The following is a 189202-nucleotide window of genomic DNA, read 5'->3' on the forward strand; positions in this document are numbered from 1 at the left end:
ATGCGTCAGTATGACGAGGACGAGATCTGGCTGCGGGTGGGGAAAGATCCCTCCGGCCAGCCGTTTAACTCGCTGTTGCAGCTTGAGATCGAACAGGGCAAGCCGCGTAACCCGTTTATCAACGCCGGGGCGCTGGTGGTGTGCGATATGCTACAAAGCCGCCTCAGCGCACCCCGTCAGCGGATGCTGGAAATTGTCCGTCAGCTGTGCGGCGTCGCGGATATCGCCTACGACGCCACCGTCGCCCGGTCTGAGTTCGAACACTCGGCGCGCAATGCGGCCATCGCCTGGCTGATGAAGTCCTTCGGCAATTTCCATAACGATGTCTCCACGGTTCTGCAAAACTACTTTCACTACTGCGCCCTCAGAATGAACTGTATCGAGCTGGCATCGACGTTCCTGTTTCTGGCCGACCAGGGCCGCGCCCCGCACCTGTCGCAGCCGGTAGTGACGCCTCTGCAGGCCCGACAGATTAACGCCCTGATGGCGACCAGCGGGATGTATCAAAATGCGGGCGAGTTCGCCTGGCGGGTCGGGCTACCGGCAAAATCGGGCGTCGGCGGCGGTATCGTCGCGATTGTGCCGCACGAGATGGCGATTGCCGTCTGGAGCCCGGAACTGGACGCAACCGGCAATTCACTGGCGGGGATCGCGGTGCTGGAACAACTCTCCCAGCGACTCGGACGATCGGTGTATTAAGTATTCTGGAGGCGGAACCCACTTATTCATTCAGGACATTTGGGCTATTGCGTTGTCCGGTCTATGGTATATAGGGATGTAAACGCTTAACCTCTCTCCTGCCGGCAGTTAAATAATCGCTATATACTTGTATGGGTTGATAATGCATGTCTCCTAATCAGGCCAGAACGTTTACGCTTTTCAGCGAGCACACCCCGTTGCGCAATGTGGTGGGGATCGTGGTGCTGACCACGCTGTTCTACTTTATCGGCGCGAAATTACGTCTGGTGGAGGAGTTATCGCTGTTCTGGCCGCTGAACGGGGTGATGGCGGGGGTATTTGCGCGCTACGCGTACCTTAATCGCCTGCACTATTATGCGATTTCGTATATTGCGATGCTGGTGTACGACGCGATCACCACCGACTGGGGGATCGTCTCGCTGACGATTAACCTCTCTAATATGGCCTTTATCATCACCGTTTCCCTGCTGGTAACACGCGATAACCGGCTTAAAAAAGAGACCCCGGATCCGGTCAATGCCCTGCGGTTGTTCAATTACTGTCTGCTGGCCGCGCTGCTGTGTGCCCTGATTGGCGCGCTGGGTTCGGTGGGGCTCACCAGTCAGAGCTTCTGGCCGTTGTTTGCCGACTGGTTTAGCGAGCAATTCTCGACCGGCGTGCTGATTGTGCCGTGCCTGCTGACCATTACCATTCCCCGTTTCGAGCGCAATCTGCGCCTCGAGCACCTGATGCCGGTGGTGGCGCTGGTGGTCTCGGTGGTGGCGTCTGTGGTGATTGGCGGTGCCGGGGCGCTGGCGTTCCCATTACCGGCACTGATCTGGTGTGCGGTGCGCTATTCGCTGCCCGCGACCTGCCTGCTGACCTTTGTCACCGGGGCGGTGGAGATCACCCTGGTCGCTAATTCGGTAATTAACATTGCCGCGACGACGGCGCTCACCACGCCAATGATGTTCTCCGCACGACTGGGGATTGCCACTATGGCGATCTGCCCGGTGATGGTCTCGGTCAGCGTGGCGGCGATCAATTCGCTGATCCGCCAGGTTTCTCTGCGTGCCGACTTCGACTTCCTGACCCATGTTTACTCCCGTTCCGGGCTGTATGAAGCGCTGAAACGGGAAGAGTGCCAGCGTAAGAACCGCCACCTGACGGTGATGCTGCTGGATATCGACTATTTCAAAAGCATCAATGACAATTACGGCCATGAGTGTGGCGATAAGATGCTGGCGGCCTTTGCGCAAAAAGTCCAGGAGACGGTCGGTGCCGACGGGCTGGTGGCACGCATGGGCGGAGAAGAGTTTGCGGTGGTAGTGAGCTGTGCCTCGACCCAGCAGGGCTATGCGCTGGCGGAACGTATTCGCACCTCTATCGAACACTATCCCTTCATCTGGCGCGGACAGACGTTGTTTTTAACCGTCAGTATTGGTCTGGGCAGTGGGCATTACGGCTCCTCGACGCTAATCGAAGTTTTTAATCGCCTAATGACCGAAGCAGACGAATATCTTTATCGTTCGAAAAAAGCAGGTCGAAATCGCACCAGTGCGCGAATTGCAGAGGTTACGACTAGTGAGCGCGCGTCCTCCCCGACGGAACAACTGTAATCGTTTGCACTACTGGTGGAATGCACCCTCCGATATATTCACAAAACTAATAAATGGCTTGATACGTATTTTCAACGTCAATAGTATAATGGGCTGAATGTATCGGAATAATCGTGTGATGAACGGAACTGACAGACTCAGTAAAGCCCCTCGCGTACCAGGTAGTCGGTTTGTCAAACGCATGTTTCTGATGCGGATCCTCGGAACATTCCTCTGCTTTTTACCTATTCTCTCGGTGTTGCTTGAGCAGCACCGTTCAGCGTGGCTTATCGGTCTGCTGGGCCTGAATGCCTTTGTCTGGCCTACCGTCGCCCTGCTGCGCTCGCGTCGATCCGCCACGCCGTTAACCACTGAACACCAGAATCTGGTGCTGGACGCTGCTGCGGGTGGGTTCTGGATCGCCATGATGTCAGCCAATCCGCTGCCGTCGATCACCATTGCCACTATTCTGCTGGCCGACCGACTGGCTGCTGGCGGTTTTCCGCTGATGAAGAAAGCGGGCGCGGTGATGCTGGTGGTGTTTCTGGCGAGCTGGCTGACGCAGGGGATGGCGCTGGTGCCGTGGGTTTCTGAACGCACGATGTACGCCACGTTGCCGCTGATTGGTATCTACACAGTGGCGTTGAGCGTGCTGACAAACAGCATCGCCATGCGGCTGCGCTTTAAATCGCGCGAACTGGAACGCATCGCGATGATGGATCCGTTGCTGGATATCGCCAATCGACGGCTACTGGAAAAGCGTATCGATAATGAGCTGCACAACCTGCGGCAGAGTCGTCGCGAATCGGCGTTGATGTTCATCGATATCGACAATTTTAAAGATGTTAACGATCGCTTTGGCCACAAGGTCGGGGATATGCTTTTGGTGACAGTGTCACAAATATTGCATATCGCCACCCGTCAGACCGATACCCCGGCGCGGCTGGGCGGCGATGAGTTTGTGATTTTACTCCCGGACACCTCGCTGGATGAAGCGCGGGTGGTGGCGACCCGAATCATGGATGCCGCTGCGGTGATTGAAGATGTGGCCGAAGAAGCCGTGCAATGTACGATGAGTATCGGCATTGCCAGCGCTACCTGTGAGATGGGGGACGTTACCGACTGGTTACAGGCGGCGGACAATGCGCTTTATCAGGCAAAACGTGAAGGGAAAAACCGCATCTTTGCCCACTGACAGGCGTCAGGATACACTAAGCTAGTAGAAAGCCATCCCCGGAGCTTGTATGAAATCATCCTCACTGCCCACTAACGAAACGTCGCGTCTCGCAGCGTTACGCGAATCCGGTTTACTGGAGGCGGGCGAACACGCCACTTACGATCGCCTGACCCGGCTGGCAAAACGCCTGTTTAACGTGCCGGTGGCGATGGTTAATCTGATTGACGATCTTGTGGTAGTGGTAAAATCTGCCGATGGGGTCAGCGCTGAAAACCTGCCGCGCAACCTCTCTTTTTGTGCCCATACTCTGCTGGCCGACGCGCCGCTGGTGGTGGCCGACACGTTAGATGATGCCCGTTTTGCGGATAATCCGCTGGTGACCGACATCTACCCGGTGCGCTTTTATGCGGGCTATCCGCTGCATCTCCCCGACGGGACCGCAGTGGGAACGCTGTGCCTGATCGATCATCTGCCGCGTCAATTTTCTTCTGAGGACGTTGCTGCGCTGGCGGATCTGGCCGCGCTGGCAGAGGTGGAGTTCGCCGCCACGTGTACCGCCATCACTGACAAACTGACCGGCTTGTATAACCGTCGCGGTTTTCATCATCTGGCCACCTATGGCATTAAGGCGGCCCGTCGCCGTGCCGAGCCGTTAACTCTGGCCTGGTTGGATCTCGACCGCTTTAAACAAATTAACGCGCGCTACGGACGCACGGACGGCGATACCGCGCTGAAAGCGGTTGCAGGACTGCTGCGATCCACCTTCCGCGAAGCCGATGTGCTGGCGCGCTACGGTGGGGACGAGTTTGCGATCCTGTTCGCCAACAGTGATGAGAAGGGGGCGTGGATTGCCATGCAGTTTCTCACCGAGCAGGCTGCCGTCTGGAATGAACATTCCGAATACCCGTGGTCGCTGTCGTTTGCCTGGGGCGTCACTGAGTTCAATCATGAACGCGACGATCTGCAGAGCTGGCTGACCAGGGCCGATGAGATGATGTATTCCATGAAGCAGCAGCGCGGTACCGGTACCGGCGCCGGTGGCGAAAACTGAGATAAGAAAAACCTCTGACAGATGTTGTTGCGTTAATAAATTGTTGCGTTCATGGTGATGTTATTGATAAAAGGGATAAAAAATGACGTCATCAACCACCATTCAGATCTTCACGCGTGAGGCCATTCTCACGCACCTCCCTCAGTTAGCCGATATCCTGCACAGCTGCGTGCTGGGCGGCGCGTCGGTGAGCTTTATGCTGCCCTACAGCTATGAGCAGGCCTGCGATTTTTGGCGCGGCGTGGCGGACAGCGTCGGGCGTGAAGAGCGCACCGTGCTGGTTTGCCTCGATGCTGAAGGGCAACCCGTTGGCACCGTCCAGCTGATCACCGACCAGCCGGACAACCAGCCCCATCGTGCCGATGTTGCCAAACTGTTGGTTCACCAAAATGCCCGCCGTTGCGGCGCTGCCGGGCGACTGATGCAGGCGCTCGAAACGGTTGCTCGTGAGCAGGGCAAGAGCGTGCTGGTGCTGGACACTGCCACCGGCAGCGGCGCAGAGACGTTTTATCTGCGGGCGGGCTGGCAAAAAGTGGGGGAGATCCCGCGCTACGCCCTGATGCCGGACGGTGAGATGACTGCGACGTCGGTGTTCTACAAATTTCTCTAAAATTATTCACAATTGCGGTTGGGTTTGATCAAAACAGGGTTTTGTGGTCGTAAAGTTTGATAAGTTATCGTACCAATCTTATCAGGCTGTATGACTAATCATTACAAGGACCCCATTGTGAACACACTGAACCGTCGTGATTTTCCCGGTGCTCTCTATCCTGAACGTATCATCCAGTTTGGTGAGGGCAACTTCCTGCGCGCATTCATCGACTGGCAAATAGACCTGCTGAACGAACACACCGACCTGAATGCCGGTATCGCGATTGTGCGCCCGATCAAAAGCGATTTTCCGCCTTCACTGAGCACCCAGGACGGCCTCTACACCACCATCATTCGTGGCCTGAACGAGCAGGGCGAAGCAGTAAGCGATGCGCGTTTGATTCGTTCGGTCAACCGCGAAATCAGCGTTTACGACCAGTACGATGAATTCCTGAAGCTGGCGCACAACCCCGAGATGCGTTTCGTCTTCTCGAACACCACCGAAGCGGGGATCAGCTATCACGCCGGGGATAAGTTCGACGATGCACCGGCGGTGAGCTATCCGGCCAAACTGACTCGTCTGCTGTTCGAACGCTTCAGCCATTTCAACGGTGCTGCCGATAAAGGTTGGGTGATCGTGCCGTGTGAGTTGATCGACTACAACGGCGATGCCCTGCGCGAGCTGGTTCTGCGCTATGCCCATGAGTGGGCGCTGCCGACGGCGTTTACCCAGTGGCTGAACGATGCCAACAGCTTCTGCTCAACGCTGGTTGACCGCATTGTGACCGGCTATCCGCGTGACGAAGTGGCAGAGCTGGAAGCCACGCTTGGCTATCACGATGCGTTCCTCGATACCGCCGAGCACTTCTATCTGTTTGTGATCCAGGGGCCAAAATCACTGGCCGCCGAGCTGCGTCTCGACAAGCTGGCGCTTAACGTGCTGATTGTCGATGACATCAAGCCATACAAAGAGCGCAAAGTGGCGATCCTTAACGGGGCGCATACCGCGCTGGTGCCGGTGGCGTTCCAGGCCGGTCTGGATACCGTAGGCGAAGCAATGAATGACGAAGAAGTCTGCGCCTTTGTCGAAAAAGCGATTCATCAGGAGATCATCCCGGTGCTCGACCTGCCGCGCGATGAGCTGGCCTCGTTTGCCAGCGCGGTAACCGGCCGCTTCCGCAACCCGTACATCAAGCATCAACTGCTGTCGATTGCGCTGAATGGCATGACCAAATACCGCACCCGCATTCTGCCGCAGCTGCTGGCAGGGCAGCAGGTGACCGGGCAACTCCCGGCGCGCCTGACGTTTGCACTGGCGGCGCTGATCGCCTTCTATCGTGCGGAACGCAACGGCGAAAACTACCCGGTGCAGGACGATGCGCACTGGCTGACGCGTTTCCAACAGCTGTGGACGCAGCATCATGACCAGCAAATCACTACCCGCGAGCTGGTAACGACGGTGCTGAGCGTCAGCGACCACTGGGAGCAGGATCTGACCCAGGTCAGCGGACTGGTAGAACAGGTTACGCTGGATCTGGATGCTATCTTGCTGAAAGGGATGCGCGAAGCGGTTAAACCGTTGTGCTAATAACGAACCCGGCTTCGGCCGGGTTTTATTACAACAACCAGTAGTTACAACATACTTATAGCGTTTATTATCATGCCAAATCAGAGACACCGTGCGGCCTGTCTCGCCTGGCAAAATGCCATCATTTTTTAACATACTTGCAACTGTGACGACGATCACGTTTAATAGTCAGCGCTATTTTCCCCAATGAAGCTGATTATGATTGTTCGACCTCAACAGCACTGGTTGCGTCTGATTTTAGTCTGGCACGGCTCCGTGCTTCCCAAAATCTATTCCCGGCTGTTTCTAAACTTTTTGCTCTCCATTGCCGTGATCATCATGCTGCCGTGGTACACCTCGCTGGGCATCCGGCTGACGGTTGCGCCGTTCAGCATTCTTGGCGTGGCCATCGCTATCTTCCTCGGCTTTCGTAATAACGCCTGTTACTCGCGCTATGTCGAAGCACGCCTGTTGTGGGGCCAACTGATGATCGCCTCGCGCTCTCTGTTCCGGGAAGTGAAGAATACTCTGCCGGACGACCCCGCGCTGGGCGAGTTTGTGCGCCTGCAAATCGCCTTCGCCCATTGTCTGCGTATGACCCTACGCCGACAACCGCAGGCCGACCAGCTTGCGGCATATCTTTCAGCGGATAACCTGCGTGTGGCGATGGATTCCAGCTCGCCCGCCAACCGTATTCTGCTGATCATGGGCGAGTGGCTGGCGGTAAGGCGTCGGGAAGGGCAGCTGTCGGACATGCTGTTCCACAGCCTGAATATTCGTCTGAATGATATGTCGATCGTGCTGGCCGGCTGCGAGCGAATTGCCAATACCCCGGTGCCGTTTGCCTATACGCTGATCCTGCATCGCACGGTGTATCTGTTCTGTATCATGCTGCCGTTTGCCTTGGTCAGCGATCTGCATTACATGACGCCGTTCGTGTCGGTGCTGATCTCGTATACTTTTATCTCGCTGGATACCCTGGCAGAAGAGCTGGAAGAGCCGTTCGGTACCGAGAATAACGATCTGCCGCTGGATGCCATTTGTAATGCAATAGAAATCGACCTGCTGCAAATGAACGATGAACCGGTGATCCCGACGCGCAAACTGCCGGATAAGTATTATCAGCTGACGTAATTGCCTGCCGGGAGCGCTGTGTAAAAGGCACTTCCGGCGCGCAGAAATCATTCTTCTGTCCTGGTTTTCCCCGCGTTAGCGGCTGCTATAATTGTAACCTTTTACGATGCCATTCTTCCCACCACACTTCTTACACCGCAGCCGGTCACGGCGCCGCAACGTTATTGCTATGGATGAGGTTTCCAAAAAACAAAACCAACCCTGACATCGAAATGACGGGTCGATGTTGACTGACGGAGGGGGTATGTCAGATTTTCTCAAACCGGAAAGGGTCGATGAATGTTTATCGCGCCATTTTCCCGAACTTTGGCCATCAGCGTCGCATCGCGCGTTGTTTTGCCAGCAAAATGCCGCAGGCACCATTGAGCTGTATGCCAATACCGCAGTGGATCTAACCCCACCTCATCAACCCTTCGTGACAATCAGCGAACATCAACTCTCCCCGTGGATTACGCTGCTCAATGTCATTGAGCCGCTTAATACGGTGATCGTCGCCGGGCAGGATCTGTATGCGACAGTGTTAGGCCACGCCAGGCGTGAACGCTGGAAAGTCGGCGTACAACGCGTCGTGCATGAAGGCGATGGTCAGGCCCCGGCAAATTTTGGTACCGACGCTGAACAGCGCGCGGCTCTGCGTATTCTTACCACCCGAAATAACGCGCAAAAGCGGGTCGTGCTGATAGAAATTTTAGGCACCGATCTTTTCTATCTGCAGAGTAATTTTGCCTGGACGGAGAACGCCGCATTCGATCTTAACATCTGCCGATCGTTAACCGCGCTGTGCAAGTTGGTGATTCCGCAGCTGGTTGCGCGCAAAAGCATCACCGAGATTATTGTTCTACAAAGCGCGTCAGCCGACAGCGTTTATGCAATGGAAAATATGGAGCCGTATCACCCTCTGTTGCGCATTGAAACCGACCCTGATGGGCTGGCTACCAGCAACCGCGAGGAGTTGCAGCAGTTGCTCCGTCGATCGTCGGTAGGTGACAGTGTCACGAAAAATATGGCTGAATGGCTTAGCTCGGCTCGCAAACGTTTTGCTTTCGTTGAACGTTCGCCGCTGGACATCGCCGCTGTGACAGCGGAGAAAACCCGTCTGTTGCGCCTTTTCTTACAGATATTTCACAGTCAGGATAGGGACATTATCCGGGGCTCGAGTGCAGAACTGACTCAGTTTACACGTCAGGATGAATTCACCTTTCGTCTGCGACGCGCGGCGCTATTACTGGCCCGAGCCAGGCTGGGTGAACTGACAACTGCGCACCAGTCTGACATTGATATCTTGCTGATGACTTCAACGGAAAACGACATCTGGTGGCAGCCCGCCATCACCGCCTTAACCCAGCACTGGGTGCAGCATGATTTACCGGATAACTGGTTAGCCCAACTCCACGATCGCGGCACCGCCGCACTGCTGGCAGTATCCTCTGAAAGTGAGGTCAACTACGACAAAATTCGCACGGCGTGGCTGCGGCTGGTAGGCAGTGATGAGAATGAATTTATCCTGCCGTTCGCCACTTATCGCGATGAGGTCAGTTTGGGTGGCAACTATCGCCAGCTACACCGGCTCGTCGACGCGGCGTTAGCGGGCGAGGTGAACGATAAAAATATCACCCACCAGCGTAAGGCGTTACTGGCTGAGCGCGACAGAATACAGTTCTATGCAACCTTAACCTTTGGTCGGGATTACTATTCGGATCAGATGATCCGCCGCTTGCTGGAGAAAGCCAAAACGGCCTGGGGTCATTCCAGGGAGCATTTCACTACCGAGTTTCTGTATTTATTCAGTCGAGAACAGGATGTTGTCGAGGCCGAACGTTGTTCTTCCGCCTGGATCAATGCCTATCCAGAGGACGATAACGCCTGGTTTTATCAGGCCACGGTAAAAAGAGAGCAGGGGCAAACGGAAGAGGCCCGGCACTGTTTTTTGCAGTCCGCCACGCTCACTGACTATAAAAAACCGGCGTTAGTGGAAGCGGCACTCTGTCTGTGGGCTGCGAACAACATCGATGCAGCAGAAGCAGAACTCTGGCCGCTGATCGATGCGAACGATCGCTTTCCTCCCGCCTATGCCGTACTGGGTCTGATCCGCATTGTTGCCCATGATTATGCCGGGGCGCTGGCGTTATTCCGCCAAATCACCCTTGAGGATATTGATGCCAACGGTGTGCTCTATCCCTGGCTGCACTGTTTGTTATTGCAGGAGGGATGGGCAACGGCCAATGCCGCGTTTGCAGAGAGCGCGAACCGCCTCAGCGATCAGGAGCTGTCGCGCTACATTACGGGTGCGGCGTTATCCCTGAATGGCACTGAACAAGGATGCCAGGTTGCGGCCCACACCTTTGCGCCGTTGTTAAAATTTGAAGAACCCTGGAACAGCGCCATTGATACGGTGATGGCCTGTTGTTTTAAAAGCGGTGACTGGCAGACCGGGCGCGAGCTGGCACTAAGCGCCCTGGCGAATCCCTGGGGCAGTGAATCGCAGGCCTTACAGCTGGTGTACTCTTTCTTGTATCAATCACAGGCGCAGGATTTTACGCAGGGTCTGGCGCTGGCAGTCGAGTTTACGACGCGTTTTCCGGACTCTTTTTTACTGTGCAACGTGGCAGGTGAACTGGCTGAAGCCACCGGGCAGAGCGGGGAAACCTGGTTTTTACGCGTCTGTGCGTTGTTAACCGCGATCCCGGTCATCCAGCGCGATGAGCGCCAGAGTATGACCCTGGCGCTGGCGCTGTGTAATTTGCGCCAGTTCCCGCAGGCTTACGACAGCCTTCCGCTCCAGGTCACCGAGCCGGAGCACATTCTCAGCCGAATATTGATTGCCTGCGTGGCGGGTATTAATGATATCGATGAGTTTTATTCACTGGCCAAAGCCCAGCTCCTGTCGGCGGAGTTTATGGAGGTGAAAGCAGCGTTACACGATCACCTGACGGATTTAGAGCGATATGGTCAGCGCGGGTTAATCCCGGACTGGAACGTCTATCATGCGATTGCGGTCGGGCTTTTTACTCCAGAGACGGATGACGACTGACCCGGTGTAAAAGAGACATGGCCTGCACTTACCCTTTATCGAGGGGCAAGCTGCGGGCATAGTCTTCCAGCTGATCCACCACCACGCCCCAGCCGCTAAAAAAGCCCATCTGCTCGTGCATCTCACGCGCTTCAGGGGTGCGGTGGCGCGCAATCGCGGTGTATCGCGTACTGTCTGCTCCCTCATCCTCCAGCAGTAATATCGCTGTCAGAAACGGCTCTGCTGCGGGTTTCCACCCTTCGCTGTAGCTGTCGGTAAACACCAGCTTTTGCTGCGGAATAATCTCCAGCCACACGCCTTCATTGCGCATTTCGTTGCCGTCGACCTCAAACAGGGTATTAAAACGGCCACCCACGCGCAGATCGATATCGCAGGCGAGCACTTTATGTGGCCGGGGTACAAAGAATTGCAGGATATGTTCGGGCGTTGTCCAGCACGCCCACACCAGCGGGCGGGGAACGTGAATTACCCGCTCAAGCTTCAGGTCGGTTTGCGGATCCAGTTTCATCGTCGCGTGCCTCTGGTGAATAAGGTGAACTCACGGGTTCACTTTATTCATGATAGAGGCGATTGATAATTCTGTTGTATAACTCAGGGGGCATCATCGATTTTCATCAATCAACAGGAGGGCGTCAATGCACTTAAGAAAAGCGCAACCGCAGGAAGCAGAAGTGTTATGGCACCTGCGTAACCAGGCAATCCGTCACGGCTGTCACACCTGCTATGAACCGGAGGTGATCGCGCGTTGGACGCCAGAGGTGATGCCGGAAAAAGCGCGGGAGATGATTGCCGGGAATCCGTTTTTTGTGATCGAGGACGAGGGGGTACTGGCGGCCAGTGGTTTTCTCGATTTGCAGAATGCCAGCGTCGAGGCGGTATTTACGCTGCCCGGTTACGGCGGCAAAGGGTTGGCGACGCAGATTATTAACGCCATCAAGCAAGAGGCCAGCGCCCGCGGGATGACGCGCCTGACACTCTCGTCGACGCCCAATGCAGCGACATTCTATCTGCGGCAGGGATTTGTGTCGCTCGGCGACAGCCTGTATCCGTCGGCGCTGGCCGGTGCCGACCTGCGCTGTGTCGAGATGGAAATCGTCCTCTGATGGTCAGGGTGCGCGTCGGGCGACGATAAACAGTCTCGGGAAGGCCAGCAGGATCTGTCCGTTTTCCTGCAGCGGATACTGTTCCTGCAGCAGTTGATGATAGCGGTGCAGGTACTGTTTCTGTTCGCTTTCATTAAGATCCTGCAACCAGGGACGCAAGCCTGTGGCGCTCACCCAGTCAATAATCGCCTGATGCGAGCTCATCTGGTGATAGTAAGTAGTGCGCCAGATATCCACATCGCAGCCGGCGTCGGCCAGGATATCGTAATAGGCATGCACGCCGGGAAGTGCGGGGCGCCTGCGATCCGGGTAGTCCTGTTCAAACGCCACCTCGCGCATCAGCACATGGGTAGGCTCCAGCGCATTGTCCGGCATCTGGATCGCCAGCACGCCATTGATCTTCAGCAGCGAAACCAGATGCGGCAGCAAATCGTAATGATCGCCGATCCACTGTAGCGAGGCGTTGGCATAGATAATGCTCAGGGCATGTGCTGGACGGAAATGGCGAATATCTGCCTCAATAAACCGGCATTCCGGCAGCGCGGCTCTGGCCTCTGCCAGCATGGCGGGGGAGTTATCCACCCCGGTAATATGTGCCGACGGCCAGCGCTGACGCAACAGGGCGGTGCTGTTACCCGGCCCGCAGCCCAGATCAACCACATCCGTCACGTCATCCAGCGAAATGCGAGAGAGTAACTCCACTGCGGGGCGTGTGCGCTCGGCTCCGTATTGCAGATAGAGTGAGGGGTTCCAGTCGATCATGCGTGACGCTCCTGATTGTGCCTTTTCTGCAAGTGTAGACGCAGAAGTGCAGGGCGTGCTGGCGGGTAAGGAGCCCCTGCGCTGCAACCAGTCGCTTATCGATAAAAATATCAGCCGACTCAGCTAAATACGACGCCGTAAGCCGAGACGTGAGCTACGCTTGAGCAGAAGACCCCTTCTGGAAGGACTGCACGATGACCCCCAAACTCCATATTCTGTCTCTCGCCTGTCTGGTGCTGGCCGGATGCGCCGCCAGCGACGGTACCTCGCCCGAGGAGCAGAAATATCGCAAGGTTGAAGCTGCCGCCAGCCAGTGCGCTGAAGAGGTGAAAAACCAGACCATCGAACTGACCGCTGAAGGGCAGTCCGCCAATATCCGCTGGACGACTGTTGACTATGTCGTGCCGCAGCAGCACACCCGTACGGTGGAGTACCGGACATCGAGCGTGGTAGACAATGGTCAGCCGGGCAGCGCGTGGCAGGCCTGTATGTCGAACAAACATGCGCTCGTCCCTGAACTAAAATTGTAAAAAAGCCCCGTTTCCGGGGCGTAAATGCATCTTGGGCGTAACGCCTGAATTATCGGGTAAGCCATTCCCGCCAGTCCGGGCAGGATAATTTGTGATGCCAGGGCATCACAATGTCACGCAACAGTACCAGAAAAGACGTTGTTCCCATCTCCGTCGCCGGGCAGATTCGCTCGCCACCCCAGTCATCAAACAGATCCCAGTAACAGGAACGCAGCTGGCTGGCGCAGGCGTCAAAAAACACCATTGGGGATGACAATTCATGCAGCGCCAGCGTCTCCAGGCGCTGTTCAGCTGTGGCGATATCATTGCAAGTCAGCAGATCGTCAAGAAAGATCCTGAGCCACACCAGGGCGGCCATGCGCGCATCGGGCCAGACGAGCTGTTGCTCGACCAGATAGCGTTCCAGCCAGTGGGTCACTTCATGGCGCGCGGGTTCGGTTTGCAGGCCAAGTGAGGCAAGGATCAGCAGCGGCTCAGAGTCGTCACCGGCCATCACGCGGTTTTCCGCCCAGCCGACAATCTGCCGGTAGGTTGTGTCCTGCGGATAAACCCTGTTCTGAAGAAAAACGAACATGCACAGCAATTCATGCAGGGTATAGGGGGATGTGGAACGAATGGTCATATGCGGTCCTCCATGGTTGCCGTGGTGTCCAGCCTGGGGGATCGAAGATACCGGAGCCCGCAGGCTCCGGTAAAGGATCAAAACTCGTAACGCGCGCCGAAGTTATAACGGCGGCCTTCGAGCATCGACGACTGGTTGTAAGTAGTGGTGTAAATCGGATTGGCATCGAACAGGTTATACACGCCGCCCATCAGGGTGATGTTCTTGTTCAGATGATAACGCGCACCCACGTCTACCAGCGCGTAGGCATCGGTTTCGCTGGATTTGCCGATGTCCGGGGAGGTGCTGCGCCAACTGGCTTTAGTCCACAGTTCCAGATCATTAATTGCGTTCCAGGTCAGAGAGACGTTCGCCATGCTGGTCGGGAAGTCGGTCAGCGCATCGCCCTTATACGGACCGCTTAGCTGTTCGCTGTGGGTATAGGTGTAGTTGGCATTAGCTTTCAGGGAAGGCGTCACCTGCCAGTCACCGTTCAGCTCCAGACCGTAGATTTCCGCATCGCTGACGTTGTAGTACTGGAAAACGGAGTCAGCAACATAACCGTTGTACGTGCACTTCTGGGTATCGGTGGCAGTACAGATGGTGTGATCGCTGATTTTGTCCTTAAATTTGGTGTAGAAGACTGTGGCATCCAGCGCCAGCGCATCCTGCTGCCAGTACACGCCCAGCTCGGTGTTAACGCTTTGCTCCGGTTTCAGGTCGTCATTACCGATCCCGATTTCGGAATACGGATACGCGCCATACACGCTGGTAAAGCCTTCGTTATTCTCGCGTAAGTCCGGTTTTTTATAACCGGCAGAGACGCCGCCTTTCAGTGCCCAGCTTTCATCGATTGTCCAGTTGCCGTACAGCTTCGGCGTGACGTGGTAACCAAAGTAGCTGTCGTGATCAAGACGCGCGGAGGTGGTCAGGGTGAAGTCCGGCACAATCATCCACGCATCTTCAGCAAATACTGCCCAGCCATTACGCGAGATTTCGCTGACCGGCGTCACGCCCGGCGCTTGTTTGTCCTTGATGCCGAATTCATCATCCAGTTCGTTGCGCGTAACGTTCACGCCCAGCGTCAGCTTATGATCGCCCAGGGTGAAGGTGTTGGCGCTGTTGGCTTCATAGTTCTTCTGGGTAATAAACTGCGAGTCCATTCCCGGTACGCGATATTCCGTTTTGGCTTTTTCGTAGCTGATGAAGTTCTTCACTTCCAGCACATCGCCATACCAGGCGTGCTGCGACAGGGACGCCGCATCACGATCGAAGCCCCAGTACCACTGCTTATCGTTGTGTGTTTTCTCCTGATTGCCCTTCGAGGCATTCAGATCCCAGAGCTGGGTATCGGTCGGCGACATCGAGATGGTCGCATCCAGATTGCCGGACTGATGCTTCACAAAACGTTCGTCTTTCTCGCTGTCGTCGTCACGGCGATCCAGATAGTCGGCGGCCACGCTCACCCCGAGTTTGCCCGGGATAATCGGGCCCATCAGGAAGGCATTGGTCTGGTTGGTGTTACCGAACTCGCTCTTTTCCTGCAGGAAGTAGTTATCTTCCAGCACCCCGGTCCAGTTCTCCAGGTTATACGCTTTTTTGGTGATGACGTTGACCACGCCCCCGATGGAGTCCGAACCGTACAGCGAGGACATCGGCCCGCGGATCACTTCGACGCGCTCAATCGCGGCCATAGGCGGCATAAAGGCCGCTTCGGTGCCGATATGGTGTCCGTATGGACGCGATTCGCGGGTCGCCTGCTTGATGCCGTTGACCATGTACGAGGTATAAGACGAGTCCATACCGCGCATCTGCACATCACCGGATGCCAGGCTGCCGTGGCCGTTGCCGACCAGTACGCCGGGGATTTCGCGCAGCGCTTCCGTCACGTTCTGATTGGAGCGGGTGTTAAGCTCTTTTTCGCTAACCACGGAGATGGTCGCGGGCGCTTCGCGGCGCTCCTGGCTAAAACCAGTGGCGGTCACCACCAGTTCGTCTTCGTTGATCGGTGCGGTGTCGGCGGCTAAAACGGCCGCAGGGAGGTTGGCCAGGGCGAGCGAAATCGCCACGGCCATGCGTGTCTGAATAATCACAAAAAAATCCCTTAAAATTTGGTTAAGTCAATCTTGAGAACGTAGTCAGCCTTGTTGTCTTTTTCGTCCTGCTTGACGCTGGCATAAAGCGTGCGGGCATCAGCAGAGAGCGCCAGGCTGTTTGGCATTGCAGCGGTTTTTAGGGTGTGCTTCAGCGTGTTGCTGTTCGCGTCGATCACGCTAATCTGACGATCGTTACGATGGGTGACATACACCTCTTCACGCGCGGCGTTATACAGCACGGCTACCGAGTTTGGACTCGGGATACGTTTAAGAAGTTTGCCGGTGTTCAGCTGTACCACCAGCACATCGCGGGTGTTGGTATCAGCGATATAGCCCACGCCTTTGGCGGTGTTCAGGGCAATGTTCAGGAAATAGTGCTCCGGCTCGGCAGGGTCGACCTTCACGCGGGCCAGCAGCGCTGCGTTTTTGCCATCGAGGGTGAGCAGCTCGCCGTGACCGTTAACGACATAGACTTTATCGCCAGCCGTATCGACGGCAAAACCAACCGGCTCGAGCTTTTCAATGGTTTCAGCAAGCTGTTGCTTCTGAGTATCAACCACCCACAGCAGGCCTTTATCTTTGCTACCGATCCCGGACACGTACAGACGCTGATGCTTCTTATCCAGCACCACTTCGCGGACGTGCGCTTTTTTGTTCGGATCTGAATCGTCACTCAGCTGAATGGTTTTGATTTCTTTATTGGTACGGGTATCGAGCAGGGTAACGGAGCCTTCCAGCGCATTGCCCAGATACAGAATATGGTTGGCTTCATCCAGCGCGACAGCAAAGGTGCGCCGCTGCGTGTCGATTTTCTGGTTAATCTTCAGCGAGTCTGCTGCCAGTAAAAAGACTAATCCGGCCGTTTTGTCTTTATCAAAAGAGGGCGCAGAGGCGGCATACAATGATTTTTGGCCGTTATCGTAGGCCAGCTCGTAGACGTTATGTCCCAGTGGCTGAGTCTGGAAATCCTTTTCAGTAAAGTCTTTTGCCAGCGCGGAACCTGCGTGGAAGGTCAGGGAAATAGCGAGCGCGCAGAGGGTTTTAATTTTAAACGTAGAAGTCATAAGTATAGTTTTCTTTACAGTTGCTTACGTAAAGAAAAATGATAATGAAAATGAATCGCATTTACAATATATTGTCACAATTCATTTCCTACCTGTTTTTGCCTTGCGGTCAGATGGACTTAGGTGGTATTGCGGGGGAGAAAAAATGACATAAAAAGGAGCAGGGAATGAACTCACATCCGATACGACAGATCATCGAGGCGTGCGACCGGGCGATCTCGGCCAGAGATTTCGACGCCTTAATGGCGTATTACGCCGACGATGCCGCTCTGGTCGTCAAGCCGGGGATGATTGCGACCGGCAAAGAGCAGATCCGCAAAGCCTTTATCGCCATCTCTGACTACTTTCAGGATCGGCTGGAAGTGGAACAGGGAGAGATGCAGGTGATTGAAGGGGGCGGTAATGCGCTGGTGATTATGGAGACGGTGCTTCGCTTCCCGGATGGGCAAGGGGGAACCGTGGAGACCACGCGTCGGGCAACCTATGTTTTCCGCCTGCAGGGTGACGATCGCTGGCTGTGTACGGTCGATAATTCCTATGGAACGTCGCTGCTGGACTGAGCGATTTGCAGGCCAGAGGGGGAGCCTCCGGCCTGCCGACATTACTCGGTTACCGCATCCTGACGTGCCGTGCTGGGTTTACCGCTTAAATAGATAAAGCCCAGCGCAATCCCCAGACAGACGACCGCGCCCAGCCGGCTCATCGAGAAGGGGATGGCTGGATTGCCGAGCCAGCCATAGTTATCGATCAGCATACTCATGGTCAGTTGGCCGAAGATCACCGCTACCGTGGCGACCGCCGTGCCAATGCGCTGCACGGCCAGCACCATAATGACGATATACGGCACGCCAAACATCGCCCCCAGCAGCTGCCATTTAGGGACATCCATCAGGCCGACCGGGTGTGGCGTTTCAAAGAAGAAAATCAACAGGGCTGTAACCAGCGCCCCGACGGAAAACGTCAGAAACGCACTCTTAAACACGCCCACTTTACTGCCCAAGTGTCCGTTGATGGCGGCCTGAATACTTAGCGTCGCGCCGCCGATCACCGCCAGCATAATCATAATACTTGTCAACATGTTACCTTACCCCTGTGCAACCAGAACCAGCGCCGCAATGATGAAGAGCAGGGCGATGATGCGTTTATGGTCAATTTTCCGCTGCGGCGTTCCGAGCAGGCCAAAGTGATCGATGATCAGGCTTTTACTCACCTGGCCCGCCAGGATACCGATCATCGTCATGGCGATGCCGATGGTGGGCGTGGCGACAGTCAGAATAATGACGTACACCGGGCCGAGCACGCCGCCCAGCAGTTGCCAGGAGGGCTGGGCGAAAAAGGACGGGCTGTTGCGGGGGCTGAAAAACAGCATTAGCAGAAAGGTCAGCGCGGCACCGACGCCAAACACGCTGAACGTCGCCCAGAGATCGCCGACTTGTCCGCCCAATGGCCCCAGCAGGCCAGCCTCTACGGACAGCCCCATCCCGCCCGCGACAACCAATAAAATCAATACAAAATGCATAGCACACCGTTTCTCGTTATTCAGGCGCAGAAGCGTACGCCTGTTCAGCGATGAGAAAAATGCCATAATGCGCTAAACACCTGTGCAGGATTTGCATCAATGTACAACGCCGGCAATATCAGCATTCGCGCGCTGCGCATCTTTATCAGCGTCTATGAAACGCAGAATTTCTCTGTAGTGGCGCGCCGGGAAGGGATTTCAGCGTCGCAGGTCTCTCGCGTCATTCATCAACTGGAAGACGCGCTCGGGCAACAGCTGTTCTACCGCAATACCCGGGCCATCATTCCAACGGAAAGCGGAGATCTTTTTATTCGCCATGCCCGGGCGATGGCCGGTCATCTGGAGGATGCCCGTCGGGAGCTGGATGAGCGATCGCAGGAACCCTCTGGCCTGATCCGCATTAATGCCCCGGTTTTTTTCGGCCAGCGGCACGTCGCGCCTGGTCTGCCGGGGCTATCTGAACGTTACCCCCGGCTTAACATTGAGCTGACGCTGACCGATGACTACATCGACCCCCACCGGGATGCCGCCGACGTAATTTTTCGTATTGGTGCGCTGACCGATTCGTCCTTCCACGCGCGGGTTTTGGGTCAGCAGTTTTACCATCTTGCCGCTTCGCCGGCGTATCTGCGAAAACAGGGGACACTGGATAGCCCGGACGATCTCAGTCGCCACAAGTGCCTGGTTTATCGCGGATCGTCCGGGCCGAATCGCTGGTTAGTGCGCCCTCCGGGCGGGGAATGGGTGCACTATCCCGTCTCGCCGCTGATGACCTCTAACAATGCAGAAACGCTGCTGATTGCCGCCCTTGGCGGGATGGGGATTGTGCTGTTCCCGGACTGGCTGATTAGCGACAGGCTCCAGCGCGGCGAGCTGGTGGCGCTGCTGCCGGAACGGGAGACGGGCATCAGGACGGAGCCACAAAATATTGCGGCGATCTATCCTCATGCGCGGCACCCGCCGCTGAACGTCAGGGCGCTGATTGATTATTACGTCGAGGCGTTTGGCTCGCCGCTTTACTGGCAGTCAGCCTGATCAGGCAGGGATATTCAGGGAACGAAACACCAACATCACCAGGCCGATAATCGCGATCGCCATCAGGATGCTGGCGCAGCGCATCACCGCCTGAATCGGTTCGGTAAGCCATAAGGTGTCCTGAATAAAAACAATGATCCACGCCACGGCAAACTGACGGCCAAAATAACTGAACGACGGTTTTCCCTGTTGCAGGTGGCACCCCAGCCATACGCCAGCAGTCAGCGTGGTGATGTACAAAACAGGGGAATGGTGCAGCAACGGCAACAGCAGCAAACTCAGCAGCGTCGCGGCCAGGCAACCGGCAAAACGCTGCTGCATACGCTGATTGATCTGCACCTGGACCGGCTGCGCAGAGGGCGGCAGCACAAAGAGTGCCAGCACTGACACCATCGCCTGCCAGAAACCGGTCATCTGGAAAGCAAGCAGGAGCGGTGTCACCAGCAGCAGAGCGATAGCGGCCTGCAATGGCAACAGCAATCGTGATGGCGGTTTAGGATGGCTTTCCGAATGTTGCTTAGGCGGGGATCGACGGTTCAGGGGATAAAACAGGATCGTGACCAACACACAGATCGCGCAACCCAGCGCGACTTCTTCGATGCGGTTAAACGTGAAGATGAAAAGCGTGCGAAAGTCAGTGGTCTTCTGGGCTTCGGCCATCACCATCATCGCCGTTACCCCGCCCAGCACCCACGAGTAGGACCATGTCGACACCTCCGCACGCCAGACGGCGATCCCGCCGATGACGGCGCAAAACACCACCAGGAAAGCCGGGTTGTGACTAAGGTACGGCGCCACCAGCAGGCCCAGGCCGCCGCCGGCCAGGGTGCCGGTTACCCGGTGGATAGCCCGCAGAGTCGATGCCTTAATGGACGTATTCATGACCGCAAAGCTGCTTAGCGCCGCCCAGCCGGGGTAATCGAGTCCCAGCGCATTTGAACACAGCACCGACAGCAGCAGGGCAACGATCACCTGAATCGCGAACATGTCCTGGCGCAACATCGCTCGTGCGCGACAAAGCCATTTTTTGAGGCGGGAACTGAATGTGTTCACCAGTAGGCACCTTTTTTATGGGTGCTTTAATTCTATCTCAGGTTGCTGTCTCTGCCTGGGGACTGCTTAGTAAAGATAGCGTTCACTCAATATTTCCCCTGCCATGCAGTGGACTCACAATATTGATGCCCCTGGCGAGTTTTTCCTTATTTCCCCGGTGATCCTCCAGAAGGATGGCAATAAACAAACTGTCCAGCAGATTCAATTGAACAATTCTGGCCACCGCATTTTGGCCGAGGAGGGGGCCGCTCATCGCAGGGCTGAAGATAGACAGATCGGAAGACTGCGAAAGCGGAGAGCCGTTATCGTTGGTAATGCAGATAATTTTTGCCTTGTGCGCCCGGGCAGTCGTTACCGCATTTAGCGTTTCCCGGGTGACGCCGGTTTGCGAAATCGCAATGACGACATCATTTTCCCCAAGCTGGCTAGCGGCCATTAACATCAAATGAACATCGCTGTAGGCATGGCTAATGATGCCCAGTCGCAAAAGTTTATGTTCAAAATCCAGTCCGACCGAGGCCGATCCCCCGACACCATAGATGATGACTCTGTTGGCGTTGAAAATCAGATGAGCCGCCCGGCCTATAGTCACGGGATCCGCCACGGAACGCGCTTCTTTCAGGGCTTGAATACTGTTTGAAAATACCTTATCCAGCACTGCATCCAGGCTGTCATGCTCCGTGACTTCTTCTTCTTTCTCGTAGGGCAAGGAATTGAAATAACTGATGAGAGAACTTCGCAGTTCTCTAAAACCCGAAAACCCTATCTTTTTGGCCACTTTGACCAGCAGAGGCTCTGAAACGTTAAGCGTCGTGGCGACTTCACGCAGACTGGTTGTCTGGCAAATGTTTCCTTTGATGATGAGCCATTCTACGATTTTACGCTCAGTGGGATTTAACTGGGACAGCGACATTTTAATCCGTGCGCCTATAGCCAGTGGGCTCTCCATTTCCTTTTCTGCATCTTGGTTATCAGTCATTCTCAGCGCCGTCTCTGTGGTGAAAAGAGTAAGAGATAAGAGTATCACAAGATTTTATCAGGGCTGAATGCTCACCTTGGATTTTTTCACGGAACCATCATAATTCGTGAATTTTTGTGGGCGCGCGTATGCCCATCACCTCCTTACCCTCCCGTAGATGCCACCATAACTGATGATTTTGCGTATCAATAAAGTCGTCTACTTCACGTTTTATAAAATTAGCGTAAATTTTTAACGAGGAGTCATTGACTGGCACTAACTTCACAATAATAATAATTTTCGTGAAGTTGGCTCGTAATGAAGATACGGAAAACTTCAATTCAGTGTTCATATTTCATTTCTTGTTATCCCTGATATGGTCGAAAAACATTATGAAAACAGAGATATTTGGAATACTTCAGAGAACGGGGCGCTCATTCATGCTGCCGATAGCGCTCCTGCCTGTAGCGGGTTTGCTGTTAGGGATCGGCGCATCCTTTACCAATCAGACCACTATTGAAGCCTATGGGCTTCAGTCGTTGCTGGGTGAAGGAACGCTACTTCATACTTTGCTCACCGTAATGAAAAGTGCCGGGAGTGTGGTTTTTGCCAATTTACCGGTCCTCTTCGCGATTGGTGTTGCACTGGGCATGGCTAAAAAAGAAAAAGAAGTGGCGGCGATTTCAGGCGCTATCGGATTTTTAATTATGCATGCCACCATCAACGCAATGCTTGAAATCAACGGTTTGCTTGCACCGGGTGCCCTGCCAGAAGGGGCCTTAGGGATGACGCTGGGTGTCAACTCTCTGCAAATGGGGGTATTTGGTGGCGTTATCACCGGACTCGGCGTAGCAGCGCTGCATAACCGTTACTACCGAATTGAACTGCCTGCGACGTTTGCATTTTTTGGTGGTACACGATTTATTCCCATCATCTCTGCACTTGCCTTTGTGGTGGTTGGCATCCTGATGTTCTTTATCTGGCCGGTGGTGCAAAACGCGATTCTGCATTTGGGCGATCTGGTCAACAATGCGGGATATGCAGGGACATTTATCTATGGACTGACTGAGCGAGCGTTGATCCCCTTTGGTCTGCATCACGTCTTTGCGATGCCATTCCTGCAGACCGGGCTAGGTGGGACACATCTGATCGACGGCGTGGCCGTATCAGGTGCGACCAACATTTTCTTTGCCGAACTGGCCAGCCCCCACACACAGCTGTTCTCTGTTGATGCAACACGGTTTATGGCGGGTAAATTCCCTTTCTACCTGTTTGGTATTCCTGCTGCGGCGCTGGCTATCTACCACACCGCCCGACCTGAAAAACGCAAACTGGTTTTCGGTCTGCTGCTGTCCGCTACGCTAACGGCCGTGCTGACCGGGATCACCGAACCGATTGAATTCTCATTCCTGTTTGCTGCACCGTTACTGTATGTCATCCATTGTGTGCTGGCGGGTCTGTCCTTCATGCTGTGCCATATTTTTAGTGTCGGCGTGGGGCAGGCATTTTCAGGCAGTCTGATTGACTTTGTACTTTTTGGCATCATGCAGGGGAATGCAAAAACACACTGGGTAAATGCCATTCTGATCGGGATCCCACTGTTCCCCATTTATTACTTCAGTTTCCGTTTCTGTATTACTCATTTTAATTTTAAAACGCCGGGGCGTGAAGACGACGAGCAGGAAACTAAGTTGTACACCCGCAAAGATCTCGATGCGCGTAAACAAACTCGTATTGAAAACAGCAATACATCCCAGAGTGACGAGGTTTCAGCTCTCATTATTTCTGGTTTGGGCGGCGCGGATAATATTGCCGACCTGGATTGTTGCGCCACACGTTTACGCATCACTGTGCTGGACGAAAGTCAGGTTGATGATGTCCAACTGAAAGCCTCTGGTGCCAAAGGCGTAATACGAAAAGGAAAGGGCATTCAGGTAATTTACGGACCTCACGTCACGTTGATTAAATCAGGTCTGGAAGAGTGCCTGGACACTACCGCATAAATACCAGGTGCACAGCACCTGATGATTATCCTCATGATATCCCTAAAGTTTAGGAAGAAATTTATGAAAATTGCTATTGGCTGTGATCACGTTGGCATTATTTTAAAACCTGTAATTACTGAACATCTTATGCAGCGCGGGATTACAGTTATTGATAAAGGTGCGCACTCTGACACCCGTACCGATTATCCCATCTATGGTAAAGCCGTTGCAGAAGCCGTTGTTTCAGGGGAGGCCGATTTAGGGATTTTAATTTGTGGTTCAGGGATCGGGATCTCAATCACTGCCAATAAAGTTAACGGAATTCGTGCCGTGGTCTGTAGTGAGCCTTATTCAGCAAAATTATCACGATCTCACAATAATACCAACGTGCTCGCCTTCGGCTCACGGGTGATCGGTTCTGAGCTTGCAAAAATGATTGTCGATGCCTGGCTTGACTCTGCATTTGAAGGCGAACGCCATCAAACTCGCGTGGAAATGATCGCTGACGTTGAAAAGGAACAATGATGAAAACTCAATTTTGTCCTTCATTAATGTGTGTTGATTTTTCACGCCTCGGCGAAGAACTGGAAAATCTTGAATCAGCGGGTGCAGCCCTGTTCCATATCGATGTTATGGATGGCCATTTTGTGCCCAACTTTGCGCTAGGCCCGGAAGACATTAAAGCCGTATCTAAACTGGCAACGGTGCCCTACGACGTACATTTGATGGTGACGAATCCTGATCCTTATATTGATCGCTTCGCGGAGCTGGGCTGTAGCATTATCTATGTTCATGCCGAATCACCGATTCATTTGCATCGTACCTTGAGTAATATTCGCAGCAAAGGCATTAAAGCCGGTGTAGCGATTAATCCTGGAACCTCTTTGAGCATACTTGAAGAGGTGCTGGATGTTGTGGATGTGGTGATGGTTATGTCGGTCAACCCGGGCTTTGCCGGCCAGCCTTTTATTGCGGCATCGGTGGGTAAAATTCGGCGCCTGAAAGCGATGCTACAACAGCATCATAGTCATGCTCAGATTGCTGTCGATGGGGCAATCTCACCTGATGTCGTAAGAACGCTGGGAACGGATGTCGACATGTATATTTTAGGAACAGCGGGCTTATTCCGTAAAGATATGTCCTACTCTCAGGCGATGTCCGTTCTGCGCGAACAGATTGCGTTATCAGCAGCCTCAGCTGAACAACCTCTCTGAACTGAAACGCCTTAAGGAGAAAAAATGAGCTTATCAGAAAAATTTTTATGGGGCGGCTCGTTATCAGCGGCTCAATGCGAAGGTGCCTGGGATGAAGACGGTAAAAGCCCGGTACAGGTAGATTTTGGCGATCCAGGGTCAACGGAAGATCGACGTTATATCCATTATCTCAATAAAGAGGGTTCACGGGGGAAGATGAGGCAGTTTGATCATCTACCCGAAGGTGCTCAGTATCATCTGTTTGATGATATTAGATATACCAACCATGTTGGCATCGACTTTTATCATAGATACAAAGAAGACATCGCACTACTGGCAGAGATGGGATTCACCACCTTTAACACAACGGTTTCCTGGGCCAGGATTTTCCCAAAAGGTGTTGAAGGTGGGGTAAATCAAGCGGGTGTAGAGTTCTATCGTAATGTGTTTAAAGAATGTCGGAAGTATGGGATGGATCCCGTTATTACGTTGTATAAATATGACGAGCCTACTTATTTAGAAGAAACCTACAAAGACTGGACAAACAGGGAGATGATTAACCAGTTTGTCGAATTTGCAAGGGTGTGTTTTACGGAATACAAGGGTTTAGTGAATAAATGGCTGACCTTCAATGAAATCAATATTCTTCTGCACTTTGATGTGAAAGAAGGAAAGCAAGTCGCCTATACAGAATTACATAATCAAATGGTGGCGTCGGCAAGAGCGACGATTGTTGCCCATGAAATAGATCTCAATATCAAAGTGGGATGCATGGTTGCAGGATATTGTTCATATCCCTATACCTGCGATCCAGAAGATGTCATTGAGAATTATAAAATATTCCAAAATCTGTTTGGCTATTGTGCAGATACAATGGTAAGAGGATATTATCCTTCCTACGCCGCGCGTATCTGGAAAGATAATGGAGTGAGTTTGGTTATCAGCGAGCAAGATAAAAAAGATTTAGCAGAAGGACGCTCTGATTTCCTGGCTTACTCCTATTATATGTCTAATGTGTTTACCACACATCAAGATGAGGGCGAAGCATTGGGCGGGGCAGGTGTACAACATTCCATTGTAAACCCCTATTTAAAAGCAAGCGACTGGGGCTGGCAGATTGATTCAACGGGTTATGAATATTTCTTGCATTTTATTTATGACCGTTACCAAATTCCACTTTTTGACGTAGAAAATGGATTGGGCGCTCACGATACAATTGATGCAGATGGATTAATTCATGATACGTACCGCATTGATTACCACCGAAGTCATATTAAGAGTTTAATGAAAGCGAGAGCAGAAGGCGTAGATATCTTTGGCTATACCTCCTGGGCGCCGATCGATCTGGTTTCATTTACAACGGGTCAAATGGATAAGCGCTATGGCTTCATTTATGTTGATATGAACGATAACGGTGAGGGCGATCTTCATAGAGTGAAGAAAGATTCGTTCTATTGGTATAAGAAATGTATTGAATCAGATGGTAAAGATTTAGACTAATTGGCTGGATATCATTAATTATCCAGTCTGATGTTGATTATGCGAAATGAAAAACCTTCGGCATTTCCGGAGGTTTTTTTATACGCACCATGAATGGAAAAGAGATATCACCGTCTGGTTTCAACTTAATCTACATTCCCCCGGATCCCCTCCAGCAGGCTGTTTTTCGCAAATGCAACGCGGGGTTGGCGCAGCGAGGCAGGCATCCAGATCAGGTTATAGCTGATAAGGGTATCGCCCACCGGCGAGGGGATTTCCACCAGCTCATTCCGCTTGAGTTCCTCGTGGTACAAGTATTCCGGCAGTACGGTCCAGCCAAAGCCTTTTGTCAGCAGGGTTCTCAGCGCGCGCAGATCCTGGCCGACCGCGGCGGGAAGGGCGTCGGGAGCCGGAATATGGTTGGTCGCCATCCAGTTATCGATCAGCGACAGTTCAAGGTTGTACGCCAGCAGCGGTTCCGCGCGCAGTGCTTCGGTCAGCGAGTCGGCCTGCAGCAGGCGGCGGGCAACGCTGGGGCTGGCGACCGCCCGCACGGTGTTGGTGTAGATCACCTCGCTCTTCAGCCGCTCGTCGGTCACCGGATGCGCCGAAATCCCCAGCTCGCAGCGACCTTCCAGTAGCATCTGGGTGACCAGCGGGCCATCCCCGGTGTGCATTCGCACCCGGATATCCGCTTCCAGCAGCGGTACTAGCCCGTCGGGCAGTTTTTCGGCCATAAAATCGGCGTGACCGATGATCTGCAGCGTCCCGGCGATCCCGGACGAGCGCGCCCGGGCGGTGGCGAGGGCGGCTTCTGCGGCATCGAGCTTATTACCAATATCGGCGGCCAGCTCATCGGCGGCAGACGTCGGCACGACGCCCTGTGTCTGCCGTTCAAACAGCATTCTGCCTACCGCCGATTCCAGCCCGGCAATGTGCTGCGAGACGGCAGGCTGCGTCAGATTCAGCGTTCTGGCGGCGGCGCTAATCGAGCGATGGCGGTAAACCTCAACGAATGTCCTCAAGCGAATCAGCGACATAACTTCCCCATAAAAATATTTATACCCCTGACAAAATAGCGTTGTTAGCGCCGGAACGCCAGATCCGGCAAGCTTAACCCATCGCAACGAACCACGGATTACTGATTATGTTAAACACCCCCCACGCATCACTCCAGGCGCAGCTCACCACGATGAAAACCGCGCATCTGCAGGCGGGTCCCGCCAGTGCTGAACTGCGCAAAGACCGCCTGCTGCGTGCCGCAACGCTGATAACGGAGAATCATAAGGCCATCAATGACGCGCTCAATCGCGACTTTGGTCACCGCAGCGAGTATCAGTCAATGATTGTCGATATGGCGACGACCGTGACGATGCTGCGCCATTCCGCAGAGCAGGTTAGCGAGTGGATGAAACCTGAACGCGTCGACGCGCCTTTTGCCGGAATGCAGGCGTGGATTGAGCAGCAGCCGCTGGGCGTGGTGGGGATCATCAGCCCGTGGAACTTCCCCATTAACCTGGCGTTCGGGCCGCTGGCGGGGGTGTTTGCCGCAGGCAATACCGCGATGCTCAAGCCGTCCGAGCTGACGCCGTTCACCTCGGCGCTGCTGGCGGATCTTGTCCCGCAGTACTTTGCGGAAAATGAACTGCAGGTTGTGCTGGGTGATGCCGAGGTAGGCCTGGCATTCAGCGGTTTGCCATTCGATCACCTGATCTTCACCGGCAGCACCACCGTCGGTAAGCATGTGATGCGCGCCGCAGCGGAGAATCTGGTGCCGGTCACCCTCGAACTGGGCGGCAAATCCCCGGTGTTTATCGACACCGACGCGGATATGGCGCAAGCAATGGCGAAGACGCTGACGATCAAAACCTTCAACGCCGGGCAGATCTGCCTTTCGCCTGACTATCTGCTGGTGCCGCAGCAGAGCGTGGAGACGCTGGTTGAAGCCGCGCGGGACTTTATGCAGCGCAGCTTCCCGACCGTTCAGGCGAACCCGGACTACACCGCGATTATCAGTCCGCGTCATTTTGCGCGTCTGGTAGCGCTTCTGGACGATGCGCGCAGTAAAGGGGCCACCGTCATCAGCCTCGCGCCAGAAGGGGAAGCCGACTTCGATGCCGCGACCCGCAAGATCGCTCCGCATCTGGTGCTCGAGGTTAACGACAGCATGCTCATCATGCAGGAAGAGATTTTCGGCCCGCTGCTGCCGGTCGTCACCTTCAGCCAAAGTGAAGAGGCGCTGGCCTGGATTAATGCCCATCCACGCCCGCTGGCGGCGTACTACTTCGGGAACAATGCGGCAAGTCAGGCTACCTTTATTACCAACACTACCTCCGGCGCGGTGGTGATTAACGATGTCATGACCCACGCCGCGATCGACGGCCTGCCGTTTGGTGGCGTCGGGGCATCCGGAATGGGGGCGTATCACGGGATCCACGGTTTCAGACGCTTTAGCCACCAGAAACCGGTCGTGGTACAGAACGTGGACGGCGAGTCCAACCTGCGCCTGCGTGCGCCGTATCAGGACAAAACCGCCAGCATCGTCGCCTTTTTGCAAGGCTGATTCAGACAGACAACATCCGACACGATTAACGGGAGTTAACAATGAAAGTATTAATGGTTCTGACGTCTCACAGTGAACTGGGCAACACCGGCAAGAAAACCGGCTTCTGGCTGGAAGAGTTTGCGGCCCCTTACTATGTCTTCAAGGACGCGGGTGCCGAGGTGGTGCTGGCCTCTCCGGCAGGCGGCCAGCCGCCGCTGGATCCGAAAAGCGATCTTCCTGATTTCCAGACCGAACTGACCCATCGCTTCAAGGCCGACCCGGTGGCGCAGCGCGAACTGGCGAATACCGTCAAGCTCGACACCGTTCGTCAGGACGATTTTGACACCGTCTTTTACCCAGGGGGCCACGGTCCGCTGTGGGATCTGGCCGAATCACAGGACTCCATCGCCCTGATTGAAGCCTTTGATCGTGCCGGTAAAAACATTGGCTTCGTCTGCCATGCACCGGGCGTGCTGCGTCATGTAAAATCCGCCTCCGGCGAACCGCGGGTTAAAGGCCGTCAGGTGACCGGGTTTACCAATGGCGAAGAGGCCGATGTGGAACTGACTGACGTGGTGCCATTCCTGATTGAAGATGAGTTTATTGCCCAGGGTGCCGATTACCAGAAAGGCCCGAACTGGGCACCGTTTATCGTCGAAGACGGTAATCTGATTACCGGCCAGAACCCGGCCAGTTCCGAAGGGGTGGCAAAAGCGCTGGTTGCCCGTCTTCGCTGATCGCATAGAGTGATAAATAACAATGTACGGCAGGCTGTTAGGCTTTTGCGTTCGACCCTGGAGAGTATATGAACACCATTATTGATTTGTTTAACGAGCACAAAAGCGAGCGCAGCTTTACCGATAAGGCCATTGATGACGCCACGCTGGAACGGATTATCAGCACCGCATACCGGGCACCAACATCGGTAAACTCTCAACAGGTTTCTGTTGTGGTGACGCGTGATGCGCAGATGCGGGCGAAGATCTCGCAGATTGCCGGCGGCCAGCCGTGGATTGCCAAAGCTCCGGTGTTTATCACCTTCGTGCTGGATATGCATAAAACCCAGGTCGGAATGACGCTTGCCGGCAACGAGCAGCAGGCGCATAAGAGCATTGAAAGTCTTGTCGCGGGCGCGACCGACGTGGGGATTGCGTTGGGCTCGGTAATGGCCGCCGCGCGATCCGAAGGGCTGGGCATTGTGCCGATTGGCGGGATCCGTCTGCACCCCGAGGCGCTGATTGATCTGCTCGAGCTGCCAGAACACACCTTCCCGGTTGCCGGGGTGGTGATCGGCCATGTTGATGTTCCGTCGCACGCGAAACCACGTCTGCCGCTGGATACCTTCCGTCACGATGAGACGTATAAAACCGCCGGGCTGGAGCAGAAGATTGCGCATTATAACCAGCAAATGACCGACCACTGGCAGGCTACGGGTCGCAGCGACGGCGAAACCTGGAGTGCCAGCGTTAGTGGTTACTATCAGCACATTTACTTCCCGGACGTGTTACCGGCGATCGTCAAACAAGGTTTTGGCATCGATAAATAAAGCAGTAAGTGCGGCGACGGTGTCGTCGCCGCACGCCTTATTTGGTTGCCGTAGCCTCAATTTCCCGCCCGGGCGCAGTACTCCCCCTCCAGACCTGATCGTATTCATAACCCGTCAACTGCTTAATGACGATGCGGGTGCGATCGTCGCAGTCGCGATAGTCGCCACCGAGCTTGCGGCGGGCGATCTCTTTCAGCAGCAGTTTGTGGGTTTCCCGCGTCAGGTTGAATTTGTAGGTGGCAAAGAAACTCACCGCCAGCAGGGCCGCTGTGGCGAAGATCATCAGCCCGAGAATGGCATGCAGGGCTTGTTCAGGTTGCAGACTGCTGCCTTTGACAAAGCCAGCCTTTTCCAGCACCAGCCCGATGATCATGATGGCAATGGCAACCGTGCTTTTACGCGTCAACACCATCACACCGGCAAAAATGCCCTCGCGGCGCTGCTGCGTCACCATCTCGTCGATATCGGGAATAAAGCTGTAGATATTCCACGGAATGTAATACAGACCCGAACGCGCGGCCCCGAGCAGGATAAACACCGCAGAGAACAGCAGCGCGGGCACCTGAGTTTGCGTAATGTAGACAGTAAACAAAAACGCCAGCACGCAGAATATACAGCCATAGGAGAGGCGAAGTGCGGCAGAAGGGGTAATATTCCAGCGGTTCAGTAGCAGCATAAAACCGTATGTTCCCGGTACAGAGGCAAATGCCGCAATGCTTAACCAACCGGAAACCAGTGTCGTACTGCCGCTCAGACAATAAACCACGTAATAGGTAAACACCGAACCAAATACATCCATCGCGGTAAACGAGAAAATATAAATGATGATGTGTAAGCGAAATGCCCTGATGCGAAACGAAGAGATAAGATCCAGGAACAGGTATTTCAGATGGTTTACTATTCCGCCGTCGCGGTGGTTATCGACTTTAAAATCCGATTCCTGATGAACATCTTTCGCCTCCCAGGTGCACCACCAGGTGATAAAGACGGCAATGCAAAAGACACAGGAAAATATCATCCCGGTCAGGGTGTAAGTGAAAGGATTATCCTTACCGGTGAATTGCATAATAATACCCGGCACCGATACTGCGAGAAAACCGCCCAGTTGAGAGCAGATCATTCGCACGCCAGAGAGGCGGCTACGCTCTTCATAGCGATTGGTCATCTCGGCGGCCAGCGTCTCCCACGGCACCAGCACCATCGCTGACAGCAGCTCAATAGACAGGTAGGTTCCAAGGTAATACCAGTATCCCATGTCCGTGAGCCACAGCAGGGCATACAGGAACATTAAGGGCGAACCGAGTAATAAGAAGAAACGGCGGCGGCCAAATTTCCTGCCGAGCCAGGTGTTGCTGAAATTATCGGTAATATAACCCATTACCGGACTGAGTATTGCATCGATTACCCGCGCGATAGCAAATATAGAACCGGCTTCCAGAATTGTCAGACCACAATAAGTGGTATAAAAGAATAATAACCAGGTGCCAATAATGGCAAAGGCACCGCCACCAAAGAGATCGGTTATTCCATAACCCAGTGCGACGCCGTAATTAACACGGCGCTCCGTTGGCTTGACCATAAAACCCCCAAATTACTTTTCCATAGTAAAATAGATTGTGTGACGTTTATTCAGACAGAAAATAAATTCAATGTGGAATAGTGAGCCATTGTCTTGTTTGTGATGAGCGGTAAATAGCCTCAACCAGCCTTAATGATCTGCTGGCTTCAACAATATCGATGGCATAGTCACCGCGTTCATCGATCGCCTGATAAAACTGGCGAATAGCCTGCTGGTGGCTCTGGCCCCAGTAGCGTTTACTGGTGCCGTCGGGTGCGGCATCGCTGGCCAGTTCGCGGTGCGCGTCGGGCGTGATGCGCCAGAGCCGGTTGTCGTTAAGCCGCAAGGTGCCGTGTTCACAGTGGATCTCCAGCAGCAGCGGGGCGTCCGTGGTGTGGCAGTTGCTGGCATAAAACAGGCCGCGCGCGCCGTTGGCAAAGTGCAGGGTGGCCATCGCGCTGTCTTCACCTTCGGTAACATCGGCCAATTCACCGCTCTCCACCACACCTTTCAGGCGCGTAACGCCGCCAGCGAACCATTGCATCAGATCGAGGGTGTGGATCGCCTGGTTGATCAGCAGGCTGCCGCCCTCGGTTGCCAGACGCCCGCGCCACGGGCTGTGCGTGTAATACGCCCCGGAACGGGACCAGGTGAGAACCGCCCTGATACTGAGCATCTTGCCCAGCCCGCCGCCAGCCAGCTCCTGGCGGATACGCAGGCTGGTGGGGTTAAGCCGGTTCTGATAGCAGACCCCCAATATGCCCGATGCCTGCTCGACGGCATGGCAAATATCCGCGATTTCACTGGCATTCAGGCCCACTGGCTTTTCGCAGAAAACGTGCTTTCCGGCAGCCAGCGCCGCGAGGATCATGTTTTTGTGCTCAAAATGGGGGGTACAGATATGAACCACGTTAATGGCCTTATCCTGCAGCATCTCCCGGTAATCCTGATAAAAGTGACACTGATACTCGTTTGCCAGAGGCTGGCCTTTGGCAATGTCGGTGTCCACAAGGGCACGCAGCGTCACATTGGGCAGCGGGCGTAGGGCGTTCACATGACAGCCGTGAATGGCCCCGGCACCGATAATCGCGGTATTGATGATTGTCATCAGCGCCTCCCGTTAGCCTGCAGCGTTGGCCAGCATCTGCGCTTTGACGCACAGTTCCGCCGCCTTAAAGGCGTGTGCCTGGGTCATGGCGTTTTCAGTGCGATGAATACAGTCGAGGATCAGCGCGCCAAAGTAGGGGAATCCAACCTGTCCGGCCACCGGAATTCGCCATCTTTATTCACCAGATAGACCACATCCTGTTCGCCACGGGTGATATCAACGTATTTGCGGATCTCTATGTAACCTTCGGTGCCCAGCAGCGTCAGGCGACCGTCGCCCCAGCTGCTCAGCCCGTCAGGGGTGAACCAGTCACAGCGGAAATAACCGCTGGCACCGTTTGCGCCTTTCAGCATCGCATCGCCAAAATCTTCAAATGCAGGATACTGTGGGTGATTGACGTTGCGCACCTGGCTTGCCACCACGCTGGCCTCGCTGTTGCCGGTATAAAACAGGAACTGCTCAATCTGATGGCTGCCGATATCGCACAGAATGCCGCCGAAGTAGCGCCGATCGTAGAACCACGCCGGGCGACCCTGGCCTTCGCGGTGTGGGCCGGTACCCAGCGTCTGCACCACTTTGCCAATGGCCCCTTGCTGCACCAGCTGTCCGGCAAACACCGCGCTCTCAACGTGCAGGCGTTCGCTGTAATAGACCGCGTATTTTTTGCCGGTTTTCGCCACCATGGCTTTGGCATCCGCCAGCTGTTCCAGGCTGGTGAGCGGGGCTTTGTCGGTGAAATAGTCCTTACCGGCAGCCATTGACTTGAGCCCCAGCGCACAGCGCTCGGACGGGATTGCGGCACCGGCCACCAGATGCACTGCCTCGTCAGCGAGGATCGTCTCCAGCGAATCGGCAATTCTGGCCTGCGGATACTGCTGTTTAAATTTATCCACTTTCGCGGGATCCGGGTCGTAGACCCATTTCAGCGTGGCACCTGCTTCAATCAGCCCGTTGCACATCCCGTAGATATGGCCGTGATCGAGCGCGGCGGCGGCAAAAATGAATTTCCCCTCCTGCACCACGGGTTGCGGTTTGCCCACCGGGGCGTAATGCATTCCATCATTGCTGGTCATGTTCAGATTCCTCGGTCCAGATTTTTGCCCAGTGGGATTGCGCCCACTTCGTTGAAGTTAGCCACGCTGGCAGATTTTGCATAAAAACGAGGGGCGAGGGCGTTCATCCCGCCAGTACGGTAAAACGGATCGTCAGGGGGGATCGGCAATGCAACCACCGCGCGGGTAATCGCCGACTTATAGATGGCGGTAATCAGCTCCAGGGCGCGCTTACCCTGCTCGCCGTCGACCCGCGGGGCGCGGACCTGTTCGATGCTCTGCAGCAGGTCGTGGATTTGCCCGGTGTGCAGCGTCCATTCAAGCGGAGGCGTCTGCTGGAAGACGGCGTTAAGCTCCGCTTCACGTTGAATATCGTGGGCGGTCTGTGGGAAGCCGTTATCGGCGCTGACGCTGGCAAACGCCTGCCACGGCGCGGAGATACGCGCTTTGTCACCCTGAATAATGATTTTCTGCTCTTCACCGTGATGCACTACCGATGCGGTGAGCTGAGTCAGGGCACCGTCAGAGTATCTGAAGATGGCGGCGCTGAGATCTTCGACTTCGGCGTTGTCATGCGCGACGTTGCTCATCATCGCCACCACTTCGCTCGGGAAACCGAGCAGCCATTGAATAGCATCAATGTGATGGACGGCGTGGTTGAGCGTGCAGCCGCCGCCTTCTTTTTCCCAGGTGCCGCGCCACCACAGGTCGTAGTAGCAGTGGCCGCGCCACCAGAACGAATCCACCTGCGCGTGGCAAACCTTGCCCGCCAGTCCCGAATCCAGCGCCGCCTTTAAGCGCCAGAAAGCATCGGTAAAGCGGTTTTGCGCAATGATCGACAGCGTTTTTCCGCTCGCCCGCTGGGCGGCGATCATTGCATCGCACTCTTCCAGCGAGGCGGCCATCGGTTTTTCACACAAGACATGGCAACCGGCATGCAGGGCAGCAATGCCGATCTCCGCATGCACGTACGGGGGCGTACAGACATCGACAATATCGATGTCGGGCTCGGTCGCCAGCATCTGCTGGTGACTGGCGTACACCCTGGTGTCGGTCAGGCCGTAGCGCGCTTTCTTCTCGTGGGTTTTTTCCGGGTAGATATCTACCAGGGCAACAATCTGGCAGCGCGGGGCAAACTGTAAGTAAGCCTGAATATGGTTATGCGAGATATTGCCTGTTCCCACAATCGCGATTTTTAACATCGTTTAATCTCCGGGGGTTACCAACTGCCTGACGCATCTAAGGTGCGACTGGTGGCGGCTTTATCCGCAGAGGTCGCAATACGTTGCTGCAGCAGCGATAAATACAACGCTTCATCCAGCGGCAATTCGACCCAGGCGTCTGTCCAGCTGGAAAGGTGCATTGCATTGGAGAGCGTCAGCCCGCGAATGCCTTCCTGACCCGGAGCTATCAGCGGTTCACCGCGCAGGATAGCGGCGCAGAAATTGGTGGTAATAACCTGATGGTCGCTGCACTCCGGCGCAACGGGGATGGAGACTTCCCAGCACTCGGGCTCGCCAAAGCCATCCTGCCAGCGGGCGTTAAACGCGGGTTCGGACTCGCGCAGCCGCCAGTAGCGCAGTTTCCCTTCCTCGACCACCACTTTGCCGCGATCGCCGACAATCTCCAGCCGATTGGTCCCCGGCGTTTCAGCTACGGTCGTGATAAACACGCCGGTGGCACCGTTAGCGTATTCCGCATAGGCAGTGACCTCGTCTTCCACTTCGATGTCGCGATGTTGACCAAACTGGCAGAACGCGCGCAGACGCACCGGCATCCCAACCAGCCACTGCCAGAGGTCGAGCTGGTGCGGATCCTGATTGAGCAGTACGCCACCGCCTTCACCTTTCCAGGTGGCACGCCAGCCGCCGGAGTTGTAGTAGCTCTGGGAGCGATACCAGTTGGTGATAATCCAGCAGGATCGACGAATGGGGCCCAGTTCACCGCTGTCGATGAGGTCCTTCACCTTGCGGTACAGTGGGTTGGGGCGCTGGTTGTACATGATGCCGAAGACCACGTCACACTCCTGCGCGCAGGCGTTCATCTCCCGGACCTGAGCGGTATAGACGCCAGCCGGCTTTTCGCACAGGGTATGGATGCCGTGACGCATCGCCATAATTGACAGGCGAGGGTGATCGTAATGCGGGGTCGCAATAATCACCGCGTCGATAAGCCCACTCTCGAGCATCTGCTGCGCTTCGCTGAACAACGGGATGGATTCGCCCACCCGTTGGCGAATGGCCGGATGTTTTTCAGGCGCATTGTCGCAAACGGCCGTCAGCGTCGCATCCTTTACGCTGCCCGCTAATAGATAACGGGCATGAAGGGTTCCAATATTACCGATACCAATAATGCCAAACCGTACTTGTTTCATCTCGCACCTTACTTTCACATTAAAAGAGGGTTGAGGTGAAAATAGGGAGGGGGCATTCTGGCGGCAAGGGTAATTTATGGTTAAACTTCCAGCTTGTCGGGCATAATCAATCATCTTGATTTTTATATATAATAATCATGTAGTTACATTGCAAATATTTGCAGTCAATCAATGTGAATGAGGTCACATTATGTCAGACAGACTAAAAATGAAGGAAATTGCGTCCCTGACAGGTTATTCCATCAGCACGGTTTCGCGGGTATTAAGCGGTAAATCGTACGTCAGCGATCGCGCACGCGAGGCCATTGTTCATCAGGCGCTGGAATTGGGTGTGCTGAATTCAATGGTAAGTGGACGCTTATTACTGAACCGGATTGCGGTATTTGCGCCGGAAAGAACTTTTCAGGGACGGGGCGATATTTTTTACCTTGAAGTGACCAAGGGGATTTCCGAGGCCTGTGCATCGCATAGAGTGCGCATTAGCTATCACGGGCTGGAAGAACAACGCGCCGATCTGCAAAAGTTTCTGCAAAAAGCCGGTAATAAAGAGACTGATGCGATGATTCTTATTGGCATCGATGATGTCACCATCTTAAAGCTTGCCAGCACGCTGAATAAACCCTGCGTGTTAATCAACTCTGTCGACCGCGAGATGGCGCTTGATGCCGTTTCGCCCGACCATCACGCCATTGGCTTTACGGCGCTGCGGCATATTTTTGAAACCGGGCATCGACGTGTTTTGACGATCACCTGTTTACGGCGGCAAACCCTCTGTATGCGCCTTGAGGGTATCAAAGAGGCTTATCGTCTGTTCCATGTCCCGTTTGATCCACAGCGTGATGTATTGGTCACGGAAGGCTTCACGGCAGAAGAGGCAGAGCATTCATTGGATGAGTGGCTTTCCGGCCACGATCGTGAATCCTGGCCGGACGTGATATTCACCAACAGCGTGGGGATGACCGGGGGCGTAATCGCTGTGCTGCAACGCCATGGGCTGACTGTTCCGGGTGATATCTCGATTATTACCACCGACGTCGCCTGGAATTTACAGAATCCGTCTACTCAGCCGATTACGGGGGTCACGGTTCCCTGTCGGGACCTGGGTTTTGAAGCGGTTCATTTACTGCAGATGCGCCTGAGTCGACCGCAGGCCCCGGTTTATAATGTGCTGCTGCAAGGCAAGGTTATCGAACGTGGGACGGTGAGCAACGCCACACGGCATGCCGCCCGCAGCGAGCAAGGGCTGATTTAGTCCCATCATTTACGGTACAGGCTCCCCTGGCCTTTTCTGGCGCGCTCCCACAACGTCTCATCGCTGATCGTGGTCTGTATGAGTTCTATCGGCACGCCGCTGTCGTTAATCACCGCCACAAAGTAATCATCAATAGGCTCGTAAGGCCCGAGAATGACCTCTTCCCCGGCAATCGCTTCCGCCAGACTATCGACTTTAAAGGCCACATGCGGAACGGTCTTCAACAGGGGGTGTAACGGTGAGTCTTCTGTAAACTGATGCCACTGTACTCGAAATTTACCGGGGTTATCCAGGGTGTACATCCCCGCTTTTTCACTATAGGTAGCATGCTCCAGCTCCGTGTTAACGGGAATGCCAAAGTGATGAAAAGTATACTGAATGTTGTCTTTCATTGAATTTCCTACAATACCGCCTAACGTTGGGTAAATGATTGCTGCGGTACGCTCGCGCTGACGTTAGGTTTGCATAACAGGATCCTGATAAGCTCCGTAAAGGGAACGGGCTTATAGAAGTAGTAGCCCTGCAAAAAGGTTATGTTATTGCGGTTAAGATAGTCGAGCTGTTCCTGTGTTTCCACTCCTTCGGCCACTATGCTTATCGAGAGTTTGCGCGCCAGCTCCAGTACCGAATCCAGGATCAGCGTCGAGTCCTCATGGGCATTAACCCGGCCAACGAAACTCTGGTCAATCGGATTAGTTATAGATCAAACTGAAGGTGGCCAGACTGTCGGCTTGCCCGGCGGTGACCTGCGGAGCCGTTCGAACATACTGCGCGTCATAGTTAAGGCTGAACTGCGTCTGGTTCGCGCTGTTGGTAAAGGCTTCTACTGCTGTGCTGTTCAGCGGGACAGGTCGCCCCTGAGCGGCACCATAACTGTCGCCGTAAAGGATACGAATGCCTGCGCCCGTGGCGGCACCTTCCTGCTGGCTTAGCGTCAGGACATCATTGTTGGCCCCGTCTTTTTCAGTCGGACCAAAAAAGCCTATCTTCACGGCGTTCACTTGTGATGACTCGCAGATAAGCGGGATCGTAAAACGGTGCTTTTCCCCCTCAATGCCGTTATTAAGATCGCTGACGCTACTCTGGCCCATATTGACGCTAATGTTGTTGTCAGAAATGTAGCAACTGGACTTGTGTACTTTCAGGTCTGTTGCCGCCACCTCTACGTTGACGCCGGCCTCCGAGATAACGCTGCCGTTGGCATCTTCCAGGATCAGTTTCCCCGCCCTGATTTGCCCACTGTTGGGTTGTTCATAGACAATTTCCTGCGCGGTTTTATAGAACACCACGAAGAATTGGGTGGCCATTTGCGAGGGATCGCTGGTGCTACATACCGCGACGTTGTCATCTCCCGCCGCGATGTAGTGGACGGGCTGACCCGCACAGTGCGTGGTTTCCCGCACGCCAACGGCAAAACCCACGCCAGGAATATCCGGGACCTCATAGACGGATGCCGGTGCGCCCGTGCCGTTAGGCGCGACGCCGCTCACGCCCGAGACGGTTAATCCGTTATCCGCCACAAAACGCATTGTCACCGGGCCGGTGCCTTCGGCACAGTTATAGAACGAGCGATTCTCCTGGCCCAGAATCGCGCCCGACAGCATCGAACCGGGGGGCAGAGTGGGATAATCGGTAATCGAGTAATTCTGGAAGTTAATCACCGCATCGCCCATCGTTGGGGGGCACGTCTGTCCTGCCATCGCCAGTGACGAGTAAGACGTAAAACAGCTCACTACCACAGCCAATAGCCAGAAGATACCTGAACGTTTTTTCACATTTCTCTCTTTTGTTAGTCGCATGTTGCAGCCAGCTGTCGGACCGGACTGAACGCCGTTGCTGCCGGTAAGGTGAGGGGAGTCGAACAGCGCATTGTCTGGCCCTGCTGGTGCCAGTTGGCATGGAGCGTTCCGTGAAGCGGCACGCCGCTGAGATAAACCTGCCCGCCGTCACCCACGATACCGATGCTGGATTTTGCCTCTTCATTTCCTGATACAAAGGCGTTGGCGCCAAACGGCAGGGGGCGACCATGCCAGGTGAGCGTAATAAGGGTTCTTACCCCGACATGGGTGTGATAGTTCGCCAACACCACCGCACCGCTGGTGGGCACGACCGTCTGACTGTTTTGTTCAAGATCCACCTCATCCATCAGGGTCTCGGTATCCAGGGAGAGCGTATTTTTGTGATACGCCGACAAGGTTGGCATCACGGCGTAGCCGCGGGAATCCGTATGAACATGGGTTGCCCCTTCAATCTGCACATCCGACGCGCCTTCCGCGCGGATCAGACCGAGGGTGTCGCCGAGACTTTGACTCAGCGTCACCCCGTACTGCGTCGCCACCACGCCACCGGCAGCACCGTAGTTGAGACGGTTGTTATCGCGATCGTGGCTATAGCCGATGTTGGCGCTGCCCGATCCGCCGTGCCAGGCCAGCGCCAGGTTGCTGTTTGCGCTACGCGCTTGATTATCAAAACCTTGCTGAAGGTTGTAGCTCAGCTGATTATCTGCAAGCGCCGTTCCGTACAGCGAGACCTGTTGCGTGGTGTGGCCATCAAGATTGTTAACCAGACTGTAGCTGGTGGTGCCGCCGGGTAACCAGCGGCTCAGCGGTACGCTGACGCTCAGGTTGACCGAGCGTTCATTGTCACTGTCATTATCACTAGAGCGCGTCAGGTAGTATCCCAGGCTCCAGGATATGCCTTTGTAGTTGGCGTAATAGCCCAGATGAACGGTCTGGTCCACGGCTGACGAGTTCCAGTAATTCTGCCGATAGAACGAAGCGCTGACGTTACCCCATGCGCCAAAATTCTGCGTCAGACTGAGCGTGGTCCGGTTACGCCGGTTTTCAACATGACTGTCGGGATCCCGATAATCATTCGCTTCACTAAAACTGTAAAAATCGCGGGTGGTGTAGTGATTACTCGACAGATCAAACGACGTATCTGTGGTGGCAAAATTTTTATGATACTGGGCGCGGAGCTGCTGACCCTGGGCTTGTTGATTGTTCGGGAGCTGGGCGCGAGCCGCAAGGGTATCGACGCCCAACGCACCCAGTTGGCCGAAATCCTTGCCAATGCCGAGCGCCAGCGCCTGATAATGGTTAGATAACTCCGCGCCGCCATACAGCGTGAGGCTGGCGGGCAATCCATAGAATGCAGAGGCCTGGATAAAGTTCGGAGTATCACCTTCGGCATCCGGGCTGGTGTATTTCCCGGCGCTGGCGCTGAATTTCAGCCGTCCCTCACGCAACATGAAGGGCACTGCGGACCAGGGTTGGGTGAATTTGCGCTCACTGCCGTCACTTTCGCGCACCGTGACTTCAAGATCGCCACTCTGGGCGGTAGGAAACAGGTCATTGATGACAAACGCACCGGGGGCAACATAGGTTTCATAAATAATGTAGCCGTGCTGACGAACGCTGACGCGGGCGTTGCTGTGTGCGACGCCGCGTATCGTGGGCGCAAAGCCGCGTTCGCTGTCGGGAAGCATATTTTCATCAGAGGCAAGCTGGATCCCCGTGAACTGGAAACTGTCAAACACCTCACCAGAGGTATAGCCGTCACCCAGCGTCAGCTCGCTTTTCCACGTTTTAATCGCACGCTTGATCGAGGTACCCTGCGTCTGCCAGTGCTGACCGGAGCCGAACTCAAACGACGACGCGTTGCGTAATCGCCACGCTCCGAGGTTAAAACCCGATCGGAGATTGAGATAATTGTCGTCGTTATGAAGATGGTTGCCGTTGGTTGCCGATCCCGTCAGGTTGTAATCAACAAAGGCGGCGGGGATGCCTTCATCCCACTGTTCGGGCGGAATATAGCCCCGACTTTTTTGCCGCATGGCCGCCTGTGGGATGCTGAAGTCCAGACGATTATTCGTGAAATCAAATTTTACCGACGCATCCGGGATAAATTTGCCCGGCTCGGAAAAGGTATCCCCTTCATGCAGTGCCGCAAATGCCGGAAAGGCCTCGGTATTAATACCTAAAGTGGCCAGATAACCGACATCCAGCAGCGGCACCAGCTGGTCATCCCGCTGGATAAAGTCCAACTCACGGCTGTCGACCTGCGTCTGATTAACGAAAACCAGCACCTTATAGCGACCGGGTTTTTGTCCGCCTTGCCGGGAAAACCAACTCAGGTCACTGGCTTGCTGCTGCCCGGAGGTGATCTCTAAGGCGTGCGGATCGAAATAATCGTCGGCCCGCGCGTGGCGCACGCTGCAGATGAGCGTCAGTGTCCCGGTCAGGATAACCAGCGGGAACCGGGCAAAGTGACGCGGGAAGAGGGGATTCATAAGTTGTTGAAACGCGCAGAGATGTCACTCACGAAGCGACCATTCAGGACTGGGTGGCCAGACGCGTCAGCCCACCAAAATCGTTGATAGCTTGCCAGCTCACGGGGCCCGCACAGGGGACACTCCAGTGATGATCGGCGAGCGGATCGACCATGCCGGGTTCGTTTAACTCACGAGTCCCAACCTTGATGCGATAAAAGGAGACAAACCACGGCGAGGGATTGTGGACGGTCAGCGTGTTGCCGCTGCAGGTAAATGTCAGCTGCTGGTATGCCAGTGCGGGGTTGCCTGTTAAACCTTTCGGACGATAGAAGATCTTAAATTTAGACTTCACGTTGATCTGCAGTTTATTGCTGTTGGCTTTTGGGGTCGGCGCGATGTTCTTGACGCTGAGCCAAAAAACGGACTCGTGGTCGGCAGGCAAGGGGGTGCCCAGATAACTTATTCGCAGCGTATTTTTTTGTTCTGCATCGAGGCGAAATAATGTTGGCGTCACCACGAACGGCGGCGTGGGTTTATTATCACCATTGAAGTTTTCCACCCATGACTGAATTAAATAAGGTGTGTCTTTCTCCATATTGGTAATAGAGAAAGCCACCTCGCGCTGGCCTTGCGGATATACGACGCGGGTTCCTCCCATGACGACGCCAGCGTGCGCTGAAAGGGTATAGCTCAGTGATAAAAACAGCGTCGCGATTATTTTGTTGTTCATGTTGTTCCCCGAGAGGTTAATAAGCAGAGCTCCCCCTGCTTATTTAACCGATCAGTTATATACCATCAGGAAGTTCGCATCGGCATCGGCTTCACCGGTCGTTACCGTGTCGGCGGTGGCGTTATAGTTGGCGTAAAAATCGAGGGTTTTGGAATCTTCACCTTCAGCGAGATCGACGCGTTTAGAGATATCGCCGATCTTGATCTGCGTATTGCGATCGCTTTCGTACAGTTTTACGGCCACTCCGGTAGCGGTATTTCCGTCACTGTCGACTGCTGAATTGAGGCCCAGCAACGCGTTGTCCGTCGCGTCTTTGGTGCCATCAAACAGCACGGCAACGGATTTCACCGAGTCCGGGCAACCCTCAACGGAAATGTGGAAGGGGGTGCGCGTGGTCTCTTTTTGCGTGGCAAAGTACGAGGCAGCCCATGTACCGAGTTCCACAGTCTGGCCCGCAGTATCAGCGCTGACATTACACGACGCGTCAGTAATTTTGCCGGTGAAATGCACCACGCCGCCCGTACCCTGGGTGCCTGCATCGTTGCCCGGATTGGTGTTGATATCGTTATCGCTATTCCCTGATGGAAGCGCAGCCAGCGTATTCGCACTGACCATCATCAGCGTACATACGGTCATTGCCAGAATACTTTTCTTATTGATCATGCTCACTCATCCTATTTTACTTAACACATCCATCTTGATAAATTCTCAGCGGTTTTTGTCTTGTATTCGCCGTGAATAAGAAACAGCGGAATGCTAACAAACAACGTACAGCGGCTTTATCGAAAAGAGATTTAAAAATAAATTATGGTGGGTGAGATAGCGGGAATAAGCATTGGCCGCCCCAATAATGAGTACTGATATACACAGGCTATGATTAGTCTTATACTTCAGGGACATACGCATCCTGTATGATCAGGATGTACCTGCAAGCCGTATCATTCGGGAGAACAGACCATTTTCACTGCATCCCTGATTCAAAATATCCGCATGGAAAAATCGCTGATCGCCTCCGTGTGTTTCGTCATGAGCAGCCTGTTTACTGGCGAAACGTATGCGGTCACCCAATACACGCTGGACTGTCCCGGAAGGGACAACATTGTGCTGGAACGAGCGCCTTATAAACTGAACACCATTGGATGGGATGATAAATTTTTCGTCGGCAGTGGTGACAAAAAGCTGAAGCTAATCAGCAATGCTTCTCTCCATATGATGACCTTTACCAACGGAGATCGTCTTATCTATGAGGATGATTTCGCAAACGTTTATATGATTTATGCGGATACCAGTAAGATTCACACCTGCCTGGTACAGTCGTCCGAATCCATCGATCCGCAAGCGCTGCCACATGTAAGATGGAAGTCCGAAAGTAAGGCTTCTGACTCCGAGAGCTGACATCCTCATCATTTCGCAGGACGCGCGTTTCTTTTTTACAGCTCAAAGGCTGCTCCCATCATTAAACAGTCTTTAAGCTGTATTATTGATTTAACAGCTTTTAGGGTGTATTGTTAATAAAACAGCTTAAAGGGTGTACAAGACCCAACTCTGCGGCCAACTTATGATGAACAGTGTTTACCCGGTTAAGACGCTCTCCCAGCTGCGCCCCTTGCTCCTGGGTTTTCGCAAAGCAAATGGGCTGACGCAGAAAGACGTGTCAGAAAGGTTAGGGGTAACGCAACAGACTTATGCACGCCTGGAAGCCAACCCTGCCAGTGCAAGTATTGAACGCCTGTTCAAAGTGTTTACCGTACTGGGCGTGGAGATCAACCTCTCCTCAGGGACCGTCTCAACAGAAATAAAGCCGACGCAAGAAACCGATAAATTATCAAATTCGCCTGCCAGACGGGAGAAATGGTAACGCTATGAGCCGCAGACAACAGCGTTTAGCAAAAGAGTGAAGGGGGGATTCTTTACCCGCAACAACTTGCAGAAAGTGTATTTGAGGGAATGAGGCAGCAATGCAGGCGTCTGACTGAGACACAGTGAGGCATTCTTCTCATGCCGGCACATTTTGGCTGCAACATACACCGGGAACTGCTATGCTGTATATAATTACAGTATAAGGGGCGCGTCATGGCTGTTGAAATAAAATTTGTTGTCGTAAGAAAAGGTGAAGAGAAAATGACATTTGCCAGTAAGAAAGAGGCTGACGCGTACGACAAACTGCTCGACATGGCAGATGCGTTCACCGACTGGCTGTTGCATAGCGGAATGGAGATGGATGAAACGCAGGCCGAGAATCTTGGGCTGTATCTCGCCGAGCAGAAAGAGACCGTGCAGCATATTCTGCGTACCAGCAAGCTTCCCGATCTCAATGTCGCAGCTGCAGCAGATAAAATAGAGTCAGATGCCGACGGCAGTAAAAAAATCAGAGCCGTTGACGCTGCCTGATTGCCAGCACACATCATTACTGAACCTGACGCCGCGAGTGGGAAACTGCTCGCGGCTTTTTTCAGTTCTTAAGAAAAATCACATAAGGGGCTCTACATGTCTTTTTTCACAACTAACAACTGGTTTGTGTGGGCTTTGCTTTCGGCCGCTTTTGCAGCAATGACGGCAGTTCTTGCAAAGATAGGAATACAGGGCGTTGATTCAGATTTAGCCACACTCATCAGAACGGGTTTTATCATCATAATTTTATTTGTATTTGTGACTATGACAGGTAAATGGAGCAACCCACTCACGTTAAGCGGTAAGACCTGGTTGTTTCTTCTTCTTTCCGGATTAGCCACTGGCGCATCATGGGTCTGTTATTTCCGTGCATTAAAAGTTGGCGAAGCCTTTAAGGTGGCACCTGTAGATAAGCTGAGTGTTGTGCTTGTCGCCGTTTTTGCCTGTATTTTCCTGGGGGAGCGCCCATCACTCCGTGAGTGGATTGGACTCGGGCTGGTGGCTCTTGGCGTAGTGACGCTATCACTCCGTATATAGTTACCCTCGAAAACGTAATTAACGTTGAAACAACCAGCTTGATGGAATCAGCGCTTGAGAAGGCGCTGGCAAATCCCTACGCATTACAATTCCCTTTTTATAACAAAACTTCACATCACTGTGTGAATTGGTATTTTGCAATATAATTATTATTCTTCAATGCATTGATGGTAATTCCTCAATCCGATAGTGCTTCTGAAATGTGACGATACGCATCTCTTTGTGAATTTTTTTGCTGCAAACTCTCTCATATATTCACAACATAACGGGAACGAGTTATGACGTTACAGCTGGGCATTATCGCGGATGATTTTACCGGTGCGACCGACATTGCAAGCTTTATGGCCCAGGCTGGATGGAATGTCATTCAGCTAAATGGAATCCCTGCTGAGGCCGTTGATATGACCGGACTCGACGCCATTGTGATTTCATTAAAAAGCCGCTCCTGCCCGGCATCAGAGGCCGTCGCATTGAGCAGACAGGCCGCGCTGTGGCTTAACCATCACGGGTGCAAGCGCCTTTATTTCAAATATTGCTCCACCTTTGATTCCACGCCTGAAGGCAATATTGGCCCAGTCACCGACATGCTGTTGCAGTTGATGCAGTCCAGCTTAGCGGTACTGTGCCCGGCGCTGCCCGTTAATGGCCGAACGGTAACCGCCGGACATCTGTTTGTGAACGGTCAGCCGCTTAACGAATCAGGTATGGAAAATCACCCCTTAACGCCAATGACTGACGCCAATTTGATGCGCGTCATGGAGAAGCAGGCGTCAGGGGCGTGCGGGCTGGTTCCGCTGAGCTGTGTACATGCCGGTAACGTGGCCATCCAGGCAAAGATCACTGAGTTGCAAGCCGAGGGGAAACGCTACGCGGTGCTGGATGCGATGACCGAAGAGGATTTGCTAACGCTGGCGGCGGCTTTGCCTGAAGGGGTGTTGCTCACCGGCGGGTCGGGTCTGGCCGGTGCGCTGGCAACGCTACAGCCCGGGAATGGCCTGAATGACGCGACCGAGCTGTTCGCAACAGCAGGCAAAGCCATTGTGCTGGCTGGTAGTTGTTCCAGCATGACAAACCAGCAGGTGCAGCACTATCGCCAGTTAGCCCCATCCAGGGCGGTTGATGTGCCACGTGCGGTTGAAGACAGCAGCGCCTATCTCGAGGAGTTGGTTGACTGGTGCCAGTCGCAGTCCGGCGCACTGGCACCGATGATCTACGCCACACGCCCGGCGGAGGAGGTCAAAGCGCTGCAGGCACGTTTTGGCGTGAAGGTGGCGGGCAGCGCCATTGAGAATTTACTGGCATCACTGGCGGTCAAACTCAGTCAGTCGGGTGTGAATAAAATCATCGTAGCGGGTGGCGAAACCTCAAGCCTGCTGGTGCAGCGCCTCGGTGTCAGCGGTTTTACTATTGGCAAGAGCATCGCGCCGGGTGTTCCCTGGGTGAAAGATGTGAACCGTCCACTCTGGCTGGCGTTGAAATCCGGCAACTTCGGTGATGAGCGCTTCTTTGCCACCGCCCAGGAGATTTTTCATGAACGATAATGCATTACGTGAGCAAATGGTGAACCTGGCGCAGTCGCTGTTCATGCGCGGATACAGCAGCGGTGGGTCAGGCAATCTGAGTGCGCGCCTGCAGGACGGTGGCTATCTGATCACCCCGACCAATTCCAGTTTAGGTTCTCTCGATCCAGCCACCCTGAGTGAGCTGGATAAAAACGGCAACTGGCTGAGCGGCGAAAAACCCTCAAAGGAAGCATTGATGCACCTGGCGTTTTATCAACAGCGGGCCGATGTTGGCGGTGTGGTGCACCTGCATTCTACGTGGTTAACGGCGCTCTCCTGTTTACCCGGGCTCGATGCCACGAACTGCCTGCCGCCCATCACGCCTTATTATGTTATGCGGGTCGGCAAACTGCCTTTAATCCGCTACCTGCGTCCCGGGCATCCTGAACTGGCAGACGAAGTGGGCAAACAGGCCAGCGGACATAACGCGATGCTGCTGGCGAACCATGGGCCGGTTGTGGGTGGGTCCAGCCTGCGTGAAGCCGTATTCAATGCGGAAGAGTTAGAAGATACCGCACGTCTGTGGTTTACTTTACGACCGCACGGCTTGGTTACCCTTACGGATGAGCAGGTTGCGGAGCTGCACACCGCGTTTAATACAAAAAAGGCGAGTTAAGTTCTCTGAGGAATAACGAATGCTACCTGATGAACGCCGCATCTATATCTATAGCTATTTGCATCAGCATGCCCATGCGGCCATCAGCGACCTGGTTAAGCTCCTGAATGTCTCTCACATGACCATTCGTCGTGATTTAAAAGATATGGAGAATGAAGGTAAGGTCAGTTTGATCAGCGGCGGCGCGAAGCTGAATGACGCCTTGATACAGGAGTTACCGTATATCGAAAAGGCCATGCTCCATCATTCGGTGAAACGCAACATCGGAAGGGTGGCCGATAGCCTTATTGAACCAGGGAGTGTGGTCTATCTGGATGCCGGCACCACCACCTATGAAATTGCCCGCCTGATCGCCAGCAAAATGAAAAAGCTCACGGTCATCACTAATGATTTTATGATCGCTGAATTTCTGATGTCTGCGCCGCTTATCGAGCTGTACCACACCGGCGGGCGGGTGGACGCCCGCAACCGTTCATCCGTAGGACACAGCGCCGCTCGGTTCATTCGCGAGCACAATATTGATATTGCCTTCATCAGCTCCAGTTCATGGGATGCAGAACGGGGAATATCAACGCCCGATGAAGGGAAGATGCTGGTTAAACACGCGGTATTAGCGTCCTCCCGACGTAAAGTGTTGGTCTCTGACAGCAGTAAATACGGGAAATATGGCATGTTCCATATTTGCGCGCTGGAAGAGGTGGACGATGTGATTTGTGACAACCACTTGCCTGTTGAGGTTATTCATCAGCTCCAGCAGCTTAATTTACGCCTTCACCCGGTTTCCTCTGACGTGCAGAAAAATCCGTAAGCTTTGTAGAGCCTACGGATGGCATCTGTTTGCTGGGTTATTTATAGAGTTTGTGAAACAGTTCTGGACGGGTTAATACTATTGGATCGAGAAGTTGAGAGGCGCGCTCTGCGGACAGCAGACCCGTTTCAACGACAATCTGATAAATACTTTTGCCCTCCTGATCCGCTTTTTTCGCCACATCCGATGCGGTTTTATAATCAAAGAGTGTCGCAATAACGGTAGAAAGCGCTAACGAGTTACCGGCATCCTGTGCGCAGCGTTCCCGGTTAGCAATAAGACCCTTAAGGCATTTGTCACTGAACAGAGGCAGACACTCCGTGAGGAGTCGGCAGGATTCGCAGAGACTATTCAGTATCAGTGACTCCCAGACATTCAGTTCCAGTTCACCTTCGCAGGCACGGGTAATACTGAGATCGTTGCCCAACACGCGGAAATAAACCTGAATCACCATCTCCGGTATCACCGGGTTGATCTTGCCTGGCATAATTGAGGATCCCGGCTGAACAGCGGGGAGGGTGATCTCCTCTAATCCGGCTCTGGGGCCGGATGCCATCACTCTAAGATCGGACGCGAGTTTGTTGAGGATATTGGCCGTGCTTTTCAGGGCGGCAGAGACGGTAATCCAGAAGTCTGCGTTTTGCAGGGCATCAAAGAGATTCTTTTCAGGGGTGAAGTCGAGCCCCGTATTGGTGGATAGCACAGAATAGAAAGCGTCTTTATATCCGGGCCAGGTGCCAAACTCGGTGCCAATGGCCGTCGCGCCCATTGGCAGTTCAAGACAGAGGTGACGCACGCTGTTGATCAATTGCGCGGAACGTTCAAACGCGCTTCGGTAGCCGCTGAACTGCTGACCCAGGGTTAACGGCAACGCATCCTGCAAACAGGTTCTGCCAAGCTTTACGTCATCGGAGAACGCCTCGACCTTCTCACCCAAAACGGCAATAAACGGATGAAGCGCTTCTTCAAGTGCGCCCAGCAGGCGAAAGGCGGTCATCTTCATTGCGGAGGGAATAACATCATTTGTCGACTGACACATGTTGATGTGTGTATTGGGATGGACTTCGTCATAGCCTTTTACGCCGGTTAAGATCTCGTTTGCGCGGTTGGCGAGCACTTCATTGACGTTCATGTTTGTCGACGTCCCGCCACCGCCCTGATAGATATCAACCGGGAACTGCTGCGGCTGGGGTGACGCAATAAGTTCATTAACTGCCTGGACGATGGCCGAGAGTTGAGCATCGGTCAGCTTGCCAATACGATGGTTGGCCATCGCGGCCGCTCTCTTAATTTCAAGCAGGCTCTCAATGTAACCCGGGATCTGCGCGATGGTGGTTCCCGATATTGAAAAGTTCTCAAGCGCTCTCTGAGTCTGAATTCCGTAGTAGCAGGCGTCTTCAATTTGCCGACAGCCCAAAGCATCATGTTCGGTACGCATACCTCTTCCTTATTGGATGTTAGAACGGATGTTGTTTGGCCTTATCTGCCCGCGAGGTGAATTCGCAAGCAGATAAGGTTTAGCCGCAGACAAACCGTTACTCTGCATATTCCGGTTTCGCGAGCGCATCCTGAATGGCGGGGGGCAGCATCGAAACCGGCGCAATGTAGCCATCAGGATCGATGGCAAGCCCTCTGGACGCGGCTTGCTGGATAATCTCTTGCGACCATTCGATGTGTTTTCTCTGATCGCCTGCGGTTAACAGCACAAATTCAACGGGACGATCGCCGACGGCGCGGAAGCTGCGCCAGACATTCTCAGGACAGGAAAAGACATCCTGGGGTTGCAGCGTGTCTCTGTTTTCACTGGCCGCGTCATGGAGCGTAATCTCCAACTCCCCGCTAAACATAATCAGAACCTGTTTCTGGGTCAGTTTATGCTGCCCAATTTGCCCATGCGCAGGGATGCGGCCCCACTCAATCGACAGTCCGTGAGGGTTGGTGACTTTAGGATGTTGAAGACGGTCCTGGGTGATCCCATAGCCAATGGCGGGGGCCAGTTCTGCACCATGTCCATCAAGGATGCTGTCGAGCAGCGCAGAAGATGAGAACTGGCGCTCGCCGCGGGTGATCGCACGCTCGCACATTTTCGCTACCGAATAATGCGGGAGAGCGGCAATAGCGGCGGCATCGAGCGGTTGAACCAGTTCCTCAGCGGCGGGGGCGGTTTCGCCAGCCTCGGTATCGATCATCTGATTCGCTTTCGTCAGGTAGAAACCATGCTCCGCGGCGGATTTAAGCACGTTGGGATGCCAGATAATTCCGCCGGAATCGTCGCCGCCCAGCGCGGTAAATATCCAGCCATGATCGTCTCCAATATTGGTGAAACCACGGAATATCCAGGTCGGAATAGAGATGATATCCCCGGCCTCACCGACGATTTCGCCTTCATCCCCGTTTGCTCCCCAGCGGAACAGCCACTTACCGTGATAAATCATGAAAACTTCGGCGGTGTAATGGATATGCAGATTATTGGTGATCCCGGCAGGCATTGCCGCCACGCCCAGACCAAAACCGTGCGGCTCGCTAATGCAGATCTCTTTTTTACTGGCCTGGCTAACACCGGAACCGATCAGGGAGTAATTCTCTTTAAGGTGCGAACCGGGCATCTTGCAGTCAATAAATGCGACGCGTTCGGGTACCATCTGCGAACGTCTCAGTATACGGGTACTCAGGGTAGTGGTTTTGGTAGTCATGATTGATCCTGTCTTCAGTTTGATTACGGCTAATGCGTGAGTAGTTCAGCAAGAAGCTTATTGATGCGCTCAGGCTTCTCGAGGGGAGAAAAGTGGCCGCATTGTGGTAAGAGCTCGCACCGGGCATCGGGGATCCTGTCTGCCATTTCCCACTGCAGAGCTGGTGGGCATAATTGATCCTCCAGACCTGCGGTCACCAGCGTCGGCACCGTAATAGCATGCAGGTCGTCGCGGCTGTCCTGACGGTGCTGGACTGCCAGCATCTGTCGATCAAATACGTTAATCCCTGACCTCTGCGCCATTGCGACAATCGTCTCTTCAATGTCCGGGTTTTTCATTTCGTGGCATAAATAACCGGGCAGCAGTTGCTGACGCACATAGGGGCCAATACCCATCCTTCTTGCTGCCTGGCGTTGTTCCGCACGCATGTCGGCCTGCAAATCCGGGCGTGCATTTGTATCGATGAGCGCAAGATGCGTGATGCGTTGTGGCGCCTGGCGCCAGAGTTCAAACGCCAGAATCCCGCCAAAAGAGAAGCCCGCGAGGGCAAAGCGAGGGGGCAGGTGCTCCAGAATTCTGGGCGCTAAGGTTGTCATCCTGTCCGCGAAACTGATATCGATAACCCGTGGCTGAGCGACCTCTGAAAGCCCGTGCAGCTGTGCACTCCAGAGCCGATCGTCACACAGGGTTCCGGGAAGAAGGACGAGGGGATGTCTCATGGTTATCCCCGTAATTGCGCGAGCCGGGCAGTGGCAGCGGAACGCAGCAGCTGAATATCATTGCCTGGCGTCAACATATTCAGCCCCACCTCTTTCATTGCTGAAGCCATTGCCATGTCGTTACAGAAAATACCGACATATTTCTGTTTGCTCTGACAACGTTCGATAATATGGCGAATCGTCACGCCCAGCGCTGCGTCTTCCCAGTTGCCGCCAGGGGCGATACCCATACTGATTGCCAGATCGTTCGGGCCAATATAGATCCCATCAAGACCGGTGACATCGAGAATATCGTCAATATTCTGTACGCCCTTTACGGTTTCAATCATCGCCAGCGTAAGTAAGGTGCTGTTTGCCGCATTAAAATAATCACTGCCGCCATAAAGTAATCCTCGCGCTGGCCCAAAGCTGCGCGCGCCCAGAGGTGGGTAGCGGCAGGCCCGTACGAAGCGTTCAGCATCCTGCCGGGTATCAATCATCGGACAGATGATGCCATACGCCCCCGAATCCAGAATTTTATTAATTTCGCCAAAATTGTTTTCGGAACAACGTACCAGTGGCATGGCAGCAGTAGCTGAAATCGCCTGTAATAATGAAGGCACGGCATCCATACCTAATTGCCCATGCTGCAGATCGACCGTCACGGAATCGAAACCGCAATGGCCCAGGACTTCCGCAATATAGGGACTATTACAGGAAAGCCAGGCGTTGAGCGCAGGTTTATTCAGGCTGATAAGATCGTGTAATCGATTAGGCCGCATAATAAATCTCTCTATGAACAAATATATCGGTATCCGTGAATAGATGTTGGAGAACGTTACGCTAATTCGGTTCGCACAAATGTCATCTGCTCACGATCTTTCATTACGCCAGGGAAGGGCAGTACCGTGCCGTGAAATACAGTATAAATACCGGCGGGAAGCAGCTTACAGGCGAGAATCGCTTCGGTAATATTCTGTATCCCGTCCGTGTGTTGCACCACTAACGGGATCATCGACCCTGTCAGCACCACAGGAATTAGCGGGGCAGGTAAGCACTGATAAAGCGCCTCCCCGGTGTGCGCCAGCGTATCCGTACCGTGGGTAATAATGACGGCGTCATTATCGCGACTTTCTGCTAATACACGCTCAATGATCAGATCTCTGTCACTGGCGCTAATTTCAAGAGAGTCTTTACGCATTAAGTCGATATAACGTATCTCTGTTCCCGGCAGTCGTTGAGCGCGGATATAGGTATCTATCGTTATATCGGCATTACACATGCGAGCCGCCTGTGGATCGTAGGTTTTCGCTATGGTTCCACCGGTCATGATCAGCGCAATCCTGAAATTCTTTCGAAAATTAACGTTCAGTTCGTCAGTCATATTACGAAACTCGCTCAACACGGTTAGCGTTTAACATATTTCAGGACATTCAGGCTTGTTTAATAATCTCAAGGTTTGCGCCGCCGCGTTCCCGATAAAACAGCGCAACGGAAATCGTCGTAAAGATAGCCACAGCGACCAGGTAATAAGCCGGGGCAAGTTTATCCCCCGTCCAGCCAACGAGCGCAGTGGAAACGAAAGGTGTCGTGCCGCCAAATACAGTGAACGCCAGGTTGTAGGATATTGCCCCCGCCGTGACGCGGACGCTGGCAGGGAACATTTCCGCCATGCTGACCGTCACCGAGGGGGTGATAAAGAAGAAGATCATCATGAACATCAGCTGCGCGATGACGGCGACATTAAAGCCACTCATTCCAGCAATAATAAATGTCGGTATGGCAATCACTGCGGCCAGAGTGCTTGCAGTAAGGATCATGGGCTTACGGCCATAGCGATCCGCCAGCTTTCCGCCCAGCGGCAACAGGCAGCATAAAACAACCAGCGCGATGGAATTGGAGAATAATGCATCCGGTTTCGTATGGTTGGCGACCTCAATAAGATAGGTCGTCAAATAGCTACCGAACAAATACGAAGCAACCGCATTACAGATAGCAAAACTAAAGAAGACGCACATATTTCTCCACTGCGTACTCAATGCACCGCGCAACGGGGCAGAGTCCACGTTCCCGGACTGCAGGACCTTTTTAAACTCAGGCGTATCTTCAAGTTTGATGCGGATGTATAACCCAATCGCGCCAATAGGAATAGAGAGCAGGAACGGAATTCGCCATCCCCAGGAGGTGAGGGTCTCTGAAGACATTGAATGAGAGAGCAAACCTACCAGGCTTGAACCGGCGAGTAGTCCCATAAAGACGCTCACGCCAACAAAGCTGGCATAGAATGCGCGTTTTTTACTCGGGCCATACTCCACGACAAAGGTCACTGCGCCAGCATACTCGCCGCCCGCTGCAAACCCTTGTACCAGTCGACAGAGGATCAACAATGCCGGGGCCAGGGTTCCCAGCTGGGCGTGTGTAGGCAGAAGACCTATTGCGCCGGTCGCTGCTGCCATAATCAGGATGGTCATCGCCAGGACTTTTTTCCGCCCCAGCTTATCCGCCATTCGACCAAAGTAGATGCCGCCAATCGGTCTGAAGAACAGCGTCAGGGCTAATACGGCATAGGTCATCATGAGCGCAGCGGAACGATCTTCACTGGGGAAAAATATCGTCGCGATAAGGGGCGCCATGTAACCGAAAATACCGTAATCGAACCATTCGACAAAGTTGCCGATCATCGCGGCGCGTACCGCCTTTCTGGCAATTTTATTTGTGGCTGCAGTGTCTCGTTCAGCGACGGAGACAAAGCCAACATCTGGAGAAACAACTCTATTCATAATGCACCTTTTGGTTAATCCCAGGGTGTCGCGTCAATCGGCGGAATATTTAATGCATTCCAATGCACTGATTTGAACCTACATACACACAGGTCAGAAGTCAAACCGCGAACCCGCCAAATGTTACCTCATTGTAAAAAATGTGATGCGCGTTCTAATTACACATCCACGCGGCTATCAGACTTTCCTTTCCTGTTTCAGCAGTAGGCAGAAGGTGGCTAATCATGGTGGCAAACATCCTTGCACCCCTGCCTTTAGGGGCTTGCAGTCTTTTGGATACGTAGCGCGGTACCCACGACAGGGAGCTTATCGGCGGGGGATGCATTGAGATATTTGATTGCTCGTCAGCGATCATTGTCAATGGGTTGTTAATTTATTAGTGAGGATTGCAGCCTGGGTTGTTGTGCCTGGGTAAAAGTGATGATAGGGTGCATTCGAATGCATTGATTTGTGCATCCACATGACTCGCCATCACTTTCACCCGTTGAGGTACACATTATGTTTGCAGACGATCATCTTTCTCCGGGCGCTTACGCCCCTTATCGCGATCCCCGGGATTACATTCTGAGCTGGACGGACGAAATCTGGATTGACCGCGGTATCGGGCGGATTCGCGAACACTATGCCGATGACATCAAAGTCCACACTGCCTATGGCGAAACCTACGATATCGACCATGTCATTCAGAACAGCGTTATGAAGATGAGCGCATTCCCCAATGGCGGCGGCGGAACCGGAGAAGACGTTGTCTGGGAACAGCGTGGGGAAAATGGCTTTATCTCTTCACACCGGGTCTTAAAAACCGGCACTCACAGTGGCTACTGGACCTACGGCGCGCCAACGGGTCGCGACTGGATATCTCGTACGGTTGCTCACTGTCTGGTGCGTGACGGAAAAGTGGTGGAGGAGTGGTTGGTTCGCGACGAATATGCCGTGCTTCAGTCGCTGGGTCTGGATCCCGAAGTTGTTGCCGCCGATCTGGCCGCGGCTTCGCCTGTGACCGGGGAGTTACTCGATTTAGGGGCGGGTGGGGCGTTTGTGGGCAAGATTGGCAATCCTGCTGTCGAAGGGGTGTCCGGCAAGCGACCGCATCGTTATCTGAAAGAGTGTGAGCTAATTCAGAACATGTTTGAAGAGGTCTGGAACCAGAGACTTTTCAATCGCGTTAACCTGTACTGCGATCCCAAAATTGTCTCTCATACCGTCAGAATGCACCGGGAGCAGACGATTGAGTGTTACCAGCGCGAAATCATCAATATGCTCGCCGCGTTCCCGGACGGGAAGATGGAAGTGCGCGATATCGTGGTCAATGAGTCACCGGATCTCGGGCTGCGCATCGCGGTGATCTGGGTGATGGAAGCGACGTATTGCGGTGTGCCTCTGTATGGCAAACCTACCTATAGCCCGGTAAAAATCCTCGGCACCTCGCACTATGAAATGCGCGACGGGAAAATCCTGCGCGAGTGGCGTATTTACGATGAGATTGCCGTCATGGCGCAGATTATTCGGGCGCGTAATAACACGACCGCGATTAATGACAGGTAAAGACTGGCTCATATTATTCCGTACCGATCAATCTTATTATTAATGAGTGAAATATGACTATTGATAAAGAACTGACAAAAGTGAATCCGGCTGCGTATGCGCCTTACCGCAATCCGCGTGAATATATTACTAGCTGGACCGATAAAATCTGGATTGCGCGCGGACTCGGCCATATCCACGATCACTATTCTCCCGATGTCAAAGTCCATACCGCCTATGGCGAAACCTACGGGATGGATAATGTCATTAGTAACTCGTTGCAAAAGATGGTGGCGTTTCCTAATCGCGGCGGCGGACATGATGATGTTGTGTGGGAAAAACGCGGTGACGATGGTTTTATCTCCTCGCACCGGGTGCTTAATAATGCCACGCACACAGGGCACTGGACCTATGGACCGCCGACAGGAAAAGACTGGGTCAACCGCAGCGTCGCTCATTGCCTGGTAAAAGATAATCTGGTTGTTGAAGAGTGGGTTATCCGTGACGAATTCGCCGTTCTTGAGCACCTCGGTTTAGATCCTTATAAAGTTGCCGCCGATTTAGCGAAGAAATCGCCCGTACTGGGAACGACAATTAATCGTGAAAACTCCTCAATTACGGCGCTGGATAGCATTGATAACGTTCTGGCCCGAGGGATCTCCGGCCCTCGTCCCGATATTGGCAGGGCAGAGTGTGAAACTGTGCTGGCACTATTTGATCGCGTATGGAATCAAAAATTCTTTGATGAAGTTCCTGAGCATTGTGCAGACAACATCGTCTGTCAAACCGTCCGTATGCGTCGGGTCATGGGCATCAACCCATATCAAATGGAAACAATGGAACTGCTGTCCTTTATTCCAGATGGCAAGCTGGAAGTAAAAGATATCTGTGTTCATGATTCCGAGGATTTAGGGTTGCGCGTCGCCACCATCTGGTTATTGAAAGGGACCTACTCAGGCTCGCCGGTTTACGGGCCGACAAACAATGCCCCCATTAATATTCTTGGTTCCAGCCACTTCGAATTCCGAAACGGCAAAATAATTCGCGAATGGCGGATCTATGACGAGATAGCAATCCTCGCACAGATTCTGCGTAATGACAGTGTGAACAATAATTAAGCGGTTGATGCACTGGGCTCCTTCTGAACGAGGAGCCCGAATTTTTTGGCTAAGCTGACGTCCGCGCGATAAGTATTCCGCGGATCGTGACGGTTTCTTCCGGTAATTCCGGTTGGGCAATGCGTCTTAAAATCAAATCTACTGCCCGGGTTGCCATCGGAACGATTTGTTGATGGATCGTCGTCAAATTATAGACAGGCCGGCCAGCATCGGAAACATTGTCAAATCCCGCGACAGAAACCGCGTCAGGAATGGACAGGTTACACGTATAACGGCACGCATCCATTACGCCAAGTGCAAGCTGGTCGTTTACGCAAAATATGGCCTCAGGCAGAGCGGAATCAGCGAAGTACGATAAAAACTGATCTCGACCGTTTTCGTAGGTATAGCCAGCATGAATGCAGGTGATGTCTACGCCGCCGAGTTTATCGATGGCTTCAATAAATCCTTTTAATCTGGCGCGACTAACCGAATCTTCTGGTGCATCAATAGGGCCACCCACGCATAAAATACGCCGATGTCCAGCAGCGTGAAGTCTTGACGCCATCTGAGCAGACCCTTCGGCCTGATCAGTCAAAATACAGTCCGTTCCTTTAGAGCGAATATTTCGGTTAAAGAAGACAATAGGCACGCGGCGTTTTACAAACAGCTGAATTTGCTCTTCGTCCATAAAAACGCAGGAAATAAGGCCATCAAGAGGGTAGGCGAGTGCTTCTGGCAACGTGGTTTCGATCGCGCTCTCGTTTTCGACAATCATCAACAGCATGCTGATATTGGCTTGTTTCAGCGCACTGGAGATAGCATTTACGAGTTCCGGGTTGTTACACAGCGTGAACTCAGAACATATCACCCCAACCATATTGGAGCGTTGCGTAATCAGCGAGCGCGCAAGGCTGTTTGGCGTATATCCCAGTTCGGCAGCAATTTTAAGTACCCGGGCGCGAGTGGATTCCGAAATATTGCTGTCTTCTTTAAAGCATCTGGAAACGGTTGATTGCGCCACACCTGCAGCATGCGCAACATCGTAGGACGATGCTCTTGCGTATCGTTTCTCACCATCAGGTTGATTTTTAGGTTCTTTCGTGGCCATTTTTACACAACTGTTTCCTGTAAACCGTTTGAAAGAGGTAAGGCGAACTATTTTCAACGCGGTTCGTCATTATAATTCATTGATATAACAGATAGTAAACGCTCGTACTTGTTTCCTCAACATTTCTACCCACGCATGGTGGGAACCGTCGATCTGAACAAATTCTCGGGAACACTAACGCCGGTATCTGAGTTGAAAGTAACATCAGAATATCGCGTGTATGACTTTAGTGCGCATAATGTATATTATGTTAAATGTAGTTCGTCGTTCATTTAATTCATAACCGCCCACAAAATACGATTAATCATACATTTACCTATCCTTGCAGCCGATATCGACAGCTTTAACTGCCGCGCCCTCTTCGTCCTCCGTTGCTACACCACTGGAAATCGTCAAACGGACCGGCCAACTGGCGGTCACAGAACACATGACTTTGGACAATACCATCAAAGCCAACCTGCAAACTTTTGACGATCGGGATGATGTAGCCGGGTTTGTCGAGGCGTCATTTGCTGACGGCCTCTTTGAAGATGTTGCTGCTGCTGTTGAAGAAATCCGCGACTCAGAAGGACCAGAGCAAGCCTCTGCCATGGTGGCAAGACTGATTGCCAAAAAAAGGCGTTACAGCAAGCCTTTGATGTTCTTCACGTTAGAAGACGTGCTTTCTTGTTGATGTTTTGTAGCATATGCACAAGAAAGCAGCCAGATAACCTCCAAAATTTAGTAACATGTTGTCATATGCCATCTCAGGATCATTCCAGGAAACAGGTTTTGGAGCCGGAAAGTCAACATGACGCCCTGACCTGCCCCCGATAACTAAATCAGCTAACGCCCAAATAAGCGGTGAGAAGCATCCACTGCCTTTTCTAGTTATGTTTTTTCTGAGTCCGGCCGCTTGAGGACTGAACTCATGTGTTCATATGATTGCGCAATTAGCGTTGTAGTATTAACCAGAACATTGCGTCCTGTATCTTCACCTAGCCTGCGAACACTAATTCTAAGTCGGTATTCTTCTCCATCATCGGATCCTAACACTGTGACTTTTTCTACTTGTTCTCTTTCGGTCACTAACAGTGGACGAAAGTCTGGTCTGGCCTGAAAATACTCATTGATCACACGAACAATATAAGCTCGTGCATGCTCCTCACCAATTGATTCTTTTCTGGCTTCATATTTTTCTGTTGCTACTGGTGAACACAATACTTCGATATTTGTGAGGCAAGTGTATGGTTGATTCTGTGCTTGCTCTACAAAGTTAAGAATTATTGCGAACAGACCATTTACGTCACCCCAGTCGATTGACCAATCAACATGATACTCCGGCTCTTTTGCTCTAGCGAGAAAAGGACTAGTTACTTTTGCTATCCCCTCGACAACAGTTCTTAAACCATCATCAAAGCTAGTTCGAAAATCAGCGTATAGTTTACCTCTTGCAAAAAGAGGGATATCACAGTCTTCCAATAACACAGGCATTACAACAACTCGTTTTTCTTCAAGCTCACGTAGAAAACCTGATGAAAGTTCCCTTTTACACCACTCGGAAGCAATGGATGCTTTTGACAGAATGACTAGAAGTGCGCTTGCTCCATCTACAGCATCCTGCACTTTGTCGATAATCGAGTCACCAATACTTAACTCCCATCGATCAAGCCATACATTTACATTTCTATGGACCAATTGAATTGCAAGCTTGTCCACGAAGTCCTTATTTTCATGTGAGTAACTTATAAATATTGGCATTAGTAGAACCCTTCTCTATTTAGAAGTGAGGCGTAACAGTTATTAGGCAGACAACGTATTCCAGAGCTTGTCCAGCTAAAACTCCTTATGTAATCCTTTCAACCATTCATCCCGGCCAAGCTTTGCACAACTATCTGTATAGAACTCAGCGATTGGATAAGCAGCTCATGAAATGCAGACACTATCGGTCTAACACACTTTAGCACGGCCAAGTGAGCAATAGGTTTATTATTAATAACCACAAGCCAGACAGTTACTATACTCAGCTGAAATGACATCCCCTGGGCATGTATCACTAGTTGATGTTTGATGATTAATATCACAAGCTTCTCTTTTCACTCTATGTTCCAGGTTACATACTGGGCAATGTAGAAGTGTCTCATCAGTTTTTTTGGAACGAAGTCGTGCAAGCTTTAATGATAATTTATTATCTTTATGACTTTCATCTAGACATTTTGGACAAAAATAGGCCCTTTGATTTTTTTCTATACATAAGTTAAATGAGATCCGAATTAACGACATAAGGTCTTATCAAACACGACTATCCGAGCTTTCAATGAACTCCCCCTCTCTTTCTGCTCTACACTCAACCCAGCACTAAAAACCCGGCGCGCTGGCCGGGTCCGTCATTAAAGCACTTTCGTTGATTATCCCATCCGCGATATGCGCGACGTAATCTCATCAAGATGACCACGCAGCGCCGTCAGGCATGGGACAAAATTTTCAGAGAAGCCGTTGCAACTGGTGGCTAAAGAAAAAAAGTTTTCCGCCAGATCCAGTGCTTCACGCCATACATCCCCACCGATCGTATCAGGCAGTGTCGCCGGTCGCAGCGTATTGACGAGTTCGCCTCCTGCTTTCGGGGCAAACCCCATGGGCAAAATGTCGTAGGCTGGCGCAAGATTGTATGGACGACCACGGCCACTGATGAACGACAGATTGCCGTGGTGCATGTCGGTATTGCCGATCAGCATTCCAAATGCCCAAAGCCGCGCCGTGCCAATGGCGGCATCGGGATGAACTTGCTCCTGCTTAATTAACTCATTAACCAGAACCGGCCAGGCGTCCCTCGCCCGCCCGACAAACTCCGCATCCAGAGCCCGCAATGAAAAAAGACCGATACGGCCCAGGGGACCGACGCGATCAAACCGGGGGATCTCAAGGAAGCGCTGCCCTCCTGTATCAAATACCTCTGTTTCAACGCCAAGTACTTTTAACGCAAGATGTTCGGCCTGAAGCAAGTCGCGCCAGCGTTCGCTTATCGGGTTGTCGTCCAGAGCCGTGAATTTAACGATTACGTGGCCACGTTCGGTATAGGTGCAAAATTTGGGTTGCTCGCCCCCTGCAGATGATCCCGGTACCTGACCGGAGCTGGCAGCCATCGCCAGCGCGGGATAAGCAGTGGCGCGATCAACGGGTGTAGGCAACGGCATCTCCAGGAACTGGTTTCTGGCCTGTTCCCCTATTAATAGATTCCCGACCGCATCGTGGCCATGAGCCAGTAAAGCTCGGATGACGTCGGTGTCTGTCCAGTGGTCCGGATTCGGCGGCAAACCAAGCCCGGTAGAATAAGTTGATGCGTATGCCCGGCCAAGATAGCCCTGCGGCCGCATGTCAAACAGCCACCAGGGCAGCCCGTCACTGTGGAGACACACGTTATCAGTCTGCTCCATGACAAAGCCGTCTGGATAAACGGGAATGAGTCTGCCGAGCGATTGCAGCTGGCCCTCTTCGGTTATGCGGTAAATAGGCGCCGAACTGAACTGGCGAAAAGCGTCCCGCAGCGCATATTGAATAGATGGACCGGAGCCGATTCGAACAACATCATCACCCATTGCTTTTAATGCCCGGGAGGCGGTTGGCTGACTAATACCAATAATATCAATCAACTGCCTCACTGGCATTGGCCCCTGGCGCAGCAACTGGTGTATCATGTCCGATCGATTTGTCATTGTGATGAATCACTCAATGAATAGATAGATGAATAGCTCTGTGAATAGATAATCTATCATTAAATGGTTTGATTTGAAAATGCGGGATTTGCGAGGAGGGAAATCGTAACGCTTGTTATCCTGGTCTGCGTGAGAACCCCTGTCACGGAGTTCTCACGAAGTGAAAAGCACCATTAAACCTGATGCGTCGCAACAACCACCTTCCGTTGACGATGGTAACCGGCTGCACCCATAGCGCCCGCAATGATTGCCATCACCACCAACATGAAGAAGCTGTACCAGCTGGCCTTCGCGGCGGCAGCGGCGGCTTTGTCACCGGCTTCCCGCGCTTTTTGTTCGGCCTGTTTTTTCAGTTCTTCATATTTTTGACGAGCGACCTGGTAATTTTTCTGCGCCTGGTCGACCATCTGTTCTGCTTCGGCATCGCTCTTGCCGGTTCTGGCCATGATGATGTTTTTCAGCGCCTGACGATCTGCGGCTTCAAACGTCGCACTATTTCGGTCAGTTAATCCTTTAATAAACCGGGTGACATCACCCCCTTGATTGATATTTTGCTGCGCCATGCTTGCTTCATTAGTGGCATTCTGCTCAAGCGTTTCAGGTTGTAATTCTGGCTTCCCTGTTTGCCTTAACGTTAATTCCAGCTGATTCTGGAAATCGTCAAGATTGATATTATTTTCTGCCATTTTCTCCTTTGCCATTTGAGTGACTGAAGGTGCGACGGCTTTAACACTGCTGCCGACGGCTTGCATTCCTGAGCCCACCACGTTAATAGCGCCCGTAGTGGCATTGTTGGCGAGCATAATGAGAAATGTGGTACAAATAAGCGTATTCACCCCAAAGACTAATACGCCGTGTAATGCACCGTGCCGATGCGTCAGCCAGCCGCTGACATATCCGCCCACGGCGGCTGAGATGATCATACTCACCCCGGTCCAGATGGCGGCCCCGGTGGCTAAGCCTTCCAGAGGATGCTCCTCTTGCAACGGGTCGACCGTCGTCGCGCCGATTGCCGAACCTAAAATCATTAATAACAGGTAAACAACGATGGATATTACGACGCCTGCAAAAACCGCACTCCATGAGATTCTTTTGATGAGCGGATTAATCGCCGGGTAAAGCGGGTCGACAACTCTCTCTTCAACGTGTTGATAATGAGTCATTTTAATCTCCACTGTTTTCAGTATTATTAGGACAATAAAATAAGTTAATGATTTGTAAAACCCAACCAACAATATTAATCATAGACTCTGCGTAATTTAATGATTGGTTATATTACCGCGGCGGCGTTCGGGCGGCTTCGTTTAAACGAAGCGCCAACAAGAGGAAGGTTGAATATTAATTAGCAGAAAAACGTTGATAGCAAAGCGCTGCTCACCTGCCACGGTGTCGTGGGCTGTAACAGCGCTTTGCTCATCGGGTCATGCTACATAACGACGCGGTGATTATCGTGAGTAAACATCGAATCCAGTCGGATGACATTTTCCGGCAGCGCGGCGTTGTCCTGCGCCGATCTGACTCCCTCAATGTGGTCGATGTCCCCTTTCTCGTCGTGATAAACGGTCATCACCCTGGCTTCGCTCAACTGGTGCGTCAGGTGTTCAGAGATATGCAGGCTGGAGGCCAGCTCGGGTTCTTCCAGCCCTTCTTTACGCCGACGACGCTCGACGCGGAATCGATACTGGTTATATTTCGCCCAGCCAATCAGCACCAGGCCGTTAAATAATGCGACCACTGTATAAATAGTCAGTGTGTCGAGCGTAAGGAAGAACGGCCTTATATCTGCCAGGGGAGGATGATCCAGCGCTAAGACAAGACCATTATAAATCAGCCAGATAAAAACAAACCAGGCGAGCAACGTGAGAGCCACGTCTACAACCTTTGGTAGTCGACGGCGTTCAGTAAAGATCAGCGGTTGATTCATGATTTTAATCTCCCAATACCACGGTCAGGACTGACCCAGCGCGCTCTGCCGCGCTTGCGCATCAGCATGACTTTCGGGAATGCGACCAGTGTGGTAAACAAACTGAGCGCCCAATACACCACCGGGAACCAGATGATCCAGAACAGTGAGGCGGTAATGCCCTTCTCGTAGCGCCGTTCGATCAGCAGGCTGACCAGGAACTGCAGAAGGCACACCACGCCCAACATCAGTCCGGTAAAGCCCGGTGGGAACAGGTGATGAACGTACAGGCTTTCCGGCATGGGCAGCAGCAGCCCCAACAGGAACAGCACAATGCTGACCGCGTAAGAAAAAGCCCAGACGGTCGACAGGCAAAACTCGGCAAACAGCGGCCACATGCGGCGATATTCCCAGGCCCACAGGCGGCGCATATTGACGATAAACACTTCTGCTCCGCCCTGCGCCCAGCGCAGACGCTGCTTCCACAGCCCTTTTAGGGTCTCTGGCATCAGGATCCAGCACAGCGCGCGCGGCTCAAAGAATACCGACCAGTGTCGGAGCTGCAGCTTCCAGCTGATATCAATGTCCTCGGTGATCATGTCCGGGCTCCAGTACCCCACTTCCGCCAGCGCCCGGCGACGAAATGCGGCAATGACGCCGGACACGGTGAACACCTGGCCATACACGCGCTGGGTGCGTTTGATAAGGCCGATGATCGAACTGAACTCTCCCACCTGTACCCGGCCAATCAGCGTAGAACGGGTCCGCACCCGTGGGTTACCGGTCACGGCGCCGACGCGCGGGAACTGCAACAGCGGCGCCACCATATAGGCGGCAGCGTCACGATCCAGTAACGCATCCCCGTCGATACAGACCAGAAAATCGCTGCGTGCCGCGCCTGCACCGGTTTTTAACGCCACGGCTTTGCCCTGATTCTCGGCCAGATGAATCACCCGAAGGCGCGGGTATTCGCTCGCCAGCTGGTTCAGCACCTCACCGGTGTTATCTTTGGAACCGTCGTTAATGGCGATCACTTCGATGTTTTCATAGCGCTGCGCCAGCGCCGCTTCGATGGTCTCCCGGGCGTTATCCCCTTCGTTATAGCAAGGGATCAGGATCGAAATCAGCGGCGAACCCTCCAGTACCGGCGGTGGCGTGTCCTTCCCCCACTTCCAGTGGCGTTCACGGTAGAACCAGAAGTAAAGCCCACCGCTCATCCACAGGGCGGACATAAACAGTGGCCACAGGAAAATAAAGTTCAGCATCACTTCGCCGGTAAAGATGACCGCCACGCTCAGAGGCAGGCTGAACATCAGGCAAAGGATGAGGAAAGCGACAATGCGATCGGTCATTTTTGCGGATACCAGAATGAGGAGAATGTCGATCGAATCTCTGACATCTCAGGTTTATCGTTGATGAAATCATCGGGGTAATAGCCGTAGTTGACCGCCCCGCTCAGCTTCAGCTGGCGCATCCAGTCGGCCAGCTGTGTACCGCTGATCTCACCCTGCCCTTCGGATTGTCGCCAGTCACGCGCCTGCAGCTCGAACACGGTCTTGTCCAGTGCGCCGGGATGCCGGGCAACGGCGCTGACCAGTTTATCGAGCCAGGCATTGGACTCATCAAGCGGCACTTTCTCCATCAGTGGCATCGCCATCGGTGCCGTCCAGTTATAGGTACCAAGAAAATCAGAGAGGTTCTGCGCAAACCAGGCCTCGCTCTCCGGCTCCAGCACCGGCATGGCATAGATATTGCGCGCTGTTTTCACCTGCGGGCCGCGAATGGCTTGCGTGGCCCGGGTGAGCTGGAGCGTAAAGTCGATCAGGGCGCGGCTCTTGAATCGCGTCCAGCGTTCGAACATCTGCGGGTTATCACGGATCTTGCCGATGTCGCCCGGGAATCCGGCAGCCCGGTAAGCGGCCAACGCATCCGGCGAGGCATCTTCAAAGTCGGTCAGGAAGGCATCATCGTGGAACAGGATCCCTTTGAAGCTGGCGTGCGTTGCCAGGTCCTGGTAGATCTCGGTGATGCGTTTACGCGCCTCGGCGTTCCAGGGCGAAAGACGCACATATTGCTCTTTATCGACAGCGCTGCGGTGGGTGTCGGGATCCCACTTCATGACCCGCGGGATGGAACTATCAAGATCGAATGCCAGCACCGGCATCCAGGCGAAAACCTCCACGCCGCCACGGGTCTGCAGCTGCCAGGCGATATAGTTAAACAGGTCGGCGCGCATTGGCAGCCAGCGGTTAGGGAAGTACAGCTCGCGTATGTTGCCGTCACCTTTAGGGTCGGCATAGGCCTGCAGGAAAACATGCGAAATACGCATGTCGTAAACACGCTGGATCAGCTTGTCGATATTTCTGCGCTGCTGCTCCGGGTTTTTGTCGTACACATAATCGAGATCGACGTGCATCACCCGCATGGTGCGCGGCTCGCGTACCTGCGCCACCTGGGCAGCAAAGCGCTGGAGTGACGGATTATCGGAGATCAGAATACGCGGCACATCGTCTAGATTAGCGGCGTTCGCCAGCCCCTCGTTCAGGGTGAACGCCATCTGATAACCGTGCTCTTTGGCGATCTGCCAGGTGGTTCCGCTTGCGGCACCATATGGCCACACCCAGGCGCGCGGCGCTTTGCCGGTCACCTCGGTGATTTTTTGCGTAATCAGATCCAGGTCGGTGTTAATACGCTGATTGAACTGCGCGTCAGTTTCATACTGTTTGGTGTCTTTATTGTAGAGATGGTTGGCGACCGCAGGCTGCTGGCTGCCCTGTGGGTTAGCCGTGCTGCCGTAATGCGATGCCCAGGTATGGGCACCAATCTCGACCAGCGGCGACTCCCCCATCTCCTTGACCATCTGCCAGGTGGCAAATTTATCGCGCGGCGTCATCAAACCGCCAAAGTTGACGGGCTTGCCGGGAGGGGAATCCACCCAACTGCCGACCGGTGCCCACAGCGCGGGCCAGTTGTAAGATTTCAGCAGCGGCCAGACCCGGGTGTAAAAGCTGCTGTAACCATCATCGAAGGTCAGCAGAACGGCTTTCTCCGGCAGCACGATTTTGCCGTTGTGGGCATCGAGGATTTGCTGCACGCTCACCGGGTGATAGCCGTTGTCGCGCAGCCAGGCCATCTGTTCATTGAGCGCACTGGTGCGCACCGACAGATAGCGCTGGTCGGCCGCGTTATCTTCCACATCGTGATAGCCGATCACCAGAAAACTGTTTTTCGGCCAGGCGTGATCGGCGGTCAGTGGGGCTCTGTCCGCCGGAGGATCATAGCGCGGCGCTCTCTCACTGCTGCAGGCAGTGACCAGTATCCATCCGGCGATGAGTAAGGTTAAATACAACCCTTTCTTTAACATAGTCGGCCCCTAAAACCTGACGTTCAAATCGAATGCGATAGCGATGTTCCGCTCTCGCTTGCCATCGTACGGACGTTTATCCCAGGTCAGCATCAACCCGCCATCCACCACGTGATTCCACTGGATCCGCTGCCCGTACCCCAGTTGAGTCACCACGCCAGTGCCATGATCCTGCTGCCAGTAGCTGCCGACCCCCGCGGTAAGCTGTTGTGTCCAGACCGTGTCATACAGGCGATACAGAACGTGTTCGGCACTGAGCCCGGGCACGATGGTAAAGTCCTGTTTCGGGTTGTAATACAGCACGTCTTCTTTGCTGTTAACGCTGCCGCTGATTGCCGGGATGAAATCCAGCGTAAAGCGCGGTTTGGTCCACAGGCGTTCTTTGCCGCTCAGACCGTACTCAATACGGTCGTTGCCATCAGAGAAGTGCGACCCGGCGACAGAGAGCGAGTACTCGCGGCGCTCGTTCTGATACCAGCGAATATAGGCATCGCCGCCGTTGGCGCTGACGTTATTCCGCAGGGCACGCAGCGGCGTATTGCGCGACAGTCGCTCGGCAGAGCCCCCCACCCGCCAGTTGTCGTTGAAGTCATGCCAGCCCGACAGACGGCCACCAATTTTTTGCCCGTCGCCGTAGTTGCGGCCGGAAACTTCCATTTCGGCCCAGTAATCGCGTGAGGTCCATTCGGCACCGGCGGCCAGATCGCGGCTGATACCCTTCCCTTCTTCGAACTCGCCGGTGGCAAAGTTGAAGCCGGTAAACAGGCGCCAGTTATCGTTAATCGGTGGACTGTAAATCGCCGAATTAATGGTGAAGTCGTGTTTACCGCTGACCGGGCTGTCTGACGAAATGCCCTGATAACCGTTGATCCGCAGTTCGGCCATCTTGTGGACGTCGCGAATACGCGCCAGCCGCAGCGTTGATGTGTCGTCCGGGCTGCGGGCGATGACGTCATCGGTCAGTTCATCCGCCTGCTTCCACTCCTGAAGATCGAGGGCTACATAGGCCTGCTGACGCTCCAGTTCCAGATTGCTGGGTTCCAGCACTTCGGCAAGTTTCAGTTCGACTTCGGCTTTACGCGGCAGCCCTCTTGCCTCCAGTACCGAGGCATAGGTGATGCGCAGCCCCTGGTTTCCGGAGCCGGTGCGCGCTAAATGCTCCGCCTGTTTTTCGGCGGCGGGCAGATCGTTGGTGGCGATATAGTACTGGCTGAGCATCATCTGGCCGCTCAGCCAGTTGTCGTTCGGTTGCAACGTCGGGGAACCGTAAATACGCCGCAGATAGGGACTTTTCTTGATGTAATCATCGACCTGGATCTTGGCCGCCTCAAAGTTTTCATTATCGATGCGGGCGAAAAACAGCTCCTGCTCATCTTCCGGGCTGAGCGGCGTCTGAGGAAGCGGCCCGGTCGGATAATAAATACTCATCAGCAGCGCTTCGGCTTTGGCCGGCTGCTGTTGGTTCAGGTAGGCGGTGGCGATCCAGCGTTTAGCGTAAGAAGGCACCGGCGCTTGCGCGTCCAGTGCCTCATATTCTGCGATCGCCTCTGCGTTACGTTTGCGGATCACCAGCGCGCCGATGCGGTCGGTTCTGGCGCGACGGATATCCGCCTGCGCATCCGGTAGCGGTGTCCACGCTGCCAGCAGTTGGTCGTAGCGTTCCAGGGCCCGGTCGGCGACGATAAAACGCTCCGCTTCGTTACGCGTCGGCGTATAGGCCGCGCGCACAATTTGCGCGGCGGCATCCAGCTCCAGACGGCGTTTTATCGGGTCGGTGGCGGCCAGATTATCCGAAAGCTGGAGCGCGGGGCCGGATATCCGGTTGGCTGCCAGCACCCCGACCATCGTGGACTTTGCGCTTTTATTTTGCGGATCCCCTACCTGTGCCTGGCTGGCCGCCAGTAAGGCATCCCAGTTTTTCCCTTGCGACTGATACACGTAAGCAACCAGCGCATCGCGATCGGGGCCGGGTTCCTGTTGCTGCCATTTTGTGGCTTCGGTTAATGCCTCTTCGTTGCGTCGCGCATCGGCCAGGGTCATGATCCAGCCGGTGCGCGCATCGGCATTCTCGGGTTCGGCGAGTAATACGTTTTCCCAGACCGTCAGCGACTGATCCCATTTCTGCTCATTACGCAGCACACGAGCCACCGCAACCTGCCCGCGCGCGGGAATATCCACCTGCCCCCGGTAGCGCTGCCAGACCCTGAGCGTCTCCTGATCGTTATTCGCCCAACTCGATACCTGTAGCCAGTCGGCTACCTGCTCGGCGGTCAGCGCTTTTTGCGCTTCCTGGGCCTGAAAATATTTCAATAAAGGTTTCGTGTTGCCGGCTCGGGCTTCTATCACCAGAGCGTCATACTCCTCTGCGTCGGCCATCGCCTGCACAGGAAAAAGAACGGCGGCGGTACAAATAAAGCCCACCAACCTGATGTTATTTATCGTTTTAATCGACCGACGAATGCTGAACATAGCTTTTTTATATCCTTATGCCAGAGCAGGAGTAAGCTGTATCATTCAATGTGTTTCTTCATGATTTATTAATAAATAAAGCATCAGAACTTAACGGTGAGAAATAGTTTTATAAATCTGACGCATTTGTATTATTGACAACGCAATAAAACGTATATTTATAGGCATGGGCAATTAGCGCCTTTAAAAATCTAACACTGGTTTCCAAAATATTCCAGGAAGCCCCCACAGGTAATTGGTTAAAAATAACTTGTCGTCAGTTTTTTCTCATACTTCTGGCATTCAATGCTGCGTAACGGGGAAAGGACAGATCGAAAATAACGCGTGAGCAAAATTTTGCGAGGTGAAATGGATTTAACAATTTGATAAGTAAAGGTTTTATAGTCAAATTCTCTTTCTTTGGCTTGTCTGGAGAACACGCCTTATTACTTCCGTGAGGTTGAGCGTGGGCGGAAATATTACAGTATCCGGCTTATTAATTTTGGCCTGCGGAATATGCCGATGGTTTTTAGGCGGCGAAAGGTCGGACCACGAAAGGAGGGGCGTAATGATGTTGCTTGACCATTACGCGGGTTGACGGTGGTCTGTCAGGTGGCACTGGACGGGGGGGTTATCGCCGGTTGACGCGACTCAGGTAACAGTGACATTGCGCACAAACTAATTGCGGTGGTAAACAGCACATAATAGGCGGGCGCAGATCGCGGCCAGGTAAATAGCCCAACAATTTGTCCACTAAAGAGGTTAAAATCACCTTCACCTTCACCTTCACCTTCACCTTCTGCAAAGCAATGCACAGAGCACGGAGGTCAGGCGTGATATTTAATGAGCATCATATTGTATGTTGTAACTAAACGATGTGATCAGGATAATTGGCACAGATCCCACGCTGTCCTACACTCACATCCAGAAATTCCACTCTATGAGCACAGGGAATGTATCGCACTGATGACCTGAACAACCACGAACTCGACGTGTATTCCGGGGCTGATGCCGGATAACGACGGTCGCCCTGTGCCGGTGCCGCCGTTGTATGAACAGGCCATCTCACACGGCATGGCTCGCCTGCGGGCAATCTATGAACAGACGTTTCGTGATAACGAGCTGGATGGGCTGATCTTCCCCACCTCACCTGTCGTCGCGCCTTTAGCCAACGAGGAGGTTAGTTCGGCACAGAACTTTGCCCGGCTGATCCGCAATGTGGACCCAGGGAGTAACGCCCGGTTACCGGGGCTGTCGTTGCCGATCGGCAATGGCCCCACCAGCCAGCTGCCAGTGGGAATTGAGATAGACGGCTTACCGGGTAGCGATGCGCAGATTCTGGCGATAGGCGCTACGCTAGAGCAGATCTTAAAGCCGTGATCCATCGGCACCTGATCTTTCAAGGATCAGGTGCTAAACAGCATCCGCGAACACCATCCGGGCAAAGCCCGCCTCGAGCAGTTTCATCGTGACGTCATGAATATTCTTCTCTTCTCGCTGGGCATCCGGCAAATCAAAGCTAATCACCGCATCCTTCACCACCGTCATTTTCAGCCCCAGATCTGAGCCATGCCTGACGGTGGAATTCACGCAGAAGCCAGCAACGGCGCCCATCACCACCACCTCTGAGATCCCCTTCGCCTCCAGATAGTGTTTCAGGTCGGTAGAGGCAAACGCCGATGAGGTCCGCTTAATGAAAACGCGTTCGTCGGGGGTAGGTTCAAAATCACCGATCGCCGGATAAAAAGGCGAATCCTGATGCAGCACGCTGCCTTCTTCGGCCGTCTGATGAACAACGTGGGCCACCAGCGCCTGTTCCTTTCGGAATTGACGTAAAACGATTGTCATATTGTTGATGGCATTGGACGGATAAAATTGAACGCCTTGATTGATCCGGTCTTCAACAAACTTCTGCATATCGATAATCAGTAATGCTCTGGACATCTGGTTTCCCCGTTCAGTGACGTGCGATGGACTCCCTTTACGTATCGCAACCTTAGCACGCTCTCTGTGATTGACTTACCCCCGAATAATAAGAGAATAAGCGTTCCCGGCGACTACCCATAAACTGGAGCCTATCATCGCCCGTTCACGCCGTTTTCAGCCTGTGGCACAGCACCTTAAACGTTCGAGCGTATTGATCGCCTGGGCATTTTTACTGGCCAGCTGCAGCTCTACCCCCCCCAAATCGCTGGTGACTCCACTGCCGCCGGTCGCTAAACAGCCGCTGGTGCAAAAGTCGCAGCGCAATGAACCGGTGCGCGGCGTCTGGCTGGCGACCGTGTCACGTCTCGACTGGCCGCCGGTCTCGTCGGTGAATGGCGTTAACCCGGCGTCGCGTAACCAGCAGCAGCAAAAAGCCCTGACCGACAAGCTGGATAACCTGAAAAGCCTCGGCATCAATACCGTGTTTTTCCAGGTCAAACCTGACGGCACGGCCCTGTGGCCCTCACGAATACTGCCGTGGTCGGATATGCTGACCGGCAAAATTGGTCAGGATCCGGGCTACGATCCGCTGCAATTTATGCTCGACGAAGCGCACAAACGCGGGATGAAGGTTCACGCCTGGTTTAACCCTTACCGCGTCTCGACCAATACCCGCCCGGGTACCGTGGCGGAGCTGAACCGTACCCTGTCGCTCAATCCTGCCAGCGTGTTTGTTCTGCACCGTGACTGGATCCGCACGGCGGGCGATCGCTACGTGCTCGATCCAGGTATTCCAGAGGCGCGGGACTGGATTGCCAGTATCGTGGCGGAAGTGGTGTCACGTTATCCGGTGGACGGCGTGCAGTTCGATGACTATTTCTATGCGGAATCGGCAGGCTCTGCGCTGAATGACAACGCCACCTGGCGTCAGTACGGGCAACAATTTGCCTCGAAGGCCGACTGGCGGCGCGATAACACCCAGCAGCTGATTGCTCAGGTGTCGCGCACCATTAAGCAGATCAACCCGAACGTCGAGTTTGGCGTGAGCCCGGCAGGCGTCTGGCGTAACCGTTCCCACGATCCGGCCGGATCCGATACCCGGGGCGCGGCGGCTTACGACGAGTCCTTCGCCGATACCCGGCGCTGGGTACAGCAGGGGTTGCTGGATTATATTGCCCCGCAGCTGTACTGGCCGTTTGCCCGCGATGCGGCGCGCTATGACGTGCTGGCCAAATGGTGGGCCGACGTCGTGAAGCCGACCCATACGCGGCTGTATATTGGCGTGGCGCTGTATAAGGTGGGCGAACCGTCCAGCAAAGAACCTGACTGGACGGTGAACGGCGGCGTGCCAGAGCTGAAAAAGCAGCTCGACCTGAACGAGTCTGAACCGCAGATCGACGGGACGATCCTGTTCCGGGAAAATAACCTCAATCAGCCTCAGGCCCAGGATGCGGTCCGCTATCTGCGAAGCCGCTGGGGGTCGTAAGTCGCGCATTCAGGCGCCTGTATTCTCCAATGCAGGCGCTTGCTGACCCCTCTATTTTCTTGTAACCTTCCCCGCTTTCTCACTTGCCAGATAACAACCGGACGCCTATGACTGCTCAACCTTCGAAAGATCCTCTCCACGGCGTTACCCTCGAGATGCAGGTCACCGCCCTGGTGGCACGCTACGGTTGGGCCGGGCTGGGTAAGATCATTAAAATCAACTGCTTTAACAGCGACCCAAGCGTGAAATCGAGCCTTAAATTCCTGCGCCGCACGCCCTGGGCCCGCGCCGAGGTCGAAGCCCTGTATCTGGACTCCCTCGACGACCCGGCCCCGGCCGCCGATGACGAAGACGCCACCAGCCCGTGGGCCAGAGCTCTGGCCGACAAATAGCCTGAAATTAAGGCCGTCTGAACAGCGCGATACTGCGGCCCGCCAGTTCAAACACCGCCTCCTGCATGACCTTGCGGGGATGATTGTCATCTTCGGCGGTGCTCAGCTCCAGCGTCCATCCTCCCTCGCCGTGCTGCGGAAGACTAAACGGCACCGGACTGTCGGCGGGATTAATCAGCAGCAGCACATCATGCCACAGTCCTTCCTGCGTTTTCAGGTCCGGGCGACTGATATACAGCCCCAGCGTTGTACCCGCCTCCCAGTCTTCTGGCTGCTGCGCTCCCCCTCCCGCATTAAACCAGTGGATCTCCATCCCGTCTCGCCAGCTCTCGCGGCGCAATAGCGGCTGGGTGGTGCGCAGGTGGATAAGCTGGCGGGTAAATTTGCGCAGCGCATCGGCGCTCTCGGGCAGGTTTTCCCAGTGTACCCAGCTGATCTCGCTATCCTGACAGTAACCGTTATTGTTCCCCTGCTGGCTGCGACCAAACTCATCCCCCGCCAGCAGCATCGGCGTACCGTGGGAAAAAAACAGCGTGGTGAGCAGGTTGCGCTTCTGCTGCTCTCTTATCGCATTAATCTGTTCGTCATCGGTCGGGCCTTCCGCGCCATAATTCGATGACCGGTTATCGTTGTGGCCGTCGGTGTTATTGTCGAGGTTGGCGTCGTTGTGCTTCTCGTTAAACGACACCAGGTCGTTGAGGGTAAAACCGTCGTGCGCAGTAATAAAGTTGATACTGGCCCACGGACGTCGACCGCGCAGGTCGTACAGATCGCCGGATCCGAGCAGTCGGGCGGCAAAGTCAGACGACAGGTTATCGCCCCGCCAGTATTCGCGCACGGTGTCGCGGTACTTGTCGTTCCACTCGCCCCAACCCGGTGGAAATCCGCCGACCTGATAACCGCCAGGTCCGATATCCCACGGCTCGCCAATCAGCTTCAGTTTTGACAGCACGGGATCCTGCATCATGGCGTCAAAAAAGCCGCTGCGCTGATCGAACCCTTCTGTCTCGCGTCCCAGAATGGTCCCCAGGTCGAAACGAAAGCCGTCGATATGCATCGACTGCGCCCAGTAGCGCAGCGAATCCATTACCATTTGCAGCACCCGGGGATGTGAAGTATTTAGCGTATTACCGGTTCCGGTATCGTTCACGTAATAGCGATGCTGATCGACGACAGTGCGGTAATAGGAGTAGTTATCGATCCCTTTAAACGACAGGGTCGGCCCCAGTTCGTTCCCCTCGGCGGTATGGTTATACACCACGTCAAGGATCACCTCGATACCGGCATCGTGAAAGGCGCGCACCATATCGCGAAAGCCCTGAATTCCCTGGGGTCCGCAGTAGCGTGATGCCAGTGAAAAGAAGCCGAGCGTGTTATAACCCCAGTAATTTTTCAGCCCTTTATCCAGCAGATGCTGATCGTCCGGGAAGGCATGTACCGGCAGCAGCTCCACCGAGGTAATACCCAGGCTTTTGATGTAATCCACCGCCGCTTTATGTCCCAACCCTTCATAGGTGCCGCGCAGTTCAGCGGGAATGGCCGGGTTGAGCTGGGTAAAGCCCTTCACGTGGGTTTCATACAGAATGGTACTGCCCCACGGCACCGCCGGGCGATGCGGGTCCTGCCCGTCGAACACGGTAGGGTCAATCACCCGACATTTAGGCGTAAACGGCGCGCTGTCGCGGGTATCAAAGCTTAAGTCTTTATCTTCATGCCCCAGTGGCCAGGCAAAGTGGGCATCGTTCCAGCGCAGATCGCCCACCAAATCCCGGGCATAGGGGTCAATCAGCAGCTTATGATGATTAAAGCGATGGCCATTTTCGGGATCGTAAGGCCCGTATACCCGATAGCCATACAGGGCGCCGGGTTTCAGATCCGGGACATAGCCGTGCCAGATCTCATGGGTATATTCCGGCAGTTCCAGACGTGCAATCTCGGCTTTGCCACTCGGATCGTACAGACACAACTCCACGCGCTCGGCGTGAGCCGAAAACAGCGCAAAGTTAACCCCTTTGCCGTCGTAGTTCGCCCCAAGCTGATGGCAGTCACCTGCCCGGATCTCATAGCGTTTATCGTTTGCCATACTCTCTCCCTCGAACACAAAAAGGTCTTGCCAAAATTAATCGCAGCCAAGTAATACCCGCCAGCAGTCCCGCGTCGTCGCGAGTTGCAGGCTTTCATTTAATAACAAAGTTTCACCGCTGAAGCAGTCCCGGTAGCGACGGTTCGCCAGCCCCGCAGGCAAGATCACCTCGGTCTGCGCCCACAGCGCCGCCCCGCTGACCGGAAACGCGTCCAGAGCGGCATCAAACGCCAGGCGGGGTGCCACCACAATCAAGGCATCGCCGTCATCAATGCGCGCAAAGGCAATGGCTTTATCCGCCTGCTCGCCGGTGGTGATCAGCGCCGTGTAGCTGCCCAGACGGAACAGGGCCGGTTTTTGCTGACGCAGCTGCAGCAGAGTGGCAATCACCGACTGCTTGAGTTGCCCGTCCAGCCAGCTGGCAATACCTGCGGGTTTTGCGCTGAGCTGCTGCGTGAGTTGGGCGTAATCCGGCTCCCGGCGGTTATCCGGGTCAACCAGGCTAAAGTTAAGCCCCTCGCTGCCCTGATAAATATCCGGCACGCCGGGGGCGGTGAGTTTGATCACGGTCTGACTCAGGCTGTTGATCAGCCCGCTGAGAATAAAGGGCCGTAACGCAGTGCTAAAATCCTGTAAGAACAGCTGATTGTCGGGCGACAGCAGATGGGCGGCGTAGGCCAGCACCACCGTTTCATAGGCTTCATTGCTGTCCACCCAGTCGGTGCGCAGTTTAGCTTCGCGCAGCGCTTTCTCGACGAAGGCCAGGAACCGTTCCTCAAGCGCTTTCAGGCCTGCGGTATCCTGCGGATCGAGCTGCGGCGGCCAGACGCCGGCCAGCGCCTGATACAGCATCCAGGTATCGGCTCCGCGCGGTGCGGTTCCGTCATTCAGAAAGCGGACGTGGGTCTGGTTCATCTGCTGCCAGCGGGCCACACATTCAGCCCAGATCTGCGGCGCTTCGGTCAGGGTGTACAGCCGGGCGCGGGCGTCTTCGCCCCGCTTGGTATCGTGGGTCGAAGTCCCGGAGAGCGCATCCGGCTGCCGTTCCCGGCGGGTCGCCATCTCGTGATGAAAGCGGGTCAGGGAAAAGCCGCGCGGTACCGGCTCGGCGCCCACTTCATTCAGGGCCAGCCCCATGTGCTGACGGAAAAAGAGCGTGTCTTCGACCGACTTGGCCATCAGCGGCCCGGTCAGCTGCTGGAAGCGGGTACGAAACTCTGTTGCAGTGTCCGTATCCGCCACCTCACCCGTCAGGATCCGGGTCAGCAGCGCCAGCGCCGCCGGGTCAACGCTGACCTTCGCCACCACGCTGTTCAGCAGCTGCAGATCCGCGCCCGACAGCCCTTGTGCCGTACCGTAGGTGCGATACACAGGGAAAGCCACCAGCAGCTCCCGCAGCGCCAGTCGCAGCACATCTTCTTCGATTTCGCCCTGCCCGGCCTTCAACGCCAGCTGCAGCAGGGTGTTAAATTCACCTTCGAAGTTGCGCTCCACCATCAGCAGCCGGGCCGCGCGCAGCTCGGCGTGCATATCCACCGGTTTGCCCATCACCTCGTCATAAACCTGACGCAGAATGTCGATGCGTTCGTCATCCACCAGCACTTCAGAGAGTGAGGCGATAAATTCATACCCGGTGGTGCCGGATATCGGCCAGTCGGTCGGGAGATGCTCCCCTTTACCGAGGATCTTCTCTACCGTGATATAGCAGTCTGCCCCGGCCTGCTGGCGCAGACGCTGCAGATAACCGCGCGGATCGGCCAGACCATCCACATGATCGATGCGCAGGCCGTCCACCGCTCCCGAACGCACCAGCGCCAGAATCAGGGCATGGCTGTCGTCAAACACCGCCTCGTCTTCAACGCGCACTCCGACCAGGCCGGTTATCTCGAAGAAACGCCGCCAGGAGAGATCGCGCGGGGCATCACGCCAGCTGGTGAGGCGATACGGCTGCTGGTCATGCAGTTCGGCAAGTGTTGCCGGGTTGCACAGCGCCAACACCTCATTTTCTCGTCCCACCCAGCTGTCGGGCGTTAACGGGTAATAATCGTCAAAATACGCCAGCGCCGGTTTGCCGGTATGGGGATCGCGCTGCACGCTAAGCTCGCCCTTCTCCAGCGCCACCTCTGCGTCATCGCCGAGGAACGGCAACGTCAGCCGCCGTGACCAGTCGATATCAAAATGCCGGGCAAAGCGGCTTTTCTCGCCGTGCTCAATCACATCCCGCCACCAGGCATTCTCCAGTGAGGTGGACATGTGGTTCGGCACGATATCGAGGATCAACCCCAGCCCGGCCGTTTTGAGGGCGCTGACCATCCGCTCAAACCCGGCCCGCCCGCCAATCGCCGGGTCAATTTCGTTCACATCGGTCACGTCGTAACCGTGCGTGGAGCCGCTGGCGGCGGTAAAAATGGGTGACGCGTACAGGTGGCTTATCCCGAGCTGCTGCAGATAAGGCACCAGGCTGGCGGCACGATCGAACGTCATGCCGTTTCGAAACTGAATACGCCATGTTGCGGTGGGGATCATCGGGTAGTCTCTCCCTGTGCAAAGCGCACAATAAGGGTATCAGGATGCAGTTCAGTGCGGGCGTCTGGCCAGGCAAACAGGGTTTCACCGGCGATATCAGGCAGGGTTTCGTGACGATCGCTGGCATTCAGCGCCAGCGTCAGGGTGCCCTGCGGGAAGGTCCAGCTCACCACCATGCAGCCGGGTGCGGTTTTCAGCACCTTACCGGTACCACCGCGCGCATTGGCCAACAGCGGCACAATCGCCTGCTGACGGAGCTTCAGCAACTGCTGCGTAAAATGCAGCCACGCCTCACCGTCAGGCTGGTTGAGTTTGTCCCAGTCGAGCTTCGAGCGGTTGAAGGTTTCGAGGGCGTTGGGATCGGGCACCGTTTCGTCGTGATCGGCAAACTCGCGAGCCCGCCCTTCGCGCACCGCGCGTGCAAGATCCCCATGGAAATCAGTGAAAAACAGGAATGGCCGGGTTTCGCCATACTCTTCGCCCATAAACAGCAGCGGAATATGCGGTGACAACAGCAGCGCGGCCTGCAGCACCTGCGTTCGCGCTTCTCCGATAAGGCTAATCAGTCGGTCGCCCTGGGCGCGGTTGCCCACCTGGTCGTGATTCTGGATAAAATCGACAAATGCCACCGGGGGCTGGCAGCGGCTGTCAACGCCGCGCCGTTCACAGGTCTGCGGGGAGCGATCGCCCTGGTAGGCAAATCCTTCGGTCAGCGCCCTCGCCAGCCATTTCTCGGGGTGATCCGCAAAATCCAGATGCCAGGCGTGGGTTTCGCCGGTGACCATCACGTGCGCGGCGTTATGCATATCGTCATTCCACTCGGCGGTAAACAGTGGAGCCGCACCATCCTCTGTACGCGGATGCAGATACACGACATTGCGGCTGTCTTCGGTGGTGAGATGCACGGGGCGGTCGGTGATCTCGCGGCGGATCCGCTCGGCAATCTCAATCAGCACGTGCGTGTCGGCGCTGTCTTTGATCTGGTCGATGGCGTCAAAACGCAAGCCGTCGAGGTGATACTCCCTCAGCCAGAACAGCGGCGCATCGGTAATGTACTCCCGCACCGGGTCGAGATCGTAGGCGATGCCGTTGCCCCACGGGGTCATTCGTTCAGGATGGAAAAAGTCCGGGGCCAGAAGCGGCAGATAATTGCCCTCCGGGCCGAAATGATTCAGCACAATATCGAGGATCACCGACAGCCCCAGTCCGTGGGCCGTATCGACGAAAGCTTTAAGCTCATCCGGGGTGCCGTAGGCGCTGTGTGGGGCATACAGCAACACGCCGTCATAACCCCAGCCGCGCTTGCCGCCGGCCTGCGAAACGGGCATCAGCTCAATGACGGTAATGCCGAGTTCAGCCAGATACGAGAGTTTGTCGGTGGCGGCGCGGAAGGTGCCTTCAGGGGTAAAGGTGCCGATATGCAGTTCGTAAATCACGCTCTCTTCCCAGGCGCGCCCCTGCCAGTCGGTAAACTGCCAGGCGTAACTGTTCGGGTCGTATACCTGAGAAGAGCCGTTCACATCCCCCAACTGGGCGCGGGATGCCGGGTCCGGCACCGCGGTGCCGTCAGCAAGAATAAAGCTGTAGGGAGAACCGGGGGCCACGTTCGCGACGCACAATGCAAACCCGCCGCTGCCGGTCGGGTTCATGGGTATCGTGTCCCCTTTTACTCGCAGTGAGACCTGCTGCTGCCCGCTGGCCCACAGCCGAAAGCGCGTTTCACTGCTGTCTGAATACTCACATCCCCAATACTTAATCGATTTTGCCGTCATTCCTTAACCTCTTCTGCGCGTGAATTACAAGCATAGACCAGGTTAGTTGAGGTGACGGGCAGCGCTACAGTAAGGGGATTAGACAAGGGGACCGCGAAGCGGCAATTTTCCTGGCCGGGAGCCGGGATGGTAAAGGGGGCGGCGAAGAGCCCCCTTTACACGTTCACGTGTGACGCGGCATACAGAGAAATGCGAAACCTATAGTGAACGGAATGACCACCGGTGCCAGTATGTTTCCCCTCACCCCAACCCTCCCCCCAAAAAGGAGAGGGAGCCGTCCGTGCAACGATATTAAAGCGCGGGATGCCCGCTCACCGCCGGCTGCGGCCAGTGAATATCCCCCACGCCGTTTAGCTGTGGGCGGGCGAACAAAAATCCCTGAAAGCGTTTGATGCCCGCAGACTCAAGCCAGCACCACTCTTCAATGCGTTCGATGCCTTCCGCCACCAGCGCAATCTCCAGATCGGTACAACAGCTGATGATTGACTTCACAATCGCCTGCTTGGGCCCGCTGAGGTGGATGTCGCTGATGATTTCGCGGTCGATTTTGAGTTTGTCTGGCTGAAAGCGTGTCAGCAGCGACAGCCCGGCATAGCCCGAGCCAAAATCGTCAATCGCCAGGCCGATCCCCGCCGCCCGTAGCTGTTTAATGGCGCTATTAAACTGATTAAAGCCGGAGATCATTTCGTTTTCGGTTACTTCAATCACCACCTGCTCAGGCTGTAGGCCGTGGGCCAAAATCTTATCCATCAGAAAATCGACCGCGCCGGGGACATTGACCAGCGACATGGGCAGCAGATTGATGGCAATTTTATGGTCGCCAATACCAATTTTCTCTGCCAGCGCAAAGGCATACGCCTTGGTCAGCAGATCCACTTCGTACACTTTATCCTGATCGATGGTGTTAAAAAAATGCTCCGGGCTGCCCCCGTCATTGCCACGGATCAGCGCCTCCAGTGAAGAGATTTTCCCCTCAGAGGGTTCCACAATGGGCTGCAGCGCAAACTGACAGGGCTGATTGTCGATAAGGCCGGGGATGGCATGGCCAAATGGCGCATGCTCCGGGATAAGCGTCCAGTCGTCCGGGTGCAGGGTTGGACGGGGCACAGGCTGCTTCTGTCGGTTGATAAACGAGCGAATAAACTTGAACACTTTGTCTTCCGCCGTCAGGTACCGCTCCAGCTTGCTGTAGCGCAGCACGGTGGACAACACCGAATCCGGGGCGTCGGTGCAGAGATCAAACAGCAGCATCCCGATATTTTCGAAGCGTCTGCGCGGACCGTAATCGCGCATCAGTTCCACAACGTTCAAATGGCGGCTGTCGGCACGGATGGTGGCGAACAGGGTATTGATGTCCTCTTCCGCCCCTTCGAGGATCTGCAGAAAATCGACGCCGTTGAACAACAAAATGCCGGTGATGTTGCGCGCGGCATTGCGCAGCTTCGCGGATTCGACAAGGGATGTCAGGGAAAAAGATTCACAGGATAAATTTAACTGGCTTTTGTAGATGAGCGTAGTGAGCACAGCAATTGTTCCCGACTGAATATTTAGGCTTATAGCGTCTTGTTTAGCATAAAAGACATTTGCCGACTAATAGTATTAGAGTGAGTAAATGTCAAAACGCGTTTCGGCTCATAAATTATCGAGGTGAATGTATCGTATCCGCTCCCCCCTTCAAGCTGTTACTCCTGCTGTGCTTGCCGGTTTACGCGCTGGCCGCCCCGCTGGTGCCACCGTCCGGTTTTAGTCAGCCGCTGCCGCACACGGCGTCGGGAGGTTGCGTCACCCTGCCCGCGCCCTATACCGATCCGCTGACGTTACGCAGCAAATATGAGGGTTCAGACAGCGCCCGTGCGACCCTGAATCCCGACGCCGAGCTGGCCTTTCGCAACGCGACAAAACCCATTGTCGAATTTGAACGCGGTATTTCTGAGATGGTCTGGCGATATAAAAAGAGCGGAGATCCGCAGACCTTAACCTGTTTGCTGGCGGGCTTCAGCGCCTGGGCTAACGCCGGGGCGTTGCTCTCCCGGCAGACCAGCCACACCGGACGCGCGATGCGCAAGTGGGCGCTGGCCACTCTCGCCAGCAGCTGGCTGGAGCTTAAATTCATGCCCGGCGCGCTGCTGCAGGACCAACAAGCGACCGAGCGCTGGCTGGGTCAGCTGGCAGAACGGGTGGTACAGGAGTGGGACGGACTGCCGCTGAAGAAGACCAATAACCACAGCTACTGGGCGGCATGGGCCGTGATGGCCACCGCCGTGGCGCTCGACCGGCGGGATCTGTTTGCGTGGTCAATCAAAGAGTACCGCATCGCCGCCGGGCAAATTGCCGCCGACGGAACGCTGCCCAATGAGCAAAAACGCGGTGCGCGGGCGCTGGATTATCATAACTATGCCCTGCAACCGCTGGTGATGATCGCCAGTTTTGCCAGGGCGAATAACCAGGATGTGATGGCGGAAAATAACGGCGCGCTGGCGCGTCTGGCGGGATATGTACTGCGCGAGGACGATACGCATCTGACGTGGCTGGAGCCCTGGTGCGCGATGACGGCCTGCAGTGATGTGACACTGTCACGCCTGCAGGCGCATCGTCCTCTGCAAGATCGCCGCCTCGGCGGCAATCTCACGGTGCTGTATCAGCGCTAAATCTGCGCCATCCCGCCATCGACTAACAGCTCGGCGGCATTGATAAAGCTGGCAGCATCGGAGGCGACGAACGCTACCGCTTTGCCCACCTCTTTCGCCGGTACCATATCGGCGTGAACGAAAGCAACGGCCATCTGGCAGCAGCAGTCGCTGGCATGGGGATTATCCAGACATTTCGTTATTCGGTGGGGGCACTGCTTGAGGCGGGAACGCTGATTGAAATTCTGCAAAAATGGCGACCGCCACAGTATCCGTTTTACGTGGTCTACCCGAAAAACCGGCATGTGACGCATCGCCTCAGGGTGTTTATCGCCTGGCTCGCGGAGGCGTTTCCGCAGGCGCTACAGAAGTAGCCGGGCGCAACGCCCGGCAGGAGGATCAGTTCAGGGTGTAATCAAGCGTGATTTCCGCGTTCAACACCTGTGACACCGGGCACCCGGCTTTGGCTTTCTGAATCACCCCGTCAAACTGCTTGGGGTCAATCCCCGGAACCCTGACTTTGCTCTGCAAGGCCACTTTGCTGATAGCAAAACCGCTGTCGGTTTTATCCAGCGAGACCACCGCTTTGGTGTCAATGGAATCGGCGGTATAACCGGCCTCCCCCAGCATCAGCGACAGCGCCATCGAGAAACAGGCTGCATGCGCTGCACCTATCAGCTCCTCGGGATTGGTCCCTTTCTCGCCTTCGAAGCGGGTATTAAAGCCATAAGGTTGCTGGTTGAGAACGCCACTTTCCGTAGAAACCGTCCCCTTGCCGCGTTTGATATCGCCAGACCAGTGCGCTGAACCGTGCTTATGAATCGTCATGCTTATTCTCCTTTTGGCGTAGAAAGGAATAAGTATAGAAGAGTGATGCCGCTTTGCGGGAAAGAAGGAAAAATCTCATGCCTTTGCGCAAATAAGCGCCTGCTATAGTGATATTTCAACAAGGAGAAAAACATGCAATCACCGGTCAGAGGTCTCGATCACATTGGTATAACCGTCCCGGACATTAATCAAGCAACCCTATTTTTTGAGCAGGCATTTGACGCCCAGGTAATATATTGTTCCGTAGAACCCGGCGACAACAATACTGACCCCGCCGCGCAGCAGGCGACGCTACGGTTATTTCCCGGGACAGAAATACGCGCCATTCGGATGCTGGCCCTGCCACACGGGCCGGGAATTGAACTGTTTGAAATGCATGGCTCGCAGCAGCAGGCACCGGCCATGCCGAGCGACTTTGGTCTGCAGCACTTCGCCGTCTATACCGATGATATTACAGCGGCTATCGCCCGCTTCACCGCCGCGGGCGGCGAGATGTTTACCGAACCGAAGGCGCTCTCCTTCCCGGCCGAAAAAGGCGAAGGCAACGCTTTCTGCTACGGTAAAACCCCCTGGGGTAGCGTGATTGAATTAATTACCTGGCCGTCCCAGATGCCTTATGAAAAATATACCGCGCTACGTCGCTGGAAACCCTGATATATCCTCATTAACAGTGTGAAGATGATATTTTTATTTCTAAGACGAGTCTTAAACACAGCGTCACGAATTTTTGTCATTCTGGCGTTGAATTAACTTGTTGCACGCCGGAACATTAAACAGAAAACGACACGGAGGCACTATGTTTACTTACACATCTGCACACACACCGTCCGCACAGCCGGAATTGGTTAATGCGATTGCACAGGGTTTACGCGCTGAACAGGGCGCTGTCACTGAAGATGACATTTTAATGGAACTGACCAAGTGGGTGGAAACCACCGACAATGACATCCTCAGTGACATCTACCAGCAGACCATTAACTACGTGGTCAGCGGTCAGCACACCAGTTTTTGAAAACCTGCTAAGCTGGATCTGCACCTAAGGGGTTACATTTCGTTCGCCTTAACACTATCAACAGGATTGAGGAGTTAACATGAAATCGAACCGTCAGGCACGTCATATTCTGGGGCTGAACTACAAGATCTCGAACCACAAAAAAGTGGTGATTGAGGATAGTCAGGAAACAGTCTCTACCCATGCGACCGGCAGAAGACGTCACACCGACAAGTAATAACGCCAGTCAGACTCACAATACCATCGGCCCTGCCGGTGGTTTTTTGTTTTCAGGGCACGGGTTTTTAACATTCACCTCCTTTATACTACCCGCCTGACGCCTCCCTGATAGCGCACCACTGCCGATGATGAACAACAGTGCCAGGGATGGATTATTAAAATTTAAGTGAGTGACATGGACAACAAAGCGAAAACCAACCGTTCCCTTTATATCCCTTATGCCGGGCCCGTGCTGCTGGAATTCCCTCTGCTGAACAAGGGCAGCGCCTTCAGTAAAGAAGAGCGCAGCAGCTTCAACCTGCTGGGACTGCTGCCGGAAGTGGTGGAAACGATCGAGGAACAGGCCGAGCGCGCGTGGATCCAGTATCAGAGTTTTAAAACCGAAATCGACAAACACATTTACCTGCGCAATATTCAGGACACCAACGAAACCCTCTTCTACCGCCTGGTGGAAAACCATCTCGACGAGATGATGCCGGTGATCTACACCCCTACCGTCGGGGCCGCCTGCGAACGCTTCTCCGAAATTTACCGCCGTTCGCGCGGGGTGTTTATCTCGTGGGCCGATCGCCACAATATGGACGATATCCTGCAGAACGTGCCCAATCACAACATCAAAGTGATCGTGGTGACCGACGGGGAACGTATTCTCGGCCTGGGCGACCAGGGGATCGGCGGGATGGGAATTCCGATTGGGAAACTGTCCCTGTATACCGCCTGCGGCGGTATCAGCCCGGCGTATACCCTGCCGGTAGTGCTGGATGTCGGTACCAATAACCAGCAGTTGCTGAACGACCCGCTGTATATGGGCTGGCGTCACCCGCGTATCACCGATGAAGACTATTACCAGTTCGTCGATGACTTTATCCAGGCCGTTAAACAGCGCTGGCCGGACGTGCTGCTGCAGTTTGAGGACTTCGCGCAGAAAAACGCCATGCCGCTGCTGAACCGCTATCGCGACGAAATTTGTTCCTTTAACGACGATATCCAGGGCACCGCTGCCGTTACCGTCGGCACGCTGATTGCGGCCAGCCGCGCGGCGGGCAACCAGTTGGGCTATCAAAAAATCGTCTTCCTGGGTGCTGGTTCCGCCGGGTGCGGGATCGCCGAACAGATCATCGCCCAGACGCAGCGCGAAGGCTTAAGCGAAGACCTGGCGCGCTCGCGGGTATTTATGGTTGACCGCTTCGGCCTGCTGACCGATGCGATGCCAAACCTGCTGCCGTTCCAGAACAAACTGGTGCAAAAGCGCGAAAATCTGAAAAACTGGGACACCGACAGCGAAGTGCTCTCCCTGCTGGATGTGGTGCGCAACGTGAAGCCGGATATCCTGATCGGCGTATCCGGTCAGACCGGACTGTTCACCGAAGAGATCATCCGCGAGATGCACAAATACTGTGCCCGCCCGATTGTGATGCCGCTCTCGAACCCAACTTCTCGCGTCGAAGCCACTCCGCAGGACATCATCACCTGGACCGAGGGCAACGCGCTGGTCGCCACCGGTAGCCCGTTTGCGCCGGTCGTGTGGAAGGATAAAACCTACCCGATCGCCCAGTGCAATAACTCCTATATCTTCCCGGGGATTGGCCTGGGGGTGATCGCCTCCGGGGCGTCGCGTATTACCGACGAGATGCTGATGTCCGCCAGTGAAACGCTGGCGAAGCACTCGCCGCTGGTGAATAACGGCGAAGGTCTGGTATTGCCGGAGCTGAGGGACATTCATATTGTTTCGAAAGCTATCGCCTTCGCAGTCGGCAAAATGGCCCAGCAGCAGGGCGTGACGGTGAAAACCTCTGCCGATGCACTGCAGCAGGCGATTGACGAGAACTTCTGGAAGCCGGAATACCGCAACTACCGTCGGACCTCTATCTAGCCCCAGGCACCACAGTGACAGCGAGGCTTAACTGCCCGCTGTCTATCAACCTCTGGAATGACAGATAACAAAAAACCCGCACTGGGCGGGTTTTTTTATTACCAATTACGCTTATCTGCTCAGACTGCTGTCTTCATCGCGATGACAAGCCTGGTTGATAATTAGCGCATATTACAGCGGTGAGACGTTACCGGCTGCTGGGCCTTTTGCGCCGCTTTCAATGGTGAAGGAAACTTTCTGGCCTTCATCAAGAGTTTTGAAGTTGTCGCTCTGAATAGCAGAGAAGTGTACGAATACATCTTTGCTGCCGTCGTCAGGAGTGATAAAGCCAAAACCTTTATCAGCGTTAAACCATTTTACTAAACCAGTCATTTTGTTAGACATAGATACTTCCTTAATTAATGAGCCACGTAAATGCGGCTGTGATGGCCTGTATTTTTAGAGTTACTTATTGGGCACTATAGAAGAGGCTCATGAAGAAGGGTATCGTGTGATAACACTTGAACTGAGGACTGCTTTACTAAAACTGCTTTCATAAGGTCTGCTTTCCAAACCGGTAAGCCATTAAGACATAAAGAAATTAATTGTACAATGTTTATCTTTATTTATTTTAACCACTTAACCGCCCGGATGGCTATGCGGCTGATAACAGCTTGTCGCTTCAAGGCAGAATTATCTGCAGTGAAAATAAAAAACAAGCATCATGCGGTTCAAACGTGTAAGGTATCCGTCCCTTAAATCAGGAGATGCCTATGTCTGGACGTAAAAACACGCAAGCCACCCGTCGTAATCACTTAGTTAAATGCCCATGCCCAAGCTGTTCAAAAGATTCTGAACATAGCTTCAGTCGCGTACAAAAAGGGGCGCAACTTGTCTGCCCGTACTGCAGTACCTTATTCAAATCAACGCAACGAATTTAAAACGTCAGCTCTTGCCAAATGAGACGGATGAATAAATTCAGTAATCAACTCATTTGGCAATCTTAACTGACAATAAAATGGCGTCTGCTCAGACGCACTCCGGTAAGGTTTATTGCAACCGATCGCTATTTATTTGTCGCAAAGTATTACGCTGGCAGCTGCAGGACCTTTGTCACCACTGCGGATTGAAAATTCAACCTTTTGCCCTTCAAAAAGTGTTTTTAAGCTATCCCCTTCAAATGCAGAGAAATGAACGGCAACATCTTTACTGCCATCCAGCGGAGAGATAAAACCAAAACCTTTATCATCTTTAAACCACTTAACCAAACCTTTAATTCTTGCGGACATACGGACTCCTGTTGAACATTTATAATGTGTTAGCGTGAGTAATAAACGTAGGGTATTAAGCGTATGGACTCAAAGGGAGGGGATATCAGCGATAGCGCCAGGTCATGAGGACGTCTAAGAAAAATCTTTTACGTTTGTTTGCGTATTGCAACTAAGCCTTTCATTAATGCACGGACAGCATTAATAAGCAAATTTTATTTTAGCTAACCGGCGGCGCTGACAAGTAAATAACATTGCGCTGCCCCAGGGAACCGCCCTTCCCTTGTCGGACTTCCCATTCCCCGCTACACTCCTGTAACTCATTAATCTGACCCATTTATAAGGAGGCTAATTATGCTGTGCTGTGAAATTTTTGATATTTCACTTCACCTTGGTGATCGCACCAGCTCAAGCGTTATCGGTTTCGTGCTGCGATAACTTCGGCTTGAGCGAAGACACCTAAGACAATCCCTTCTCTCGGGCTTACCGGGTTATCGTCAGCGATGATTGACGAGGCATTTCTATGCCTGCAACTCTTGAGTAAGCAAATGAGCACACTACTGACTGCACAATCTCTGCGTGTTGATACCGCCTTCGACACCCTGTTTAACGACCTCACTTTTACCCTGAAAAAAGGCGACCGCATTGGTCTGCTTGGCGATAACGGCTGCGGTAAAAGTACCCTCCTGAAGATCCTCGACGGCACCGACACCCCGGCATCCGGGACGGTAGCGCTGGCCGGACACTGCCTGATGGCGCGGGTAGAACAACATCTCCCGGAATCGGTCTACCCCCTGACCCTGCTCGACGCCGTACTGGCGCAGCTGCCGCTGACCGAACGTGAGAGCCTGCGCTGGCGGGCCGAATCACTGCTGGCCGGAATGGGCTTTTCGGTTGCTGACACCGGGCTGCAATCGGCGACCCTTAGCGGCGGGCAGCATACGCGCCTGCTGCTGGCGCGGGCGCTGATAAGCGAACCGGATCTGCTGTTGCTGGATGAGCCGAGCAACCACCTCGATCTGCCCACCCTGCTGTGGCTGGAGCAGTTTTTACAGGCCTGGTCCGGCAGCTTTGTGCTGGTCTCTCACGACCGACAGCTGCTTGACGCCGTCACTAACGGCAGCTGGATCCTGCGCGACAAAACGCTGCACGCCTTCGCCCTTCCCTGTACCCGCGCGCGCCAGGCGCTGACGGCGAAAGACGAAAGCGATGCCCTGCGTCGTAAAGCCGAGCAAAAGGAGATCGACCGGGTGACCGTCAGCGCCAAACGGCTGGCCACATGGGGGAAAGTCTACGACAACGAAGATCTGGCCCGCAAAGCCAAACAAATGGAGCGCCAGGTCGAACGACTGAAAGAGAGCCAGACGTCGCTAACCGCCGGTAGTCCGTGGACCTTGACCCTGCACGGCGAGGCGCTGCCCGCCAACCGCCTGCTGGAGATTGACACCCTCGAGGTGCCGCCCGCACCGGGCCTGCCCACGCTGTTCGCGGTGCAAAACATGCGGATGAAAAGCGGCGATCGGGTGGCGATTGTCGGGCGCAACGGCTGCGGAAAATCTTCCTTGATGAAGCTTATCTGGCAACAGTTTATCGGCAACAGCGCTAACGGCGGATTAAACATCCATCCGCGCGCCACGCTGGGGTATTACGACCAGACGCTGCACCAGCTGGCGGATGACACCACGCTGAGTGACGCCCTGGAGCCGTTTGCCGCCGATCCGCAGGTCCGCAAAATGGCGTTAATCAGCGCCGGGTTCGGCTGGCCGCGGCATGGACAACGGGTCAGCACCCTGAGCGGTGGCGAACGTTCGCGGCTGCTGTTTATCGGCCTGACGCTCGCCCGCTTTAGCCTGCTGATGCTCGATGAACCGACTAACCATCTGGATATAGAGGGCAAAGAGGCGCTGGCCGAAACCCTGCACCAGTTTACGGGCGGCGTGCTGCTGGTCAGCCATGACCGACAGCTGATTAGCCAATGCTGCAATCGTTTCTGGCTGATTGAGGATGGCAAGCTAAGCGAATGGCACGATGCCGATGCGGTATTTGCCCGTCTGCGTGACAGCAGCGTGCTGAATACCGTGCCGGTTTCGACAGTCGAGGATAAGCGTAAAGACGTCGCCGACGATCGGCTGGAGCGGTTAATCCGGCTGGAAGCACTGCTGGAAGAAGACCAATTGCGTAAGCCAAAGCATCAGAAACCGCAGCTTCAGGCCCAGTGGCGGGAGGAAATAGCTGCGCTCACCGCACAGCTGTAAGCCCGTGCCCGGCGGTATATGCCGCCGGGCCGGTTATTACTTGGGTTGTTTGGTTTTCCAGGCATCCCATGCCTGTTTGATTTCCTGCTTGGCGCTAGCGGCATCGTTAAAGCCGTTCAGCTCCACCGATTTACGCCCTTCCGGCAGCTGTTTGTACACCCGGAAGAAGGCTTCCAGACGCTGCTGCTCAATCTTCGGCAGATCGCTCAGCTCTTTAATGTCGTCATAGGTCGGATCAATCTTGCTGGCCGGAACGGCGACAATTTTGTCGTCCTTCTCGCCGCCATCGATCATCTTCAGCACGCCGATGGCGCGCAGTTTAATCAGGGTGCCTGGCGCCATCGGGGCGCGAGTATAAAACACCACGTCCAGCGGATCGCCATCACCCGCCAGTGACTGGGTCAGCGAGCCGTAGTTCGCCGGGTACGCGACCGGCATCGACTGGAAACGGTCGGCAATAATAAAGCCGGTTTTGGCATCGGTTTCATATTTAATGATCCCGCCCGCCGGAATTTCGGTGACGGCATAAAACTCTTCCGGGTTGTTGTCAGGCTGAGGAAATTCAAGGATGTTTTGCGCCTGCACGGAAGCGGACAGGAGAACGCTCACTGCGAGAAGTTTTTTTACCAGATGCATTGTCTTTTTAACTCTTCGGTTATTGAGAAGTGCACACCATACGGCTTTGAAATGTCAGAAACATGACACATTTCCTACAGAAATATTCACCCCGAAAACTGTATTGGTATTACTGTTTGTGCTGATGACCATTACCATAAATCCCCATTAAATTATTACATTATGTTAATCCGACCTTGCGCTACGCATTAATTAAATTAATCCTAAAGGAGTATATCGCATCGTCTGCGATGCCTTTCTGGCTCACAGATACGGATTATGAAAATGGAGAAACATATGAAAGCGGCTGTCGTGACCAAAGACCATCAGGTAGAAGTGACCGAGAAAACCTTGCGTGCCCTGAAGCATGGCGAAGCGCTACTGAAGATGGACTGCTGTGGCGTGTGCCACACCGATCTGCACGTTAAGAACGGCGATTTTGGCGATAAAACCGGGGTGATCCTCGGCCATGAAGGCGTTGGCGTGGTCCAGGAAGTTGGGCCGGGCGTCACCTCGCTGAAACCAGGCGACCGTGCAAGCGTGGCGTGGTTCTTCGAAGGCTGCGGCCACTGTGAATACTGCAACTCGGGCAACGAAACCCTGTGCCGCACCGTGAAAAACGCCGGGTATTCCGTCGACGGCGGGATGGCAGAAGCCTGCATCGTCACCGCCGATTACGCGGTTAAAGTGCCGGACGGGCTGGATTCCGCTGCGGCCAGCAGCATCACCTGCGCCGGGGTCACTACCTATAAAGCAGTGAAAATCTCCGAGATTAAACCGGGCCAGTGGATCGCCATTTACGGCCTCGGCGGGCTGGGAAATCTGGCGCTGCAGTACGCAAAAAACGTGTTCAATGCCAAAGTGATCGCCATCGACGTTAACGACGAGCAGCTCGCGCTTGCCACCAGCATGGGTGCCGATCTGGTGGTGAATTCCCGCACTGACGATGCCGCGAAATTTATTCAGCAAAAGACCGGCGGTGCGCATGCGGCAGTGGTGACAGCCGTCGCCAAAGCAGCATTCAACTCTGCGGTAGATGCCGTTCGGGCCGGTGGCCGCGTGGTGGCCGTCGGCCTGCCGCCGGAAGCGATGAGCCTGGATATCCCGCGTCTGGTGCTGGACGGTATTCAGGTGGTGGGCTCGCTGGTGGGAACGCGTCAGGATCTGACCGAAGCCTTCCAGTTTGCAGCCGAAGGCAAAGTGGTACCGAAAGTGGCCCTGCGTCCGCTGGGGGACATCAACGCCATCTTTAAGGAGATGGAGCAAGGCAAGATCCGTGGCCGGATGGTGATTGATTTCCGTTCGTAACCCTTAGGGTCATTGCACGGACAGCCCCCTCTCCTGTTGGGGAGAGGGGGAACATGCGACTGAGGTGGCGGTTCCGTTCACTTTACGTTCATTGCTTCTCTGAAATGACCGAACCGGTGAACGTGCCATGGCGTCCCTGCGCCTCGCCCCGGCCTTACTGAAACGCTTCGGCGATTTTCAGCCGGACCTGGACGTCGCTGTAACCTTTTCTTCTCTTATCGCTATGCCATTGCTTTACATTAATAAACTATCGGGGATGCCTCAATCTACAGTGAGCTGTTACTCCGCCTGTCCGCAATCCACTCCTGCACCTCAATCTGAAAGGTATCCGGCGCTTTGCGGAACATCTTGCGCGCCAGGTCGAGGATCGTATGACGAGCCAATTCCTCTTCCATTCGCTGCTGGGCGCTGTCCATCACCGAACGCACGCCGCACGGGCCATCGCAGACCCACGCCGGTGGCGTTTCTTCAAAAACCGCCAGCCGCTGGCGAATTTCCCGACACTCAAACATATTCTTTTCGCCATCGATGGCATGCGCCACATCCAGCACGGTGATTAACTCCGCCGGACGCGCCAGCCGAAACCCCCCGCCCTTGCCTTCGGTGCTGCTCACCAGTCCCGCGCGCGACAATCGGGTAAAGATCTTGCCCAGGTAGTCATACGGCACATTCTGCAGGGCTGCCATCTCCCGGACGTTCATCTCCCGCTCGTTGCCTTTGGCATCCACCATGCACATGAGGCTATGAATGCCATATTCCACACCGGAACTGTAAAAAGCCATACGTTACTCCGAATCATAATTGCGGCTCATTATAGCCGGGTGCCTGAAAAGAAAATACCCACTTAACTCAGAAAACATTTGTCGCAGTTAACTGCGACAAGTATAGTTGCAGTTATGTCAGACACACAGCCTGACGATCAAAAGGATCGAAGATGAAGAAGCACATTTTAATTGTCGGTAGCGGTTTTTCCGGGATGTGGGCAGCAGTGAGCGCAGCGCGCCTGGCAGAGCAAGAGAATGCCACCGATCTGCAGATTAGCGTGCTGGCTCCCGCCGCCGAGCTGCGCGTTCGCCCGCGCTTTTATGAAGAGCAGGTCTCTGCATTTGTCGCCCCGTTACACGACCTGTTTGCTGAGCTGAATATTGCCTTTATTCCTGGCAGCGCGGAAAACATTGATAGTAGTAACAAAACCGTCTGGTATCGCGATACTCACGGCAGTGCCGTGGCGGCAACCTACGACCGTCTGGTACTGGCCACCGGCAGCCAGACCCGTCGTCCACCGATTGCAGGCCTGGCCGATCATGCGTTTGACATCGACCAGTTAGAATCGGCCCAGGTTTTCGAAAAGCACCTTGATTCACTGGTGAGCCTCCCTGCTTCTGCGGCCCGTAACACCGTGGTGGTCTGCGGGGGCGGGTTTACCGGCATTGAACTGGCGACCGAGCTGCCTGCCCGTCTGCGTGCCCGTTTCGGCAACAATACGGATACCAAAGTTATCGTAGTTGAGCGCGGCACCGTCATCGGAGGGCGTTACAGTGACGCACTTCGCAGCACCATCGAAGCGGCAAGCAACGAGCTGGGCGTGGAGTGGCGACTGAACAGTGAAATCGACGCCATTGATGCCAGCGGCGTGACGCTAAAAAATGGCGAGCGGATTGCGGCGTTAACCGTGGTCTGGACCGCAGGCGTGCAAGCTCACCCGCTGAGCGAGCAAATTGACGGTGAACGCGATACTCAGGGCCGCCTGAAGGTGAATGACAGTCTGCAAATCCCGGCGCATCCGGCGGTCTACGCCACCGGCGATATGGCCCATGCGAAAACCGACGAGGTGGGCAACACCGCGCTGATGACCTGCCAGCACGCCATTCAGCTGGGCAAGTTTGCCGGGCATAACGCCGCAGCCAGCCTGCTCAACGTGGAACCCTATCCGTACCGCCAGGTAAACTACGTGACCTGCCTCGATTTGGGTGCCTGGGGCGCGGTGTATACCGAAGGCTGGGAACAGGAGGTGAAATCCGTGCGTGACGAGGCGAAGAAAATCAAAATCGCCATCACCAACGAGCTGATTTACCCCCCTGCTGCCGACCGCGCCGTGGCCTTTGCCGCCGCTGACCCGCTGGCGAAATTCGTCTAGACCCTGTTCACCGCGCCGCTTATGGCGCGGTTTTTATTTGCACTTTCCGGCAATCCTTAGCTCAATTCCTTGGTTCCTTTGTTTTCTGCCCCGTCTGATGATGCCTCCGACGCTAACAAGAAGATAACAAAGGAATTCACCATGCAAACCCCATTTCGCCTGCCGCTGCTGACGGCATTGATCGTTGCGACAACGGCGGCGTATGCCGCTGAAACGCCGGTTAAAGGCGGCACGCTGGTCTACCTGGAGCAGCAGGCGCACACCAATCTCTATCCTCCTGCGGGTGGGTTTTACCCCAACGGCGGCATTCTGAATCAGATCACCGACAAGCTTACCTGGCAGAATCCGGAAACCTTACAGGTGGAGCCATGGATCGCCGAAAGCTGGAGCACCAACGCCGATAAAACCGAATACACCTTTAAAATCCGCCCCGGCGTGACCTTCTCCGATGGCACGCCGCTGGATGCCAGCGCGGTGGCGAAAAACTTCGATACCTACGGCCAGGGCAACAAGGCCCAGCGTCTGCCGGTGTCCGAGGTGATCAACAATTACGATCGCAGCGAAGTGATCGACCCGCTGACCGTGAAGTTCTACTTCAAAAAACCGTCGCCAGGCTTTTTACAGGGCACCGCCACCATTGGCTCTGGGCTGGTATCGTTGAGCACCCTGAAGCGCAATTTTGAAGAGCTGGGTGACGCCCGGCATATCATCGGCTCCGGCCCTTTCGTGGTGAAAGACGAAAAGCTGGGCCGCGAGGTTAATCTGCAGTCGCGTAAAGACTACGCCTGGGGACCGAAAAACCTCGCCCAGCAGGGCCCGGCTAATCTGGATGGCATCACCTATCTGGTGACCCCGGAAGACAGCGTCCGCGTCGGTGCGTTACTGGCCGGTCAGGCCGATTTTATCCGCCAGGTGCAGGCCTACGATGAAAAGCAGACCACCGAGCAGGGCTACACAATCTATGCTGCCCCGACCCGCGGCGTGAACGACAGCATCAGCTTCCGCCCGGATAACCCGCTGGTCGCCGATGTGCGGGTGCGCCAGGCGTTGCTGCACGCCACCAATGCGAAACAGGTGGTTGAAACCCTCTTCTCCCCTAACTACCCGCAGGCTAAATCGGTGATTGCCGATTCCGCCGCAGGCTTTATCGATCTGAGCGACAAACTGACCTTTGATGCGGCGAAAGCCAACAGTCTGCTGGATCAGGCGGGCTGGAAGGCAGGCAGCGACGGGATCCGTGCCAAAGACGGTCAGCGCCTGGCCCTGACGATCTATGAATCGCTCCCGCAACCGCAGAATAAAGAAGTATTGCAGCTGGTCGCCCAGCAGTGGCGTCAGGTCGGGGTAGCGTTGAGCGTCAAAGCCGGGGATGCCGGTAGCCACGCCCTCGATAACCTCGACCCGCTGAAAACCCCGCTCACGGTGTCGGAAGTGGGCCGCGCCGATCCGGACGTGGTGAAAAGCATGTTCTACCCGGCTAACCGCGATGCCCTGCTGCAAAAAGGCGGCTCCAGCGGCAAGGTCAACAGTTTCCGCGACGACAAGCTCAACGAATTGCTGGTGAACATCTCTGCCGAAGTGGATCCAGACAAGCGCCTGCAGCTAACCGGCGACGCCCAGCGCTATCTGCTGGATAACGCCTACGTGATCCCCATCTTCGAAGAGCCGCAGGTATTTGCCGGGGCCCCCTGGCTGAAAGGGGTGAGTTTTGAAGCCGTAGGTCGCCCGTCGTTCTACGGGGCGTGGATCGCAAAACACTAAGGGGGCAACCATGAGCCGCTATCTGCTGCAACGCGCCGGGCTGGGGCTGTTGGTGCTGTGGGCCGCGTTTACTCTGTCGTTCCTGCTGCTGCAGGTGCTGCCGGGTGATGCGGTGCTGATTAAGTTCCAGAACCCGGATCTGGGCCTCAGTCCGGCACAAATCGAAGAGATGCGCGTCGCCTACGGCGCGGACAGCCCCCTGTGGCAGCAGTATCTGCACACTCTGGGGGCGATGCTGCACGGCGATTTTGGTTTCTCGTTGCAGGCGGGTGTCGCCGTCAGCGAGCTTATCGCCACTAACCTGCCGGATACCCTGAGCCTGGCGTTACCTGCGTTTATTCTGGCGGTGCTGTTGGCGTTTACGCTGGCGCTGGCCTCGCGCCTGCCGGGACTGCGCTTCCTGAGTAACGCCATTCAGTCCCTGCCGGTGCTGTTTATCTCCCTGCCGACCTTCTGGCTGGGGATTGCGCTCATCCAGCTGTTCTCGTTCCAGCTGCGGCTGATCCCGGTGATTAACCCGTCGCCGCTGCAGGGGCTGATCCTACCGATAATCACCGTGGCGATCCCCATCTCCGCCCCGCTGGCGCAGATCCTGATGCGCAGTCTGGACCAGGTCGCTGCCCAGCCGTTTGTTGCCGTGGCACGCGCCAAAGGGCTGAGCGAAACCGCCGTACTGTGGCGGCACGTCATCGGCAATGCGCTATTGCCGGTGCTCAATATCGCCGGTCTGCTGCTGGGCGAATTGATCGCCGGGGCGCTGATCACCGAAACCGTGTTTGGCCGCAGCGGACTGGGGATGCTGACCCAGCAGGCGGTCAATAACCAGGATATCGCCGTTTTACAGGCGGTGGTGATGATTTCGGCCCTCGGCTTTGTGCTGATCAATCTGCTGGTCGATCTGCTGATGCCGCTGTTCGATCCCCGTCTACAAACCGTTACCGGAGGTGCTGCATGAGCCTTGTTGATTATGCTGTCGCAGCGCGCAAGCGCGTGCCCACCTGGCGCGGGTTTCACTGGCAGCCGGGGCTATGGCTGGCCTGGACCGTGATTGCCGTGGCGGCATCGGCGGCCGTTGCGCCGGGGTTATTTACCCACTTTAGCCCGACAGAAGGTATTGCCGGGGCGCAGCGCCTGGCCCCGCAGGCCGACTACTGGCTCGGCACCGACCAGCTAGGGCGCGATGTTTATGCCCGCATCGTCTATGGCGCATCGCACTCGTTAAGCGCGGCGCTGGTGGCTGTCGCCATGGGGCTTTTCGTCGGCACCGCCACGGGGGTAATTGCCGGCGCGTTTGCCGGACGCGTCGAGCTGGTGTTGATGCGGCTGGTGGACGTCCTGCTCGCCATTCCGTCGCTGCTGCTGTCGCTGACGGTGATTATCCTGCTCGGCTTTGGCACGGTGAATGCTGCCATCGCCGTTGGGGTGGCGTCGATTGCCAGCTTTGCCCGTCTGGCGCGCGGAGAAGTGGTGCGCATTCGCCACACCGACTACGTCGAAGCGGCATTTGGCAGCGGGGGCACCTTCTGGACGGTGCTGTGGCGACATATTCTGCCCAACTCCCTGACCGCCGTGCTGGCCTTTGCCACCCTGCAGTTTGGTCAGGCCATTCTGGCCCTGTCGACGCTGAGCTTTCTCGGCTACGGCACCCCGCCGCCGGTCCCGGAATGGGGCCTGCTGATTGCCGAAGGCCGTAACTATCTCTCAACCGCCTGGTGGCTGACCACCTTCCCCGGCGTGGTGGTGATCGCCGTGGTGCTGGCCACCAACCGGATCAGTCGTCAGTTAAGCGGAGCTCGCCCATGACCATTCTTTCTGTTGAAAACCTGACTCTCAGCTACCGCTCGGGCCGCGAGTGGCGCGAAGTGGTGCATAACGTCAGCTTTACCCTCGGGCGCGGCGAAATGCTGGCTTTTGTCGGCGAGTCCGGCTCGGGGAAAACGACGACTGCACAGGCGATTATCGGCCTGCTGGCGGATAATGCCCGCCGCGACGGGGGCAGTATCCGTCTGAACGGCGAAGATCTAAGCCAGTGGTCAGCCAAACGGCTCGACAGCCTGCGCGGGGCACGCATCAGCCTGGTGCCACAGGATCCGGGTAACTCGCTCAATCCGGTGAAAACCGTCGGGGCGCAGGTAGGTGAAATCCTGCGTCTGCACCAGAAGATCGGCAAGGCCGAGTGCGACCAGCAGGTGCTGGCGCTGTTGACCAAAGTGGGCCTCAGCCACCCGGAACAGCGGATGAAGCAGTTCCCGCACCAACTCTCCGGCGGCATGCAGCAGCGGGTCTTGATTGCTATCGCCATCGCCCTGCGCCCGGAGGTGATCATCGCCGATGAACCGACCAGCGCGCTGGATGTGACGGTGCAAAAGCGCATTCTGGATCTGCTGGACGTACTGCGCCGCGAATCCGGCACCGCGGTGCTGTTTGTCACCCACGACCTGGCGCTCGCGGCCCAGCGCGCCGACCGCCTGCTGGTGTTCCGCCAGGGCGAAGTCCAGGAGCACGGCGTCACCGCCGACGTGGTGCACGCCCCGCAGCATGCCTATACCCGCCAGCTGCTGAGTGATGTGCAGGGCCAGCGTTTAACCATCGCCCCGGTAGCGGGCCGCCCGCTGGCATCACCCGCTATTCAGGCCGTCGGGATCAGCAAACGCTTTGCGCTGGGAAAAGGCCACCAGCTACAGGCGCTGGATAACGTCAGCTTTGCCGTTCAGCGCGGCAGCACCCATGCGCTGGTCGGGGAGTCGGGCTCCGGTAAAACCACCCTCGCCCGCATCCTGCTCGGCTTTGAGCAGGCCGACAGCGGAGAGGTGATCATCGATAATATCCATGCCACCACTCTCACCCACGAGGCGCGCCGCCAACTGCGGCAAAAAATTCAGTTCGTCTATCAGAACCCGTTTGCCTCGCTGGATCCGCGCCAGACGCTGTTTCAGATAATAGAAGAGCCGCTAAAGAACTTCGCCCGCATCAGCAAAGCGGAGCGCGCCGCGCGGGTTGAGAGCGTTACCCGCCGGGTGGCCCTGCCGCCAGACCTGCTGACCCGCACCGCGCGGGAGTTGTCCGGCGGGCAGCGCCAGCGCGTTGCTATCGCCCGGGCGCTGATCCTCGAGCCGACCATTCTGGTGCTGGATGAGGCCACCTCGGCGCTGGACGTCACCGTGCAGGCGCAAATCCTCGCCCTGCTCCAGCAGCTACAGCAGCAGCTGGGCCTGACCTATCTGTTTATTACGCACGATCTGGCGACCGTCCGGCGAATTGCCCACAGCGTGACGGTGCTGCGCAGCGGTACCGTCGTTGAGCACGGGGCGGTCGAGACGCTGTTTGCCGCGCCGCAGAACGACTACACCCGCGAACTGATCGCCGCCATTCCCCATTTTTCACCCCTGACTAAGGAGTACGCATGACGCGTAAACGCCTGGGTTTCTTCACCCGCCTGCTGGACGATGCTCCAGCCAAAGAACGCTATCGCCTGGCAACAGAGCAGATCCGCCATGCCGAGCGTTACGGTTTTGACAGCGCGTGGATCGCACAGCACCACTTCCACGAGCACGAAGGCGGCCTGCCGTCGCCGCTGGTCTTCCTCGCCCACGTGGCGGCGCATACCTCGACCATTCGGCTGGGGACCGCCATCATCACCCTGCCGCTGGAAAATCCGCTGCGGGTGGCAGAAGACACTGCGGTGCTGGATCTGCTGGCCGACGGGCGGCTGGAAGTGGGTTTTGGTTCGGGCGGCACCCCGACCTCGTTCCTGCCCTTCGGGCTGACCATTAACGAGCGAGCGGCGACCTTTGCCGACCACCTGCATCTGATCCACAGCGCCTGGCGCGGGGATTCCCTGACCCACCCGGATAATCATCTGTATCCGCCCGCCCCGCAGCTGGCAGAGCGGGTGTGGATCGCCACGTTTTCTGTCGATGGCGCAGTGCGTGCCGCGCAGCAGGGCCACGGTCTGATGCTCTCCCGCACTCAGCCGCGCCCGGCGGACAATCTTGCTTTAACGCTCGATCAGATCCAGAACCCGATCATCGATGCATATCTGGATGCGCTGCCGTCCGGCGTGGCTCCGCGCATTCTGGCTTCGCGCACCGCCTTTGTGGCCGACAGCGACGCTTATGCGTTGAAAGTGGCGGAACCCGGTTTAACCCGCCAGGCGCAGCAGCACCGCGCGGCGGGACATGCGCTCACAGGTGACGCTGTCACGGATTACATTCAGCAGTTCGATGCCCATATTGGCGCGCCGCAGACGGTGCTCGCCTCGTTGCAGCGGGATTCGGTGCTGGCCCGCGCCACGGATATTTCGTTCCAGGTGCACTCCGTAGAGCCGTCGCATCAGGACACATTACGTTCGATTGAATTAATCGCCGAGCAGATCGCCCCTCATCTTCTTTAAGGAGTCACTATGGCTTTAAGTCTGGATATTCTCGCCGAACTGGCGGAGATTGTGCCCGGTTCCCCGCTGGAACAGGCGCGACATACCCGCGAGGCGGCCACCCGTCACGCGCAGGGGAGCTACGAAACGCTGTTCAGCCAGCAGGATGCCAGTTTTGCGCTGGACGAGCGCTTTGCGGTGGCGGCCAAAGTCGCCAAATGGCACAACGCCGACGCGCTGGCCGCCCATTACGCCGGGTTTGGTCTGGCCGATCCGACCTCGTTACGCCTGACGCCGGCCCTCGCCTTTGCGCGGGTGCTGACCTTTTCCCCGGTCGAGGCCACGCCCGGCGCGCTGAATGCGCTCACCCTGGCGGGCTGGAGCCAGGAAGGGATTGTAACCCTGGCGCAACTGATTGCGTTTGTCAGCTTCCAGAGCCGCCTGATTGCCGGGCTGCGCGTGCTGAATGACAAAACGGTTGTCGCCAGCGATACCCCGGTGGTGGCCGGTAAATGGCACACCGCGCCGCTAACGCAAAACGGTAAAGCCGCTCCGGTGCAGTTCACCCGGCAGGAGCTGGGCTGGGAGCCATGGCTGGCGTCTAAACCACTGGCGGAATTCAACCCCGACGAGCAGGCGATCCTCGCCAGATTCGGCCATAGCGACTCGGATTATTTCCGCCTGCTGGGGCGCAATCTGCCGGTACTGGAGCAGCGCACGCTGACCGACAAAGGGATTTTCTACACCGCCGGAGGGTTGCCGCGTGCCGAGCGCGAACTGGCTGCCACGGTCACCAGCAAGATCAACGGCTGCATCTACTGCGCCTCGGTCCATGCGCGCAAAGCCGGTCAGTTATTGAAGGAGAACGATGCGGTGGATGCGCTGCTGGCGGTTGCGCCAGGTCAGCCGTTAAGTGCCGGGCAATCCCCGCGCTGGCAGGCCGCGATTAATTTTGCCGCTGCGCTGTCGGTGACCCCGCCTGCCGTTACACCTGGGCATCTCGCCGCACTGGAAAACCAGCAGCTGGATATCCTCGCCCAGCTGGACCTGGTTCAATCGGCGGCGTTTTTCGCCTGGGCTAACCGGCTGATGCTGACGCTGGGTGAACCGTCACTGCCGTGAGTGGGTTTTTGCCGGGTGGCGCTGCGCTTACCCGGCCTACCAAACCCGTTAATGCTGGTTTTGTAAGCCCGCGCAAGCGAAGCGCCACCGGGCTTTCAGATGCCCATACATCAACAGTGACGACATGGCGAGGAACGACAGCAGTGCTGCCGGGAGGGTGACGTAACTCCAGCTAAAACCCAGCGTAATCATCATCCCGCCGAAGTACGCGCCAATCGCGCTGCCGAGGTTAAACGCCACCTGCCCCCCCGCCGCACCGAGCATCTCCCCGCCCTGCGCATTTTGCAGCAGCAGAATCTGCAGCGGAGCCGCCAGCGCGAAAAGTCCGGCGCAGCAGATAAAGCCCATCACCAGCGAAGCCGCAGGCTGCGCACCAAAGGCAAATAATGACAGCAGCGACAGAACAATCACCAGATCGGTGATCGCCGCAATCCGCAGCGGGCTGTATCGCCCGGATAGCTTGCCGCTGAACAGGTTACCCAGCACCATGCCCAGACCCATCAGCATCATGATCGCGGTCATTAGCCCTTCGGAAAAGCCCGACACGTTGACCATAAACGGCTTCACAAAGCTGAACCAGGCAAAGACCCCGGCATTGCCAAACATGGTGGCAGCGAAGATAAACCACGGCTCCGGCTTTTTCAGAAAGTGAAACTGCTCGCTCAGGCGACGTTGCGCTTTATCAAACAACGGCGGTACCCAGATGACGATCGACAGCATCACCAGCAGGTTAAACACCGCGATCAACATAAAGGTATAGCGCCAGCTAAACTGATGCCCCAACCAGGTCCCCAGCGGCACACCCGCGAGGTTAGCGACCGTCATTCCGGCGACCATCCCCGCGACCGCCAGCGTCACTTTACCCGGTGGCGCCAGTCTGGAGAGAATAATCGTGCCGACGCCAAAAAACGCCCCGTGCGGAAAGCCGGACACCAGCCGCCCGATAGCCAGCATGGTGTAGGAGGTCGAGAAGGTAAAAATGGCATTGCCGATGACGCACAACGTCACCAGAAACAGCAGAATAGTTTTGAGTGAGAACTTGCTGGAAAAGAGCGCAATAATCGGCGCGCCGATCACCACTCCGAAGGCATAAAACGAAATCATATTTCCGGCGGACGGAATGGTGATCCCCACATCCTGCGCCAGCTCGGTTAACACCCCCATAATGCCAAATTCCGCCATCCCGAGGCCAAAGGTGCCAAGAGCCAGGGCAAACACCGTCTTTTTCATACCACGACCACATGTTAAGAAATTGCAGCCGGCATTATTGAACAATCTTGTATGGTGAGCCAGTTCAAATCACCCTTCTGGCTCGTTAATCCATTATTTCGGGTAGGGAGTGAATATTTTCCAGCAGCATCGGTCACCGCAATTACACTTCAAAGTGTTACGTCTCAATGAACCGGCAGACCCCTGTAAAAGGAACGCGCTATGGCCGACAAAAAAAAGAACAAAAGCAAACCCGTTGTGGATCTGATTAAAACCACGCCGCTGAAGCAAAAAGCGTATGAAAAGGAGCTGCGCCGCCTGCACGTCGAGCTGGTCAAACTGCAGCAATGGGTGGTGCATAAAGGCCTGAAGGTCTGCATCGTCTTTGAAGGCCGTGACGGTGCAGGGAAAGGCGGCACCATTAAAGCCATTACCGAACGCGTCAGCCCGCGCGTGTTCCGGGTGGTGGCGCTACCGGCCCCGACCGAGCGAGAAAAGACCCAGCTGTACTTCCAGCGTTATGTGTCGCATCTGCCCGCCGCAGGGGAAATTGTGATTTTCGATCGCAGCTGGTACAACCGCGCCGGGGTTGAACGGGTGATGGGATTCTGCTCCGCCGAGCAGGTGCAAAAGTTCCTCGACAATGCGCCGCTAATGGAGCGTTCAATGGTGGAATCCGGCATTATTCTGCTGAAATATTGGCTGGAAGTGTCGCCGGAGGAGCAGGAACGCCGCCTGAAAGACAGAGTTAACGATGGGCGTAAAACCTGGAAACTGTCACCCATGGACATCAAATCCTATAACCGCTGGGATGAGTACACCGTCGCGCGCGATGCGATGTTTGATGCCACAGATACCGACTGGGCACCCTGGTATGTCGCCCGTTCGGAAGAGAAAATGCGGGTCCGGCTGAATATTATTTCGCACCTGCTGTCGCAGATCCATTATGAAGAGATTCCTATTAAACCAGTTAAGTTCCCGAAAAGGAAAGTCGGCAAAGTGAAATCCACCGACCACCATTTCAAGGTTATTCCCGAACGTTTCTAATTAATCACCCTCCCGGATGACGGGAGGGGTATTTATATTCTCTGGAATCGGCCTCGCAACTTGGTTAATACCAGGGGGATCGGTATTGTTTTTTATTATTGGCCATTGATAATAGGGGCACAGAAAACAGGAGATAAAGAATGAAAGTGAATACCCGAGAAAGTCACCCTACCTACAACACAGCAACAATGACTGCGCGTACTTCGTCAGAACGGCTTACCGACAAAGCGCGTGCATCGAAAGAACATCAGGAATTTATTCGCGCGATGAATGAATTTGTCGCGAAGCATGGTTCAATTACGGATGATGAATTCTTCAGGGTGATATAATGCTAAAGCAATTTAATGTTTATCGAAACCACTCGACAGCAACTAATAAGGAACTCCCTTATTACATGATTATCCAGCATGATTACTACGACGACCTCCCTACCCGGTTGATCATGCCATTAGGACGTCGTCATAATATTCCGCGATGGCATCAACATTTGCTCCCACGCATTAATGTTGAGTTTGACTCTTTACTTATTTACGCACCCATGATGACAAACCTGACGAATGAGAAAATTGACAGCCAGGAGTTTGTCTGTAATGTCCGGTTAGCACGTCAGGATGTGTTAGCCGCCATCGACGCGCTAATCACCAACACCTGATTTCCCATAAACCCGCTCCGAAATCTCTTCCGGAGCGGGGGAAACAACAGCTTACTTCATTCCTTCACGACTCTCTTTTTGCGCCTCCAGACGTTCCACGTCACGATACCAGCGCGGATGGTGTTTCTTCGCCCAGCGGCGGCTCACCTTGCCTTCGATCATCCCTTTAATCGATCCTTTCACCCAGAACGCCATATACATATGGATAAGGATGGCGTGGATCAGAATGATGGCGACGGTCGCGTGGATCAGCAGGCTGTAGCGCACCAGCTGCATCGGGAACAGGTGCGCAAAGTACGGCCGCCAGATGATGACCCCGGTGACCAGCAGCACAAAAATCATGCTCATGATGGTCCAGAACATCATCTTCTGTCCGGCGTTGTATTTGCCCACTTTCGCCACTTTGTGCTCGTTGCCTTTCAGCACTTCCACAATCCCCTTCAGCCAGGGGAGATCCTGCTTATCGGGAATGTTGTGATGCACAAAGCGCACGAACATAAACATCAGCGCCAGGAAAATCACCACCCCGAAGAACGGGTGCAGAATACGCCCCATCTGCGGGGTGCCAAAGGTCTCGGTCAGCCATTGCAAGGTCGGGAAGAACAGCGCAATCCCGGACAGCGACACCAGAAAGAACAAAATCACCACCGTCCAGTGACAGGCGCGATCGATAAACTTCGTGCGCACAATCATTTTTGACTTACTCATGATGTTCCTCCTCGTCGTCATCCACCTCTTTGTTTGGACCGATACCAATGTAGTGATAAATCAACCCGGCAAAGGTGGCGATAAAGCCCGCCGCGGCGAGCGGTTTTAACGCGCCTTTCCACAGGTTAATCGACGTATCAATCTTCGGTTCGCTCGGCAGATTGTGGTACAGCTCGGGCTGGTCGTTGTGGTGCAGAACATACATCACATGCGTCCCGCCGACGCCCGACGGGTTATAGATCCCCGCCTTGTTGTAGCCGCGCGCTTTTAGCTTATCGACCCGCTGCTGAGCCACGTCCAGCATCTCTCTCTTGGTGCCAAAATGAATCGCGCCAGTCGGACAGGTTTTCACGCAGGCCGGCTCCTGGCCGACGCTAACCCGATCCACACACAGGGTACATTTGTAGACCCGGTTATCCTCTTTATTGAGGCGCGGGACGTTAAATGGACACCCGGCGATGCAGTATCCGCAGCCGATGCAGTTGTCCTGCTGGAAGTCGACGATCCCGTTGGCGTACTGAATAATCGCCCCCGCCGACGGGCACGCCTTCAGGCAGCCCGGATCTTCGCAGTGCATACAGCCGTCCTTGCGGATCAGCCACTCGAGCTTGCCATTCTGTTCGGTTTCGCTAAAGCGCATCACCGTCCAGGATTTGGCGCTCAGATCCGCCGGATTATCGTAAACCCCGACGCAGTGCCCTACTTCATCGCGGATATCGTTCCACTCAGAACAGGCCACCTGGCAGGCTTTGCAGCCCACACAGGAGGAGACATCGATAAGCTTGGCCACTTCCGCCTTGTAATCCCGCGCACGCGGCGCGGGGGTAAAGCCGTTGGTGGCGGAGCGTTTAATAATGTCTTGTGTTTCCATCGCCATTTATTCGCTCCTTACGCTTTCTCGATGTTGACCAGAAACGCCTTATACTCCGGCGTTTGCGAGTTGGAATCGCCCACCGCTGGCGTCAGGGTATTGGCGATATAGCCTTTCTGCGCCACCCCTTCAAAGCCCCAGTGCAGCGGGATCCCCACGGTTTCGACCTGCTGACCATGTACATTCAGGGCCTGCAGACGACGGGTCACCACCGCCACCGCGCGAATAAAGCCGCGCTGGCTGCTCACCTTGACGCGATCGCCGTTGGCAATGCCTTTCGCCTGCGCCAGGGTTTCGCTGATCTCGACAAACTGTTCCGGCTGCGCAATCGAGTTCAGTCGCGCATGCTTGGTCCAGGTGTGGAAGTGCTCGGTCAGGCGATAGGTGGTGCCGACATACGGGAACTTGTCTTTCTTGCCCATCCGCACCGCGTCTTCATCGTACAGACGCACCACCGGGCTTGAGATCACGTTCGGGTGCAGCGGGTTGGTGCCGAGCGGCGTTTCCATGGGCTCGTAATGTTCCGGGAACGGTCCTTCCGCCAGCTTGTCGATGGCGAACAGACGGCCCAGCCCTTCCGGCTGCATGATAAACGGCCCGGTGTTGCTGCCTGGCGGCGCGGTGTTGAAGTCCGGGATGTCGTTCCCCGTCCATTTCGACCCGTTCCACTCGATCAGCATCCGTTTCGGATCCCACGGCTTGCCGTTGATGTCTGCCGACGCGCGGTTATACAGCACGCGACGGTTCATCGGCCATGCCCAGGCCCAGCCCAGCGTATTGCCCAGCCCCGACGGGTCGGCGTTATCGCGGTTGGCCATCTGGTTACCCTGCTCGGTCCAGCAGCCGGTGTAGATCCAGCAGGAAGAGGCGGTGGTACCGTCATCGCGCAGATGCGCAAAGCTGTTCAACAGCTGGCCTTTTTTCGCAATCAACGCCCCGCTGGCGTCATACAGATCGGCCAGCGCGACGCCGTTGTTCTCTTTGGCCACCTCTTCAGACTCGGGGTGATCCGGCTGTTTGTAGTCCCAGCTCATCTGCAGCAGCGGCGTACTGCCTTTGCCGCCTTCGCTGCGATACATCTCGCGAATACGGTGGTAAATCCCGGCGAGGATCTCACCGTCGTTACGCGCTTCGCCCGGTGCGTCCTGGCCCTTCCAGTGCCACTGCAGCCAGCGACCGGAGTTGGCGATCGATCCGTCCTCTTCGGCAAAGCAGGTGGACGGCAGACGGAAGACCTCGGTCTGGATTGACGCGGTATCGACGTCGTTCATCTCGCCGTGGTTCTGCCAGAAGTGCGACGTCTCGGTGACCAGCGGGTCGATCACCACCATGTACTTCAGCTTGCTCAGGCTGGCGACAACCTTGTTTTTGTCCGGGAACGACGCCACCGGGTTAAAGCCCTGGCAGATGTAGCCCGTGACGTTGCCTTTGGCCATCATGTTGAAATACTTGATGACGTCGTAGGACTGATCCCACTTCGGCAGCCAGTCAAAGCCCCAGCTGTTCTCTTTCTGGGCGGCATCGCCGTAGAAGGATTTCATCAGGCTGACGAAGAACTTCGGATAGTTACTCCAGTAGTTCACCTGGTCCGGCAGCGTGGCTTTTGGCGTATTGGCCGCCAGATAGCTTTGCAGATCCGTTTGTTTGTCCGACGGCAGCGTCAGGTAGCCGGTCAGGCTGGTCGACAGCAGGCCAATGTCGGTTAATCCCTGAATGTTGGAGTGACCGCGCAGGGCGTTCACGCCGCCACCGGCCATCCCCATGTTGCCGAGCAGCAACTGGATCATCGCCATGGTGCGGATGTTCTGCGCGCCAACGGTGTGTTGCGTCCAGCCCAGCGCATACAGGAAGGTGGTGGTTCTGTCGGCGGCGCTGGTGGAGGCCAGCACTTCGCACACTTTCAGGAAGTCGGCTTTTGGCGTGCCGCAGATGTTCTCGACCACGTCCGGCGTATAGCGGGAAACATGCGTTTTCAGCAGGTTCCACACGCAGCGCGGATCGGTCAGGGTCTCATCGCGTCTGGCATAGCCGTTCTCGTCGAACTGGTAGTTCCAGGACGATTTATCGTACTGGCGCTTGTCCGCGTCGTAGCCGCTGAACAGCCCGTCGTCGAAGGCAAAATCTTCCCGCACCAGCAGATTAGCGTTGGTGTAGTGTCTGACGTATTCGTCGTTGATCTTGTTGTTTTCGATCAGGTACAGCAGCACGCCGGACAGGAAGGTAATGTCCGTGCCGGAGCGGATGGGCGCATAAATGTCGGCCACCGATGCCGTGCGCGTAAAGCGCGGATCGACGACGATAAGCGTCGCATCGTTGTTGTTTTTGGCTTCCATCGCCCAGCGGAATCCCACTGGATGGGCTTCAGCGGCGTTACCGCCCATCACCACCACGACGTTAGCGTTTTTGATATCAACCCAGTGGTTGGTCATCGCACCGCGACCAAATGTTGGAGCAAGACTTGCTACCGTTGGTCCGTGTCAGACGCGCGCCTGGTTGTCTACCGCCAGCATGCCGAGCGAGCGCACAAATTTTTGCGTCAGCATGCCTGTTTCATTACTTGCTGCAGAGGCGCACAGCATCCCGGTGGATAACCAGCGGTTGACGGTCACGCCCTGCGCGTTATTCTCAACGAAGTTGGCATCGCGGTCAGCCTTCATCAGCCGGGCAATGCGGGTGAACGCCTCATCCCAGGAGAGACGCTGCCATTTGTCAGAACCTGGCGCACGGTATTCGGGGTAACGCAGACGGTTGTCGCTGTGGATATAGTCCAGCAGGCCCGCCCCTTTCGGGCATAACGCCCCGCGGCTCACCGGATGATCCGAATCGCCTTCGATATGGTAAATCGACTCTTTGGCGTTCTTCGCGCCATCTCCCAGGCTATACATCAATAGCCCGCATCCCACGGAACAGTATGTGCAGGTGTTACGGATCTCTTTTGCGCGCAGCAATTTATAGTTACGCGCCTGAGCCAGGGCCATTTTGGGTGCAAATCCCAACGCAGCGACTGTTGTTCCGGCCATACCGCCCGCGCAGATTTTGAAAAACTGTCTGCGGCTGACGTCCATTGTTGTCCTTGTAAGGTCAATGAGAATTCCGTCGGAAAATAAACAGTAAAGCCCTTGTTTTTATTGCGGCAAATCAATGTCGCCGATCTTCGCCCTCTTAATAGTCAGCGCTGGCGACTTTTATTACTGCTTAAGGGTTAGGTCGTCGCAGATTAATTCGCGAAAGGTTATGAAACAGTGCTATACCTTTGCCCCTTCGGAGAAAACGTCAGTGGAAATACGATGGACAGAAAAAAAGCGACCCTGATCGGGCTGACCGCCATTGTGCTATGGAGCACCATGGTGGGCCTGATCCGGGGAGTGAGCGAGGGATTGGGCCCGGTGGGTGGCGCGGCAATGATTTATACGCTGAGCGGTTTGCTGTGCCTGGTGACGGTCGGCTTCCCCGATCTGCGTCGCTTTTCACCGCGCTACCTGGTTGCCGGTAGCGTGCTGTTTGTCAGCTATGAACTCTGCCTGGCGCTGTCGTTAGGCTATGCGGCCACCCGCCATCAGGCGATTGAAGTGGGGATGGTGAATTATCTCTGGCCGTGCCTGACCATCGTGTTTGCCATTTTATTTAATAAGCAAAAGTCGACCCTGTGGGTGATCCCCGGATTGCTTATTTCCCTGCTGGGCGTCAGTTGGGTGCTGGGCGGGGAAAATGGCCTGCACATCGACGATATCGTCAGCAACGTGGTGTCCAGCCCGCTAAGTTATTCCCTCGCCTTCGTCGGCGCCTTTATTTGGGCGGCCTACTGCACGGTGACCAGCAAATACGCCAAAGGCCAGAACGGGATCACTCTGTTTGTCCTGCTGACGGCGCTGACGCTGTGGGTGAAATACTTCTTTAGCGACCAGCCGGAAATGGTGTTCAGCGTGCCAGTGGTGATTAAGCTGTTGATGTGCGGCATCGCGCTGGGATTTGGCTATGCGTCGTGGAACACGGGTATTCTGCACGGCAACGTGACGGTTCTGGCGACAGCCTCCTACTTTACCCCGGTGCTTTCGGCGGCGCTGGCTGCAGTGCTGTTGAGTTCACCGCTGACGTTTAGCTTCTGGCAAGGGGCGATGATGGTGTGTGCAGGGTCGCTGATTTGTTGGTATGCGACGCGGGCCCATTGATGATTTTGTTGTTTTTTAGGCCGGTGTAAGGCGTAGCCTCCACCCGGCGGTGTTTGGGTTCGGTGGATGGCTCGGGATATGCTGGCATCGGTGGTGGTTCCGTTCACTTTACGTTCCGTGTTTCTCTGTATGCAGCGTCACTTGTGAACGTGCCAGGGTGGCTCAATCGCCACCACCCTGGCAACCCGGGCTACCGGCAAGAAAATCGTCGCTACGCGATACCCTCAGCTTTTTCCTCCAGGCTTTCGGGTCGGGCACCAGCCTGCATCCCTGCAGGCTATGCCCTCTCGGCGCGTCCCTGCGCCTCGCCCCGGCCTTGCGGAAACGCTTCGGCGATTTTCAGCCGGACTGGGAGCCGCTGTTAGTATTTTATAAATAGCGATTACTTCATCGCGTTAATAACCATGAAACCAGCAAGTTTTATCTCATCAGCGTCTGGCGATAGAATCCGAGCAAATCGTTTTTTGGCTCAAATACAGGCAGGTGAGTAGGTAAAAATGCTTTTTTAAAGCAATGAATAATCTAAAGAAAATAAACAACTCACAGCGGCCCCCTTATTCCGGCTGAAAATCGCTGAGGCGTTGTCCGCAGGCCGGGGCGAGGCGCATGGATGCGCTGAGAGGGCGTGACCTACATGGATGTAGGATCACGCCCGACCCGATAGCCGGAGGACATAAGCCGAAGGCACCGCAAAGCGGCGATTTTCGTTGCCGGGAGCCGGGGTTGCCAGGGGGGAGGCGGCGAGCCCCCCTGGCACGTTCACGTGTGACGATGCTGGCAGAGGAGCACTGCACATAAAGTGAACGGAACCACCACCACTGCCAACATGTCCTCCCCTCCCAAAAGGCTAATTTAGCCCATCACTCACCCCCGCCACCCTCCTCAACCACCCCTGCAGCAACTTCCCATCCTGGGTCATCTCCCCGTCCTGACGCGCGCACAAATAGTAATCCCGCCCATCATCAATCGGCAGATCGAAAATCTTCACCAGCTCGCCGCTCTCCAGGTACGGCGCGATCAGCGGCTCGCGCATCAACGCACACCCCAGCCCCGCCTGTACCCCCGCCAGGGTCAGCAGCCCGTCTTCGAACATCGGGCCGCTGCGGCGCGGCGGGCGTTTTACCCCCTGCTGGATAAACCACTGCTGCCAGGTGACGCGCTCTTCGTCGTGCAGCAGCGGCATTTGTAGCAACTGTTCGGGCGTGTCGATATGCCCGTGCAGGCGCAAAAACGCCCGGCTGCAGACCGGCACCATCTGCCCGGAGATCAGCTTTTCGCTCTGGTAGCCCGCCCACTGCCCGTTACCGAAGCGGATCGACATGTCCGAAGCGTCGCTCAGGTAGTTGCGGTGGTTGGCGTAGACCACGTTGATCTCGGTTTGCGGGTTGGCGCGCATAAACCCAGGCAGACGCGGGATAAACCAGCCCATGCCAAACAGCGGGATCAGGCTGATGGTTACCTGGCGGGTTTGCACCTGCTCCACCAGATGCTCCGTGGCCTGGCGCAATACGTTAAACGCCGCGCGGATCGAGCGGTAATAGTCCCGCCCCTGCGGGCTTAGGATCAGCCTGCGCCCCTGGCGCTCGGTCAGCGGCAATTGCAGGTACTCCTCCAGCACTTTCAACTGATGGCTGACCGCCGACGGCGAGATCTGCAATTCCTGCGCCGCCAGCGTCACGCTGCCCAGCCGGGCAATCGCCTCGAAGGCGCGCACTGCCCGCAGCGGCGGATCGTTCGCCAGACGACTTTCGGCAAACCCTAACTGGCCCGGTGATTGTTCTGTTTTATTCATATATTGATCTATCCAGGATAGTCAGATTAATCAGTGATTTAGTATTTTGTTATAAATCAGTCGGATAAAACAAGCTCCATAAGTCATAAGAAAGAATATATGCGTATTTCACAATCTAATTCAATTATTAGATGTTATCCGCTGAAAGAGCAATTTGTCGGGTAACAACGTTGGACACTCTCATACAACAACTGATCAATGGCGTGATGCTGGGCAGCATCTACGCGCTGATCGCGCTGGGCTATACCATGGTGTATGGCATTTTGCGCATTATTAACTTTGCCCATGGCGATATTTTAATGGTCGGCGCGCTGACCACCCTCTCATCGCTGAACCTGATCAACAGCCATTTCCCCGCCATGCCGCAGCTGCTCCAGCTCGGCTTTGCGCTGGTGATCGCGATGGCGGTCTGCGCCCTGCTGGCGATGGCCGTTGAACGCTTCGCCTACCGCCGCCTGCGCAACGCCCCGCGCCTGGCGCCGCTGATCTCCGGGATTGGGGTGTCGGTGCTGTTGCAAACCGTGGCGATGATTATCTGGTCCCGCAATCCGCTGATGTTCCCGCAGATCCTGCCAATGGATCCGATTGCCGTCACCGCCGGCAGCGACGCACACCCTCCGGCGCTGGTCACGGTGACCGGCATTGTCACCGTGGCGCTGGCGCTGTCGGTGATGATCGGCCTGTGGCTGCTGGTGGAGTACACCCGCCTCGGGCGCGGCATGCGCGCGGTGGCTGAAAACCCGCGCGTCGCCACCCTGATGGGCGTCAACCCGAACGCTATTATCACCCTCACCTTTGCCATTGGCGGCATCTTCGCGGCGCTGGCCGGGGTGATGATGGCCAGCAACTACGGCAACGCCAGCTTCTCAATGGGCTTTTTGCCCGGGATTAAAGCCTTTACCGCGGCGGTACTCGGCGGCATCGGCAACATTCGCGGGGCGATGATTGGCGGGATCTTACTCGGCATTATCGAAGCGCTGGGCGCAGGCTATCTGGGCGAACTGACCAACGGCGTGTTCGGCAGCAATTATCAGGATGTGTTTGCCTTTATTGTGCTGATTCTGGTGCTGGTATTCCGTCCGGCAGGCCTGCTGGGCGAGCGCGTCGCGCACAGGGCATAAGGGAAAATCATGACTGCAATTGAACTCAAAACCCCGGCGGTCAGCCGTAAATTTTGGTCCGGCATGACGCTGCTGGTGTTAGCGCTGGTGCTGGCCCCGGTCGTGGCGACCCAGCTGGGCGGTAACTACTGGGTGCGGGTGATCGACTTCGCCCTGCTCTACATCATGCTCGCACTGGGGCTGAACATTGTGGTGGGCTATACCGGCCTGCTGGATATGGGCTTTATCGCCTTTTACGCCGTCGGTGCATACCTGGCAGCGCTGCTGGCCTCGCCGCATCTGCTGGAGGTGTTCCCGATCCTCAGCGTCTGGTTCCCCGACGGGCTGCACACCTCGTATCTGCTGATTATCCCCATCGCGGCGCTGGTCGCGGCGGTGTGCGGCATTCTGCTCGGCGCGCCAACGCTCAAGCTGCGCGGCGACTACCTGGCGATTGTGACCCTCGGCTTTGGCGAAATCATCCGTATCCTGATGCGCAATCTTGACCGCCCGGTGAACATCACCAACGGCGCAAAGGGCATCTCCGGGGTCGATACCCTCAATTTTTTCGGACTTAAGTTTAGCGGCGTTTACCACTGGTTTGGCGTCAAGGTTCCGGCGCTGTGGCTGTGGTACTACCTGTTGATGGTGATGATCGTGGCGATCATTTTTGTCTGCCTGCGCCTGCAGCACTCGCGCATTGGCCGGGCATGGCACGCCATCCGTGAAGACGAAGACGTGGCCCGGGCGATGGGCATTAACGTGCGCAACTTTAAGCTGCTGGCCTTTGCGATGGGCGCCTCGTTTGGCGGGATCGCCGGGGCGCTGTTCGGTGCCTTCCAGGGCTTTGTGTCGCCGGAATCCTTCACCCTGCAGGAGTCGATTGCGGTGCTGGCAATGGTGGTGCTCGGCGGGATGGGCCATATCCCGGGGGTGATCCTCGGGGCGGTACTGCTGACTGCCCTGCCGGAACTGCTGCGCAGCCAGGCGGCGCCGGTGCAGCAGGCATTGTTCGGCACAGTACTGGTTGACCCGGAGATCCTGCGCCAGCTGTTCTATGGCCTGGCACTGGTGGGCGTGATGCTGGTTCGCCCGTCGGGCATCTGGCCGGTCCGTCATAAGGAGGTGAAAGCATGAGCTTGTTAACCGTGCGCAATATGTCCAAACGCTTTGGCGGCCTGACGGCGGTCGATAACGTCTCGCTGTCGATTAATCCCGGCGAGATCTACGGTCTGATCGGCCCCAACGGCGCAGGCAAAACCACCTGTTTTAACCTGATCACCGGCCTTTATCCGGCGGACAGCGGCGAATTTGCGATTGCCGATCGACCCTACTCACCAAAACAGATTGAGAAAGTGACGGCGGCCGGTATTGCCCGCACCTTCCAGAACGTGCGGCTGTTTAACGAGATGTCGGTGCTGGAAAACGTGATGGTCGGACGCCACGTGCGCACCCGTAACGGGCTGTGGGCGGCGCTGACCCGTCACAAACGCGCCCGCGCAGAAGAAACCGACACCCTGGAGCAGGCCTGGCACTGGCTGGAGTACACCGGGATCGCCAAATTTGCGCACTATCGCGCCTGCGATCTGGCTTACGGCCATCAGCGTCGGCTGGAAATTGCCCGCGCGCTGGCCACCGATCCGCTGCTGCTGGCGCTGGACGAGCCCGCCGCCGGGATGAACGCCGCCGAGAAAGTCGCCCTGGGCGAGCTTCTGACCCGCATGCGCGATGACGGCAAAACGCTGCTGATGATTGAACACGACGTCAAACTGGTGATGGGCATCTGCGATCGCCTGACGGTGCTGGACTACGGCAAAACCCTGGCCTGCGGCACACCGGATAGCGTGCGACGCGACCCGGCGGTGATCGCCGCCTGGCTTGGAGGCAACAAGCATGGCTGAATTACTGAAAGTTGAACGTCTGGACGTGCATTACGGCGGTATCCAGGCGGTGCGTGGCGTCTCCTTCACCTTAAACGAAGGCGAACAAGCAACGCTGATTGGCGCCAACGGCGCAGGCAAAAGTTCCACCGTGCGGGCCATCGCCGGGCTGGAACGCTTTGGCGGCAATATCGAATTTAACGGCCAGTCGGTACGCAAGCGTAAAGCCGAAGCGCTGCTGCGCGACGGGCTGGTGATGGTGCCCGAAGGTCGGGGGATCTTCGCCCGTATGACGGTGCTGGAGAACCTGCAGATGGGGGCCTGGCTCCGGCGTGACACTGTCACCGTAAAGCAGGAGATGGCAGAGATCTTTGACCGTTTCCCGCGTCTTGCCGAGCGTCAGCACCAGCTTGCCGGGCTACTTTCCGGTGGCGAACAGCAGATGCTGGCGCTGAACCGCGCTCTGCTCAGCCGCCCGCGACTGCTTATCCTCGACGAACCGTCGATGGGGCTGGCGCCCAAAATGGTCGAGAACATTTTTGCAGTGATTGCCAGCCTGCGCGAACGCGGCGTGGCCCTGCTGCTGATCGAGCAAAACGCCCGGCTGGCGCTGGACGTCACCGACAAGGCCTGGGTGATGGACAGCGGCAGTATTGTCCATCAGGGCGAATCGAAGGCGCTGCTCGCTGATGACCAAATTGCACAGATTTATTTGGGCGAAATGCCCGTTTAACACACCACCAACATCAGGGAATAACAATGAAAACAGCAAAAATCAGTGCGCTCAGCGCCGCTATTGTGCTCGGGAGTTTTGCCGCACCCGCAGCCTGGTCCGCCGACAGCGAAACCGTGGTTATCGGTCTGGCCGGGCCGCTGACCGGGCCATCTGCCCGTATCGGTAAAGATCTGGAGAACGGTGCCCAACTGGCGATTGATGACATCAACAAACAGCACCCGACCATTGGCGGCAAAGCGGTGACCTTCAAGCTGCAGTCCGAAGATGACCAGTCGGATCCGCGTACTGCGGTGGCTGTCGCCCAGCGTCTGGTCGACAGCGGCGTGGCAGGCGTGGTCGGCCACTGGAACACCGGCACCAGCATCCCGGCGGCACGTGTGTATAACGACGCGGGTATCGCCCAGGTGGCCCCGGTAGCGACCGGTCACGGCTATACCAAACAGGGCTTTGACACCAGCTTCCGCGTAATGGGTCATGACGATGACGGCGGCCAGTTTGCCGGCGAATACGCAGTGAAAACCCTGCAAGCTAAGCGCATTGCAGTGATCGACGACCGTACCGCTTTCGGCCAGGGGCTGGCGGATGAGTTTATTAAATCGCTCGAAGCTCAGGGCGTAAAAATTGTCGACCGCCAGTACGTTGACGACAAAACCGTCGACTTCAGCGCCGTGCTGACCGCTATCCGCAGTAAAAAAGCGGACCTGATCTTCTTCGGCGGCGTGGACAGCCAGGCGGCACCGCTGGCGCGACGCATCAAACAGCTGGGGATGGACGCCACCCTGATGGGCGCAGGCGGCTTTGTCAGCCAGACCTTCCTGCAGCTGGCACAGAAAGAGGGTGACGGCGTGGTAGCACTGGAGCCGGGCCTGCCGGTTGAACAAATGCCAGGCGGTAAAGCCTTCGAGCAGGCGTATCAGTCGCGCTATCACACCCATATCGAACTGCACGCCCCGTTCGCCTATGACGCCACCCGCGTGTTGGTTGCAGCGATGGAAAAAGCCGACTCGGTCGATCCGGCGAAATACCTGCCTGCCCTGCGCGCCATCAGCTATTCCGGTGTTACCGGGCAGATCGCTTTCGATAAAGAAGGCAACCTGAAAGCCCCGTCGTTTACGGTTTACAAAGTGGTCGAAGGCAAATGGCAGCCGCAAACCGTGCTTGGCGGCGCACAACCGAAGTAACGCAGTGAGGCAATGTGATGAGTGATAATAACGAGCTGGGCATTCTTGCCCGCCGCAAAATAGAAGCAGAGATTATTAAGCCAATTTATGAAATCCTGGTGCGCGAGATCGGCAAGGTCCGCGCCCAGGCGGTCATCGGCGAAGCCATTGAACAGGCGGCGATTGATGCCGGGCAACATTTTGCCCGCCAGGAGCCCAACGGCGCAGACGTGAAGAGCTTTATCGCCCTACAGTATCTGTGGGAGAAAGATAACGCCCTCGACGTCAAGGTGATCGACGCCGACGAGCAGCAGTACAACTACAACGTCACCCGCTGCCGCTACGCCGAGATGTATCACGAGATGGGTCTGGGCGAGATCGGCCACCTGCTCTCCTGCGCCCGCGATGAGAAATTCATCGTTGGCTACGCCCCGGACGTGGAGCTGACGCGCACCACCACCATCATGCAGGGTGGTGCATGCTGTGACTTCCGCTACCGCAGCACCAAGGACAAAGCATGATGCGTATCAATGCCGACAGGCTGTGGTCGACGCTGACAATGATGGCACAGATCGGGGGCACCCCTGCCGGGGGTGTTACCCGTCTGGCGTTAAGCGACGAAGACCGCATTGCACGTAACCTGCTGCGCGACTGGTCGCTGGAGGCCGGTTTCAGCTGCGACGTCGACAGCATGGGCAATATGTTTATCCGCCGCGCCGGAAAAAACCCAACGCTAGCCCCGGTGATGACCGGCTCGCACGTCGATTCCCAGCCGCTCGGCGGTAATTACGACGGCATCTACGGGGTGATGGCCGGGCTGGAGCTGCTGCGCACCCTGAACGACAATGACATTGAAACCGAGCGCGATATCGTGCTGGTGAACTGGACCAACGAAGAAGGCGCGCGCTTTGCCCCGGCGATGCTGGCCTCCGGCGTCTGGACCGGGCAGTTCAGCGAGGAATACGCCCACGCGCGGGCCGACCGGGACGGCATCACCGTTGGTGAGGCGCTGGATGCGATCGGCTATCGCGGTGAGCGCCCTGCCCGCGCCTTCCCGATTCACGCCTGCTATGAACTGCACATCGAGCAAGGCCCGATTCTGGAAGATGAAGCCATTGATATCGGGCTGGTGCGCGCGGCGATGGGACAACGCTGGTTTACGATAACGATCGACGGTTTTGCCGCGCACGCGGGTACTACGCCAATGCCCAGCCGACGCGACGCGCTCACCGCCTTTGCCGAACTGGCGCTGAAAGTGGAAGCGATTGGCTATCAGCATCTGCCAGACGGCAGGGCCACCATCGGTATGGCGAACGTCACACCGAATTCACGCAACGTGGTCCCGTCCCGGGTGGTATGCAGCGTCGAGTTCCGCCACCCGCAAAGCGAGGCGCTGGACGCAATGGAAGCCGCGCTGCATCAGGCAGCCGAGCATCTGGCGGCGCGTGGCGTCAATGCCCACGTCGAGCGAATCTTCGATTACGCGCCGATTGCGTTTGATGCCGCCAGTCTGGCGCGCAGCGAAGCGGCGGTGGCGGCGTTGGGCTACTCGGCCAAACCGATGGTCTCCGGTGCCGGGCACGACACCTGTTACGTCAGCAACATCGCCCCGGCCAGCATGATTTTTATTCCGTGCGAAAAAGGCATCAGCCACAACGAAGCCGAACGCATCCTGCCGGAATGGTCAGAGAAAGGCGCGAACGTCCTGCTGCATAGCGTGTTGGCTGCGGCTCAGGAACCCTAAAACCACGCCGGATAGCGCTGCGCTTATCCGGCCTACGGTTCGTACTTTTTTTCGCATTTGTAGGCCAGTGCAAGCGTAGCGCCGCCGGGCGAATCCTTTTTGCATCCAACCCGTAACCTTGACTGTAGTAATGCTTACGGGTTGCGAGGTTTAAGGTAGAGGTAATTTGCGATGACTGAACGTCTGAAACGTATTCACGGTATGGCTCAGCGTTACAACACATTAGATGTTGTGAATGATGAGACATTAGCCGCCATCGAGACGGCAGTTAATGCCCGTAATATCCCGGAAGTCAGAGAAATGAGCGGCGGGCTGATTAAAGAAGTCCGCATCCGCTATAACCTGTCGCAGGCTGTTCTGGCGCTGATCACGGGGATGTCTGTTGAAAGCGTGTCGAAATGGGAGCGAAATGAGAGCAAACCCAACAAAGCGGCGCTTCGCATCATCAATATCATCGACGCCAAAGGGCCAGACGTGTTCCTTATCTGATCGTCATTCCGACAAAAAAAGCCGCGCAAGCGGCTTTTTTTACGTCTGGGGCCGTTCTAGCCTTGCTTAACCTTCGCCAGGCTAAACCAGATCCCCACCGCCAGGATTAACAGCATGCCGCCCGCGCTGCCGAGGGCCACGCTGTGCGCGGTGGTGAAGGCGGTTTTGGCGGCCGCAAGCATTGCCTGAGCCAGCGACGGTGAGAGCCCCTGCGCCACCCGCACCGCCTCGCCAATAGACGACGATGCCAGCGCAGTCAGACCACTGTCCAGCCCCTGAGGCAGCTCAATCGAAGCCGAGAAGCTGCGGGTCAGCAGCAGACCAAATATCGCGATCCCAAGCCCTGCGCCAAGCTCGTAGGACATGGTTTCGATCGCCCCGGCGGCGGCAGCTTTTTCTTTCGGTGCTGCCGCCATGATCGCCGAGGTTGAGGCCAGCAGCGCACTGGCGGCGCTAAAGCCCAGCAGCACCATCAATCCCCACGCCTGCCACTGCTGGGTGCTGAAATCCAGTTGCGACAGCCCGATAAAACTCACCGCACTGAGCGCCATCCCGCCTGCTGCAACAATCCGCAGCCCCAGACGACCCACCAGCACCCCGGCAATCGGGCCGCTAAAGCCACTGGCGACCATCACCGGCAGCATAAACATCCCCGCCTCAAACGGCGTGAAGCCGTGGACAAACTGCAGCTCCTGCGCCATCAACAGTTCGAAGCCGACCAGGGCGATCATCGCCGTCATCGCCATCACCACCCCGCTTAAAATAATGCGGTGGCAGAACAGGCGCATGTCGATCATAGGCGTGCGGGCGCGCAGCTGAATGCGCACAAAGGTTAGTAACAGCCCCGCCCCGACCGCGAGCGTTGCCGCCACCTGCCAGCCTGAAACACTGCCTTTCAGCCCGGTTTTGGCGCTGTACACCAGCAGCAGCACCGCCACAATCAGCATCAAGGCGTGCGCCATATTCAATGGCTGCTCCGGTCGCCCCTGCTGCGCAGGCACCAGCCGCGCCGCCAGCATGACCACCAGAACCACAATCGGGACGTTGATTAAAAATACCGATCCCCAGTAGAAGTGCTCCAGCAACATGCCGCCCACCAGCGGGCCAAAGGCCGCACCGCCGGAACCGACCGCCGCCCAGACGCCAAGGGCGATATTGCGCTGACGCGCATCGGCAAACAGGGTGCGTATCCCCGCCAGCGTAGCTGGGATGATCATCGCCGCACCAATGGCGAGCGATGCCCGGGCCACAATCAGCCACCCCGCCGTGGGCGCAAACGCCGCCGCCAGCGACGACAGGCCAAACAGGCTACTGCCGATCATCAGCAGGCGCTTAAAACCAATCCGGTCGCCCAGCGCGCCCATCGGTAGCACCATGCCCGCCATCACCAGCGAGTAAATATCAATAATCCACAGCAATTCGTTGCCGCTGGCGCCGAGCGTCATGCTCAGCGTCGGCGCAGCGACGTGCAGCACCGTTGCGTCGATCGCCACCGGGATATACACCAGCACGATAACCACTAACGCTAACCACTGACGAAACATAAAATCCCTTCTCGTATAAACCTGGACACATGTCCAGATTGCGATCCTACGGAAAGTTGAACGCATGTCCAGCTTTTTTGTTACACTCGTTGTCCCCCGGTTGAGAGTGAAAAAAATGAGCTATCTGAGCAAGGAAGAACGGCGAGAAGCGATCCTGCAGGCCGCCATGCGTGTGGCATTAACGGAAGGATTGACCGCGATGACCGTCCGGCGCATCGCCGCCGAAGCCCAGATTGCAGCGGGCCAGGTGCATCACCATTTTGCCTCCGCCGGAGAGCTGAAGTCGCAGGCCTTTATCCGCCTGATCCGCGCCCTGCTCGATGCCGACATCGTGGCGGAAAACGCCAGCTGGCGCGAACGTCTGCACGCCATGCTCGGCAGCGATGATGGCAGCTTTGAACCCTACGTCCGCCTGTGGCGTGAAGCGCAGCTGTTAGCCACCCGTGACGCCGAGATAAAAAGCGCTTACGTGCTGACCATGGAAATGTGGCATCAGGAGACGGTGGCGATTATTCATGCCGGGGCCGCCGCCGGGGCGTTTACTCTCAACGATCGCGCTGAAAATATCGCATGGCGTTTAATTGGATTGGTCTGCGGACTGGACGGGATGTATGTGTTAAATATGGCGGAAATGAACGATGCCGCATTTCATAAGCATCTTGAAACCTTAATCACCCTCGAACTCTTTAATCCTTAAGGGTTAATGTCAAATAACTGTTACGATTTGTAACACATTAAGCGCGCCCATATCCCCCTTCTAATCTCAGGGGTTCGCTTTTTTATCTATCCTTTCAGAAGTGTCCCAAAACATCCTATAGCCTCTCACCAGAGAATCAGGTAACACCCTGATTGTATTTCTCTTTCTGCCATTTACGGATAAGCAAGAGGGTAATATGCCACAACATAATGAGAAAAATAATCATTATCTTTTAAAAGAGTGGAAACCAGAAAATAACGCGTTTTGGGAAAATAAAGGCAAGCATATTGCGCGACGAAATTTAACAATCTCGGTTGCCTGTCTGCTATTGGCGTTTTGCGTATGGATGTTATTTAGCGCGGTTGCGGTCAATCTGAATAAGGTGGGATTTAATTTCACTACCGATCAACTGTTTATGTTAACGGCCCTGCCGTCGCTCTCCGGTGCCATATTACGCGTTCCCTGGTCCTTTATGGTGCCAATATTTGGCGGCCGCTACTGGACGGTGATCAGCACCGTTATTCTGATTATCCCCTGCGTCTGGCTGGGCATCGCAGTCCAGAATCCCGCCACGTCGTACACGGTCTTTATCATCATCGCCCTGCTGTGCGGCTTTGCCGGGGCTAACTTCGCCTCCAGCATGGGCAATATCAGCTTCTTCTTCCCAAAAGCGAAACAAGGCAGCGCGCTGGGAATTAACGGCGGGCTGGGCAATCTGGGCGTCAGCGTGATGCAGATGGTGGCCCCGGTGGTGATCTTCCTGCCGATATTCACTTTCCTCGGGGTGCACGGCGTCCCGCAGGAAGATGGCTCTACCCTGTCGCTGGCCAACGCGGCGTGGATCTGGGCCCCGCTGTTGCTGCTGGCAACCTTAGCCGCGTTCTTCGGCATGAACGATATCGCCAGCGCCAAAGCGACCATCGCCAGCCAGTTGCCGGTGCTGAAACGCCTGCATTTGTGGCTGCTCAGCCTGCTGTATCTGGCGACGTTTGGATCGTTTATCGGCTTTTCTGCCGGGTTTGCGATGCTGTCGAAGACCCAGTTCCCGGACGTCAATATCCTGCATCTGGCCTTCTTCGGCCCGCTGATCGGCGCTTTGGCGCGATCGGCCGGCGGGGTGATTTCTGACAAACTCGGCGGCGTGCGCGTCACGCTTATCAACTTCGTGTTTATGGCGGTGTTCACCGCCCTGCTGTTCCTCACCCTGCCGGGCTCCGGCTCGGGCAGCTTCACCGCCTTCTTCCTGGTGTTTATGGGGCTGTTCCTTACCGCCGGGCTGGGCAGCGGCTCGACCTTCCAGATGATTGCGGTCATCTTCCGCCAAATCACCGTTTACCGCGTGAAACTGCACGGCGGCAGCGACGAGCAGGCGCAGAAAGAGGCCGTCTCCGACACTGCTGCGGCGTTGGGCTTTATCTCTGCGATTGGCGCCGTCGGCGGGTTCTTCATCCCCAAAGCCTTCGGTACCTCGCTGGCGATGACCGGCTCGCCGGTCGGTGCCATGAAAGTCTTCCTCGTGTTTTACATCGCCTGCGTGTTCATCACCTGGCTGGTGTACGGCCGCCGTCAGAAACACGTCAAACCATAACGATGTTATTCACTATTTTGTGAGCAGTGTAACCACGGGGGCAGGCGTTGCCCCGTCAGGAGATACGTCATGAGTAAGTTGTTGGATCGTTTCCGCTATTTCAAACAACAAGGCGACACTTTCGCCGATGGGCACGGCCAGGTGATGCACACCAACCGTGACTGGGAAGACAGCTATCGCCAGCGCTGGCAGTTCGACAAAATTGTGCGTTCCACCCACGGGGTTAACTGCACCGGCTCCTGCAGCTGGAAAATCTACGTCAAAAATGGCCTGGTGACCTGGGAAACACAGCAAACCGACTATCCCCGCACCCGCCCTGACCTGCCGAATCACGAGCCGCGCGGCTGTCCGCGCGGGGCAAGCTACTCCTGGTATCTGTACAGCGCCAATCGCCTGAAATACCCGCTGGCGCGTAAAAAGCTGATTGAGCTGTGGCGCGAGGCGCTGGGCCAGCACAGCGATCCGGTTAATGCGTGGAATGCGATCATGAGCGACCCGCAAAAGACCCTGAGCTACAAGCAGGCGCGCGGGCATGGCGGGTTTATCCGCTCGAGCTGGAAAGAGCTGAACCAGCTTATCGCCGCCGCCAACGTCTGGACGATTAAACACTATGGCCCGGATCGGGTCGCGGGCTTCTCGCCGATCCCAGCGATGTCGATGGTCTCCTACGCCGCCGGGACCCGCTATCTTTCGCTGCTGGGCGGCACCTGCTTAAGTTTCTACGACTGGTACTGCGACCTGCCGCCCGCTTCGCCGATGACCTGGGGTGAGCAGACCGACGTGCCGGAATCCGCCGACTGGTACAACTCCAGCTACATCATTGCCTGGGGCTCTAACGTCCCGCAGACCCGCACCCCGGATGCCCACTTCTTTACCGAGGTGCGCTACAAAGGCACCAAAACCATCGCCATCACCCCGGACTTTTCGGAAGTCGCCAAGCTCAGTGACCAGTGGCTGGCCCCGAAGCAAGGTACCGACAGCGCTCTCGCCATGGCGATGGGCCATGTGATCCTGAAAGAGTTTCATCTCGATAACCCGAGCGATTACTTCATCAACTACTGCCGCCGCTACACCGACATGCCGATGCTGGTGATGCTGGATGAGCGCGAGGACGGCAGCCGGGTGCCGGGGCGGATGCTGCGTGCGTCAGATCTGTTCGACGGGCTGGGTGAAGCCAATAACCCGGAATGGAAAACGGTGGCCTTTAACCGCGCGGGCGATCTGGTGGTGCCGAACGGCTCGATCGGCTTCCGCTGGGGCGAAAAAGGCAAATGGAACCTCGAATCACTGGCGGCCGGTCAGGAAACCGATCTGACCCTCTCGCTGCTCGACACCCGCGACGAGGTGGCCGACGTCGCCTTCCCGTACTTTGGCGGCAACGAAAATCCACATTTTCGCAGCGTGAAGCAGGATCCGGTGCTGATCCGCAAGGTCCCGTCGAAAACCCTGACCCTGGTCGACGGCCGCCAGATGCGGGTGGCCAGCGTTTATGACCTGATTCTGGCCAACTACGGCCTCGACCGCGGTCTGGATGACGAAAACGCGGCAAAGGAGTACGCCGAGGTGAAAGCCTATACCCCGGCCTGGGGCGAGCATATTACCGGCGTTCCGCGTCGCCATATCGAACAGATTGCCCGCGAGTTTGCCGACACCGCGCACAAAACCCACGGCCGGTCGATGATTATTCTCGGGGCCGGGGTCAACCACTGGTATCACATGGACATGAACTACCGGGGGATGATCAACATGCTGGTGTTCTGCGGTTGCGTCGGTAAGAGCGGCGGCGGCTGGTCGCACTATGTTGGCCAGGAGAAGCTGCGACCGCAAACCGGCTGGCTGCCGCTGGCTTTTGCGCTGGACTGGAACCGTCCCCCGCGCCAGATGAACAGCACCTCGTACTTCTATAATCACGCCAGCCAGTGGCGTTACGAAAAACTCACCGCCCAGGAGCTGCTCTCTCCGCTGGCGGATGCCTCGAAATTCACCGGACACCTGATCGACTTTAACGTCCGCGCCGAGCGCATGGGCTGGCTGCCATCTGCCCCGCAGCTGAACCTCAACCCGCTGCATATTAACGCGCAGGCGGAAGCGGTTGGACTGTCTCCCCAGGAATATACCGCCCAGGCGCTGAAATCCGGCGATATCCGCATGGCCTGCGAACAGCCAGACAACGGTAAAAATCACCCGCGCAACCTGTTCGTCTGGCGCTCTAACCTGCTGGGCTCCTCCGGGAAAGGTCACGAGTACATGCTTAAGTACCTGCTGGGCACCGAAAGCGGCATTCAGGGTGACGATCTGGGGTCCACCGACGACGTTAAGCCGGAAGAAGTCGAGTGGCAAACGCCTGCCATCGAGGGCAAGCTGGATCTGCTGGTGACGCTCGATTTCCGCATGTCCAGCACCTGCCTGTTCTCGGACATCGTGCTGCCGACCGCCACCTGGTACGAAAAAGACGACATGAATACCTCGGACATGCATCCGTTTATTCACCCGCTGTCGGCTGCCGTTGACCCGGCGTGGGAATCACGCAGCGACTGGGAGATCTATAAAGGCCTCGCCAAAGTGTTCTCCGAGGTGTGCGTGGGGCATCTGGGTAACGAAACCGACGTCGTGCTGCAGCCGTTACAGCACGACTCTCCGGCCGAACTGTCGCAGCCGTTCGACATCGCCGACTGGCGCAAAGGCGAATGCGATCTGATCCCCGGTAAAACTGCGCCAGGCATCGCGGTCGTTGAGCGTCGTTATCCCGAAACGTACGAACGCTTTACCTCGCTCGGCCCGCTGCTCGACAAACTGGGCAACGGCGGCAAAGGCATCTCATGGAACACCCAGGACGAGGTCGATTTCCTCGGCAAGCTGAACTACGTCAAGCTCGACGGCCCGGCGAAAGGCCGTCCGCGCATTGAGACGGCGATTGATGCCTCGGAGGTGATCCTCGCCCTGGCTCCCGAAACCAACGGCCAGGTGGCGGTAAAAGCCTGGGAAGCGCTCAGCGAATTTACCGGACGCGAGCACAGCCATCTGGCGCTGAACAAAGAAGACGAAAAAATCCGTTTTCGCGATATCCAGGCCCAGCCGCGCAAAATCATCTCCAGCCCGACCTGGTCCGGCATCGAGAGCGAGCATGTCTCTTACAACGCCGGGTACACCAACGTGCACGAGCTGATCCCGTGGCGTACGTTGTCCGGCCGCCAGCAGCTGTATCAGGATCATCAGTGGATGCGCGCCTTTGGCGAAAGCCTGGTGGCCTACCGTCCACCGATTGATACCCGCAGCGTGACGCATATGCGCGAGATCCCGCCGAACGGCTTCCCGGAAAAAGCGCTTAACTTCCTGACCCCGCACCAGAAATGGGGCATCCACTCCACCTACAGCGAAAACCTGCTGATGCAGACTCTGTCGCGCGGCGGACCGATTGTGTGGATCAGCGAAGCGGATGCGAAAGAGCTGGGCATCGAAGACAACGACTGGATCGAGTGTTTCAACGCCAACGGGGCCTTAACCGCCCGCGCGGTGGTCAGCCAGCGCGTGCCGCCGGGCATGACCATGATGTATCACGCCCAGGAACGCATTCTGAACATTCCGGGTTCCGAAGTGACCGGGCGACGCGGGGGGATCCATAACTCGGTGACCCGCGTGTGTCCAAAACCGACGCACATGATCGGCGGTTACGCCCAGCTGGCCTACAGCTTTAACTACTACGGCACGGTGGGCTCAAACCGCGACGAGTTCATCATGATCCGCAAAATGAAAAACATTAACTGGCTGGATGGCGAAGGTCGGGATCAGGTTCAGGAGGCGAAAAAATGAAAATACGCTCACAGGTTGGAATGGTTCTGAATCTGGATAAATGCATTGGTTGCCACACCTGCTCGGTGACCTGTAAAAACGTCTGGACCGGACGCGAAGGCATGGAGTACGCGTGGTTTAACAACGTCGAAACCAAGCCCGGTATTGGCTACCCGAAAAACTGGGAAGATCAGGAGGAGTGGCAAGGCGGCTGGGTGCGCGGCATCACCGGCAAACTTACGCCGCGCCTCGGCGGGCGCGTCGGGGTGCTGGCCAAAATCTTTGCTAACCCGTCGCTGCCGGGCATTGACGATTATTACGAACCTTTCACCTTCGATTACCAGGATCTGCACCGCGCCCCGGAGGGTAACCACCTGCCCACTGCCCGCCCGCGCTCGCTGATCAGCGGCAAGCGGATGGATAAAATCGAATGGGGCCCGAACTGGGAGGAACTGCTGGGCGGCGAGTTCGAAAAACGCGCCAAAGATCGTAACTTCGACAAGATGCAGAAGGAGATGTACGGCCAGTTCGAAAACACCTTCATGATGTACCTACCGCGCCTGTGCGAGCACTGCCTGAACCCGAGCTGTGTCGCCACCTGCCCGAGCGGGGCGATCTACAAGCGTGAAGAAGACGGCATTGTGCTGATCGACCAGGACAAATGCCGCGGCTGGCGGATGTGCATCAGCGGTTGTCCGTACAAAAAAATCTACTTCAACTGGAAAAGCGGCAAGTCAGAAAAGTGCATCTTCTGCTATCCGCGTATTGAGTCCGGCCAGCCAACGGTCTGTTCAGAAACCTGCGTCGGGCGCATCCGTTACCTTGGTGTGCTGCTGTACGACGCCGACCGCATTGAAGAGGCGGCCAGCACCGAACATGAAACCGATCTGTACGAGCGCCAGTGCGACGTGTTCCTCAACCCGCACGACCCGGCAGTGATTGAAGAGGCCTTTAAACAGGGCATTCCACAGAACGTGATTGAGGCCGCCCAGCGCTCGCCGGTGTACAAAATGGCGATGGACTGGAAGCTGGCCCTGCCGCTGCACCCGGAATACCGCACCCTGCCGATGGTCTGGTACGTGCCGCCGCTGTCGCCAATTCAGTCCTACGCCGACGCGGGCGGCCTGCCGCAGACCGACAGTATCCTTCCGGCGGTCGAAAGCCTGCGCATTCCGGTGCAGTATCTGGCGAACATGCTCAGCGCGGGCGATACCGGCCCGGTGCTGCGCGCCCTGAAACGGATGATGGCGATGCGCCACTACAAACGCTCGCAGACCGTTGAAGGCGTGACCGACACCCGCGCCATCGACGAAGTGGGCTTAAGCGTGGAGCAGGTGGAAGAGATGTACCGCTATCTCGCCATCGCCAACTATGAAGACCGCTTTGTGATCCCGACCAGTCACCGGGAAATGGCCCGCGACGCCTTCCCGGAGAAAAACGGCTGCGGCTTTACCTTTGGCGACGGCTGCCACGGCTCCGACACCAAATTCAACCTGTTTAACAGCAGCCGCATCGACGCCATCAACATCGACGAGGTACGCAAGCATGGGGAGGGCGAATAATGCAGATCCTCAAAATTATTGCCCTGCTGATTGAGTACCCGGACGAGGTGCTGTGGGAGAGTCGCGATGAAGCGCAGGCGCTGATTGCACAGGATGCGCCGATGCTGCTGCCGTTTGCGCAGCAGCATCTCAGCGTCCCGCTGCTGGATCAACAGGCGGCGTGGTGCGAGGTATTTGAACGCGGGCGTGCCACCTCGCTGCTGCTGTTCGAGCATGTGCATGCCGAGTCCCGCGATCGCGGCCAGGCTATGGTCGACCTGATGAACCAGTACGAAAAGGCCGGTTTGCAGCTCGACTGCCGGGAACTGCCGGACTATTTGCCGCTGTATCTGGAGTATTTAAGCATTCTGCCTGATGCGCAGGCCCGGGAAGGCCTGCAGAACGTGGCCCCGATTCTGGCGCTGATTGGCGGGCGTTTAAAACAGCGCGCGGTGCCGCAGTATCAGCTGTTTGATGCCCTGCTGGGTTTCGCGGGCAGCCCGCTATCCAGTGACAGTGTCACAAAACAGGTCTCAGGCGAACAGCGCGACGACACCCGGCAAGCGCTGGATGCGGTCTGGGAAGAGGAGCAGGTCAAGTTTATCGAAGATAACGCCACGGCCTGCGACAGCTCGCCGATGCAGCAATATCAACGCCGCTTTAGCCAGGACGTCGCGCCCCAGTATGTAGACGTCAGTGCCGGAGGCCCCAAATGATGCAATATCTGAACGTCTTTTTTTACGATATCTACCCGTACATCTGCGGCACCGTGTTCCTGATCGGGAGCTGGCTGCGCTATGACTACGGGCAATACACCTGGCGCGCCGGCTCCAGCCAGATGCTGGACAAGCGCGGGATGGTGCTGTGGTCGAATTTGTTCCACATCGGCATTCTGGGGATCTTCTTCGGACACCTGTTCGGGATGATGACCCCACACTGGGTTTACTCGTGGTTCCTGCCGATGTCGCAAAAACAGCTGATGGCGATGATCTTAGGCGGCGTCTGCGGGGTACTGACACTGGTCGGCGGTGCGGGCCTGTTGGTTCGCCGCCTGACCAATCCCCGGGTGCGCGCCACCTCTTCCACCGCCGATATCCTGATCCTCTGCATCCTGCTGATTCAGTGTATTCTTGGCCTGGCGACCATTCCGTTTTCTGCCCAACACCCGGACGGCAGCGAAATGCTCAAGCTGGTTGACTGGGCGCAAGGGGTGGTGACCTTCCACGGCGGTTCGTCCGCGCATCTCGACGGCGTGGCGTATATTTTCCGCGTCCATCTGGTGCTGGGGATGACCATCTTCCTGCTGTTCCCGTTCACCCGGCTGGTGCACGTGTGGAGCGCACCGATAGAATACTTGACCCGCCGGTATCAGGTGGTGCGCTCGAGACGTTAACGCCGAACCACGCCGGGTGGCGGCTTCGCCTTACCCGGCCTACCAAACCCGCACCCTACGTAGGCCGGGCAAGCGCCAGCGCCGCCCGGCGTGGCATGTATAAACATTGTTGACACATCAGAATCCCTCCGCCTATGATTGTGATACTTTGTATCGACATCTGGAGTATTTTTATGCCGCAAGTCACCGTTAAAAAATGGGGAAACAGCCCTTCTGTTCGGCTACCCGTTGCCGTTATGCGTGAGGCCGACCTGAACGTTGACGATGTGGTGAATATCAACGTTGATGATGAAGGACGCATTATTTTGACACCTGTCAGGAAGGACGAACCCTCGCTCGACTCACTGTTATCGGCCATCACGGATGACAATCTGCATCACGAAATCACATTTGGGGAACCGCAAAGTAAGGAGCTGTTGTAATGGACTACATACCGCAGGCTGGCGATATCGTCTGGCTTGAATTTGACCCACAGTCTGGACATGAACAGGCAGGACAACGCCCCGCCCTGGTTATTTCACCCGCCACCTACAACGGACGTACCGGCTTAATGCTCTGCTGTCCGCTGACGTCGCACATTAAGGGCTACCCCTTCGAAGTGGCTATCAGCGGCCCGCGGCGCAACGTCGCCCTTGCCGATCAGATTAAAAGCCTCGACTGGCGGGCACGTCGCGCAGTCAAAAAGGGAACCGCAACCGCCGAGGAACTGGATGCCGTAAGAATGCGGGCAAAGGTACTGATCGGCTAACAGCAAGGGGCGGATGCCCCTCCCCGCGTTATTTCCCCGCCTGCGGATGGGTGTCAAACCCGGCCATCACCGCGGTCAGTTCCGCCAGCGAAAATCCGTGCTTCACATCGTCCACTCCCAGCCCAAAGCGCTCCTGCATTACCTGATACAGCGCCGCCGCATCCGGCAGGTTCAGTTGTTCGACGGCGTGCCCGTCGTGCCAGTGGGTAAAGTGCAGGTTGGTGAGCGTCAGTTTGCCGCCGTCCGGCAGATGACGGCACATCAGCAGATGATGGCGAAAATGCGACTGCGGCCAGTGTGCCGACCAGAAATTGCCCATCACGTAGTCGGCCTGATATTGGGTGATCAGATCAAAGTGATACATCGACTGCCAGTGCTGGTGATGCCGGAACTGCAGCACCCAGTCATCACCGTCGTTGATCAGCCGATACTCCCCGTGCGGCGTAGTTTGTTCAAGGTCGGCCTGCAGACGGATCGGCGCAGTCAGGGTCTGTCCACCAAAGCCGACGTCGGCAATCCAGCGTTCACCGTTGAGTTCAACCAGCAGCAGACGATGGGTGCGCGGCGGCATCTGCGGGGGATTCGCCAGCACCACGCGGCCCAGCAGGCTGCGCACGCTGAACCCCACTTCACGCAGCACGCGTTCAAATAGACCGTTCTGCTCGAAGCAGTAGCCGCCGCGCCGGGCGGTGACCAGCTTGTCGACCAGGGATTGATCGTCAAGCTGGATCTCGCGCGGCAGCACCACGTCGATATTTTCAAACGGGATGGCGCTGTTATGCTGCAAATGCAGCGCCCGCAGGGTGTCGATATCCACAGCTGTGGTCTGCTGCCAGCCGATGCGGGCAAAGTACGCGGTCAAAAAAGAGGTCATGGTAGGCTTCCTTTAACAGTTCTTCCTTGTTTATAAACTATTTTTCCCGACCCACTGTGACAAAAGTGCTTTTTACCCCCGCGTGGAACGCTGCATGATCCCTAACGCCGTCAGCATCAGTACCAGCCCGGTCAACAGCGTCAGCGTGGCCATCGCCATTCCCTGCCCGACGGAACCCTGCTCAAACTGGCGCCAGATAAACACCGACACGGTTTGTGTACCCGCCGGGGCCAGCAGCAGCGAGGTCACCAGCTCCCGCGAGGCGATTGCAAACACCATCAGCATCGCCGCCAGCATCGCCGGGGATACCAGCGGCAGGACGATAAAGCGCAGCGCCTGGAACGCGGACGCCCCGTGCACCCGCGCGGCAGGTTCCAGATTGCCGCCAAGCTGGCGCAACGCGCTGCCAACGTAGCGCACCGGCCACGGCAGCAGCAAACAGCAGTACGACAGCAGCAAAATGGCCCAGCTGTTATACGGCGAGACCGGCCAGAACGGGCGGTTCCACAGCAAAATTAACCCCACCCCAACCACTACGCCGGGCAAGGCGGCCGGCATCAGCGACAGCGCATCCAGCAGGCCGCGCCCTTTTATCTTCTGCACCACCACCAGCCATGCGGCCAGCAGACCAAGCACCCCGGTGATACAGGCCGCCCCCAGCGCCAGCGACAGGCTGGTGCCGAGCGCCGACAGAGCATCTCCCTGCTGGCTGAACAGCGCCGCATAGTGGGCGGCGGTCACATTGCTGAGCGTCACCCCACCGGACAAGGTACCCAGCACGCCCGACAGTGCCATCGACGCCCCCGGCAGCACCACTGCGATCCCGCCGACCATCGCCATCATCAGCACCATCGGCCAGGCGAACACCCCGGCATTGGCACCGATATTCTCCGTCGGTTTACCGGTAATGCTGGTCACGTCCTGATTGCCGGTAAGTTTTTTCTGCAGCCACCAGGCGCTCAGGGCTATGGCCACCAGCACCACCGACAGCATTGAGGCTCCCGACAGGTCAATCGGCCAGTCGGCCAGTTTCTTTTCGATATCGGTGGTCAGCATCAGCACCCCCGCCCGACTGCCGAGCGCGGCAGGCACGCCATACTCCTCAATCGCCAGGGTGAACGAGAGCAACATCCCCGCCGCCAGCGATGGCGAGAGCATCGGCAGCGTGATATGCCAGAACGCCCGCCCCGCGCTGGCACCGTGCACCTGGGCGACCAACGTCAGACGTTGTCCGCTGGCCAGCAGGCTGCGCGACACCGCAAAGTAGACCACCGGGAAAATGTTCAGCGCCATCACCAGCACAATCCCGGTCTGGCTGAACAGCGGATCGTTGAGGTTAGCCCCCGTCAGCTGCTGCAGATAACCGTTGGTTTGCAGCACCAGCATCCACGACAGCGCGGCAATGTACGGCGGGGTGAGAAACGGGATCAGAAACAGCAGATCCCACAGGCGCGGCACCGGCAGGTTAAACAGCCCCCGCGCCACGCCAAGGGGAAAGCCAATCAGGGCGCTGACCAGCGCCACGCCAAGACCGACCTGCAGCGTACCACCGAGCATGGTCGGCAGCTGTGGCTCGGCCAACAGCGTACTGATACCGCTGAATGCACCGGAAAGTTGCCCGGCGCTGAACAGCGGAAACACCGCCTGCAGCACGATAAAAACGAGGGGGAACGCCACCAGAATCACCAGTAGCGCCAGCGTCATCACAGACAAAAATCTCTGATTCACAAGCTTTCCTGAAGACGGGGTTGCCCCCGCCGTGATTATAAGGTGAAGAGTGCGTTAAAACGCTTGAGGATGTCGCTGCGCTCGCTGGTTCCGTCGCTTTTGGTCGGCAGGATTTTCAGGTCGTTAAGCAATGGGCGTTTGGCCTGCACGTCTTCGCGCGCCGGCATCAGCCAGGCATCGGCCACCATCGCCTGGCCTTCTGCTGACAAGACGTAGTCGACAAAGGCTTTCGCGTCGTCGGCGTGCTGGGTCGTTTTGAGGATCATCATCGGACGCGGGGCAATGACCGTGCCGCTGGCCGGGAAGATCACTTTCAGCGATTCGCCCTGGCTGATGTTGCCATAAGAGACATAGTCCACCGCGCCGAATACCGCCGCTTTAGCCCCCTGCATCACCGGCGTTACCGCCTGCGCATTCGGGCCGCTGACGACCATGCCGTTGTTTTTCAGCTCATCAAACAGCTTCCAGGCGTTGTCGCCCATCCCGTTTTGCAGTCCGATCAGCAGATCCAGCGACGCGCCGGACAGCGCCGGGTCTGGGGTGGTGACTTTGCCTTTAAAGGCGTCGGTGGTCAGATCCTGCCACTCTTTGGGCTCCGGGGTGCCGCTTTTGGTGTTCCAGACGATCCCCAGCGCCGAAATGCCCTGTGCCACATAGTCGGCTGATTTCAGGTCTGCAGGCACTTTCGCCGCATTGGCGCTTTGGTACGGCAGCAGCCAGCCGCGATTGTGCAGATCTTCCGCCGTATCCCAGGAGGCGGAGATCAGAATATCGGCCTGCGGATTGGCCTGTTCGGCTTCGAGGCGCGCCATCACTTTGCCGGTGGTCGCCTGGAAGATATCGACTTTAACGCCGGTTTTCTTTTCAAAGCCGCTAGCCAGATTTTTTGCCAGCGATCCCGGCCCGGCGGTGTAGACGGTCAGCGCGTGGGCGCTGGACATCATGACGGACGATAATGCCATGGCTAACAGCACTCCCTTTTTCACAGACATAGTGGTTTTCATGCGTACTCCCCTGAGGTTGAAATCAAACGATCGGCAGCGATGCTGCCAGCAGACAAATGCACGATCCGGTCGGCGAGGATTTCTGCTTCCCGGCGGTCGTGGGTGACATAAACGGCGGTGGTCCCGAGCTGGCGCAGCAGTGTGGCCATCTCCTGACACAGCGACTCGCGCAGTTCGCTATCGAGATTGGAGAGCGGCTCGTCAAACAGCAGCACCCGCGGTTCAGCCACAATGGCGCGGGCCAGGGCCACACGCTGCTGCTGTCCGCCGGATAAGCCTGCCGGTTTACGCCCGGCGAATTCGCTTAAGCCGACGCGCGACAGGGCCTGCGCTACGCGGTTTTCCCGTTCTGAACGCGCCACGTTGCGCATCTTCAGCGGAAACATCACATTTTGCGCCACCGTCATATGCGGCCAGAGGGCGTAATCCTGGAACACCATGCCGATATCCCGGGCCTGGGGCGGCAGCGACCAACCGCTTTTCGCTACCAGCCGATCGGCAAAGTGAATTTCGCCATTCGCCGGCTCAGTTAACCCGGCCAGCAGACGCAGGAGAGTGCTTTTTCCACAGCCCGACGGCCCCAGAAGCGCAACCACGCTCCCCGGCTCGATATGCAGATCGATTTGATTTAAAACAGTGTTCGCGCCAAAAGCGTACGACACGCCATTGAGCGTTATGGAGGTGAGCATTTTGTTATCCTCTTTGGGATTTGATGCTCGCCACTGTAGGCAGCTTATGTGACGAATACATGACGCGTTTGTTGCAACTTGATTTTCGATGCCTTTCAGCCGTTTAATGCTCAGACGCCTATTGTGAGGAACCCCCATGAGCCACTTTCGCCCCGTCGAGTTAATGCATGCCAGCCGCCTGTTGAATCACGGCCCGACCATCCTGATCACCAGCCGGGACGACACCCTCGGCCGCCGCAACGTGATGGCTGCCGCCTGGTCGATGCCGGTGGAGTTTGAACCGCCGCGCATCGCCATCGTGGTGGACAAAAGCGCCTGGTCGCGGGAGTTGATTGAACGCAGCGGCATGTTTGGCATCGTGGTTCCCGGCGTCGCGGCCACCAACTGGACCTACGCGGTGGGCAGCGTCAGCGGGCGCGATGAGGACAAATTCAACTGCTACGGGATCCCGACGATAGCGGGCCCGGTGCTGGGCTTACCAGTGATCGAAGAGAAGTGTCTGGCGTGGATGGAGTGCCGCCTGCTGCCCGCCACCTCAGCGGCGGAAAAATATGACACCCTGTTTGGCGAAGTGGTTTCTGCGGCCGCAGATGAGCGCGCGTTCGTCGCCGGACGCTGGCAGTTCGACGATGATAAGCGCAATACCCTGCATCATCTCGGTGCCGGAACCTTTGTCACCAGCGGCAAACAGGTGAAGGCCCCGAATCAGTCCAGCTAGTATGTCCGGTAAGGTATGTGCAGGCGATCCAGCAGGTTGGTGAAATCCTGTACCGCGATGAACACCACCGCACCTTTACCGAGAATAACGTTGGTGATCACCCCTACCGTCTCCCCGGTTAGGCTGTCGATCACCGGCCCACCGGACATACCCGAGACGGCCCCCGCGCCGGTAATGACCCCGTAATAGCAACCGTCGCGCTTTAAGAAGCCGTCGATGGTGCCATTACTGGATTTAGGCAAGCTGTTGATGGCGCTGTAGCCGAACAGCATGACGCTGCGCCCTCTCCGGGCGAAAGCCAGCTTGTGCAACGGCTTGCCGACGTTATTGCGGGCAATCACCGCCACGTCGCAAAGAGGATGTTGTGCGCGAATAGACTTCAGCAGCGGGACGGCGACGTGCGCCGCCGTAAGCGAGAGTGTGTCCGTTACCGGAAAGGCGCTGCCCTGGATCCCACCGACAAACCAGTTCAACGGGGCAGGCAGGCCGATATACACCATATCAACCTGTCTAGTGGCGGCAAAGTCGGTGCTGCTGGTGCCTGACATGACCACACACCCCAGTAGTAGAACCGGGGCCGTGAGTGCGAAGAGAGCAAAGATGAGACACTTCATGGTTTCACCTTCCAGGCCAGTCGCGGCGCGCATGCCACACGAAAAAGGGCGACAGCATGCTGCTCTCGCCCTTTTGTACTTTAGCCTTTCGGGTTTACTTTGACGTTAGTTCCAATGGCTTACTTTTTCTCGCGTCCGGCGATAATCTCATCCGCCACATTGCGCGGTGCTTCCGCATAATGGTGGAACTCCATGCTGTAGGTGGCGCGCCCCTGCGACATCGATCGCAGCGTGGTGGCGTAGCCAAACATCTCTGCCAGCGGGACATCAGCGCGGATAATCTGGCTGCCGTAACGCTCATCCATGCCCTGCACCAGCCCACGGCGGGAAGAGAGATCGCCCATGATGTTCCCGGCGTACTCTTCCGGCGTTTCGACTTCGACGTGCATCATCGGCTCGAGGATCACCGGGTTCGCTTTACGCGCCCCGTCTTTAAAGCCGAAGATCGCCGCCATGCGGAAGGCCAGCTCCGACGAATCGACGTCGTGATACGACCCAAACGTCAGGGTCGCTTTGACATCCACCACCGGATAGCCTGCCAGCACGCCGCTGTTGATGGCTTCCCGCAGCCCTTTTTCCACCGACGGGATGTACTCGCGCGGCACCACGCCGCCTTTGGTGGCATCGACAAACGCAAATCCGCTGCCCGGCTCCTGCGGTTCGAGACTCAGGACCACGTGTCCGTACTGCCCTTTCCCGCCGGACTGGCGCACAAATTTGCCTTCGATATCGTGCACCGCTTTGCGGATAGTTTCGCGATACGTCACCTGCGGGCGGCCAATATTCGCCTCGACGCCAAACTCGCGCTTCATGCGGTCGACAATGATCTCGAGATGTAGCTCGCCCATCCCAGAGATAATCGTCTGGCCGGACTCCTCATCGGTATGCAGATGGAACGAGGGATCTTCTGCTGCCAGACGGTGCAGCGCGATGCCCATTTTCTCCTGATCGGCCTTGGTTTTCGGCTCAATCGCCAGCGAAATCACCGGATCCGGAAACTCCATCCGCTCGAGGGTGATTACCGCATTCGGGTCGCTCAGGGTGTCGCCGGTGGTGACATCCTTCAGCCCAACGCAGGCGGCAATATCCCCGGCCCGCAGCTCGTCCACGTCATGCCGGTCGTTAGCGTGCATCAGCACAATACGGCCGATGCGCTCTTTCTTGCCTTTCACCGGGTTGTACACCGCATCGCCTTTTTTCAGCACCCCGGAGTAGACGCGGATAAAGGTCAGTTGGCCGACGTAAGGGTCGCTCATCAGCTTAAACGCCAGCGCCGAGAACGGCTCGTCATCGCTGGGGTGACGCTCGGCGTGTTCGCCCTTTTCATCCACGCCGTCAATAGCGGGCACGTCAAGGGGCGACGGCATCAGTTCGATTACCGCGTCGAGCATGCGCTGCACGCCTTTGTTTTTAAATGCGCTGCCGCACAGCATCGGCTGGATTTCGCCCGCCACGGTGCGTTTGCGTAACCCGCTGACGATCTCGACTTCATCCAGATCGCCCGTTTCCAGATATTTGTCCATCAGCGCGTCGGTGGCTTCAGCCGCAGCCGAGACCATTTTTTCTCGCCACTGCTGCGCGGTCGCACGCAATTCATCCGGGATCGGCGCATAGCTGAAGGTCATTCCCTGGGTGGCGTCATCCCAGATAATGGCGCGCATTTTAATGAGATCGACCACGCCGGTGAAGTGCTCTTCTGCCCCGATGGGGATCACAATGGGTACCGGATGGGCTTTCAGACGGTCGATCATCATCTGCACCACGCGAAAGAAATCGGCGCCCTGGCGATCCATCTTGTTGACAAAGGCAATGCGCGGGACGCGGTATTTATTGGCCTGTCGCCAGACGGTTTCGGACTGAGGCTGCACGCCGCCCACCGAGTCATAGACCATCACCGCACCGTCGAGAACGCGCATGGAGCGTTCCACTTCGATGGTGAAATCCACGTGCCCGGGGGTGTCAATAATGTTGATCCGGTGCGGCTCATAGCTGCGGTCCATACCGGGCCAGAAGCAACTCACCGCTGCAGAGGTAATGGTGATCCCACGCTCCTGCTCCTGCGCCATCCAGTCAGTGGTTGCCGCGCCATCGTGGACTTCACCCAGCTTGTGGCTCATCCCGGTGTAAAACAGGATGCGCTCCGTGGTGGTCGTTTTACCGGCATCGATATGCGCGGAGATACCGATGTTGCGATAACGTTCGAGGGGGATGGGTCGGGGCATGATGCGTCCTTAGTCAGTTGACATATAATTCGCGGCCAGGATAGCCGCGTGTTGATATGTAGATTATAATAGTCCTATTGTACGAGTATATTCGAACTATTTTTTTAAGGCCTGAACTATCAATGACATTGATAAGGCTTATCACTGCACCAGGAAGAGTATGATTGCCAACCACCCCGAAACTGAACAAATCACGCTGGAGAACGTTTTACTGGCTCTCGGTAACCCGCTGCGGCTGGCGATCATCGGCCAGCTGGCCGACGGCAGCGAGTTAAGCTGCAACGCGCTGCGCCCGCAGGAGGTCGCAAAATCGACCATGACCCACCACTGGCGCGTGCTGCGCGACAGCGGCGTTATCTGGCAGCGCCCACAGGGGCGGGAAAATATCATTTCGTTACGGCGGGAAGATCTGGATGCCCGCTTCCCTGGGCTGCTGGAGACATTGCTGCGGGTGATGTGTCAGGAGGCGTAGTGCCCCGCCGGGTGGCGGCTGCGCCAGTCTCACCACTGCATTTACACTTCTCTAATATATGATTGCTACTCAAAGGTTAAGAATGAAAAAAATAACGCCTGAATATACGTCTGTTGATTTATCTGGTTGGGCAAGGAAGGAGCACTTTGAGGTATTTCAGTCTTTTGCTCAATCTACATTTAACCAGACGGTTCAAATAGACATTACCGCGCTGCTTAAGCATGTAAAAGACGTGGGCTGGAAATTTTACCCTACTATTATTTCCCTGCTCGCCAACGTGATGAACAACCATACGGAGTTCCGTATGGCCATGAAAGATAATGAACTTATCATCTGGGATGAGGTTCACCCAAGCTATACGATATTCCATCATGACACAGAGACTTTTTCATCAGTATGGAGTCATTACGATGGTAATATTCACCACTTCCAGAACACTTATTCAGAAGACGTTGCACGTTACTCTGATAACCATGCTTATTGGCCTAATGAACAGTCGCGGGAAAATGTATTTTTCATCTCGGCTAACCCCTGGGTGAGCTTTACCTGTTTTAATATGAACATTGCGAATATGCAGAACTTTTTCGCCCCGATGTTCACGTTGGGGAAATACTACCCGCAAGATGAAAAAGTATTATTGCCTGTCTCGGTTATGGTCCATCATTCCGTGTGCGATGGTTTCCATGTGGGACGAATGTTCATTGAGTTACAAAAGATGTGTAATGACATTGTGCGCTATTCAGAAGAACACAAAGCCTTGTAAACAAACCGCTGCACAAAATCGGCGATATCGTCTTCGACCATTTGACATTTTTCAGCCGTGGGACGGACGCTGAGCAACTCGGCGTATCCGTTCAGGAGTGCCACCAGCTGGCGGGTGGTGCGCCGGGCATCACTGTCGCGGAACGCGCCGTTGTTTATCCCTTCTTCAATGATGGCGCAGACCACCCCGCTCCACTCCTCGGTAATGCCTTCGACCAGCTCGGCGTAAGCCGCATTATGAATGGCTAACTGCCAGGTTGAGCTGTACAACTGCCAGGCGGCATCAGGCTCCAGCGGCAGGAAGTTTTCGATCAACTGCTCCATTTTTTGCACCGAGGTTAACGCGGCGATCTGCTGACTAAACGTCTGCAGCTCGTCGCGCATATACCTGTCCAGCGCCGCAATACACAGCACCTGCCAGTTGCTGAAATAGTGATAGGTGTGGCTGCGCGAGATCCCTAACGATTCCGTCAGCTCACGGGTGGTGACGTTGGCGATGCCCTTCTCCAGAAACAGGGCGATGGCACCGTCCAGAATCCTGGCTTTTAACGTCTCTTTTGCTTCTTTCATCATCACGCCCACGTTGACTTTGAGCAACCGCTCAAATAGACTCATCTCGAAATTTGAGCAACCGCTCAAGTTCATCTTAACAGAAAATTGTATGCTTACCTTAAAAAATGCGGCCCCTGCCGCAGCCCCAAACAGCGCAGTGAAAACGCTCAAATTACTGGGTCAACGCCATAGCCGTAAACTCATTCTCACCTTTTTATTGGTCGCCGCAGAAAACATCACGCTGCTGCTGTACCCCCTGCTGGCGGGGTTTGCCATCAATGCCATTGTCTCCGGCCAGGCGCTGCACGCCGTGCTGTATGCGGTAATGGTCTTTATGATGTGGGCCATCGGTGCGGCACGACGCAGCATCGATACCCGTACCTTTGCGCGCATTTATGCCGAACTGGCGGTGCCGGTTATTCTTGCCCAGCGTGAAGAGCAGCACAGCGCCTCAACAATTGCCGCACGCGTTGCCCTGTCGCGGGAGTTTGTCGATTTTTTCGAGAAACATTTGCCGGTACTGGTGACGTCAGTGGCATCCATTATCGGTGCCGCAGTGATGCTGCTCCTGCTGCAGTTCTGGACCGGCGTCGCCTGTCTGATGATCCTGGTGTTTTTTGCCCTGTTTTTACCGGGCTTTACCCGCAGAAACGAAGACCTGTTCCTGAGGCTGAACGATCGGCTGGAAAAAGAGGTGGCGTTCGTCAACAGTGCGCCAGAAATGTCGCTGTTCCGGCACTACGACGTGCTGGCCCGGCTGAGGATCAAGCTGTCAGATCGGGAAGCGATCGGTTATTTGTCGATTGGGACAATCACCGCGATTTTATTTGCCAGCACCATCCTGACGATGTCGTTCCAGGGGGGATTAGATGCCGGTCATATCTATTCGGTGATGACCTATATGTGGATGTTTGCCATGAGTCTCGATGACGGGCCGCAGCTGCTGGAGAAATATTCGCAGCTGAAAGACATCGGCAAGCGGGTGAATACCCGTACGATTTAAACTGCCTGTATCCCCTCACCGCAACGATGAGGGGATCGCCGACTTACATCGAGTAGCCCGGCTTTTTAATCAGCTCGTCCAGCTTCGGGCCGATCTCCGTATCCCAGACCTGCGCTTTCCAGTCGGCTTGCTGCACTTGCTGCAGCGCAACGGACACGGAACCGTCTTTACTGTTCAGATGACGAATAATCACCTCGGCGATATCCGCCGCCAGGGCGGTTTTTTGCTCGTCATTCAGCTCGCGGGGAAAACATTTGATATCTACGTGTGGCATGGGCAGGGCTCCTGTGTAATGGGCTTTCCAACCTATCAGATTATTTCGTTGTCTTTTAACACCTTGTGCAGTTTCGGGAGCTGACACACGCTATCGGCAATCGCGTTTATCTTCGGGGTATTGGCCGCAAACCACTGCGCGCGCGGTCCCCAGCTGCGCATCACGCACAGATAGCAGTCGATCAGGGTGAGCTGCTCGCCAAGCGCCCAGGGGCCGGCTTTCAGATGGTTATCCAGCCACAGATACAGCGATTTACGGTAGGCAATGCAGTTTTGCTCGAGCTGCTCGGGGGCATCCGGCGACCAGCGTTCCGGGTAGTCCGCGTATGTGAACGTCGGGTAGACATTCGCCACCAGCCACACCAGCAGGCGCTGGAACTGCTGACGTTCCACGCGCCCGACGGGCGGCGCCAGATCGGGACAGCGATCCAGCACCATCAGCGCGATGGCGGCGGTTTCAGTCATGATCTCGCCATTTTCCAGCTCCAGGGTCGGCACCTGACACAGCGGATTGCGTTTTTCCAGCAGTTCACGCTGCGGGCCGGGTGAATCGAAACCGTCGACATTAATAAACTGGTACGGAATATCGGCCAGGGTCAGCATCAGCTCACTGATTGCAGAGCCCCAGCCCGGAACACCATAGACTTTGATCATGCGGCCTCCACCTGAGGGTAAACCCTCAGTGTAGAGCAACTTCAGTAGGTGATCCCCGGCGGATTGACCGCCGACTGCGCCACCGCTTCGCCCTCCTCGCCCCAACGCGCCAGCACCTGCTGATATTCACCACGTTGGATCGCGCCGTCGAGCGCAGCCTGCAGGGCAAACACCAGCTGGTTGCCCTTTTTGGTGGTCGTCGCGACGTACGCCTTTTTCGGCCCTAAGCCCACAACGCGGGTTTTGCCGGTCAGCGCCGCTTTGTAAGCCGAGACCGACTGCGGCCCGAAGAACACATCTGCCCTGCCGGACTGGATATACAGGTTGCCGGAGGCGTCATCGGTCAGGTAGATCGGCAGCGCCGGTTCGCGTCCGGCGTTTTTATTCTCTTCGTTCCAGCCCAGCAGGATCCGCTCCTGATTAGTCCCCGAGCCGACGATCACCTTTTTACCGGCCAGATCGGCAGCGCTTTTAATCGCCTGCACCTCACTGGTGGATTTCACCGAGAAGGCCAGCGAATCCACGCGGTAGGTCGCAAAATCAAACTTCTGTTTACGCTGCTCGGTCACCGCAATGTTGACCAGCGCCACGTCGTAACGCCCGGAGCTGATGCCCAGCGGCCAGTCTTCCCACGCGGTCGGCACCAGCTTGAGTTTAAGCCCGAGGCTACCCGCCAGCAGCCGCGCGATATCCGGGTCGCTGCCGATACGGGTACGGTTATCGCTGGCCAGCAGCGCCAGCGGCGGTGAGTTCAACGCCGAAATCGCCACCGTCAGGGTGCCAGGCTCGACGAATTTATAGTTGACGGGGATCTTCGCCACCGCCTGCGGATCAACCGTCACCGGCAGCGGCTGCTCGTTGGCGCTTAAATCAATCGCCGCGTGGCTGACAGACGCCGCCGCTAACAGCGCCAGAAATCCATATTTCATCTTCTCTCCTCACAGCACTTTTGACAGGAACTGCCGCGTTCGCGCGTGCGACGGACGGTTCAATACCGCGTCGCTGCTCCCTTGCTCAACAATTTTGCCATCGACCATAAACACCACCTGGTCCGCCACTTCGCGGGCAAAGCCGATCTCGTGGGTCACCACCACCAGCGTGGTGCCGGAGCGGGCCAGCTTTTTGATAACGTCCAACACCTCGCCCACCAGCTCGGGATCCAGCGCCGACGTCGGTTCATCAAACAGCATTACTCGTGGGCGCAGCGCCAGCGCACGGGCGATGGCAATGCGCTGCTGCTGCCCGCCGGAGAGATGCCGTGACCAGGCATCGGCTTTATCGCGCAGGCCAACCACGTCCAGCAGACCGTAAGCCCGCTCCACCGCCGCTTTGCGGCTCAGCTGTTTATGAGCGATCGGCGCTTCAATCAGGTTCTCCAGCACCGTCAGGTGCGGGAACAGGTTGAAGTTCTGGAACACGTAGCCAACGTTGACCCGCTGCCTGAGGATCTCTTTCTCTTTCAGCTCAAACAGCTTGTCGCCCTGGCGACGATAGCCGATGTAATCCCCGTCAATCTGGATAAAGCCTTCATCCACACGCTCGAGGTGGTTGATGGTGCGCAGCAGCGTTGATTTACCCGAGCCGGACGGCCCGAGGATCACGGTGACGGAACCGGGCGGGATCTCCAGCGAAACGTTATCCAGCGCCTTGTGGCGGCCAAAGAATTTGCTGACCCCGGTAATCGAAATATGTCCTTCAGGAGAGGCTTGCATGGACGGGCTCCTGTGCAGTTTGGGTGGTAACGGAACGGGTCCGGCTGGACGCGCGGGACTGATTTACCGCCGAGCGGCGCTCGCTGCGGGCCAGGGCGCGTTCAACCACGTGCTGGATAATCGACAGCACGGTGGTGATCACCAGATACCAGACGGCACCGACCATCAGCAGCGGGATCACCTCCTGGGTGCGGTTGTAGATCATCTGAATGGTGTAGAACAGTTCCGGCATCGCCAGCACGTACACCATCGCCGTGCCCTTGGCGAGGCTGATGATTTCGTTAAAGCCGGCCGGCAAAATGGTGCGCAGCGCCTGGGGCAGAATAATGCGCAGGGTCCGCCGCCAGGCCGGTAAACCGAGTGCCGCTGCCGCTTCGTACTGGCCGTGATCGACCCCGACAAAGCCGCCGCGAATGATTTCTGCGGTGTAAGCGCTCTGCACCAGCGTTAGCCCGACCACGGCGGTCGAGAACTGCCCCAACACGTTGATGGTTTCGAAACTGCCCCACGTAATGCTAGTAAAGGGCACCCCGAGCGACAGGGTGTCGTACAGGTAAGAGAAGTTGTAGAGGATGATCAGCACCACGATCAGCGGCAGCGAGCGAAACAGCCAGATGTAGCCCCAGGCCAGGCTGCTTAAGAGCCACGAGGACGACAGCCGCGCCAGTGCCAGTAGCCCGCCGATCACCACGCTCAGCGCGGTGCCAATCAGGGTCAGCAACAGCGTCTGGCCTACGCCTTCGAGGATCACCGGGTCGAAGAACCAGCGCGCAAACACTGCCCACTCCCAGCGCGGGTTAAAGGCCACCGACTGCACGACAATCGCCAGTACAAACAGCGCGACAACGGCGCCAACGGTGCGCAGTGGGTAGCGCGCCGGGACCACTTTGATGGTTTCAACGTTGTTCATCGTCGTTCCTCATGCAGATTTACTGAACGCTTCGCGTACCAGCGTTTTGGTGAAGCGCAGCCGCCCGTCAAACGGCGGCTGGCTGTACTCTTCCGGGTCGCGGGCCAGGTCAAACTGCGCCGCGTAGCCCTGGCTCAGGTACAGCCGCACCGCTTCCGGCTGACGAAAACCGGTGGTGAGGTACATCTGGCTGTAACCCGCCTGTACCGCGCGGCGCTCCAGCTCGTGCACCACTTTGGCGGCAAGCCCCTGCTGGCGCAGGGTTTTGTCGGTCCAGATGCGTTTGATCTCGGCGGTCTGCTCATCAAAGGGCTTGTATGCCCCGGTGGCGATGATGTTTCCATCGCGCTCCAGCACGATAAACAGCCCCTGCGGCGGCAGATACCATTCGGTCAGTTCGACTTCGGCGTCTTTAGCAAAATAGTCCCCGTAGCGGGCCGCGTATTCACCGAACAGCCCGTCTATCACGGGCTGAAGATCGGCGTCCTCTGGCGATACGTCGCGAAAAAGGTCGCTCATAAACACTCCTTAATCGCCCAGACCGGCCGGGTTGACTTCAGAGCCCGGAATGCGCTCCACCCCTTCTCCCCAGCGGTTCAGCACTTTGTCGTAGTCGCCGTTTTTGATCACCCCGTTGAGCGCGGTCTGCACCGGTTCAGCCAGTCCGCTGCCTTTTTTGAGGGTCACCGCGATGTGGGCGGCTTTCGGCCAGCCGCCGTCCACGCTGCCCACCAGCTTGGTTTTGCCGTTCAGCGCCGCTTTCCATGCACCAATCACGTTCGGGCCAAAGAAGGCATCCGCACGACCGGACTGCAGGGCCAGGGTCTGAGCGGCATCATCCTTGGTATAGATCGGGGTGAACGGCTTGAGGCCTTTCTTCTGGTTTTCGGCATCCCACGCCAGCAGGATCGCCTCCTGGTTGGTGCCGGAACCCACGATGATCCGCAGCCCGGCGATGTCTTCCGCCTTCTCGAGGTTTTTGATGGTGCTGGTCGATTTGACGTAGAAACCGAGGGAATCTTTGCGGTAGGTGGCAAAGTCGAACTTCTCTTTGCGATCTTTGGTGACGGTGATGTTGCTGATCGCCGCATCGTATTTCCCGGAGGTGACGCCCAGCGGCCAGTCTTCCCACGAGGTTGGGACGATGTTCAGCTCCAGCCCGAGGCTGTCGGCAACCAGACGGGCGATATCCGCCTCGCTGCCGATCAGGGTTTTGTTGTCGTCAGCAAACACGGTTAATGGCGGCTGGCTCAGCCCGGCAATTGCCACCGTGAATTTCCCGGGTACCGCGGGTTTAAAGCTGGCCGGGATCAGGGCGATGGCTTCCGGGTTCTTTGCCGTATTGATCGGCGTTTTATTGGCCTCGAGGCTGACGCCGGTGCCGTTAATGTTGACGTTCTCTGCCCAGACGGCAGGGGTAAAGGCCAGCGCAAGCGCCAGAACAAGCGATGATTTATGCATAGCAGGTGTCTCTTATAGTGTGATTATTGTTGTGTGAACTGATTTGCAGGCTGGTCTAATCCCAGGCTCTCACGCAGGGTGGTGCCGGGGTATTCGGTGCGGAACAGGCCGCGCGCCTGCAGCAGCGGCACCACCTGATCGACAAAGCGCGGGAAGGTGTCCGGCGTGCCGCCCTGGATGATAAAACCGTCCGCGGCGTAACCGTCGAACCACTGCTGCAATCCGTCGGCGACCTCTTCCGGCGTACCGGCAAAGCGCGGTCGCGGCGAGGCGGCTTCCAGCGCCACCTGGCGCAGAGTCAGATTGCGCGCGCGGGCGTTACGCTTGATCTCATCGGTGGTGCTGCGAAAGCTGTTTTGCCCTAAATCACCGATGTCCGGGAAGGGTTCATCGAGCGGATACTGACTAAAATCGTGGTGCTCAAAGTAGCGGCCGAGATAGTTCAGGGCATCGGTTATCGACACCAGCGCGGCGGTGGTTTGATACTGCTGCTCCACGTCGGCGGCGTCGTTGCCAACAATCACGCTCACCCCCTGGAAGATATGCAGTTCGTCAGCCCGGCGGCCGTGCTGTTTCAGCTGACTTTTCACGTCGTGCCAGAACGCCTGCGCCTCTTCATAGGTGTCGTGATGGGTAAAGATGGCGTCCGCGTGTTTAGCGGCCAGCTTTTTGCCGTCGTCCGAGGCCCCGGCCTGGAAGACAATCGGCCTGCCCTGCGGCGTGCGGCCAATGTTCAGCGGTCCGGCGACCTTAAAGAAATCGCCGTGGTGATCGAGGGTGTGCAGCTTTTGCGGATCAAAGAACTGCCCGCTCTCCTTATTGCGCACAAAGGCATCGCCCTCCCAGGAATCCCACAGCCCTTTCACTACGTCGAGATACTCATCGGCAATGCGGTAGCGCAGAGCGTGCTCCGGGTGCTGGTCGCGGGAAAAGTTCTTCGCCGATCCTTCCAGCGGCGAGGTCACCACGTTCCAGCCTGCCCGGCCGTTGCTCAGATGGTCGAGGCTGGCAAACTGGCGCGCCACGGTGAACGGTTCGCTGTAGGAGGTCGACAAAGTGCCGACCAGCCCGAGGCGCGAAGTGATTGTCGCCAGCGCCGACAGAACGGTCAGCGGTTCAAAGCGGTTGAGAAAATGCGGGATCGATTTCTCGTTGATGTACAAGCCATCGGCGACAAACAGGAAGTCGAGCTTGCCGGCCTCTGCCTTCAGAGCCGTCTCTTTGACAAACTCAAAATTGATGCTGGCATCGGCGGTAGCCGCCGGGTGGCGCCAGGCCGACATATTCCCTGATGCGCCATGTAAAATGGTGCCCAGTCGCAGCTGTCGTGTTGCGGACATATTCACTCCTTCACTTAAAGTTGATTCAGGGCTTTTTCCGCAAGCTGGGCGAAATACCGCGCGGCGGGTTCGATTAAGGCTTCATCCGGGTTAAAGGCCGGGTGATGCAGACCATACGGGCTGGCGCTGCCGATGCTGACGAAAGCACCAGGAATGTGTTGCAGGTAGACGGCAAAATCTTCTCCCCCCATATGCAGTTCGGCGTGGTGGGTTTCGTAACCGCTCTCGCGCGCCACCGAGGTGGCAAAGTCAGCCCATACCACATCGTTAACCAGCGCGGTCGGCCCGGCATACCAGGTGATGTCGATTTGCGCGGCAAAGGCGCTGGCAAACCCGGCGGCGATCTCAGACACCCGGGCTTTGACGTTTTGCTGCACCTCGGTGCGATGGGTACGCAGCGTGCCTTCCAGCTCGACGCTCTCCGGCAGCACGTTCCAGGTGTTGCCTCCGGTAATGCGCGTTACGCTCAGCACCACCGAATCCAGGGTATTCACGTTGCGGCTGGCAACGCTTTGCAGGGCGGTCACCAGCTGGCTGGCAAGCACAATGGCATCGTTACCTTCGTGTGGACGGGCGGCGTGCGCCCCTTTGCCGGTAATGCGGAAGATAAAGCGGTCGACGTTGGCGTAAAACGGCCCGCCGCGGGTGGCAAAGCTGCCCACCGGCAGGCCGGGTTCGTTGTGCATGCCGAAGATAGCGCTGACGTCACGCAGGGCTCCGGCGCGAACCAGGCTTTTAGCCCCGCCAAAGTTCTCTTCCGCTGGCTGAAACAGGATCCGCACCCGACCATTGAGCGAGGCTTCCCGCGCTTTCAGCTGTAAAGCGGCACCGAGGATCACGCTGGTGTGGATATCGTGTCCGCAGGCGTGCATCACCCCTGCGCGTTGTGAACTGAAAGGCACCCCGCTGCGCTCCTCAATTGGCAGGGCATCAATGTCGGCGCGCAGGGCGATGCGTTTGTCGCCCTCGCCAATCTCAGCCACCACGCCGGTATGCAGATCGTAAGGCAGCACGTTAATACCGGCATCGCCCAGCCACTGGCGCAGGCGCGCGGTGGTATCGACTTCTTCCCCGGAGAGTTCCGGGTGCTGGTGCAGTTCGCGACGCCAGGCGATCAGCTGTTGTCCAAAGCTCATACCGCCACCTTCCGGTGCTGGCGAGCCTCGGCCAGCAGACGCAGCGATTGCACCCGGGCAGCGCCATCCGCCACCGGCGTATCGATAATGAATTCGTCAATGCCCCACTGCTGATGCAGCGCGTCCAGCTTCTCCAGTACCGATTCGGCGGTGCCTGCCAGCAGCGACTGCGCGCGACGGGCAATGCGCAGCGGCTCGCTTCCGGCCTGGCGGGCAAAGGCATACGCCTGCTCTTCGCTGGCGACGGTGACCCGCTGGCCGTTGGCCAGCTCCACGCCCCACACTTCTACCGCCTCTGCCAACGCCTCGGCCTGCGCCTGGGTCGGGGCTACAATCGCCTGTACCGCAACAACCACCTCGCGGAAACTGTGCGCCCGCCAGGTGGTAATCACCTCGCGCAGCAGCTCAGGGTCGCCGTTAAGATGGGCAGCAAAGACAAAGTTCCAGTTGAGGCTGGCGGCGAGGCGCGCGCTCTCGGCGCTGGCTCCCAGCAAAAAGCCCTGGGCAGGCACTTGCGGCAGCGGCGTGGCACGAACCGCCTCTTCTTCTGCCAGCGCAGTCGGGTGTAACCAGCCGTCGAGCTGCGCCAGTTGGGTCGCAAAATCGCCTTTCTCCTGCTGATTCAGCCCCTGCTGTAACGCCCGGGTAGAGAGCGGCAGCCCGCCCGGCGCTTTACCTACGCCCAGGTCGACGCGACCCGGTGCAATCGCCGCCAGCAGGTTGAAGTTTTCGGCCACTTTATACGGGCTGTAATGCTGGAGCATCACGCCGCCGGAACCAACGCGGATGCGTTTGGTCTGCCCGAGGATCCAGGCAATCAGCAGCTCAGGCGACGGACTCGCCAGCTGCGGGGTGTTATGGTGTTCGGCAATCCAGAAGCGGTGATAACCGAGCGCCTCTGCCTGCTGCGCAAGGCTTAAGGTGCGCGCCAGCGCATCGGCGGCCGTTTCGTTTTCCGCGACAGGACTTTTATCCAGAATGCTGATTCGCCATGACATGTTGCAATCTCGTTTGACTAAACATGTCGCCATTATTAAGGGGCGATTTCACCTCTGAGAAACAATTAATTTACATTTGGTTTGCCGGATTTCAGATATACAACGCCAGCTTAGCGGGCGGTCTGTAAGCTGGCGATCAGCGCATCGGCCTGCTGGCGGGAGGTGATCCGCACGAAGCGGATGTGGGCGTAAGCGGGATTATCCATGTCGGCCTGGTAGCGAATACGGTTGCTGCGCCAGGTTTTGAGGGTCCAGATAAGGATCGATTCGCGGCTTAGAAACGAACGGCGAAAGCTTTCCCGATTGCCGGTGCCGGGCCATAGCTCCTGCTGGGTCCAGGCGCGTTGTATCGCCCGCGTCACCGCCTGGTGCAGCGTGCGGGCAAAACCATAATCCACCCACACCACCAGATCGATCTCGCGCCACTTAATCGCCCGGGTGCGGTTGTAGTTGCCATCCAGCACCCAGCCTGGGCTGGCGTCGAGCGCGGCCTCCAGCTTGCTGACGAACTCTTCATCCGGCGTGCCCTGCCAGTCAGGTTGCCAGTACAGGGTATCCATTTCGATACAGGGCAGCGCCAGCCTGGTGGCGATACGTCGGGCGAGCGTGCTTTTTCCGCTGCCGCTGGTGCCAATAATATTGATTTTCACACTGTCCTCGCGCAGAAAAGGGTCGAGCGTCATATTAACGTTTTAGCATTGTTAATGAAACGGCATTTCGAAAGCCTGGTTTACCCCACGGAGTCATTATTTACTTCATATTTACCTTAAGTCGACGCATTCCACCGCAGGCAATAATTAACCCGTGCGCTTTATTGCAATTCTATTACATTAGCGCCAATTAATAGATAAAAAATAGTTAAGTCAGGCGCTTTCCAATTCCTAAAATTACGTAGAGAATACGCCAGCCGTAATATTAAAGAATAACGATGACATCTTGCCTGACACTTTATCGGGCGGCTTTTCTATACTCAGACATCACCATGGAGTTACTCATGAAGCGTAACAACCACGTTACACAAAACGAGTATTTACTTAACGATGGTTCGACGCTAATGTCGACCACCGATACCCAGAGCCATATTACTTACGCTAACTCTACCTTTATTGTCGCCAGTGGTTATAAAGAAGAACATCTTATTGGTGAACCGCATAATGTCATCCGTCATCCTGATATGCCACCCGAGGCCTTTGGCGATATGTGGTTTACCCTGCAACAGGGCGAGAGCTGGACGGGGCTGGTGAAGAACCGCCGCCACAACGGGGATCACTACTGGGTGCGCGCCAACGTTACGCCGGTTTATCAGCAGGACACGCTGACCGGTTATATTTCGGTGCGTAATATTCCTACTCGCGCCGAGATCGACGCCAGCGAGCAGCTTTATCAGCGCGTGCAGAATAACGAATTAAAAGGTCATCGCTTTTATAAAGGGCTGCTGGTTCGCCGGGGGATATTATCTTTCCTGTCAATATTTAAACGACTCAGCACCACAAAGCGCGTTAATTATGCGCTGTTCGTCAGTGCGCTGTTGGCTTTGGCTATTCCCTTTTTACTCCCCGCAGCCGCAATACAAATGGCGGCCACGGCGGTGCTGTTTATTTTACTGGCGATGTATCTGAATGCCCAAATCAGTCGGCCAATAAAGTCGATTGTTAAACAGATGCAGCGCGTAGTATCGGGGCGTAAAACTGAGTATTACCATTTTGACCGCGTCGACGAAATTGGCTTAATGATGCGCCTGGTTAATCAGTCCGGGTTAAACCTCAACTCGCTGGTCGATGATGTCGGGGCACAAATCAGCGGTATCCGCGATATCAGCCAGCAGGTCGAAACCGAAGGCCGCGCGCTGCAGGCTCGCTCGGAAGAGACCTCGGGCGATCTGCAGCAAACCGCCGCCGCCGTGGAAGAGATTGCCAGCGCGGTCAAACAGACCGCCGAAACTGCCGGGGAAGCGATCCTGATGGCCGATCAAACCAGTGCCAGCGCGTATAACGGTGAAACCATCATGAAACAGACCATCGGCATGATGCAGTCGGTATCGAAGGATAACGGCCAGATTGTCGACATTATTGCGGTGATCGACCGTATCGCCTTCCAGACCAATATTCTGGCCCTCAATGCGGCCGTCGAAGCCGCACGCGCCGGGGAAGCGGGACGCGGCTTTGCGGTGGTGGCAGCCGAAGTGCGTAATCTGGCCCAGCATTCCGCCTCAGCTGCGAAGGAGATCGCCCAGCTTATCGAGAAAAACGTCTCCAGCGTCAATGCAGGGGTGAATATGGTAGAACAAACCGAAACCCACCTCACGGCAATGATTGGCAACGTATTGAATATGTCAGCGCTAATTAAAGAGATTGGCCACGCAACCCAGGAGCAAACCCAGGCCCTGAGCCTGATTAATGAGTCGATCTCGCGCATTGGGGTAATGACCCACAATAACACCGGAATGGTGGATAACGTCACCAGCGCGGCACATCACCTCACCCAGCGCACCACGCGCCTGCAGCAGGCGGTTTCGGTGTTTGGCGGGTGAAGAATATCGGGGCGAGTTTATTTCGCCCCGATTCCGTGTTGCCGATGCTGCTAGATCACTATTATTATCACGCCTTACTTTTCTTTATTACACTCACCAGTAATAAATCCTGAGCACCTGGCATTTTCAATAACACATCCATCAGAATGCAGACATTATCATTTTACGCATAAAAATTGATCGCCTAAACTCCTACGCGATGACATTCGCATACGCTTTAGCGCAGGTGTATTTTATTCCTGACAGTCCATTAAGGTTAATACCTGCTTGCCATAATCATCATCACTTTTTTTAGTTATTAAGTGAAGTGGTAAGCATTTGAAATCAGCCTTATAAACACTTTACCCAGGGAACTTGTCTGTCTACACCCGCATACTTATGGGAAGGTAACATGATCTACCGTGACACCTGGAAGACCGCTGCATCGGCTGAAACGGTTCCTGTTAACCTTCGATCACTCATCCCATGCTCAAATATGGCTAACCCGGCGAAAAGGTCATATCTTTTTAAAAGCGACGATCGCGCCGGGGGGACTGGATGAAAGCAGATAAAAAGACGTTAGCAGTCATGTTGCTCGCATGGGGTGCGCTCTACTATCTGCTGGGCTGGATCTCCTTATTCCTCGATGGCCCAGCGACGCGGTTGCCTTTTATCTGGCTGCCCGCAGGCGTAGCGGTTACCGCTTTTCTTGTCACCCAGCCAAAACAGTGGCCCGTGCTGTTTATCACCCTGCTGCTCGCCCGCCTGCTGCTGGGGGGGACGTTCCAGCATGTTCTGCACCTTTCTGTGATGCTGGGCCTGTTTTCGCTGGCCAGCAATCTGGCGATTGCCTGGAGCGTGCGTTATTTTTCGAGGGGTTACGATCGGCTGCACAAAATCGTCAACTGGCTGATCTCGACTCTGGTAATCAGTGCCCTGGGCGCACTGGCGGGCATTGGTTGGTTGTCGTATCTCGCGGGGAGTTCACAGATGCACTGGCTGTGGATCGCCTGGAGTGCCAACGTCACCAGCATCCTGTTTGTTACGCCGCCACTCATGGGGCTAATCACCGCTGACGAAAAAATCTCGCAGCAAAAGCCGATCCTCGGCCTGTGTTTATCGCTTGCCGTGCTGCTGGTGACCCTGCTCACCTTTAGCGGCGTACCGGACAGCCGCGACAATATCGCCCTGATTTACGCCCTCGCCTGCCTGCCGCTGGTAATGGTGGCGGGCACGACCATCGTCTGTGGCGATCGGTTGGGTTCACTGGCGTTTATCCTGTTCAGCACCGTGGTTATCTATGCGTCATGGCATGAGACGGGACCGTTTTATTTCGCCAGCCTGGCTCCGGAAGAGTCGATTATGCTGGCGCAATGCTATCTGTCCGCTGCCGCACTGCTGCTGGTATTTATTCGCGCCCAAAAAAAGCACGCAACGCGTACCGATCGCGGCACCTGGGATATCGCCTATTCCCTGGATCCTGAAAGCGGTCAACTGAACTGGAACCCGCACGCGCAATCTGCCCTCGCCGCCTCATTAGCCCTCATCACCCGTCGGGAAGCGCTGCTGGCGCAGCTACCCGATCCCAGGCAACAGACGCAGATGGCCGCCCGCTGGCAGGCGGTAGCGCAACACTTTCCCGTGGCCGAGACATTTCGCTTTACGCTGGCGATCGACGGTCATAAGCCTACACTGATGGCGGAACGTAATATGCTGATGATGGTGGACAAGGATCGCCCGGTGATTGTGGCGTTCTGGTCCGAAGAAAACGGCGGCTTGTTTCAGCCCACCACTGAGGAGGAAGGTTAACGATGCTGCAAATCGCCTTTTTACTCGCCGGCGCGGCGTTCGTGCGCAAAGCGGCACCGTTTTTTATGGTGGCTGGCGTGCTGTGGGGCGGGCTGGGCTTGTCGATCTTTATCGATGGTTTACAGGGTGGCCGACACTTCCCCCTGCACCTGTTCGGCATTTTTCTGCTGCTCGACAGCCTGGTATCGCTGGCGCTGGGCTCGGCAACCCGGGACACCCAGCGCGGGATTTTTTACTTCAAAGGTGGTCTGTTCCTGCTGATTGCCATTCTGATTTTATCGGGGCGCCATGACGGCACTCTGGCGATGGCGATCGTGCTCGGCATTGCCTATTTCATCATTGGTCTGTTCAGCATTGCCTCGGCGGTGGTGGTGCGCTTTGCGCACTGGCGGCGCGCCCTGCTGGCCGGGATTTTGCAGATCATCTTTGCCATTTTTCTGTTCTTACCCTTTCCGTCAGAACATGACGGCACCGTTTCGCAGTTTATTGGCATGGTCATGATCACCGGGGGTTCGCAGTCGGTGCTGCTTTCGCTGCGGATGCGGCAGATCCGCCACGGTCGTTCGGTGTTCGATATTCTGGCACCGCAGGGGTTATTCCCGCGCAAGCGCGAGGCGCTGCCGCAGGCCGTGGAGAGTCCGCCAGGCGAGCAGCTTACCGTTCATGTCTGGACCCCGGAAGGATCGGCCAAACAGCAGACGCTGCCGCGCCCGGTCATCAATCGCTATATCGCCGCCGTCGATGCCAACGGGGTGATTTCAACCGGCCATGCGGCGCTGGAATTCCCACCGGCTCTGTATATCAGCCTGTATCCGGCGGCGGAGATCGACCGTTCGCCCTCCGAGTTTTTTAACCTGCTTAAGGCGGTCGAAGCCAATACGGTGGCGGGGAAATATCAACCGAACTACCCGTATGAAGCGGGTATCTGGTGCGAATCCGATCGCAAAATCCACTTCTCGACCTTTAATGCCGCCTCGCTGACCCGCTTCTGGACGCAGTACCGCCAGAGCGAAACCTACAATTTGACCTGGCGCAACTGCTCCAGCAGCGTGGCATATGCCCTTGAAGCCGCGCTGGATGGCGCGTTAAAGGAGCGCTGTTCCCGGGGCGGGTTTGCGCGCCTGTTCTTTATACCGGAACTGTGGATCGCCGCACAGTTGCGCAAAAGAGCCACCAACATGGCGTGGACGCCCGGACTGGTGCTGGATTACACCCGGGCGCTGCATGCGGTTGTTCATCCGACGGATGTGTCGCTGATGTCGCTGATTAAAAAGAAACTCTTTACGGCTGCGGATACTGGTCGTCAGTAACTTTCTCCAGCCAGTCTACCGGGCTGCCGTTGACCGCTTCGGCCACGGCAATGTGGGTCATCGCCGTTTGTGCGCAGGCCCCGTGCCAGTGTTTGACACCCGGCGGGATCCACGCGATATCGCCCTGATTTAAGACCTCTGCCTCTTTGCCCCACTCCTGCAACCAGCCGCGGCCCTGTGTAACGATCAGGGTTTGTCCCAGCGGATGAGTATGCCATGCGGTACGTGCGCCCGGCTCAAAGGTAACGGTTGCCCCGCCCACTTTGGCAGGCTCGGTGGCCTGGAATGGCGCATCGATACGCACAGTGCCGGTAAACCAGGCCTCAGGACCACGGACAGACGGTAATGAACCACTACGGATAATTTTCATGCTGACTCCTCTTGTGCTGTGGCATTAACAGTAGCGCAAGACGCACCCGAACATTAGACTGCATAATCAGAAATGAACCATGAATACAATTCATATATTGGGAGTGGCGCAATGCTGAAAGACAATTTTAATGATCTGCTGTCGTTTATGGTTGTCGCCCGCGAGCGCAGCTTTACCCGCGCTGCCGCCCAGCTCGGGGTCTCTCAGTCAGCTCTCAGCCACGCCATGCGTAACCTCGAGGCGCGGCTGGATGTCCGCCTGCTGACGCGCACCACCCGTAGCGTGGCCCCAACCGAGGCGGGCGAGCAGCTGTTTATGCGCCTGAGCCCACATCTGCTGGAGATCGAGCAGGAGCTAACTGCCCTGCGCGACATGCGTGACACCCCAGCGGGCAATATCCGCATTACCGCCGGGGAACATGCAATGTCCGAGGTGCTGTGGCCGATTCTTAAACCCTTTATGGCGCAATACCCGGACATCAACGTCGAAGTGACGGTGGATAACGGCCTGACGGATATCGTTGACGGCCGCTTTGATGCGGGGGTGCGTTTGGGCGAGCAGGTGGCAAAAGACATGATTGCGGTGCGCATCGCCCCGGATATGCGAATGGCGGTGGTCGGTTCCCCGGCCTACTTCGCCCGCTATGGTGAGCCGCACATCCCTGAGCAACTGGCCAGTCACCGCTGCATCAATATGCGCCTGCCCACCCGCGGGGGATTGTATGCATGGGAGTTTGAGCAGGACGGCCACGAGCTGCGGGTGCGCGTTGAGGGGCAGTTAACCCTGAACAATCTGCCCCAGCGCCTTGATGCCGCCGAAGCCGGTCTGGGGCTCGCGTATGTTCCTGAAGATACGGTGCAGGAGGCTATCCGCGAGGGGCGGCTGGTGCGGGTGCTGGAAGACTGGTGCCCGGCGTTTGAAGGCTATCATCTTTACTACCCTAGCCGCCGTCAGCACACCACCGCCTTCGCCTTACTGGTCGAGGCCCTGCGCAATACCTCAGTGGCTTATCCGGCCTACAATGTGACAACGTCACGCCTGCCCTGATTTTTACTTCAATGTGCATCACTTTCAGCCCGTTATTTTTTGCGTCGTTTATTAATTGCGGGTAGGATGCTTCGCCATGTTTTGCCTTATCCATACGCAGAATGACTGGAAAGGCAGCATGTTTCCGCGCAGAAGCAATCGTTTGTATTGCCCCCTGCCGGGTTTGAACATCACGACATTGATAAAGACAGGTAAACAGGTAACGCAATGAAAACCAACAACAACAGCGCAGCTGAACATCAGGCTGCAAAACGTCGCTGGCTGAACGCCCACGAAGAGGGTTATCACAAAGCGATGGGCAACCGCCAGGTACAGATGATCGCCATCGGTGGTGCCATCGGTACCGGGCTGTTTTTAGGTGCAGGCGCACGTCTGCAAATGGCCGGCCCGGCCCTCGCCCTGGTCTATCTGGTGTGCGGGATCTTCTCCTTCTTTATTCTGCGTGCCCTTGGCGAGCTGGTGCTACACCGTCCGTCCAGCGGCAGCTTTGTCTCCTACGCCCGTGAGTTCCTCGGCGAAAAAGCCGCTTACGTGGCAGGCTGGATGTACTTCGTTAACTGGGCAATGACCGGGATCGTCGATATCACCGCCGTGGCGCTGTATATGCACTACTGGGGCGCGTTTGGCGATGTGCCGCAGTGGGTGTTTGCCCTTGGCGCGCTGGCGATTGTCGGCACCATGAACATGATCGGCGTAAAGTGGTTCGCCGAAATGGAGTTCTGGTTCGCGCTGGTAAAAGTGCTGGCGATCGTGACCTTCCTGGTGGTCGGCACCGTTTTCCTCGGCAGCGGTAAGCCGCTGGACGGCAACATGACTGGCTTCCACCTGATCACCGATAACGGCGGGTTCTTCCCGCACGGGCTGATGCCTGCACTGGTGCTGGTGCAGGGCGTGGTGTTTGCCTTTGCCTCGATTGAACTGGTGGGCACCGCCGCGGGCGAATGTAAGGATCCGCAGAACACCGTACCAAAAGCGATCAACAGCGTGATCTGGCGTATCGGTCTGTTCTATGTCGGTTCGGTGGTACTGCTGGTGCTGCTGCTGCCGTGGAATGCCTATCAGGCCGGGCAGAGTCCGTTTGTCACCTTCTTCTCGAAGCTGGGCGTGCCGTACGTGGGCAGCATCATGAACATCGTGGTACTGACCGCAGCGCTCTCGAGCCTGAACTCGGGCCTGTACTCGACTGGTCGTATCCTGCGTTCCATGTCGATGGGCGGTTCCGCGCCGAAGTTTATGTCGAAGATGAGCAAACAGCAGGTGCCGTATGCCGGTATCCTGGCGACGCTGGTCGTGTATGTGTTCGGCGTATTCCTGAACTATCTGGTGCCGTCGCAGGTATTTGAGATCGTTCTTAACGTCGCCGCGCTGGGCATTATCGCCTCCTGGGCCTTTATCGTGGTGTGCCAGATGCGTCTGCGCAAAGCGATCAAAGAAGGCCACGCGGCTGAAGTCAGCTTTAAAATGCCAGGCGCTCCGGTGACCTCATGGCTGACGCTGCTGTTCCTGTTCAGCGTGCTGGTGCTGATGGCGTTCGACTACCCGAACGGCACCTACACCATCGCCACTATTCCGCTGCTGGCGGTGCTGCTGGTTGCGGGTTGGTTTGGTGTGCGTAAGCGCGTACAGGAAATTCACAGCACCGCGCCGGTTCATCCGGACGATGAAAAGCGGGACGGCCCGCTGGTGGAAGAAACCTCAAGGTAAAAATAAAAACGGTCACCTCGGTGACCGTTTTTTTTGCCCGGCGGCGCTGCGCTTGCACGGGCCTACGGGTTCGACGTTCGTAGGCCGGGTAAGGCGAAGCCGCCACCCGGCAATGTCTGGCTTACAGCGCGATACGGATCACGTCGTCCGGCTGGGTTGCTTCCTGCTGGCGGGTCGACTTCTGCTTCACCGTCACGTACAGGGTTTTGCCATCTGCGGAGAGCGCCAGGCTGTTCGGGAAGGTTGGCGTATCAATGGTTTTGGTCACTTTATAGGTTTTAGCATCAATGATGCTCACCTTGCCCGCTTCGCGGTGGGTGACGTAGGCTTCGTTACGCGCCGGGTTGAACAGCACCGCCAGCGATTCTGGTGCCGCCACTTTGTCGATGACTTTGCCATCTTTCAGCGAGACAACCAGCACTTCTGGCTGTTTGGAATCGGTAACAAACGCACGCTGCCCCTCGATGTCGAGACTCAGGTTCAGGTAGAAGTGCTCTTTCCCGTCGTCCTGCAGTTTTTTGCGCTCGATAACCTTGTTGGTCGCCGTGTCGATAGTCAGCAGCTCGCCGTCACCGTTGGTGGTGTACAGGCGCTTCGCCTTCGCATCCAGCGCCAGGCCAGTGCTGAACGTGCCGGTGCCGGTAATGGTGGTTTTCAGCTTCAGGGTTTCGCCGTCCACTACCCAAATCACGCTCTCTTTACCGATGCCGGTAATGTAGACGCTGTTGGTGGTCTCATCCGCCACCAGCTCACGCGGCTGCAGCGGTTTCACGGTTTCGCTACGCTTGCGATCGTCGAGCACCAGACGGCCTTTCACGTCGCCGGATTTGGCGTCGATGGCGGTCACCGCGCTGTTCGTGGTGTTACCAAACCACAGGGTCTGGGTGCTGTTATTAATGGTGGCGCCAAAAGGCTTCAGATCGCTATGGATAGCCTGGGTCACTTCCAGCGTCAGCGGATCGAGACGGTATACCACCCCACCCTTGTCGGTTTTGCGGCTCGCCGTTGTCGCCACCCACAGCGCATTTTCCTGCTGGCTGACAGCCATTTCATACGCACCTTTACCGACGGCTTTACGCAGCATCTCTTCTGCGGCATGGACATTGAAAGCACCGGCAACCAGCAGAGAACCCAACAGCAGTGAGCCACGCAGACGCGGCGAGCACAGATGACGTAAATGCATAACAACTCCCTTTTACAATAAATGGTATCGCCGACATCGCTTCCTTCAGGCGAAGTCGTCGCTTCGCCTTGTTATTGATGCGAATAGTAATCATTATTTGTCATAATGTGGAGTAATTCTTGATCTCATCAGAACCCTTCGCCGCATTTATCTCCACTTTCGTTAACGCTATGTGCGGTTTTGGTTTTCAAAACATTTACAAAACATTTAACATACCCGCACATGTTCCATTTGGTTCGTCCTTTCCACAACCGGCCTTTATTAATGAAAATCTTTTCTGCCCGTATGGCAACGCTCCCTCTGCTCATGGTTCCCGTCGTGGTCCTCGCGGCCGACGAACAAACCATGATCGTCAGCGCGTCGCCACAAACTCTCTCCGAACTGGACACCCCTGCCGCGGTGAGCGTGGTGAACGGCGAGGATATGCGCCATGCCGCACCGCGCATTAACCTTTCCGAATCTCTCGGCAGTGTGCCCGGTCTGCAGATCCAGAACCGGCAGAACTACGCCCAGGATCTCCAGCTGTCGATGCGTGGGTTTGGCGCCCGCTCCACCTTTGGCGTGCGCGGTATTCGTCTTTATGTTGACGGTATCCCGGCCACCATGCCGGACGGCCAGGGGCAAACCTCAAATATCGATCTCAACAGCGTGGAGAGCGTCGAGGTGCTGCGCGGGCCGTTCTCTGCCCTGTACGGTAACGCCTCCGGTGGGGTGATTAATATGACCACCGAAACCGGACGCCAGCCGACCACGATCGAGGCCAGCAGCTATTACGGCAGCTACGGGAGCTGGCGCTACGGAATGAAAGCCACCGGGGCGATGGGCGATGGCACCCAGCCGGGCGACGTGGATTACACCGTCTCCACCACCCGCTTCATTACCCAGGGCTATCGCGACCACAGCGCGGCGCGTAAGAACCTCGCCAATGCCAAACTGGGCGTGCGCATCGATGACGTCAGCAAACTGAGCCTGATTTTCAACAGCGTCGACATCAAAGCTAACGATCCCGGCGGGCTGGATTATCAGGAGTGGCAGAACAATCCCCGCCAGTCGCCGCGCGGCGATCAGTACAACACCCGCAAAACCATCAAACAGACCCAGGCGGGCCTGCGCTATGAACGCCAGATGAGCGAGCAGGACGACCTGAGCGTAATGATGTACGCCGGTGAGCGCGAAATGACCCAGTACCAGTCGATTCCGTTCCAGCCACAGCTGCGTGACACCCACTCCGGCGGGGTGATCGACATGCAGCGTCATTATCAGGGCATCGACACCCGCTGGACGCACCGTGGCGAACTGCTGGTACCCGTCACCTTCACCGGTGGCCTGAACTACGAAAATATGAGCGAGGATCGTCGCGGCTACGAGAACTTCGTGATGAACAACGGGGTGCCGGACTATGGCGTGAAAGGGGCGAAACGCCGCGATGAACGCAACCTGATGTGGAACGTCGATCCCTACCTGCAAACCAGCTGGCAGCTGACGCAAAAGCTGACTTTGGATGCCGGCCTGCGCTACAGCTCGGTGTGGTTCGACTCTAACGACCACTACGTGCAGGGCAACAATGGCGATGACAGCGGCGACACCAGCTACCACAAATGGCTGCCTGCCAGCTCGCTGAAATACGCCGTCACCGACGCGTGGAACCTGTATGCTGCGGCGGGTCGCGGATTTGAAACGCCGACCATTAACGAGCTCTCCTACCGTTCCGGCAACCAGAGCGGGCTGAATTTCGGCCTGAAGCCGTCGACCAGCGACACCTGGGAAATCGGCAGCAAAACCCGGGTCGGCAACGGCCTGCTGACCGCCGCGCTGTTCCGCACCGATACCGACAATGAGATCGTCGTCGATGCCAGCTCTGGCGGGCGTACCAGCTATAAAAATGCCGGCAAAACCCGCCGTCAGGGCGTTGAGCTCTCCCTCGACCAGCAGTTTGCCGAAAACTGGAAGCTGAAAATGGCGTGGACTTATCTGGATGCGACCTACCGCACCAACGTCTGCGGCGATGGCAACTGCAACGGCAACCGGATGCCGGGCATTGCACGTAACATGGGCTACGCCTCCTTCGGCTGGCAGCCTGAAGAGGGCTGGTATGCGGGATCCGACGTGCGCTACATGAGCGACATTATGGCCGACGACGAAAACAGCGCCAAAGCCCCCTCTTACACCGTGGTTGGCCTGAATACCGGCTATAAACTGAATTACGGTAATTGGGGAATGGATCTGTTCGGGCGTATCGATAATTTGTTCGACAAGGAGTATGTGGGCTCGGTGATCGTTAACGAATCTAACGGACGTTATTACGAACCCGCGCCAGGGCGTAATTACGGCGTAGGCTTGTCGGTCTCATACCGTTTCGAATAATAAAATACCCGGCAGATTGTCGTCTGTCGGGTATTAATTCCCACGCCGAGGCTGGCGAAATAAACAGCACGTCGCGGCGAAGGTGACTTAACGTAAATATTGCTGGACCAGCAGGTTATTGGCTTTATCGACCATATCTGCTACGGCAGCACGGCTGCGCGCGATATCGCGATCTTCGAGCGCAGACAGCAGTTCATCATAGCGATAGGATTCGACGGGAAGTTCGATATCCCGATCGTAATAATAGCTAAAGCACGGGCCAATTCGCATCCACAGCTGTTCGATCAGCGCGCTGAGAGTCGGCATGTCGGCATACTGATACAGTTTAAAACGGAAAATTCGGTTAGTCTGCAGGGCACGGTCGGCTTCGCCGTTGCTCATCGCATCGTGGAAGTCTTCGCACAGTCTGCGCACTTCTGCCAGCTGGCTGTCGTTCATCTTCTCGCAAGCGCTGGCAACCGCCAGCATCTCCAGCTCACGGCGAATGGTATTCACCTCGTTGTAGCGTACCTGGGTGACTTCAGGAACCAGGAACGCTTGCGCCGGGGCAGCGTGCAGTGCGCCCGCAGAGACCAGCCGCAGCAGCGCCTCGCGAACCGGCGTAATACTGGTACCTAATTTATCGGCAATCTCTTTGGTGACTAGCCTTTCACCTGGACGCAGGGAGCCGGAAATTAACGCCCCTTTTAGCGCCACCTCCACCTGCGTGGTAAGACTCATTCTTTGAGCTTTTTCGATATTATCCAAATCAAGCATGGTTTATTCCTGTAAATAATGCCAAGACGCTTTTTGCCGCACGGGCACAATGCGTAAAGCAACGCGTGTTGATAATTCCTGTGTCTGCATGCCTGGTTTCATGATCGTATAATAAACAAAGAAAATAATTGATTGTTGAAGCTTTCTGACCCGTCATTTTGCAGGTCATGTCATCGGTATATCTTTAATTAAAGTCGTTATTTCAAATTTTGCCTAGCCGGTGATAGCGGTTACACCCGCTATCACCGCGATAATTAGTTATTCTTCGCGAGCTGTATCACGACTTTGCCGAAGTTTTTCCCTTCCAGCAAGCCAATCAGCGATGAAGGCGCGCTTTCCAGTCCGTCAATTAATTGCTCGCGATAATGGATCTGGCCCGCTTTTACCCAGCCGCCCATCTCCTGCTGGAACTCAGCGATGCGATGTCCGTAATCCTGGCCGATGATAAAGCCCTGCATACGGATGCGTTTTTTCAGCAGCGTGCCCATCAGCAACGGTAACCGGTCAGGTCCGTCCGGCAGCGAAGTGGCGTTATAGCCGCTGACCAGACCGCACACCGGCACGCGCGCCGAGGTATTAAGCAGTGGCAGCACGGCATCAAAGACTTTGCCGCCGACATTTTCATAATAGACGTCGATGCCTGCCGGGCAGGCTTGCGCCAGCTGGTCGGCGAAATCAATGGCGTGGTGATCGATACACTGGTCAAAGCCCAGCGTCTCGGTGGCATAGCGGCATTTTTCCGCGCCACCGGCAACGCCCACTACCCGGCAGCCTTTCAGCTTGCCAATCTGTCCGACGGTGGCACCCACCGGGCCGGTTGCGGCCGCGACCACCAGCGTTTCACCCGCTTTCGGCTGACCGATGTCCAGCAGGCCCATGTAAGCGGTAAAGCCCGGCATGCCCATAATGCCCAACGCCCAGGACGGGTGCTCGGGATCCGAGCCCAGTTTGACCAGCCCGCTGCCGTCAGAAACATCGTAGTCCTGCCAGCCGCTGTAGCCCAGCACCCACTCGCCGGGAGCAAAGTCAGGATGATTAGATTGTTCGACACGGCTGACCGTTCCGCCAACCATCACCGCGCCAATCTCGACCGGCGGGGAGTAAGACGGGGCATCGCTCATGCGGCCGCGCATATACGGGTCCAGCGACAGATAGACGGTGCGCAGCAGAATCTGCCCTTCACCGAGACCAGGAACGGGGGATTCTTCTAAACGGAAATTCTCGGCGACAGGTGCGCCATGGGGACGGGAAGCCAAAACCCAACGGCGGTTCAATGTGGAAGGCTGACTCATACATCACTCCTGATTATACAAATGACCTTAGAGATTAGCTGCATATCCTTCAGCCCGCATTGTCATTACGCGCCGGATTGATTCAGCCGCACCACCATATAGACGCAGGGTTCACGGCTTTCATTGATAAAACGGCAGTCATTGGGTGGCCCCAGCTCCAGGCAGTCCCCGGCGCGCATTTCATGGCGGGTATCCCCTTCCTGAAACACCAGCTCGCCTGACTGGAGCCAGATCAGCTGACGCGCCAGCGCGTACGATGAGGCGGGCATTGGCACGTCGCTACCGGCTGGCAGTTCAACCTGGACCAAGTCGATAGGCAGATCGCTACGCGGTGAGACATGACGGCGCAGGTAGTGGGTCTGCGGATCGCGCCACACCGGCTGGCTGGCAAAGCGCAACAGCTTGCCCTCCTGCAGTTCTGCACGGGCGATCAATGTGGACATGCTGATGCCAAACGCCCCGGAAAGTCGAGCCAACAGCGACGCCGTCGGGCTGCTTTCCGCTCGTTCAATTTTGTGGATCATCGCCCGCGAAACGCCCGCCCGTTCGGCGAGTTCGCTCAGCGACCAGCCGCGGGATTCACGTTCGAGGCGGATGCGGGCGCTGATCCGCTGATTGATGTTGTCTGGCATAGTATTCATGGCGTAATACTATAGTGTAAAAAAGGGATTTCAACGCGGTTTTTCATAACAAAAAGATATGGCTTATGCCATAGCGTTGCGGATATCACCCTGTGTAATATTGTGACGATATGTACTACTATAGTGAACAACACACCTCGAGGATCCTTCATGATTATCCGTCACGCCTGCAAAGAAGATTGCGCCGCCATCGGCGCAATCTATAACCACGCGGTCCTGCATACCGCCGCTATCTGGAACGACAAGACTGTCGATACCGATAACCGCATCGCGTGGTTCGAAGCCCGTCAGTTGGCCGGTTATCCGGTGCTGGTGTGCACCGAAGATGACGTCGTAACCGGCTACGCCTCGTTTGGCGACTGGCGCGCGTTCGACGGTTTTCGCCATACGGTAGAGCACTCGGTGTACGTCCACCCGGATCATCAGGGCAAAGGCATTGGCCGCGCACTGATGAAAGCGCTGATTGGCGAAGCGAAGCGCATCGGTAAGCACGTGATGGTGGCGGGCATTGAAGCGCAGAACAGCGCCTCTGTTCATCTGCATGAGACGCTGGGTTTTGTTACCACCGGGCAGATGCCGCAGGTCGGCACCAAGTTTGGTCGTTGGCTGGACCTGACCTTTATGCAGCTGCAGCTCGACGAACGCAGCGAGCCGGATAATATTGGATGAATCAGTCGCTGACGCTGGTGTTTCTGGTTGCCGCAGGCATTGGTCTGGTGGTGCAGAACACGCTGATGGTGCGCATCACCCAAAGCTCAAGCACCATCCTGATTGCCATGCTGCTCAACTCGCTGGTAGGCATCGTGCTGTTTGTGTCGATCCTGCTGGTGAAACACGGCGTCGCCGGGTTCAGCGAGCTGGTGCATGCGGTGTGCTGGTGGACCTTAATCCCCGGCCTGCTGGGGTCGTTTTTTGTTTTTGCCAGCATCAGTGGCTATCAGGTTGTCGGGGCGGCGACGACTATTGCGGTGTTGGTCGCCAGCCAGTTGATTGGCGGCCTGGTGATGGACGTGGTGCGTAGCCAGGGCGTTCCCCTGCGGGCGCTGATTGGCCCGATCTGCGGGGCCGTCATGCTGGTGGTAGGCGCCTGGCTCGTCGCCAGGCGCCAGTTCTGAACTCAGAGGATCATGCCGCCTTTGGTCAGGCTATCATGACGGGCTTCCTGATCTTCTTTATAGTGTTTCCCGTGATGAGCAATGGTGTTGCGCAGTCGCTGCTGCTGGGTGTAACGATCCTCGCGACTTAACGCGGTATCTTCACTTAATTCGATCAGCAGTTCATTCATATGAATGATTACGCTCTCTTCTACCGCCGCATCAACGCGGGCGATAACCTCGTCTAAATGTGACATTGTCACTCCTTGTGAGTTTTGCCCGGCGGCTTCGGTTTTCACCCTCTCCCTGTGGGAGAGGGCCGGGGTGAGGGCATCAGGCCGCAAGGCTGTTAATTCAATTTCGTTTTCGAGAAATCGCTGCCCATCAGGCTGACACTATACCCGCTGACGTTGCTGCGGGTTGCATAGAATGTTTTGCCGTTGGCCAGCGCAATCCACGGCGCCTGCTGATAGAAAATTTCCTGCGCCTGGCCGTACAGCTTGGTTCGGGCTGCCGGGTCGCTGGTCAGCTTGGCTTTTTCGACCAGATCGTTGTACCCCTTGTCGCACCAGCGGGCGGCATTGGAGCCGGTTTTAATGCTGTTGCAGCCCAGCAGTACATCGGCAAAGTTATCCGGGTCGCCGTTATCGGACATCCAGCCAAACAGGGCGCTGTCGTGCTCGCCTTTACGCATCCCGGACAGGTATTCGCCCCACTCGTAGGAGACGATTTTCGCCTTGATGCCCACTTTGGCCCAGTCGTTCTGGATCATCTCGGCGATGCGGCGTGAATTCGGGTTGTACGGACGCTGCACCGGCATCGACCACAACGTCACTTCTGCGCCCTGCTCCAGCCCCGCCTGCTTCAGCAGCGCTTTGGCTTTTTCGGGATCGTAGCCGTAGTCCTTCAGGTCTTTGTTAAAGCCCATCATGTTTGGCGGGATCGGCGATTTTGCCACCGTACCGGAACCCATAAACACCGCATTAACGATCGCCGTTTTATCGGTGGCATAGTTCAGCGCCTGACGCACCAGCACGTTATCAAACGGTTTTTTCTCGGTGTTAAACGCCAGATAACCGACGTTCAGCGCATCGACCGAGTGCAGAGTCAGATCTTTGTTTTTCTTGATCACCTCGAACTGCACCGGCGACGGCGCAGGGATAATCTGGCATTCGTTGGTTTGCAGTTTCGCCAGACGGGTTTCGACGTTCGGGGTGATGGCAAAAATCAGGTGCTTGATCGCCACTTCGCCGTCCCAGTAGTTGGGGTTGGCCAGATAGCGGATCTGCGAATCGACTTTATACTGCTGGAGCACGTAAGGCCCGGTGCCAATCGGCCAGGTATCGACGTTCTCCGGGGTGCCTTTTTTCAGCATCGCATCGGCATATTCCGCCGACAGAATCGAGGCGAAATCCATCCCCCAGTCGGCGAGGAATGCGGCATTCGGTTCGCTCAGGACAAACTGAACGTGGGTATCATCGACCTTCTTCACTTCCTGAATCAGTTTATCCAGGCCAACGTCGTTAAAATATTCGTACTGTCCCTGAGAGACGTTGTGATACGGATGCTTAGGGTCTTTCTGACGCAGCACCGAGAAAATAACGTCATCGGCATTAAAATCGCGGGTCGGCTTAAAGAATTTATTGCTGTTGAACTTCACCCCTTTACGCAGCGCAAAGGTATAGGTTTTGCCATCCGGGGAGATGGTCCAGGATTCTGCCAGCGACGGCACCGGGGTGTTTTTCACCGGGTCGAAGTTAATCAGGCGGTTATACAGTACCTGCGAACTGGCGACAAAACTCGGGCCGGAGCTGGCGATCTGCGGGTTGAAGGACTCCGGAGACGCTTCTGAACAGTAGACCAGCGTGTCGTTATTGGCCGCCCATGCGGCGCTTGCCGGTAACAGCGCGGTTAACACCAGCGCGAGAAGTGTTTTCCCTGTAGACATCGTTATTACCCTTTCGGATTTATTATAGTGAACCGTAATAACAGCACAGCACTTCTCTGCTGGCAAATAACGAAAACCTCTCAGGTTATTCTAAAGCAGTTATTTTCGCTGGTTTTCCCGCCAATACCCGGAGAGTGATTTGTCTTAAGTGCCATTCTGCGTCAAGCACTTTCCTGCATCTCAATGGCGTAAGAAATCGCCCCTTTTGCCGTCTCTTCTGCCGTTTGCTTGCGTGGCGACTGCGTAAAGTAGACGCGTGAAGAAGTCTATGGGACCAAATCGTGGCAAAAACTCTTTTACGCAGCGGTAAACTGGATGATTTTCAGGCCGTTGGCGGCGGCGGACAGGCCGTTTTCGAATCAGCATTACAAATCCGTGAAGCACTGCGCCTGCGCAAACAACAGTCTATCGTCGAAAGTCTGGCGATCCCGCAGGTCAACGATGAAGGCGACCGGGTGGACTGGTATGCGCCGACAGAAGGCACCGTCACCAGTTGGAAAGCCGCCGATGAAGATGCGCGCTTTCGGGCGCTGCGCCTGCTGGAAAGCACCCTGTCCAGCGTCGAGTCGCTGAGTAAGAAGTCGCTCCAGTCGCCAAAAACCGCGCAGCAGCTGTTTGGTTCCCTGCTGTCAAAAGCCTTCCAGTTCCCCGGTGAAAACTTCCTGTTTCTGGTGGATGGCAAGCCGGTTATCACCTTCTGGGGCTTCGTTAACCTCAATGAAAACGCCCGCGACGATGTCCTCGACTGCCTGCGCGAGTCCCTGCGCCCGGTGGTGGTGCCTGCGCCTGTCGAAGAGCCCGAGCCTGAGTCGCTGCCAGAAATCGTGTTTGAAAAAGCCGACGAGCCGCTGATCGCCGCTCCTGCCACGGTGAATATTACCCCTGACAATCTGTACACTGCGCAGCCCGCGCCGGTGGTTATCGCCAAAGAGCCCGAGCCAGAACCGACCCCAGCGCCAGCCGTCGCGGTTAAAAAGCGCCGCTTCCCGCTGTGGCCGCTGCCGGTAGCGGCGGTTGTGGTAGCGGCCGTTGCCGCGCCGCTGCTGTGGCAAAAGCAGGTGCCGATTGTCGAACCGGTTAAGGTTGCAGTCGCAGCGCCTGCGCCTGTGGCTATCGCCCCTCAACCGGTTGCCGCCGTCGAACCGTTGGCGATGAATTTACCCCTGCACCAGGCCGAAGTGCGTGCCGTAAAAGCCGCCGAGCCGGTTCCGGCTGAACCGGTGGTGATTACCGCCATCCCGAAAGAAGCGATGGTGATGGAAGCCGGCCAGGTGAAATCCGGCTCGACGCGCTTCCTCAACGGCAGCTGGCGGGTGATGCTGGATGTGACCGACCCAATCACCGGCAAGCCGCCTTCACTGCGCTACCAGATCCAGAATAATAAAGGCGTGGCCCGCGTCGTGCATGGCGACAACATTGTCTGCCGCACCGAGATTTTCTCCGGTCTGCACAGCAACGGCGAGCTGATGATTAAAACCCGCGGCAATGCCCGCTGCAGCGACGGCTCGCGCTACCCGATGCCAGAAATCACCTGCAAAGCCGGCACCAATGATGTGGCGGAATGCAGCGCGCGCTACGACGCCAAAACGGTGGTTCCATTGACTTTCAGGAAGGCAGGTGCGTGATCCTATGCTGGTAAACCTTTGCGACTACAAACAGAGCGTCACGCTGATTGCCAATAGCGGCGTGCAGTTTCTTGATTTTGGCCTGACCCCGCAGGATTCTGCCCAGAATGGGCGCTTTGTGCGTAAAACTGCCAACGGCCCGCTGCTGCGTCTGGATTACGATCTGGTCAATGGCCGCTATACCCTGCCTTCCCCGGCGGGTGGACAGCCGGAAGTGGTAAAACCCGAAAGTACTATCCCGCTGCAGCAGTCGCTGGCAGTGCTGGATGGCGTGTGGCTGCCGATTCCGTTTTTACGCTTTAACCCGCCGCGCACCTTTGTCGAAGGCCCGGATAACTGGGCGCGGGTGCAGATCCGCAAGCTGGATACCCCGGACAGCGCCGGGAACAGCCACCGCGTTACCCTGGCGCTCGATAGCCAGATTGCCGCCCATGCCACCAGCATCTTGTCACCGGTGGAGAACGACATTCTCAACGGCACCCGCTTTGCGCTGGCCTGGCGCGATGACGAAGTGGCGAGTTTCCTCGATCAGACGTGGATTGACGGCTGGCTGCGTGAAGCCTTTACCCACTACGCTTCCGGGGTGGAAAACCGCGCCGACCGCGAGCTCCAGCTGGCGATGCGCAACTTCGAGTATCAGGCACACTGGCTCAACGTGCTGGCGCTGCTGGGCGAACAGCTCACCGTGCCAGAAGTGAAATTTGTCACCCACACCCTTAGCACCCCGGCAATCCCGGTGGATCTGATCCTCGATGTCGGCAATACCCATACCTGCGGCGTGATCATTGAAGATCATGGCGACGCCAACGATGGCCTGCGCCAGACTGCCGAACTGCAGGTGCGCTCGTTAAGCGAACCGCAGTTCCTGAATGAGCCATTATTTACCAGCCGACTGGAGTTTTCTGAAGCCCGTTTTGGCAAGCAGCACTTCTCGGTCGAGAGCGGACGCGAAGACGCCTTTGTCTGGCCGTCTATCGTCCGCGTCGGTGACGAAGCGCGGAAGCTGGCCACCCAGCGTCTGGGCACCGAAGGCAACAGCGGCATCTCCAGCCCACGCCGTTATCTGTGGGATGAAACGCCGGTGGTGCAGGACTGGCGCTTTAGCCAGATGAATGCCAAAACCCAGCGCGAACCGCTGGCCACCGCCTTCCCGCTGATGAACCTGATGAACGATGACGGGCAGCCGCTGTTCACCCTGCCGCAGGATGAGCGTCTGCCGGTCTTTTCGCCGCAGTACAGCCGCAGCACCCTGATGACCCACATGCTGTGCGAGCTGTTGGCGCAGGCGCTGGGGCAGATCAACAGCGTGGCAACCCGGTTGCGTCTGGGCTTTCCGGCTTCGCCGCGTCAGCTGCGTACCCTGATCCTGACCCTGCCGTCGGCAATGCCGAAGCAGGAGCGCGAGATCTTCCGCCGCCGGATGTTCGAAGCCATCGCCATCGTCTGGAAAGCGATGGGCTGGCACCCGCAGGATGACGACTTCTCCAGCCGTAAGCAGCAGGAAAAGAGCGTAGTCCCGGTGCCGGAGATCCAGATGGAGTGGGATGAAGCCAGCTGCGGCCAGCTGGTATGGCTGTATAACGAAGCAATCTCTCATTACGGCGGCCAGACGGAAGCCTTTTTCGCCGCCCTCGCCCGCCCGGATCGCGAGCCCGAGCCTGGCTGTCTGCCGGGGCGCGCCCTGCGCGTGGCCTCTGTCGATATCGGCGGCGGCACCACTGATATGGCGATCACCCATTATCAGCTGGACGACGGCTCCGGCAGCAACGTCAAAATCACCCCGCAGCTGCTGTTCCGCGAAGGCTTTAAGGTCGCGGGTGATGACACCCTGCTGGACATCATCCAGCGCTACGTACTGCCTGCGCTGCAAACCCAGCTACAAAAATCCGGTATTGCCGACGCCTCGCAGCTGATGGCCTCGCTGTTTGGCGATTCCGGCCGCATCGACACCCAGGCGGTGCTGCGTCAGCAGACGGCGTTACAGCTGTTTATGCCGATTGGGCACGCGATCCTCGCCGCATGGGAAGCCAGCGATATCGACGATCCGCTCGACGGATTGCACGCCAGCTTTGGCGATCTGCTGACCCGCAAGCCGACCCGCAACGTGATGAACTACCTGCAGCAGGCCATCGAACACGCGCTGCCTGCGGGCTCTGAGGCATTCGATCTGTTTGCCGTGCCGCTGCACGTCAACTTCCGCGAAATGCAGGATGCGATGCTGGCGGGACACTTTACGCTGGCGGCCCCGCTACATGCGGTGGCCGAAGCCATTTCCCACTACAGTTGCGATATTCTGCTGATTACCGGGCGTCCGGGCTGTCTGCCTGGCGTTCAGGCGCTGATCCGCCATCTGCAGCCGGTACCGGTCAGCCGAATGGTATGGCTGGATAAATACCGCGTGCACGAGTGGTATCCGTTCAGCCAGCAGGGCCGGATCGGCAACCCGAAATCGACAGCGGCCGTGGGCGCGATGCTCTGCAGCCTGGCGCTGGATCTGCGCCTGCCGCGCTTTAACTTTAAGGCGGCAGATATCGGCGCGTATTCCACGGTGCGCTATTTAGGCGTGCTGGATAATACGGTCAACACCCTGCGCGACGAGAACGTCTGGTATCAGGACATCGACCTCGACAAACCGGGGGCCAAACTGGACACCCGCCTGCACTTCCCGCTGCGCGGCAGCGTGACGCTGGGGTTCCGTCAGTTGGCAAATGCCCGCTGGCCTGCAACCCCGCTCTACACCCTGAGTATTAACTCGGCCGAGCTGGCAAAATCCATCGCCGGGGACGGGGTGCTGAACGTACGCCTGCAGCTGCGCGGGGGGAACAAGCATGAAGGTCCTGAAGCCTTCGAGCTCAGCGATGCCTGGCTCCAGGACGGTACGCCGGTCCCGGCTGATGCCCTGACGTTTAAACTGAATACCCTGGCCGATCGCCGTCATAGCGGCAGCCACTACTGGATCGACAGCGGGAGCGTATACCTGAAATGACAGCCACGACGACCACCACCCAGGCCTTGATCGGGTGGATCAACGCGACGCGCCAGCACGCACCGATTCTGGATAATGACGCCGATGCGCTGCTGGCCCGGCTGGCGGCAGCACAAGCCCGCGAGGGCGCCCTCGACCGTGCTCTGAGTGCAGGCAGTTCCATCGGGCTGTACGGCTATTCTCAGGCGGCGAAAGCCCACCTGCTCGCCACCCTGTGCGGCAGTGGCAACAGCCGGATGAACGTGATTATCGGCCAGCGGACCTTCGACTACTTTTCGCATATTAACCCAGGCCACGCGCTGACCAATATGGCGCTGCGCTTTAGCCCGAACGCGACAGACGCCACCGACGACGCATTTCCGCTGCGCCTGAGCCTGCTGACCGAAGCCGAACTGGTACAGGTGTTTCTGGCCCAGGCGACCGTCCCGGCAGTGGATAAAGCCGTTATCGAGGCGCGCGTGGAGAAATGGCGCGCCCTGCGCCAGTCCCAGAGCGTACCGGGGATCACCGCCGCTGACGTGGGAACGATCGCCAACTTTTGGCGCGATACGGTTCCTTCTTCTGCCCAGCAGATGGACGATGCCCTGTGGCACCAGTTCGCCCTGCTGCTGCCGTCGCTGGATCTGAGCACCCGCGCAAGCTGTTGGTCGCTGTTATGGGGCGAGCAGCAGGAGCTGACCCAACAGTGGCTGAAGCTGGCGCATATTCTGCATCAGACCAGCCATGCCCGGCAGCTTGCCGCACCGCTGAGCCTGCTGGTCGATAATTTTGGTCTGCCGACCGAAGGCTTCCTGACCCGGGGCGATATTGTCCTGCAGGATGTGCAACAGGCCGTGCTGCATCCGCTGCACAACGGCGAACTGCTCAACGCCATCAGCATTCCGCTGGACGTGCTGGCGCTGCTGACCCGCGAGCTGGTGCTGCCCGTTGAAAGCGCGGCGCTGGATCGGGTAGATATCATTGATATCCCCGCCCCGTCGGCGCAGCCGGATCTCCCGCTGGCGCAGGCCAAACAGCAGTGGTTGCTGGAACACTATCGTCAGCAGCTGCAGCCCGACGTACTGGTGCTGTGCAACGCCACCGCCCACCATAATCAAACGGCGAAGACGGCAAAAACGCTGCTGAACTGGGTGAAAGAGACCCAGCCAGGCGACGACGCCGCCCTGCCGGGGCTGGTGTGGGCGATCACGCCGCAGGATGCACGCTTTACCACTCGCACCAACCTTGATGAAGCTGTGCAACAGCTGCTCGGCAAGCCGGGCCAACGCTGGGGCACCCTGCAGGCGCTGGACAACAGCAGTATGCAGCGGGTGATCGAATGGCTGTCTCAGGCCACGCTTTCGACCCAGCGCCAGACGCGCCTGACGGCGTTACGCCGGGCACATCAGCGCGAACTGCGCCAACTGATGCAGGGGTATCTGGCCCCGTTCACACAAGACCCCACCGCCCAGCGCAGTACCGCCGAGGGCATGGTGCGCGCGTTACAAGGCAGCGCCGCCCGACACGGCGAGCTGCTCGAAGGCTTGCTGCCGCCGCTGAGCGCGTTTGAAACCTTACTTACCGTGCAGCAGCCGCGCGAAGAACAGGTGAACGGACTGTTTACCGAGAGCATTGATCTGTTTGCCGACAGCGCACAGGACAGCGGCGAGCGCTGGCAGCCGAAAGACAAAGCGCGTCTGGCCCATAGCGTGTGGCTCAACCACCTGCGCCAGTGGGGCCGCGACGACGCCATCGCCGGTCGTCTGGGGCTGGAGAGTGCCGTGCTGCAGCACATTGCTGATGTGCTGATCGTCAGCAGCTATCGCCTGAATCTGCCCGCACAGTTGAAAAAGATCGTCGATGCCGACAAAAGCAGTGCTTCCCAGCTGCATGCTGCGCTCGGTAACTTTGTCGGCTGGGTCGGCTATGCAGATGTACCTGCCGCCGCGCGCCCCGCCAGCCGGATCCGCAAGGGCCAGCCGGTGTTTGTCACCCCTGCGGTCAACAGCAGCGCACCACGCTTAACCCGTCTGGGCGAGCAGCCGGTGCACGCTGCTACGGCGTATGTCTATGACTGGCTGGTGGCGCTGTACACCCAGGCTATCGAGAATATTGGCTACCAGCATCCGCATGATGTGACGCTGGAGGACAGGCAGCGTCTGAAAGCGATTCTGCAGTAAACCCTTTTGCGGCCCGCCTTCTCGCGGGCCGTTACTTCCGCTGAATGCAGTCTGACAGTGCCTTCGCCAGCGCCGAGGGGTTCTCCCAGGACATGGCGTGCCCGGCATCGGGGATGATTTTTACCGCTATCCCCTGCTGGCGCATTTCGTCCACGTCGGAATCGGGCAGGGAAAGTTCACCGAAAATCAGCCACACCGGATAAGGTAATTGCAGAAAACGTATGTTCCAGCTGGGCTGCACGCCTGCAACCAGACTCGTTGCACCGCGCCAGACCGCCCAGGGGACATTGCTCTGCAGTGATCCTTTCCAGGGTGAAGTTTCCGCTTCCAACATTGCCTGATAACCGGTACCAACAAAATCATCCTCCGGCTGGGCAGCGATATCCCGGCTAAATGCACCTCCTCCGGCATGGAAATTGGGTTCTGAAACGATCAGGCCCAACAGACGGCTACCGGCTAACTCTGCCGCTTCGATAGCGATGCTGCCGCCCATGCTGTGCCCGTACAACCAGAAAGACTGGATCGCCAGATGATCGAGTAACTCGATCACGACCTGCGCCTGAGCAGAAGTCTGATAGCTGTATGAGGCGGGCTTATCGCTGTAGCCGCTGCCGGGGAGATCGAGAAGAATGGCCCGGCGGCGGCCGAACTGAGGATCGCAGACAATGAGAGGGTATTCGTAAGAAGAGGCACAGCCGAGGCCATGGATAAACACCAGCGGTTCACCGTGTCCGGGCAATTCCTGCCAGCGCACCGTGCAGCGGGCCTGTTGCGAATAAAAACTGTTCATAAGCACTCCTTTTCAGATGACTGTGTATTTATACAGTTCATCGTACAGGAATGCTATCGCCGGATATTAAAACGTGAAGGTGTCTTCAGAAAAGCGAGATCAGCAGCGCAACCGGGAAGCTCATCGGCCAGGTTGAGCCAATCAGGAAGGCGCTAAGAAAGCGGATGCGTTTGCGATCTTTGGTCAGGAACCAGGTAATGAGGGCGCAGATAGCCGCCATGACGGCGTAAAAAACCAGCATATTTTGGTACAACGTCATTCCACTCACCCCATCCGTCAACAATAACCGCGCGCAATATGCGGCAAATGTTGATATGGATCAAGTTTTTTTGTCACACATTATCCACAGTTTTTTCAAGGTAATAACGGGTGGGTATGACTGACTACACCTTTATTGCCGCTAACCTCCCTGCCATAAAAAGGGCCGCCAGCAGCGACCCTGTTTCCCGCACTATTTTTTCACCGGCTGAGGCTTCTTGTTGCCCGAGTCGGGAACTTTACGCGATTTGTCTTTATCGACATTGAGCATGGTTTGCTCCTTTCGTGACCCTCGGAATAAGTAAGTATAGACCACCTGAGAAGTACCACTTTAAAGTCGCATTTTAAATGCATTTTTTGACAAATTCTGATTGTCGATTCGTGCTGTAATACCCGCAGTTTTCATAAGGAGGACGTTATGTTGCGTATTCCGCAAAGTTGTATTCATACCCGCTCCACCCCGTTCTGGAACAAATCCACCGCCCCTGCGGGTCTTTTTAAACGCCATCTTGATACCGGCACCCGGCCGGGCGTGTATCCGCGTCTGACGGTGATGCAGGGCACCGTGCGCTATCTGGGTTACGCCGATGATTCGTCACCTGAGCCAGACAGCATTCTGGTGATTGAAGCCGGGCATTTTGGCGTTTTCCCGCCTGAACGCTGGCATCACATTGAGGTGGTGTCCGACGATGCCCTGTTCAATATCGACTTTTTCGTTGAACCCGACGTACTGAAATCTCGCTGAGCGCCAATGTGCTCATAAGGAACTGGCAATGTTACACATTCCTGCCAATTTTATGCTGACCCGTGCGACCCCATTCTGGAACAAAGAGACCGCGCCAAAGGCCCTTTTAACGCTGCACAGCGCCAAAGACGGCGTCTATGGTCGTCTGTCGGTAATGCAAGGCGCGGTGAAATGTGTCGGTTTTCCTGACCCAACCGCCAGCGAACCCGACAGGGAGCAGGTGATCGAGGCCGGAACCTTCGGCATCTCCCCGCCGCAAATGTGGCAGCGCATCGAACTGCTGACTGACGACACTTATTTTAATATCGACTTTTTCGCCGACCCTGAGGTTCCGCTGAGCGGCGCAGGCCTGGGGAAAGTGGTTAATACACATAAGGAGTAACATGATGGGCAAAGCAACCTATACCGTCACCGTGACCAATAACAGCAATGGCGTGTCGGTGGACTACGAGACAGACGCCCCAATGGAGTTGATGATCCCGGATGTGGCCGCAGAGGTGATTAAAGACCTGGTGAATACCGTGCGCGCGTATGACACGGAAAATGAGCACCAGGTGTGCGGCTGGTGATCGCTCGCCGCGAGGTGCTGTCTGTTACATTTTGAGCAGTTCCAGCACCGTCTGCGGCACCTGATTGGCTATTTTCAACGCGGCGTTCTGGCTCTGCTCCAGGATCTGCGCCCGCGCAAGCTGGCTCGCCTCGATGGCGTAGTCAGCATCCTGAATGCGGCTGCGGGCAGTCTGCAGCGAAATGCTCTGCTGCGACAGCACCGCTTTATGGGATTCGAAGCGGTTCATCATCGCCCCATACTGTGTGCGGTAGCCGCTCACTGTCTCCAGCGCCGCATCTAACAGCCCCATACTCTGACTGGCACCCGTCGCCGTGAGCACGCTGGTGTTTTCCAGCTTCAGCGTTTTTAAATCCGTCGGCGTCGGTTCAATCGTGACCGATTGCATCTCTTCGCCAAAGTTAGCGCTGGTGACCACCTCTAAAGGCCGACTTTGCTTTGGCGGAACGGTAGGGGTAATGGTGGGCGTCGGCAGCGTGCCCCAGGTAATATTGCTGGTAAAGGAACCACTGCCCACAACCATCACCAGCAGATCCTCGGTGACGGTATCCAGGGTGATACGCTCGATGCGGTTCGAGCCGTTGGCACCGTCGTTCCAGGCACCGGAGGCTTTATCTTCATACCGATCGCCATCACCGCTGTAGGTCATGGTCATGCCGTTATAGTTCAGCACTTCACCGTTGTAATCCCAGGCGTCGCCACCGTCATTCAGCTGCGAACCGTCATATACCGCCCCGCTGCTGAACCCGTTTTTGGCGGTGAGCAAAGAAGCGGTGGCTTTGGCGTCGCTGTTAATACCGCGACTGACCCAGGTATAATCTGCCTCCGCGCCGGACAGGGGCGTGCCCAGCAGATGTTTCCCGTCGCGGGTAAATATCTGCAGATCGTCATCCAGACCGAGCGAATCAATGGTAATGGTGATATTGGTTGATCCAGCCGGAATATAGGCCAGGGGAATAACGCCGGAACTAAACGAATAATCGGTACCGGCCACCGGGAATTTACTGTTTAACGGCGCAACGTCACCCACTAATAAGGGTGGCAATACCGGGTTATCGGTTGCCAGCGGATATTGCCCGAAGATCTCAGTCTGCTCGGAGACCTGGGCAATCGTCGCCAGAATCTGCTGATATTCGTTATTGATACTGATCCGGTCCGATTCAGATAACGTGCCGTTCCCGACCTGGATCGCCAGCGTTTTGGCCCTGATCAGCAGTGAGCCGATGTCGCTCAGGCTCCCTTCTGCCGTCTGCGCCAGACTGATCGCATCATCCAGCCCGCGAGTAATTACGCTGTCGGCATTAATGTTGGCGAGCATCCGGTTAGCAATCGCCTGCCCGGCCGCGTCATCTTTCGCGCTGTTAATGCGCAATCCTGATGAGAGGCGTTCGATGGTTTGAGACAGCATTGAACTGTTGGCTTTTCGGGACTTAAGCGAGAGCCCGGCAACCTCGTTATGATTAATTGCAAGCATGAGTAATGGCGTCGTTAATCTGGTCTGATTACTTTATCGACCGGCAGACGATTTTGTTTAGGGAATAATCGCCAAAAGTAGACGATATATTCTTAGCGGGGAATTTTGCGGCCAGCCGGTTAAATAGAGTGTCCTGAGAAATATATTTAACCGGCGGCCGCACAGGATCAGTGTTTAATCATAACGTGACGCACCACGGTGTAATCTTCCAGGCTGTACGACGACATATCTTTGCCGTAGCCTGACAGCTTCATCCCGCCGTGCGGCATTTCGCTGACCAGCATAAAGTGGGTGTTGACCCAGGTGCAGCCATACTGCAAGCGCGCGCTGACCCGGTGCGCGCGGCCCACGCCCTGCGTCCAGACCGACGATGCCAGCCCGTAGTGAGAATCGTTGGCCCAGGCCAGCACCTGGGCTTCATCGTCAAATTCAGTGACACTCACCACCGGGCCGAACACCTCCCGCTGGACGATGGCATCCTCCTGTTTCGCACCTGCCAGCAGCGTGGGCTGGAAGTAGTACCCGCCCCCGTCATGCTTGTTGCCGCCGGTGACCACCTGGATATGCGCCAGCGCTTTCGCCTCGTCCACTGCGTTAGACACCCTGTCGAGATGCGCCTGCGAGCTTAGCGGCCCAAGCTCGGTGCTGTCGTCATCCGGCGCACCGATTTTCAGGCTGGCGACCGCCGCACCCAGTTTTTCGACCAGCGCCGCATAAATGCCCTTCTGCGCGTAGATCCGACAGGCGGCGGTACAGTCTTGCCCGGCGTTATAGAAGCCGAAGGTACGCACACCCTCCACCACCGCATCGAGGTCGGCATCGTCAAAGACAATCACCGGAGCTTTGCCGCCCAACTCCATGTGGGTGCGCTTAATCGACGACGCGGTATGCCCGATAATGTGTTCCCCGGTGGCGATGGAGCCGGTGAGCGACACCATCCGCACCTTTTCATGTCCGGTCAGCGGATCGCCGACGGTTTTACCGCGCCCAAACAGCACGTTCAGCACCCCGGCAGGAAAAATGTCTTGCGCCAGTTCGGCCAGCTTAAGGGTGGTCAGAGGCGTGATTTCCGACGGTTTGATCACCACGCAGTTGCCGGCGGCCAGCGCCGGGCCCAGCTTCCACGCCGCCATCATCAGCGGATAGTTCCACGGGGCGATGGAGGCCACCACACCCACCGGGTCACGGCGGATCATCGAGGTGTGGCCCTCGAGATACTCACCCGCCGCCAGCCCGTGCAGGCTGCGCGCGGCCCCGGCAAAGAAGCGAAACACATCGGCAACCGCCGGGAGTTCGTCCCCCAGCACGCAGTGCAGCGGTTTGCCACAGTTCTGCGACTCCAGCCGTGCCAGGGTGTCGGCGTTTTCGTCTATCACATCCGCCAGCCTGAGCAGGCACTCGGCGCGGGTTTTCGGCGTCGACTGTCCCCAGCTGGCAAAAGCCTGGTCGGCGGCCTGAACGGCAGCATCCACCTGTGCGGCTGTGGCCTCGGCGATCTCCAGAATGACTTCGCCGGTTGCCGGGTTGTACACCGGCTGCTTTTCGCCTTCGCCCTTGACCAGTTCACCATTAATCAGCAGTTGAGTTTGCATAGTATTGTCCTGTTGAAATCAACGTTATTTCCCGCTGTCAGCATTGCTGTCGCCTTCGCGGGTTAGCCACCAGGCCCCCAGAATAGGAATGGTCGTCACCAGCATCACCAGCAGCGCCACCACGTTCGTCACCGGCACATCGCGCGGGCGGCCGAGCTGATTTAACAGCCACAGCGGCAAGGTGCGCTCATGTCCGGCAGTAAAGGTCGTTACGATGATCTCATCGAACGAGAGCGCAAATGCCAGCATCCCCCCGGCCAGCAGGGCGGATCCCAGATTGGGCAGCACCACAAAGCGGAAGGTTTGCCAGCCGTTGGCACCGAGATCCATGGATGCCTCCACCAGGCTCCACGAGGTGCGCCGGAAGCGGGCAATCACGTTATTGAACACCACCACCACGCAGAAGGTGGCGTGACCGAGAATAATGGTGAAAAAGCCCGGCTCCAGATTGATGGTTTTAAATGCCGTCAGCAGCGCCAGGCCGGTGATGATCCCCGGCAGCGCAATCGGCAAAATCAGCATCAGCGAAATGACGTTTTTGCCAAAGAACTCACGCCGCCACAGGGCCGCAGCCGCCAGGGTACCCAATACCAGCGCAATCACCGTCGACAGCGCGGCGATTTTCAGTGACAACGTCACCGATTCAATGATGTCACTGCGCGTCGCCGCGATGCTGAACCACTTGAGGGTCAGCCCCTGCGGCGGAAAGCTGAAGGCAGCGTCCTCGGTATTAAAAGCATAGATGGCAATGATCAGCAGCGGGAAGTGGAGAAAGATCACCCCACCCCAGGTGGCTATTTTTAGAAACAACGGTGCGCGTTCAGAGTGCATCAAACGCTCCCAGGCGCTTCACGAACGCCAGATAAATCGTGATCAGAACAATCGGCACCAGCGTAAAGGCCGCCGCCATGGGCATATTGCCCACCGCCCCCTGTTGGGAGTAAACCATCTGTCCGATGAAGTAGCCCGGCGGGCCAATCAGCTGCGGCACAATAAAGTCGCCCAACGTCAGGGAGAAGGTGAAGATCGACCCCGCCGCAATCCCCGGTATCGCCAGCGGCAAAACTACGTAGCGGAAGGTCTGACGCGGCCGGGCACCGAGGTCCGCTGAGGCCTGCAGCAGCGACGGCGGCAAACGTTCCAGCGCCGCCTGCACCGGCAGGATCATAAACGGCAGCCAGATATAGACGAACACCAGGAAACGCCCCAGCCCGGAGGTCGACAGCGTGCTGCCACCGACGCCGGGCACCGTCATCAGTGCGGTCAGCAGCGGTTCCAGCCTCATCGCCTCCAGAAACCACTGCGCCACCCCGCCTTTCGCCAGCAGCAGCGTCCAGGCATAGGCTTTGACGATATAGCTGGCCCACATCGGCAGCATCACCGCAATATAGAAGAAGGCTTTCCATTTCCCGCGGGTATAGCGCGCCATATACCACGCCATCGGAAAAGCCAGAATCGCGCTGCCGATCGTGACGGCAATCGCCATCGTCAGGGTGCGCAAGATGATGTCGTAATTGGCGGGTTGAAACAGCGCCCGGATGTTGGCCAGCGTCAGGTCCGGCGTCACCGCCATCGTGAAGTCGTCGAAGGTGTAGAACCCCTGCCACAGGAGGGTCAGCAGCGATCCCAGATAGACGATACCAAACCACATCAGCGGGCCAAGCAGCAGCAGGAACAGTCCCAACGACGGGCGACGCCAGAACAGCGCCGACAGGCGCCCCGACAGCCCGTGCGAGGCCGGTGGAGGAGATACGCTCACGTCCATCTCACCTCTCCTCATGCAGTGGTACCATCGCCTCTCGCGCCCACGACGCGGTGACCAGTTGCCCATTCTCAACGCCTGTAGCGATCGCCGAGCCGCTGATATTTGGCTGACTCACCAGCAGCTTTTCGCCTTCGGCCAGGCGTAGCTCGAAGCGTGTGGCGGCCCCCTGGAACTGTACCGCCTGCACCCGGCCCTGCACCTGGATTTCGCCGTTCTCGTTCAGGCGGATATGTTCCGGGCGCAGCGAATAGCTTCCCGACATGCCGCAGACGCGGCGGGCCAGGGCGTCGGTAAAGACGTTCGAGGTGCCAACGAAGCTGGCGACAAACGGGGTGCGCGGGCGCAGATACAGTTCGCGCGGGGTGTCCACCTGCTCGATTCGCCCGTTGTTAAACACCGCCACCCGATCCGACATCGACAGCGCTTCGCCCTGATCGTGGGTGACGAAAATAAAGGTGATGCCCAGCTCCTGCTGCAGTTTTTTCAGCTCAAACTGCATCTGCTCGCGCAATTTAAGATCGAGCGCGCCGAGCGGTTCATCCAGCAGCAGCACCCGGGGTTGATTCACCAGCGCGCGGGCGATCGCCACCCGCTGCCGTTGACCGCCCGACAGCTGAGAAGGTCGGCGCGTTTCGGCAAAGCTCAGGTCGACGCGTGCCAGCGCCTCGCGGGCCTGCGCCTGGCGGGTGGATTTATTGATCCCCTTCACCATCAGCCCGTAGGCGACGTTCTCCAGAATCGACATGTGCGGAAACAGCGCGTAATCCTGAAACACGGTATTGACGTCGCGCTCCCAGGGCGGCAACGCGCTCGCGTCTTTACCAAAGATGGCGATCGCACCGCCGCTCAGCTGTTCGAAGCCGGCAATCAGCCGCAGGCAGGTGGTTTTGCCGGAGCCCGAAGGCCCCAGCATGGAGAAAAACTCGCCGTCGTGAATCTGAATTGTGACCCCATCCACCGCACGCACGTCGCCATACAGGCGGGAGACATCGTTAAATTCTACTGCGTACGTCATAGCCCGCTCCCTGCGCTAGCGACCACCCATGATGGCGATATAGTCCTGAACCCAGCGGTTATACGGAACATATTTTCCGCCGTTGGCGATGGGAGTTTTCCAGAACATGATTTTATCGAAGTAGGTGTAGCCGTTGGTTTCGCAGCCTTTCTCGCCCAGCAGCGTGCTGGCTTTACACCCTTCCGGCACCACCGGTAGCGAGCCGAACCACGCGGCCAGATCGCCCTGCACTTTTGGCGTCAGAGACCAGTTCATCCACTTATAGGCGCAGACTGGATGTTTAGCGTCGGTATGCAGCATGGTGGTATCCGCCCAGCCGGTGACCCCCTCTTTCGGGAACACGGTGGCAATCGGCTGGTTCTCCGCTTTCAGGGCGTTGGCCTGGTACGGCCAGGCGCTGGAGGCCACCACGCCTTCGTTTTTGAAGTCACTCATCTGGACGGTGGTGTCGTGCCAGTAGCGGTGGATCAGCGCATGCTGATCTTTCAGCACTTTCACCACCGCCGCGTACTGGGCTTCCGTCAGCTGATACGGGTCGGTGATCCCCAGTGCCGGCTGGGTGGCTTTGACGAACAGCGCGGCATCAGCAATGTAGATCGGGCCATCGTAGGCCTGCACGCGCCCTTTGTTGGTTTTTCCGTCCGGAAGATTTTGTTCTTTGAATACGACAGCCCAGCTATCAGGCGGGGTTGGGAAGGTTTTGGTGTTGTACATCAGCAGGTTTGGCCCCCACTGATACGGCGTGCCGTAGACTTTGCCGTCCACGTTAAACCATTCGCCGTTGACCATTCGTGGATCGATAGTTTTCCACGCCGGGATAAGCGCCGTGTTAATCGGCTGCACGCGCTTGCCCATGATTAACCGCAGGGAGGCATCGCCCGAGGCGGTCACCAGATCGTAACCGCCCTTCGCCATCAGGCTGACCATCTCATCCGAGGTCGCGGCGGTTTTGACGTTGACCGCACAGCCGGTCTCTTTTTCAAACTGGCTGACCCAGTCGTAATTTTTATCGGTCTGGCCGCGCTCGATATACCCCGGCCAGGCAATGATATCCAGCCGCCCTTCTGCTTTACCCAGTTCTTTTGGAGGCTCCGCCGCCTGCGCAGTCAAAATAGTCATACTGAGCGCACACAGACTGCTACGGGCAAATTTTTTGCTCATACCTTTTACTCCTGTCGCAATGAAGTCTGACGGCGGCCGTGCCGGTAGAATATCTCCCTCATTAAACGTAGACCGCGTAAATGCGGCGCACCCGGCAGGTACTGGAATTTTCATCAGGTTGTGACCGGGGGCGCATTACCCGTTAACTGGATTATAGACAAGGAGTTAGCGCAGGCGGGCGATATGCATATTTCCTATGAACGCAATAATAAAAACGCCGCAAATAGCGTGCGGCGTTATTAAGAGAATCAGAATGTTTATTCAGCGGCGAACTTACGGCGCGGGTTAATACGCTTTGTGTTGGTTTAACATCTCGCTAATTATTGCTGCCAGCTGGGCCACCGCCTGCTCCTCACGCTCTCCCCAGGCCCAGGAGGTATTAAAGCGAAAAAACGGCGTCCAGGTGTCGGAGGTGGAGAACATTTTTCCTGGCGCAATGCTGATGTGATGCGCCAGCGCCCGGGCGCTAAGCTCTCCGGCATCCAGCGGCGCGGGCAGCTCCAGCCATAAGAAATAACCGCTGTCGCTGTGGTGGATTGTCACCTCGGCGGGCATGTGGCGCAGCAGTGCTTGCCACGCCTGCTGCTTGCGTTCGGCCAGCGTGCGGCGTAAGCGCCTGAGGTGCGCGTCGTAGCGTTTGGTGGCGAGATAATCCACCAGCGCCAGCTGCATCGGCGAACTGGTGGATAAGGTGCTCATCAGCTGCAGTTGCTGGATACGACGGGCATGTTTCCCGGCGGCCACCCAGCCGATGCGGAATCCGGCGACCAGGCATTTCGAAAATGAAGAGCAGTGCAAGGTCATATCCGCGCGATCCCAGGCTTTCGCCGGGAGCGGTTTTTCGCGGCCGTAATAGAGCTCGCTGTAGACGTCATCCTCAATCAGGGTGACGTTATGCTTCGTCAGCAAGGCGATCAGCTGCGCTTTTTTATCGGCGCTGAGGGTAAAGCCCAGCGGGTTTTGACCGTTGGTCATCAGCCAGCAGGCCTTAACCGGGTAGTCGTTCAGCGCCTGCGCCAGCGCCGTCAGGTCGATGCCTTCACGCACGTCGGTGGCCACCGACAGCGCTTTCAGTTTGAGCCGCTCAAGTGCCTGCAGCGCACCGTAAAAACAGGGGTTTTCGACAATCACCCAGTCGCCCGGTTCAGTCACCGCCTGCAGGCTGAGGTTCAGCGCTTCGAGCGCACCGGCGGTAATGACGATTTCATCCGGGGAGATATTCATCCCCTGCTGGGCATAGCGGCGGGCAATGGCGTGGCGCAAGTCGACGTTGCCCGGCGGCAGGCTTTCGATCACGCTCATCGCGGTGGCGGTTTTGCTGACGTTTGCCAGCGAGCGGTTGAGCTGCTGCAACGGGAACAGGCGTGGATCGGGAAAGGCCGAGGCAAACGGCACCACCGAGGGATCGCGGCTGGCCTGGAGCACGTCGAAGATATAGGTGTTGATGTCTACCGCTTCATCACGCATGACCTGCGCAGGCGGCATGGGTTGTTGCCCGTTTGGCGGCGCGGCAACGTAATAACCCGACTGTGGACGCGCCACAATACGCCCCTGACTCTCAAGCATCTGATACGCATGACCCACGGTCATAAAGCTCATGCCACTGCTGCTGACTTGCTCGCGCAGAGAGGGAAGCTTATCGCCGGGTTGCCAGACGCCAAGTTCGATCTGCGAAATGATTTGCTGCGCCAGGCGCTGGTATTTTTTCATCGGGTTCTCCTTGCTGCTCAACATAGTATATCAGCAGGAGAAAAAAGGCAGGATTAATGAACTGTTATAGGTTTAAGAAAAGATCAACAGGCGTGACGGCGCCTGATGGATTACTTACGCAGGGCAAACGGAACCTGCATAGCGTGCTGCAACGCAGCTAAATGGTCGAAGGTGATCATCGACGACTTGCAGAAAATGCACTTCGCGCCGAGTGGATTCTTTTCAGACACGTCAAATGCTGAAGTACGGTATTGCGAGCCATGACAGCACGGGCAACGAAAATGGATGTTAGAACTCATGTAAATCTCCTGAACGTAAAAAACGTCAAATGCTAATTGGGCCTTAAAGGCGATAGTGGTCTGAGACAAAACTAATCAGAGCGTTCAGAACGTAAAGAAAAGACCCAAGAGAGGCTGCGGAGAGGCACAACGTGTTGAGAAATGCTTTAAGAGACGGCGACAGATATTTTTTTGATTTCAAACCGAGGAATCATTAACGCACGCTATAAAAAAGGATGCAAGGGCTTTTATGCAGAAAAATCATAAAGGCACTGTTTTTATAACCTGTGGCCGCGTAACGGGGACCGGTAAAATCACCAATATCTATATAACACCATGATTTATAATATTTATTTATGGCACATTTTGAATGGTTTTTATTGAAGAATCCGTGTTTGATACTGCCAGATTTTTACCCTCACAGTTTAATCACAGCTACACCCTGATTAATAAACACTCAACACTGCGAAGAATAGTATGAAACCAATGGCCCACTTAGGGATATGGTTAGGCCAATTAGCCCTGTTGTGCATTGTTTATTCTCTGCTCTGCGTCTGGATGCCTGACGTTTATTTATACGATATTTACACCGATAAATTTGGATTTCTGACCGAAGTTGAATGGTATGACCGTTACATTTTCGCCTTATCAGTATTGTCTCTGCTGTTAACTACCCTTCTCATCTGGCTTATCGCGCGTTATATGTACTGTCGTAAATGCAATTAATCTTGCGGGGCGTACAGTCCCGCAACCCTATAACAGCACAATAAAACAACCACTTTTCATAAACTGTTATACATAAATTCCCCTTTTCTGTCTCTGATACTCTGCGTCCGGTCTCTTTACCATAACAGCCACAACGATTGACCTTGAGGTTGTGCATGTTTGGTTTAGATGCGTTTCATCTGGCGAGGATCCAGTTTGCGTTTACTGTCTCCTTCCACATTATTTTTCCGGCGATCACCATTGGCCTCGCCAGCTATCTGGCGGTGCTGGAGGGGCTATGGCTGAAAAGCAAAAACCCCGTCTGGCGCTCGCTGTATCATTTCTGGTCGAAGATTTTCGCCGTCAACTTTGGTATGGGCGTGGTCTCCGGGCTGGTAATGGCTTATCAGTTCGGCACCAACTGGAGCGGTTTTTCCCAGTTTGCGGGCAGTATTACCGGCCCGCTTCTCACCTATGAAGTGCTGACCGCCTTCTTCCTTGAAGCCGGTTTTCTGGGCGTGATGCTATTTGGCTGGAACAAAGTCGGGCCCGGCCTGCACTTCTTCGCTACCTGCATGGTGGCGCTGGGCACCCTCATCTCTACTTTCTGGATCCTTGCGTCGAACAGCTGGATGCACACCCCGCAGGGCTATGAGATCGTTAACGGCGTAGTGGTGCCAGTGGATTGGTTTGCAGTGGTGTTTAACCCCTCCTTCCCGTATCGCCTGCTGCACATGTCGATAGCGGCGTTCCTCAGCAGCGCACTGTTTGTCGCCGCCTCGGGCGCCTGGCATCTGCTGCGCGGCAACAATACGCCTGCCATTCGCCATATGTTCTCAATGGCGCTGTGGATGCTGCTTATCGTTGCTCCCATTCAGGCTATGGTCGGGGATATGCACGGCCTGAATACCCTCAAATATCAGCCTGCCAAGATTGCCGCCATTGAAGGACACTGGGAAAACGTGCCGGGTGAACCGACGCCGCTGCTGCTGTTTGGCTGGCCGGATATGGAGCAGGAGCGCACAAAATACGGGCTGGAGATCCCGGCGCTCGGCAGCCTGATCCTCACTCACAGCCTCGACAAGCAGGTCCCGGCTCTGAAGGAGTTCGCGAAGGAAGACCGGCCGAACTCGACGATGGTCTTCTGGTCGTTCCGCATTATGGCCGGACTGGGCATGCTGATGCTGATGCTCGGTGCGGTGGCTCTGTGGCTGCGCTACAAGCAGCGGCTGTACCACTCCCGCCCCTTCCTGTGGTTTGCCCTGCTGATGGGGCCGTCCGGGCTGATTGCGATCCTCGCCGGGTGGGTCACCACCGAAGTGGGTCGCCAGCCGTGGATCGTGTACGGGTTACAGCGTACTAAAGACGCGGTTTCCGCGCATGGCGACCTGCATATGAGCGTCAGTCTGCTGGCCTTTTTCGTGGTGTACACCTCGGTATTTGGCGTCGGCTACAGCTACATGGTACGGCTGATCAAGAAAGGCCCGCAGGAAGATGAAAGCTTCCCAACAGAAAACGATGGTCGCCCGGCGCGTCCTCTCTCGGCTGTGACTTCTCAGGAGAAACCATAATGGGTATCGATCTCTCCCTTATCTGGTTTGTGATTATTGTCTTCGCCACCCTGATGTATATCGTGATGGACGGCTTCGACCTTGGGATTGGCATCCTGTTTCCCGCCATTCAGGATGCCGACGACCGGGATGTGATGGTCAACAGCGTCGCCCCGGTGTGGGACGGGAACGAAACCTGGCTGGTGCTGGGCGGTGCAGCGCTGTTTGGTGCGTTTCCGCTGGCCTATGCGGTGATCATCGATGCGCTGACGATCCCGCTGACCTTAATGCTGCTGGGGCTGATTTTTCGCGGAGTGGCGTTTGAGTTTCGCTTCAAAGCCACGCCAGCGCACCGTCCTTTCTGGGATAAAGCCTTTGTCGGCGGTTCCGTGCTGGCGACCTTCACTCAGGGCATCGTGGTCGGGGCAGTGATTAACGGCTTTGAGGTGACCGGCCGTGCGTACAGCGGCGGCGCCTTCGACTGGTTTACCCCGTTCAACCTGTTCTGCGGTCTGGGGCTGGTGATTGCCTACGCCTTTTTAGGCGCGACGTGGCTGGTAATGAAAAGCGAAAACCCGTTGCAGGTGCGGATGCGTCAGGCGTCAAAACGTCTGCTGCTGGCCCTGCTGGGGATTATCGCCGTCATTAGCCTGTGGACGCCGCTGGCCCAGCCAGCAATTGCCGCACGCTGGTTCAGCCTGCCAAACCTGTTCTTCCTGCTGCCGGTGCCGCTACTGGTTGTCGTCCTGAGTCTGTGGCAATGGCGAAGCCTGAACAATCCCAACAGCCATCATCTGCCGTTCATCCTGACCCTTGGGCTGGTGTTCCTTGGCTTTAGCGGGTTGGGGATCAGCATCTGGCCGCATATTATCCCGCCGTCGATCACCTTGTGGCAGGCCGCGGCCCCGCCGCAGAGCCAGGGCTTTATGCTGGTAGGCGCGCTGTTTATTATCCCGATCATTCTGGTGTACACGTTCTGGAGCTATTACGTGTTTCGCGGCAAAGTTCAGCCTGGGGAGGGCTATCACTGATGCAACACTCTGTCTGGAAACGCCTGATGTGGCTGGTGATTATCTGGGGTGGCAGCGTGCTGGCGCTGGCGCTGGTGGGTATGTTCTTCCGCGTGCTGATGACGGCGGCGGGGTTTAAATCGCACTGAGTATGAACTTATTGTCCTAAAGCGATTAAGAAATTTAAGGGAATAAATCGCTTTCAGCGGCTCCATGGCCCGCATGTTCCCCTCACCCTAGCCCTCTCCCATGTACAGACCGGGGACATGGTAAACAGGTGTTCGGGGACATGGTGAACACTTTTTAACACCCTTTACCCATGGTGATCGACTTTTTCTTCAGGTCGATCACCCCCACTTTCGTGCTGTACCACCACA

At 56.2% G+C, this 189202-nt stretch carries 171 protein-coding genes and 6 pseudogenes (1 of these 177 only partly in view); 91 read left to right on the forward strand and 86 right to left on the reverse strand.

Annotated features, from left to right (window positions below):
* The 8 genes from glsB to M8013_RS22630 all read left to right on the forward strand — a co-directional run.
* On the forward strand, positions 1–699 hold the 3' portion of the coding sequence (gene glsB, locus M8013_RS22595) for a glutaminase B (protein ID WP_271269983.1). 228 nt of this gene lie to the left of the window's left edge; only the last 699 of its 927 coding nucleotides appear in the window; its start codon lies beyond the left edge, outside the window; it ends in the stop codon at positions 697–699.
* Positions 700–845: 146 nt separating this feature from the next.
* Positions 846–2297 (forward strand): GGDEF domain-containing protein, encoded by a 1452-nt coding sequence (locus M8013_RS22600; RefSeq protein ID WP_271269984.1) that lies wholly within the window; start codon positions 846–848, stop codon positions 2295–2297.
* 181 nt (positions 2298–2478) lie between these two features.
* The gene (locus M8013_RS22605) at positions 2479–3471 is read left to right on the forward strand and encodes a sensor domain-containing diguanylate cyclase (RefSeq protein ID WP_271270184.1); all 993 of its coding nucleotides are present in this window, start codon (positions 2479–2481) and stop codon (positions 3469–3471) included.
* Positions 3472–3520: 49 nt separating this feature from the next.
* The gene (locus tag M8013_RS22610) at positions 3521–4504 is read left to right on the forward strand and encodes a GGDEF domain-containing protein (RefSeq protein WP_271269985.1); all 984 of its coding nucleotides are present in this window, start codon (positions 3521–3523) and stop codon (positions 4502–4504) included.
* A gap of 82 nt (positions 4505–4586) precedes the next feature.
* Positions 4587–5114, forward strand: a complete 528-nt coding sequence (locus M8013_RS22615; protein WP_271269986.1) for a GNAT family N-acetyltransferase — start codon at positions 4587–4589, stop codon at positions 5112–5114.
* A 117-nt stretch (positions 5115–5231) separates the two neighbouring features.
* Positions 5232–6683: a tagaturonate reductase gene (locus tag M8013_RS22620; RefSeq protein ID WP_271269987.1), complete on the forward strand. Its 1452-nt coding sequence runs from the start codon at positions 5232–5234 to the stop codon at positions 6681–6683.
* 198 nt (positions 6684–6881) lie between these two features.
* Positions 6882–7796, forward strand: coding sequence for a bestrophin family protein (locus tag M8013_RS22625; protein ID WP_271269988.1), 915 nt, complete (start codon positions 6882–6884; stop codon positions 7794–7796).
* A 244-nt stretch (positions 7797–8040) separates the two neighbouring features.
* A complete protein-coding gene (locus tag M8013_RS22630; protein ID WP_271269989.1) occupies positions 8041–10827 on the forward strand; it encodes a tetratricopeptide repeat protein in 2787 nt (928 codons plus the stop codon).
* 28 nt (positions 10828–10855) lie between these two features.
* Here M8013_RS22630 and M8013_RS22635 read toward each other — a convergent pair whose 3' ends face one another.
* On the reverse strand, positions 10856–11335 hold the full coding sequence (locus M8013_RS22635) for an SRPBCC family protein (protein WP_271269990.1): 480 nt from the start codon (positions 11333–11335) through the stop codon (positions 10856–10858).
* A 127-nt stretch (positions 11336–11462) separates the two neighbouring features.
* Between M8013_RS22635 and M8013_RS22640 the strand changes: the two genes are divergently transcribed.
* Positions 11463–11930, forward strand: a complete 468-nt coding sequence (locus M8013_RS22640) for a GNAT family N-acetyltransferase (protein ID WP_271269991.1) — start codon at positions 11463–11465, stop codon at positions 11928–11930.
* 3 nt (positions 11931–11933) lie between these two features.
* On the opposite strand, the gene tam is transcribed toward M8013_RS22640, so the two are convergent.
* Positions 11934–12692 carry a trans-aconitate 2-methyltransferase gene (tam, locus tag M8013_RS22645; protein ID WP_271269992.1) on the reverse strand — a complete coding sequence of 253 codons (759 nt, stop codon included), beginning with the start codon at positions 12690–12692 and terminating at the stop codon, positions 11934–11936.
* Between tam and M8013_RS22650 the strand changes: the two genes are divergently transcribed.
* Entirely contained in the window at positions 12691–12819 is a 129-nt protein-coding gene (locus M8013_RS22650) for a hypothetical protein (protein ID WP_271269993.1), read from the forward strand. The genes tam and M8013_RS22650 overlap by 2 nt on opposite strands.
* 67 nt (positions 12820–12886) lie before the next feature.
* The gene (locus M8013_RS22655; protein WP_271269994.1) at positions 12887–13222 is read left to right on the forward strand and encodes a hypothetical protein; all 336 of its coding nucleotides are present in this window, start codon (positions 12887–12889) and stop codon (positions 13220–13222) included.
* 49 nt (positions 13223–13271) lie between these two features.
* Here the strand turns inward: M8013_RS22655 and M8013_RS22660 are convergent, their stop codons facing one another.
* From M8013_RS22660 to yncE (M8013_RS22670), 3 genes are all read right to left on the reverse strand, one after another.
* On the reverse strand, positions 13272–13844 hold the full coding sequence (locus M8013_RS22660) for a hypothetical protein (protein ID WP_271269995.1): 573 nt from the start codon (positions 13842–13844) through the stop codon (positions 13272–13274).
* A gap of 77 nt (positions 13845–13921) precedes the next feature.
* Positions 13922–15916: a TonB-dependent receptor domain-containing protein gene (locus M8013_RS22665; protein WP_271269996.1), complete on the reverse strand. Its 1995-nt coding sequence runs from the start codon at positions 15914–15916 to the stop codon at positions 13922–13924.
* 11 nt (positions 15917–15927) lie between these two features.
* Complete coding sequence (gene yncE / locus M8013_RS22670) at positions 15928–16983, reverse strand: 7-bladed beta-propeller protein YncE (protein WP_271269997.1); 1056 nt, start codon at positions 16981–16983, stop codon at positions 15928–15930.
* Between the two features lie 167 nt (positions 16984–17150).
* Here yncE (M8013_RS22670) and M8013_RS22675 point away from each other — a divergent pair, with 167 nt between their 5' ends.
* Positions 17151–17543, forward strand: a complete 393-nt coding sequence (locus M8013_RS22675; protein ID WP_271269998.1) for a YybH family protein — start codon at positions 17151–17153, stop codon at positions 17541–17543.
* Between the two features lie 41 nt (positions 17544–17584).
* Here the strand turns inward: M8013_RS22675 and M8013_RS22680 are convergent, their stop codons facing one another.
* On the reverse strand, positions 17585–18058 hold the full coding sequence (locus tag M8013_RS22680; protein ID WP_271270185.1) for a DMT family transporter: 474 nt from the start codon (positions 18056–18058) through the stop codon (positions 17585–17587).
* Positions 18059–18067: 9 nt separating this feature from the next.
* Entirely contained in the window at positions 18068–18502 is a 435-nt protein-coding gene (locus M8013_RS22685) for a DMT family transporter (protein WP_271269999.1), read from the reverse strand.
* Between the two features lie 99 nt (positions 18503–18601).
* On the opposite strand from M8013_RS22685, the gene M8013_RS22690 reads away from it, so the two are divergent.
* Positions 18602–19537 carry a LysR family transcriptional regulator gene (locus M8013_RS22690; RefSeq protein WP_271270000.1) on the forward strand — a complete coding sequence of 312 codons (936 nt, stop codon included), beginning with the start codon at positions 18602–18604 and terminating at the stop codon, positions 19535–19537.
* Here the strand turns inward: M8013_RS22690 and M8013_RS22695 are convergent, their stop codons facing one another.
* A complete protein-coding gene (locus M8013_RS22695) occupies positions 19538–20590 on the reverse strand; it encodes an FUSC family protein (protein WP_271270001.1) in 1053 nt (350 codons plus the stop codon). It lies immediately after the preceding gene.
* 82 nt (positions 20591–20672) lie between these two features.
* On the reverse strand, positions 20673–21569 hold the full coding sequence (locus M8013_RS22700) for an SIS domain-containing protein (protein ID WP_271270002.1): 897 nt from the start codon (positions 21567–21569) through the stop codon (positions 20673–20675).
* A 371-nt stretch (positions 21570–21940) separates the two neighbouring features.
* Between M8013_RS22700 and M8013_RS22705 the strand changes: the two genes are divergently transcribed.
* The 4 genes from M8013_RS22705 to M8013_RS22720 all read left to right on the forward strand — a co-directional run bounded on the left by M8013_RS22705 (position 21941) and on the right by M8013_RS22720 (position 26226).
* Positions 21941–23551: a PTS transporter subunit EIIC gene (locus tag M8013_RS22705; protein ID WP_271270186.1), complete on the forward strand. Its 1611-nt coding sequence runs from the start codon at positions 21941–21943 to the stop codon at positions 23549–23551.
* Between the two features lie 63 nt (positions 23552–23614).
* A complete protein-coding gene (gene rpiB, locus M8013_RS22710; protein WP_271270003.1) occupies positions 23615–24058 on the forward strand; it encodes a ribose 5-phosphate isomerase B in 444 nt (147 codons plus the stop codon).
* Positions 24055–24747, forward strand: coding sequence for a ribulose-phosphate 3-epimerase (gene rpe, locus M8013_RS22715; protein WP_271270004.1), 693 nt, complete (start codon positions 24055–24057; stop codon positions 24745–24747). The genes rpiB and rpe overlap by 4 nt, the downstream gene beginning before the upstream one ends.
* 24 nt (positions 24748–24771) lie before the next feature.
* Complete coding sequence (locus M8013_RS22720; RefSeq protein WP_271270005.1) at positions 24772–26226, forward strand: glycoside hydrolase family 1 protein; 1455 nt, start codon at positions 24772–24774, stop codon at positions 26224–26226.
* A gap of 125 nt (positions 26227–26351) precedes the next feature.
* Here M8013_RS22720 and M8013_RS22725 read toward each other — a convergent pair whose 3' ends face one another.
* On the reverse strand, positions 26352–27245 hold the full coding sequence (locus tag M8013_RS22725) for a LysR family transcriptional regulator (protein ID WP_271270006.1): 894 nt from the start codon (positions 27243–27245) through the stop codon (positions 26352–26354).
* Positions 27246–27352: 107 nt separating this feature from the next.
* Here M8013_RS22725 and M8013_RS22730 point away from each other — a divergent pair, with 107 nt between their 5' ends.
* The 3 genes from M8013_RS22730 (at position 27353) to M8013_RS22740 (ending at position 30296) form a co-directional block, all read left to right on the forward strand.
* Positions 27353–28768 carry a coniferyl aldehyde dehydrogenase gene (locus M8013_RS22730; protein WP_271270007.1) on the forward strand — a complete coding sequence of 472 codons (1416 nt, stop codon included), beginning with the start codon at positions 27353–27355 and terminating at the stop codon, positions 28766–28768.
* Positions 28769–28809: 41 nt separating this feature from the next.
* Positions 28810–29487: a type 1 glutamine amidotransferase domain-containing protein gene (locus M8013_RS22735; RefSeq protein WP_271270008.1), complete on the forward strand. Its 678-nt coding sequence runs from the start codon at positions 28810–28812 to the stop codon at positions 29485–29487.
* A gap of 68 nt (positions 29488–29555) precedes the next feature.
* Positions 29556–30296 (forward strand): nitroreductase family protein, encoded by a 741-nt coding sequence (locus M8013_RS22740; RefSeq protein ID WP_271270009.1) that lies wholly within the window; start codon positions 29556–29558, stop codon positions 30294–30296.
* A 37-nt stretch (positions 30297–30333) separates the two neighbouring features.
* Here M8013_RS22740 and M8013_RS22745 read toward each other — a convergent pair whose 3' ends face one another.
* The 5 genes and pseudogenes from M8013_RS22745 to M8013_RS22765 all read right to left on the reverse strand — a co-directional run bounded on the left by M8013_RS22745 (position 30334) and on the right by M8013_RS22765 (position 36388).
* Positions 30334–31875 carry an MFS transporter gene (locus M8013_RS22745; RefSeq protein WP_271270010.1) on the reverse strand — a complete coding sequence of 514 codons (1542 nt, stop codon included), beginning with the start codon at positions 31873–31875 and terminating at the stop codon, positions 30334–30336.
* A 67-nt stretch (positions 31876–31942) separates the two neighbouring features.
* Entirely contained in the window at positions 31943–32962 is a 1020-nt protein-coding gene (locus tag M8013_RS22750; RefSeq protein ID WP_271270011.1) for a Gfo/Idh/MocA family protein, read from the reverse strand.
* 12 nt (positions 32963–32974) lie between these two features.
* Positions 32975–34035 (reverse strand): annotated as a pseudogene (locus tag M8013_RS22755) (Gfo/Idh/MocA family protein).
* Between the two features lie 2 nt (positions 34036–34037).
* Positions 34038–35216, reverse strand: a complete 1179-nt coding sequence (locus M8013_RS22760; protein ID WP_271270012.1) for a Gfo/Idh/MocA family protein — start codon at positions 35214–35216, stop codon at positions 34038–34040.
* Between the two features lie 17 nt (positions 35217–35233).
* On the reverse strand, positions 35234–36388 hold the full coding sequence (locus tag M8013_RS22765) for a Gfo/Idh/MocA family protein (RefSeq protein WP_271270013.1): 1155 nt from the start codon (positions 36386–36388) through the stop codon (positions 35234–35236).
* A 190-nt stretch (positions 36389–36578) separates the two neighbouring features.
* Here M8013_RS22765 and M8013_RS22770 point away from each other — a divergent pair, with 190 nt between their 5' ends.
* A complete protein-coding gene (locus M8013_RS22770) occupies positions 36579–37640 on the forward strand; it encodes a LacI family DNA-binding transcriptional regulator (RefSeq protein ID WP_271270014.1) in 1062 nt (353 codons plus the stop codon).
* A gap of 5 nt (positions 37641–37645) precedes the next feature.
* Here the strand turns inward: M8013_RS22770 and M8013_RS22775 are convergent, their stop codons facing one another.
* The 6 genes and pseudogenes from M8013_RS22775 to M8013_RS22800 all read right to left on the reverse strand — a co-directional run bounded on the left by M8013_RS22775 (position 37646) and on the right by M8013_RS22800 (position 43306).
* Positions 37646–38032 carry a VOC family protein gene (locus M8013_RS22775; protein ID WP_271270015.1) on the reverse strand — a complete coding sequence of 129 codons (387 nt, stop codon included), beginning with the start codon at positions 38030–38032 and terminating at the stop codon, positions 37646–37648.
* 20 nt (positions 38033–38052) lie between these two features.
* Positions 38053–38328: pseudogene (locus M8013_RS22780) on the reverse strand (EAL domain-containing protein); the annotation flags it as partial.
* Between the two features lie 4 nt (positions 38329–38332).
* Positions 38333–39415 (reverse strand): fimbrial protein, encoded by a 1083-nt coding sequence (locus M8013_RS23565; protein ID WP_271270016.1) that lies wholly within the window; start codon positions 39413–39415, stop codon positions 38333–38335.
* 14 nt (positions 39416–39429) lie between these two features.
* Positions 39430–41931 carry a fimbria/pilus outer membrane usher protein gene (locus M8013_RS22790; protein WP_271270017.1) on the reverse strand — a complete coding sequence of 834 codons (2502 nt, stop codon included), beginning with the start codon at positions 41929–41931 and terminating at the stop codon, positions 39430–39432.
* 43 nt (positions 41932–41974) lie between these two features.
* On the reverse strand, positions 41975–42643 hold the full coding sequence (locus M8013_RS22795) for a fimbrial biogenesis chaperone (protein ID WP_271270018.1): 669 nt from the start codon (positions 42641–42643) through the stop codon (positions 41975–41977).
* A gap of 51 nt (positions 42644–42694) precedes the next feature.
* The gene (locus M8013_RS22800) at positions 42695–43306 is read right to left on the reverse strand and encodes a fimbrial protein (RefSeq protein ID WP_271270019.1); all 612 of its coding nucleotides are present in this window, start codon (positions 43304–43306) and stop codon (positions 42695–42697) included.
* A gap of 327 nt (positions 43307–43633) precedes the next feature.
* Between M8013_RS22800 and M8013_RS22805 the strand changes: the two genes are divergently transcribed.
* The 7 genes from M8013_RS22805 (at position 43634) to M8013_RS22835 (ending at position 48557) form a co-directional block, all read left to right on the forward strand.
* Positions 43634–44038 carry a hypothetical protein gene (locus M8013_RS22805; RefSeq protein ID WP_271270020.1) on the forward strand — a complete coding sequence of 135 codons (405 nt, stop codon included), beginning with the start codon at positions 43634–43636 and terminating at the stop codon, positions 44036–44038.
* A 166-nt stretch (positions 44039–44204) separates the two neighbouring features.
* Positions 44205–44501 carry a helix-turn-helix transcriptional regulator gene (locus tag M8013_RS22810; protein ID WP_271270187.1) on the forward strand — a complete coding sequence of 99 codons (297 nt, stop codon included), beginning with the start codon at positions 44205–44207 and terminating at the stop codon, positions 44499–44501.
* 215 nt (positions 44502–44716) lie between these two features.
* On the forward strand, positions 44717–45034 hold the full coding sequence (locus tag M8013_RS22815) for a YebG family protein (protein WP_271270021.1): 318 nt from the start codon (positions 44717–44719) through the stop codon (positions 45032–45034).
* Between the two features lie 96 nt (positions 45035–45130).
* Positions 45131–45571: an EamA family transporter gene (locus M8013_RS22820; protein WP_271270022.1), complete on the forward strand. Its 441-nt coding sequence runs from the start codon at positions 45131–45133 to the stop codon at positions 45569–45571.
* Positions 45572–45849: 278 nt separating this feature from the next.
* Positions 45850–47112, forward strand: a complete 1263-nt coding sequence (gene otnK, locus M8013_RS22825) for a 3-oxo-tetronate kinase (protein WP_271270023.1) — start codon at positions 45850–45852, stop codon at positions 47110–47112.
* On the forward strand, positions 47102–47749 hold the full coding sequence (gene otnC, locus M8013_RS22830) for a 3-oxo-tetronate 4-phosphate decarboxylase (protein WP_271270024.1): 648 nt from the start codon (positions 47102–47104) through the stop codon (positions 47747–47749). The genes otnK and otnC overlap by 11 nt, the downstream gene beginning before the upstream one ends.
* Positions 47750–47768: 19 nt before the next feature.
* Positions 47769–48557, forward strand: coding sequence for a DeoR/GlpR family DNA-binding transcription regulator (locus M8013_RS22835; protein ID WP_271270025.1), 789 nt, complete (start codon positions 47769–47771; stop codon positions 48555–48557).
* Between the two features lie 37 nt (positions 48558–48594).
* Here M8013_RS22835 and M8013_RS22840 read toward each other — a convergent pair whose 3' ends face one another.
* From M8013_RS22840 to M8013_RS22865, 6 genes are all read right to left on the reverse strand, one after another.
* Entirely contained in the window at positions 48595–49995 is a 1401-nt protein-coding gene (locus M8013_RS22840; protein WP_271270026.1) for an aspartate ammonia-lyase, read from the reverse strand.
* A 97-nt stretch (positions 49996–50092) separates the two neighbouring features.
* Positions 50093–51250: a cupin domain-containing protein gene (locus M8013_RS22845; RefSeq protein ID WP_271270027.1), complete on the reverse strand. Its 1158-nt coding sequence runs from the start codon at positions 51248–51250 to the stop codon at positions 50093–50095.
* 29 nt (positions 51251–51279) lie between these two features.
* Positions 51280–51969 carry an alpha/beta fold hydrolase gene (locus M8013_RS22850; RefSeq protein ID WP_271270028.1) on the reverse strand — a complete coding sequence of 230 codons (690 nt, stop codon included), beginning with the start codon at positions 51967–51969 and terminating at the stop codon, positions 51280–51282.
* A 2-nt stretch (positions 51970–51971) separates the two neighbouring features.
* A complete protein-coding gene (locus tag M8013_RS22855) occupies positions 51972–52730 on the reverse strand; it encodes an HpcH/HpaI aldolase family protein (protein ID WP_271270029.1) in 759 nt (252 codons plus the stop codon).
* 56 nt (positions 52731–52786) lie between these two features.
* A complete protein-coding gene (locus tag M8013_RS22860) occupies positions 52787–53332 on the reverse strand; it encodes an asparaginase domain-containing protein (protein ID WP_271270030.1) in 546 nt (181 codons plus the stop codon).
* Positions 53333–53381: 49 nt separating this feature from the next.
* The gene (locus M8013_RS22865; protein ID WP_271270031.1) at positions 53382–54728 is read right to left on the reverse strand and encodes an MFS transporter; all 1347 of its coding nucleotides are present in this window, start codon (positions 54726–54728) and stop codon (positions 53382–53384) included.
* 498 nt (positions 54729–55226) lie between these two features.
* Here M8013_RS22865 and M8013_RS22870 point away from each other — a divergent pair, with 498 nt between their 5' ends.
* Both M8013_RS22870 and M8013_RS22875 read left to right on the forward strand, forming a co-directional pair.
* Positions 55227–56273, forward strand: a complete 1047-nt coding sequence (locus M8013_RS22870) for an ester cyclase (RefSeq protein WP_271270032.1) — start codon at positions 55227–55229, stop codon at positions 56271–56273.
* 53 nt (positions 56274–56326) lie between these two features.
* On the forward strand, positions 56327–57370 hold the full coding sequence (locus M8013_RS22875) for a nuclear transport factor 2 family protein (RefSeq protein WP_271270033.1): 1044 nt from the start codon (positions 56327–56329) through the stop codon (positions 57368–57370).
* Between the two features lie 49 nt (positions 57371–57419).
* Here M8013_RS22875 and M8013_RS22880 read toward each other — a convergent pair whose 3' ends face one another.
* A complete protein-coding gene (locus M8013_RS22880; protein WP_271270034.1) occupies positions 57420–58460 on the reverse strand; it encodes a LacI family DNA-binding transcriptional regulator in 1041 nt (346 codons plus the stop codon).
* 322 nt (positions 58461–58782) lie between these two features.
* Here M8013_RS22880 and M8013_RS22885 point away from each other — a divergent pair.
* A pseudogene (locus M8013_RS22885) lies at positions 58783–59061 on the forward strand (hypothetical protein); the annotation flags it as partial.
* Positions 59062–59330: 269 nt separating this feature from the next.
* On the opposite strand, the gene M8013_RS22890 reads toward M8013_RS22885, so the two are convergent.
* The 7 genes from M8013_RS22890 to pgaA form a co-directional block, all read right to left on the reverse strand.
* Positions 59331–60200 carry a toll/interleukin-1 receptor domain-containing protein gene (locus M8013_RS22890; RefSeq protein ID WP_271270035.1) on the reverse strand — a complete coding sequence of 290 codons (870 nt, stop codon included), beginning with the start codon at positions 60198–60200 and terminating at the stop codon, positions 59331–59333.
* A 647-nt stretch (positions 60201–60847) separates the two neighbouring features.
* On the reverse strand, positions 60848–62152 hold the full coding sequence (yjjJ, locus tag M8013_RS22895; protein WP_271270036.1) for a type II toxin-antitoxin system HipA family toxin YjjJ: 1305 nt from the start codon (positions 62150–62152) through the stop codon (positions 60848–60850).
* A gap of 173 nt (positions 62153–62325) precedes the next feature.
* Positions 62326–63315 (reverse strand): hypothetical protein, encoded by a 990-nt coding sequence (locus M8013_RS22900; RefSeq protein ID WP_271270037.1) that lies wholly within the window; start codon positions 63313–63315, stop codon positions 62326–62328.
* A 263-nt stretch (positions 63316–63578) separates the two neighbouring features.
* Positions 63579–64076, reverse strand: coding sequence for a poly-beta-1,6-N-acetyl-D-glucosamine biosynthesis protein PgaD (gene pgaD / locus M8013_RS22905; protein WP_271270038.1), 498 nt, complete (start codon positions 64074–64076; stop codon positions 63579–63581).
* Positions 64073–65407 carry a poly-beta-1,6-N-acetyl-D-glucosamine synthase gene (gene pgaC / locus M8013_RS22910; protein ID WP_271270039.1) on the reverse strand — a complete coding sequence of 445 codons (1335 nt, stop codon included), beginning with the start codon at positions 65405–65407 and terminating at the stop codon, positions 64073–64075. Before pgaC ends, pgaD begins: the two co-directional genes overlap by 4 nt.
* On the reverse strand, positions 65404–67419 hold the full coding sequence (gene pgaB / locus M8013_RS22915) for a poly-beta-1,6-N-acetyl-D-glucosamine N-deacetylase PgaB (protein WP_271270040.1): 2016 nt from the start codon (positions 67417–67419) through the stop codon (positions 65404–65406). The genes pgaC and pgaB overlap by 4 nt, the downstream gene beginning before the upstream one ends.
* A 9-nt stretch (positions 67420–67428) precedes the next feature.
* Positions 67429–69888 (reverse strand): poly-beta-1,6 N-acetyl-D-glucosamine export porin PgaA, encoded by a 2460-nt coding sequence (gene pgaA, locus M8013_RS22920; RefSeq protein WP_271270041.1) that lies wholly within the window; start codon positions 69886–69888, stop codon positions 67429–67431.
* 987 nt (positions 69889–70875) lie between these two features.
* Between pgaA and M8013_RS22925 the strand changes: the two genes are divergently transcribed.
* The gene (locus tag M8013_RS22925; RefSeq protein WP_271270042.1) at positions 70876–71247 is read left to right on the forward strand and encodes an amidase family protein; all 372 of its coding nucleotides are present in this window, start codon (positions 70876–70878) and stop codon (positions 71245–71247) included.
* A 33-nt stretch (positions 71248–71280) separates the two neighbouring features.
* Here the strand turns inward: M8013_RS22925 and M8013_RS22930 are convergent, their stop codons facing one another.
* Entirely contained in the window at positions 71281–71811 is a 531-nt protein-coding gene (locus tag M8013_RS22930; RefSeq protein WP_271270043.1) for an isochorismatase family protein, read from the reverse strand.
* A gap of 163 nt (positions 71812–71974) precedes the next feature.
* Between M8013_RS22930 and M8013_RS22935 the strand changes: the two genes are divergently transcribed.
* Positions 71975–73279, forward strand: coding sequence for a glycoside hydrolase family 10-like protein (locus tag M8013_RS22935; RefSeq protein WP_271270044.1), 1305 nt, complete (start codon positions 71975–71977; stop codon positions 73277–73279).
* 107 nt (positions 73280–73386) lie between these two features.
* On the forward strand, positions 73387–73671 hold the full coding sequence (locus M8013_RS22940; RefSeq protein ID WP_271270045.1) for a VF530 family protein: 285 nt from the start codon (positions 73387–73389) through the stop codon (positions 73669–73671).
* 7 nt (positions 73672–73678) lie between these two features.
* On the opposite strand, the gene glgX is transcribed toward M8013_RS22940, so the two are convergent.
* The 4 genes from glgX to M8013_RS22960 all read right to left on the reverse strand — a co-directional run bounded on the left by glgX (position 73679) and on the right by M8013_RS22960 (position 81576).
* Positions 73679–75754 carry a glycogen debranching protein GlgX gene (gene glgX, locus M8013_RS22945; RefSeq protein ID WP_271270046.1) on the reverse strand — a complete coding sequence of 692 codons (2076 nt, stop codon included), beginning with the start codon at positions 75752–75754 and terminating at the stop codon, positions 73679–73681.
* A 36-nt stretch (positions 75755–75790) separates the two neighbouring features.
* Entirely contained in the window at positions 75791–78280 is a 2490-nt protein-coding gene (gene treY, locus M8013_RS22950; RefSeq protein WP_271270047.1) for a malto-oligosyltrehalose synthase, read from the reverse strand.
* Positions 78277–80052 (reverse strand): malto-oligosyltrehalose trehalohydrolase, encoded by a 1776-nt coding sequence (gene treZ / locus M8013_RS22955; protein ID WP_271270048.1) that lies wholly within the window; start codon positions 80050–80052, stop codon positions 78277–78279. The genes treY and treZ overlap by 4 nt, the downstream gene beginning before the upstream one ends.
* A gap of 291 nt (positions 80053–80343) precedes the next feature.
* Positions 80344–81576, reverse strand: coding sequence for a diguanylate phosphodiesterase (locus M8013_RS22960; RefSeq protein WP_271270049.1), 1233 nt, complete (start codon positions 81574–81576; stop codon positions 80344–80346).
* Between the two features lie 173 nt (positions 81577–81749).
* On the opposite strand from M8013_RS22960, the gene M8013_RS22965 reads away from it, so the two are divergent.
* Positions 81750–82700, forward strand: a complete 951-nt coding sequence (locus tag M8013_RS22965) for a mannuronate-specific alginate lyase (RefSeq protein WP_271270050.1) — start codon at positions 81750–81752, stop codon at positions 82698–82700.
* Here M8013_RS22965 and M8013_RS22970 read toward each other — a convergent pair.
* Positions 82697–82792 (reverse strand): annotated as a pseudogene (locus M8013_RS22970) (SDR family oxidoreductase); the annotation flags it as partial. The gene M8013_RS22965 and the pseudogene M8013_RS22970 overlap by 4 nt on opposite strands.
* A gap of 9 nt (positions 82793–82801) precedes the next feature.
* Between M8013_RS22970 and M8013_RS22975 the strand changes: the two are divergent.
* Positions 82802–83053: pseudogene (locus M8013_RS22975) on the forward strand (LysR substrate-binding domain-containing protein); the annotation flags it as partial.
* Between the two features lie 25 nt (positions 83054–83078).
* Here the strand turns inward: M8013_RS22975 and M8013_RS22980 are convergent.
* Positions 83079–83507 carry an OsmC family protein gene (locus M8013_RS22980; protein ID WP_271270051.1) on the reverse strand — a complete coding sequence of 143 codons (429 nt, stop codon included), beginning with the start codon at positions 83505–83507 and terminating at the stop codon, positions 83079–83081.
* A 132-nt stretch (positions 83508–83639) separates the two neighbouring features.
* Here M8013_RS22980 and M8013_RS22985 point away from each other — a divergent pair, with 132 nt between their 5' ends.
* From M8013_RS22985 to M8013_RS23000, 4 genes are all read left to right on the forward strand, one after another.
* On the forward strand, positions 83640–84161 hold the full coding sequence (locus tag M8013_RS22985; protein WP_271270052.1) for a VOC family protein: 522 nt from the start codon (positions 83640–83642) through the stop codon (positions 84159–84161).
* 142 nt (positions 84162–84303) lie between these two features.
* Positions 84304–84519 carry a biofilm-dependent modulation protein gene (gene bdm / locus M8013_RS22990; protein ID WP_271270053.1) on the forward strand — a complete coding sequence of 72 codons (216 nt, stop codon included), beginning with the start codon at positions 84304–84306 and terminating at the stop codon, positions 84517–84519.
* 79 nt (positions 84520–84598) lie between these two features.
* On the forward strand, positions 84599–84736 hold the full coding sequence (sra, locus tag M8013_RS22995; RefSeq protein WP_271270054.1) for a stationary-phase-induced ribosome-associated protein: 138 nt from the start codon (positions 84599–84601) through the stop codon (positions 84734–84736).
* 177 nt (positions 84737–84913) lie between these two features.
* Positions 84914–86611: an NAD-dependent malic enzyme gene (locus tag M8013_RS23000; protein WP_271270055.1), complete on the forward strand. Its 1698-nt coding sequence runs from the start codon at positions 84914–84916 to the stop codon at positions 86609–86611.
* 171 nt (positions 86612–86782) lie between these two features.
* Here M8013_RS23000 and cspE read toward each other — a convergent pair whose 3' ends face one another.
* A complete protein-coding gene (gene cspE, locus M8013_RS23005; RefSeq protein WP_062772542.1) occupies positions 86783–86995 on the reverse strand; it encodes a transcription antiterminator/RNA stability regulator CspE in 213 nt (70 codons plus the stop codon).
* 368 nt (positions 86996–87363) lie between these two features.
* Here cspE and M8013_RS23010 point away from each other — a divergent pair, with 368 nt between their 5' ends.
* Positions 87364–87531, forward strand: a complete 168-nt coding sequence (locus M8013_RS23010; RefSeq protein WP_271270056.1) for a YnfU family zinc-binding protein — start codon at positions 87364–87366, stop codon at positions 87529–87531.
* 129 nt (positions 87532–87660) lie between these two features.
* Here the strand turns inward: M8013_RS23010 and M8013_RS23015 are convergent, their stop codons facing one another.
* Positions 87661–87879 (reverse strand): cold shock domain-containing protein, encoded by a 219-nt coding sequence (locus tag M8013_RS23015; protein WP_271270057.1) that lies wholly within the window; start codon positions 87877–87879, stop codon positions 87661–87663.
* A 527-nt stretch (positions 87880–88406) separates the two neighbouring features.
* Here M8013_RS23015 and M8013_RS23020 point away from each other — a divergent pair.
* Positions 88407–90113 carry an ABC-F family ATP-binding cassette domain-containing protein gene (locus tag M8013_RS23020; RefSeq protein WP_271270058.1) on the forward strand — a complete coding sequence of 569 codons (1707 nt, stop codon included), beginning with the start codon at positions 88407–88409 and terminating at the stop codon, positions 90111–90113.
* Between the two features lie 36 nt (positions 90114–90149).
* Here M8013_RS23020 and M8013_RS23025 read toward each other — a convergent pair whose 3' ends face one another.
* Positions 90150–90749: an inorganic diphosphatase gene (locus tag M8013_RS23025; protein WP_271270059.1), complete on the reverse strand. Its 600-nt coding sequence runs from the start codon at positions 90747–90749 to the stop codon at positions 90150–90152.
* A gap of 276 nt (positions 90750–91025) precedes the next feature.
* On the opposite strand from M8013_RS23025, the gene adhP reads away from it, so the two are divergent.
* Positions 91026–92036: an alcohol dehydrogenase AdhP gene (adhP, locus tag M8013_RS23030; RefSeq protein ID WP_271270060.1), complete on the forward strand. Its 1011-nt coding sequence runs from the start codon at positions 91026–91028 to the stop codon at positions 92034–92036.
* Positions 92037–92302: 266 nt separating this feature from the next.
* Here the strand turns inward: adhP and M8013_RS23035 are convergent, their stop codons facing one another.
* Positions 92303–92818, reverse strand: coding sequence for an RrF2 family transcriptional regulator (locus M8013_RS23035; RefSeq protein WP_271270061.1), 516 nt, complete (start codon positions 92816–92818; stop codon positions 92303–92305).
* Between the two features lie 152 nt (positions 92819–92970).
* On the opposite strand from M8013_RS23035, the gene M8013_RS23040 reads away from it, so the two are divergent.
* The 7 genes from M8013_RS23040 to M8013_RS23070 all read left to right on the forward strand — a co-directional run bounded on the left by M8013_RS23040 (position 92971) and on the right by M8013_RS23070 (position 101428).
* On the forward strand, positions 92971–94173 hold the full coding sequence (locus M8013_RS23040; RefSeq protein WP_271270062.1) for an NAD(P)/FAD-dependent oxidoreductase: 1203 nt from the start codon (positions 92971–92973) through the stop codon (positions 94171–94173).
* 141 nt (positions 94174–94314) lie between these two features.
* A complete protein-coding gene (locus M8013_RS23045; protein WP_271270063.1) occupies positions 94315–95934 on the forward strand; it encodes a TIGR04028 family ABC transporter substrate-binding protein in 1620 nt (539 codons plus the stop codon).
* Positions 95935–95944: 10 nt separating this feature from the next.
* Positions 95945–96889, forward strand: coding sequence for an ABC transporter permease (locus M8013_RS23050; protein WP_271270064.1), 945 nt, complete (start codon positions 95945–95947; stop codon positions 96887–96889).
* Positions 96886–97737 carry an ABC transporter permease gene (locus tag M8013_RS23055; protein ID WP_271270065.1) on the forward strand — a complete coding sequence of 284 codons (852 nt, stop codon included), beginning with the start codon at positions 96886–96888 and terminating at the stop codon, positions 97735–97737. Before M8013_RS23050 ends, M8013_RS23055 begins: the two co-directional genes overlap by 4 nt.
* Positions 97734–99341: a dipeptide ABC transporter ATP-binding protein gene (locus M8013_RS23060; RefSeq protein ID WP_271270066.1), complete on the forward strand. Its 1608-nt coding sequence runs from the start codon at positions 97734–97736 to the stop codon at positions 99339–99341. The genes M8013_RS23055 and M8013_RS23060 overlap by 4 nt, the downstream gene beginning before the upstream one ends.
* Positions 99338–100327, forward strand: a complete 990-nt coding sequence (locus M8013_RS23065) for a putative FMN-dependent luciferase-like monooxygenase (protein ID WP_271270067.1) — start codon at positions 99338–99340, stop codon at positions 100325–100327. Before M8013_RS23060 ends, M8013_RS23065 begins: the two co-directional genes overlap by 4 nt.
* Positions 100328–100336: 9 nt before the next feature.
* Positions 100337–101428 (forward strand): alkylhydroperoxidase domain protein, encoded by a 1092-nt coding sequence (locus tag M8013_RS23070; RefSeq protein ID WP_271270068.1) that lies wholly within the window; start codon positions 100337–100339, stop codon positions 101426–101428.
* Between the two features lie 48 nt (positions 101429–101476).
* Here the strand turns inward: M8013_RS23070 and araJ are convergent, their stop codons facing one another.
* Complete coding sequence (araJ, locus tag M8013_RS23075; protein WP_271270069.1) at positions 101477–102658, reverse strand: MFS transporter AraJ; 1182 nt, start codon at positions 102656–102658, stop codon at positions 101477–101479.
* 201 nt (positions 102659–102859) lie between these two features.
* Here araJ and ppk2 point away from each other — a divergent pair, with 201 nt between their 5' ends.
* From ppk2 to M8013_RS23090, 3 genes are all read left to right on the forward strand, one after another.
* Complete coding sequence (ppk2, locus tag M8013_RS23080; RefSeq protein ID WP_271270070.1) at positions 102860–103684, forward strand: polyphosphate kinase 2; 825 nt, start codon at positions 102860–102862, stop codon at positions 103682–103684.
* A gap of 140 nt (positions 103685–103824) precedes the next feature.
* Positions 103825–104013 carry a hypothetical protein gene (locus tag M8013_RS23085; RefSeq protein WP_271270193.1) on the forward strand — a complete coding sequence of 63 codons (189 nt, stop codon included), beginning with the start codon at positions 103825–103827 and terminating at the stop codon, positions 104011–104013.
* Complete coding sequence (locus tag M8013_RS23090) at positions 104013–104336, forward strand: CcdB family protein (protein ID WP_271270071.1); 324 nt, start codon at positions 104013–104015, stop codon at positions 104334–104336. Before M8013_RS23085 ends, M8013_RS23090 begins: the two co-directional genes overlap by 1 nt.
* Positions 104337–104387: 51 nt before the next feature.
* Here the strand turns inward: M8013_RS23090 and fdnI are convergent, their stop codons facing one another.
* From fdnI to fdnG, 3 genes are read right to left on the reverse strand one after another with little or no spacing between them, the layout of a single operon-like run.
* Positions 104388–105044 carry a formate dehydrogenase-N subunit gamma gene (gene fdnI, locus M8013_RS23095; RefSeq protein ID WP_271270072.1) on the reverse strand — a complete coding sequence of 219 codons (657 nt, stop codon included), beginning with the start codon at positions 105042–105044 and terminating at the stop codon, positions 104388–104390.
* Positions 105037–105921: a formate dehydrogenase subunit beta gene (gene fdxH, locus M8013_RS23100; RefSeq protein WP_271270073.1), complete on the reverse strand. Its 885-nt coding sequence runs from the start codon at positions 105919–105921 to the stop codon at positions 105037–105039. Before fdxH ends, fdnI begins: the two co-directional genes overlap by 8 nt.
* An 11-nt stretch (positions 105922–105932) precedes the next feature.
* Positions 105933–108980: a formate dehydrogenase-N subunit alpha gene (gene fdnG / locus M8013_RS23105; protein ID WP_271270074.1), complete on the reverse strand. Its 3048-nt coding sequence runs from the start codon at positions 108978–108980 to the stop codon at positions 105933–105935.
* Between the two features lie 222 nt (positions 108981–109202).
* Here fdnG and yddG point away from each other — a divergent pair, with 222 nt between their 5' ends.
* On the forward strand, positions 109203–110084 hold the full coding sequence (yddG, locus tag M8013_RS23110) for an aromatic amino acid DMT transporter YddG (RefSeq protein WP_271270075.1): 882 nt from the start codon (positions 109203–109205) through the stop codon (positions 110082–110084).
* 847 nt (positions 110085–110931) lie between these two features.
* Here yddG and M8013_RS23115 read toward each other — a convergent pair.
* Positions 110932–111876, reverse strand: a complete 945-nt coding sequence (locus tag M8013_RS23115) for a LysR substrate-binding domain-containing protein (protein ID WP_271270076.1) — start codon at positions 111874–111876, stop codon at positions 110932–110934.
* A 170-nt stretch (positions 111877–112046) separates the two neighbouring features.
* Here M8013_RS23115 and M8013_RS23120 point away from each other — a divergent pair, with 170 nt between their 5' ends.
* The 8 genes from M8013_RS23120 to M8013_RS23155 all read left to right on the forward strand — a co-directional run bounded on the left by M8013_RS23120 (position 112047) and on the right by M8013_RS23155 (position 118985).
* Positions 112047–112997 (forward strand): branched-chain amino acid ABC transporter permease, encoded by a 951-nt coding sequence (locus tag M8013_RS23120; protein WP_271270077.1) that lies wholly within the window; start codon positions 112047–112049, stop codon positions 112995–112997.
* Between the two features lie 9 nt (positions 112998–113006).
* Positions 113007–114113 (forward strand): branched-chain amino acid ABC transporter permease, encoded by a 1107-nt coding sequence (locus M8013_RS23125; protein ID WP_271270078.1) that lies wholly within the window; start codon positions 113007–113009, stop codon positions 114111–114113.
* Positions 114110–114877, forward strand: coding sequence for an ABC transporter ATP-binding protein (locus M8013_RS23130; protein WP_271270079.1), 768 nt, complete (start codon positions 114110–114112; stop codon positions 114875–114877). The genes M8013_RS23125 and M8013_RS23130 overlap by 4 nt, the downstream gene beginning before the upstream one ends.
* Complete coding sequence (locus tag M8013_RS23135) at positions 114870–115589, forward strand: ABC transporter ATP-binding protein (RefSeq protein WP_271270080.1); 720 nt, start codon at positions 114870–114872, stop codon at positions 115587–115589. Before M8013_RS23130 ends, M8013_RS23135 begins: the two co-directional genes overlap by 8 nt.
* A gap of 26 nt (positions 115590–115615) precedes the next feature.
* Entirely contained in the window at positions 115616–116773 is a 1158-nt protein-coding gene (locus M8013_RS23140) for a branched-chain amino acid ABC transporter substrate-binding protein (protein ID WP_271270081.1), read from the forward strand.
* Between the two features lie 17 nt (positions 116774–116790).
* Positions 116791–117273 carry an L-2-amino-thiazoline-4-carboxylic acid hydrolase gene (locus M8013_RS23145; protein ID WP_271270082.1) on the forward strand — a complete coding sequence of 161 codons (483 nt, stop codon included), beginning with the start codon at positions 116791–116793 and terminating at the stop codon, positions 117271–117273.
* Positions 117270–118496 carry a Zn-dependent hydrolase gene (locus tag M8013_RS23150; protein ID WP_271270083.1) on the forward strand — a complete coding sequence of 409 codons (1227 nt, stop codon included), beginning with the start codon at positions 117270–117272 and terminating at the stop codon, positions 118494–118496. Before M8013_RS23145 ends, M8013_RS23150 begins: the two co-directional genes overlap by 4 nt.
* A 171-nt stretch (positions 118497–118667) precedes the next feature.
* On the forward strand, positions 118668–118985 hold the full coding sequence (locus M8013_RS23155) for a helix-turn-helix domain-containing protein (protein ID WP_271270084.1): 318 nt from the start codon (positions 118668–118670) through the stop codon (positions 118983–118985).
* 56 nt (positions 118986–119041) lie between these two features.
* Here the strand turns inward: M8013_RS23155 and M8013_RS23160 are convergent, their stop codons facing one another.
* Complete coding sequence (locus M8013_RS23160; protein WP_271270085.1) at positions 119042–120529, reverse strand: MFS transporter; 1488 nt, start codon at positions 120527–120529, stop codon at positions 119042–119044.
* A gap of 115 nt (positions 120530–120644) precedes the next feature.
* Here M8013_RS23160 and M8013_RS23165 point away from each other — a divergent pair, with 115 nt between their 5' ends.
* The 8 genes from M8013_RS23165 (at position 120645) to mazF (ending at position 130285) form a co-directional block, all read left to right on the forward strand.
* A complete protein-coding gene (locus M8013_RS23165; RefSeq protein WP_271270086.1) occupies positions 120645–121226 on the forward strand; it encodes a TetR family transcriptional regulator in 582 nt (193 codons plus the stop codon).
* Positions 121227–121422: 196 nt separating this feature from the next.
* Entirely contained in the window at positions 121423–122814 is a 1392-nt protein-coding gene (locus M8013_RS23170) for a NarK family nitrate/nitrite MFS transporter (protein WP_271270087.1), read from the forward strand.
* Between the two features lie 69 nt (positions 122815–122883).
* Positions 122884–126624, forward strand: a complete 3741-nt coding sequence (locus tag M8013_RS23175; protein WP_271270088.1) for a nitrate reductase subunit alpha — start codon at positions 122884–122886, stop codon at positions 126622–126624.
* Positions 126621–128165, forward strand: a complete 1545-nt coding sequence (narH, locus tag M8013_RS23180) for a nitrate reductase subunit beta (RefSeq protein ID WP_271270089.1) — start codon at positions 126621–126623, stop codon at positions 128163–128165. The genes M8013_RS23175 and narH overlap by 4 nt, the downstream gene beginning before the upstream one ends.
* A complete protein-coding gene (narW, locus tag M8013_RS23185; protein ID WP_271270090.1) occupies positions 128165–128860 on the forward strand; it encodes a nitrate reductase molybdenum cofactor assembly chaperone in 696 nt (231 codons plus the stop codon). Before narH ends, narW begins: the two co-directional genes overlap by 1 nt.
* Entirely contained in the window at positions 128857–129537 is a 681-nt protein-coding gene (narI, locus tag M8013_RS23190; protein WP_271270091.1) for a respiratory nitrate reductase subunit gamma, read from the forward strand. Before narW ends, narI begins: the two co-directional genes overlap by 4 nt.
* Positions 129538–129710: 173 nt before the next feature.
* The gene (locus M8013_RS23195) at positions 129711–129959 is read left to right on the forward strand and encodes an AbrB/MazE/SpoVT family DNA-binding domain-containing protein (RefSeq protein ID WP_271270092.1); all 249 of its coding nucleotides are present in this window, start codon (positions 129711–129713) and stop codon (positions 129957–129959) included.
* Positions 129959–130285: an endoribonuclease MazF gene (gene mazF, locus M8013_RS23200; protein ID WP_271270093.1), complete on the forward strand. Its 327-nt coding sequence runs from the start codon at positions 129959–129961 to the stop codon at positions 130283–130285. The genes M8013_RS23195 and mazF overlap by 1 nt, the downstream gene beginning before the upstream one ends.
* A gap of 28 nt (positions 130286–130313) precedes the next feature.
* Here mazF and nhoA read toward each other — a convergent pair whose 3' ends face one another.
* From nhoA to M8013_RS23220, 4 genes are all read right to left on the reverse strand, one after another.
* The gene (gene nhoA, locus M8013_RS23205) at positions 130314–131159 is read right to left on the reverse strand and encodes an N-hydroxyarylamine O-acetyltransferase (RefSeq protein WP_271270094.1); all 846 of its coding nucleotides are present in this window, start codon (positions 131157–131159) and stop codon (positions 130314–130316) included.
* A 72-nt stretch (positions 131160–131231) separates the two neighbouring features.
* Complete coding sequence (locus tag M8013_RS23210; RefSeq protein ID WP_271270095.1) at positions 131232–132887, reverse strand: ABC transporter permease; 1656 nt, start codon at positions 132885–132887, stop codon at positions 131232–131234.
* Positions 132888–132922: 35 nt separating this feature from the next.
* Positions 132923–133891, reverse strand: coding sequence for an ABC transporter substrate-binding protein (locus M8013_RS23215; protein ID WP_271270096.1), 969 nt, complete (start codon positions 133889–133891; stop codon positions 132923–132925).
* On the reverse strand, positions 133888–134580 hold the full coding sequence (locus M8013_RS23220; protein ID WP_271270097.1) for an ABC transporter ATP-binding protein: 693 nt from the start codon (positions 134578–134580) through the stop codon (positions 133888–133890). Before M8013_RS23220 ends, M8013_RS23215 begins: the two co-directional genes overlap by 4 nt.
* 136 nt (positions 134581–134716) lie before the next feature.
* On the opposite strand from M8013_RS23220, the gene M8013_RS23225 reads away from it, so the two are divergent.
* Positions 134717–135298, forward strand: a complete 582-nt coding sequence (locus M8013_RS23225; RefSeq protein ID WP_271270098.1) for a flavin reductase family protein — start codon at positions 134717–134719, stop codon at positions 135296–135298.
* On the opposite strand, the gene M8013_RS23230 is transcribed toward M8013_RS23225, so the two are convergent.
* Together M8013_RS23230 and fusA are read right to left on the reverse strand one after the other, a co-directional pair.
* Positions 135295–135912, reverse strand: a complete 618-nt coding sequence (locus tag M8013_RS23230) for a serine protease family protein (RefSeq protein WP_271270099.1) — start codon at positions 135910–135912, stop codon at positions 135295–135297. The two genes, M8013_RS23225 and M8013_RS23230, sit on opposite strands and share 4 nt — an antisense overlap.
* A gap of 119 nt (positions 135913–136031) precedes the next feature.
* Positions 136032–138134 carry an elongation factor G gene (gene fusA, locus M8013_RS23235; RefSeq protein ID WP_271270100.1) on the reverse strand — a complete coding sequence of 701 codons (2103 nt, stop codon included), beginning with the start codon at positions 138132–138134 and terminating at the stop codon, positions 136032–136034.
* A 160-nt stretch (positions 138135–138294) separates the two neighbouring features.
* Between fusA and M8013_RS23240 the strand changes: the two genes are divergently transcribed.
* Both M8013_RS23240 and catA read left to right on the forward strand, forming a co-directional pair.
* Positions 138295–138606: an ArsR/SmtB family transcription factor gene (locus M8013_RS23240; RefSeq protein ID WP_271270101.1), complete on the forward strand. Its 312-nt coding sequence runs from the start codon at positions 138295–138297 to the stop codon at positions 138604–138606.
* An 82-nt stretch (positions 138607–138688) separates the two neighbouring features.
* Positions 138689–139369 carry a type A chloramphenicol O-acetyltransferase gene (catA, locus tag M8013_RS23245; protein ID WP_271270102.1) on the forward strand — a complete coding sequence of 227 codons (681 nt, stop codon included), beginning with the start codon at positions 138689–138691 and terminating at the stop codon, positions 139367–139369.
* Here catA and M8013_RS23250 read toward each other — a convergent pair.
* The gene (locus M8013_RS23250) at positions 139342–139983 is read right to left on the reverse strand and encodes a TetR/AcrR family transcriptional regulator (RefSeq protein ID WP_336264453.1); all 642 of its coding nucleotides are present in this window, start codon (positions 139981–139983) and stop codon (positions 139342–139344) included. The genes catA and M8013_RS23250 overlap by 28 nt on opposite strands.
* A gap of 46 nt (positions 139984–140029) precedes the next feature.
* Between M8013_RS23250 and M8013_RS23255 the strand changes: the two genes are divergently transcribed.
* On the forward strand, positions 140030–140923 hold the full coding sequence (locus M8013_RS23255; RefSeq protein ID WP_271270103.1) for an ABC transporter six-transmembrane domain-containing protein: 894 nt from the start codon (positions 140030–140032) through the stop codon (positions 140921–140923).
* A 43-nt stretch (positions 140924–140966) separates the two neighbouring features.
* On the opposite strand, the gene pptA is transcribed toward M8013_RS23255, so the two are convergent.
* From pptA to M8013_RS23305, 10 genes and pseudogenes are all read right to left on the reverse strand, one after another.
* Positions 140967–141197, reverse strand: coding sequence for a tautomerase PptA (gene pptA / locus M8013_RS23260; protein ID WP_271270104.1), 231 nt, complete (start codon positions 141195–141197; stop codon positions 140967–140969).
* 35 nt (positions 141198–141232) lie between these two features.
* Positions 141233–141850, reverse strand: a complete 618-nt coding sequence (locus tag M8013_RS23265; RefSeq protein WP_271270105.1) for a glutathione S-transferase family protein — start codon at positions 141848–141850, stop codon at positions 141233–141235.
* 41 nt (positions 141851–141891) lie between these two features.
* Positions 141892–142779, reverse strand: a complete 888-nt coding sequence (locus M8013_RS23270) for a transporter substrate-binding domain-containing protein (protein WP_271270106.1) — start codon at positions 142777–142779, stop codon at positions 141892–141894.
* Between the two features lie 9 nt (positions 142780–142788).
* Positions 142789–143562 (reverse strand): amino acid ABC transporter ATP-binding protein, encoded by a 774-nt coding sequence (locus tag M8013_RS23275; RefSeq protein ID WP_271270107.1) that lies wholly within the window; start codon positions 143560–143562, stop codon positions 142789–142791.
* Entirely contained in the window at positions 143546–144472 is a 927-nt protein-coding gene (locus M8013_RS23280; RefSeq protein WP_271270108.1) for an amino acid ABC transporter permease, read from the reverse strand. The genes M8013_RS23275 and M8013_RS23280 overlap by 17 nt, the downstream gene beginning before the upstream one ends.
* A 9-nt stretch (positions 144473–144481) precedes the next feature.
* Entirely contained in the window at positions 144482–144991 is a 510-nt protein-coding gene (locus tag M8013_RS23285; protein WP_271270109.1) for a GNAT family N-acetyltransferase, read from the reverse strand.
* 9 nt (positions 144992–145000) lie between these two features.
* A pseudogene (locus M8013_RS23290) lies at positions 145001–147273 on the reverse strand (NtaA/DmoA family FMN-dependent monooxygenase).
* A 14-nt stretch (positions 147274–147287) separates the two neighbouring features.
* Entirely contained in the window at positions 147288–148409 is a 1122-nt protein-coding gene (locus M8013_RS23295; protein ID WP_271270110.1) for an amidohydrolase, read from the reverse strand.
* The gene (locus tag M8013_RS23300) at positions 148406–149407 is read right to left on the reverse strand and encodes an MsnO8 family LLM class oxidoreductase (RefSeq protein ID WP_271270111.1); all 1002 of its coding nucleotides are present in this window, start codon (positions 149405–149407) and stop codon (positions 148406–148408) included. Before M8013_RS23300 ends, M8013_RS23295 begins: the two co-directional genes overlap by 4 nt.
* 110 nt (positions 149408–149517) lie before the next feature.
* Positions 149518–150057 (reverse strand): P-loop NTPase family protein, encoded by a 540-nt coding sequence (locus M8013_RS23305; protein WP_271270112.1) that lies wholly within the window; start codon positions 150055–150057, stop codon positions 149518–149520.
* 344 nt (positions 150058–150401) lie between these two features.
* On the opposite strand from M8013_RS23305, the gene M8013_RS23310 reads away from it, so the two are divergent.
* From M8013_RS23310 to M8013_RS23320, 3 genes are all read left to right on the forward strand, one after another.
* Positions 150402–151937 (forward strand): methyl-accepting chemotaxis protein, encoded by a 1536-nt coding sequence (locus M8013_RS23310; protein WP_271270113.1) that lies wholly within the window; start codon positions 150402–150404, stop codon positions 151935–151937.
* A 537-nt stretch (positions 151938–152474) separates the two neighbouring features.
* Positions 152475–153725, forward strand: a complete 1251-nt coding sequence (locus M8013_RS23315; RefSeq protein WP_271270114.1) for an MASE1 domain-containing protein — start codon at positions 152475–152477, stop codon at positions 153723–153725.
* A gap of 2 nt (positions 153726–153727) precedes the next feature.
* A complete protein-coding gene (locus tag M8013_RS23320; protein WP_271270115.1) occupies positions 153728–155035 on the forward strand; it encodes an MFS transporter in 1308 nt (435 codons plus the stop codon).
* Here the strand turns inward: M8013_RS23320 and M8013_RS23325 are convergent.
* Positions 155007–155405 (reverse strand): (R)-mandelonitrile lyase, encoded by a 399-nt coding sequence (locus M8013_RS23325; protein WP_271270116.1) that lies wholly within the window; start codon positions 155403–155405, stop codon positions 155007–155009. The two genes, M8013_RS23320 and M8013_RS23325, sit on opposite strands and share 29 nt — an antisense overlap.
* A gap of 111 nt (positions 155406–155516) precedes the next feature.
* Here M8013_RS23325 and M8013_RS23330 point away from each other — a divergent pair, with 111 nt between their 5' ends.
* Together M8013_RS23330 and ansP are read left to right on the forward strand one after the other, a co-directional pair.
* The gene (locus tag M8013_RS23330) at positions 155517–156452 is read left to right on the forward strand and encodes a LysR family transcriptional regulator (protein ID WP_271270117.1); all 936 of its coding nucleotides are present in this window, start codon (positions 155517–155519) and stop codon (positions 156450–156452) included.
* Between the two features lie 207 nt (positions 156453–156659).
* Positions 156660–158156, forward strand: coding sequence for an L-asparagine permease (ansP, locus tag M8013_RS23335; RefSeq protein ID WP_271270118.1), 1497 nt, complete (start codon positions 156660–156662; stop codon positions 158154–158156).
* Positions 158157–158277: 121 nt separating this feature from the next.
* Here ansP and yncE (M8013_RS23340) read toward each other — a convergent pair whose 3' ends face one another.
* Positions 158278–159339, reverse strand: coding sequence for a 7-bladed beta-propeller protein YncE (gene yncE / locus M8013_RS23340; RefSeq protein WP_271270119.1), 1062 nt, complete (start codon positions 159337–159339; stop codon positions 158278–158280).
* A gap of 264 nt (positions 159340–159603) precedes the next feature.
* Here yncE (M8013_RS23340) and pqqU point away from each other — a divergent pair, with 264 nt between their 5' ends.
* On the forward strand, positions 159604–161703 hold the full coding sequence (gene pqqU / locus M8013_RS23345; protein ID WP_271270120.1) for a TonB-dependent receptor PqqU: 2100 nt from the start codon (positions 159604–159606) through the stop codon (positions 161701–161703).
* A gap of 87 nt (positions 161704–161790) precedes the next feature.
* On the opposite strand, the gene M8013_RS23350 is transcribed toward pqqU, so the two are convergent.
* The 3 genes from M8013_RS23350 to M8013_RS23360 all read right to left on the reverse strand — a co-directional run bounded on the left by M8013_RS23350 (position 161791) and on the right by M8013_RS23360 (position 164392).
* Complete coding sequence (locus M8013_RS23350; protein ID WP_271270121.1) at positions 161791–162459, reverse strand: GntR family transcriptional regulator; 669 nt, start codon at positions 162457–162459, stop codon at positions 161791–161793.
* A gap of 254 nt (positions 162460–162713) precedes the next feature.
* A complete protein-coding gene (locus M8013_RS23355; RefSeq protein WP_271270122.1) occupies positions 162714–163751 on the reverse strand; it encodes an NADP-dependent oxidoreductase in 1038 nt (345 codons plus the stop codon).
* A 65-nt stretch (positions 163752–163816) separates the two neighbouring features.
* Complete coding sequence (locus M8013_RS23360; protein WP_271270123.1) at positions 163817–164392, reverse strand: helix-turn-helix domain-containing protein; 576 nt, start codon at positions 164390–164392, stop codon at positions 163817–163819.
* A gap of 150 nt (positions 164393–164542) precedes the next feature.
* Between M8013_RS23360 and M8013_RS23365 the strand changes: the two genes are divergently transcribed.
* The gene (locus M8013_RS23365; RefSeq protein WP_271270124.1) at positions 164543–165061 is read left to right on the forward strand and encodes a GNAT family N-acetyltransferase; all 519 of its coding nucleotides are present in this window, start codon (positions 164543–164545) and stop codon (positions 165059–165061) included.
* On the forward strand, positions 165058–165507 hold the full coding sequence (locus M8013_RS23370) for a DMT family transporter (protein WP_271270125.1): 450 nt from the start codon (positions 165058–165060) through the stop codon (positions 165505–165507). The genes M8013_RS23365 and M8013_RS23370 overlap by 4 nt, the downstream gene beginning before the upstream one ends.
* Positions 165508–165509: 2 nt before the next feature.
* Here M8013_RS23370 and M8013_RS23375 read toward each other — a convergent pair whose 3' ends face one another.
* Both M8013_RS23375 and M8013_RS23380 read right to left on the reverse strand, forming a co-directional pair.
* Positions 165510–165743, reverse strand: a complete 234-nt coding sequence (locus M8013_RS23375) for a DUF2526 family protein (RefSeq protein ID WP_271270126.1) — start codon at positions 165741–165743, stop codon at positions 165510–165512.
* A gap of 92 nt (positions 165744–165835) precedes the next feature.
* Complete coding sequence (locus tag M8013_RS23380; RefSeq protein WP_271270127.1) at positions 165836–167434, reverse strand: ABC transporter substrate-binding protein; 1599 nt, start codon at positions 167432–167434, stop codon at positions 165836–165838.
* Between the two features lie 281 nt (positions 167435–167715).
* Here M8013_RS23380 and M8013_RS23385 point away from each other — a divergent pair, with 281 nt between their 5' ends.
* From M8013_RS23385 to M8013_RS23395, 3 genes are read left to right on the forward strand one after another with little or no spacing between them, the layout of a single operon-like run.
* Positions 167716–169059 carry an SrfA family protein gene (locus tag M8013_RS23385; protein ID WP_271270128.1) on the forward strand — a complete coding sequence of 448 codons (1344 nt, stop codon included), beginning with the start codon at positions 167716–167718 and terminating at the stop codon, positions 169057–169059.
* Positions 169060–169063: 4 nt separating this feature from the next.
* A complete protein-coding gene (locus tag M8013_RS23390; RefSeq protein ID WP_271270189.1) occupies positions 169064–172045 on the forward strand; it encodes a virulence factor SrfB in 2982 nt (993 codons plus the stop codon).
* A complete protein-coding gene (locus tag M8013_RS23395; protein WP_271270129.1) occupies positions 172042–174204 on the forward strand; it encodes a virulence factor SrfC family protein in 2163 nt (720 codons plus the stop codon). The genes M8013_RS23390 and M8013_RS23395 overlap by 4 nt, the downstream gene beginning before the upstream one ends.
* A 31-nt stretch (positions 174205–174235) precedes the next feature.
* On the opposite strand, the gene M8013_RS23400 is transcribed toward M8013_RS23395, so the two are convergent.
* Positions 174236–174994 (reverse strand): alpha/beta fold hydrolase, encoded by a 759-nt coding sequence (locus M8013_RS23400; RefSeq protein WP_271270130.1) that lies wholly within the window; start codon positions 174992–174994, stop codon positions 174236–174238.
* Positions 174995–175079: 85 nt separating this feature from the next.
* Positions 175080–175253, reverse strand: a complete 174-nt coding sequence (locus M8013_RS23405) for a GhoT/OrtT family toxin (RefSeq protein ID WP_271270131.1) — start codon at positions 175251–175253, stop codon at positions 175080–175082.
* A 417-nt stretch (positions 175254–175670) separates the two neighbouring features.
* Between M8013_RS23405 and M8013_RS23410 the strand changes: the two genes are divergently transcribed.
* The 3 genes from M8013_RS23410 to M8013_RS23420 are packed head-to-tail and all read left to right on the forward strand — an operon-like array spanning position 175671 to position 176566.
* Positions 175671–175997 (forward strand): TehB family protein, encoded by a 327-nt coding sequence (locus M8013_RS23410; protein WP_271270132.1) that lies wholly within the window; start codon positions 175671–175673, stop codon positions 175995–175997.
* A gap of 28 nt (positions 175998–176025) precedes the next feature.
* Positions 176026–176379: a TehB-like domain-containing protein gene (locus tag M8013_RS23415; RefSeq protein ID WP_271270133.1), complete on the forward strand. Its 354-nt coding sequence runs from the start codon at positions 176026–176028 to the stop codon at positions 176377–176379.
* A 4-nt stretch (positions 176380–176383) separates the two neighbouring features.
* Positions 176384–176566, forward strand: coding sequence for a DUF1869 domain-containing protein (locus M8013_RS23420; protein WP_271270190.1), 183 nt, complete (start codon positions 176384–176386; stop codon positions 176564–176566).
* Positions 176567–176590: 24 nt separating this feature from the next.
* Here the strand turns inward: M8013_RS23420 and M8013_RS23425 are convergent, their stop codons facing one another.
* The 8 genes from M8013_RS23425 to ymcF form a co-directional block, all read right to left on the reverse strand.
* Positions 176591–178039, reverse strand: a complete 1449-nt coding sequence (locus M8013_RS23425; protein WP_271270134.1) for a flagellin N-terminal helical domain-containing protein — start codon at positions 178037–178039, stop codon at positions 176591–176593.
* Between the two features lie 167 nt (positions 178040–178206).
* On the reverse strand, positions 178207–179631 hold the full coding sequence (gene patD / locus M8013_RS23430) for an aminobutyraldehyde dehydrogenase (protein ID WP_271270135.1): 1425 nt from the start codon (positions 179629–179631) through the stop codon (positions 178207–178209).
* 24 nt (positions 179632–179655) lie between these two features.
* Positions 179656–180462 (reverse strand): ABC transporter permease, encoded by an 807-nt coding sequence (locus M8013_RS23435; RefSeq protein ID WP_271270136.1) that lies wholly within the window; start codon positions 180460–180462, stop codon positions 179656–179658.
* A complete protein-coding gene (locus M8013_RS23440; protein ID WP_271270137.1) occupies positions 180452–181396 on the reverse strand; it encodes an ABC transporter permease in 945 nt (314 codons plus the stop codon). Before M8013_RS23440 ends, M8013_RS23435 begins: the two co-directional genes overlap by 11 nt.
* Before the next feature lies 1 nt (position 181397).
* Positions 181398–182411 (reverse strand): ABC transporter ATP-binding protein, encoded by a 1014-nt coding sequence (locus tag M8013_RS23445; protein ID WP_271270138.1) that lies wholly within the window; start codon positions 182409–182411, stop codon positions 181398–181400.
* 15 nt (positions 182412–182426) lie between these two features.
* Entirely contained in the window at positions 182427–183572 is a 1146-nt protein-coding gene (ydcS, locus tag M8013_RS23450; protein WP_271270139.1) for a putative ABC transporter substrate-binding protein YdcS, read from the reverse strand.
* A 285-nt stretch (positions 183573–183857) separates the two neighbouring features.
* Complete coding sequence (locus tag M8013_RS23455; protein ID WP_271270140.1) at positions 183858–185282, reverse strand: aminotransferase-like domain-containing protein; 1425 nt, start codon at positions 185280–185282, stop codon at positions 183858–183860.
* 110 nt (positions 185283–185392) lie between these two features.
* Positions 185393–185581, reverse strand: a complete 189-nt coding sequence (gene ymcF / locus M8013_RS23460; protein ID WP_271270141.1) for a cold shock small protein YmcF — start codon at positions 185579–185581, stop codon at positions 185393–185395.
* 860 nt (positions 185582–186441) lie between these two features.
* Between ymcF and M8013_RS23465 the strand changes: the two genes are divergently transcribed.
* From M8013_RS23465 to M8013_RS23475, 3 genes are read left to right on the forward strand one after another with little or no spacing between them, the layout of a single operon-like run.
* Positions 186442–187836, forward strand: a complete 1395-nt coding sequence (locus tag M8013_RS23465; protein WP_271270142.1) for a cytochrome ubiquinol oxidase subunit I — start codon at positions 186442–186444, stop codon at positions 187834–187836.
* Positions 187836–188846, forward strand: a complete 1011-nt coding sequence (gene cydB / locus M8013_RS23470; protein ID WP_271270143.1) for a cytochrome d ubiquinol oxidase subunit II — start codon at positions 187836–187838, stop codon at positions 188844–188846. The genes M8013_RS23465 and cydB overlap by 1 nt, the downstream gene beginning before the upstream one ends.
* A complete protein-coding gene (locus M8013_RS23475; protein WP_271270144.1) occupies positions 188846–188974 on the forward strand; it encodes a DUF2474 domain-containing protein in 129 nt (42 codons plus the stop codon). The genes cydB and M8013_RS23475 overlap by 1 nt, the downstream gene beginning before the upstream one ends.
* The last annotated feature ends 228 nt before the right edge of the window (positions 188975–189202 follow it).

Origin of the sequence: Silvania confinis, from assembly GCF_025564085.1 — a bacterium.
GTDB classification, from domain to species: Bacteria; Pseudomonadota; Gammaproteobacteria; order Enterobacterales; family Enterobacteriaceae; genus Enterobacter; species Enterobacter confinis.

Bases quoted from the DNA above. Each gene is read 5' to 3' on its own strand.
- M8013_RS22600 (WP_271269984.1), top strand. From the start codon at position 846: ATGTCTCCTAATCAGGCCAGAACGTTTACGCTTTTCAGCGAGCACACC.
- M8013_RS22605 (WP_271270184.1), top strand. From the start codon at position 2,479: ATGTTTCTGATGCGGATCCTCGGAACATTCCTCTGCTTTTTACCTATT.
- M8013_RS22610 (WP_271269985.1), top strand. From the start codon at position 3,521: ATGAAATCATCCTCACTGCCCACTAACGAAACGTCGCGTCTCGCAGCG.
- M8013_RS22615 (WP_271269986.1), top strand. From the start codon at position 4,587: ATGACGTCATCAACCACCATTCAGATCTTCACGCGTGAGGCCATTCTC.
- M8013_RS22625 (WP_271269988.1), top strand. From the start codon at position 6,882: ATGATTGTTCGACCTCAACAGCACTGGTTGCGTCTGATTTTAGTCTGG.
- M8013_RS22630 (WP_271269989.1), top strand. From the start codon at position 8,041: ATGTCAGATTTTCTCAAACCGGAAAGGGTCGATGAATGTTTATCGCGC.
- M8013_RS22635 (WP_271269990.1), bottom strand. From the start codon at position 11,335: ATGAAACTGGATCCGCAAACCGACCTGAAGCTTGAGCGGGTAATTCAC.
- M8013_RS22640 (WP_271269991.1), top strand. From the start codon at position 11,463: ATGCACTTAAGAAAAGCGCAACCGCAGGAAGCAGAAGTGTTATGGCAC.
- M8013_RS22650 (WP_271269993.1), top strand. From the start codon at position 12,691: ATGCGTGACGCTCCTGATTGTGCCTTTTCTGCAAGTGTAGACGCAGAA.
- tam (WP_271269992.1), bottom strand. From the start codon at position 12,692: ATGATCGACTGGAACCCCTCACTCTATCTGCAATACGGAGCCGAGCGC.
- M8013_RS22655 (WP_271269994.1), top strand. From the start codon at position 12,887: ATGACCCCCAAACTCCATATTCTGTCTCTCGCCTGTCTGGTGCTGGCC.
- M8013_RS22660 (WP_271269995.1), bottom strand. From the start codon at position 13,844: ATGACCATTCGTTCCACATCCCCCTATACCCTGCATGAATTGCTGTGC.
- yncE (WP_271269997.1), bottom strand. From the start codon at position 16,983: ATGACTTCTACGTTTAAAATTAAAACCCTCTGCGCGCTCGCTATTTCC.
- M8013_RS22675 (WP_271269998.1), top strand. From the start codon at position 17,151: ATGAACTCACATCCGATACGACAGATCATCGAGGCGTGCGACCGGGCG.
- M8013_RS22685 (WP_271269999.1), bottom strand. From the start codon at position 18,502: ATGCATTTTGTATTGATTTTATTGGTTGTCGCGGGCGGGATGGGGCTG.
- M8013_RS22690 (WP_271270000.1), top strand. From the start codon at position 18,602: ATGTACAACGCCGGCAATATCAGCATTCGCGCGCTGCGCATCTTTATC.
- M8013_RS22700 (WP_271270002.1), bottom strand. From the start codon at position 21,569: ATGACTGATAACCAAGATGCAGAAAAGGAAATGGAGAGCCCACTGGCT.
- M8013_RS22705 (WP_271270186.1), top strand. From the start codon at position 21,941: ATGAAAACAGAGATATTTGGAATACTTCAGAGAACGGGGCGCTCATTC.
- rpiB (WP_271270003.1), top strand. From the start codon at position 23,615: ATGAAAATTGCTATTGGCTGTGATCACGTTGGCATTATTTTAAAACCT.
- rpe (WP_271270004.1), top strand. From the start codon at position 24,055: ATGATGAAAACTCAATTTTGTCCTTCATTAATGTGTGTTGATTTTTCA.
- M8013_RS22720 (WP_271270005.1), top strand. From the start codon at position 24,772: ATGAGCTTATCAGAAAAATTTTTATGGGGCGGCTCGTTATCAGCGGCT.
- M8013_RS22725 (WP_271270006.1), bottom strand. From the start codon at position 27,245: ATGTCGCTGATTCGCTTGAGGACATTCGTTGAGGTTTACCGCCATCGC.
- M8013_RS22730 (WP_271270007.1), top strand. From the start codon at position 27,353: ATGTTAAACACCCCCCACGCATCACTCCAGGCGCAGCTCACCACGATG.
- M8013_RS22735 (WP_271270008.1), top strand. From the start codon at position 28,810: ATGAAAGTATTAATGGTTCTGACGTCTCACAGTGAACTGGGCAACACC.
- M8013_RS22740 (WP_271270009.1), top strand. From the start codon at position 29,556: ATGAACACCATTATTGATTTGTTTAACGAGCACAAAAGCGAGCGCAGC.
- M8013_RS22745 (WP_271270010.1), bottom strand. From the start codon at position 31,875: ATGGTCAAGCCAACGGAGCGCCGTGTTAATTACGGCGTCGCACTGGGT.
- M8013_RS22750 (WP_271270011.1), bottom strand. From the start codon at position 32,962: ATGACAATCATCAATACCGCGATTATCGGTGCCGGGGCCATTCACGGC.
- M8013_RS22760 (WP_271270012.1), bottom strand. From the start codon at position 35,216: ATGTTAAAAATCGCGATTGTGGGAACAGGCAATATCTCGCATAACCAT.
- M8013_RS22765 (WP_271270013.1), bottom strand. From the start codon at position 36,388: ATGAAACAAGTACGGTTTGGCATTATTGGTATCGGTAATATTGGAACC.
- M8013_RS22770 (WP_271270014.1), top strand. From the start codon at position 36,579: ATGTCAGACAGACTAAAAATGAAGGAAATTGCGTCCCTGACAGGTTAT.
- M8013_RS22775 (WP_271270015.1), bottom strand. From the start codon at position 38,032: ATGAAAGACAACATTCAGTATACTTTTCATCACTTTGGCATTCCCGTT.
- M8013_RS22790 (WP_271270017.1), bottom strand. From the start codon at position 41,931: ATGAATCCCCTCTTCCCGCGTCACTTTGCCCGGTTCCCGCTGGTTATC.
- M8013_RS22795 (WP_271270018.1), bottom strand. From the start codon at position 42,643: ATGAACAACAAAATAATCGCGACGCTGTTTTTATCACTGAGCTATACC.
- M8013_RS22800 (WP_271270019.1), bottom strand. From the start codon at position 43,306: ATGATCAATAAGAAAAGTATTCTGGCAATGACCGTATGTACGCTGATG.
- M8013_RS22805 (WP_271270020.1), top strand. From the start codon at position 43,634: ATGGAAAAATCGCTGATCGCCTCCGTGTGTTTCGTCATGAGCAGCCTG.
- M8013_RS22810 (WP_271270187.1), top strand. From the start codon at position 44,205: ATGAACAGTGTTTACCCGGTTAAGACGCTCTCCCAGCTGCGCCCCTTG.
- M8013_RS22815 (WP_271270021.1), top strand. From the start codon at position 44,717: ATGGCTGTTGAAATAAAATTTGTTGTCGTAAGAAAAGGTGAAGAGAAA.
- M8013_RS22820 (WP_271270022.1), top strand. From the start codon at position 45,131: ATGTCTTTTTTCACAACTAACAACTGGTTTGTGTGGGCTTTGCTTTCG.
- otnK (WP_271270023.1), top strand. From the start codon at position 45,850: ATGACGTTACAGCTGGGCATTATCGCGGATGATTTTACCGGTGCGACC.
- otnC (WP_271270024.1), top strand. From the start codon at position 47,102: ATGAACGATAATGCATTACGTGAGCAAATGGTGAACCTGGCGCAGTCG.
- M8013_RS22835 (WP_271270025.1), top strand. From the start codon at position 47,769: ATGCTACCTGATGAACGCCGCATCTATATCTATAGCTATTTGCATCAG.
- M8013_RS22840 (WP_271270026.1), bottom strand. From the start codon at position 49,995: ATGCGTACCGAACATGATGCTTTGGGCTGTCGGCAAATTGAAGACGCC.
- M8013_RS22845 (WP_271270027.1), bottom strand. From the start codon at position 51,250: ATGACTACCAAAACCACTACCCTGAGTACCCGTATACTGAGACGTTCG.
- M8013_RS22850 (WP_271270028.1), bottom strand. From the start codon at position 51,969: ATGAGACATCCCCTCGTCCTTCTTCCCGGAACCCTGTGTGACGATCGG.
- M8013_RS22855 (WP_271270029.1), bottom strand. From the start codon at position 52,730: ATGCGGCCTAATCGATTACACGATCTTATCAGCCTGAATAAACCTGCG.
- M8013_RS22860 (WP_271270030.1), bottom strand. From the start codon at position 53,332: ATGACTGACGAACTGAACGTTAATTTTCGAAAGAATTTCAGGATTGCG.
- M8013_RS22865 (WP_271270031.1), bottom strand. From the start codon at position 54,728: ATGAATAGAGTTGTTTCTCCAGATGTTGGCTTTGTCTCCGTCGCTGAA.
- M8013_RS22870 (WP_271270032.1), top strand. From the start codon at position 55,227: ATGTTTGCAGACGATCATCTTTCTCCGGGCGCTTACGCCCCTTATCGC.
- M8013_RS22875 (WP_271270033.1), top strand. From the start codon at position 56,327: ATGACTATTGATAAAGAACTGACAAAAGTGAATCCGGCTGCGTATGCG.
- M8013_RS22880 (WP_271270034.1), bottom strand. From the start codon at position 58,460: ATGGCCACGAAAGAACCTAAAAATCAACCTGATGGTGAGAAACGATAC.
- M8013_RS22890 (WP_271270035.1), bottom strand. From the start codon at position 60,200: ATGCCAATATTTATAAGTTACTCACATGAAAATAAGGACTTCGTGGAC.
- yjjJ (WP_271270036.1), bottom strand. From the start codon at position 62,152: ATGACAAATCGATCGGACATGATACACCAGTTGCTGCGCCAGGGGCCA.
- M8013_RS22900 (WP_271270037.1), bottom strand. From the start codon at position 63,315: ATGACTCATTATCAACACGTTGAAGAGAGAGTTGTCGACCCGCTTTAC.
- pgaD (WP_271270038.1), bottom strand. From the start codon at position 64,076: ATGAATCAACCGCTGATCTTTACTGAACGCCGTCGACTACCAAAGGTT.
- pgaC (WP_271270039.1), bottom strand. From the start codon at position 65,407: ATGACCGATCGCATTGTCGCTTTCCTCATCCTTTGCCTGATGTTCAGC.
- pgaB (WP_271270040.1), bottom strand. From the start codon at position 67,419: ATGTTAAAGAAAGGGTTGTATTTAACCTTACTCATCGCCGGATGGATA.
- pgaA (WP_271270041.1), bottom strand. From the start codon at position 69,888: ATGTTCAGCATTCGTCGGTCGATTAAAACGATAAATAACATCAGGTTG.
- M8013_RS22925 (WP_271270042.1), top strand. From the start codon at position 70,876: ATGCCGGATAACGACGGTCGCCCTGTGCCGGTGCCGCCGTTGTATGAA.
- M8013_RS22930 (WP_271270043.1), bottom strand. From the start codon at position 71,811: ATGTCCAGAGCATTACTGATTATCGATATGCAGAAGTTTGTTGAAGAC.
- M8013_RS22940 (WP_271270045.1), top strand. From the start codon at position 73,387: ATGACTGCTCAACCTTCGAAAGATCCTCTCCACGGCGTTACCCTCGAG.
- glgX (WP_271270046.1), bottom strand. From the start codon at position 75,754: ATGGCAAACGATAAACGCTATGAGATCCGGGCAGGTGACTGCCATCAG.
- treY (WP_271270047.1), bottom strand. From the start codon at position 78,280: ATGATCCCCACCGCAACATGGCGTATTCAGTTTCGAAACGGCATGACG.
- treZ (WP_271270048.1), bottom strand. From the start codon at position 80,052: ATGACGGCAAAATCGATTAAGTATTGGGGATGTGAGTATTCAGACAGC.
- M8013_RS22980 (WP_271270051.1), bottom strand. From the start codon at position 83,507: ATGACGATTCATAAGCACGGTTCAGCGCACTGGTCTGGCGATATCAAA.
- M8013_RS22985 (WP_271270052.1), top strand. From the start codon at position 83,640: ATGCAATCACCGGTCAGAGGTCTCGATCACATTGGTATAACCGTCCCG.
- bdm (WP_271270053.1), top strand. From the start codon at position 84,304: ATGTTTACTTACACATCTGCACACACACCGTCCGCACAGCCGGAATTG.
- sra (WP_271270054.1), top strand. From the start codon at position 84,599: ATGAAATCGAACCGTCAGGCACGTCATATTCTGGGGCTGAACTACAAG.
- M8013_RS23000 (WP_271270055.1), top strand. From the start codon at position 84,914: ATGGACAACAAAGCGAAAACCAACCGTTCCCTTTATATCCCTTATGCC.
- cspE (WP_062772542.1), bottom strand. From the start codon at position 86,995: ATGTCTAACAAAATGACTGGTTTAGTAAAATGGTTTAACGCTGATAAA.
- M8013_RS23010 (WP_271270056.1), top strand. From the start codon at position 87,364: ATGTCTGGACGTAAAAACACGCAAGCCACCCGTCGTAATCACTTAGTT.
- M8013_RS23015 (WP_271270057.1), bottom strand. From the start codon at position 87,879: ATGTCCGCAAGAATTAAAGGTTTGGTTAAGTGGTTTAAAGATGATAAA.
- M8013_RS23020 (WP_271270058.1), top strand. From the start codon at position 88,407: ATGAGCACACTACTGACTGCACAATCTCTGCGTGTTGATACCGCCTTC.
- M8013_RS23025 (WP_271270059.1), bottom strand. From the start codon at position 90,749: ATGCATCTGGTAAAAAAACTTCTCGCAGTGAGCGTTCTCCTGTCCGCT.
- adhP (WP_271270060.1), top strand. From the start codon at position 91,026: ATGAAAGCGGCTGTCGTGACCAAAGACCATCAGGTAGAAGTGACCGAG.
- M8013_RS23035 (WP_271270061.1), bottom strand. From the start codon at position 92,818: ATGGCTTTTTACAGTTCCGGTGTGGAATATGGCATTCATAGCCTCATG.
- M8013_RS23040 (WP_271270062.1), top strand. From the start codon at position 92,971: ATGAAGAAGCACATTTTAATTGTCGGTAGCGGTTTTTCCGGGATGTGG.
- M8013_RS23045 (WP_271270063.1), top strand. From the start codon at position 94,315: ATGCAAACCCCATTTCGCCTGCCGCTGCTGACGGCATTGATCGTTGCG.
- M8013_RS23050 (WP_271270064.1), top strand. From the start codon at position 95,945: ATGAGCCGCTATCTGCTGCAACGCGCCGGGCTGGGGCTGTTGGTGCTG.
- M8013_RS23055 (WP_271270065.1), top strand. From the start codon at position 96,886: ATGAGCCTTGTTGATTATGCTGTCGCAGCGCGCAAGCGCGTGCCCACC.
- M8013_RS23060 (WP_271270066.1), top strand. From the start codon at position 97,734: ATGACCATTCTTTCTGTTGAAAACCTGACTCTCAGCTACCGCTCGGGC.
- M8013_RS23065 (WP_271270067.1), top strand. From the start codon at position 99,338: ATGACGCGTAAACGCCTGGGTTTCTTCACCCGCCTGCTGGACGATGCT.
- M8013_RS23070 (WP_271270068.1), top strand. From the start codon at position 100,337: ATGGCTTTAAGTCTGGATATTCTCGCCGAACTGGCGGAGATTGTGCCC.
- araJ (WP_271270069.1), bottom strand. From the start codon at position 102,658: ATGAAAAAGACGGTGTTTGCCCTGGCTCTTGGCACCTTTGGCCTCGGG.
- ppk2 (WP_271270070.1), top strand. From the start codon at position 102,860: ATGGCCGACAAAAAAAAGAACAAAAGCAAACCCGTTGTGGATCTGATT.
- M8013_RS23085 (WP_271270193.1), top strand. From the start codon at position 103,825: ATGAAAGTGAATACCCGAGAAAGTCACCCTACCTACAACACAGCAACA.
- M8013_RS23090 (WP_271270071.1), top strand. From the start codon at position 104,013: ATGCTAAAGCAATTTAATGTTTATCGAAACCACTCGACAGCAACTAAT.
- fdnI (WP_271270072.1), bottom strand. From the start codon at position 105,044: ATGAGTAAGTCAAAAATGATTGTGCGCACGAAGTTTATCGATCGCGCC.
- fdxH (WP_271270073.1), bottom strand. From the start codon at position 105,921: ATGGCGATGGAAACACAAGACATTATTAAACGCTCCGCCACCAACGGC.
- yddG (WP_271270075.1), top strand. From the start codon at position 109,203: ATGGACAGAAAAAAAGCGACCCTGATCGGGCTGACCGCCATTGTGCTA.
- M8013_RS23115 (WP_271270076.1), bottom strand. From the start codon at position 111,876: ATGAATAAAACAGAACAATCACCGGGCCAGTTAGGGTTTGCCGAAAGT.
- M8013_RS23125 (WP_271270078.1), top strand. From the start codon at position 113,007: ATGACTGCAATTGAACTCAAAACCCCGGCGGTCAGCCGTAAATTTTGG.
- M8013_RS23130 (WP_271270079.1), top strand. From the start codon at position 114,110: ATGAGCTTGTTAACCGTGCGCAATATGTCCAAACGCTTTGGCGGCCTG.
- M8013_RS23135 (WP_271270080.1), top strand. From the start codon at position 114,870: ATGGCTGAATTACTGAAAGTTGAACGTCTGGACGTGCATTACGGCGGT.
- M8013_RS23140 (WP_271270081.1), top strand. From the start codon at position 115,616: ATGAAAACAGCAAAAATCAGTGCGCTCAGCGCCGCTATTGTGCTCGGG.
- M8013_RS23145 (WP_271270082.1), top strand. From the start codon at position 116,791: ATGAGTGATAATAACGAGCTGGGCATTCTTGCCCGCCGCAAAATAGAA.
- M8013_RS23150 (WP_271270083.1), top strand. From the start codon at position 117,270: ATGATGCGTATCAATGCCGACAGGCTGTGGTCGACGCTGACAATGATG.
- M8013_RS23155 (WP_271270084.1), top strand. From the start codon at position 118,668: ATGACTGAACGTCTGAAACGTATTCACGGTATGGCTCAGCGTTACAAC.
- M8013_RS23160 (WP_271270085.1), bottom strand. From the start codon at position 120,529: ATGTTTCGTCAGTGGTTAGCGTTAGTGGTTATCGTGCTGGTGTATATC.
- M8013_RS23165 (WP_271270086.1), top strand. From the start codon at position 120,645: ATGAGCTATCTGAGCAAGGAAGAACGGCGAGAAGCGATCCTGCAGGCC.
- M8013_RS23170 (WP_271270087.1), top strand. From the start codon at position 121,423: ATGCCACAACATAATGAGAAAAATAATCATTATCTTTTAAAAGAGTGG.
- M8013_RS23175 (WP_271270088.1), top strand. From the start codon at position 122,884: ATGAGTAAGTTGTTGGATCGTTTCCGCTATTTCAAACAACAAGGCGAC.
- narH (WP_271270089.1), top strand. From the start codon at position 126,621: ATGAAAATACGCTCACAGGTTGGAATGGTTCTGAATCTGGATAAATGC.
- narW (WP_271270090.1), top strand. From the start codon at position 128,165: ATGCAGATCCTCAAAATTATTGCCCTGCTGATTGAGTACCCGGACGAG.
- narI (WP_271270091.1), top strand. From the start codon at position 128,857: ATGATGCAATATCTGAACGTCTTTTTTTACGATATCTACCCGTACATC.
- M8013_RS23195 (WP_271270092.1), top strand. From the start codon at position 129,711: ATGCCGCAAGTCACCGTTAAAAAATGGGGAAACAGCCCTTCTGTTCGG.
- mazF (WP_271270093.1), top strand. From the start codon at position 129,959: ATGGACTACATACCGCAGGCTGGCGATATCGTCTGGCTTGAATTTGAC.
- nhoA (WP_271270094.1), bottom strand. From the start codon at position 131,159: ATGACCTCTTTTTTGACCGCGTACTTTGCCCGCATCGGCTGGCAGCAG.
- M8013_RS23215 (WP_271270096.1), bottom strand. From the start codon at position 133,891: ATGAAAACCACTATGTCTGTGAAAAAGGGAGTGCTGTTAGCCATGGCA.
- M8013_RS23220 (WP_271270097.1), bottom strand. From the start codon at position 134,580: ATGCTCACCTCCATAACGCTCAATGGCGTGTCGTACGCTTTTGGCGCG.
- M8013_RS23225 (WP_271270098.1), top strand. From the start codon at position 134,717: ATGAGCCACTTTCGCCCCGTCGAGTTAATGCATGCCAGCCGCCTGTTG.
- M8013_RS23230 (WP_271270099.1), bottom strand. From the start codon at position 135,912: ATGAAGTGTCTCATCTTTGCTCTCTTCGCACTCACGGCCCCGGTTCTA.
- fusA (WP_271270100.1), bottom strand. From the start codon at position 138,134: ATGCCCCGACCCATCCCCCTCGAACGTTATCGCAACATCGGTATCTCC.
- M8013_RS23240 (WP_271270101.1), top strand. From the start codon at position 138,295: ATGATTGCCAACCACCCCGAAACTGAACAAATCACGCTGGAGAACGTT.
- catA (WP_271270102.1), top strand. From the start codon at position 138,689: ATGAAAAAAATAACGCCTGAATATACGTCTGTTGATTTATCTGGTTGG.
- M8013_RS23250 (WP_336264453.1), bottom strand. From the start codon at position 139,983: ATGAGTCTATTTGAGCGGTTGCTCAAAGTCAACGTGGGCGTGATGATG.
- M8013_RS23255 (WP_271270103.1), top strand. From the start codon at position 140,030: ATGCTTACCTTAAAAAATGCGGCCCCTGCCGCAGCCCCAAACAGCGCA.
- pptA (WP_271270104.1), bottom strand. From the start codon at position 141,197: ATGCCACACGTAGATATCAAATGTTTTCCCCGCGAGCTGAATGACGAG.
- M8013_RS23265 (WP_271270105.1), bottom strand. From the start codon at position 141,850: ATGATCAAAGTCTATGGTGTTCCGGGCTGGGGCTCTGCAATCAGTGAG.
- M8013_RS23270 (WP_271270106.1), bottom strand. From the start codon at position 142,779: ATGAAATATGGATTTCTGGCGCTGTTAGCGGCGGCGTCTGTCAGCCAC.
- M8013_RS23275 (WP_271270107.1), bottom strand. From the start codon at position 143,562: ATGCAAGCCTCTCCTGAAGGACATATTTCGATTACCGGGGTCAGCAAA.
- M8013_RS23280 (WP_271270108.1), bottom strand. From the start codon at position 144,472: ATGAACAACGTTGAAACCATCAAAGTGGTCCCGGCGCGCTACCCACTG.
- M8013_RS23285 (WP_271270109.1), bottom strand. From the start codon at position 144,991: ATGAGCGACCTTTTTCGCGACGTATCGCCAGAGGACGCCGATCTTCAG.
- M8013_RS23295 (WP_271270110.1), bottom strand. From the start codon at position 148,409: ATGAGCTTTGGACAACAGCTGATCGCCTGGCGTCGCGAACTGCACCAG.
- M8013_RS23300 (WP_271270111.1), bottom strand. From the start codon at position 149,407: ATGTCATGGCGAATCAGCATTCTGGATAAAAGTCCTGTCGCGGAAAAC.
- M8013_RS23310 (WP_271270113.1), top strand. From the start codon at position 150,402: ATGAAGCGTAACAACCACGTTACACAAAACGAGTATTTACTTAACGAT.
- M8013_RS23315 (WP_271270114.1), top strand. From the start codon at position 152,475: ATGAAAGCAGATAAAAAGACGTTAGCAGTCATGTTGCTCGCATGGGGT.
- M8013_RS23320 (WP_271270115.1), top strand. From the start codon at position 153,728: ATGCTGCAAATCGCCTTTTTACTCGCCGGCGCGGCGTTCGTGCGCAAA.
- M8013_RS23325 (WP_271270116.1), bottom strand. From the start codon at position 155,405: ATGAAAATTATCCGTAGTGGTTCATTACCGTCTGTCCGTGGTCCTGAG.
- M8013_RS23330 (WP_271270117.1), top strand. From the start codon at position 155,517: ATGCTGAAAGACAATTTTAATGATCTGCTGTCGTTTATGGTTGTCGCC.
- ansP (WP_271270118.1), top strand. From the start codon at position 156,660: ATGAAAACCAACAACAACAGCGCAGCTGAACATCAGGCTGCAAAACGT.
- yncE (WP_271270119.1), bottom strand. From the start codon at position 159,339: ATGCATTTACGTCATCTGTGCTCGCCGCGTCTGCGTGGCTCACTGCTG.
- pqqU (WP_271270120.1), top strand. From the start codon at position 159,604: ATGAAAATCTTTTCTGCCCGTATGGCAACGCTCCCTCTGCTCATGGTT.
- M8013_RS23350 (WP_271270121.1), bottom strand. From the start codon at position 162,459: ATGCTTGATTTGGATAATATCGAAAAAGCTCAAAGAATGAGTCTTACC.
- M8013_RS23355 (WP_271270122.1), bottom strand. From the start codon at position 163,751: ATGAGTCAGCCTTCCACATTGAACCGCCGTTGGGTTTTGGCTTCCCGT.
- M8013_RS23360 (WP_271270123.1), bottom strand. From the start codon at position 164,392: ATGAATACTATGCCAGACAACATCAATCAGCGGATCAGCGCCCGCATC.
- M8013_RS23365 (WP_271270124.1), top strand. From the start codon at position 164,543: ATGATTATCCGTCACGCCTGCAAAGAAGATTGCGCCGCCATCGGCGCA.
- M8013_RS23370 (WP_271270125.1), top strand. From the start codon at position 165,058: ATGAATCAGTCGCTGACGCTGGTGTTTCTGGTTGCCGCAGGCATTGGT.
- M8013_RS23375 (WP_271270126.1), bottom strand. From the start codon at position 165,743: ATGTCACATTTAGACGAGGTTATCGCCCGCGTTGATGCGGCGGTAGAA.
- M8013_RS23380 (WP_271270127.1), bottom strand. From the start codon at position 167,434: ATGTCTACAGGGAAAACACTTCTCGCGCTGGTGTTAACCGCGCTGTTA.
- M8013_RS23390 (WP_271270189.1), top strand. From the start codon at position 169,064: ATGCTGGTAAACCTTTGCGACTACAAACAGAGCGTCACGCTGATTGCC.
- M8013_RS23395 (WP_271270129.1), top strand. From the start codon at position 172,042: ATGACAGCCACGACGACCACCACCCAGGCCTTGATCGGGTGGATCAAC.
- M8013_RS23400 (WP_271270130.1), bottom strand. From the start codon at position 174,994: ATGAACAGTTTTTATTCGCAACAGGCCCGCTGCACGGTGCGCTGGCAG.
- M8013_RS23405 (WP_271270131.1), bottom strand. From the start codon at position 175,253: ATGACGTTGTACCAAAATATGCTGGTTTTTTACGCCGTCATGGCGGCT.
- M8013_RS23410 (WP_271270132.1), top strand. From the start codon at position 175,671: ATGTTGCGTATTCCGCAAAGTTGTATTCATACCCGCTCCACCCCGTTC.
- M8013_RS23415 (WP_271270133.1), top strand. From the start codon at position 176,026: ATGTTACACATTCCTGCCAATTTTATGCTGACCCGTGCGACCCCATTC.
- M8013_RS23420 (WP_271270190.1), top strand. From the start codon at position 176,384: ATGGGCAAAGCAACCTATACCGTCACCGTGACCAATAACAGCAATGGC.
- M8013_RS23425 (WP_271270134.1), bottom strand. From the start codon at position 178,039: ATGCTTGCAATTAATCATAACGAGGTTGCCGGGCTCTCGCTTAAGTCC.
- patD (WP_271270135.1), bottom strand. From the start codon at position 179,631: ATGCAAACTCAACTGCTGATTAATGGTGAACTGGTCAAGGGCGAAGGC.
- M8013_RS23435 (WP_271270136.1), bottom strand. From the start codon at position 180,462: ATGCACTCTGAACGCGCACCGTTGTTTCTAAAAATAGCCACCTGGGGT.
- M8013_RS23440 (WP_271270137.1), bottom strand. From the start codon at position 181,396: ATGGACGTGAGCGTATCTCCTCCACCGGCCTCGCACGGGCTGTCGGGG.
- M8013_RS23445 (WP_271270138.1), bottom strand. From the start codon at position 182,411: ATGACGTACGCAGTAGAATTTAACGATGTCTCCCGCCTGTATGGCGAC.
- ydcS (WP_271270139.1), bottom strand. From the start codon at position 183,572: ATGAGCAAAAAATTTGCCCGTAGCAGTCTGTGTGCGCTCAGTATGACT.
- M8013_RS23455 (WP_271270140.1), bottom strand. From the start codon at position 185,282: ATGAAAAAATACCAGCGCCTGGCGCAGCAAATCATTTCGCAGATCGAA.
- ymcF (WP_271270141.1), bottom strand. From the start codon at position 185,581: ATGAGTTCTAACATCCATTTTCGTTGCCCGTGCTGTCATGGCTCGCAA.
- M8013_RS23465 (WP_271270142.1), top strand. From the start codon at position 186,442: ATGTTTGGTTTAGATGCGTTTCATCTGGCGAGGATCCAGTTTGCGTTT.
- cydB (WP_271270143.1), top strand. From the start codon at position 187,836: ATGGGTATCGATCTCTCCCTTATCTGGTTTGTGATTATTGTCTTCGCC.
- M8013_RS23475 (WP_271270144.1), top strand. From the start codon at position 188,846: ATGCAACACTCTGTCTGGAAACGCCTGATGTGGCTGGTGATTATCTGG.